This is a genomic window from Vibrio sp. Vb1729 (assembly GCF_033338655.1).
Lineage (GTDB): Bacteria > Pseudomonadota > Gammaproteobacteria > Enterobacterales > Vibrionaceae > Vibrio > Vibrio alginolyticus.
The window spans coordinates 1-230,686 of record NZ_JAWOTB010000022.1; the positions used below are offsets into that span (position 1 = coordinate 1).

The following is a 230,686-nucleotide window of genomic DNA, read 5'->3' on the forward strand; positions in this document are numbered from 1 at the left end:
AGCGAAGTGAAACAACAGGCCACGCTGATGCGTTTTGGGCCATTTCACACGCCATTATCAATGAGCCGCTAGACCACGACACACCAACGAAATCAACCTGGGCGACTGCAGCATGAACAATCAAAAAGACAAACTAGTACAACAGGAGCAACATGTGGAATCGGTTTATCACCTTGACTCCACACCTGAGGCAATTGACTCAACGAGTTGGATGACTTCATATTCTGAGCTTTTCTATAACGACACTGATGGTTACTGGGAACCTCCAATCTCACGCCAGGGCTTAGCAGAAACTTCACGTGCAAACGCCTATCACGGGTCTTTACTTAAAGCTCGAGCAAATTATGTTGCTGCCCGTTTTATTTCAGGTGGCGGTTCAAGACGTCGGCAGATTCAATCTTTTTGTAATAACTACTTCACGTTTGGTGATGCCGCATTTTTAAAAATCCGCGACCACTTCAAGCGTGTTGTGCGCTTGTTTCCTCTACCGACCATGTATCTACGTAGACGTAAAAATGGGGACTTCGTTTTGCTAGAGCGAGACAACAAGCAACGAGTATACAAAGAGAATGACATCATTTTTTTGCCTCAAGAAGATCTGCAGCAACAAGTTTATGGATTACCTGACTATCTAGGTAGTTTACAAAGTAGCTTACTAAACCGTGATGCAACGCTATTTCGTCGTCGCTATTACAAGAACGGTGCACACATGGGATTCATTTTTTACGCCACGGATCCAAACCTTAGTGATGACGACGAACAAATGCTGAAGGAAAAAATCGCGAGCTCCAAAGGGGTGGGTAACTTTAGAAGTATGTTTGTTAATATTCCAGGCGGTGCAGAAAAAGGGATTCAGCTAATCCCGGTGGGCGATATAGCGACAAAAGATGAATTTGAGCGAATCAAAAACATCACTGCGCAAGACATTCTCGTAGGGCATCGCTTCCCTATAGGAAAAGCAGGAATCATTCCCCAAGGAACGACTAATCTGGGTGACCCCGTCAAAATTGGCAGTGAGTATGCCAAAGACGAAATCATCCCCGTATGCGAACTAATTATGGATGAAGTTAACAACGATCCCGAGATAAAAAATATCAAAAATCTACATTTAAAATTTGATACTACGTTTGGAGAAAGCCCATAAACCTGTACAAAAACACAGCCCTTTGACGTATCATTATTTGGTCAGTCAATAAGTTAGGTGCTTGTATGAGAGTATTGTGTCCAGAGTGTGGTTGTAAAAGCCGAATTCAAAAATCCAATCGACTATCCAATAGTCATGCCGATTTATATTGCAGTTGTAGTGACCCAGAATGCGGGCATAGTTTTGTGATGAACTTGTCTTATAGTCATACTCTTAGCCCTAGCGCTAAAACCACTTCGCAGTTAACTTTTAATATTGTTAAGACTTTAGCACCAGAACATAGAGAAGAGTTAAAACAGCAGCTTTCGATTCTATAACTTAAAAGTAGGACTCTCTGCCTCATCAGCCATCCCAATTATCGACTGGATGGCTTTTATTTTTTCGTCATCCAATAAGTGAGAAAACCGCGGTAATATTCCCTCTAATAAAACTCGCCCAGCTTCCTCTCTTCCCTCCCCCACAGCACTGACGGCTACCCCATCAATGATTATATCCAGAGCGGATTGAAACAACTGTTTTTCTTTAGACATATCAATACCTTTACCAGTGACACCAGAATAATACTGTATATGTGTACAGGTTTCTAGTTATATTCTTAGACCTGTTTCACTCATATGTCATTTTCCTTTTTTAAGAACGTCGGTTTCACATTGTTCGATCAAACAGCCCGTTCCTTGCCACTATATACGTCTCAAAATGAATAGAGCTAATCTCGGCTACGATTTGAAAAAGGCGCAATAATGCTTAATAAAAATGAGTGAGAAAGGAGAACGAAGGAAGGTATTTTCATAGTTGAGATTTGGCTAAACACTGTCAATAGCCTGTAAACCCATAAACTTTAGAGCATGACCCCAACTAAAGTATAGTTAAAAAGCTAATTTTCACTAGTGCAAATATCTAATTAAAACGGACACCTGCCCCGTACTTGGCTAGAGCTTTGGCGATACGTTACTGTCAACGAACTGCGATCCAATTGATAAGAAATTTGGTTACGCTTGCCTTTTACCACCACGACCCGTTTCAAAAGAGTCTGAGAGTTTGACACCTCTTGGCCTTACATCGAATTTGATTCTAAATATGCGGTGAATTTTATATCTACAACTTTGAGAATGATCCGGTATCCAATAGAGTCGTAAAAATTTGGGTAAGTGTGATTTGAAAGGTGGTTGCCAGAAAACCGCGGAAGTGCAAAAAAGTTTGAACTAAGCTGGTTGGCCATTTTTACCATGTGCAGGTGTGCCGAAGCAATACATAAAAAACCGGCAGACGCTGGCACCTATGCACCTCGAGAAATCAGAACGGTGTGCTAATCCCAACCTAGATTTTGCCAATGCATTAATAGGTTATGGCAGGTGCAAGGGCTCGTCAATAAGCTTCAATAAGCACATATAAGTGTTTACAAAGTGTTCTAGTATGGTAATTTTGTGTGGTGTTGGGGGCATAAAAAGGATACTATTCGTGCCCATTACTCATAGTGCTGCTACGATTATCACTGTGAGAGCGAACACGCTGAGTCCCAATAAACGTACTTTGGTAACGTGAACCAAGGGCGGTAGCGTACCTTTCAGAACTATCAAAATCATTATACATATCCAATGTCAGACTTACCGCTTATTGATCATATAGGCTTTCACACATGCTCTCTTGAAGGAGGGTACGAAAGCATTAAGAAGGATGCTCCTTTTCTCAGTGGGAACGGAGAGGATCAGTGGTTAACTCAAGGTTACTATTTTTGGACTGATTCTCCTTACTATGCTTCATCTTGGACTCCAAAAGGAGTCAAAAGAGGTAGTGACAAAAAGGCAATAGGTAAGTTCAGTATCAAATTAGCTGCAGGTTACAACTCACAAGATTTACTGGATCTTGTAGGTAACGTTAAAGACCAAGAAGATTTCCTGAAATTAGCCAATAGATTTATCACAAGGCTTGGACATGAAAAGTTGAGTCAAGTCACTGTTCGGGAAGTTATAGGTGAGCTCAGGCGGATAAATAAACTTGGTAGAACTGAAGGTATGTTTCCGTATAAAGGTGTCAAAGCTGTCGATAATCGGAAACATAAATACGAAATGCGCTTCGTTCTTCCAAAGTACCACGGACTAAAATTGCCACTAATTACCCCCCAACAAATGTGTATTTTTGAAGAAGCAAGAGACTGTATTGAAATTGTTGGATTTGAGCACCCTAAAGAGTTCAAAGATAACTTTGATAAGACTTTTAAGGAATAATTGCTATGCTAAACATTGATGAAAAATTAGCGTTATTGGATTCTTATCTGGACACGCTAACAGAAGATGAAATATTTCAAAATCTGAAATCACACGGTGAAGGTGGTCCATCAATTGTTGAATTCTTACATGGAGATGATCGTAGTCACTATGAACTAAATGAGTATCATGTGTTGTTCAATAATGCTCTAGAGTCAAGTGTAATAGCATTAAAATCATCAACGCTATCGCCTGAGTTAGATCTAGTGGACCATATGATTGTCCGATGCGATCCATTAGACAAGGCTAGGGTTGAGTTTTCTAATGCTCTTCAAGTGGATAGCTTAGCCCATGGGCTTGATTACTTGCACCAACCTTCTATAGGTCAGGGAGAACGATTGGAGAACCGAGATTTTGTGTGGGAAAAGCCGGAAAATATACTTCCTAGTCGTATGAAGCAGGTGATTTAAGTAAATATGAACCTAAAATTAGAATCAACTCAGATAACAAATCTTACCCTTGAAGACTTTGAAGGTGATAAAGAATCAGAGGATGTTGGGGCTATACTTGAATTTCAATTAGCTAGTGCTTTCTCGAATGAAGACCCGCATACTTTTTTAATCCTATTTAAGCTTAGCATGGTGCTTCAGGAGGGGAAAATCTTAACATTGGATTTCAGAGCAGAGTTCTCTACTGAGGACAGTATAGATGACGACTTTAAGTTTTCTGAAGTTCCTAAAGTAAGAGCCCCAATTATTGCCTTTCCATATGTTCGGTCATTTGTTAGTACTTTCTTGTTAAACGCAGGTTATGAACCTGCGGTTCTGCCGATTATTGACTTTGAAGAATTATATCATTCTGACGTTGAATAAATACTTTCCAAAATAGGTCTAAGTCAGGCTGCATATGTTCTTCACCCTTATCCTCTGGCTGGGTGACGAACTGTGCAGAACTAGTCTATCTCCTCTGGGCGGTTCTGGTTTTTTGAACCATCTAGTAACTTCGAATTGCTGCCGTTGATAAAGGCATTTACTGCCGAGTCGTCATAATCCGGTGGCTTTTTCAGTCATTTCCGGCTGGGTCTATTAACCTTGATACTGAGTTGTAACCTACTCGCGTTATATATTGAACGAACGTGCGTACACTTATTGACAGAACTCCGAGATTATTTGATACACATACACAGTGTCATCCACGAATATTTCCATAAGTTCGAACTATCTTATCCATTAACTCATTCAGCTTACGCTTTCGAGCCGCTTTGTTTGTTTCACTGTTGTATGGTTGATTCGGGCATTCTGACTCTTCAATCCGTATTTTTGTTACCGGCTCTTCTTCTGTTAGCTATGCTTCAAAACCAACAACATGATTCTTGTTTTAGTAGCATTCATCTAGAATTCGGTTTTTAGATTTCTGCACAATCCCTCCTAATTCAACATGGTAAAAGCCGCCCTTCGAGATAATCTGCAGTGACACTATTCCAATAGCAATGCTCACTTTCATCGACTTCCATGTATGGTCTAGGTTCATGTAATAGTGATTGCCAATAGGACTGATTCTCTTTAAATCGTTGATATTCAGATTGATAGAAGTGGCTCGCGTCTTGTTTTATATCGCTCAGGTCCAGACCTCTACAATTCAATGACCACCCTCTTGCACCAGCAGCCCAAACCATAAACTTGTCTACTTTATCCTTAGCCAGTTCTCCTTCAAACGTAATGCAGAAGCGATTGCTCGTATTCACGTGCACTCCCCTGCTATGCAGGCTCTGACTTAGCTTTTCGGCCTGCTTCTCCAAACGGATGATTCTCTGGTAAAGCTTGTTTTGATATTCCTCTGGTTTCTGCTGCTTTTTGGCAATCGCTTTAGCTTTGATTGTTTGCTCTTTGGCATTTCGTAGCTTTCTGATTTGTCGTTTAATTGGCTTTTTCCATTGCTCAAGTTTGTAGCCCAACTCCTTAATTATTGCGGTCATATTGCCTGCTTCAAACGAAGCAAGAGCTTCCCAAGCAGGAGCTCTTGAGCACTTCGCAATATTGTATCTATTTCCCTTGATTAGCCCTTGATCAGCATTTTCACCTTTCGCGGCATAGCCAACAGCCTTGATAATGTAGGAGCCGGCGGCTTTTGGCTTTTTGATTCGCTCTAATTTCGCAAATCCATGCCCCCATATTTTTTCAAGTCGCTTAGCCCAAGGACTAAAGAGATGCTCTGGTACCGTCCAACGTAGCAAAATATGAACGTGCGGATTAGGCTCTCCATCTTCATTGGCTGGACACTCGGCTACCCATATGTAATGGAAATCAGCAGGCAAGTTAGTCGGGCCAACATCGCTGGGCTGAACATGTTTAGCAACTTTCTCCTGAGATAAGTCGCAGTACTTTCGTCCACTATCTTTGTCAACTTGGATGGTATGATCCGCAACCCAGCCGCGTTGATACATTTTCTTTGCGCCATCAAGAAAACGAGAGACTTCTTTACCTATCGTTGTCTCTAAGGTTTTTTCCATCGAGAACTCTTGCTTGGGCTTTTGTTTGAGATCGCAATACGGCCCGGCTATGACACTGCCCTGGTTCATAGCTTTAACACGCTTACTGTCTAAGGTTGGAAACAGCCAGTATTCTCCACCAATATCCGTGATTGGTTGGTCAATTTTCTTTTCACCACGCTTAGGATGTACTGTCACCATGTTGCGCTTATAGATTATTGGATGATGCGACCCCATGCTGACACACTCACTTCCATCCAACATTCCACCGAATATGGCCATTCGTTGTGCCTTGGTGAAAGTCAGCGTGAGAAAAGTAGAGAAACCACCATGACAAGCTGCAGTGTAAGCCCCTGCCTCAAATATTTTAGAAACAGAACGGGACGTCAGCTTTTCCGAGAACCTCTCACCACTGTTTTCCGAAGGCGCAGCACTAGATGGCGTTTCGGTTACCGCCTGAAACTTATAAGTTTCATTCCAAGATCGGTGCATTAGCTGCATTGAAATAGGAATCTTTTTAGGTTCGCCTTGTCCTCGTTTTCCATTCTGATTGAGGATGGCAGGTTTGGAGCGCTCGTTCGTTTCATACAAAGCATCATGGCTAAAGTTGGTGTCGGTATTGCTGATGATACTTTTAGGGCGTAGAGACTTGCTCAGACTCATCAACTGCTTAATTTGCTTGTCTTTTCTGTGGCGAAATTTCTCTGTCGGACTTTTGCGCCCTTTGACTAGCCTATACTCTTCGGCGATTCTCGCCGCCGCTTCGCGGTCGTGTTCCGAGAGATAATTTACAGATTTATAGAAGTCAGTTCGCTCTTGAAGATCTCGTTCGCGCTTAGATTTTCGGTTGGGAACGCGATCATATATCGCTATTTTTTTGACTATTCCACTATCTAGAAGTGCTTGTTCTTGGTCTGAGTAAATTTTGGAACCTAAAAAACCAGCATTATAGCTGGCGTCATTATTTTTGATTCGGTCCAAGGGCATCACTGCCCCGCCGATATATAGAAGATCAGATTGATTCATAATCTATCCGTAGTTTGTCTTTACCTACCGAGAAAACGGTAAACTTTTGGTGCGTCATACCGCCACCAAGTCTTGAGTTGTCACTATCATGAAACCACCTTTCATATTGCCTTTGCTCAATACACCTTTGCTTAGATGAGTACAACTGAGGGAAACACACGCTTGTTCGATGGCTTGGTCTAATGAGTCGAAATCACCAACTATTACATTGGCAACTTCTTACGTATCTTCATGGCGGATAACACCGCCAGATGGGCAAAGCATTATTGCGGCATATTGCATAAGACAGGCTCCAGCTCTTTCTCATCGCGACGAACGGCAACGCGTTCAATCAGGTAATCTTCAATGTTCAGTAGTTCTTCAAGCGCACACTCTTTATCAATCAACACAACGTTGTGGGCGTGGTTAGTCGTGTTCTCATCAAACACAATCACGTTGAGAAGGCTCATTTTTGATGAGTACTCGATACGAATACTGATAACGTCTGAGCTATCCAACGCCAAAACGAACAGACTATTAATGGTTGTTTGGATAGCGAGTTTGTTTGCAACTTCATTTAGATTCATCTTTTATGCTCCTACGCTAAGACGAAAAAAGCCCCCTATTACAGGAGCAAAGGCTTGGATAATTAATGCGTACTACTGAATTGGTAATGCTTGAGGCGTCGAACGTCACCAAGATTGCGATCGAACAACGTCGCGATTTCTTTAATCTGTTGCATGCCGCTTCGGATTTTTTGGAGTTCCAAATCGTTGAAGCTTTCAAACTCTCGCACGTGCTCCGAGGCTTTCAGATCACCGGCGACTAAAACCATACCGCGAAAACGTGGTGGCATAGCGTCCCACAATTTTTTCAACTTGCCGCGAGTAACGGAACCATTGAACAATGCTTTACAAGCGGCAATGCTCTCACTGGCTTTGGGTGTTTGCTTTTGTTGTTCTTGTTGAATAGCTAACTGACTCATTATTACTCCTTAAACTAATCCTGGAAGTGGGGCACCGTTGGCAAGGAAATCAGTCCCCATTTGCATTAACGGCTGTAAACCTGTGGTGCGGTTTTCAAGGTCATTTATAAGCAAAACCAAGTTACCTAGCGCCGCTTGAGCTTTGGCGAGGGTTTTGCGCTTGCGAGATCGCGGTAAACGCTCTGCGGTGCACATTGCCAACGCATCGCTAGAAAGCTCACCGGAATGAGTGCTGAGCTGTAAGACGCGCTCGAGCAGATTCAGGTCTGTTTCTGCTTTTGGTAGCGGAATCGTGACAACGCCATCGTTTGAAAACAGCGTATTTACGATTGAGTAATCACCAGAAACACGGCTAATAGAAGCAAGTACAACTGGTTTAAGCACGTGCGGTTGGTTTGGGTTCAGCATGTTGCGAAGCATTGTGCCGTTTAGTTCTAACTTTCGGGCAATTGCTTCAACATCGTGATTGACAACAAAATCACAGCAAGCAGCATCAAAAGCTTGTTGTTTGCGTTCACGCAATACGCACATTGAGTTATTTACATACATGATAAATACTCAAATGAACAAACAAGGAGAGCAAACAAATAACCAACCGATAAGATTGAACCAAAGTGGACATTTGTTTGGGTATTTGTCTTCCCAAGACTTACTCATAGCATCTTGCGAGGTAATCTTGACTTTAAGTAGGACAGAAAAGCTCATACTTGTTGCTCCGCTGCGCGCTGGTAGACCTTTACAAGGTTAATCAAAACACTGCCACGCTCTCCCTTCTTCTCTAGAATTGGGATTTCGCCGGCAGCAATAGCTCGGTCTAATGATGAACCAGACCAACCAGTACGACGAAGAAACTCTTTTTTAGTACAAAAAGGTGCATCAACCGCTATTTGAATACTTGCCATAAGTGGTATCCTACTTGTTTGAGATTTGTTGATGCTTATTGGTAGCACATGACAGCATCAAATCGTTTATGACACATTCTTGATCGCAAATACGAGTTGGTCAACTTTTAAATTCGACTTAGTTTGTTAAAAGCGATATTTAATTACCACAAATGTGATCAGGAACGCACTAACTGTGCGCTAAAAGAATGAGTGAATATCGAAATGAGCAAAATTCCTGCAAAAGTCCCCGCTTTTGACTATTTAAAAGGCAGAGATTTCACGGAAAAACTTAAGGAAGTGACAGGTTGTTCTACATTTGACTTAGTAGCAGATCACTACGGCGTTCCTAAATCGACATTTTTTACTTGGCACACTCATAATCGAACTGGCTTCGAATTAATTGTTCGAGAACACTTAGCATCAGGCGCTTCTGTGCGTTACTTAGCGCTAGGTCAAGGCGAGCCATTCCCCAAAAGCGAGACACCATCAGCAACTAACAGCATTGAAAAGTTTTCAATCGTTAACGGCAAACTCGAACAAATGGGAACTGTTGAACTCGGTTTTTCGACGCTAAATGAGTTTGGTCTTGTAAAAGAAAATCTAATTATTATCGAGCAGAATGGACGTCACTTATATGTAAACAAAGCAGAGTCTCAGCCTGCATCCGGTGACTACTTGTTGGATATTGACGGAGTTTTATCAATTAACTATCTACAACGCTTACCAGGTAAAAAGTTAGTAATCGCGTTTGACACATCAACTATCGAAGTATCTGAAGAAGATATAAAAGTAATTGGGCGCGTGTCTGTGGAAATGAAGAAGAAGTAATAAATTTAGCTTTATTACATAAGACTAATATTACAATGCCCTACAATTTAGGGCATCTATACCAATAATTGCAACAAATTGCATACCCATTAGTAGCTATGCCATAGGTTGTCATGTTTTTATAGAATTAAGGGTTATCAATGAGTTTGACCGAAATGGAGCTATCCGATAGTGGTGGACCCGGAGCTCTAAAAGGCTTTACATATCAAAACGTTGCTGCTGCATATTATGTTTTAACTATGCTTGAGGACAAGACTCTACAGTCTGTGCGTTGCGAAGTTGTTGATGATATCGATTTAATATTCAAAAACAAAACGGTGTACATTCAAGTCAAGACAACTACCAGTGATTCAAATTGGTCGCTCAAGGATTTGGCTGAAGCAACGACTAAGAAAGTTGCTCCAGTAAAACCTCAACGTGTTGTGCAAACTGTCAGCCTAGAAGATTCTATCTTGCATAAATCAATTTTATGCGACAAAGGTAAAAAACCCAGCCAGTTTAAAATAATTACAGATAGAGAAGTGACTGGTGCCCTAAAATACCTCAGAACTCCATTAGCTACAAGGAATGAGAAAGAAGCCCTAAAGGGTAATCTAACTAAGCACTTAAATTCTCTTATTGAACGACACAGACCACGGAAAAAACCTCCTTTTATTTCTCCAAATGGAAACGGAGTGGAATATTGGGTTCAAAACGCTGAGTGGGAAGTTGTAAGCTCCCAAGAGCTTCTAGAGCACCGCTGCACTAAACTTATTTTGCAGTGCGCCCATAGAAAAGGAATTTACTTAAGCGCTAACGGCGATCCCGAAAGAATTCTGTGCTCCCTATTACATGCTCTTTTTAACAAAGCTAAAGCATCAAGAATTTTAAACTCCGTAACCACTAAAACCTATCACAGGAAGGATTTCTTACCATGGTTTGATGCTGAAATAGAGCATTACACAAACCTCAGCAAACAACACGTAAAAGTTTATCCGACTAATAACTCATGTTTACAGGCTATCCTTTCCGAGTTTTTTAGCAACAAAGACATCTACGGAGCAAAAGGGGTTGAAGGAGAGAAAGCATTAGTTGGTGTTGCAGGTGAGTACCACAGAAAACGGTATAACTACGAAGCTATCGCTAACAACCTTTATGACTGGTTTCACGAGGTACTATTGCTTCCGAGCGAAATTGCAGATCATAGCCCAGAAAAAGTCACCGCAAACTTTAGGACGCTTGCTTTACGCTACAAAAAAGAAGCCTTATTCATAAATAATTTGATTGCTAAAGCGTTACTACACTCAGTAATCAGAACTAAGTACAAATCTCAGCCTATAGCTGCCAGCCTGCATGTCGACGATGGTAATAATACCCGCTTCGATAATATTCATATCATATTAAACGTTCACGAGCCTGATACATTGCTCATGGGTTTCAGCCGTTTAGTAAGCGTTCAAGATGGTAAATTTATTGAAAGTATAGTCAATGAATTTGATGACTTGTTAACATCGAGCGCTTTTTCAAGCCAAAAAGAAAAAATTCTCATTGCAAAGAAAGATAACTATTTATTAGAGCATGATATCAATGAAGTTCTTGCGGCTAATCAATCCTTAGATAATAACCTCGATCGATTTAGATTCGTGTTTTTCATTGGCTACGAATCCGAGCACCTCGAGTGCAACTCTAAAAATATGCCAGAAGACTTTAAAAACAATCTCATCTTAGAGGCGACTGAGCAATTTAAAACTTTAGTAGACAAACTAATCGAATCAGATGATTTTTACGCAGACTTGCACATAGAAGCATATCTTTACCCTATACCATCATTAAAATCACTGATATCTACGGTAGAAACACAGGTTAAATCACAATGGACTACACTTTAGACCCACAATTATGCTTAGAAGACGTTCAAAGTAATAAACTAAGTGCGTTTTCCTACCTAAAAAAGGCTAATGATTGCTTATCTTCCCCTGATTTGAATTCAATAGGACAAGAGTTAATTATTCGGGCACTGGACTCACTACCTTTGTTTGATCAACAAGCTATACTACTTCAAGAGCTAATAAGAACTGCAGGGTTATACCCCTACCTAAAGAAGTATGGTTCAAATCTATCATTAGAAGAAGAACTAGCGTTAGATGTTTATAAAAGTAATTTCGACGATGACTTCATATTCCATTCAATGCAAGCTAGAGTTTTCAATTTACTTTTATCCGGCAAAAATGTAGTCCTAAGCGCCCCAACTAGTATGGGTAAAAGTGCAATTGTCGATGCTTTAATTGCGAGCAAGAAATTCAATAGTATTGTTATTGTTGTGCCGACAATAGCTCTAATAGATGAAACAAGAAGGCGTATTCAACAACGATTTGGAAATGAGTACCAAATTATTCATCATGGCTCTCAAGTTAAGCGAAAAGAAAAAGTAATTTATATCTTCACGCAGGAACGTGTGAATGAGCGTGAGGATTTAAAAAATATTGACTTTTTTATAATTGATGAGTTTTACAAGCTCGCTGATGTTAAGGATGAATTATCAAGACCTAGAGCCTTTGCGTTGAACATCGCTTTAAGCAAACTACTGACGGTGTCAAAACAGTTTTACATGATAGGCCCATACATAGATGCCATTGAAGGCTTGAGTTCATTGAAGCGTGCGTTCACATTTATTCCCTCCGACTTTAAAACTGTTGCACTCAATATCCATAAATATGATATCGGAGCAAACGATCTGCAGAATAAAAACGAACAGCTTGGAAAAATAATTGACACCTACGTTGGGCAAACGATGATTTACTGTAAATCCTCGAGTTCAATTACGAAAACAATTCGTTATTTAGTCTCACTTGAAAGCATACAAAACAACAATTTTCTCGCGACTGCCGACTCTTCGGTAAAGAAATACTATAAGTGGTTGAAGAAAAACTATGGCGCAGACTGGGGCTGTACCAAAGCTTTATCTTCTGGTATCGGTATTCATCATGGGGCCTTACCTCGTGCTATCCAACAAAAAAACGTTGAGCTTTTTAATAACGGAGAAATCAAATACTTAGTTTGCACGTCTACAATGATTGAAGGCGTTAACACATCGGCTCAGAATATTATTATTTACGATAACCGGAACGGAACCCCTAAAATTGATAACTTCACACACAAAAATATTTCAGGCCGTGCCGGAAGAATGGGTAGATATTTAGTAGGTAATGTTTTTTGCTTAGAGACTTTACTAGATCCAGAACCACATGTAGTAACTTTGCCCTTAGGTAAGCAGGATGATGAATCTCCGATCAACTTACTAGCAGGGATACAGCCAGATCATCTTTCAGAGCGAAGCCAGTGGAATTTAACTCAATTTGCTAGTCAATCCAGTGTCCCTATGGACATAGTTAAAAAGCACTCAAACTATAGCGTAGAAACATTAGAACAAGCATATGACTTAGTATCTAGACTCTCCATTTTAGAACTCAAAGCTATAGCTAACGTAACCAAACCTAAACGATTTCAATTGAAGCTGTTAACAGATTTCATCAAGACCGTAGAAAGCCGGGTACTTATGAGGCAACAACTTCATTATGAAGACAATGACGAACTATATAAAAGACTGGGTCGCTACATATACTCTGCCAATCATACTAAGTACATTCATAATCAAATTGATAGGTTATATTTATCGGTGGAAAGTAGTGAAATACGCTCAGATGAGACGGACAAAGAGCTAACTATAGTACGCAACATATTCAAACATGCTGTAGCTAGAGCGCTTTCACTACTAGAAGATCTTCTTAACGACCGTCTAAAGCTCTTAGAAGCTGACTTCAAATCTAACTTAGGCTGGCTTGTACATGTGTTCGAAAATAGTCACCTTCCTTCTTCATTCTCTGCGTTAGAGGAAATGGGGATACCTATCGAAACTTTGGAAAAACTAGTTTCTGAACGCTTAAAAAGTACAGATATTGATACGTTGGTTCGTTACTTGCGCATGTATAGAAGGCATTTTAAACAGCTTAATTCTGTTGATCACATGTTTATTGAACAAGCAATTATCTAACATGACTGTACGAAACTTAAAGGACGGAAACAAAAAGCCCTGGCTCTGCGAGTGTTACCCGCAAGGAAGGAGTGGTAAACGCATTCGTAAGCGGTTCGCAACTAAAGGCGAGGCACTTGCTTTTGAAAAATTCACTATGAAAGAAGTCGAAGACAAGCCTTGGCTTGGTGACAAAAAGGACCTGCGTACACTTCAAGACTTAGTCGAACTTTGGTACAAACTTCACGGCCAACATCTAAAATCCGCTCAAAAAGTTTACCCTCGACTATGCACAATAGTTGAAGAATTGGGTAACCCTTTTGCAGTTAAGTTCACTGCAAAAGACTTTGTTCACTGGCGGTCTAGCAGAAAAGTGAAGCATAGACATATTGCGGCTGATACCGGAAAATTGATATCTGCGCCCACCAACAATCTCGATTTGAGATATCTGCGAGCTGTTTTTAATGAACTCATTTCTCTTGGAGAGTGGAATCAACCAAACCCACTTACAAGCGTTAAGTCGATCCCTGTTACTGAATCCGAAATGGGCTTCTTCTCTAATGAGGACATTACCATGCTCTTCGATAGGATCAGTAAAAGCAATCGAGCAAAAGAGTACGAGCTCGTTTGCAAAATTTGCTTATCAACAGGAGCACGAATTTCAGAAGCTATTAACCTTCGTCTTCCACAAGTTACGAAGTACAAAATCACATTTATTGACACCAAAAGCAAAAAGAACCGTACTGTGCCGATTACAGAGAGGCTTTATAACGAGCTGATGGAGTTTGAACGAACGGGAGAAAAGGATAGGTTGTTTAAAAGCTGCCTTCATGGCATTGCCTATATCGTAAATCGGACATTTCCAGACTTACCGGATGGTCAGAACACCCACGTGTTTCGTCATACCTTCGCAAGTCGATTTATGGAGGCCGGAGGAAATATTCTCGTCTTGCAGAAAATCCTTGGTCACAGTGATATCAAAATGACCATGCGCTATGCCCATTTTTCACCCGATCACCTGATACAAGCGGCTGAGTTAAACCCTATTTCTAAACTGGGATTATAACTTCACTTCTAGTTAACTTCTTAGAAGATTCATTATATTTGTAGTGGTCAACTAAAGTTGTTTCAGATAACAATCTTAATTTGCTCCCGAGCAACACTTAGTTACTCGGGAGCAAATTAAGTTGGTTATCTTATCGGAGACAAGTTTTGGACTGTGGTGCAATTGGTGTTGTTATCGATTTATTAAACTCATCCAGGGAACAAACTCCATATTGTAAACGGGCTAACTTTTCTGCCATTGGTTTAGTTAACAATAAAGAAGAAAACTTGAACTTGGCTCCGACTACTTTTGTTGCAGACTTAAACTCATTAGCTGGAGCACTTTTTCCACTATTTTCGCTGTATTCCATTTGCATCCATGTATAACCTAGCGAGTACCATACGTCTCTACCTACACTTTCAGTAGTTATTTCATTTTGTGCAAATGTTGTAGCTGTATTTTTAGTATTTGATTGACTTGTACAAGCTACTGCAAGGTCGGTTAATGCAGAAGTTATTTTGTCTGGATCACCAGTAAAAATACTTGAGACCGCTGCCGTTGCTTTAGTAATAAGGTCCTTATAATTCTTTTCTTCATAATGCAATTCTTTTGAATCAACGGTTACAATTTCGAAAAGCGATATGCTAGAAACAATCTGTGTATAATTTGCAAATCCTTTAGCACTGTCTTCACTATCACCAGAAATTGGGTCCCATCCAGACTCAACACGTGCGGCGTTAAGTAATGTTGATACTGCTTGAGATGGGTAGGCTTGAAAAACAGCGGCCATTTCTTCGATTTCTTGCTGCGTAGGTTCAGAAATAGATTGGTATTTCTGGACTCCCTCTTGACCTTCTTTTATCGCTTCTTCCGAATCAAACGAAGTATATGTACTTGGATTTGAACCAGGTACATATTGGTCATGGGGTTGATTTAGAAAGTCAACCAACGAAGAGCTAGAGGACAGTAAATGATCTTTCAACATTAATGATTTAGCTGCATTTTTTGTTGAAATAAATTCTTCACCAACAATCGACGTCAAATCATCAAAAAAGCCTGCTTCTTTGAGTGTCAATCCTTTAGTTTGTATGTTCATAATTCAGTCCATATGTTAATTACCATCAGACAATAATATGCACAAGCGCACATATCATGAGTAGTATTATATAGACGTCGATTTAAACTAAAGCAATATACAGGATGTAGAAAATATGCAACACCATGAATTTGTTTGTGTTGTTTTCTAAGCTAAACTTAGTGAATATAATTAAATTAGAATATTCTGAATTAAAAGGAATTTCTTTAATGAACAGTCCTATTCATCGGGTCCCAACCTATCATAAGTGGCGACAAAATGGCGGCAAATTTTCTCAATACTGGTGATTATTGAATAGTATTGATAAAGCGGGTGGTTTTTAAAGCATTGAAATAGCTAAGAAACTATTGATTTTACTGGGTTGCGGTAATAGCTATGCATTACACTAAGTAAGATTTAATACCGCGTCTTAACGCCCGTTAAGGCGCGGTTATTTCGATAGGAACCCCATTCTGTGCAGCGATTGCTGCTTTAGCCTTCACGTTTTTCATACCGAATTCATCCAACCACCACTTTAACTCTTTCGGCACTTTCAGTTCATCTTTCTCGCCATTACTACGAGTTAAAGGCTCATGTGCTTCTAAGAACACACTTCTGTCAGGCTCAAGTGTCATTTTGATAGGCTGGTTAATGATGTTAACGTCTTCGCCGTTACGAACCTTGTCAAATAACCACTCAATGTCACTTGGGTCCATACGAATACAACCCGCGCTGACTCGCATACCAATCCCAAAGTCCTTGTTGGTACCATGAATTAGGTATTCGCCATTCCCGTAAGCTAAACGCAATGCAAACATACCAAGTGGATTATCAGGCCCCGCAGGAACAACGGCTGGTAGGTCAATGCCCTTTGCTTTGTACTCGGCACGAATAGAGGCTGGAGGAGTCCATGTAGGGTTCGGTCGTTTTTGGCTGATACGCGTTGTCATTACTGGGGTATCGCGCCCTATTCGGCCAATTCCGACAGGAAATACATGGACAATATTCTCTCCTTTCGGAAAGTAATATAAGCGCAGCTCGGCTAGATTAATAACGATACCTTTATAAGGTACGTCTGGGAGGATTAGCTGTGTCGGAATAGTAAGAACATGCCCCTCTTCTGGTAAGAAGGGATCCACTCCTTTGTTTGCGGCCATTAAACCTAGCATACCCACATCGTAGAGCTTAGCGATATTTGCCATGGTTTCGCCTTCTTGAACGACGTGGTTTTCAAGGCGACCAATTAAACGGCTTCCATCCTCTGGTAATTCGTACATCTTAGCGAATGATAGACCACTCACTAAAGATAACGACACAGATAGCAGGGTACGTTTTGCGAAACTCATTGATCGCTTTTTGCTAAGCATTTCACTCTATTCCTTGGCACTTTTAAAGAGCTGTAAGGTTATCTCTCTTTCTGTCTTGTGATCAACCATCGGCTTGTGATATTCCAGTAAAGAAAAGCCCTCCCAAGTCCAAGGTTTATGGATGTATTTGTTCGGTACACTTTTGATTTCTGGTACCCAGTGGCGCACAAATTCACCATTAGCATCGAACTTTTCGCCTTGGCTTATCGGGTTGAAAATACGAAAGTATGGCTGCCCGTCACAACCCGTAGAAGCAGACCATTGCCAGCCACCATTGTTCGCTGCAAAATCGCCGTCCACCAGCTTACTCATGAAGTACGCTTCTCCCCATCGCCAATCAATATGTAAGTCCTTGGTAAGAAAGCTCGCGACAATCATACGTAATCGGTTGTGCATCCAGCCTGTTTGATTGAGCTGACGCATTGCTGCATCAACGATTGGGTATCCTGTTGTTCCTGTCTTCCATCGCTCAAAGGCTTTCTCATCATAGGACCACTGGATTTTATCCTCCCAATCGATAAATCCTTTGCCTTTGACGAGTTTTGGTTCGAAAACCAATAGGTGCTGATAAAACTCACGCCAAATGATCTCACTTAACCAAGTTGCTTTCCCTTCTGTAAGGTCATTTTGTTGATTTTCAGCATACAAACGAGCAATACACTGCCTTGGTGATAGCGCGCCAATCGCAAGGTATGGAGACAGTTGGCTAGTGCCATCAATAGCTGGAAAGTCTCGCTCGCTTTGATACGCGTCACTGCGCTCCCGTGCAAATTCCCTAAGCTGCTTCAAAATATCATTAGTCGAAGCCAGCCAGTCTTCACTGGATTCTCGAGGATAGCTAAATGTGAAGCTTGAATTAAATCGAGCCGACTCTAATTGTTCGAGTACCTTTTTATTGAGTGGCGCTTGCTCGTGAGGTTTTACTACCGTCGGCATATGGAACTGCGTTAACCAAGCACGCTTGAATGGCGTAAACACCTTAAAATATTCGCCTTGCTTATTAAGAACCGTCGTTGGCGCGTGCACACATTTGTCATGAAACAGTTCAAATTCGATATCGTGAGAAGCTAACGCTTCACTTACTTGTGTATCGAGCTCTCGTTCGTTCACCTCATAGTGAATGTTTGCCATGACAGACGTGGCTTCAAGTGTTTCCGCCCACCCACTAATCACATCTGTACAATCGGAAAACGACGGCACCTCTTTGTACAAAAAGGGAATATTAAGGCTTTCAAGCTCCTCGTTAAGACAAGCTAAGCGACGAGCAATGAGGTCTGCCTGCATCGGCGCCATGTGATGCTCCCGCCACTGCTCTGGCGTCGCGATAAAGCAAGCGACGACAGGCTGACCTGAATCCAATGCCGCTTTGAGTGCCGTGTGGTCTAACGTACGCAAGTCACGTCGAAACCATACTAAAATCATGGTAGCTCCTATCTTTTGTCTACTAAGTTAGGTGTAATTTCTCTATCACTTCAGAGCACCCCATCCGATCACCTAACTGTGCGTGAAGCATTTTGATGGACGCTACTTGTTTAGCAGCTAGCGCTTTGTTGGAGAAAAGGTAGATAAACGAACCATTTTCAACAACCTCGTGATCTAGTAGACCAGAAACATCATCAACCTTATCGATCAAAGTCGTGTGATACCCTTGTTCGCAAAGCTTCGCTGCTTGAATCCAACTCTCAGACTCTCTGTTTTGTTCAAAGCTAATGAGCAGACACTTTCCTTTGGAAGCGGCTTTGTTTTCAGAATCGATAACAAGGGCAAGTCGAGTGATCAAACAAGTCTGAAATAACCCTACTTGTAAAGATCGCAGCGATCCTTTCACCATGTCTAGCGCATCAAATACTGGGCTAATAAACTGATCAATAACGAGTTTTAGTGGATACTCTTTAAGAACAGAGGCAAGTAAACTCTCTGCTTTTCCTCGATTCAGGGTAGACAGCGCAAGCAGCATGTTTTCAACTTCTTCGAGTGTGCGAACCTCGTTTTTGACTTCGACATCGGCGCTTTTTCCTAGCAGCCCCTTCACTTTACCAATCGAAATCCCCTTCGCGAGCCAGCTCTGGACTTCGCGAATCGTATCGAGATCTTGCTGGCGATAAAGTCTGTGTCCTTTTTCAGTTCGCTGAGGCTGGATCAAGTTGTATCTTCGTTGCCAAGCTCTCAGCGTAACTGGTTTTACACCCGTGATTTCTGCGACATCTCGGATCGCGTATAGTTTTTCTTCTGAACTACAAACCATAGCGTAATCTCATCTCCTGCGGATACGGTTCTAAAAACTTCTGTTTTGCTAAATACTCGTCTGGGTAAGTATTTAAGTAATGCTTAATCAATGTAAGTGGTGCTAGCAGAGGTAGCATTCCGATACGGTAGTCGTGAATCACTGTCGCTAACTCTTCTTTTTCTTCTTTAGTTAGTGAGCGTTTGAAGTACCCTTGTAAATGCATCAACACATTTGTGTTGTTTTTGCGGCTAGCCCGATTCGTTAACGCCTTCATAAGTCCTAAACGATACTCTTGGTAAAAGTCTTCAATTTCATAATTAGCGACATCGGCAACTAAGCGGCCAAGGGATCGGTATGACTGTGGGTGGTGTGCCATTAACGTCAGTTTGTAGCGCGAATGAAAGTCGATGATTTTGCCACGAGTAGGCTCACCATCCATCGAGTCGTAAAAGTCATTTAGACAAAATACTCGAGTAATAAAATTTTCTTTCAATACAGGGTCGTTAAGTCTGCCATCCTCTTCAACAGGCAACCAAGGCATTTTTTGCATCAATGTTTGTGTATACAAGCCAACACCTTCTTTCGCAGCACTGTTCTTGCTGTAAACCTTGACTCGCTCCATGCCACAAGTTGGTGACTTGGCACAAACGATGTAACCACAAAGCTGCTCGCTTTGAAGTTCATCTACTTTATTGGCCGAGTAAGTGAGCATATTGTCGGTATGATCATTTTCTGGATTTTTGGTTTCAACCAATGCAACACGCTCTTCATTAGAAACAAGACGAATGGTTGGACGGGGTACTGGCATACCTACGCCGACTTCAGGGCATACCGAAATAAAGTCAAAATACGGGCTAAGCTCTTTAGTCACAAAGTTGCTCACCTTATGACCAGAGTCAAAACGCACTCGTTCACCCAAAACACACGAACTGATACCTACTTTGATCGAAGATTCCATGATGACGCATCCCTATACAAAAAGTTTTGTTGTATAACTTATAGCAAGCCTTTCCAGATTGTACAAGAAAATAAGTTGTACAATTTAATCGTTTTACTTCACTCGAAAGTATTTCGATCAACCAGCTGTCAGAAAAAAGTTTGGCCCAAAAACAAAGAATTTGTGCGCGCAATCGACAAACTGCTCAAAAGCAAATCGATTGCTCTTTTGATTTCAACAGATTTGGTTATCAATAGTAGTTGCAGTTTCTAAATGCGTGGTTTTTGTGACTAAGCTCTCAAGGGGCCACTGTACGTCCCGATATTATTGCCTCAACGAAAACGAACAAGTTCAACAGAATTGGTAATAGCGTTCTATAATAGAGGCGTTTTATCAAAACAAAACTTTGGAGAGCACTTATGGCAACCCCACACATTAACGCACAACCAGGTGATTTCGCTGAAACAGTTCTAATGCCAGGCGACCCGTTGCGCGCTAAATACATCGCTGAAACGTTCCTAGAAGATGTGAAACAAGTTTGTGACGTTCGCAACATGTTCGGCTTTACTGGCACTTACAAAGGCAAAAAAGTTTCTGTAATGGGCCACGGCATGGGTATCCCGTCTTGCTGTATCTACGTACACGAGCTAATCGCTGAATACGGCGTGAAAAACGTTATCCGTGTGGGTAGCTGTGGTGCAGTACGTGACGACGTGAAACTAATGGACGTTGTTATCGGTATGGGTGCTTCTACAGACTCTAAAGTTAACCGTATCCGTTTCAACAACCACGATTTCGCAGCAATCGCTGATTACGGTCTTCTAGAAGAAGCAGTTAACCAAGCGCGCGCTCAGGAAGTGCCTGTAAAAGTAGGTAACGTATTCTCTGCTGACCTGTTCTACACACCAGAAGCAGACATCTTCGAGAAGATGGAAAAACTAGGCATCCTAGGTGTAGACATGGAAGCGGCTGGTATCTACGGCGTAGCAGCTGACCTAGGCGCGAAAGCACTGACTATCCTGACAGTTTCTGACCACATCATCCGTGGTGAAAAACTAAGCTCAGAAGAGCGTCAGAAGTCGTTCAACGACATGATGAAAGTTGCACTAGAAACTGCAATCAACATCTAAGAACAAATAGTAAGTAATAATTTGCAGCCAGAGTTATGCTGGCTGCCCGAATTATCCCGAGGGGGCGATTGTGTCTAACGGCGAACTGCCAAAAGACGCAGATGGGTTACAACTCAACTTTTGTAAAACATTGGCGTGTGACAACTTTGGATTGAGTGATGCAAAGCGTTACGTTCTGCAACATGCGAACCCTAAGCGTCCGGCGATGGTATGCCGTGAATGTGGAGCTTTCCCCCCCTTACTTAATAATCGCGATGTCGTGAACGAACTTCATCGCCTGCGGCACGTCCACAGTGACGGGTTGCCTGCTTGCCGTAATGATGATTGCGACAACTTTGGACTTTCTGTCCACACTCACAAACACCTCTATCACGCTTTCGGTTACAGTGGCGATCGCCAACGTTACCGCTGTAAAGTGTGTCAATGTACCTTTGTCGACAAGTGGTCTGGTGCCAACAAGAAGCTTCAATTTCAAGAGAACTTGATGGGTTTATTGTTTACGGGATATTCCGTACGAGAAATCTGCCGCAAGCTTAGTATTAACCCAAAAACCTTTTACGATCATGTTGACCATATAGCTAGCCGCTGCCGCCGCAAGCTGGCAACCATTGATGCGCGCTGGGTAAACCACGCAACGCATTATGAATTGGCCTCAAACTATATTGCATTGCAACCGAACAGCAATAATGGTGTGTATTGGATTGTTTCTGGCGAAGCGCATTCTGGCTATATTCTTTGCCAGCACGTCAATTATTCCGCTGATGAAGAGCCAATCGCAACTCTCGATCATAATCCTTACGATGAGGTGTCTCGTTTTGTTTCCCAGGAGTACGTAGCGGAAGCAAGTGAGCCGCTTGCGGAACCTTCTCATCACCTCAGAGAGCGAATTGACCAAAAATACCAAACAATTTTGGCTCGCGGTAACGTAGAAGACCCTCTTGGTAATCTATCTGTATTTCATTACCCTTCAAAAGGGGCATTAGTCCGTCCACCATACACCTCATATGCACACTATTTGCACGTACTTGATATGTGCTGCCCAAACAAACGTGTATCTCTATACATGCCTCAAGATCCCCTACTACGTTCGGCTGCACTGAGCGTTTGTTTACCTCGCATTAAAGAGAAAAGTGTCGACTTGATGTACGTAGAAGAGGACGCTAGTTGGGACATGAGTACTCCCTTTGGCAAAGTCGATATCGCCTATATGAGTTGGTGGCGCGATCGCTGGGCAATCTCTAGTCAAAACGAAAACCACAAAGGCATTTGCTACCTCGCTGGCGATCAAAATGAGCCTGAAAAATGGTTTAACGTTGCGACAACTCGTCATGTGAAGTTTTATCAAAACCGCTTTCAGATTCTTTTCGAAAGCTTCATTAACGAGCCACGTCGCAAATTACGACCTGCTGGTATTTTACCTCTTTTAGATATATTCAGAGCTTGGCATAATTTGTGCTATCAGGATAAACAAGGTCTTACCGCTGCACAAAGGTTAGAAGTCTCTGATGCACCTTTGACAATCAAACAGCTCCTATCGTAGCTATTCTATTGGTAATTTAGATGTAGTAATTAGGGGTTGTAACGGTATACATTACGGCCCCTGATCGTTTACCAAAACGTTATCCGCATCGCTTTGGTAAAGAAACATGCATCTAACCACTTAATATTAGGTGTGATTTCCAGTTCGATAGTCATGGATGTGAACGTTGGATAAAAACCAAATTCAGCTAGAAGATGATCTCACTAAGCTTAAAGGCCAAATAAAATCGGCCCCTAAACATACCTTTAATGTTGCGCAGCAATATCTTATCCGCGCGGAACAAATTTTATTTGTGGACGGAGAGATCAAAGCCTTACTCATCATGGCGCAATGCTGTTGGTGCCTAATGGATTACCGACAAGGCTTAAAACTCGTCAAAGACGCTTACAGCAAACAAACACAGCTTGAAACCGACGATCATCTCCCGGAAATTCTCCATCTTTTTGCACTCCAATATTGGGGCCAAGCAAAGTATTATTCCGCGCAACAATATTGGATTAATGCGCTCGAACAATCTGCTCTTGTTGATGATGTTGAAATTCAAATCGAATCTCTAATTGGGCTTGGTAATGTATGGCGCATCACTAATGAACACCAACTTGCCGCTTCAACTCATGAGTTAGCCGTTAAAGTGGCAAACAATGTTCGTATTGCTTGGTTAGAAGGCAAAGCGCGCATCCTATTAGCTTGGGACTATTACTTACTAAATAAGTTTGTCGAGATGCTTACGGTACTGGATGGAGCAACCGAAGTATTAAAAGATCATGATGATAGTACGTGGCAAGCCGAGATCTGGGACTTTAAAGGGTTAGCACTGCTTGGACTAGAACGCCTTGATGCGGCCGAAGAAGCCACCCAAAAAGCCCACCAGCTTGCCATTGAGCATGACCTCGTTTGGATGAAAGCACACTCTTTTATTAGCCGAGCAAGACTTGAGCTTTTGCGCCAAAATACAGACAGCGCTGCCAAGTTGCTACTTGCAGCAGAAGAGTCTGCACTCAGTTTCGACCACGGTGAGCTACTCAGCCAAATTTGCTTCCAACAATCACGAGTCGCTGAAGAACAAGGTGACTTTGAGTCTGCGTTTAACGCGTTCAAGAAATACCGTAAGCACGCACTCAAAATGCTCAAAGAACAAACTCATCGAATCAGCATGGATAAAGCAAGAGGCTCTAAGCGCCAACTAGAGCAGCGAGCACGTAAGCTGATCAATCATATTCGCTCTCAACACGAATACGACCCTGAAAAACAGTTCTCTAATGTCGTTTCTGAGACCTACTGGTGGGAACAGTTAGTTTTGTTTAAAACGGAGCTCAAACGCTCTAACCACGCCATCATTATGATTCAGCATTCAAACCCCGAAGTTCTCGATGTTTGTACCGAGCTCGTTCATGCATTGACAACCTCCAGCGACCTCATCTCGAGAATTTCCAGTAACAGGCTAGCAATGTTAATTGCAGAAAAAGGTCAAGCAGCAGAAGAGGTCTACCGCACTGTCCAAGCGATGTTAGACATCTATCCATGGAAGCGACGCGGAATCAAAGGCCCGAAACCGATACTGTATTTGCAAGATATCCTGACCTTCCCATTCACGTTAGAACAGCTCGAAGAAAGTTATATTGAGGTAATGAAGAATGGAACAACTGCTTAGCAAGGTGACTGACGCAGGTATCGATCCTTCTTCCGTTTCAGGTGAAGAAGCGATTACGCTATGGGAACACATAGGGTTACATATTGCGTCAACAAACCGAGAGAAAGCGCATTGCTATATCATTAGCGCCGAGTATCGAAGAGAGATCAAACAGCTCAACGACAGCATTAGTGAATTGAAACAAGCGCTTGAGTTGCTTGTTTTACCAGAAGATGTAGAAGATATTCTTTCTGTGAAAGCAAGCTTGAGTGAGCGTTTAGTTGAAGTAGGTGACTACAATGCGGCATTAACCGAGTATGTTGCTTCAACCAATATCGCCGTCGAGTACGGCTATATTGATGAGTACGTATTGGCCATTATTGGAATGGGTAATTTGTGCGATGCCTATGGGGATCACCAACGTGCATTACGTTATTATCAAAAAATAGATGCTATCGATCACGCTATTGGCAGTCGATCCCTACGCCTTCGTTACAAGCTGTACATGCTTGCCTGTTATATCAGCTTGAACCGTACCGCAGACGCCAAAGAGCTATTGAGTGAATGTGAAGAACTGAGCATTCTCGTCAGTGATAAAAACCTCGCCGCACAAATTCACCTCTACCGAGCCAAATTACATCGTCTGCAAGAAGACTACCCCAGTGCGTTGCTGGCTATTTCGAATGTTCAGTATACAACGGGTAGTGCCACGACATACTGGTTATCTACGATGGTCAAAATTGAGACTGCGTATTGTCTAAACGGTGTAGGGCACACCTCTTTAGCTAATTTAACGTTGGACTCCATCAGTAAAAGGATTCAAAAGCAGCTATCTCCTATCGTTACTCAGCATTTTTATAACGCGATGAGTCAAGTTTACGCCTCTCAAGGGTTGTATCAAGAAGCATTAAATTGTGAAAAAAAAGCGCATAGAATCGAATCTGATCTTGTAAAACATATTCCGATCGGTGAGTTAGGGTCTGCTCAACTACGCCGACTTTCACGCTTTGAGTTACAACTCAAACTCATTTTGTCAGAGCTAGAAAACAAAGAACTAAAAGAAACCACCAAGCAGCATAAAAATACTGTTGCTCAGCTACAGCAGGACGTCTTTACCGATCCACTTACGTCTTTACACAACAGACGCTGGTTAGAAGTTAAACTAAAAGATCTACTTCTGCACGATACTGCATTTGCATTGATTGTCATCGATATCGATCACTTCAAATCCATCAATGACGAACTAAGCCACTTGGTGGGCGACAAAGCGATCAAAAGTGTGTCACAGGAACTGGCGTCCTACTTCAGATTTAAAGGCGCATCGTGCGTACGATTTGGTGGTGAAGAGTTCCTCGTGATCCTTGAGAATACCCAACTGGAACGCGCAGAAATGCATGCCGAGAATTATCGTGAACGGATTTATCAATATGGTTGGGACGATATTCTTGGTGAGCGGGGGCTGACCGTATCCATAGGGATTACCTTGCATCGAGAAGGCGAGAATACTCAGCGAACTTTTTATCGTGCAGACAAAGCTCTTTATCGCGCCAAAGCCAATGGCAGAAACCAAGTCTGTACCGAACTTTAAACCATGCCCCGGTTGACACCTGGGGCTTTAGTATACTTTTTACTTATCCTTCCTATATCACTTCACTGCTTGTTTAAATAAGTACTCAGCAACACCTTAACTGCCAATAAACATCAGTGGATACTTACATCGCATAAACATAATTCCTACATAAAAACCGCTTGATTCATCTGTAGTTAAGACAAATACTTAAATTGTTAATTTACGTAGATTTTCCATTTCGCAATACGCACAGGTAGGTAAGATGTTTCTAGACTATTTTGCACTTGGGTTACTCATCTTCGTTGCTTTAGTGATCTTTTACGGAATCATTGTCATCCATGATATTCCATATGAAATCGCCAAAGAGAGAGAGCACCCGCACCAAGACGCAATTCACTACGCTGGCTGGGTCAGCCTTTTCACTTTGCATGCGCTGTGGCCATTTTTATGGATCTGGGCAACATTATGGCGCAAGGAACGCGGCTGGGGTTTTAAACAACTAGAACAAGAAACACACGACATTCATCACCGCCTTGAAGAACTCATCGATGAAGTCAACGAACTCAAAAACGAAGTATCGATGTTGAAACAACAAAAGATTCAGCAAAAGCCTTTGCCTGAACAAAGTAAAGAGGACGAATAATGGACTTATTGCTGATTCTGACTTACGCAGCTCTTTGTATTGCCATTTTTAAAATTTTCAATATTCCTCTAAACAAATGGACCGTTCCAACCGCCGTACTTGGCGGCGTAGTGTTAGTGGGCACACTCGTGCTGCTTATGAACTACAACCACCCATTTACTCAATTGGGTAACCAAGTGTTCCCGACTACGCCTATCGTCTCTGGCGTGCGTGGCCGCGTGGTGGAAGTGCCAGTCCAGGCCAACCAACCGCTCAAAACGGGCGATATTCTTTTCAAAATCGATCCTGTGCCTTTTGAAGCAGAAGTTGCTCGCCTGGAAGCGAAAGTCAAAGAAGCAAGCCAAGGTGCGTTGGGCTTAGAGTCTGATCGAAGAGAGGCAGAAGCTGCTGTATTGAAAGCGCAAGCGGACAGAGATAAAGCACAAAGGGAATTCAGCCGATATCAAAGGGGCTTTGATCGTGGCGCGTTTACTGAACAAGATTTGGATACTCGACGCCAAGCGTATAAAGCGGCAGAAGCCATGTTAGACGTTGCGATTTTGCAACAAGAACAAGCGCAAATCGCTCTGGACTCTGAAATCGGAGGCGAAAATACCCAAGTCGCGCAACTTCTTGCCGAGCTGCGTAAAGCAGAGTTTAACCTAGAGCAAACCGTCGTTCGTGCGCCAACCGATGGTTACGTTACGCAATTGGCTTTGCGTCCTGGTGTTATGGCTGTGCCGTTGCCACTTGCCCCGGCAATGACCTTCGTACATACCGAAGACATTACGTACACCGCGGCATTCAGACAGAACTCATTACAACGCTTGAAGCCAGGCTTTGAAGCAGAATTTATGTTCCGCGCAATTCCGGGCAAAGTGTTCCGTGGCGAAGTCATTGACGTGATTCCAGCCATTGGTGAAAGCCAAATTCAAGCGCGAGGCGCTCTGCTTGGGACTGATGCCTTGCGCACGAGCGGACGTGTTTTTGCGAAGCTGAAAATTGCCGACGACTTGAGTGGATACCACCTACCAATGGGTACTGCGGTTGAAGTTGCAGTTTATTCAGACAGCTTTACTCACGTATCAGTGATGCGCAAAGTTCTTATTCGTATGAAGAGCTGGCAGAACTATTTATACCTCGACCATTAATGAACATATAGCGCATTCATTTATCGGTAAAAATAACATCAAACAGTGTAATCAGGGGCTGACGATCAGCCCCTGATTCATTCTAGCCATCCAGATAGATAGCATTCCCACTTTTATTAATATTCTGTATAATGCGCGCCTTATTTTTAATGCTTGCTAAAACCAAAGCCAGTCAAAGGGATGCGTGAATCAAATCACACATTTCCTGAAGAAAAATAGAGCAAACAATAAGCAGCTTGGTTGTTTTGAATATATGTTACACAATCAAATAACTAACGCTTTCCGACAAAACAATTAAACGTTCTTTAAAATCGACTATTGAACTGAGGTTATCTATGAATCTTTCCGCTAAAACTGTTGTGGTTATTGCAATCGGTGCTGCTCTTTACGGTATCGGCGGCTTACCTATGTTTGGCATCCCTGTGTTTGCAAACACAACGCTAAAACCAGCAATGGCAGTATTAGCATTGTTCTCAGTACTATTTGGACCACTTGTTGGCTTCTTGGTTGGTTTTATTGGTCACTGGGTTACTGACCTATTTGCAGGTTGGGGCGTATGGCTCACTTGGGTACTTGGTTCAGGTATTGTTGGTTTGATTATCGGTCTATTCCCTTCTCTAACGCGCTACCGTTTGGAGAAAGGTGATTTCAATATGAAAGACTTCGCGTTATTCGTAGTACTTGCGCTATTAGGCAACGTATTTGGTTACGGTTGCTCTGCATTCCTCGACACGATTTTATACGCAGAACCGTTCACTAAAGTGTTTACCCAGCTTTCTATTATCGCGATCGGTAACACCATTCTTATTGCTATTGTTGGCTTCTTCATTCTTAAATCTGTCGCTAAACGTAACAAGCAAAGCCGTAACTTAACAGAGGCTTAATGTCGAATGACAATCGAATTTTCTAACTTCTCTTTTAGATATGAGTCGCTGGACAAACCGACGCTAAAAAATATCAATCTAAGGATAGAGAAAGGAGAGAAAATCGTCATTATCGGTCCAAGTGGTAGTGGTAAATCTACCCTTGGGCAATGTCTTAACGGACTGATCCCACACGCAATCAAAGGGGAAACCAGTGGAACATTGACCATCAATGGTCAAGACACCGCCCCTTTCGACATGCACCAATACACTGAGCAAGTTGGCACCGTACTGCAAGATACGGACAGCCAATTTGTCGGTTTGAGCATTGGCGAAGACATTGCATTTGCGCTGGAGAACCAGCTAACTTCAAATATCGACATGTACCCATTGGTCAAAGCCACGGCCAAAATGGTCGACTTGGAACAGATGCTAGAACGCTCACCCCACGATTTATCTGGCGGGCAGAAACAGCGTGTTTCTTTGGCGGGCATTCTCGTCGATGATGTCGATATCCTTTTGTTTGATGAACCACTAGCTGCGCTTGACCCTAAAACGGGAAAAAAAACCATCGAGATCATCGATGATCTACACCGCGAAACGGGCAAAACCATCGTAATCATTGAGCATCGTCTTGAAGACGTTCTGCATCGCTCAGTTGACCGTATTATCTTGATGGAAAGCGGCGAAATCATTGCCGATACAACGCCAGATGAAATTTTAGCGTCGCCTCTGCTAGAAGATTACGGCATCCGCGAACCGCTTTATATTTCGGCTCTGAAAGAAGCAGGCTGCGCGATTGAGGGCGATGCAAAACCTTCTAGCTTAACTACCTTACCGTTGGAGCAATATAAACCAGCAGTACAAGCATGGTTTGATGGTTCAACAGCACAACCACCTAAAACGCCAGCCGAGACTTTGCTTGAAGTCCGTGGCCTCACCTATTCTTACGACGGTGAGAAAAATGCGCTAGAAGACGTGAGTTTTAACATCAAGCGTGGCGAGTTTGTCTCTGTACTTGGCAAAAATGGCTCGGGTAAATCGACCATCACCAAACTGATTATGGGCGTTATTGAAGCGGATAGCGGCTCAATGGGCATGAATGGTCAAGATCTAAACGAACTGACCATCTTCGAGCGCAGCCAGAAAGTGGGCGTGGTGATGCAAAACCCGAACCACATGATTTCCCATCACATGATTTTCGACGAAGTGGCCTTCGGCCTCCGTAATCGTGGCGTTGAAGAGAAACAAATCGAAGCTAAAGTACTTGAAGTCCTAGAGCTGTGCGGTTTGAGCAAATACCGTCACTGGCCAATCGAAGCATTGAGTTATGGCCAGAAAAAGCGCGTAACCATTGCGTCAATTTTGGTCTTGGAACCAGAGCTTCTGATCCTTGATGAACCGACGGCAGGTCAGGACTATCGAAACTACACGTCTATGCTGAGTTTCATCGAAAAGCTCAATCGCGAGTTGGGCGTAACCGTAATGATCATCTCTCATGACATGCATTTAGTGCTGGAATACACTACGCGCTCTATCGTGATTGCAGACAGTAAATTAGTCGCGGATGCACCAATGACGCAGGTATTCAGCAGTCCAGAGCTACTAAACCAAGCAAACCTCACTACCACAAGTTTGTTTGAGTTGGCTACGAAAGTTGGTATCGAGGACACCAATGGCTTTATGCAGCACTTTATCAATGTAGAAAAAGCGCACCGCCAACAAAAAAGCGACGACGTAAACCAACCAGAGAAAGCTGTGGCATGAAAGACAACAAAATGAAGTTTGGTATCAACTACATCGATACCCAATCACCACTTCATAAGTTGAATGGCATTACTAAGTTCTTGCTTTTCATTGCTTGGGTAACGGTGGTATTGACCACATTTGACTTGCGAATCATCGCGCTGTTGATCGTGCTTGGTTTAGGCTTATTGAAAATGACCAAAGTGCCCTTTCATGTCTACAAACCGCTGTTATTCGGTACAGGCACGGTATTACTGATCAATGCCCTGTTTATGTTCGCGTTAGCGCCGCAACAAGGTACTGAGTTCATGGGCTCATCAACGGTTTTACTCTCGTTACCCGGCAATTACTCGCTCACTCAAGAGACGTTGTTTTACCTAGTAACAGTGACGTTGAAATACTTCAGCATGTTTCCAATCGCGTTGGTGTTTGTATTTACCACTCACCCGACGGAGTTTTCAGCCAGCTTGAACCGCTTGGGTGTACCTTACAAAATCGCCTATGCCGTAAGCTTAACGCTGCGCTACTTGCCGGAAGTGAAAAAGGACTTTGTTAACATCATGCACGCGCAACAAGCACGCGGAGTAGAACTGAGCAAGAAGGCTCCGTTGTTCAATCGTATGAAGAACGTCGCGAAGATTCTTGGACCTCTGATTTTCTCTAGTTTAGACAGAGCCGATCAAATCTCAAACGCGATGACGCTACGTGGTTTTGGCCGCCACTCCTCTCGCACTTGGTACAGCTTAAAACCACTGACCAAAGCCGATATGATCTGCATGGCTGGGATTGCGGTGATAGTGATTGCTGCGATCAGCAAGCGTGTGATGGACACACAACTGTTCTGGTATCCGTTTTAAATTCTGAAGCTTCAAACTGAACATAACGTGGTTAGTGTTGTGACCACGTTATCTTCCGTCTTTCCCCTCGATAACTCGCCTGTTGGCTTCTTGCTTGCAAGTATTCAAAAGAAGCGGTAATTTCAGCGGCTCGCTGATGTGCCAGAAAGTTGCTTATTCAAACGACCAACATGAACTAAACTCATCAGTTTTATCAGGGGCTTAATGATCAACTGCGCACTGCCTACAATGAAAAGCCAAGTACCACTTTCAATCAACGAATCATTCAAAAAGAAAAAGCTACCAATTAAAAACCAAATAGCAATGAGTAGGTCGTTTGCAGCACCTAACGCCTCATAGCGGCGCTGAATAACGATGTGACGACTTCCTAGATCTAAATCCAACTCTCTGCCATGTATCTGCACTGTATAGCTCCCCTCTTATTGTTTCGCGTCAGTTATGCCCAAGTTATTTCGAAATACTTAGTTCTAAACCCTAACGGACGTGGCATGCATTGACAACCATTGGAGGGATTATCTATTTGCAATAAAAAGAAAAGGGCGCATAAGCACCCTTTTTAGCGAGTCTAATTACAGGTATTCGCTTTAATGATTAGATAGTGAGTACCAACTTAACTCCACTTCAACAAGCGAGTTTCGTTGCCTTCTTCCGGCTTCGCTGGAATATTGAGTGACAACAGCAAGCTCACTGCTGCCATACCAGCGCCGATGTAAAATACGCTAGCAGGTGAAACCAGCCAAATCACACCAAACGTAACAGGTATTACAACCGCCGCAATATGGTTAATCGTAAACGCAACGCCCGCGGTCGACGCCATATCTGCTGGGTCGGCAATTTTCTGGAAGTAGGTTTTAATCGCAAGCGCTAACGCGAAAAATAGATGATCGACAACATACAATGCTGCCGCCCACTCAGCCGTTTGCACCAAACCGTACCCGACAAACACGAAGATCAAACCGACGTATTCAAACATCAACGCTTTGCGCTCACCTACAACGCCGATAAAACGGCCTATTCGCTTCGCAAACAAGAAGTTAAAGACATAGTTAATCAGGAACAGCAACGTAATATCTGCGGCGGAGTAACCAAACTTTTCTACCATCAAGAAACCAGCGAACACCGTAAAAATTTGACGGCGTGCTCCACTCATAAACGTAAGCGCATAGTATAACCAGTAACGTTTACGCAGGATGAGCTTCTTGTTCTGAGGCACTTTTGTCTTAAATTGTGGGAAGGCAAATGCCATCACCAAAATGAGCACAAAACCTAAACCACCAGCCATTAAATAGACCGTTTTAAAATCAAGTTTGAGCTGTTCGAGCGAAACCCAAATGGCGCCGTAGGTAAACAGAGAAGCCAAAGCTCCAACAGAAATAAACTTACCCAGCATTTCTGGCGCTTCTTCTTTAGATAGCCATTGTAAAGACAAAGACTGCTTGAGTGTTTCAAAGTAATGGAAGCCGGTGGACATTAACAAGGTTGTAAAAAGTAGACCGTACAAAGTGGGAAAATAACCTGTTAATGCCGTACCAAGCGTAAGCATCGCCAAAGATACGAGCATAAAGCGTTGCTCTCGGATAAACAGCAATACAAACACGGCGGTAAAGGCCAAAAAACCCGGAATTTCGCGCACACTTTGCAATAGGCCTATGTCGGCACCATCAAAGTTTGCTTTCTCTATAACAAAGTTGTTCAACAACGCCATCCAGGTAGAAAAAGCAATGGGCACGATAATGGAAATTAACAGGAGGAAATTTTGCGGCGTTCTCCAGCCGTGCGATGAGGTAGTCATGATGTTTCCTTTAAATATGAAGGCATCATCATAGCTTTAAATGTAACAAATTCGCAATATCATTATTATTTTCAACCCAGAGCAAGCTGATATGGCTGAGGAATATTGTTATGAAGATAAACATCGCACTCAATTCCTTGGCTAAGCGCGATGTTCAAGTATCAAGAGAACTAAAGCATGAGTAAATGTGCTCAGTGGCTTAATCAATGACTTTTACTGATAGGCGATTTTTAAATTCAAACACATGTTCTGGACACACATCCAAACAACGGCCACAGCTAATGCAGTTTTGATCCATAACTCGACGATCTCCCTCTTTCAAAGGCTGCCGAAGCACTTCTGGTTCTGGGCAAACGTAAAAGCAATCCATGCATTTGGTGCAATCTTCGCGCCGAACAGCAGTAACGCGCAACAGGCTTTTTCGGCCTATCACGCCATAGGTAGCCCCCAGTGGACATAAGTGCCCACACCACCCATGCTCAACCAAGAGTAAATCCAACACAAACACTAGGGCGATTAGCACCCAACCTGCGCCCATACCAAACACCAACCCGCGATGCAGTGCCGCAACTGGATCTAACCATGTCCAAAGAATCGCGCCAGATAGCGCACTGCCCAACATCAAAACAGGGATCAGCCAATAACGAATCATGGGAGACCAACGATAGCTCGCTTTAATGTTGAACTTTCGACGCAACCACGCCGCCAAGTCTGTCACGATGTTCAACGGGCACACCCAAGCACAAAATGCGCGCGGCGCCAAAATCGCGTAAAACACCACGACAATCACTACGCCTAACAACGCATTAAACTCCGGAACATGCCCTGTCGCCAAAGCTTGAAGCACGATTAACGGGTCACTTAACGGCACGGTATCGAGCAACATACTTGATGACAGATTACCAGTTAGAATTCCCAGCGTCGGCCCAGCCATAAATAGCGCAATGATGGTGAACTGACATAGCCGACGTAAAATCAAAAACCGATGCGCGCGCCACCAACCAAGCTTTTCAAGCGCTTCTTTGCCAGCATTTTGAGCTAAATTCTTTGCCATTACTTACCTCCTTTTAGCGATTCAAGCGCACCTTCCGGCACAGGCGTCTCACTAGGGAGGATATTTTCGAGTGGTTTGTCGAGCTCTTTCCAACCAAAATTGTAGTGGCTGCCCACTTTGCCTTTCGCCAAATCCGTCGGGACGACTTTAATAGCAGCGACATCCAACACGCACGCTTGTTCACACTTACCACATCCGGTACACACTTCGGAATTCACTGTAGGGATAAGTTTGGCGTGATAGCCAGTTCGATCGTTGTGAACCATCTCTAACGTGATGGCTTCATCAATCAGCGGACAAACGCGATAACAAACGTCGCATCGTAACCCTTGCCAGTTAAGGCAAGTTTCATGGTCAATAAGAACCGCTGTACCCATTCGAGCATCATCAATATCGGTTAGTTTCGGATCCAGCGCCCCACTCGGACAAGCGACAACACAAGGAGTGTCTTCGCACATTTCGCAGGGAATATCGCGTGCAGTAAAGTAAGGTGAGCCAGTCGCGACGGGTGAAAGTAATGTCGCAAGTTTCAAGGTATCGTAAGGACATGCCTGAACACACAAGCCACATCGAATACAAGCTGATTCGAAATCGCCTTCCGGCAGTGCACCAGGCGGACGAATAGGCACACCTTTGGTTTCTCGAGCTTGGCTTTGTAGCGATTGTAAGCCCAATACACACGCAGCTGCGCCAACACCAGCCGCAGTTCGAGCTGTATCACGCAAAAATCGGCGCCGACTTTGCGATATTTTAGACTGAGAGGATTTCATGCTATTTCCTCAACAAAACTCCCTTATCAAGTTAAGCATAAATAGCCCTAAACGTGTCGTTTCCCTATACCTCATAGGAGGTAACCCCATCCTCTATTGATTCAAGTCAACTGACGCACAGTGCCGTCGTCACAGTTTGACTAAATGCGTTTATTTACTGCGACATGAAATTCACCACGATACTCTGCAGTACGCGCCATTCTCAGTACAATAATTCAACACCTTTGCAATCTACTCGCTCAATTCGATGATAAATCACTACTAAAAATTCAAAAAATGACATCATAACAAGCTAATTTAAAAGGCATTTATCCATTAAACATAAAAAAAACACTATCCAAATAAGAAAACTGTGGTTAGATTAAAAATTAAAACTAAAAAGCGAAGGAGAGAGGCATGGAAATTATCGTACGTCCAACGACCGTCGAAGACGCAGCGGCACTCGTAGAAATCTATTCACAACCAAAAGCACAACGTGAAACCCTGCAACTCCCAAAGCCTTCGCTCGCGATGTGGGTGGAAAGATTGTCAAACATACCTGATGGTGTTTATAGCTATGTCGCTGAAATTGATGGTAAAGTCGTCGGAAATATTGGCTTTCACCACTCTCTACGTCCAAGAACGATGCACACGGCATCGTTTGGCATCGGAGTACATGATAGTTTCCATGGACTCGGTATTGGTAGCAAATTGATAGAAACAGTCACTGAACTAGCAGATAACTGGTTAAATGTGAGAAGAATTCAGATAGAGGTCAATGCCGATAACGACGCCGCCATTGGGCTTTATAAAAAGCATGGATTTCAAATTGAAGGTGAAGCGATTGACGGTTCCTTCCGTGATGGTGAATTCATCAATACCTATTACATGGCGCGCATCAGACCAGGCCAAAGATAAAACAAAGCCTCCTACTAATTGGAGGCTTTTCTTTTTAAACTTCGACTCACTTTCGTAAGTAAGCCAACGCTCTGCGAGTCAATGCTTCTGTGTAGGGATTGATCTTCCAGTGGTCGGAACTCCAACCTTTCACAAAGCGCTGAAAGTCTGCCCAAGCCACAGCAAACAAAGGACGCCATTCACGCTCGACTTCATTAGGGTCAAGATTCGGTTGATAGCCTATTAGCGCGTGTTGCAACTGAGCAAAATACGTATCCAAAACCCAAACTTCCATCTCTGCACAACGTTCTGGCTTAACGGCACTACTCATAAACAGTGCCACATCTTTCATGGCACACCCACATCCAACGTATTGAAAGTCAACCGCAGCAACGTTTGATTCTTCTTCATCAAAACAGAAGTTCGCCAATTTGGCATCACCGTGTACTAGTGTTTTAAACTTAGCTTGCGAAAGCGTTTGATCAATCAATTGAGCCGCATTTTGTAGCTCAGTGTCTTGCAATGCTTCAAGCTCGTCGGGTCTGGTTGCTAAGTGCCAGTATGTACCGATATGCCACAACTTATCAGAACGAACATCGATGTATCGCGCATGAAAGTTCGCCAACCAAGTGAGGCAGGCTTGTAGATGCTTTAGCTGTGCATCTGTGATGACTTTTGGAAAGCCCACCTCGGCGAGATCTTCCATCACAATGAGCCATTCATTCTCCGATTGGAACGTTTTTAGACCTTGCGGTACTCGGCAGCGAGTATCCACCCCTCCGGAAAAATACTCATACCAATTCACTTCCACCTGATAAGAGTGCAACTTTCTTTGATGAGAACGGTCCGTATTCCAGCCTCTAGGATGCTCTGAAGGCTTAGGGAGTTTTACATGCTTAATGATCACCGAACGAGTAGAATAAGTAACTCGGACTAACTCCCCATAGCCTCCCCATAGCGATTGTATGACTTCTACAGAGCGGTAATTACCGAGATTGAGTTCCTGGCCAATATTTTGGTAGCATTGGTGGTTGTTACTCATCATGCGATCAGATGTGACCACGTTTGGTTCTTCTCCATATAGTGAATAACATATGGGCAAACTGGTTTGATTTGATAACCGAGTGACTCAATTTCTGGCAACACCGCTTCCATCATCACTTTTCCGTACCCCTTACCTCGCAGTGCTTCAGGAACAACCGTTGATGTAATGTGCATGACATTACCCTTAAGCTGATAAATCACCTTGGCTTTATAACCCTGCTCTAAATCAACCCAGAATGTACTATTCGTGGTCTCATGAGTTACTTTATGCATATCTTGCTCTCTAATTTTTGTTACAGATTGATTGAATCAAACTATATCACTGAATAAAATCGATACCATGCGAGAGTGCTGCTTCGCCTCACGCGATTACCTTCTTACATCAGGTACGACAATTATAATGAGAAATATGAGCCCAATTGCCAGAGACGGCAAGCTACCTCTGCAAAGCAAGAAGGCACCAGAACGTCAGGCAAGTACATTAAATAGCACCGATGCAATGGCAATGGTCGAACATGGCAGTGAAGTGAGCTTAAACGTCACCACCCCCGTTGGTACAAAGTTTATTACAACCAGCACATTTGTTGGCTGTCACTCAAATAATACTGCATTGATAGAGGTTCCGAACATCTCCGATGAAGACTTGAAGTTCTATTTTCAAGAAGGCTTTTGGATCAATGTAAAAGCCTACTCTCATCGAGGTGAAGGGGCCGTTATCCCATTTCGGGCCCAATTACAGCATCGACTAGGCGATCCGTACCCAATTTTGGTGCTAGACCTACCCAACACTATGCAGGTCTTTCAGCTTCGCAAAGAAGTGCGTTACGAAGTAAATTTGAGAGCGCGTGTTTGTTTAGAAGCCTATCGAACTGAATGCGAAATAAGAGATTTATCTCGTAGTGGCTGTCGTTTTGTAACATCACCAATGAGCCGACCACTTCAGGTTGGTGACCACGTTTCATTGGATCTAACGATGCCCGGAGAAAGTCGTATGCTAGCGCCGTTGCGAGGTCGTATTTGTAATTTACAAAAATCAACGCACTATGCTCGCTACGGAATGGAGTTTGATGAGGTTGGTAAAAACAACGCTAAAAACCTCCTCAGTCACCTCAAATTTGATGGGACTAAGCTCACACTAAAAAGATAGATTTGATAACCCCTATCGCTTATCAAGAAGCTTTGAAGTGCTAGAAAACAAGAAACCCCTTACTTTTCAGTAAGGGGTTTTTATTTACTAAGAATAAGGCAGTATCTTAGATAAGAGTCATGACTTAGAAGTCGTAACGTAGACCTAGCGCTAGCTCATCTTTTTCAGCCGCGCCTTCGTTATCCATTAGATCGAAGTTGTATGATGCGTAGCCACGGAAGTTAGGCTTGAAGTAGTAAGTTACATCAACAGCTAGGTTTTCTACAGTATCTGCGTCTTCTAGTTCACCTTTGTTGAACGTAGAAGTGAATACAGTTTGACCCATAGTGTAAGCAGCGGCTAGTTCGTAGCCTTTGTAATCAAAAGTCTTACCTGCAACATCCATATCCGCGCCAGTGTAGTTACCAGCGAAGTAGAAGTCACCTACAGAGTATGCAGCTACCAGCATGAACTCATCGCTGTCGTTTTGATCTGCGTAACCAGCACCTAGTTCAAAACCAGTGTTAGCAAACGCGTAAACACCAGATAGAGAGAAGCCATCTTCCTCGTTGTCTGTAAAGCCTTGTGCATCTGTTGTGCGATCAGCAAAACGGTAGCTAGCGCGTACAGCTAGTTGCTCGAATTGGCCTTTGTAAGACAGCATGTTATCTGTACGGTCAGAAACAGGCAGTTTAAGTGCTGCTGTGTTACCGTGGTAAGCCATAATGTCAGTAAAGTCAGTAAGAACCACTAGTGCGCCGTCGTTTTTACCGTAAGTTACTTCACCGTATTTGCCACCCAGACCCGCATAAGCGTAACGAGTTTCAAGACTATCTGTCTCACCAACTTTGTTACCTTTAGAATCAAATACATCATAAGTTTTAGTTACAAACTCACCTTCCCAAAAACCAACGCCGTATAGGTTTTCATTGATTTCCTGTTTGCCTAGGAAGTTAAGACGGATGCGAGTACGGTCTTCTGCCTTACCATCCATCATAGAAAGACGCGCTTCAGCGCGGCCGCCCATCTCAAGAGAAGTGCCATCTTGGTTGTATAGTTCTGAAGCGACAACTTGAGATCCTGATGCCATTAGCGCCACTGCTACAGCTAAAGTTTTTAATTTCATTGTTATTTTCCATATCATTGTTTTATATGTGTTTTCTCACCAGAAAAACAGGACTTTTCTGTACCAACGAGAAAACTGGCGGCATAGTAGCAGCTGTTATTTTTCACGCAACGTGTTGAATAAACAGCGCTTATAGAAGAAAACACCACTTAAAATGACGATATGAATACCTCTCAACCATCAAGTTATCGGTTGAGTTAAAAAAAATGTTCGCGTCAAAAAAAAATTGACGAAAAAAATGTAAAAACAATATCACAAAACGTGATATTGCCCGCAAAAAAAATCTTGTTAACTGACTGTTTTAGATAGACTTATTGATAATAAATCCGATTATTACAAACAAAAAAATCCCTGAGCATTCACTCAGGGATTTAGAGATTTGATAAGTAGATGATGAATTAAAGCTTAAAGAAACTTAATTGCTCTTTCTGCTTCTCTGCAAGTAATGAAAGCTCAGTACTCGCACTTGCACTCTGGCTGATGCCCGCTACATTTTGGTTTACAAGCTCCGACATGTTAACCACGTTGCGATTGATATCTTGAGTAACTTGAGACTGCTCTTCGGCTGCGGTTGCTACTTGCGTGTTTGAATCGTTGATGTTGGCGACCGACTCGGTAATTCCAACCAACGCGTCATTCGCTTGTTGCGTCAGCTCGTTGTTGCGGCTAAGCATATCAAGGCTGACTTGCATACTGTCATTCGCCAGCCCAGACTGCGCTTGAAGCTCTTCAATGATCGTTTGGATCTCTTGTGTCGAGTCTTGAGTACGCGCTGCTAGCATGCGTACTTCATCAGCTACTACCGCAAAACCACGACCAGATTCACCAGCTCGCGCCGCTTCAATCGCAGCATTCAATGCTAGCAAGTTGGTCTGCTCAGATACGCCGCGAATCACTTCAATAACATCGTTGATCTGTACAGATTGCTCTTTTAGACGCAAAACAACTTGCGCTGCATCGTTCAATGCTTGAGACATTTGCGCACTTGCTTCCGCACTTTCTTGGAAGATAGCCAAACCTGATTGAGCAAGTCCATCAGCTTCACGCGCGGTTGCGTCAGCAGAGGTCGCGTTATCACTCACATTATTCGCAGTGCTTGCAAGCTCGTTAACCGCAGATGCAACTTGCTCGATCTCCGCTAACTCTTGTTGAGCGTTCGCTTCCGCTTGCGTCATTACCGCAGCTAATTCGGTCGATGCAGATGCAACTTCCTCACTAATACGGGTTAACTGGTCCACAGTGTTGTATAACTGCTCTGCGGTTTGGTTTACATCTTTGCTCAGCTTAGAGATCTCATTGTCCCCATCGACATCTGCACGTACTGATAAATTACCCATTGCTAACTGACGCATCACTTCTTGCAGCTTTTGGATTGGTGTAACAATCATGCCAGATAGGAACCAAGCGCCTATCAATGAGAAAGCAAATACCGCTAAAACCGTCAACATAGCGTTATTTTGCACATGTTCATTTTGCTGATGACTTCTGATAGTAGATTGTTCAGCTTGCTCGTTTACATGCTTTGATAGTGTGTTAATTTGTTGGACCATTTCTCGGCCAACATTGCGATACTCTTTGACAAATGCACGGTACTCGCTATCCGATTTCAAACCTTGATCGTATTGGTTGAAGAAAGCAACTGAGCGCTCTGAATATCGCACATAGGATTCAATTGCTTGGCGAACTTTAACGGCATCGTCACGGAATAGGTTTCGGGCTTCAATTGCGCTTAAATCGGCATCAACTTGCTTTAAGCCTTCTTTCAATTCGGTTAGAAAATTCTCACGACGAGAAGCATCGTAAATAGCGTAAACCGCGCTTATGCGCAGAGGGTAAATTTGGTCGTCAATACTCGCCAATGTGTCTTTGTGAAAAACCAAAGATTCTTGGTTGGAAGCAATAACATCTTGCTCTGCTTGAAGATTGTTTTTAGTAATCCAAAGAGCAATAAACAAAACAATCGCGGTAAATAATACCGGAACCAAAATTTGCGTTCGTACTGACAAATTTTTCAGTGATAACTGCATGACAGGGCCTCAGTTGTATGCGTGATGTCTATATCCAAACAAACTCGAGCAGTGCTTATAACAACGTTACTTTTCGGCAGTTTGAATATCTATGCTTCCTTGCGACGGGATAAATCCCAGACGAATAAACAAGTGGCGAATATTAGAGGTCGATCACACTTTTGTCTAGTACAAAAACTCTCCATTTTCAATCTGTTATTGACAATATCCCGACAGTAGCGTCGGGATATTGTCGTTATGATAAATTATGATCACTTATGATGAGATACATTCACATTTAGGACGGTTTCAGCCTATTTTCTCAACGAATTGAGCTTAGCTTGAGCAAGGCCAAAAATGGTATCGATTGGATAAGAGCCTTCATCGGTTGGCTCACCAGCAACTTTCCCCGTAAACAATTCGATAGCTTCAGTAACATGGTCAATCGCCCAAATATTAAACTCGCCTTTTTCGACTGCTTTCACGATGTCGGAACGAAGCATTAGATTGTGAACATTAGAGCGCGGAATAATGACCCCCTGCCCGTCATGACGACCTTTAATTACACACACATCATAAAAGCCTTCGATCTTTTCGTTTACGCCACCAATAGGCTGAGCTTGACCAAATTGATTCATCGACCCTGTTATCGCAATGTCTTGTCGGTTTGGTTGCTTTGAAAAAGCAGACACAACCGCACATAACTCAGCCATGCTGGCACTATCACCATCAACACCACCATAAGATTGCTCAAAGGTAATGGTTGTCGTTAATGGCACTCGTGCCGTTTTACCAAATACGGAAGATAAGTAGGCAGACAAAATCATCACACCCTTAGAGTGAATACTGCCCCCCAAATCCACGCTGCGCTCGATATCGATAACCTCCCCATCACCGTAACACGTCGTCGCTGTGATGCGATTCGGTGCACCAAACATGTAGTCACTAGTGCTCAATACCGAAAGTGCGTTCACTTGGCCTACGGCTTCTCCTTCGGTGCGAATCAGCGTTGTGCCGTTAATAAAGGTTTCCATTACGTTATCGCGTAATCGGCTTACTCGCATTTCTTGGTTATTGAGCGCCTCTTCAACATGACCAATACGGATCATGTTGGAGTTGGCTTGACGAGCCACGTAATTCGACTCTCGAAGCAAGTTGGCGATATTAGCCGAATGTAGAGATAGCTTGGATTGTTCGCCAGACAAACGTGAGCTGTATTCGATGATCCGAGCAATGGCTTTGCGATCGCAATGCAGCATATTGTTGTCATGCACCACGCTAGAGATAAAGCGCGCGTAATGCAGCTCAGACTCCGGCGTACGTTTCATTTCGTCTTCGAAATCTGCCGTCACACGGAACAACTCGCTGAACTCTGGATCGTAATGTTGGAGTAATTGGTAAGTTCGGTAATCACCAAATAAGATAATTTTGATATCAAGCGGAATCGGTTCAGGATCGAGTGATACCGCCCCCGTCAATGTGACTTCTTTTTCTAGAGACGTAAAACTCAATTGACGAGCACGCAATGCGCGCTTCAAACCATCCCAAACGTAAGGCTGTTCAAGTACTTTCTGAGCATCCATTAATAGAACGCCGCCATTCGCCTTATGCAAGCTCCCTGCGCGAATCAGCGAGAAGTCGGTAAACACCGTTCCCTTGAAAGTGGCAGTCTCAATCGACCCGAAGAGTGAATGATAGTTGGGATTTTCTTCAACAACGATAGGAAATTCGCTGCTTTTACGGCTTACCAAGACGTTCACTTTATAACGACGTGGCAATTTTTTATCCAAGGATGCCGTCGCAATTTCGCCTTGCTCGCCACTTTGGTCAAGGAAAATATCTGCGTTTTCAACAATATCTTTTTGCAGCTCAGTTAAGTAGGTTTTGATTTCGGAATATTGCGCGTAATCCACTTTGAGTTTTTTGATGAAGTGAGTAATCACATCAAGCGTCACTTCATCATTGAGCTTTTTGATTTTATCGCTGTATGTCTCTTCCCACTCCGTAAGCTCACGAACCATCGAGCGCAATCGCACTTCGAGTTCATCAATAGCATCGCTGAATTGCTCTTGTTCTTTTTTGCTTAGTACATCAAAAGACTCTTCCGTATGAAGCTCATCACCGTTCATGGCGACAAACTGATAATCCCCCTGCGTAGTCAGTGTTAGGCTGATGCCCTTTTCTTTTGCCTCTCGACTAATACGATCCAGCTCGTTTTGTTGCTTAGCTGCCAATTGATTTTTTAATCGCTCAGCGCGGCTAAAGTACATTTCATTGTCGAATGCTAGGGGTAAAGCATTCAATAATTTGCCCATTAAAGCTTCAATATCAACACGTAGCTTATTTCCGATACCACAAGGCAACTTTAATACCTTTGGTGTACGGGTATCCTCAAAGTTCGCAACGTAACACCAATCAAACAGGGCTGCTGCATCGTGCTGGTGACGATTCAGATAGCGCAAGATCATGGTGCGTTTACCTAGCCCATTCTGACCAATGGCGTAGATGTTATACCCTTTCTCTTTGATGGACATCGCAAACTCGACCGCTTTTTGCGCGCGCTCTTGGCCCACGATTTCATCAATTGGAGGTAACTCCTTGGTCGACTTACATGGCATATTCTCTAGATCTGCTACAGAATATAGCTGCTTAGCTTCCAATCTTAGTATTGCCATATCCACTTCCTTTTTTCTTATTTTCGTTATTTGAGTGTAGAGATTATTTGCTTAATTTTAAGTGATTTACCTTCCACCCTAGATTGATTGGACATTTTATGAACACATAAGTGATATTAACACGCACTTGCAATTGATAATCAATTTCATTTAATATCTAAACAAATCAAATGTTGTGGAGATGGATATGAATATTGAGCAATGCTGGATGCGCTACTTAAAAGCAGAGCAACTGATGGAACAAGGCCATTGGCCAGAAGCTCATCGTTTATATGACGACGTGCTCAACAATCTACCCAACCACATTCACTTAGCGCTAGAAAATGCACAAACTAAACCTTGCCAGTTTGTATGTCTCATTACGGGGCTTAGAGATGCCAGCGTGACGCAATCAGAGATTCTCAACAAACTCGGCTTACAACATGATGCGTTCTCAATACTCAATCAAACTTACGCGCTATTTCAATTTTTGCAGCTAGAGAGCCATGAACTGATTGAGCGCGTAGGTCACCTACTTGGTCAACAGAGCGAAGACTTGTTAGCTCACATGGCGGCATTTTGCTCTGCCCAACGTAATGCTCAATGGATGATAGAACTCGAGCACGTAACGCGCGCGCATGAGCAGTTCTTACATTTGCAAGCAATGAGTTCGGCAAAATCTTCGCCTTCTCACCTGTATAATTAATCTAAAGCTCAAGTATTGAGGCCAACTAGGTTTGTGCTGTCCATTGCTTGAGTATCATTTGCTTTATCAACCACAAGGATCTGTGATGTCTTCTAAAACCATTCTTTCGGTGAACAACCTATCAGTCAGCTTTACGACAAACGATGGGATCGTCGATGCAGTAAAGAATGTTAGCTTCGATTTAAAAGCAGGCGAGACGCTGTCCATCGTTGGCGAATCTGGCTCTGGCAAGTCAGTATCAACCAATGCACTGATGAAACTATTGCCAGACAACGCTATTTTGCATGAAAGCTCATCCATCATGTTTGAGGGTAGCTCCATCTTGGATAAAACAGAGCGTGAAATGCAAAGTATTCGCGGTGATCGCATTGGCATGATTTTTCAAGAGCCGATGACCTCACTAAACCCGTACATGCGGGTGGGTATCCAAGTCGCTGAGGCCATCATGTGTCACCGCCCGGTCGACAGACGAACAGCAAAAGCAAAGGTGTTAGAGCTGTTTGAATTGGTTCATATGCCAAACCCTGAAAAAGCGTACAACAAGTACCCACACGAATTTTCTGGTGGTCAATTGCAACGCATCATGATTGCGATGGCACTGATTAACGAGCCCGATATTTTGATCGCCGACGAACCTACAACAGCGTTGGATGTCACGGTTCAAGCAGAAGTGTTGCACCTGATTAAAGAAATTCAGGCTCAGATGGGCATGGCAATCCTATTTATTACTCATGACTTAGGCGTCGTAAAACACTTTGCAGATCGTGTCATTGTGATGTGTAAAGGAGAAGTCGTCGAAGAAGGCGAAACGCAAACACTCTTCGAGGACCCAAAGCACGAATACACACGTATGCTAATCAACTCGATTCCTAAAGGCAGTAAGGAGCCTATTAGCGAAAGTGCTACACAGCTGTTAAAGGCCGACGATATACGAGTCAAATTCTTGGTAAAGTCGCATTTTATTGCGAGCAAGAATGAGTACTTCGAAGCGGTAAAAGGCATTTCTCTTGAGCTTAAACAAGGAGAGACCCTCGGGATCGTTGGGGAGTCCGGTTCAGGTAAGTCTACACTCGGCCGAGCTTTGATAGGTCTACTGCCCTCAACTGGCAAAATAGAATACAAAGGCCAAGATATGGCCTTGCTGACAAACAAAGAACGTTTTGAGCTGAAAAAAGACGTTCAGATGGTATTCCAAGACCCTTATGGTTCGCTTTCTCCTCGTATGACTATCGGCGAGATCATCACAGAAGGATTAACTGTCCACCAACCAATGTTGAGTAAAAAAGAACGTATGCAGAAAGCGCGCGACGTGCTCCGTGAGGTCCGCTTAGATCCCGCGTCCATCAACCGTTATCCGCACGAGTTTTCAGGAGGCCAGCGTCAGCGTATTGCTATCGCGCGAGCACTGATCCTTGAACCTTCGTTTATTCTGCTTGATGAGCCAACCTCTGCATTAGACCGCTCGGTGCAACTGACAGTGATTGACCTTCTGAAAGATTTGCAGAAAAAACACAATATTGGCTACTTGTTTATTAGCCACGATCTATCAGTAGTTAAAGCACTCTCTGATCGTGTTCTAGTCATGCAAAAGGGCGAGGTCATGGAACAAGGTACGGCAGAAAAGATTTTCCAAAACCCTAAAAATGACTACACGAAAAAACTGATAGATGCCTCATTTGATCTTGAAAACAGTGAAAATCAGCACAATGCGGCTTAGGTTCATCACAGTTTCATATTCATAAACTAGGATTAAGAAAAGGTGATAAATTCATCTTGTCTTAAGAATGGCGTAGCTGCCTTTCGGTTTGGCCGCCGAGACTGGTTGGTTCAAGGGTCAGACTTAGTCAACCTGGCTCAAATACTGGCAAACAGTATGAATTGAGTTCCCCCAACCATGAAAAATGCCGCGACACTGTCGCGGCATTTTTTTATTCTCAGAAGTTTCTAACAACTAGGGCATTAAATCGACTCAATACCCATATTATGTAACGTAAATGCATACACGTCTGTGGTGAGGTCAATTTGCTTACTCAGCGGCATTCCTGCACCATGACCGGCATTAACATCAATGCGTATCAATACTGGATTAGCGCCTTGCTGTTTGTCTTGCAGCTTCGCAATAAATTTGTACGAATGTGCTGGCACAACTCGGTCGTCGTGATCAGCAGTTGTCACCAAGGTAGCAGGATATTGCACGCCTTCTTTTACATTGTGAACAGGAGAGTAACCAAGCAAGTATTGGAACATCGCTTCACTTTGCTCCGACGTGCCATAGTCATACTTCCAGCCTTCTCCAGAAGTAAACGTGTGATAACGCAGCATATCAAGCACGCCAACCGCAGGCAGCGCGACTTTGAATAGTTCAGGGCGTTGCGTCATACACGCTCCAACTAACAAACCACCATTAGAACCACCGCGAATCGCTAGGCGATCCGAGCTAGTGTAGTCGTTTTCAATCAGGTATTCCGCCGCCGCAATAAAGTCATCAAACACGTTTTGCTTTTGCTGCTGAGTGCCTGCGTTGTGCCAGGCTTTACCGTATTCACCGCCGCCTCGCATGTTGGCGACAGCGTATATACCACCCAACTCTAGCCAGTTGGCTACATTGCCAGAAAACATTGGAGTAAGGCTGATGTTAAAACCGCCGTAACCATACAACATGGTTGGTGATCTACCATCAAGTGCAACGCCCTTCTTGTATGAAATGATCATCGGAACTTGCGTGCCGTCTTTTGAGGTGTAAAACACCTGTTTTGATTCATACTCATTACGATCGAACGGTGCCTTTGATTCCTGAAACAGTGTGGATTCACCAGATTCGACATCAAATGAGAAAATCGTCGGAGGCGTCACGTAGTTAGTGAATGTGTAATAAAGTGTGGTTTCTTCTTTTTTACCCGCCAGACCATAAGCCGTGCCTTCTCCCGGCAATTGTACATCTCGAATCCACTCACCTTGGTAGTTAAACTGCTGCACTTTAGAAAGCACATCTACCATATAAGTCGCAAACAGATAACCGCCACCTTTGCTGATTTCTAACGGCTGTTCTTGTTCAGCAATCACGTCAGCCCATTGTTCTGTCTGAGTGTTGTAGCTGACAACTTTGCCATTCGGCGCGTCTAGGTTGGTGTAAAGCAGCAAGGTTGCGTCTTGGCTATCAATTAAGTAGGTGTCTCCTTGCGTTGTCTCGCGCAGCGTCACAATTGCTTGGGAGTCAGACTGTAAATCGATATAAAACAGACGATTACCCGATGTAGATTCTGCGCCAGAAATAATGAGGAAGCGATCATCTGTCGTCGTCGTACCAGACACATAACGATGAACTTGCGTATCCAACTCACCGAAAATCACTTTATCTTCAGATTGAGGTGTACCAAGTTCATGATAATAAAGCTTGTGATGCTCAGTTCGAGCAGACAACTCGCTGCCTTGCGGCTTATCGTAGCTTGAGTAATAGAAGCCTTTGCTGCCCAGCCAAGAAATCGACGTAAACTTCGCATCAACAATCTCAGGCTCTAACTGTTCTTTGGTTTCCGTATCAATGACAAAGATCTTACGCCAATCACTGCCCCCTTCCGAGATGGAATACGCGACCAAACGGTAGTCTTTAGAGAAGCTGACTTCGCCAAGAGAGGTCGTGCCCTCTTCGGAGAAAGTATTTGGATCAAGGAAAACCTCGGCTTCTCCCTCGCCTTTACGTCGATACAATACGCTTTGGTTTTGCAAACCGTCGTTTTTGTAGAAGTAGGTGTAGTCACCACGTACAAATGGCTGGGAATATTTTTCGTAGTTTTGACTCTTCGCCACTAAGTCACGGATTTGTTGGCGGTACGGTATCTGACCAAGGAAATCGAAGGTGACCGAATTTTGACCCGAAACCCATTGAGCGGTTTCTTCACTGCGATCATCTTCTAACCAGCGATAAGGGTCGGTAATGTCGTGACCAAAATAAGTGTCCACGACAGAATCTTTACGTGTTTTTGGGTAATGCATAACGTCCGTGTTACTCCGTTGTTTTTATTAAGTTGTTTATCTTCAATCGTTTTATAGCGGTGATTACCTTAGAGCACCCAATTTTGATTTCAATGACATTGTTTTAAATCTATGAAGGAACTAGAAATAATGAGATATCGTTAAGTAACGATCACGAATGTGCTCAATAAGCAGTTTCACTTTATTCGGTGGTTGACGAGTAAACGGGTACACCGCATAGATACCCAACTTTTTACCCACTAGTTCAGGAAAAATATCCACCAGTTGGCCATTGCGAATATCATGATACACCAAGCATCGCGGGACGTAAGCTATACCATGGCCGCCCAGAGCGGCTTTACGTAATGCGGTCGCGTTATCAGTAGAAAAGCAGCCCGATACTTTGACGATGTAATTGCCATCTTCTCCTTTAAACTCCCAATCCGTTGCACCTGTGGTTTGGTAAGCGTATTGCAGACAATTGTGCGTGGTGAGATCAATCGGCTCGATCGGTTTCCCATTTTTCGCAATATAAGAAGGTGACGCGCATACCACCCATTGGGAATCGAGAATATGTCGTGCGATCAAACTAGAGTCGGCTAGGTAGCCAGTTCGAATGACTAAATCGTAACCATCAGCCACTAAATCGACAAAGCGATTATCCAATGACATATCCACGGTCAGACCCGGATGAAGGTTACAAAACTCGGCAACAGCATCAGCAAGTATCAAATCTCCAGAGATACACGGCACGGACATTTTTATATGACCGCTCACATTCTCTCCAAAGCCTGCAACAGCATCCATAGCCTCCTGAGTGGCCTGCTTCACATTTTTAGCACTGTGGAGTAACACCTTACCTGCCTCAGTCAAGGTTAATTTGCGCGTTGTTCGATATAATAGCTGAGCCCCTATTTCTTCTTCCAATCTCGCCATTCTTTTGCTAACTACCGAATTTGTAAGGTTATTTGCCTCTGCAACCTTGCTAAAGCTGCCAAGTTCGATTACTTGAGAAAATAGAATTAAGTCGTCTGCTCTCATACCATTATGTCACTTTTGGAATTAATTATTTTCATTATTTCCCTATATCAACAAAAAATAAAGGAGTAAATTCACGCCAAATTAACAAAACCATTACAACAAAAAGTCACCTCTACAGCGGATTGACACCGTTCGAGAAGTCAGCGTACGAAGGATGTACAAATGAGTGAAACCCTACTTGCCCTAGTGGCATTTTCGCCAATTGTTGTTGCCGCCATCTTATTGGTTGGTCTCAACTGGCCTGCTAAAAAAGCCATGCCTGTTGCGTTCGGTCTAACCGTCGCTATCGCACTAATGTTTTGGGATATGTCAGCCAATCGCGTACTGGCCTCCGTATTCCAAGGACTGGGCATTACTGTCTCTGTTCTATGGATCGTGTTTGGTGCCATCTTCTTGCTCAACACTTTAAAACACACTGGAGCGATCACCACAATCCGTAATGGATTTACCGATATTTCGGCTGACCGCCGTGTACAAGCCATCATCATTGCTTGGTGTTTTGGCTCGTTCATTGAAGGCGCCTCTGGGTTCGGTACCCCGGCAGCAATCGCTGCACCACTACTGGTTGCAATCGGCTTTCCTGCGCTAGCCGCTGTCCTAATGGGCATGATGATTCAGTCTACGCCTGTTTCATTCGGCGCGGTAGGCACGCCTATCATCGTAGGTGTAAACAAAGGTTTAGACACCCATAACATCAGTGAGTCGTTGGCCGCACAAGGTGCAACGTGGGAAATGTACCTGCAAGATATCACAGCGCACGTTGCTGTCATTCACGCAGTCGTAGGTACGATGATCCCAGTATTAATGGCGATGATGTTAACACGTTTTTTCGGCAAGAACAGAAGCTGGAGTGAAGGCCTGGATATTCTACCATTTGCGCTATTCGCTGGTGTCTCTTTCACCGTTCCATACGCGTTAACCGGCGTATTCTTGGGCGCAGAGTTCCCTTCACTTATCGGTGGTTTGGTTGGTCTGTCTATCGTTGTTACCGCAGCGAAAAAAGGCTTCTTAGTACCAAAGACTAAGTGGGATTTCGAAAGCGAAGACAAATGGCCTGCAGAGTGGTTAGGCTCGCTAAAAGTCGATCTAAACGACAATCCGGGCAAGCCAATGAGCATCGTAAAAGCTTGGGTTCCATATGTAATGCTGGCAGTTATTCTCGTCGCAAGCCGCGTTAGCCCTGAGCTGAAAGGCTTTGTACAAAGCGTAAGTTTGTCGTTCAGCAACATTCTTGGTGAGACTGGCGTTAGCGCTGCTATTCAGCCGTTATACCTTCCTGGTGGCATTCTGGTGTTTGTCGCACTACTTGCTGCAATGTTACAAAGCGGCAGTGTAAAGCCATTGCGTGAAGCGTTTGGCGAGTCAAGCAAAACACTGATTGGGGCGGGTTTTGTCTTGGTATTTACCATTCCGATGGTTCGTATCTTTATCAACTCAGGCATCAACGGTGCTGACCTAGCAAGTATGCCCGTCACAACCGCAAACTTCGCCTCTGACCTTGTTGGTTCTGCGTTCCCAGCGCTGAGTGCCACCGTTGGTGCACTGGGTGCGTTCATCGCTGGCTCAAACACGGTATCAAATATGATGTTCAGCCAGTTCCAATTCGAAGTGGCACAAACGTTGTCTATTTCGAGTGTGATTGTTGTATCACTCCAGGCCGTCGGTGCTGCTGCAGGTAACATGATTGCGATTCACAACGTTGTTGCCGCATCAGCCACGGTAGGTTTGCTTGGTCGAGAAGGCGCAACATTGCGTAAAACGATTATCCCTACGTTCTACTACATTGTAATGACAGGCATTATTGGATTGGTGCTGATTTATGGCTTCCAAATGACAGATGTCTTAATGAAGTAACGCGAAATGCAGGGTTTACAGCCCTGCCTAATTTGACACAGCTGTCTGCACTACTACCCCGACATGTTGATTTAGCTTGCTACATCAATTCCCCCGACAGCTGTGTCACCCTTTCCAGTTTGCATAACTGATTGAGTGATTTAATAAAATTTTTCAACCAATTATGTAAATGGGTTACCAACATCACCGATTCAAACGTAAGTGAACCATAGGTAACTATACTCATTTTGATGTCTTCACTGCTTTGCGATGAAGGCTCAACGAAAGAGCAAATTGCTCCACAACTTTGCTTAGAATAACCGCTAGGACACCATTATGATTATCTCAGCTTCTACTGACTACCGCGCTGCCGCGAAAGCCAAGCTTCCCCCGTTTCTATTCCATTATATTGATGGCGGCTCTTACGACGAACGCACGCTGAAGCGTAATACTGACGATTTAGGTGATGTCGCTCTTCGCCAACGCGTCCTACGCGATATGACAGATTTGAGCCTCGAAACCGAGATCTTCGGTGAGAAACTGGCAATGCCAATCGCGCTAGCTCCTGTTGGTCTAACTGGTATGTACGCGCGCCGAGGCGAAGTGCAAGCAGCAAAAGCAGCCGAGAAAAAAGGCATCCCGTTTACTATGTCGACTGTTTCGGTTTGTCCGATTGAAGAAGTCGCACCTGCAATTGAACGTCCAATGTGGTTCCAGCTTTACGTACTTAAAGACCGTGGCTTTATGAAGAACGTACTTGAGCGTGCAAAAGCAGCAGGCGTAACAACGCTGGTGTTTACCGTTGATATGCCAGTTCCTGGCGCACGTTACCGTGACATGCATTCAGGTATGAGTGGCCCTAACGCGGCCATGCGTCGTGTATTCCAGGCGATGCGCCACCCAAGCTGGGCGCTGGATGTGGGTCTACTTGGTAAACCGCACGACTTAGGTAACATCTCAACTTATCGTGGCGAACCAACAAAGCTAGAAGATTACATCGGCTGGTTAGGCGCAAACTTCGACCCTTCTATCTCCTGGAAAGATCTTGAGTGGATTCGTGATTTTTGGGATGGTCCAATGGTTATCAAAGGCATTCTAGATGAAGAAGACGCGAAAGATGCGGTACGTTTCGGCGCGGACGGCATTGTGGTATCTAACCATGGTGGCCGTCAGTTAGATGGCGTACTTTCAAGCGCTAAAGCACTACCAAGCATTGCGGATGCGGTAAAAGGTGATCTTAAGATCTTCGTAGACTCTGGTATTCGTACTGGTCTTGATGTCGTTCGTATGCTCGCACTTGGTGCAGACTGTACGCTTCTTGGCCGTTCATTTGTGTACGCATTGGCAGCACAAGGCGGAGCAGGCGTTGAAAATCTACTGGATCTGTACGATAAAGAAATGCGTGTAGCAATGACGCTGACTGGCGCTAAGTCTATCGCGGATCTTTCACGCGATTCGCTAGTGAAAATCCCATAATCTTTGCAATCGAGCAAAACAGAAACGAAAAAACGAGCCAACAGTGGCTCGTTTTTTATTGCTCTTCAACCCGATAATTTGACGAGCAAGCTAGCTAACTTGGTGAACGTACTCGATCACGACTTGGTTTCCGTCGATAAACACGTTACTGATATCGCCATCCACCGTCACACGATTTTGTAAATAAACGGTACCAGATGCAGATAGGTCACGCTCCGTCAAAGACGGAATCACCTGACCAGGACGTACATGTAGCTGCTCGCATAGCTGTTTTACAAAACCTAGCGTCAGTGGAGAATTACCACGTAACAAGCCAGAAAACTCGTGTAGACTCAAACCAAGGCGCTTCGCCATTTCCATTTGAGTGATGTGCATTTTGGCTTTTTGTGACATCCAGATGTCGTAGAGCGCGTTTCGATCCAGCTCTGTAAATTCCATATCTGCCTCCGCTAATTCAAGAGCCAATACACTCTCACACTTACTTAAGATAAATGTTAGCGATAAGTCAGAGAAGTTATAATTGATCGTCCAAATATCAACCCTCAATCATTGGTAGCGTACCTCTGAACATGCATGAGGCGGTCGCTCAACAGAACATTGAGGTGACTCTCTTGTCATCGGAAGGAAAAGTCCATCTCGGACGGTTTAGACATAAGTAAATGATTTAAAGGAAATCACTGGGGTGAAGGAGTAATATCTGCTACCTTTCCTTCCATGGTTCACTAGAAATAAGTTACATATGCCACAGTGGTTTACCGAATTACAAAGCTACATTGAAACGTCTCATCAAAATTGGAGTGGGAGCGTCCTTTTCATTACGCTCGCTAGCTTTATAGCTTGGATAGCTTGGCGGCTGATTCGCTCTCGCCTCGCTGCGCTCGTAGAGAAAACGCCCTTCCACTGGGATGATATGTTGCTTGATGCGCTAAAAGCGCCAGTCAGTACACTCATTTGGTGTTGGCCAGCAACCGTCTCTATCGGCATCATATTGGAGAGCGAGCTCAACGATAAAATAAACTGGTTAAGTACGCTGAAACTGATTTTAATCATCAGCATCTTCGTATGGACCGTTATGCGGCTCATTACCAATGTTGAAGAGCATGTTCTCGAACAAAAGAACCGAGATGAAACAACAGTACAAGCGATAGCTAAGGTCGCGCGCCTGTTCTTTATTACCGTCGGAATTCTAACCGTAATGCAGGCATTTGGTCTGTCACTATCGGGCCTCCTTACCTTCGGTGGTGTTGGTGGTTTGATCGTCGGTTTAGCGGCGAAGGATTTGCTGTCTAACTTTTTTGGAGGTCTTATGATCTACTTCGATCGTCCATTTAAAGTTGGCGATTGGATCCGTTCTCCAGACCGACAAATAGAGGGGACAGTAGAACGCATTGGCTGGCGCATGACCATTATCCGAACTTTCGATAAGCGTCCACTGTATGTACCAAACTCAGTGTTTAGCAGCATTGTCGTAGAAAACCCATCTCGCATGCTGAACCGACGTATCTACGAAAAAATTGGACTTCGTTACGACGATGCAGAAAAAATGCCGCAAATTATCACCGCGGTAAAAGAAATGCTGAAAAATCACAAAGACATTGATGCACGCCAAACACTTATCGTTAATTTCGATACATTCGGTCCATCATCATTGCACTTCTTTATCTATACCTTTACTAAAACCGTGAATTGGGTGAGATACCATGAGGTTAAGCAGGACATACTGCTTAAGGTAATCAACATCATTAAAGAACACGATGCAGATATCGCGTTCCCTACTCAGACGCTTAAGCTTGATCCTATACAAATGGTAAAAGCGGAAGAGCAAGAAGATCACGGCTTCTAGTTTTCACCAATACCCAAATAATCAAGCCCGCTATGTTTAAGCGGGCTTTTTATTTTTCTTCGCATGAAGTGGTTATTGTTGCGTTAACACCATACGTGCATTCAGCGGTTGGATTGGGCGATTGTTTTTCCCCATTACTTCCGAAAAAGATTTTATCTGCTCAGGAGAAATAGTTTGTGCTTCTTTCATCACCAACCAACGCACACCTTCAGAGCATGGTGGTGTCGTTAGTGAGCCGTTAAAGCGGTAGTAGTCTTTATCACTTGGGATAAGGGCATCCGCATCAAATGGAACCTTGATGGTAACATCTTGATCTTTAGTTGGAATGTTAGCTAGCATCTTAGCTAAATCTGGGTTCGTGTCACCCAGTTTAAAGAACACCGCGACAACAGCTAGATGACCTACTTTGTCGGCATGCACAAAGTGTACTTCTAGTGGGTATTCTTTACCATCCACATGGTTTTCAGATGGCGTATGGAAGTGGAACTGTTTCAACGTAAACTCTTTACCATCAATGGTGAGTGTGTTTTTACCTTCTAAACCAGTCTGTAAAGTGTGACCATTGTTCAGCAGTGAAATTGCCTTTCCTTCGTAGTCGAAATTCAATTTTTCTAGCTTCGCTTCGGTCGCCGATTCAATGTTGATTGGGCTCTGGTTTTGACCTTTCGCGCACTCAGATGCAAACTCACCCCAATGAGCTGGCCCATGGTTTCCCTCGTAGCCCCAGCTTGCTGCATAAGCTGTTCCTGTAAATACCAGTGCCAAACCTAATGTTGTTAGTGACTTCTTCATCATTTTCCTTATTTCTGAAAGTTAAATTCCGTGAGAATAAAGCCATACTAATCTCACAAAATTAAGCAGTGACAGAGTGAAAACTATGATTACAAAAGATTTTTGGAATAGAAGCCTCTAATGATGTAATTGACATGATGCTCAAAATTGAACGTCAACGATTATTGAGTCGGTGTAAGTACCTGCAGGAGGGGTCGTTTGGCTGGTTAGTATCTGCGCGCGATAATTATAATTCTGTGGAGTGATACCATCAGGAATGGAGCCGCCAGTATCGACGTCACTGTGTTCACGACGTTCAGAACTGGTTCCTCCCCAGCGCTCCATCGTTGATGACTTATAGATTTCATACTCCAAATAGTGACCACTAGAAATCATTCGCCGCTGACCGCCGGACGCATTTAGGCCGTCATTCAAGCCAATGGAGAAGGAACTATTCTTGGTACAAGTTAACGATATAACCTGACTGACTGGTTCAAAACCGGCCACTAATGGGGACGAACCAAAATCAATATCTGGCGCTGTGATCATACAATCAGGGGTCACTTCCAACTCAACCGTAATCACGCTTTGAGCGCTGCCATTGGCGCGGCCAATGCATACCCCTAGAACCCCGATACCCTTACAGTAATCCCAAATCCAGGATACGGTGATTTGGTCTTTATAAGTCCCAGCGGAAAGATTACTACCCACTCCCGTCCGAGCATAGAGCGGAAACTCGGCTTGAGTGCCAAACAACCCGAGTAAATCGATTAACCCGATTTCAAAAAAATTGTAAGTTTGGCCGAATACATACTCTTGTGAAAGACCTGGATCGCCAAAAATCTGATAGCTGAGCTCCGAACTCGGATCATCCTCATTTAATAGCAAACCATTATTTATGCTGTTAAACGTTGCTGATACGTAGTCGCCACTTAACAAAGACACAAGTGTAGAAAAGTCACACGTAATCCCCGCATGAGGCTGAGCTGAGCTTTGCTGCTGAGAGCTTGAAACAGTAAACGAAGAAACATTGCCAAACAAGATTAAAGGTGTTGCCGCCGTGAGCTGACAAGCCATTGTCGAGCACGAGAAAAAGAGAAGTAGGCTAGCAAGCCAGCGGCGCAAAATCATAGTGCGGCCTCTTCTTCGGCTTTGATACAAACCTGCTCAGGCAATGTTTGTATTTTTTGACTCTCACGCTGATACAACCCCTCAATAAACACTTTACATGGCGGCTGTCCTTGAGGATAAAACTGAATGTAGCGGCCTGGGTCAACGCCTTCAAAGTAGGTAAAACCATCCCAACCAATTTGGCTTGTTAAGCCCGTTTCTGAGCGGCCATATGTACCAATCGGAAGGAACAAATGATTTTCGTCTACCACCGTCATGCTCAGTGCAACTTGTAGCTCTATTGGGAACTCTAACAGGTAGCCGTAGCCCGAATGTATCGAAGCAAACTGCTCTGTTGCAGAAAACGCAGCATTGGCAGGTAAATTAAGTGGATCGATTTCATATTTGGCGGTGTAATACGCCGTAGCCCAAGGAACAAGTAAGTAACCTTCATCGTCTGTCACTCCGACAATTTGATTTTCATATTTAACCGGAATACCTTCAAAACCACTGGTGCTCACCACTGCGAAGCTGTCATACACTTCATTCGCCGGGAATATTTCTCCATCCAACGTAGAGACCGAACCTGCCATTTCCGCAAAATAATCATAGTCGCCACTGGTGCCATTTAACCCCGCTCTGAACTGCGCCCATGACGCACGGTAGGTCAAATCGGCCTGTTTACGGTTTTCTGGGTGTTCGTTAATATCATGCGCTAAATTGACGCCCCACCCACCTCGTATTGGCGCAAGGCGGCTGTAACCCACTCGCCCTCTAACATCGCCATCATCCTCTCTTTTCAGCGTTAACCCCGAACTTCCCCCCAAAGAACTGAAAGGTAGAGAGAATTGCGCCAGCGTAACACTCTGACCACCAATACTATGGTTGTAAGAAAGGGACATATTGATATTAAAAGGCAGAGCGTAGCTATAAGTAAGATTTAGGGTACGTGAATCTGAGTCGGATTGTTGAATATCAAAGTACCCACCAGAAAGTGAGCCCCAATCTCCCAAACGCACTCCCATATTGATTTGTGATAGATGGCGCGACGCGAGTGAAGCGTCCTTGCCTTCATCGAGCATTTCGTAATTTGGTAAATGAGATAAGGTATAAAAGTCGGCTTGTTCTACTTGAGTTCGAGCAGCGAAGCTAAACAACCGAGACTGATAACTATAACCTAGCGCATATGAGGTAGATTGATCCTGAAAATTACTCACACGAAACGAGGCATCCACCGTACCCAAGTTGAAAGCATTGGTGACAAAGCCCAACCCCGCAACGATCAGGTCATCTTTTGCTTCAGCTTGAGCTTCTAATGTTAACCAATCAGTCATGCCATGACGCAGAGCGGTAACCACGCCACCGTCTCCATAGTCGTTAGATGCATTACCGAAGTTTTCTCTGATCGCACCAATACTCGCACTGTAAGATGTAAATCCGGTCTTGAGTAGATCGGAAGAGAGAAAAAATGGGCTGGTCATGACCGTTTGCTTACCTTGAGCATCCGTTGCAATTACCGTTGCTTCCCCAGCACCAGAGAGCATTGGAATATCGTTAATAATGAAAGGACCGGGCCCAACATTCATTGAGTCAGTTTTAAAGCCATTGATAAACAAATCTAACGTAGTGGGCGCAGTGACCTCACCGTAAAATGCAGGTAACGGCGTCGTCACGACATCCGGACGCATAGAGAAATCATGTGACAACTGAATACCCGCCAGTCTTACTGGTTGGCTCCAAGATAAAGGGCGAACAATATAGTCCCCTACCTCTATACGAATTCGCTTCTCTTGATTGACGTACTCGTAACTCGTATCAAAACGAGTGTACTGGCTGCTTTGCTGGGACTGAACATCGCGATGAAAGTTAGATTTAAATATCCCGGTAGTAGAAAAAACGCCAAACTCAGAAAAGGCTCTGACTTCATGATTTATAGAAACCTCCTTTTGTCGGCTTTCGTTCTCGTACACACCAAATACGTTGTAGTTAAGCAGGCCACCACGCCCAAACTGAGCCGGGGAAAATCGCCCCATATCCTGCGCTGATAAGCTCTGCATCGGTAACCAATTAGGCGGTACGTCAATTGCAAGTTGCAATGACGATTGCAAGTAACGCACGTTAACACCTGGGATAGACGTAACCTCAAGTCTCTCTTCGGTTCCAGGCAACGACGTGGCGGTAACCCCAACTGAAATGAGGTCCTCCCGGAGCAAAAAGAACTGATCGCCAACTCGCTCAACTTTCGCAACAAGCCCTGTTGCTCTTTGATTGATCACCAACTCCAGATTGAGGCTAATATTCTCAAACTTTTCTAATGAGAAATTTTCAGGACTCGGTAGCTCAGAGAAGTGGTTTGCTGAATTTGCACAAAGACCAATACTGCTCCACGTTACGCTAAGTAATACCAACCAAAAGAAAGCATTCATTGTATTAAATCTATTCATTATTGCTTCAATGGTATTTGGTAACGTTTACCTCCAATATTCGCGCTCAAACTCAAGGGTCTGACATTACTATGGGGAATAGACCAAACCTTATACTGTTCAGGAAGAATATAGCCAGCTAGTCCATCGGAAATAACGACAGGATCTTTATTTGGTAGATTCAACTGTAAATTCACTAAGCGAACATGGTGTTTTCCTGAATTTTTAATGTGAACAAAACGCTGATTATTTTTCTTAATAAACTGTGCCTGTAAATCACCCCATAATTCACTGTCACGGTTTGGTTTTTGAGTATCAGTCAGCCCTTTCCCGTAAATAAACAAAGGTATCGAGTAACGCATTCGGACTTTTACAGCGAGTTCATTTTCCGTCAATTCTGTTTGAGGGTTTTGAGTTGGCGGTAATTCATCTATGATCACTCGGTATGCATACTCCTTACCCGCAGAGGCCTCATCTTGGTTGATGATGCGGATTAACTGCTTTTCACCTGGTTCAATTTTGACAAACGGAGGAGTTGCAATTAACTGGCTTTGACTTGAATAGCTATCTTCTCCTTCGTTTTGTTCCCACTTAAAAATTCTCACTTGCAAATAAGAATCAGCACTGCCTTTATTCACCATCCAAAGTGACGTTGCATTACTCTCCTCTGATATTTTGGGGTAAATCGGCCAAATTAATAATGAGTTAGCATTGGCATTTGAGAAAAAAACAAAAAGGAAGGTTATTAATAATAGTTTTTTGAGTATGAATTCCATTTCACCCCTCCAAAGTTCACTTACCACTCTAATGTCAGCGTAAGCGTATCCATATAAATTCCAGCCATTTCATTCCCATTTATTGTCGCCTTTGCCCAGATAGGAAACTGAATATTATCTGGGTCTTGGTCGGTATCGACGGAGTATTGCGTGTCAATATCAAGCACCTGCGTATAATTTAGATCTTGAAACAAAAAGTAATCTACCGTTGTCGCTTCTTCACTGTGCTTTAGCTTACGTACACCGTCCAATGCATTCATCCCGCCATTTACGGAAACATTCATCGTAATACCCGGAGTACAACTTAATGTGAGTGATGAACTGTAAGTGATGCTGCCTTGTACTTCCGTCGCGTAAACTGAAGAATGCTCACCAAAATCTAACGTGCCTATTTGCCCGGCTTGGGTTGCGCTTTCTTCTTGTACTGCGCCGTTAATCAAACAACCTGTATCTACGGTGGCAGACACCTGAAAAGTTTGTGTCGCATCAGCCAGCACAGTTAAAGAACACAAACTCATCGCGACAAGTGAAAAGCCCCTAACAACCAGCGTCACGTTTTACCAGCTTAGCGTCACACTGATGGTATCGGAGTATGTGCCGGCAATGCTGCTCGTACCGTAAGCTTTCGCAAAAAGCTCAATAGTTTGCGATGTTGCACTAGTAAATTCAGACAGAGCTACCGTCCCGCCTTGTATAATTTGTGTGCTTCGGTCTGAATCGGTAAACAACGTATAATCAATAAATTGCGCGCCATTTGACATCGCGTAGGTACCAACGGTCGCACTTGCATCATACAATCCGGTGCCCAATGTAAACGTCGGTGTCACACCGTTACTACAAAGCACTTCAATACCCGTCGCACTACCACCATTTACCACACCATCTTGTTCACTGAAGATTGCAGGCACGTCTCCAAAGGCAAGTGAGCCAAAGCCAACGCCAGAAGCTGCATCTACCGCATTATTTCCATTAATCACACAACCTTGTACAAGGTTAATTGAAACATCAATCGTACCGCTCACTGACGCTCCATTCGCTTGCCAACTAAATGAGGTTAAGAGCAGAGGCATCATCAGATAAAATCTTTTCATATAAAGCTCCATTTTTACATTCCACTGTATATCGGTAACCTTTTTATTAGTTATAGCTCAATTATGACAAACCAAATGCATATAAAATGTAAAACAATAAAAAGAAGCAGGATAAGGATAAAGACGAACAGAAAATAAAAACATTAAACTTAAAAATGACGATTTTTAAGCATGTAATGCTAAAAAATAACCACTAAAAACAAATGGTTATTATCTTATTCCAAATACAGAATCGACAATGAGTTAGAAGGTAGGGTGAAGTTGAGTGGAAAAAATCTAAAAAAAGTAGCAGAACGATACGAGAAGTTTAGAAAAGATTGGCGACCATTTCTTCCCGAAACAAAAATCTTCATGAAACAAAAATGCGCCCCAAAAAGGAGCGCATTTCTTACTTGAATAAGTTATTCCCAATCAAGAATAACTTTGCCTGACATACCGCTGCGCATTACATCGAAGCCTTCTTGGAAGTCATCAATCTTGTAGTGGTGCGTGATGATTGGCGATAGATCCAGACCAGATTGGATCAGTGAAGCCATCTTGTACCAAGTTTCGAACATTTCGCGACCGTAGATACCTTTGATCACCAAGCCTTTGAAGATAACTTGGTTCCAGTCGATACCCATGTCTGACGGTGGAATACCTAGTAGTGCAATGCGACCACCGTGGTTCATTGTGGTTAGCATTGAGTTGAATGCTGCTGGGTTACCAGACATTTCTAGACCAACGTCGAAGCCTTCTGTCATGCCTAGCTCAGCCATTACGTCTTCTAGCTTCTCTTCAGCCACGTTTACTGCGCGTGTTACACCCATCTTACGAGCAAGTTCTAGACGGTATTCGTTCACGTCTGTGATCACTACGTGGCGAGCACCAACGTGTTTAGCAACCGCTGCTGCCATGATACCGATTGGGCCAGCACCTGTGATAAGCACGTCTTCACCTACTAGGTCGAAAGAAAGTGCTGTGTGTACTGCGTTACCAAACGGGTCAAAGATAGACGCTAGATCGTCAGAGATGCCTTCAGGGATCTTGAACGCGTTGAACGCTGGGATAACTAGGTATTCTGCGAATGCACCTTCGCGGTTAACGCCCACACCAATCGTGTTACGGCATAGGTGAGTACGGCCGCCACGACAGTTACGACAATGACCACACGTGATGTGACCTTCGCCAGATACGCGGTCACCGATTTCAAAGCCACGAACTTCCTGACCAATCGCAACCACTTCACCCACGTATTCGTGACCAACAACCATAGGCACTGGAATTGTCTTTTGTGACCATTCGTCCCAGTTGTAGATGTGTACGTCTGTACCACAGATAGCGGTTTTCTTAATTTTGATCAGAATGTCGTTATGGCCAACTTCAGGTTTATCAACCTCAGTCATCCAGATGCCTTCTTCAGGCTTTAGCTTTGATAATGCTTTAATTTTCATAATGTAACCTTAATTAAAGGCCCTATTGTCTAAGGCCTAGAATCTTAAATAAGACCCATGTCCTTACCAACTTGGATGAACGCGTCGATTGCACGGTCTAGTTGCTCGCGAGAGTGCGCCGCAGACATTTGAGTACGGATACGTGCTTGACCTTTTGGTACTACAGGGAATGAGAAGCCGATTACGTAGATGCCTTTCTCCAGCGCACGCTCTGCAAATTCTGCTGCTACTTTTGCGTCGCCAAGCATGATTGGGATGATTGCGTGGTCAGCACCACCCATTGTGAAACCAGCGTCCTCCATACGAGTACGGAAGTGTGCTGCGTTTTCCCATAGACGATCACGTAGGTCACCGCTCTCTTCTAGTAGATCTAGAACGCGGATAGAAGCGCTTACGATTGCTGGTGCAACAGAGTTAGAGAATAGGTATGGACGAGAACGCTGACGTAGCCAGTCAATCACTTCCGCTTTACCAGACGTGTAACCGCCTGAAGCGCCACCCATTGCTTTGCCTAGCGTACCAGTGATGATGTCGATACGGTCAACCACGTTGTGGTGCTCGTGCGTACCTGCACCAGTTTTACCCATGAAGCCAACAGCGTGAGAGTCATCAACCATAGTCAACGCGCCGTACTTCTCTGCTAGGTCACAGATAGCCGGAAGGTTTGCTACTACGCCGTCCATTGAGAACACACCGTCCGTTACGATAAGAATGTGGCGAGCACCTGCTTCTTTCGCAGCGATCAGTTGTTGCTCTAACTCTTCCATGTTGTTGTTTGAGTAGCGGAAACGCATCGCTTTACATAGACGAACACCATCGATGATTGACGCGTGGTTTAAAGCGTCAGAGATGATTGCGTCTTCTTTGCCTAGAATAGTTTCAAATAGGCCCGCGTTTGCGTCGAAACATGATGTGTAAAGAATCGTATCTTCTTTACCTAGGAACTTAGAAAGCTTCTGCTCAAGCTCTTTGTGGATGTCTTGCGTACCACAGATAAAACGTACTGAAGCCATACCAAAGCCGTGCTCGTCCATGCCTGCTTTACCCGCTTCGATAAGTGCCGGGTGGTTAGCAAGACCAAGGTAGTTGTTCGCACAGAAGTTTAGTACTTCTTCACCAGTAGAGATTTTAACAGCCGCTTGCTGTTGAGACGTAATGACACGCTCTGATTTGTAAAGGCCTTCCGCCTTTACTTCTTCGATTTGCTGCTGAATCTGTTGGTAGAATGCAGAAGACATTTGAAATTCCTTCCTAGTTATTTTGGCGAGTATTTACTCGTTTAGAATTAGGCTTAGCCTTTATGTGACGGGCGTCACGGGCTATCACTCATCAATTAATTGTAGTGTAATTCAAGGAAGGAGGAAGGATTATACCTTAAGGTGGAAAAGCATTAATGAATCCTAGGCACAAATTCAATTAATGCTTTTCTATGAGGTTGTTATAAAAGGAATTATAGCCAGGTAGGCTTAGCCAAAAGTGCTTCAAAGTCCTTAGCAGGTAATGGTCGGCTATAGTGGAAACCTTGTCCGAACTCACAGTTTAGGTTTTTCAGGTAATCCACATGACGCTGTTCTTCGATGCCTTCTGCGACGATCTTAAGATCCAGCGCTTTCGCCATTGCTATGATTACGTTCACAAGCTCGCGGTCTGAGTCGTTCTCGAACATATTTTGCATAAAGCTACGATCAATCTTTAAGCGGTCGAACGGAAACTTCTGCAAGTAACTCAGCGCAGAATAACCAGTACCAAAATCATCAATAGTAAGTTTGGTGCCTAACGCTCGTAAGTTATTAAGCATGTCTAATAGCTCAGAATCGTGATTGAAGAGGAGACTTTCTGTCACTTCAATATCGAACTTATCTGACGGAAGACCAGACTCCTCAAGGCTGTGTTTAATAAACGTAAGTAAGCGCTCGCAGTACCTAAATTGAACACTAGAAAAGTTGACAGAAACAAACAACGGAGTCAGACTTTGCCATTGTGCCGCTTGTCGACACGCTTGTTGAATAGCAAACTCACCAATTTGATGAATTAAACCATTTTTCTCTGCAATAGAGATAAACTCTTCAGGGTTTACGAATCCGTACTTGTCATCATTCCAACGCATTAGCGCTTCTGCCCCTACGAGTTTACCACTACTCAGCTCAATAATTGGCTGATAATACAGCTCTAACAACTGATTGGAGATCGCACTTCTCAGACGATTTTCCAGATCTAAGTAGCGTTGCAAGTCTTGGTTCATATTATGGTTATAAAAACAAAAGCCATCACGCCCATCTTGTTTCGCCCGATACATTGCCATATCTGCACATGCAAGAAGCTGCTCAGCGTTGTCTCCGTCATCCGGGAACACAGACATTCCGACGCTGCTACTCAAGAAGAATTCATGGTTGTTCCAAACAAACGGATCGTTAAACGCCGAAAGCACACTTGAAGCAACTCGCTTTGCAGTATCATTATCAGGCAAATCAGGGATGACGAGTAAAAACTCATCCCCACCAATTCTCGCCAATAAGTCTGTTTTTCTCGCGACTTGATACAGTCGCTGAGCACTGAGTTTAAGGATTTCATCCCCAACAAAGTGTCCCATTGAATCGTTAATCTGCTTGAAGTGGTCTAAGTCGATGAACATCACCAAAACTTTAGACCCACTACGCGATGCCCTAATTAACTCCAAAGCCAATCGCTCGGAACCATAACTACGATTAGGCAAATTAGTTAATATGTCATATTTAGCTTGGAAGGCGAGTTCTTTTTCAGACGCTTTTCGACGTTCAATTTCGTTCGTTAATTTTTTATTCTGTTGAGAAAGAATATCTTTACGCTTTTTTTCTTCCTCAAGCTTAATTTTCAATTCAATCCTATTATTGTTCGTGATGAATGCATAACATAAAGCAATGACGATCATAACGGCCAGAATACTCAAACCAATAATAAAGAGCCGTGATGTAAATATATCTCGTTCACTCAAAGGCTCGAACCACGCCATCAATTTGAAGTGATGTTTATCCACAGGCACTTCAAAGTAAATTTTTCCGTCTACAGCCTCAGAAACGAAATAATTCTCATCCTTATTGTGAGAAGGTGTTTTATTTATGGTATCCCATACAACCATTTCCACGTCTTTTATTTTTAGCACCATTCGGCTATAACTATCTTCGTGTTCTTGGTTAGTAAGTTGGTCAATAACAATATTCTTATTAAGATCGGCAATTAAAAAGGCAACAGGCTTTCCGGAGAACTTAACTTGCTTAATGACTTGAATGCGAACGTCATCATTGTATCGCGTCGCGCAAACCTCTTCGGGATGCCCGTGTTGAGTCATTAAGGTTTGTATGTCCATTTTGTGCTCGGCAAGGTTTTCAGATCCAGTGGTGACAATGGTGACTCCATCACTGCCGACCAGCGTGAGCTTTTTATAGATTTGGCTGCTATTAATTAGCTTACTGTCTATCTTCTCATCGAAGCGACGCTTTAAATTAATTAAACTGGCACCTAACCCATACTCCATTGACATTCCAGAAGCTAAATTACCAAAGAATGTTTGTATTGTTTTATCTGTAGCTAGATTATCAACATCTTCACTCGCTATGGTAAATAAATTATCGAGTGTGCTTGCATAACTTTTAACTTTTAAATCTAGTTCTCTGTATTGAGATTCTTTTAATTTATTTTGACCTACGCTAGTCACAGTAATAAGCATAGCTAGGTAAATTGAAACTAATATTGCGCTTATTGTAATAAATCTTTTACTGGAAAATTTTTTAACGGCCTTATTCATCGGACTTTCTTTTTATCTTCTATAAAGTAATCGTTATAAAAGTAGTAAATAGATGGATAGTATTTTTTTACTAATTTTTCGTATGAACCGTCTTTTTTTATCGAGTTTAAATAACGATCAAATGCTTTGCGTAATTCAGGGGAATTTTTACGGAATGCAACAGCCATTTTTTGATTTTCAGATATAGGGCCAATGACTTTTATTTCGCCCGGCCATTTTTCGAGGGCAATTAGCGTATCCGCAACATCTAATAATGTGCTTTCCGCATCATTTTTCATTATCGCTGGAACCATCTCATTAAGGAGACGCGCCCCATCAGGTAATATAACTTTTGCACCTGTGTCATATAAGTCATAAAGGTTAGGATCCAAGCAAGAATGTTCTAAAGCTAACACTTCGCGACCATCGATCAGCTGCTTGACGTTTTTAACATCTTCATTGACCGACCCACTTGGTTTAATCGGGCTCAGACTAGAGTCGGATCTGGAAACCAACCATACACCTGAAGGAAAATAATCTTGTGAAAAATCGACAACCTCAGAGCGCCAATCAAGAATAGTAACGCCATTTGCGATCAAGTCGCCTTCAATTGGAACACTTTCTCCGACAACAGCCTGCTTGTTGTGATATTGCACATTTTGCCCTGTCAACTTACCAACCACGTCGCTCCACTGTGCTGGAACATACTGGTACTGAACACCTAACGACTTGGCAAAACCTTTTATTATCTCTACATCCAAGCCAGTCAAAGTTTCCACTTCACCTTGTTCAATATAGGAGACAAAGTTAGCGTACGGGACACCAATGTGACGCAGTACACCGCGTTCACGGATTTGTTGTAAATCGTCTGACCAAGCGGCAGATGACGCAACAGAGGTAACCATGAGCGCCACCGTCGCTAAAGTTCTTTTGAATGTTATGACTGACATAATAATATCCTTACCTTTCACAAAGCGCCCAATAATGGGCGCTTGAGTGATAAACAACGATGTTAGAACGACGAGTAATACAAATTCGTCATCGCCACTACGAGCCCTTCCACATCTTGTTCGTCATGGAACAAATGCGTAGAGATACGCAGCGCGTAAGTATCAAAGTCATCATCCTTATGCAGCTTAAAGCTAGTCGTACGGATGATGTAACCATACTCTTCACGTAAACGATCTCGGAATTCCGTCAGTATCTCTTCATTAGTTACATCGGAGAACGGATTAACCGTCGTTAAGCCACTGGTTAAGCCTTCCACGTTTGGTGAATACATTTTGGCTTGTGGTAAGTACTCTTGAAGCAAGGTTTTACATAAACTACCAAGGCTTACAACTCGCTCTTCGATACGGTCTCGACCAATCTCATCCCACATTTTGCAACTATCAACTAGTGCTTGTTTCGCAGGATAGTTATCGTTACCAATGTATTGCATTTGCAGCTGTTTACCCAGGTAATCAGCATGAGAAAGTGAGGAGTTGATCAACCATAACGGGTTCTCTCGGTCACTCCAATACTCATTCAAACGGTTACCATTATCACGAACATACAGAATACCTGTCGCGCCCGGACCACACTGCCACTTATGACCAGATCCTGCATAGAAATCACAATCCATATCGTGGAAATCAAGGTCAAACATACCGACCGTATGCGCGCCATCAACAAGAGTAGGCACACCATACTCTTTTGCTAAAGCACAAATGGCTTTTGCTGGTAGCGCGGTTCCTGTTTTGTATGTGATATGAGAGAAAACAATTAGGCGAACGTTTTGATTCGCATCAAGCGCGTCTCGGAACGCTTGAATGTAATCTTGCTCAGAAACGTTTTCAGTACCAGTAAATACTGGTAGTTGAATTTCTACCACATCCACACCAAAACGATGTTTCGCTACGTTCATAGGTGATGTTGCAGCAATATGTTCATGGTGTGTCGTTAGAATCACATCACCTGGTTCAAAGTGTAAGCCATTAATGATCGAGCATAAGCCATCAGTAGTGTTGCGGCTGAGAATGATCTCTTCTGGGTTAGCACCAAAACCTGGTGCGACGTCTTTAACCATCTCAGAAACATACGGCCAAGAGCCAAATTTGCCTTTCATATCCCAAGGATATTTAGCCACCAGCTTGTTGTTATGCTCGTAATCTTCAAGAACATGTTTTGGCATTGAACCTGTTGTACCAATGTTCATGTAAGTGGTTCGTTTGTCCAAAACGAACTGCCTTCGCACTTTACGCCAGAAGCGCTTATCGTGTTTTCTACCTAGCCCGCGGCTGCTCCAATCAATTTTCTGTTCTCGTGCTTGAGCTACGCCTGAGAAAGCGGAAGCACTCACACCAGCAACAACAGCTCCTGTTGCGCCTTTCAGAAAATTACGGCGGCTGCTATTAGTCTGAATAGATTCCTTGTCTTTCATCTTTTTCAATCCTTGTCGGAAATTAGCCATATTATTAATTTTAAGTGCGTAACTATCTGTTACTAAAACATTATTACCCATTACAATCAGAGTTTAATTTTTTCCTCTGCCATTAAGTGACTTTAGTTCCAATTTTTTATCTTATTTGATGATATAAGCAACAGTTTGACCACAAATCTATAAACAACAATGTTCACATTAATATATTCGTTAATTTGACTATTCTTTATTGCGGACAATTCCACCAAATTCTTTATAAAACAATTATGAGCTTTGTTATAAAGTCATTAAAAATTTAACTTTGCGTTAATTTAAAAATATTCAGGCTATTTTAAGATTGGCGTCTATTCTTTTTATATCTTAACGATCTCAATATGTTAAGACTAAATAAAAGAAAGCTGATTTCGGATCGAGATATCAGTTTGAGACCATAAAGTGATACACATCACTCTATGACATAAACTCACCGCTCAACATACATAAGTAAAACAGGTTTTCACTAATATGTGCTTGAGCGTACACCCTAAAAGAAGGAGGTCCCATGTTAAAAGGATTGCTATGCATTTCAGTTGCATCCGCTCTTGTCGCCGCCCCTAACGCGCTAGCAAAAACGGTAGAAATGACTGCTCTCAACACCAATGAGAGTGCGGGTACCATTGAGATTTCACAAAGTGATTATGGCGTTGTTTTTACGCCTCAATTATCAGGTTTGTCAGCAGGTGTGCACGGTTTCCATGTTCACACTAATCCATCTTGCGATAGCATAGAAAAGGATGACAAAACCGTATTAGGCGGCGCAGCAGGTGGCCATTATGATCCTAACAACACAGGGAAGCATGGCTATCCTTGGACCGATGACAATCATTTAGGCGACTTGCCTCCACTCTATGTGGACATGGACGGCAATGCCAATCAGCCCGTTGTCGCACCTCGCCTAAAATTATCGGATTTAAAAGGTCGAGCGTTAATGATCCATGCAGGTGGTGACAATCACTCCGATCACCCAAATAAGCTAGGTGGTGGTGGCGCTCGCGTCGTATGTGGTGTTATTGAATAAACATTAACTTATGTCTCACACTTCTCTTTAGATTGCGAGAAGTGTGAACTTCTGTTGATACTGAGAGGAGGTTGCATTGGTCTCAAGATAACTGTGATGCAACATGAGTATCGACTGTACAATCTTGGTCCCAATACCTAGCGAGCCTCCCTGTGCTTCTTCTTCAATATGGTTAATAAAGGCAAAATGAATTCTTGATTTATCGTCACTCAAATGAGCATGACAATGTACTTCAGAACGCATTGGACTGTGGCGCAGCGCATTTTCAAGCAAGTTAAGCACCAACCGCTCTAAAAGGCCTTTATCACCCACGGTTTGAATTTCGTTATCGACGTCTATTTTCAGCAGCACTTCTTTTCGAGCAAACTGGCTTTGCATCGTCTCGGCGCACTCTGCCATCAAGGATCCAAGATCCACTGGTCGATACTCGTAATTCGGCATGGGCGCTTCTTTTCGAGCTACGTCCAACAAAGAGTGCAATTGCGTAGACAGCTTCTCACAGTTTCTGAAAGCGACGTCAATCAAAGGGTCGGATTCCGGATGCTGCAAACGCCACGTTTCCAAATAGCCAAGAACGCTCGATAACGGTGTTTTTAAATCATGACTAAGCTGCAATAAGCTTTGACGACGATGAGACGATTGATACTCCAACTGCAAAAACTGTTGCTGGATATGCTTCGCCATCATCTGATAGGAATTTGCTATCGGTACTAATTCCGGAACTTGGCGCGTAAAATCGGGTTGCAGGCGGAAATCATGTTCTGCTTGTTGTTGAAGCTGATTGGTCACGCGCTCAATCGGGTTCAATAAACTGCGTTTCACTAACACATAAGCACCTAATGCAAAGCCTAAAATAGACACTAAAACTAACCCAGCGAGCGCGATATAAGGTGTGTCTACTTGGGCGTTGGCAATCGCATCATGTCTGGTACTGCCAATGACTACATAGAGATAACCCACGGTTGAGCCGAGTTCCTCAATCGCTGCTACGGAAAACACTTTGTGCTCGCCACGATTACGAGGATCTTCGCCTAAGATGGGGAATGGCTCGTCATTCAAGAATCGTTTAATTGGGTTAAGATCTACCTTACCCATAATCTCTGCACCTTCTGGTGCTGCATGGGTAGTGATGTTGCCTTGGCTATCAAGAAAGTAGATTTCGAAATCCGGACCAATCAACATAAGGGTATGAAAGATGGATTTAAGCGCTTTCGGGTTGTAATCCGTACCTATCATCAACGGATTATCATCACGCATGTGGCTTGCCAGCTCTTTGTGCAGACTCTGTTTAGTGCGTAATTCAATGGTCTCTTTTTGCCAATTGTACGTTAATGCAATAACGGCTGCTGCTAAACAAAACCATAGGCTCGTGAACACCACTAAGCGAGATTTGAAGCTCATCCTAGCGCCTCCTTAATCAGTCATTACTCGGGTAGTAAAGCTACTGTCGCGGTTGAAACTTGTACCCCACGCCCCATACCGTCTGGATAAAATGATGATCAGAGTCAGACAAAGACAACTTGCTACGTAGGCGATTGATGGTGCTACACACCGTATGATGATAACCGGAATGGCTGGTATTCCACACATGGTCGAGTAATTCATCTTTACTGTAGACTCTACCTGGGCGTGTCGCGAGGAATTGCAGCAAGGTAAACTCTGTCGCGGTAAGAATGACATCCTTGTCATTTAGGGATACCTGATGCAATTCTGGAATAATTCTTAATGGACCAAAATCCATGCTATCTTCAAGTTCACTTCTTTCAACTTGTACTTCAACGGTTTGACTTACCCGTCGCAATACATTGCGTACTCGAGCTTGAAATTCTAATACGCTAAACGGCTTGGTAATGTAGTCATCCACACCCGCCTCCAAACCATCCACTTTATCCATCTCACCATCTCTGGCAGTCAGCATGAGCACAGGGCTCCAATCTTGTTGCTGACGTAAATAATGGCAGATATCTAAGCCGTCACCATCTGGCAAACCTCGGTCAAGAATGAGTAAATCAAAAGGTTGTTGTTGGTATTGCGCTTTGGCTTCGGCGACATTCGTTACCCGCAACACTTGGTGTCCTTGAAACTTGAGATGCATTTGAACCAGTTCTGCCAAATCATCATCGTCTTCTACCAGCAAAATGTTCGCGACTAAATTGATTGCCTGCTGTTCCATGGTCCTTTCCCTGCGTCTGAGAATCCTCACTTTGCACATGACCGGAACAAATCGGAATTTCTTTCAAAAAAGGTTCCGATGACGCCATGAGGGTTAAAGCGCTCGGCTACAAGCGCTTTGGAAAGGAGACGCCATCGGAGCCTGTATTACTCGACTCGGGTGATAGTGAGTTTCGCTCCAGGATTCAGGAAGCGATGGTTCGCAGAAAGCGCAGAATTGGCTAAACCATCATCTTTACTTACCACTCCAGCGTGAAACGCCACTACGTCATTTGTGTCGTTACGAGTAGCATTAAAGCCTTCACCACCGCCTGCAGGTCCCGGAATGGTGGCTGCAAGTTCATCGTTCAATTCCGTGCCGGAATCCCAAACGTTCATGCTCATTTCGTAGCTTTCACCCACTGCGAGCGATTTGAGCGATAGCCCCGTTTCGCCAACAAAGGCATCATTGGTATTCACAAACATAGACGCAACAGACAAGTAACCGTAACGACTAGGGTCAACCGTGATGGTGACTTCGTCCGATGCACCCGGCAACACCAATCCATTACCCGAAATACCTTGGTAAACACTGTCATTGCTGTTCATCAACTCAATCAGCTCAGCGTTACTCCCGCCTTCGGCAAGATGCTCAAGTTCAACAGATGCGGCTTGTCCAATTTCAAACAGTTGGTAGTCACCATTGTGAGTGAGTACCGCGAGCGGAGACATAGGTTGATTCGCAGTCAAGTTCGCCACGTTGACGGTGTAGCGGTACGATTTCACTACATCGTTATCATCATCGCTTGGACAACCGGCGAGCAAGCCGACTGAAGCTGCAACTAGTAAGATTCTGTATTTCATACATCCCCCTTACTTCACAACGATTGTGATGGTTGCAACTGGGTTTAACCAACGATGGCTGCTGCTGTCTAGGTCACTGATGCCGCCGGCTGGATCGCTATCACCAAGGTTACCCGGATGCACGTGAACTTTGTCGTTAGTTACCGTTGCTTCAACGCCTGTGCCGCCAGTACCAAAGGTAATGAAAGGTGGGTTTGGCATGCTAGACGCAAGTTCATCGTTCGCTTCTGTACCGGCATCGTAACTTCTTAGCGTTGCTCGGTATGTACCCGCTTCCGTTGGAATCTTCCAACTATCCAGACCGACGAAACCATCATTGGTTGGCAACAACATCGCGCTCAGAGAAAGATAACCGTGGTCGCCACTATCCAAGGTGAAGGTGGTTGCAACACCTGGATTCAAAATGCCACCAGCAGGGTTCTCAACCACCGCACCACCAGCGTTACCAATCACACTAGCAAGCCCAGAGATATCACCACCTTCTGCCATTGCTTCTAGTTCTGGCGTTGCTGCTTGACCCGTTCTGAACATTTGAAGATCAGAGCCATGTGCAGCAACAATAAGTGGCGTAAAGTAGATGCCTTTGGTTGCGTTTGTCACGGTGATTTCCAATTCCGCCGCATTCACTGATGCAGAGCCTAGTGCCATAGCGACTGAAGTCATGACGAGTCCGAGTTGGGTACGTTTTTTCATTGTGATTCCATCCTTTAATGAGGGTTGAACTACCCAAGCCCATGTGTACGGCTTTACTTCTTTGTTCGTGACTTGAGTAGGTTAAGCATTACGTTTCGAACGTTTTGCGTTCTTGCCTCTAAGAATGACGAGCAAATCTATCAGCAACTTCATCGAATTCTCATAAAATTCTCACAAGTTCTGTTCGAATTCTGTCAGCAGCACTTTTTTACTCTTAATCAGGTATTTACACTTCGCGCTTTCCCCTCCTAAAATGCAGTATTCCCTGTTTAAATCACGATTCTCACCATGATTCATAACGTTCTGTCTGCCTACTATGGCGAAATTTACGGCATCGCTTTTTTCAACCACTACTTGAGCCATTACGCCCAAAGTGAACAACAAACACTGTGGAAAACCTTGATTGAAGTGGAAGAGCTAACCGCAGAAAAGCTCAAACCTGTACTGCTAACAAATGGCATGGATATCGAAAGTCGACACCAAGAGATGCTGGATAAAGGCTTGGCAGATGCAACTAAGTGGATTGGTTTACCATGGCAAGAGTTGGTGGCGACTCTTCTGAAGTGGGTAGAACCTTATGAGGTCAAATATCGAGAGTGGCATGAAGAAGTGAACGCTTCACAACAGTATTCAATCGCTGAGCGAGAAGCTATCGAGTTAATTGCAGACCATGAAACGGCCATTTATCACTGTTGGCAGCAATACCATACTGGTGAATCTGGCTTGCCTGCACTCAATGCATTTTTGGCAAAATATCGTTAAAGCGAGACGGTGACACTTGAACCTCGTGAAACCGTACCAGACAATATCGTTATTCCGCTGCGCAGAACTGAACAATTATGGTTAATCCAAAACTCATTGCCCTACTTCCTGATCTTGCTTCGTTTATCTTGGTGGTAAACGAAGGCAGTTTTACCGCTGCAGCCAAACAACTCGGCGTGACGCCATCGGCTTTAAGTAAGTTGATCACACGGTTGGAACAAGCCCTCTCGGTGAAACTGTTTGAGCGCACGACTCGTAAGTTGATCATCACTCAAGCAGGACAAAAGGTTTATGACCAAAGCATTGCAATGGTGAATGCCGCGCAGCAAGCCGTTGAGCTATCTGCGGAAGATCATTCTGAGCCAACAGGCGCACTCACAGTAGCAGCCCCTGAAGCATTTCTTAATTCGGTTCTTCAACCGTTTGTGTTGCCATTCCTAGAACGTTATCCAAATATTCAGCTTAAGCTGCGTGCAGCAGATGGTGAGATTGATCTTTTCCGCCAAGGTATTGATGTCGCCTTTAAGCTCACCGACAAACCCGATGAGAACCTGGTCCTCAAAGAGATCAGCAAGACCAATCTTGTTTTGTGCGCCTCTCCAGATTACCTTACCAAACACGGTATGCCAGAGCATCCGACTGAGCTTGAGCAGCACGATTGTATTTATCTTGCGGAGAACGACAAAGACAACATCTGGTCTTTCTTTAAAGAAGAAGCTTTCCACTCGATTGCCGTGAGTGGACGTTACGCCGTTAACCATTCTCAAATGCGCTTGAATGGCGTTAAGTCAGGCTTAGGAATTGGGATCTTCCATGACTTCGTAATCAAAGACGCGTTAGAGCAAGGGGAAGTGGTGGAAGTATTGCCGGATTGGATGATCAAGAGTAACTACCACGGCGCTATCGCGATGCAGTATGCGCAAACCAAATACATGCCTGCTCGTCTGCGCGTGTTTATCGACTTCGTTAAGGAGCATTTAGTCTCCGAGGACACTAACCATGCTTGAGGATACGAGCCATGTTTGAAGAGGCTAACCATGTTTAATGCTATTCATCACGTCGCGATCATTTGCAGCGACTACCCAAGGTCAAAACGCTTTTACACTGAAGTGTTGGGGTTAAAAGTCATTGCCGAGAACTATCGCGAAGCTAGAGACTCCTACAAGCTTGACCTCGCTTTACCTGACGGCAGCCAAGTTGAACTGTTTAGCTTTCCGGGCGCACCGGAGAGACCGAGCTTTCCTGAAGCACAAGGGCTACGGCATCTCGCTTTTTTGGTTGATGATGTTGAACAGGTGAAAGCCTACCTAGAATCGAATGACGTTGAAGTTGAGCCAATTCGTATTGATGAATTCACAGGCAAAGCCTTTACCTTCTTCCAAGACCCAGATGGCTTGCCATTGGAGATTTACCAGAAATAAAAAGAGCCAGCACGTCGCTGGCTCTTTTACTATTCCATTCTTTGTCTGTTACTAATTCAACGCTGTTTTCAGCTTCTCAACGCGGTTAAACAACAGCCAATCCAGTGCAAGAACCGTAACAATCGCGAAACCGCCCATCGGGAACGCGAGACACAATATCACTAACGTTACTAAGCCAAGCTTCCAAATACTGTCTTGCTGAAACTTAGGTGGCGCACCCAATGCAGCACTGCGACTTGGTCTACGAATCCACCACATCACCACACCTGTGATTGAGATTAAGATGAACGCCAAACAGAACACTACGTTGAGTACTTTGTTCAATATACTCACATCACCTTGATGCAATGACACACCTGCCGCCATGAACTTGGCAAATAGGCTGTAATCTTGCCACGTTACATCCACCAACAAGCGACCGGAATACTGGTCAAAGTGGCTGGTGCGATCTTGTCTTGGGTCGGAAATATCGCCACCCATAGAGTTAGCTGCAACGGTGTAAACGCCCGTCTCAGAGCGCGGCAAAAACAGCTTATAACCAGTGAAGCCCATCATTTCAGCTTTGAGGATGATATCATCAATGGAGAGCGCATCATGACTGCCTGCGTATGCCGTCTCTTCCTTCATATTGGCATGATCATGAGCGGGCTTATCTTTCGACTCTGGCACAGCAGCAAGCTCTAAGTTCCATGGCATCTCTTCTGATGCACCATGGTTAAGATCTTTATGTGTCAGTGTGGATTCCGGTTTCTCACCCCATGTGTAATAGGTTGGGAAGGTATTCCAAGCTTGTACCATTTTCGCACCCCAGATCCCTGCCCACGACAATCCTGAAATCAAAAAGAACAACAGCACAATCGACAGCACACCACCTAAATTCGCATGCAGGTCACGAATCAAAATTCGAGGGCCATTGTTAAAGCGGATTTTCAAAAAGCCGGCGCGGCTGGCGTTGTCTCTAGGTAACCAAAGGTACAAACCAGACACCAACAGCAAAATCCCCAAACTTGCGGCGATTTCAATTAAACGGTCGCCTAGGTTGCCAATGAGCAGCGTACCGTGAATACTATTCATCAGTTCATAGATGCTATCACCACGGTCAATGGTGCCTTGTACGTCTCCTGTGTAAGGATTTACTGCAACAATCAGCGAGCTGCCTTCTTGGTTTTGAATCGAGAAGCGGTTGGCAATATCGGCCGTTTTAGCAGGTACAAATTGAGTGACATTAAAATCGGGATACGCCTGCTTTACGGTTTCCAATTGTGCAGAGACAGCAACCATTTGCTCTTGTGGTGAAACCTGTAATGTCGCTTCGTATCGAGCCAGTTCGATTTCGTCATCAAACAACATCACCAATCCCGTGAGGGAAAGCATCAGCATAAATGGAATGACGAACAAACCTGCGTAGAAGTGCCATCGCCACGTCATAAAGTAGATGGATTTTGCGCGTGAGGCTTCCTTGAGTTGAGGCTTTGCCGAGTTTCTCAACATGTGTATTTTCCTTTTTTCATTGTTGAACACCCAAATTCAGCCAAACGCATCCTGCACATACACATTCGTATGCGGCGTTATTTGACTTAGATTTGGGAGTACCACTGCTCGAAGTGGCAGTGTTGTTGGCTATATACCCAAGTGACTTCAAGATGCTGGATTCAGAGCGTTGTCATTGATTCGAGTGCAAAGAAAACAACGCTGTGTAATAGATAACTCTTTCCAAGTTGTTTGAAGCAGCAATCGGAGCAATGACACGCTCCCGAAGGGCGAGTTGTCTTGGCTTGTATACTTTGTTGTCGATATCTTGATTTAGACCCACTAGACCTTTAAATCGCCGCCGCGTCTACAAACCAAGTCATTCTCGCTGAACCAAGCATCTCGAGGTTACTTGGGTATCGTGTAATTGTTTTCGTTATGAGAAAAGGGAAACTGGCGGCGCTCTAGGAACTGGTGTTTCAAATCGCACACTTAGAGCCAAATAAGCGTAGCTGTCAGAAGTCACCAAGCTCTGTCTTGAAAGTATCGGTGTCGTTGGAAGTGTATCGTGATGAAAAGTCGAGAAGTGGCTAAACGGACAAGACTTGCCTTTGTGGCTGACCGAATTGTCGCCCTCTTCTATTTGGACCAACTCAAATCCGTTAAGCGTACATAGCGTCGCCCACACACCCATGCTGTTACCATGAGCATTGATAACAGGCATCAGCGTCACTAGCACCCAACTGAGAGCACTAGCAAATAACATCGAGCGGTAAAAAGGAATTAATCTACGCATAACGGTGACTTAACAAATTTCACACAGCGTAACCAATTCTGAGTGGTAGCTCAAAAACAGGATCAATAAGTGGTTGCTACCTCACAAGTTTTCTTGAATGCATCGATTGACAGGCGCAAAAAAGCCCGCCGAAATGGCAGGCTGATAATGTGTTCATTCATTACTTAGAGATAACGCGTAATCCACTGCCACGAGCAAATGCTCCGCTCAGTAGATAATTAGCCAAACAACTTGCTCCAAATGCTTGGATTGCGCTTGTCGTGGTACTCTTCACGAAGACTATCGATTTCACGCAGTTGAGCTTTTGCTTCTTGTAGCTTGCCCGCATCAAGATCCGCTTCAATCTTATCTAGCGTTACCGTCAGCTTGTTAAAGCCTTCTAAGTAAGTATCAAACTTCTCTGGTGGGTAATTACCACGCTTAGATTGTTCAACAATCGCTTGCAAGCTATCAATCGCAGATTTCATGGTTTCGACATCAGATGCTTCTGCCGCCTGTTTGAATTCCATCTTCATCTGTTTCATGTTTTGTTTTAAATCAACCGCTTCTGCCATTGCGTATGTTGAGCCAAACGCAATCGCACACCCTAGGACTAAAGGACGTAACATTTTTCACTTCTCCATTTATAGTGCCGAATTCTGTGTCGGCTTTATTCACCCAAATAACCTACGCCATAAAAGGCGAAAAACTAGCTTAGTTGAGTATTTCCGGGTCGCAGTGTAAAGCAATCTGGCGTCGGGTGCATACCTTAAATGTAATCAAGTTTATGCGTTGAGAATGCTGTCATATTCTGCAATTGGTTTACGGCCTCTCAAAGCTAAGAAAGACAAAAACTGCTGAGCGGTGTGAGTAATCACTTTCTTGCTATCAATACCCACTTTGTCCATTAACTCTCCAACCAAATCCAGATTACCAACATCGTGACAGAAGTGCGCGTCACTGCCCGTGGTGAAGAAAACACCGAGATCTTTCCCGATTTGTGCAATCTCGTGGCAACGGTCTACGCTGCCTACTCGGCTGTTGCCTTTCAGCGTGGTGTTATTAATTTCAATCGCGACATTGTGCTCTTTCGCGCACGCTAAAACGGTCTGAAAATCAAAGTCGAAATTTGGATTACCAAGATGACCGAGCGCATCAATACGACCACTCTGAATGACATTAACAAGTGCTTCCGTGTGAGTTTGCTTGTTTGCTGGACGAAAAACGGGTTCATGAAAACTCGCGATCACCCAATCTAAGTTGCGGTCCACACTCAGTGGAATATCAATGTCGCCTTCGGTATTCATAATGTTAGATTCAACGCCGCGAATAATCGCAACGCCTTCAAGAAAACGAGGCAGAATTTTCTGGTTCGAGAAGAACCAGTAATGAGGCGCACCCGGCATTGATTCTGCGTGATCGGTCGTGCAGAACATATCCAGCCCGTTCTCTTTTGCCAACTTTGCATTTTCAATCAAGGTACTGTACGCGTGACCACTGGCGTACGTATGTGTATGGGTATCAACTTTAAATTCCATCATCCACTCTCTTAGGTGCGCTATCTTGCGTGCTATTGTATACCTTCAGGTAACGCATCGTCAGCCTAAGATAAGCAAGAACCCTAAGCTTGCTCTTCACTAATGGCTTTTATCAAGGGTAAAGCTTTTTCCCATCCGTGATTAAACATGGAAACAAAGTCATTGTGAGTATGAATGGTAACATTGAGTAGTAAACGATCGTTGTTGGTATCGATCTGGTAGATCTCTCGCGATCCGATCCACCTAGATGCTAGGTCAGCATCGAGTTGTTGACGATTATCCGGATTAAAAATGGCAACATGATGAAATTCAAGTTTTTGAAGCGGTAGCACCGTATCTATGATCGCCCTTGTCCCGCCCATATCTGGATCAAAAAAAGTGATGCCACCTCCTTCTTCCCAAGCTCCTTCAAATTGAGACTGCGGTGAAAAGGCTTGCGCCCAACGTTTATGCAACTCAACATCGGTTAGCACTTCCCACACTCGTTGCGGTGTCGCCGAAATTTCGACGTAATAATTTAGCGTAAGCATGATTTCTCTCCTTGAACCTTTCTTGACGCTAGCCCATACTCAGGAAAAATCAAACCACACGACCAATTTATCTACCTGCCCCCTTCATTTTCCGACAGACTAAGAAGTTCTCGCTTGTAAACCGCCACTGCGATGCGCCGTAAAGCGAACCCAACATGTGTTCAGTATGATTGCGAGCACTATTAAACTCATCCCAACAATTTGACTTTGACTCATTCGGTCTTCAAAAAACAGGCTCTGCCAAACCGCAGTGAACAATAAGTTAGTAAAAATGAGTGGTGCAAGTTGAGAGCCACTGCTTGCCAGTTTATATGCTTTGGAGCGAAAAACTTGGGTGTTAATGATCATCAGAGACATCATACCGATCCACAGCATATTTGAAGAAATCTCAGGCGCCATAACACTCATATTAAGTAACACGTCGAAGTCGTTAAACAAAGTTAGCGGCAACAGAAATACGGCAGCAAAACCAAACGCCCAAAAGTTGATTTCTAGCGGCGACATATTTGTTTTACTCACTTTATATAACGTAAGCTGAGAACCAGAATTGAAGAGTCCACCAGCCAAGCCGAGCAATAAATCCGCTCGCCATGTGATCTCACTTCCACCGCCCGCCAACATAACCACACCAGTGAACGCCATTGCTAAAGCCGCCAATGTTGAAACACGAATGCGCCCCCTCATGAACAGCTTTTCAACCAAGGGAATAAATAATGGGCCAGTAGCAAACAACACAACCCCTTCAACGAGCGTTAACGTTTGTAATGACGCGATAAAGCAAAGTTGTGACAAACCGATACAAAGAGCACGCAATAAAATAGGCTTTAGCGTGCCCGCTTTAGGAAAGGTAAGGTTTTTCACACGAAGTAAGATAAGTAAGATAAGCGCAGGCACCAAAAAACGTAAGAAGCTAAATAGTGTGACGGAAAGTTCGCCTGACAACTGCTTTGCTAACAGTCCAGTAACAGATAAGCTTAACGTAGACATCAACATGAAAAGGATAGATTTATTTACAGCATTCATTCAATACTCCTTAATATATGGAGCATTTTAAAAGACATCACTTATCGTAAATAGCGAATAATATTAACCATTGATGTAAGAAAAACTTACAGTTTAACTTATCTATCACCAGCTACGGTTTTTAAATTATGCGGAAACTAGTCCCCTTAAAGTCCATCTACGCATTTGTTGCAGTAGCTGAGTCTGGCAGCATGACAGAAGCAGCACAGATATTAAGTGTGAGCCACTCAGCCGTAAGTCAGGCAATTAAATCGCTGGAGAGTCAAGTCAACAAGCCTCTGTTTGATCGCATAGGCAGACAAGTTCAACTCAATGCGGACGGTAAAAAGTATTACAGAAAGGTGGCACCCGCTTTAGAGCAAATTGTCGATGCAACGGAAGCACTCATCCAAGATCAGAATTTGCAACGTGTTACGCTCAATATGGTGAATTCATTGGCTCTTCACTGGTGGATTCCTCGAATGTCAGATTTACAAGGGTTTGCTCCTCAATTAGACGTTCGTTTATCAAACCTGTCTGGCAGATTCAATTTAGAACAAGAAGGTATCGACGCGGCTTTGGTGCATGGAAATCCCGAAGAATGGCAGGATTACTACTGCGAAAAGCTCAGTGAAGATGAACTGGTTTTGGTGTGCAGTCCTGAATTGATAGCGAAGACAAAGGACTCAAACATCACTCAACTCTTAAAGCAGTATCCCATCATTGAAGTTACTAACGAACGAAGAAAAAATGACTGGAACGTGTGGCTGGACGCGACGGGTATCCAGCGACCTAAAAATAAAAAACCAATCACTTTTAACATGTCGATACAAGCCGTCCAGGCCACAACTCGTCGTTTGGGGTTATTGGTCACTCATCGCTTGTTTGTGAAGGATGACATCAAATATGGTCAGCTAATCGAGCTGGGTGAACCCGTCATTAATCCTCATCAACAGCTTTACTTTGTATGCCCGCCACACAAGCTAAAGCTTGAATCGTTTCATCTGTTGCGATCTTGGCTACAACAATCATTCAACTATTAGAAACTTTTGTTAAGCACATTCACTGAAAAACTAGTATAAAGTTAGAAGAGCACTTTTCATCCAAGGATGGTTTATGAAGCAGTATCAAATATGGCTAAGCGCACTCTGTTTTGCAGTATCTTTGAGTACGACCGCTGAAGTAGAAAATGATAACCGCCTTTCAGAACAAGGGATCTCCACGGCAATTATTGGGGGTCAGCAGGCTACCCAAAACCAACTTCCTTTTTTTGCACGTCTTATTCTACATAAAACTGGCGCGAATCAGTTTGCCAATATTTGTGGGGGAACCATTGTAAACGACCGCTTCATTTTAACTGCGGCCCACTGCGTAGAACCAAGCGTTTTTACTGACGGCTGGACAATCAACGACCTACGAGTGTTAGTCAAAAACCCTACGATGAATGACGTGTTTGTTGAAGAATTCAAAGATGTTCGCTCTATCACGATTCATCCTGATTATGTGCCTAGCGATTTATGGATTAATGACATCGCTGTCCTTGAATTGACTAGACCTATCACCGATAACGTCCAATCCATCACTTTACCGCAAGACTTTGGAGACTACAGCAGCAAGTCAGTTTATCAGATATTCGGTTTAGGTCAGACCTCAACCAATGATGAAAGCCCCCCTAACTATTTACGCTGGGCAGAAGTAAAACCCCTTACCGACACCCAATGCGTTTCGTTGGTAACAGGGTTTAACGCTCAGGAAAGTTTATGTGCGAATGGATTTCCTGAACGAAGCTACACTGGCATCTGTCGTGGTGACTCAGGCGGTCCTCTCACCTATCAAGACAATAATGGCATGTATCAGCAAATTGGCATTGTGAGCTACGGTTCTTCAGTTTGCGAATCCGCTGCGATTCCAAGTGTGTTTACCGAGATTTTGAACTATGCAACATGGATTGAGACCCAAACCAGCTCAGGTGTAAAAACCAGTTATAACGCCCTCTTAGCAAGTTCGGAAGATTATCATAGCGAAGGGGACTCTGGCTTTGAGCCTGTCGATACCAACACATCTGGCTTTGGTAACAACGGCAGCAGTGGCGGCGGTGCTCTCGGATCAGGGTTGATCATGCTTGGAGGCTGGTTTGGTTGGCTAAGACACCGCAGAAATTATTCGCGCTCCTAGTAGCGTCAACAAGACATCATAATATCTTGCGCTTAACGCGAGAGTTAATGATGTCTTCAATCATCTTTTGCTCTTTTTTCGCTTTTTCATAGTTCTGCTTAGTACGCCAACGTTCAAGCACTTTTTCTAACCCTTGAACGCGTGCGTGCTTGTGTTCTAGCGTTTTCTGTACAGATGCACATTCCGCTTGCATAACGGCTTGCTCTTGCTCGTGGTGACGAAGCATTCTTTGTAGCATTTGGTCAACACGATTAAAGTTCATCAAAGCCGCGCTCGTCAGCGTCGGGCCGGTTCGGGTTGATTGTCCAGCGTGGCCTTTCAACGCCGACAACTGTTCCAATTGCATTGAAAGATGGGAGTGACGCTGACGCATGGCATCAAGTTGTTGACCCACACGGTCACGCTGTTTTTCTTCCATTTGCTGTAACTTGCCTACGGCTTTTAACTTGGATTTCATTTCAGCCTTGTCACTCCCATTTGATTAAGCACTTTGAAAAAGCTGCGCGAGCTCGGTCAAACTGGTTGGGTAATCTACAGACTCGTTGGCAGCTTGTTGTAGATATGCACGCAAATTTGGATACATAGCAACAGATTGATCTAACTCAGGATCTTGTCCTGGTTGATAACCCCCTAATGGCAGTAACTCTTTAACCTGAAGGTAGTTGGAGTACATTTGACGGAAGTTATTCGCAATCGTGCTGTGTGCGTCCTGCGTACAAGTATTCATACAACGGCTAATAGACGCGTTGATATCTATCGCGGGATAATGCCCTTGCTCAGCCAGTTGACGCGATAAAACGACATGCCCATCTAAGATGGCGCGCGCGGAATCCACGACAGGATCTTGTTGGTCGTCCCCTTCTGCCAATACGGTATAAATTGCCGTTAAGCTACCATGTTGATTTTCACTGTTACCCGCTCGCTCTAGGAGTTGAGGTAATACGCTGAAGACTGAGGGCGGATAACCACGAGAAGCTGGAGGCTCACCGAGCGAAAGAGCGATTTCGCGCTGTGCCATGGCGTATCGGGTTAGAGAGTCCATCAGAAGTAGAACGTCTTTGCCTTGGTCTCGGAAATACTCTGAAACGCGATGACAAAGTAGTGTCGCTCTTAACCTCATTAGCGGGGATTCATCAGCAGGAGCCGCGATAATGATCGCTTTCTTGCGCGCTTCTGGGGTTAAGTTTCTCTCGATGAACTCACGTACTTCTCTGCCTCGCTCACCAATAAGCCCGACCACAATTACATCGGCCTCCGTGTTTTTGGTGATCATCCCCATTAACACACTTTTACCGACGCCACTGCCAGCCATCAAACCAATACGTTGGCCTTTGCCTACCGTCAATAGTCCATTAATCGCTCGCACGCCTACGTTGAGTGGTGTATCAACTGGGCGTCGCTTCAGTGGGTTAATCGGTTTTGGTTCAAGTGAAACTCGATCTCCCCCCTTAAGCGGAGCCCCATCATCTAACGGCTCACCTAAACCATTCAGTACGCGTCCTAACCACTGAGAGCTTAGCTGCACGGTACTGTCACCATCAAGAGGGATGACTTTTGCACCTGCAAACAGACCGCCTAAACGGCGGATAGGCATGAGGTAAGCAATAGTGTGTTCAAAGCCCACAACTTGCGCTTCGATCATATCGCCTTCCGCGGTTTCTACGAGACAACGCTGCTCAAGCTTAAACCGACACCCTACGGCTTGTAACATTAAGCCGTTTACTTTTATCAATCGCCCTGTTACGCGAGCAACAGGGATTGAATCGAGCGAAGCCAAGGCTTCGCTCAAACGCTCACTTAATAGTTCATGGCTTAGGGTATTACTCATGCTCAGACTCTACCTGTGGAATACTGACTTCATCCAAAAGGTGTTGCTTTACATTGTCCATACAGGCTTCCAAACGAGAGTCGCAGCTCGCATCCGCTTCTGCGTCATCAGTCACTAACTGACAGCCACCAATAGGAAGCTCCGTATTAGGGACCAGTTTCCAAGATTGCGGCAAATCAGCATTGATGTGAGTAATGCGCTCTAAATCTTGCGGATTTAAATGCACAGTTACTGTTTCCGCTTTACCAGGCATGGCAGACAATGTCTCGTCCACCAAAGCTAGGATCTGCTGAGGCATTAAAGTGAGCTCAGCACGAATCACTTGCTGAGCAACCTTTTGTACCAGTTCACAAATCATATGGCGTTGTTGCTGTTCTTTTTCATCTTGCCAACGAGAAAGGGCGTGAAAAAGTTCATTGACAGGCTTCGCCGCCTCCAAAAAGCCTTGCTTTCCAGACTGCTCACCGGAAACAAAGCCTTTTTGGAAACCTTCTTTTTGACCTTCCAACAGACCTTGTTGCTTGCCCTGTTCGATACCTTGGCGTAAACCTTCCTCATGTCCTTGTTGCAAACCTTGTTGAAAACCTTCTTCAAGTTGCTGTTGGATATCTATTTGAGGTTCTTGCCAGCCTTGGTTATCTAGCCCGAATTCGTCTTCGATAGTCTTAGGTTGCGCTAAAGGCGGAAAACGGTGTAAACGATACCCGCTCGGAGGCAATCGCATAGTACTTGATTTTGTCTCTAGCATGACCTTACTCCACCGTTGGCTCTTCATAGAGAAGCAGCTGAACTTCACCAGATTCATCCAGCTCACGTACCATTTGCATGATGTCTTGACGTGCTTTTTGAACTCGACTTAACGCAACAGCGCCGCGTGCGTCCATGTCATCTTCTAGCGCTTTCACCATACGTTGCGGCATTGAACGCTTAATAGCTTGTTGTAAGGTAATATCGGAACCTTTTAGCGCAACTGCCCACAACTCTAGCGGGATTTGCTGCACCAACATGTCCATAGTTTCTTCGCGTTGTCGGCCAAGAACCATAAAGTCGAACATGTTTTCTTCGATTGCATTAACAACATCTTCATCATGCAACTTCAGCATTTCCATCAATGAACCACGGTCACCTTCAAAGCGGTTAATGATATCTGCTGCTTGCTTAACACCTGATAACGGCGTGCTTTGACTTGCGGATACTTTTTCGATGCAACGCTCAACGAGTTCATGCAAATCAACGGCAACTTGATGATCGATATCTTGCAATTGAGCAATACGGAACAATATTTCGTCATGGTAATCTTGTGGCAAGTGCTTCAATACCGCTGAAGAGCTGTCCGCTGGCAAATACGCTAGAAAAATTGCTTGCATTTGTGGGTGCTCATTCACAATGAAACGAGCGAGAGTTTCTGCTTCCACCCACTGTAAGCGCTGCATATTGTTGCGAATTTCATCGCCATATAAGGTATTTAATAACCCTTTTGCCAAATCGTTACCCAACGCTTTGCGCAATGTATTAGATAGGTATTCCTTAGAGGCTCCTCGAATACCGCTGTGCTCACGGAAATCTTCAAAGAAAGTTTGAATAACACCACGAGCAGAATCGCTCTTAATGCCATTTAACTTCGCCATTGCACGAGTCACACGCTGGGTTTCATCACGGCTAAAGTGTTGCAAAACCTTCGCTGCGGCATCCTCGCCCATGCCTAATAGCACGAGCGCGGTTTGTTCAACATAACTAAGCGTCTGCTTTGATAGAACTGTGTTCATTGATGTTTACCCATTGTTTCAGTATTTCGGCTACGCGCTCTGGCTCTTCATTAGCAATAAGCTGTAGGTGTTTCAATTGAATTTCTAATGGCGAACCTGCTGGTGGTAGCATGTCGCTGTTTACATCTAAACCTGAAGAGGCTGAGATGCCTTTTTCAGATAGGCGGCGATCAAGTACTTCTTCATGCTCGCGTTCTTCACGCGTTTGCAAGTTTTCGTAGTCAGGTTCTTCCTGAGGCTCAGCAAAATTTAGCTCAGGCACAGGTTTATCAACGCCAGTCAGGTGCATGATTAATGGACGCAGTACGAAGAAGATCATCGCCAAGCCTAACAAGCCACCAATAACGTAGCGTATTGGCTGCTGTACTGTAGGGTCTTGCCACCACGGCAGTGCAGGAGGAGCATCAATTTCGATTGGGGTGAAGTTGAAACTCATTAAACTTAAGCTGTCACCTCGTGTGGCAGAGATACCAACAGCATCCATGATCATGTTTGAGATTTGCTCTTTATCGGCTTCACTCCACGCAACACCATCTGGCGAAGCTTTGGAGTTCAACAGAACCGAGACACTAAGCTTTTCTATTTGGCCTTGTTGGTATTGAGTACGACGAACACTACTACCTACAGCATATTGACGATTCACTTCAGATCGCGCATTCGTGTTTTGGCTGTCGTTCGTTTCCACTTCACCAGATCCTGTCACTGGCGGTTGGTTACTTAGAGAACCTGGAACACCCAACGCAATTTGATCAACCGAGTTGTTATGAATGGTGTGCTCATTACGCACAACCGGCGCGTTATCCAAAATTTCTTGTGTTTCTTCAACTTGGCTAAAGTCCAGATCGGCAGCGACTTGTACGCGGAAGTTACTCGGCCCCACAATCGGCGTAAGCATGTCTGCTGCGCGTTGGATGATCTGTTTTTCAACACTCTTCTGGTATTCAAGATATTTCGCGTTTACTTTACCGGCTTCCGCAGAAGCGACATCCGCACTAAGAAGACGGCCGTACTGGTCAATGACAGAAACAAATTCTGGCTTCATTGCCGTGACACTGCCAACCACTAGGTTAATGATCGCTTCAACTTGTTCAGGCTTTAAGTCTTCACCAGGTTTGAGCTCAAGCATGACAGATGCTGATGGATTCTCACTGTTTTGGCGGACGAATAGAGTTTGACGAGGTATTGCTAAATGAACACGCGCGTTCGCTACTGAGTTCAAAGACATGATAGTACGTACTAACTCACCTTCTAAACCATGACGATAACGCGCCGTTTCCATAAATTGGCTCGTACCAAGAGAGCTATCTTCCTTGAGCGAATCCAAACCTGTCGGCAGCTTAGCTTTAACACCTTTTGATGCAAGCAACATGCGTACCTTCGCAACCTCACCTTCTGGTACAAGAACTTGTCCATTTTGCTCTTGCATGCGGTAGCTTACGCCTTCGCTTTCTAATACCGACACAATTTCGCCGATATCAAAACGCTCTTGCTGGCTATAGAGCGGACGAAAGCTCTGCGAGGAACTCCATAGTGCAACCACAATAATCGCTGCAACAATCGCAGCTAACACCGCAGATAGCACTAAGTTTCTCTGACTGCTAGACCAGATTTGCTTCAGCTTCGTTGTCACATCGTCCATGCCGTTGGCAGTAGAAAATGTCTGTGCTGTGCCGGTAGCCATAGCTGTGTTTCCGGCGACTTGGGGGGTTAGTTCTGACATGAATTACACCGGCATCTTCATAATATCTTCAAATGAGGTCACGACTTTGTTGCGCACTTGCATCAAAGCATTAAAGGACAAGCTGGCTTTTTGGCTCGCGACCATTGCACCAACTAGGTCATCACTTTTTCCTGTTTCTACGGCCGTCATTTTTTGACTAGCCACTGATTGATGTTGATTCACTGTATCCAACACATTTGTCATCGCTTGTGAGAACGATAAAGGTGCGTTTAGTGATTGTTGATCTAAAGGATTTGCACTCACGATAAACTCTGGCGGCTGCACTTGTGCCTGCATCGCCTGCATTTTTGACAACATAAGTTGCTCTGCCGAGACCGCATGAGTAGGTTGACTTGCCATCTATTTTTTCTCCTATTAGGCAGCCGAGCCTAGTGCCGACTGTAAATCAATACCATGTTCTCGCATTGCTGCGAGCTTGTAGCGTAGCGCTCGAGTAGAGACTCCAAGCGCGTTTGCGGTTTTCGTTCGGTTTCCACCAAACTGACGTAACTTTTCCAAAATAAACTGATATTCAGCTTGCTTCTTCGCTTCTACATGACCAAAACTTGAAGTTGGCTCTGCTGTAGGAACTGACGCGACAAGCTCAATAGGCAGCATCAGGTCATGGGCTGTAATGTAATCACCATGACGCATGACCAAAGCGCGTTGAATGACATTTTCCAACTCACGAATATTGCCCGGCCAGTGATACTGACTCAGCGCACTAATCGCATCTTGGGATAGGTGACAGCGGCTACTATCTTGATACTTTTCAATAAAGAATTGGCTAATCGGTAGAATGTCCTCTTTTCTTTCACGCAAAGGCGGCCAGTGCAGAGGCAGCACATCTAATCGATAATAAAGATCTTCACGGAACGTGCCTTTTTGAACTTCCTCACGTAAGTCTTTGTTGGTTGCCGCAATAACACGAATATCGAGCTGAACGGCTTTATGGCTACCAACACGTTCTACTTCACGCTCTTGAAGGACGCGTAACAATTTCGCTTGAACCGCAGGTGACATTTCACCAATCTCGTCAAGCAGAATCGTCCCGCCATTTGCTTCTTCAAACTTACCGCTTTGAGAATTTGTCGCTCCGGTGAACGCGCCTTTTACATGACCGAATAGCACAGCCTCTAACATTGACTCTGGAATGGCGGCACAGTTAACCGCCACAAATGGACCATTGATACGCGGAGAGTGCTCATGCACATATCGCGCCAGCACTTCTTTACCCGTTCCCGATTCACCTGTAATAAGCACACTCGCGTTAGTACATGCTGCACGATGCGCCAATTGTAGAACTTGTTTGCTTCTCCAAGACTCTGCAACAATGTTGGCCATTGGCTTACCTAACGCTTCAACACGTTTAAGCAGATTAACCAACTGATTAGATTCAAATGGGCGTAATAGATAATCAGTAGCGCCCGCTTTCATCGTCTCAGCAGCCAAGATGCCTTGTTCTTGGTCGACAATCGCAATAACAACACCCGAATTTCGCTGCTTTTGGTGACACGCGACAAACTCACGAACACACATATCCGGCAGCGTAGAGCTCACTAAAGTGATTTCTGCTCGCTCTTCAAGCAAAGCGCCTCGACCAGTACGAGTGTGTTTCGCGGTGTAACCTGCATTTTGCAACACATCCAATACTGGTTGAGCAAGAGCTTCATTTGGCTCAACCAACAAAATTTTCGTTTTCGTCATCATTGAACCTTAACTTTCGTTTGTTGATTTTGTGATTGTAGATCTGGGTGGTGTTTCGTAGCCGTATACTCGTTGTCCCTCACTAAACGCAGGGTGACACGTCGGTTTTTTGCTTGGCCATTAACCGAGTTATTGCTGGCAATTGGGTAACGTGAACCATGAGCTCGTGTTTCGATCATCGACTCGTCGACCCCAAGCTCAATCAAAGCATTGGTGACTTGCTCTGCTCGAGTACGTGACACAGAAAGGTTCGTTAAACTTGAACCAACGTTATCGGTGTGACCGTCGATGAGGATTTTGGTCACTCGATCATCCACAGATACATAGCTATACAGCGCTTCTAGTGTTGCTTTCTGTCCACGACTTAACGTCTTCTGACCAAACTCAAATGAGAGCGCCATATCCCTTGCCTCTGAAAAAGACAATTTAGGCAATCGCGCGCGACACGCATTAAATGATTTCAATGCGTTTTGAATTTGAAGAGTAGGAATCACAATCTCTGAAACAGAGGAAGCATTACTTCCTTTAAGTGACAGCGTCACCCAACTACCCGAAGCAATTGAATCCATGAATTCTTCAGCGCCTTTATTAAAGATGAAACGCTGAGACGGCTTAGTAAATTCAAGGGAACCAAATTCTTTTCTATAAAGCTCATCACCCCAAGGAGCATTTTGAGTTGTTAAAGCAATCGTTTTCCATTTATTGTTTTCATATTCTATGTCGGAAATAAAATAGAATTTATTATTAGGTTCCGCTAGGAAATAAAACTTCCCATAGTCTTTATTTGATTGCAACAAGTTGCATTTGAATTTATTTCCCTCATATGTCCATTTAGAGAGGTCCATAGGGATTGTTAAGACTTCTTCTGAATATGACACTTTTGAAAAAATAAAACTGATAACAATAATTGTGTTACAAATTATCAAACGGACATGATTCATGTATATCTTACATTCCCATGACTTAAACCGTTTAATTAAATATGCCACCAAGCCGAGAGAACTGGCATAGCTAATCATTTTAATTACCTATTCTGAATATTAAAATTGGTTACAAAACGCTCAAGAGAGCACGCTTAGCCTCCAACGGAAGCTTTAAGCATAAAAAACAGTATTTTATAATTTATTTATTTGAAGTTGTTGTTACGCCATAAAGGCAATTTAAAAAATCTATAACAACTAAAACGCTCAACATTGTTATTTTATTTATTAAGCGATTTATAAAGAAAACTAACTCTTTTTAAATTTCATTAAAAGATTATGACTATATGAACAAAGCAACATGTGAACTAAAGTCACAATCTTAGAGTTTGGAGCTAAAAGATCATTAAAATTTCTGTGTAGACTACACGCCATTAAGTTAAAACACTTTCGATTGTTAACGCACGGTAAAATATAAATGGAAAATAGAGTTAGCGAGCCTATTTCTGATAGTCAACTACTTGATGTAGAATTATTAGGCAAACCTATTCATATCATTCGTGAGAAGCTCGATAATTTAATTTCAGAATCTTGCTCAAACCTTACGACTGAATTACAAAATTGGCTCAGCACAGGAAAAGTGGAAGCTAGCTTAACCTCAGTAGACTTGCACCGCTTTACATCGGTTGAGATGGACAAAGAGCAAACGTCGACCTATCAACATCAGGAAGGCGGCATGGTATTCATCCATGGTAACCCTCACACGCTAATAAAGTTGGCTGATAGATTTTATGGTGCAAGTGCAGAGCGTTCAGCCGCTACTCTGACGGCCAGTGACTTACGTTTACAAGAGCGCATCAGTCGAATCATCATCGGTTGGCTTGCTCCTGGTGAAATGTGGGACACGGGTGAGTATGAGACCCCTAGAGGAATTGGCATTAACGTTCAATTAAACATTGCGTTCGACGATCATCAAGGCTCAATTCATCTCAAGCTAGATGGTCATCTTATTCAAACGCTAATCGAGCAGCTTGAACTGCAGCCTGATACCGATTTGTTTCAACCTTTCTGTCGTTCTTTAGAGACGACCCCCGTTCGACTGAACGTTGTTCTAAGTAAAAAGAAGATGCCTTTAAGTGATGTGGTTGGCTTACAACCCAACGATATTTTACCTATTGAGCTTCTTAACACGGTTCCAGTAAGCATTGGCAACCAATCTCTATTTACAGGTCGTATTGCCGAGCAAGACGGCCAACTTGTTTTGATCTTTAACCCTGATAAGGAACCGCAGCGATGAGCGAAGCGCTAGAAACTAATGCATTCGACGCAGAAGAACTGAACTTTGATGATTTTCAATTAGAAGACTTTGAAGCCGAAGATACGCTCCAACAAGAACCAGCCACTGCGGAACGTGACCTTAGCTTTTTCAAAAGCATTCCTGTCACAGTCACGCTGGAAGTTGCGAGTAAGGAGATCCCACTTGGGGACTTAATGAAAGCGGGTGAAGGCACGGTTATCGAGTTGGAAAAGCTCAACGGCGAGCCTTTAGACGTGAAAGTAAACGGTTCTCTTATGGGCCACGCTGAAGTTGTCGTTGTCAATGATAAGTATGGACTTCGTCTGATCGATGTACATGACTCTGCATTGAGTGGCGTTGGTCAATAATCTTAGGTAGGCATCACAATGAAAAATCTGAGCGCTTGGCACCGTTGGTTACCTCTTTTGGTATTGGTGTCACTTTTGTTTGCTTTCCCAACAATGGCGGCTGACAACGGCTTAACTATCTTGTCCGTTTCTGATGGCGACACACAACAAGAATACAGCGTTAAACTGCAAATTCTGTTGTTGATGACGGCGCTCAGTTTTCTTCCAGCATTTATTTTGATGGCGACGAGCTTTACTCGAATTGTCGTTGTCCTTGCGATTTTGCGCCAAGCTCTTGGTCTTCAACAAAGCCCACCTAATAGAGTGTTGGTCGGGATCGCTCTCGCATTGACGTTGCTGATTATGCGCCCTGTCTGGAGCGATATTTATGAAAATGCATTTCAGCCATACGACAACGGCGAAATCACGCTAATACAGGCTTTTTCTGTTGCAGAGAAACCAGTGAGAGAGTTCATGCTGGCACAGACGCACCAAAGCTCTCTTGAACAAATGTTACGTATTGCCAATGAGCCTCTCGACCAAAACGTTGAGGATATTTCATTTGCCGTTGTCTTGCCTGCATTTGTCATTAGTGAACTAAAAACCGCCTTCCAAATTGGTTTTATGCTTTTCATCCCGTTTTTGGTCATCGACTTGGTTGTCGCCAGTGTCCTGATGGCAATGGGTATGATGATGCTATCACCTTTAATTGTCTCACTTCCCTTTAAGTTGGTGGTATTTGTACTCGTGGATGGTTGGGCAATGACAGTTGGCACCTTATCTGCCAGCTTCGGTTAACTAGGAGCAGTTATGACCCCAGAACTAACCGTAACGTTATTTTCCGATGCAGTATGGCTGATCATTTTGATGGTTGCCGTATTGGTTGTTCCAGGCTTAATTGTCGGTTTGTGTATCGCCGTATTTCAGGCTGCCACACAAATCAACGAGCAAACACTCAGCTTTTTGCCACGTTTGCTCGTTACCTTATTAATGGTGATTTTTGCAGGTCACTGGATGCTCCGTAAGATCATGGAACTGTTTGATTTCTTGTTCCACAACATACCAGGGATGATTGGCTAATGGCCATCACATTTGCAGAGCTCTCGGCGATACTCGGTCAACTCTGGTGGCCGTTTTTTCGTGTGGGAGCCGTATTTATTTCAATGCCTTTCTTTGGTGATGCGATTATTCCTGTTTGGGTTCGTACTTTACTGGCCCTCTCGATCGTTGTCATTACTGGACCGTTAATGCCACCCATGCCACAAGTCGAGTTATTCTCTATGACTTCCCTGTTCCTTGCTTTTGAGCAAGCTATTTGGGGAGTAATGTTTGGGTTAATTTTGCACATGCTCTTTAACGTTTTCACCATGCTTGGCCAGGTGATTTCTCTGCAAATGGGCTTAGGTATGGCGATGATGAATGATCCTATTAACGGGCTTTCTGTCGCCATTTTGGGACGCATATTTCTGATTTTCTCAACCTTGTTGTTCCTCGCGCTAGAAGGACACTTACTCGTCATAGATATCGTGATTCAAAGCTTTGTTGTTTGGCCAGTCGGATCTGGTATCACATCGCTTTCTCTGCAAGGTGTTGTCAATATTTTCGGTTGGATGTTTGCCTCTTCACTCGCTTTGGCTTTGCCCGCTATTGTTTCCATGCTTCTAGCCAACATCAGTTTTGGTGTAATGAACCGAGCCGCACCATCACTTAATGTCTATGCGTTAGGTTTTCCTATGACGATGCTGCTGGGTCTATTCAGCGTATTAATCTCAGTTTCTGGTGTTCCTGGTCGCTACACGGCGCTCGTTCACGACACCATTAGACACTTGAGTAACTTTATGTTGGGGGGAGCATGAGCGATCAATCTTCTCAAGACAAAACTGAAAAAGCCTCACCGCAGAAGGTAAAGAAAGCCCGCCAGGAAGGACAAATTCCTCGCGCGAAAGAGTTTACTACTGCGGTGATATTTCTAGCGGTGGCGCTCTACTTTTACTCTCAGCTTAATAGTATTTGGGAAAGCATGTCGGGTATCTTTCGCTACAACATGATGCTGACGCGAGCCGACCTAGAAAATCCTAAACAACTTGTCGAGCAATTGGGACAAAGTTTAGCGGTCATCATCGACATGCTATTACCATTGTTTACCGTCATTATTATCGTGACCTGTGGTAGTAGCCTTGTGCTAGGCGGCTGGATGTTCCGTCCCGCGAACGTAATGCCAAAGCTCAGCAAAATTAATCCTTTGAGCGGGATAAAGCGCATTTTTTCGACCCGCTCAGTGGTTGAGCTCTTAAAGTCAACGTTCAAAGTAGCCGTGATATTCGGCATCTTATATGGCTATTTAGACAACCACTTACAGCCATTACTTGGCATGCAAAATCTCCCGCTCAGCCAAGGTTTTTCTCTAGTAATGTCAATTCTGTTTGAAGGCTTACTCTTAATGGGCTTCGCCTTGTTGTTATTTGGGGTTATCGACATTCCTTATCAGCGTTGGGAACACCTAAAAGAACTCCGCATGACGAAACAAGAATTGAAAGAGGAATTTAAAAATAATGAAGGTCGTCCGGAAGTAAAGCAACGTATTCGTCAAATACAGCAACAGTTTGCGCGCCGTAAGATCGATAAAATGGTGCCGACGGCTGACGTGATCATCACTAACCCAACGCACTATGCAGTCGCACTGAAATACGAGCCTTCACTTTCTGACGCGCCCTTTGTCGTCGCAAAAGGTGTAGACGAAACCGCTATGCACATTCAACGTATCGCCCGAGAAAACAAAGTGGAAATCATTAACTCCCCGCCACTTACCCGTTCGATTTATCACACGACGGCGATTGAACAAGCAATCCCAAGCCAACTGTACATCGCAGTGGCACATATTCTTACTTACGTTTTGCAATTGAAAGCCTTTCGTAAAGGTGAGGGAAAAGAGCCAATTCCTTTACCTCATTTTTCGATTCCAAAACATTTGCAGCACTGATTAACCCGCGTTTATCCAAGGACACGAAAGTATGCTTAACCGGTTAAAACAACTTCAAACATCAACCAAAGGCTACGTTGGCATTCCAATCGTCTTGCTAATGATATTAGCAATGGTGATTCTTCCTTTGCCTCCTCTGCTACTGGATGCGCTGTTTACCTTTAATATCGTCTTAGCAATCCTAGTATTGCTGGTCAGCACAACCGCAAAGCGACCATTAGATTTCTCTGTTTTTCCAACTATTTTGCTGGTCGCAACATTATTACGTCTCACATTGAACGTGGCTTCTACGCGAATTGTACTCCTAGAAGGACATAATGGTGGTGACGCAGCGGGTAAGGTCATTCAAGCATTCGGTGAAGTCGTCATTGGCGGTAACTATGTCGTTGGTATGGTGGTGTTCGTCATCTTGATGATCATCAACTTCGTCGTAATCACCAAAGGTGGTGAACGTATTTCTGAGGTTTCAGCCCGCTTTACGTTGGATGCTTTACCAGGCAAACAAATGGCAATTGATGCCGACTTAAACGCTGGCCTTATCGATCAGGAAACGGCTCGCTTACGCCGTAAAGAAGTCGCCAACGAAGCCGATTTTCATGGTTCGATGGATGGTGCATCAAAGTTTGTGCGTGGCGATGCCATCGCAGGTTTGTTGATTCTGTTTATCAATATCATTGGTGGTATTAGTATTGGTGTCTTCGAGCATGGACTCGCTGCGTCTGACGCCTTTAAAACTTATGCCCTACTCACAATCGGTGATGGTCTAGTTGCTCAAATTCCTTCACTACTATTGGCAACGGCTGCCGCGATTATCGTTACGCGAATTAATGATAGCGATAATGGCATGTCGGAAACCATGCAAAAGCAATTACTGGCAACTCCTGCAACGCTATTTACTGTCGCAGGTATTATGGCGGTAATCGGTATGGTACCGGGTATGCCACACCTAGCCTTTTTTGCGTTTGCTGGCGCATTAGCGTTCGCAGGGTGGCGTCAAACCAAGAAGCCAGTGCAAGACTCCCAGATTGAAGAGGTCGAAGCACTTTCACAAGCAATGCAAGACGATGATACACCGCTGACATGGGATGATATTCCTCACGTCCAAACATTATCACTTGCGCTTGGTTACCGACTCGTCCATCTAGTCAACAAAGAACAAGGGGCTCCTTTATCACAACGTATCCGCGGTGTGCGTCGAAACCTTTCTGAACAAGTTGGCTTTTTATTACCTGAAGTTCGTATTCGTGACAACCTGAGCCTCAAGCCAAACCAATACACAATTTCTCTAAATGGCGAAGTCATTGAGCAAGGTTTTATTGAACCAGAGCGTTTAATGGCGATAGCGGTTGGCGAAACTTACGGTGAGGTAGATGGCATTTTGGGTAGCGATCCTGCTTATCAGTTGCCAGCTGTGTGGATTGAGCATCAAGATAAAGCAAAAGCACTTAATATGGGTTACCAAGTTGTCGACGATGGCACTGTTATAGCCACTCATATTAGTAAAATCATGAAGACAAACCTTGCAGAATTGTTTACGCACGACGATGTGGAAGCAATAACCCAGCGTTTGACACAACAAGCCCCGAAACTAGCAGAAGCATTAGCAGCAGCACTTAATCCAGCACAGCAGCTGAAAGTATATCGTCAGCTTTTATTGGACCAAGTGCCACTAAAAGATATTCGCACGATTGCCAACACAATGTTGGAATCCGCGGAAAATACAAAGGACCCGATCCTACTTGCATCTGATGTGCGCTGTGCACTAAAGCGTACGCTTGTTAACTTAATTGCAGGACAAAAGAACGAGTTAAATGTCTACGCACTGTCTGATGAGCTAGAACAAATGCTACTAACTTCACTGCAACAAGCACAATCTTCTGGTACGGTAACACTAGATAGCTTCCCAATTGAGCCAAACATTCTTGGTCAGTTCCAACAAAACTTGCCATTGATCAGACAACAGCTTAAGCAACAGGGGCTACCTCCGATCCTTCTCGTTATGCCACAGCTGCGCCCTCTTCTAGCGCGTTACGCTCGTACATTTACACAAGGGCTGGCAGTATTGTCTTACAACGAAATCCCAGAAAACAAACAAATCAATGTGGTAGGAAACCTTGGTTAATCTTATTTCAACACATGCGATGTACGAACATTTGGTTGGCCTCGCAGTACAACATATCGTCACGGATGACGATCAATTAGTCTTTGATGCTTTAAAACACAATGATGTCCAACACGCATGCCAAGCAATTAGGGAAGCTCAATCAGGGGAAGTAGAATTCCAACACCTGACGTTGAGATTTGGTATGCGTGGAGAACAAAGTGTCTATCAATTCAAACTCTCTGAACAAATGCAGTACTGCCTGGATTTGTTCAGTCTTTACCTTGCACTAAGACAAACACAATTTCAGTTAGAAGCCTTTCACCACGACTTGATTAGTAATGTTGTCGTGCCGATTCGCGTGGATGCATTACTGTGGGAGCCTGGGGTTTATTTTCTCGAACAGACGATTCAATTCCACTCTTCTGCTTTTCAACATGTGATTCCTTCTCTTCAAGCTGATGAAACGTTATGTGATCGTGATAAAGTCGCCACACTCACCAAAAAGTTAAAAGAGAATGCATATTCACTTTGGTTTGAAGTCGCGACATCGCAAGTGAACTTCGAGCGCGTCGCAGACTTTAGTCCCGATATGATCAAATTGTCAGTCACACTAGAGGATAAAGAAGAAAGACACGCTTTCCTACCTATTGCTAAGTTCTTAAGAAAGCATAAATATACTTGGGTTGCCGGACGTGTAGCGAGTCAAACGGAACTTAACCGCTATCGTTTATTGGGTGCCAGTTATTATTTTGGTTATTTCAGCGATATCCCAACCTCTCTCTCCTTTCAGTCTTTTGATGAGGAATAGTTGAAACTCAACCATTTATATTTAAAACAGCACGATTTATTCGTGCTGTTTTTTTATTTATAACGGATAACCACAAGATCATTGGGCAATAGTTTCTTTAACTTAACTAAAAAATTTAGGCTTATATGATGATTTTCCCGGTTTTCATGGAATACAAATCACTAAAAATCATCAATTTTTATCTTTTTTAGAAATTTTTTAATTTTCAAATTAATCATTAAAGCCGACCGACCGCCTCTAGTTAGTGACAAGGGAATATCCCGAGGCCTGAAAGATATAGTGACTAACTAAGGAGACTAAGATGGCTTTATCAATGCACACTAACTACGCTTCGCTTGTAACTCAAAACACAATGAACACAACAAGCGGACTTCTAAACACAGCAATGGAACGTCTAAGCACAGGCTACCGTGTGAACTCAGCTGCTGATGACGCTGCTGGTCTTCAAATTGCTAACCGTCTAGAAGCGCAAACACGCGGCATGTCAGTAGCAATGCGTAACGCACAAGACGGCATCTCTATGATGCAAACTGCTGAAGGTGCGATGGATGAAATGACAAACATCGTTTACCGTATGAACGACCTTGCTACACAATCGTTGAACGGTTCAAACAGTGCAACAGACCGTGCGTCTCTTAACAAAGAGTTCACACAGCTTACTGCAGAACTAAACAACATCGTAGACAACACTAAGTTCGGTGGTCAAAACCTTCTTAAAGGCGGCGGCTTCGGTGCAGGTGACGTAACATTCCAAATCGGTGCATCTTCTGCTGAAACATTGACTGTAAGCGCAAGCGCAGGTATCGGTGAAATCACTACTATCCTTGCTGATGCAGCAATTACAGATGGTATCGATGACGCGACTAAAGCAAAAGCAGCACTAGACAAAATCAGCGGCGCTGACGGTCTAGTAGAAAAAATTGGTAGCTCTCGTGCAGACTTCGGTGCGAACATCAACCGTCTTGAGCACACAATGGCTAACCTTGGTAACATGGTAGAAAACGTTACAGCATCTAAAGGTCGTATCATGGATACAGACTTTGCAGTAGAGTCTTCAAACATGACGAAGAACCAAATGTTGATGCAAGCAGGTACAACTGTTCTGTCTCAAACTAACCAGCTTCCAAGCATGGCAATGTCACTACTACGCTAATTACTTAGTTAATAGTGCGCTTAATTTAAATCGTCTTAATTATAAAGCCTTCCTATGGAAGGCTTTATTTTTATCTACGAATATAAATAGAGCTCGTATTATCTTTGTGAGATTCAGGCACTCTGAATCCGAATTTCAACATAATATTAAATAAAACCTTATTAAACAGTTCTAATTCTATCGTCTCTAATTTGCTTCCTATTTTACTATCTCTAAGTTCAGGAAAATTGAACTTAGCTTCCTTTAAGATACTAGCTATCTCATCAGAATTGATGCTCTGTTTACTTAATAGTTTTTTGTTAATGAACTCTTCATATGCACGAGCACATTTCATCAATCGCAACGCAAATTCATTCATAACTGACATTCTTTGAAACGTAAAAAATTTAATTTTTAGTGAGAACACTTGCACATCGCACTATCAAAAATAATATCAGAACGCAATTAATGCACTCTGTAAGAATTATCTGAATCAAGCTGAAGTAAAGGCTGAATATAACGTCTAATTAAAACATCTCTCCTAATTAGAACCGTCAATACAATTAAATATTTTCTTTGTTTAGGTCGCCTTTTCTTATAAGGAAATTACTTTTTCCATGGAGGAAGGCGGAACAAACAAGGTGGAAACACCACTTCCTCCCAAGAAAACAAAATAGATTTAAACCTTTGTTTTAATTGAATTTAATATACGGCACGCATCTTGCCACTGATAATTAAACTAAGGCGTAGCATTCAAAGTATTCAAGCCAATAAGAGATGAGAGGAGCACACCTCATGAGTTCTTTAGACCCAGTAAAAATGGCAACCCAATTCGCACAATTGGACACAAACCCATTCAAAAACCGTTACCAAGCGCAAGCTAATGTGTACCAGTCACAACTGTCAGCTTTTAATAAAGTTGAAAGCGCACTACGTGATTTTCGTACTGCAATGAAAGAGATGAATAACAGCACAAACAGCATCATCAAAAACAGTGCGACACTCTCTCAAGAAGGTAACTTTACTGCAAACGCGGATGCTAAAGCGCTAACGGGTAACTATCAGATTTTTGTAGAAAAAGTGGCAACGGCGCATCAAGTATCTACAGGTATGCCTGCAGACCTTGAGGCAACGACAGAAGTACCAACAACTGGATCTTTAGAATTCACCATCAACGGTGAAACAATGACTCTAGACTTGTCCTCCGTTGATATTAATGGTGACGGCACAGCAACGATCAGCGATTTAGCCAGTGCGATTAACAATCACACGGATAACCCTGGCGTTAACGCCACTCTAGTTCGCTCGAATGGTCAAACACACTTTATGCTATCGAGCACTGAGACTGGTGTCGAAAATAAGATCAACGTATCTGCAACGGGTACTGGCCAAGCTTGGTTTGAAGACGCCTTCACCAACCTCAAGCAAATTAACGCTCCACAAGATGCGGTTATGTGGCTAGGTGCAAAAGACTCAGGCCTGAAACTAACCAACGCAAGTAATACTTTTGAAGGTGTCATCGACGGTGTTGACATTACCGTATCTAAACCGCAAGCCGCGGGAGATTCGCCAATCGGTTTAAAAATTGGAGCTGATAGCGAAGGCACTAAAGAACAACTAGATAAGTTTGTGGAAACCTACAATGCCCTTGTTTCGACTATCGATCAGTACACCCAAATTGGCGGTGAAGATCAGAAACGCGGCGTGCTCGCTAGCGACTCGACATTGCGTTCTATTGAGAGTCAGTTAACGGGGTTAATCCGAGGTGAACACAATGGTATGCGCCTAAGCGAAATCGGCGTGAGCCTAGACCGCAACGGTAAAATGAAAGTTGATCAAGAAAAGTTCAAAGAAGCTCAACAAACAAACAGCGCAGGCTTAGAGGCGTTGTTTAATGGGGATGACGCTTTGCTAGATTCTCTTGACGCGATGGTAGAGCCTTTCTTGAAATTCTCATCAGGTACCTTCAGCACGCGTAAAGACGCAATACAGTCAAGCTTAGACCGAATCAAAGATAAACAAACCAATTTAGAGCGTAAGTACGAAATGTCGTACAACCGCTATCTCAAACAATTCACTCAAATGAATTCAATTATGACCCAAATGAACCAAACCATGTCCATGTTTAATGCTCAAAAATAAGACATTTGGTTCCAAATTTAGGAGAAATATTCATGCTTATGGATTCTGGTTACGATTCGTACCAACAAGTCGATCTCGACGCTCAAGCGGCAGCAGCAAATCCACACCAATTGGTCATCATGTTAATCGATGGCCTACTCGATGAAGTTGAACGTATTCGCGGCCACCTAGCCGCAAATCGTTTGGCCGAGAAAGGGAATGGAATCAACAAATGCATGAACATCTTGATTGGACTAACAAGTGCTTTAGATGATGAAAACGGCGGTGAAATTGCGGAAAACCTACGCCAGCTGTATGACTTCTGCCAAGTCGAACTTTATTACGCTAGCGTGCAAAACGATGCAAATCGCTTGGTTAACGTTGAGCGTGTAATGGGTAACATTCGTGAAGGTTGGATGAATTTTGGACAACAAGCATAAAGTATCGCCAGAGCGATTCCGTCATTTATCTCAGCTCATCCAGTTCGCCGCAAAAACGGCCGATTGGCATGCGCTCAAGCGGTACGACTTGCAGTTGCGAGAGCTTTTGATCAGTCACAAGCCTTTTTTGAAAGATCCTAAGCTTGCACCTGAAATCCAGCGAGCGAAAACAGTGCACGCTAATGCCTTCGCAGTATTAGAGAAGTCGACCAACGAGTTGAAAAAAGAGATGAACATGGTCAATGACCATCAAGAACGCGCTATGGCCTATCAATTAGCAATGACCATGGAGCTAACTCAATGATCATACCTTCTTCAACTCAGCACTCGGGTAATTCGCCAGCTAACAATGAGGGTCACATCAAGCAAGCGAACTCGGTACACGGCTTTTCTCATGGTTTTAAATCAGGGAACAAGCAGAATGGTGAGCAAGACTTTAACTCTGCGTCAGCGGTACCGAGTTTTCACCTTACGGCCTCTACTTTGAACAGCGCAAACAAAGTACAAAGTCATGGTTTTGATACTGATGACCGCTCAGCTTCAGATCCGGATGCCAACTTGACCAGTACACCAGGGTTAACAGAATCGACTGATCTTGCAGCGCAAGCTCAAGCTTTAACCCAGGGTATGATTACCATGGCAGAGAAGCAGGCTGAGAAACTAGGAAAAGCGTCATCTTTAATGACTGCGAGCGAAGTTAAGTCTGTTACTCAAGATTCGTATAACGCTACGTTAAACACATCATCAAAACAAGATGTGAAGCAAAGTCTGCCGACTTCATCGAGTTCGCGTTTGCCTATCTCCGGTGCTGAGTTTCAAACTCTTTTGAATCAACCTGTTCAAGGGCAACCAACCGCATCTCTACTTCAAGCACAAGCTCCTACAACACAACCTGCACATTCACCGGTTGCGACGAGTCATGTTCAAGCTCAAGGCTCTGAGTGGGCAGCGGTGCGTGTTGATACCACTGCCGGAAAGTGGGGGGAGCAAATGATGCAAGTTTTACATGATCGCGTGACGCTCCAAGCTCAACAAAATGTACAAGAAGCAAAAATCCGCCTAGACCCACCAGACTTGGGGAAACTGGATTTACTTGTACGTGTTGAAGGTGACCGATTGAGTGTCCACATCAACGCCAATGCCGCAGCAACACGAGAAGCTTTAATGCAAGTTTCGGAACGATTGCGTACTGAGTTACAAGAGCAAAACTTCGTTCATGTCGATGTCAATGTTGGCTCTGATCAAAACCAAGGTCGAAATGACCCACATGCAAACGAAGAAGACGCCAATATTTTCGCCGCACGAGAATCTGGTGCATTCCAAACCACGACAACAACTAACTATTCAGAACACTGGCTAAGCACTCAAGCTTAGTGAATCTTCGAGGAAAAAGGTTATGACCAAACAACAAATGATCGCCCTGTTTATCGCCATGATCATCACCAGTGCCCTCGTTTCGGCCGTCACAATTATGGGCGGAATCTGGTACTTAAACAAACACGCTCAAGAGTCACCTGACTCTGGTTCACTGATCGAAGACTCTCCACTGTCTTTTTTGGTCACAGAACAACCGACAAGTAAAGGTCCTAGCTTCCATCCTTTGGACAAAGTCGTTTTGACCGTTAAAGGCAAGAAACAGACTCACTTTGTGATGCTAGAACTGGCAATTGAGACACGCCGTCCAGAGCGTATCAAAGAGATCGATGAATACATGCCTATGGTACAAAACTCTCTATTAAAACTGTTTAGCGACAAAACGTTTGATCAGTTACAGCAAGCGGGTGCCATCGATATTCTGCAAGACGAAGTGAAGCAAACGCTTCTACTCGCTTTTGCTAAAACAGACATCGTCCGAGAAATCGACGATGTTTTGTTGACTAAATATGTTGTGCAATAACGGAGCACAACCATGTTAGACATGAATGTACAAGACACTTACACCACAGAAGAGGAAGTGACAACACCGTCACGACCAATTGATGAAAACGCATTGCTACAACGTCATCAGGTCATGGTAAAACGCGTAGTTAACCAGCTGCGCGTTCATGCCACTTCTCACTGTAGTATTGAAGATATGCAGCAGATAGGCCTTATCGCTCTAGTCGAGGCTGGACGCCGATATGGCGATGTTGACGATCCTCACTTTCCTGCTTTCGCCGTTTGTCGAGTTCGGGGAGCTATTTTAGACGAATTACGCCGACTAGATTGGCGTTCACGTAAGACTCGTCAACAAGCCCACGAGCTCAACGACGTGACTCGAGATCTCACTCGAACGTTAGGTCGAATGCCAACGGATGCCGAAATCATCCAGGCTTTAGGGACGAATGAGCAAGATTATTACAACCGCCAAAATGCCGCTCTCGCAGGCGAGATGCAAAGCCTTGACCAACTGATGGAGAGCAGCGGTGATAGCTACATTGGCGGGCAATACGATGGCATGGAACATGAACATATTCGTCGTAGTTTAGACAGTGCTTTGGGTAAGTTACCTAAGCGCGATCAACTGCTCCTGACTCTGTTCTATCAACATGAACTCAACTTACACGAAATAGCTCTGGTATTGGATCTGACACCACCTCGTATATGTCAGCTTCACAAACAAGCGCTGAAACAACTCAACCAATTAATGTCCTCTTAGGAGTCACAAGATGCAAAAGTTTTTTGGAGTGCTCACTATCCTGGTGTGCGTCTTCGGTGGATATATGTGGGCCGGTGGTAGCTTAGGTGCTATCTGGCAGCCAGCCGAATTCCTTATCATTATTGGCGCCGCTGCTGGTTCTCTGATCATCGGTAATCCGCCTCATGTACTGAAAGAAATGCGTCGCCAAGTGCCAGCGACCATTAAAGGTCCAACAGAAGAGCATGAGTACTACATGGAATTAATGGCACTACTCAACAACTTGCTAGAGACAGCGAGAAACCGCGGATACAAGTTTCTGGATTCTCATATTGAGGCTCCGGAGCAAAGTTCTATGTTCCTCGCTTACCCGACGATCGCAGAAGATCATCGCCTAATTTCTTTCATTACTGACAATTTACGTTTAATGGCAATGGGACAGATGTCGCCTCATGAATTAGAGGGACTGCTAGAGCAAGAAATCGAAGCAATACAGAACGAAATGCTTTTACCTTCACGCTCACTACAGCGTACAGCAGAAGCACTACCTGGCTTCGGTATTCTTGCAGCAGTTGGTGGCATCATTATCACCATGCAAGCTATTGATGGCTCAATCGCTATGATTGGTTATCACGTTGCGGCAGCTCTCGTTGGTACATTCATTGGTATTTTCGGTTGTTACTGTGGCTTAGATCCACTAAGTAACGCCATGGCTCAGCGAGTAAAACGTAATATGACTGCTTTTGAGTGCGTTCGTGCAACCTTGGTTGCCTACGTAGCGAAAAAGCCGACATTGCTCGCCATTGACGCTGGTCGTAAACATATTCAGCTAGACATCAAACCAACATTCAACCAAATGGAGAAGTGGTTAGCTGAACAGGAGGGATAATGCAAAAACAAGAGCATGTAGTGTTCAAACGTGCCAAAGTATACAGCCATGATGAGTCGTCTCATGGCGGCGCGTGGAAAGTCGCGTTTGCTGACTTCATGATCGCCCTAATGGCGCTGTTTCTTGTACTTTGGGTTATGCAGGTGGTAGACAAAGAAGAGCGTAAAGCGATTGTTGCCCACTTGCATAGTTCAAGCGTATTCGACAAGAGTTACGGCAACCCATTTGATACGTCACAAAGTATTTCTCCTATCGACTTGGCACAGGACTCTTCTGTGCCAAGTAAACACAACTCCAACCATGTGGTAAGCTCTTACTTCAAAGGTGATGGGGATGGACCAGAAATTGATTCTTTGATTCCTGGTAACTTCGATACTCAAGAGCAACTTGCCGCACTAGCGAAAGTAATTGAGCAAATGACTGCCCAAATTAATGCGCAGGGAAATGTAAACGTCACGGTGACACCACAAGGTTTGCGTATCGTCCTTCAAGATGATTACAAACAGCATATGTTCAGCCGTGGTGGTGCAGAACTTACTCCTTTTTTTGAAGATTTACTGCTCGCACTAGCACCTGTATTTCATCGTGTTAACAACCCTCTGATCATCAGCGGACACACAGATGCAATTCCATTTAAAAAGCGTTTTGGTCGTCAATCTAACTGGGCGTTATCAGCCTCTCGAGCAGACGTAGCAAGAAATACGTTAGTTGAAGGCGGTATGCCGGATGATAGAGTAATGCAGGTAACGGGTATGTCAGATAGAGCGCTGCTTAATCCTGATGAGCCAGATTCTAGCGAAAACCGTCGTATTGAGCTGTTTGTTTTAACGACTCCTGCCGCTAAAGTGCTTGAGACCCTTTTTGGCAACCACCAAGAAAGCGAACTGCAAAAAGCGAAAGATAAGGCTGAATTCAACCAACCAGTCATTCGTCAAGAAGTCATCAATTACTCCGGCGATACCGCCACCAGCGAAGTAAAAATTCAAGAATTATAATCTTAAAAGGTCACCACTCTGATGGTGACCTCTCTAACCAAAGCCTCTGTTACTGTGACTTTTTAGTTGAGTTCTATATGCACATAACATCATCCGAAAAAAGAAAAAGCGACTTACTGAAGAAAGCCTTTTTATGGCTCATTGTCTTCGATTACCTTTTATTGGCGTTTTTCTTAACTCAGCTATCAAGTATGACACTAAACAGCGGAACCATGATCAGCTTGTTACTTGTTGTTTATAACGTCTTACTTGTTTCGCTATGTTTTCAACGAACCAACAAGCAGGACTCTTACATTATCTACCCTGTTTTGTCCGCAACGTTATTAGCATTTGTCTGCTTTCTTTACTTCTTTTTTTTAATTTAGCTCCCCGACTCGACCATTGATTTTATTTTTACTGCTTTTTCGAAGTGGTCGAGCTGATGAGTCTGAATCCACCACGTAGCCGCTTCCATCAACAGCTCTGGGTCGTCATTTTTATTAGCGAAAAACGCATAAAATGAGAGACCAACCAATTCACCTTTACTCGCGATCTTTTTGTCACAGACCTCTATAATTTTGTCTCTCAGCGAAGCTCTCATTTCTAATCCCTTAACCTAGTACATACTCACTAACCATACGGTTGAAAGAAATCAAATCAAACGAGCCTTTAATTTCAAAACGCACTCTTCCCACCTCACTCATGAAGAACTCGATTTCACAATCCAAATCAAAAGTACCAGAGGTCTCGATAGAAAATGCATTGATCTTACTGTAAGGCAAAGAAGTGTAATCCACTTTTGAGCCGGTAATCCCTTGCACATTTGCCGCTATCACTCGCTTGTTCGTAAACACCACTTGGTCACGAACTGTTTTAAAAGCAGCGAAAATAGTCTCACCATCAATCAAGAACTTAAGGAAGTCTTCTCTGGCATTAGAAACGTCAATCGGCTTAAGCTTAAATACAGAGGAATTGTCGAAATCAATCATAATTAATCCTTTGAGTGGGCGTTAGAACGAATTATCAACGTATCAGATAGCACCACTTTTTCCTACTCGCAACGCACGTTTCTGCTTGATTCGCCCAACAACGAAACATCCTTCACTTCCACCCTTGCATCCATTGCTCAGAGTCTTTTAGGTCTTGCCAGTTCATCTCTTGGTCGCGTTTACTCATGACTGCCTCGATGACACATCTCACAACGTTACCATCTTCATCTAGTTCCATTTCCGTCACGACAAAATGCTTCTCTTTGTTTTTAGGTGAAATTGCCGTCCATTTACTGTGCAATAGTTTCTTAGGGTGGATTCTGTTCATCGCATTGTACCAATTTAACTACCATGTTGATGTATACGACTGAATACCAAGAGAGAATCAGATTTTGTTTTTGCAAACCTACAAAAGATAAAACCGCAAAAGAGATCACTCCCTTTCGCGGCTCTAACTACAATCCGACTAGGTCTTCTGACCATTCAATCGAGGGTTTAAGTACTGACTTTGTAGCAACTGTAACCCTTTACCGACCAGAACAATCACTATCGCGCCAATCAGGACAGGCGTGAAGAGAAAACTCCATCCCTGCCCAGACGCCATGATCAAAATTGGATTTGCACCCGCAGGTGGATGAGTGGTCTTCGTAATCAGCATCGCAGACACTCCTAGCCCCGTCGCAATCGCTAGCGTGACCGGCGTGACGTCAACATACTGGCTAAACGCAATACCGATAGATGCCGTAATGAAGTGACCAATGATCACGTTTTTTGGTTGAGCGAGAGGGCTGCTAGGCACCCCAAACACCAACACCGCCGTAGCACCAAATGGCGCCATGAGAAGTACTACCTCAGTAAGAGATACCTCGGCGTAAGACAACACACCAATAGCCAACGTAGCGCCAAGCCCCGCGACCAAAGATAAAATTAAATTATTCATAAACACCTCAAAAGTAGACCGAATTGTCTACAAAATAAAATAGACAAATCTGTCTACCCTTGTCAATATGTGTTTATGGAACTTTTTGAGGACGTAGTTATGAACAAAAAGAAACAGTTATTGATCGACACAGCTTTGTCACTGTTTTACAAACAAGGCATCAACTCTATTGGCATCAATGAAGTCCTCAATGTTTCCGGCGTGGCTAAACGCACGCTATATAACCATTTTGAGAGCAAAGAAGCGCTTATCATCGCCGCATTAGAACAACGCCACCAAATATTTATGGAATGGTTGGAGGAAAAGCTTTCTTCAGCACAAACGTGCGCGGAGGTGATCGATCAGTTATTTACTGCACTCAACGGCTGGTTTCATGGCTCTGAAGAAAAGTTGGGCGAGTTTCGCGGTTGCTTTTTCATCAATACGTCCGCGGAGTTCAGTGACGACAGTGGCGAGATCGCAACGTATTGCCGCTACCATAAGCAGCAAGTCAGAGAGCTAATTCAACGCTATCTCAAATCAGACAACGCTGCATTACTTGATGCCATTTGCATCATGAAAGAGGGCGCGATCACTACCGCTTACATGACGAAAGAGTACGACAACGTCACGAAGAAATGCGTGACCATTTTGCACACGCTTTAATGCGTTCAGGTATAGTCATTTGCGAATTAAGTATTCAAACCAAAGGCACCAATCGGTGCCTTTCGTTTTAGTTAGTGAGTGTACTTACAGTTCGTGCTCAGTACGTGCGATGATGTCGTCTTGCGCATCTGGTGATAGCGCGGTGAAGAAGGCTGAGTAGCCTGCAACTCGTACAACAAGATCACGATATTGCTCCGGGTTCTTCTTCGCAGCCAGCAAGGTCTCACGAGAAACGATGTTGTACTGCACGTGCCAACCTTTGTGGTGGTTGAAGAAGGTGCGAATCAACATAGAAAGCTTTAGTTTATCCCCTTCAGACTCAACCGCTGCCGGGCTTAACTTCTGGTTAAGCAGCACGCCACCAAGGATTTTGTTCGCTTGGATCTTACCGACCGAGTTGTACACTGCCGTTGGACCTAAACGGTCTGAGCCAGACGACGGGCTCGCACCTTCTGCCAATGGCGTTTTCGCTTTACGACCATCTGGCGTTGCCATGGTTGAAGCACCGAATGGGACGTTTGCCGAGATACTTGATGTACCTGCGTAGTAACCGCCGCCAATTGGACCACGCCCATGACGCGTATTAACGAACTGCTCTAGCTCATCAATGTACACTTGGTACGCGTCTGCCAGTAGTTGATCTACCGCGTCATCATCGTTACCGTATTTTGGTGCAAAGTTGATAAGACGTTGGCGAAGCTGCTCGTTCTCCATGCCGTCGAAATCTTCAGCCAATGCTTTTGCTAGCTGTTGTTGTGAGATAAGGGGCTGGGTGATTTGCGCATCATCGAAAACAAGGTGCTTGATGGCTGCTAGGCTATTACCTAAGTTTGCGATACCGACTTGTAAGCCAGATACCCAATCGTATTTCGCACCACCCTCTTTCACGGTTTTACCGCGAGCCAAACAGTCATCCACCAGCGTTGAACAGAAGATGTCTTGTGCCTGCTGTTCAAGCACACTGTCGACTACCGTATCAATCTCAATCGATTTACGGGTGTAGTAGCGGATTTGCTCTGCCCAAGAAGCCGTCACTTGCTCAAAGTTCTCAAAGTTACCTTTTGCTAATGACTTATCGTGCGGCAAGAAGGCTTTACCCGTTGTTGCATCCACACCTTCGTTCAATGAAGCGAGCAGGATACGAGCGAAGTTAATGAAGCTCATGCCCGTACAACGGTAACCCCATTTGCCGGGAACCGCCGTCTCGATACAGCCGATAGATGCGTAGTTGTAAGCGTCTTCTTTCTCTACACCAAGCTTGATGAATTCAGGAATAACAATCTCATCGTTGTTGAACGCTGGCATACCGAAGCCGCATTTAATCACTTCAATACAGCCCATTAAGAACTCTTGGTTTAAACCTTCATGGTAACGCACACTCAAGTTAGGTTGCGTCGAACGTAACTGACCACAAGATTCCAGAATCGCCCAAGAAAGTGGATTCACTGCATCTTCAGGCTCACCCTTTTCATTCAACTTCTGACCGCCGATACACACGTTTTGATACAGCGGAGAACCTGCCGATGCTTTTGAGTGTGCACCAGAGCGAATCTTGTTTACTTCAAGCAACTTCAACCAGCAGCTTTGTAAAAGCTCTAGTGCAAAGTCTTTTTCAATCGCGCCGTTTTCGATATCGCGAACATAAAATTCGTTTAGGAATTGGTCCATACGACCGAAAGAAACCGAGTGACCATTCGATTCGATTTGTAGCATCAACTGAACAAAGTAGCTCAATTGCAGTGCTTGCCAGAAGTTTTCTGGTGCGTGGCTTGCTACATGACGACAGTTTGCAGCAATGCTTTCTAATTCAGCTTTGCGTAGGGGGCGCGTCTCTTCTAGCGCCATTTTTGCCGCCAATTCAGCATAGCTCAGCATGTGATCTTGAATCGCAAGCAGCACGATTTCGACTGATTTGTAGAACTGCTCTTTCTTCAAGCCTTCAAAGGTCGAAACATCATTGTTAGCACGGTGCTGACGAACATCATCTAGCAAACCGTTCATGCCTAGCTTCAAGATTTTCTCGTTATCCACCGCAAGGTGCGCGTCACCCGAAGTCATGTTGCCTTCGGCTTTAATGATGGTGCTGGCTAAGATTTCTTGCTGCTCATCAGTAAACAAACCATAACAACGGTCTTGAACAGTTTTACCGCGCCAATACGGTGTGATGCTGTGGATGCTTTGCTTATCTTCTTCAGTAACAGCAAAGCCTGCACCAGGACGGTCGGCTAGCTCATCAATTTCCGCTTCAATCCAACGCACTGTGTATTCTGGGAAAATAGGCGCAGCGCGTACTTTGCTCGCTTGGTTACCGACGATCAACTCATCGTGTTTAATCCAAATCGTACGAGTGCGTAAGTGCTCTTGCAGTGCTAGCGCACGTTGGACAATCACAGGTTTGTCTTCGTTTGCTTGATAAGCACGAGTGTATGCCTCTGCACGCTCGGTACAGACAGGTGGCGTTACGATATTTACCAGTGCCGATTTGTGCGCTTTGATACGCTCAGGAAGGTAATTCAGGTCCATAGTTAACCTCTTACAATCACGTTAAGTTGGGTGTTTTCGCTTGCGTATTGCATGGCGCTTTCTAGCAGTTCTGGTTTGTTTAATGGCTTGTCAGAACACTCGTAAGGCATATCGAGCAAACGGTATTTATTGATGCCGAGCGTGTGGTACGGCAGCAAGTGAAGTTCTTGGCAGCTTTCTAGTGAAGCCGCAAAATCGATGATGTCTTTCAACTCTTCGATGGTGTCATTGAACCCCGGCACAACGGGAACGCGAATCACAATGCGTTTCGCGATAGGTGCCAGTTTTCGGAAATTGTCTTTGATGCGTTTTAGTGAACCTTTCGCCCAGCTAAGAAACTTTTCTTCATCAGTGTGTTTTAAATCCGCCAACCAGCAATCAATATGCGGCGCGGCTTTTTCGACGTTCTTCCACGGCACATGCATGCACGATTCAATAGCGGTAGAGACTTGGTTGTCATGCAGACGCTGTGCGAGCTCTGCTACCAAATCGGCTTGCATGAGTGGCTCACCACCGGAGAAGGTCACACCACCTTGGCTTTGGTCGTAGAAAGGTTTGTCTTTCATCAAGGTGTCGAACAACATGTCTGATTTCGCCTCTTCACCGCAGACAGTCAGTGCTTGCGTAGGACAGACGTCTCGCAGCGCGATCAGTTGGTCTTCTTTGATGGCTTTGCGATTGATGATGATCTGGTTGTCGATGCGTTGAATACCATCGCTCACCGTTTCACTATCCGCTCTGGATTGAGTTGTGGCTTGATAAGCAGAAACGCATAGCTGGCAACCTTCCATACAGCTTCGCTGATCAAACAGCAGTGAATGCTTTTCGCTGCGGCTTTCTGGGTTTTGACACCAAGGGCAAGACAAGCTGCATCCTTTAAGAAAAAGAATGGAACGAATGCCATCGCCATCATGGGTAGAGAATCGTTGAATATTGAAATACATCTCTGCTTGCCTCTTGGTCTGTGCTACCGCTTTTACTTAATTCGTTTCTTTTTGTGCTGGTTAAGTCTTATGAACGGCTTTTCTTTGTTCGAACTGAAAGCTTCATTTGAGCATTTACAAGTTTCACTTAACTTTCATTTAATGAAATTATTATAGTTTCAAATGAAATTTCAATTGATCAAAATCAAGATCTCGTTCGATTGTCAGATCTATAGTGATCCCATCATCAAAACGAAGATTTTGTTTAAGGTAGAAACCATGATTGAACTTTATTTAGATACTGCTGATGTGGCAGAAGTAAAACGCTTTAACCAGTGCCTACCGCTAAAAGGCGTGACGACAAACCCAAGCATTTTGGCGAAGTCAAAGCAGGGACTGAATGAAACCCTAGCAGGCATGCAAGAAGCACTTGGCGGTACACCTCGCTTTCATGCTCAAGTCGTGAGTTCAACCGTCGAAGGCATGCTGGCAGAAGCGCGCCAACTTTATGAATTGCCTTACGATATGGTGGTAAAAGTGCCAGCAACAGAAACGGGCTTAGCAGCAATTAAGCTAATGAAAGAAGAGGGAATTCAGGTTCTTGCTACCGCTATCTATTCAGCTCAACAAGGCTTCCTTGCAGCACTGTGCGGTGCAGACTACCTAGCACCTTACGTAAACCGCATTGATGCGATGAACGGCAACGGTGTTGAAGTGGTCGCGGATCTTCAATTGTTGCTCGATCAAAACCAACTACCAGCGAAGATTTTGGCAGCCAGTTTCAAAAACACTCAACAAGCGATGGAGGTGATGAAACTGGGCATCGAAGCCATTACATTGCCAACCGATGTGGCGGCACAAATGTTCACTCACCCAGCAGTAAAACCAGCGGTTGAGCAGTTCGATAAAGACTGGAAAGAGACGTTCGGCGAGAAACTTTCATTTGAAAGTTAACTAAAAGTAAGAACTCAATATCTTAGTCAATAATAAGGGAATCTTAACTCACCCTGTGCGCCGGTGAGTTAAGATTCCCTTTTTGTATTTCATATAAAGAGGCGAGGTTTACAGCAGTTCTCTATTGGTCAGTGACCAAAGGTACACGCGCTTGAGTAAACTGATTTTGAGCCTCTTACGAATACCTCGTTTGGAATGTCGAAGTCGGTCTGGCAGCACAATGGCTTTCATTTCGGTTTTCATTTCTTTTCCATCCACCAACACAGTAGACCTCCGATGCAGTAAGCCAGCAGATCTTTCCAATCAAATGTGGCGCCCAAAATTACAGCCAGAGGCGATGAAGATTCGATACCAAGCCAAACCGTAACCTGTAACAATTGCCCTAACTCAACAGCAAACGCAATCAACACCACCAGTGAAACCAGCCAGTTAACGGGCATGGAGAACAAGCTTGCAAGAAAGTAGTAGAGCCAAACCACAACGAGAACATCACCAAATGTCGGACGAATAAAGCTGTCTCGAACATAGAGCGCAATAACGACCAATGCGATAAAACACACCAAGCTTTTGAGTCCATTTTTTGCAGATAATCGCAGGTGGATAGCGGACGTCTCTTCCACCATATCGCTTGGCTGACCAGTGAGAGTTGCTCGCTTAAACGTCTTCATGATTCGCCTTTGCACTTTCTTCTGCTTTCTTATTTCGGGCGTACCAGTCGACGTTGCGTGTAATGACCATAGTGAAGCTCAAAATCGCAAAACACAGTAATGTCCCCATCACCAATGCGTAGCTTTCTGCTTGTAGCAAGCCAAACAGTAATCCGTAGAGAGTAAGTAAACACGCTCCGAATATCGCGCCGTGTTTGGTGTTGCTCAACATACCGCTCACGTACACACTTAAAAGCCCCGTCGATGCGACTGCTGACACTACATACGCCCAGTTAAAGCCGAGGTGTTCACTCATCGAAATCAGCAACAGATAGAAAAGCGCTAAAGCCAGACCAATAAAACCGTATTGTACTGGGTGAACCGGACGCGCCAGGAACAGCTCCAGCAAGAAGAAACTCGCGAATACTAATGTGATAACCAACAGTGAATAGTTCACAGCTCGGTGGGATTTCAAATAATGGTCCACGGGATCAATCAAATCTACGCCCATTTGTCGCTGTTCAAGCTCGTGACAAGCGTGATTCGATGACAAACAGCTTTGGAACAGCTGCGCGATATTGGTTGAGAAGTTGTTGCTCGCCCATTGCGCGTTAAATCCATCTTCAGATACCTCTGACGACACCGGTAAGTAATCACCAATAAAGCTTGGATGCGCCCATGCTGAAGAGAGCTCCACTGTTGTTTGACTGCCAATTGGTGTGACTTGAAGCTGTCCCATCCCTTGTAGCAAGAAGTTAAGATCGAATGCCAAAGGTTGTTTTGCGTTTAGGTCTGCGGGTGTTAGAACACTGTGGAAGCCTTGTGGTAACTGATCTAACCCTGTTCCCGGTGCGACTTCGATGTCAGCACTCGCCATAATCATGTCATCCAAACGAATCAATCCACGGCTGTCTTCAATGCCAACCACTAGGCTCATGTTTTCAATATCAAGCCCCTGCAACGCCGCGAGATCGTCTGCATCAAAAGTGCCTTTCAGTGCCACTTGTGCTTTGTATAAACGCGCACGGTAAATACCTCGGTACTTTTCAAAACTGTCCAGATTTGCGCTCATATCAAAAGTGCTAGGTAGGAGGAATTTACGACGCTCTTTAATCTGTACTTTGTCATCTCGGTAACTGGTTTCGGTGTAGTTAACCATGATGAATGGGCCAATGATGCGCTGTTCGCCGCTGCTGCTGCGTGCGATGTCGTTTCTGACTTCATCTTGGCGATATGAGCGTTCTGAGATCAGCCCTGTGACCATTGAAAGCGGGATTTGCAGTAAGACAAACAAAAACAGCACGAAGGCGAACTTCGTGCCGAGTTGGTTATTGAGGATCTTTTTCATGTTTCATTCTCCATTTGCTGATGGAAGTAATCTAAATCAGCAATTTGGAGAACGAATGGAGCTAATGTGGAGTTTCTATGGAGTTGGTAAAATCAGGGTCACTTTCACGCCAGAATCGACGTTTTCGACTTGCAACTGACCTTTGTGCAGCTTGATCACTTGCTCAACAAAATTCAGCCCGAGCCCAGTGCTCTTAACGCCATTTTCCCGTGCGAGGGAATAGAAGCGCTCCGTCAAACGACACATCGCGTAGTCAGGAATGTGAGGACCTGAATTGAAAATCGACAGGCACACTTTCTCTTTCGTGACCTCAGTTTTCCATTCAATGCGTCCCTCTGAATCAACAAAATCCAGCGCATTGTCCATCAAGTTAAAAACGGCTTGTTTCAGTAAGAAGGCATCACCAAGCACGGAGAGATGGTCATCAATTTGGATGTTGGCAGTGACCGACTTAGCACTCAAACGCGCATCCGCCGACTCAACCACTTCATTGACCATTTGTTCTAGCGAGATAGCTTCGACTTGCTCTAGCTCAGGGCGCTTTTCAAGACGAGCAAGTTCTAGCAACTTATCAATCAATGACTGCATACGATCGCTTTCTCGCTCGATGTTACCAGCAAAGCGCGCGACCTTTTCTTCAGGCAACGGCATTTGCAATATTTCACTCGCGCCTTTAATCGCTGATAACGGGCTTTTCAGCTCATGAGTCAGCGTCTGTACATACTCTTCCACATACTGCTTACCATCGAGCTGATTGCGCATTTTCTCTAATGCATCACTTAGCGTGCCGTACTCATAAAAGATACGAAATGTCGGCTTAGAGACCTTTTCACCTTCACCCATTTTAGTCGCGTAGTCTTCTAGCTTGTTCAGTGCCGAGTGAATTCGCCAAGCAAACAATGCCCCTGCCAATAGCACTAAACCACTCATCCACACCATCCAAAACAGCACATTGCGTTTAGAAAGATCGATGAAGGGTTGTACTGAGCGATTGGATTTTGCCACCGTCACGCTGCCAATGATTTCACCTTTGTGGTAAATGGGCGCAGCAACATGCATAACGGTTGAGAGTGGATCTTTCGGGTCTTCGATGGTACTGCGCGCGCCGTATTGACCACGCAACGTGAGATACACATCGTTCCATTGCGAGTAGTCTTTGCCTACGTCTTGCTGCCAAGAATCCGCAATCACAATGCCTTGTTTATCGGTAATGTAAATTCGATGGTTAATCGCTTTTTTACCGATTTCCCAAATGCGCGCTTGAGGCTCTCGCTGTCCATAAGCCGTTAATAGTTTGGAGAAGCGACTCTCAGACAACTTGTCATTCGCGACGTCTTCTTCCGCCAATACCGCGAGTAAGTTCGCCATATCCACTAGCGTCTCTTCGGTAGTTTGGCGCACGGTTGGCTTAAGTTCTTGGACAACCGTTTTGCTCACCATGTAAGCCGTCATCCCGACTAAGATGAAGTAGAGAAAAAACAGTCTGAGTCCAAGCGGGATCTTCGGCCAGCGATTCATCATTCACCTTTAATGCAGTAAAAGTAACCAAAGCCACGTTTGGTACAGATGCGTTCAGACATCTCAAACGGCTTCAACTTATTGCGAATGGCTTTGATATGGGTATCGATATTACGCTCATATGCAGCCTCTGGCGCCATGTCTGCCGCGATCATAAGTTGCTCTCGACTCAATACATTGGAAGAGACAGAAATCAGTTTATCGAGGATCTTGAACTCCACCGCGGTCAGCCCAAGCATTTGCCCGCCAACACCGTAGTCGAAGTTCTGCGCAACTAAATCATGGTTCAAATGAGGTTGTTCTGGAACAGCTACAGGCTCTGGTTTGTCCTCCATCATTGGCGCTTTAGCTTTGATTCGAAGTTTAATGCGAGCCAACATTTCGCGCGGGCTAAATGGCTTAGTCACGTAATCATCCGCGCCAATTTCCAAACCGACTACGCGGTCAATTTCATCGCTTCTTGCGGTGAGAAAGATTATGGGAATATCAGAAAACTCACGGATGGTTTTGCACAATTCAAAACCATTACCATCCGGTAAGCCTACGTCTAAGACAAGTAACGCTGCGGAGTTGTGCTGCAAAAAAGCTAAGCCCTCTCCTGCTGTTGCAAACCACTCTGCGTGGTAGCCATCCATCTCTAATACATGAATCAGGTTCTCTGCGATAGCAGATTCATCCTCGATAATAAGGACGGTGGGTTGTTCGCTCAATGTCTTAGCCTCATTGACGGTGTTTATCTTTATGTTGGTATTATCACTTAATTTGGGGCCAAGGCTAGTGGATTGATGCAGCAAAGGCGCAGTTCGTGGATAATACTAATCAAACACACTTCTATTCAGCATAATAAATTTATCACTTAGATTAATGAGTCACCACAATTGTGAATACAATGATTTCAACCATTGATATGAACAGTGTTCATTTTAAACTCAAGTTATCAATTCGATTTTATTTAAAGGACAGTCACTGATGAAAAGAGCGCTAATCCCCCTGGCTTTACTGACTTTGCTCTCAGGTTGCGCCAGCATGTCTCCGGATGAGTGCAAAACAGCAAACTGGTACAACGTAGGTTATCAAGATGGCCGAGACGGCAACGATCCAAACATTATCAATAGCTATACCGAAGACTGTGGTGAAGCGGGTGTGACACCCGACCGAGCGAAATGGAAAGAAGGCTTTGATAAAGGCACTATCCAATATTGCTCACCAGACAATGGGTACACTGTCGGTATCGAAGGCAAAGAATACTACGGTGTATGCAGCAGCAAAGAGTTTATTGAGAACTACCAGTTGGGTCATCAAGAATATCAACGCCAGCAACGCATCCAACAAATCGATACTGAAATCTCGGTCATCGATAATCAGCTTGATGGCAATCCAGACAAAGATAATGCCAAGAGACTGAAAGAGAAGAGAAAGCGATTGGCTGACGAGCGTTCAAGCCTCCTATCGCCAACCATCAACTTGAATCTGAATTTCTAAATCGATTGGATTTAGCTTCTAAAAATTCATGGCCCTAGCTCAGTTCTAGGGTCATGAATTGACTGTTCGGATCGAGTTCGTAATCCCCGAACGGCTCGCAGTACACAAAGCCATGCTTTTCATACAACAGGCGCGCTGGTTTAAAAAACTCCATCGAGCCCGTTTCTAAACTCAAGCGCTGCAAACCTTTTTGCTTCGTTTGCTCAATCACATGAATCAATAATTGAGATGCCACACCTTGGTTTCTTGCCGTAGGCGTGGTGCGCATGGATTTCAGCTCCGCGTGTTGGTCATCCAACTCTTTAATCGCCGCACACCCAAGCAGTTGCTCACCTTTCCATCCGGTCCAAAATGTCACTTCTGGCGCTTTGAGCTTATCTAAATCTAACGCATGCACGCTTTCTGGTGGTGACGTGGCGTACATGTCCTGTAAATGTCCTTCCAACAGCGCTATCACTTGCGACCGTTCTAAATTGTCGATTTCAATCCTCATCTTTCCATCCTTGGCTTTTAACTATCTAAGTCACCTTAAGTATATGTTTTAAAATTAAATGTCCATCCCAAAACTCAAAGATACCTAGGTTTGTACAAAACTAAGGCGATTGAATAATAGAAAAGCCCCAGCACAGATATCAAAACATCATGTGTTGGAGCTTCATTTGCATTTCTATGTAAGCCTATTCGTAAAGTTCTGGCGTACTTTGTAACTGTTCACTAAATTTGAAAATATCGTCAATCGAGTCGATTGGATGGCGGGTTTCTGTTTTAGCTTCATCAAAGAGGCCAATGTACTTTTGTTTGGTATTGAACCAAAGGCGACATAATGGCTTCCGATTGTTGTCATCAAGCAGGATACCAAAATAACTTTGCGTGTCACGGGCGCACACTCGCTGTACATCAACTTGTTGTCGCAATATCGCCTTAACTACATTAAAACCCTCGATCTCTTCATCTGTCGTTTGAACTTTGGGCTTATCTTGAGCAGGTTCGACGGATTCTTCAAAGGTGTTAACGCTATCGTCTACCTTGATCGGTGCTTTATCATCTCCACCAATTGCAGATTTCAATCGAGCATTAATGCTGTCGTTCAAGAATTGTTTTAGAGCCTTCGTTGTAATATCCATGAACTGTGCTTTGACTTTTGCGGTTTGGACGCCATCGTACACTTTTGAAGTAAAGAATTTTACAAACTCCTCTTCAGGGTTCTGAAACTGTTCATGAAGTGCTTTTTTAATTTGATTGAGGTACTTGAGCTCACCGGCAGCATCAACTACAGACTCAACATCAAAAGAAGACTTGGTAAGCTTTTTCACTTCGGGAATTACGTGCTCATCAAGATTGGCAAGATCCAAAGTCAAAAACGGCTTTTCATCCATTTTATTTGGAGCGTCTAAGTCCGTAAAAAACTGATATTCAGATCCATTAGTTAAAATCGCAATACGAGCATTGGTTACTGAAAAATACCGAAACAATTGATTAGCATGTTTAGTGGCCAATGGCTCACCAAATTTTTTACACTCGATAAGAATTTGTACAACCCCATCTTTAATGAGTGCGTAATCTACTTTTTCTCCCTTCTTCGTAGCAATGTCAGCAGTAAACTCAGGGATAACCTCATTTGGATTAAAGACATCATAACCTAATACAGAGTGCAAAAATGGCATTACTAATGCGTTTTTTGTTGCTTCTTCTGTAGCTAAACTCGCTGATACTTGGGGAATTTTTTTGGAAAGAGCTTGAACTCGTTCTATAAAATCCATAAGACACTCCATCATATTGTTCATTTAAACACTTAAAGTATATATGACACTGGTATCTTAAAATGTTGTGTAGTTAAAAGTTTGAATGCCATATGCAAACACTCACCCAACAGCGAACTTAAAGCGGCTGTCTCATAATGTGCTGCGGTCCAACGGGGCCGCCGTGGTAAAGCTCATTGGTATCTTCAAACCCTGATTTTAAATAGCACTGATAAGCGGGTATGTTGCGGCAATTCACAGTGAGATAAAGCGCATCAAACTCGGGATAATGGCGTTTGGCGAAATCGGCAAACTGTTGAATGGCTTGCTTGGCGATGCCTTTGCCTTGATGACGGTGATCCACCAGCAAAGCACGTACGCCTAAACTGTTTTTCGGGCAAAAATCGTATTTCTCGCTGTAAGCAGCATCAAATAGAAAAAAGCCAACCACGTCATCGTCTGCCAAAATCAGATGCGGAAGCTCTGTGGGTTCAAGACGTGTAAGCATTTCACCCACATCCGCGACCGTAAACTGCGATTGCTCTTCTAGAACGCTAAGTTCGCAAGTTTGTTCATGTCGCTCAGGCGAATACTTTTCAATAGTAATCATAATCTTCCTTGTTGTTTTTATGCTCAATTCATACAGGGTATGTCGTAAATAGAAATACCTAGTGTCGTATTTCCCACTCGCAGGCAAACGTTTAGCACTCTATTATCCTCGCCATTCGATAGAGAGGTTTCCATGTCCCGTTTTTTACTTTGCAGTTTTGCACTCGTCTTACTCTACCCTACTGCCATTGATTTGTATCTTGTTGGTTTGCCTCAAATTGCGTCAGATCTCAACGCCAGTGAATCTCAGTTGCATATTGCGTTTTCGATCTATTTAGCTGGCATGGCTACGACGATGTTATTCGCGGGGAAAATTGCAGACTCTGTGGGACGAAAGCCTGTTGCCGTCGGCGGCGCGATGATCTTCGTGCTCGCGTCTTTTCTCGGCGGAATGGCTGAGCAACCAAACGCTTTCTTGATTGCTCGCTTTTGCCAAGGCATCGGTGCTGGATCTTGCTATGTCGTCGCGTTCGCGATTTTACGCGACACGTTAGACGATGAACGCCGCGCGAAAGTATTGTCGATGCTCAATGGCATCACCTGTATCATTCCAGTGATCGCACCCGTGATTGGTCACTTGATTATGCTGAAATTTCCTTGGCCGAGTTTGTTTACCACGATGGCAGGAATGGGCATTCTCGTCAGTGTATTGGCCATTTTTGTTCTCAAGGAATCACTACCCAGCCAACAAGGTGAAGAACAGACAACGCCAGAGAGCCATCAAGAGACTTTCTTCGAGCGATTTTTTATCAGTAGGCTGATCATTACTGCACTGGGAGTGACCACCATCCTGACCTTTGTTAACGCTTCACCAATTGTTGTGATGAGTATGCTTGGTTTTGATCGCGGTGGCTATTCTTCCATCATGGCGGGGACTGCGACGATCAGTATGTTGATTTCGTTCTCGGCGCCATTGGCATTGGGGATTTTCAAGCAGCGAACCTTAATGATGAGCTCTCAAGTATTGCTCGTTTGTTCAGCCATCGTGCTCAGTGCAGCCCATTTCCATGATGGACAACCTTTTTACTATGTGTTCGGACTTGGGCTGATTTGCGCAGGCTTCGCTTGTGGCTTTGGCGTGGCCATGAGCCAAGCGCTCAGCCCATTCTCTCAACAAGCTGGCGTGGCGAGCTCGTTACTGGGCATTGCTCAAGTTTGTAGTTCCGCGTTCTATATTTGGTTTATGGGTTTCATCGGCGTTACTGCACTGAATATGTTGGTGTTTATCTTAGTGCTAGGTAGCGTAATCAGCCTTGCTCTAATACTATTGATTCCAAAGCCTGTTCACGATACCCATTATGAAGAAATCCCTAGCGCGACTTGATTTAAACTTACTGTTCACTCTGCAATTATTGTTGCAAGAGCAAAGCGTCTCGAAAGCCTCGAAAAAGCTGAACGTTACGCCCTCTACCGTAAGTAAGTCGCTCAACAAACTTCGTCATTGGTTCGATGATCCTTTGTTTGTCAAAACACCTAAAGGTCTTGCGCCAACGCCTTTGGCACAAAGCATGGAGCAAGATCTTGCAGAATGGCTGCAAATTGGCAGCCAGATTGCAGAAAAACGCAACGATATTACGCCTAAAGGAGTGCGTTTTGATATCACGATTGAGTCGCCATTAGTGCTCACAGTGCTGGACAGACTCATCGTCGCTATCCACCAGCGATACCCTGAAGCGAAAGTAAAAACCAGTAACTGGGATTACGATTCACTCGACGCCATCATTCGAGGCGAGGCGGATATCGGTTTTACCGGCCGAGAAAGTCACCCGAGATCGAAAGAGTCGTTGGATCTTCTGCCGTATTTCTTGGATTTTGAGATTCTATTTTTTGACCTGCCGATGGTGTATTTACATAAAGATCATCCGGCATTACAGCAAGAGTGGAATCTCGAGACCTTTCTGAGCTACCAACACATCAATATTGTTTGGGAAAAAAGTGAAACTTGGGCGTTGGATGAAGTATTAGCGGAACTAGGGCTACAGCGCTCTATCGGGCTGACGATGTCCAACTTTGAGCAATCCCTTTTTATGGCAGCGCAGCCGACGCATGACATGATCACCACCGCGCCGCACTATTGCAAAAGTTACACAGAAAAGCTGCATCTCGATTTAGTGTGCTTGCCAATTCCATTAGACCAAGCTCAACAAGACAAGTTACTGATTCCATTTACCATGATTTGGCATAAACGCAATGCGTACAATCCCAAATTGCTATGGTTGAAAAACACCATTAAGTCATTGTACAAACAACCTTCCCAACCACAGTAAGACTCAGGCTAAGGTCAGGTTTTCTCTGGTTATTTTTAATGACTTTCTTGCTCTGATAGCTATAACTAATCACTTTATCAACTAATAAAAATGTTCTTTTGGATCTACACTAGCTGTTCATTTACACGCTAAGGATCAAGGATGTCGACCTTTTTACTCACTGCCATTGCAATGCTGGCGTTCGCTGCCAATTCATTATTGTGTCGAATTGCCTTGGCAGAAGGGTTAATTGATGCAGGAAGCTTCACGCTCGTTCGATTGATATCTGGCGCGATTACCTTAATCGCAATGCTTGTCGTGAGAGGCCAGTGGAAAACCGATCGGCCAACTTCTCGCTTTCGCTTTTTTGCTGGCGTGGCGTTATTTGGTTACGCTGCCCTTTTCTCTTTCGCGTACTTACAACTGGCGACAGGAACCGGTGCTTTGCTTTTGTTTGGTGCCGTGCAACTGACGTTACTGGCAATCTATTGGTGGCAAGGTGAGCGCTTTCAGTTTCTCGAAATCATCGGTATCGGCCTTTCGATTGTTGGCTTTGTTTGGTTGATGTTGCCATCTGCCACTCGCCCCGATATTAGCTCTGCACTTCTTATGTTGATTTCTGGCGTTTGTTGGGCTGCGTTTACTGCGCTCGGTAAACAAGCGCCTTCTCCAAGTAGTGGCATCACGTGGGGATTCATCGCTGCATCAATAATTGGCGTGCTCCTTTCGCCATTAATCTTGTCCTCAATCCACCTTTCTTGGAGCGGAGTGTTGCTCGCTATCGCATCTGGTGCCATTGCCTCTGGCCTTGGTTATACACTTTGGTACCAAGTCGTACGTAAGCTCTCTTTACTTCAAGCCGCCGTCAGCCAACTTTCCGTGCCAGCCATTGCTTTACTACTCGGCAGCATCGTACTCCACGAGCCTCTTTCACTGCATACTCTTTTAACCAGCGGCATCATTCTTGGTGGGATCGCTTTGGTTTTTTTATCTCGATCCAAAAAAACAAACGAACAATCGGCAAGCCGATAAAAAGTAATAACTTTCCCTCTCAAGTACCCATTCATCATCTATGCTTTTTAAAGCAGCAAAGCTCATTGCAGATCGTACAAGTGGTCTGCTTTGGTACCAGGCGAAGAATATAAGGTGAGAATTGGCTCACACAATGCAGCGATTTTGTTTCAAAAGTGAGAATCATCACAGATCGCGAATTTGCTCGTTTTAGGCGTTTCACCAATAACGCCAAGGGCTAGCACGAGATCAAGCCAAATACGCACTTTTTGTTTTGACAAAGGGTTTACAAAGCACACTTTTTCACCCGCTATATTCCGCCCCCCGAATTTATTCAGAACAAGATTCTGATTATTCATATAAGAAATTCATCAACTTATAACGATAAGCCTGAGCAAACTTTGACACTATGAACGACAAAATAAAATTCGCTATTAAAGTATCGCTTAGCCTGACTCTGGCTTATCTGATCCCGTTTGCCATGGGTTGGCCGCAAGCATCGACGGCCGCAACCACAGTGATGCTGATTGCATCCACAGGCAGTCGTCGTGAATCCCTCGCCAAAGGTACCTTACGCGTGTTCGGTACGTTGGTTGGCGCCGTCGTTGGCTTGTTACTGGTGGGATTATTTGCTCAAGACCGCTTGCTGTACATGTTGAGCGTGTCGGTTGTGGTCTCATTCATTTTTTACTTCCGTAATGCCTATCAAAAAGATCCAACGCTACTCATGCTGACCGGCGTGATGACGTTGATGATGTCCAATGGCGGTGACGCAGAAGGTGCGTTTCTTTATGGCGTTGACCGCGCCTATATGACGGTGTTTGGGGTGGTGGTTTACACACTCGTGGGGACTTTCTTATTCCCGACCAAAACAGAACAAAACCTAAGACAGCTCATCGAACAACTCAACCAAGCACAACGCGCGTTGTTCACCGCTATCTTGCAAAATTTCGAGCAAAAATCGGCAGGGCAAATCTCTCCTCAAGAAGGTGGAGAAGAAAATCCAGAAGCGGAAGAGCCACAACCTCCTAGCGTGGACACTCTCATCGAACAGATGTTTGCCGCTCAAAATGCGCTCGAACAGCGTTTTGCCACGGTCAGTGTGGAATGCAGTGACGTGTCGGCCTACATGAAAGAGTGGCGCTTGGCGGTTCATTTGAACAAGCAAGTAACGCAACAATTGACCGTCGCGGCGCACAGCCACTTTAGCCACCAGCAAGACCGTGAAAGCATCAGCAACTTTGATCAAGCCGTGGCGGAAATTGACGCGCTATTTGATACCTGCCAACAAGTCTGGGACGAAAAAGAGCCCGCTTATCGTGCTCAGGAGTTCAAAGTCGAATACAACCAAGCGTTGCTTGAAGATGCAGCTCACCTAGAGAAAGGCTCTGCGCTTACGCTTGGTCACCTATTGGAACTGATGCATCAAAACTTGTCGCGTTTAGCGGAGAGCATTAGCTGCATTGACTCTGTGACGAACAATGTCTCCTTTGACGTGCCACTGCCGAAACCGAAAGGCAAGTTTCTATGGTGGGACGCAGAAAACTTTAAAACTGCGGTCAAAACCTTTGTTACCTATTGGGTTGCAGGACTGATTTGGATTTATTTCAATCCACCAGGCGGCTACTCGTTCGTGGTCTTCTCGACCATGTTTATGTCTTTGCTGTCGTTCGTGCCTGTGCACCCAATTTTGTTGCTTGTGCTGTTCACTTTCGGCTTCTTGTTCGCGGTACCTTCTTACGTCTTCATCCTTCCGCAATTGGATCTCGGATTAGAACTTGGCCTGTTTATCTTTATCTACACCTTTATCGGTTTTTATCTGTTTAACGGGCCAGTGACGATTTTCTATATGATTGGCTTGTTTGTTCTCGGTTTAGACAACAACATGTTTTATCACTTCGGGATCCTCATGACGATCATGCTGTTGTTCTACATGGTGGTGTTCATGATTATTTTCGCGCACTACTTCCCGTTTAGCTCACGACCAGAACACCTCTTTTTGACCATAAAAGAACGCTACTTCCGACATACCCGAGAGCTGTTCACTACCTATCAACAGCAGTCTAGCTCGGTTATTACGCCGCTCAAACGGGCCTTACACTTGGTGACGCTCAATGTCTCATCGAAAAAGCTCAAAGTCTGGGGTTCGAAAATCAACCACAAACACTTTGATAAAACCACGCCAGAAGCGATTGGCGCGTTTAGCAAAGCGTGTGATGTACTCAGTAATCACATCAACATCTTAATGGCCGCCGAGAAAAAGTTGATGACCAATCCACTAATTACTCAGCTTCGCCAACAGCACCGCGATTCCATCATTCCTTTGATGGCGGGCGCTTTAGCCAGCCATCAAGCAACACAAGAACTCGACTCCGTATTCGACCAATACAGTCAAGATTACCAAACATTCGAAGATAAACTGGAAGATTTTTTTAGTGAGTTGGATTTATCTGACTACGCTTATTCAGAGATAGCCGGTTTTTATATCTTGCTGAATTTAAAACGGAACGTGTTCGAAGCAATCAAGCATTGCAAGCAAACCTACGAGGATATCGATTGGGTGAACTTACAACAGAAGCGTTTTTAAAGGTGGGGATATGATGCTTCCAAAACTAACCAAACCAAGCCTCGCCATACTTTCTTTGCTCGGACTCAGTGCGTGTACCACGGTAGGACCAGATTATGTTCATCCAAAGCAGGCGCCACTGCCAAGTGACTGGTCGGTGCAAAAAGCAGCCAAAGATACGCAGCAATCAGAGCAACAGCTACAACAATGGTGGCAGCAATTTAATGACTCGACTCTTAATCAGCTGGTTGAGTTGGCGAGCAAACAAAACCTCGATTTAGAAGCCGCAGGGCTACGAATTGTCCAAGCACGTTCATTGCTTGGTATTTCGACTGGCTTGCAATACCCACAAGTTCAAACCGTGTCAGGAAACCTAGCGCGTGCCTACGTAAATGATCAGGGCGTGAATAACGCCACTTTGTCGTTTGATGCTGCTTGGGAAATGGATGTTTGGGGCAAGTATGCTCGCGGTATTGAGTCGGCAGAAGCGGGTTACTACGCATCCATCGCATCGTATCACGACATCATGGTCACCATAACCGCCGAAGTGGCACGCAATTACATCAACTATCGCACATTCCAAGAACGTATTTTGCTGTCTCGCCGCAATATCGAGATTCAAGAGCGTGTCGTCCGCATTACACAGGTGCAGTTCGACTCTGGCAACGTTACAGAATTGGACGTTCAACAAGCTAAAAACCAACTCTACACCACCAAAGCAGCGCTACCGAGCCTCGAAGTGGCAATGAAGCAATCACGTACTGTGTTGGCTTTGCTACTGGGTCTGTTACCAGAAGAAGTAGATGGACTGCTACAGTCGGATGGGATGCACAAGCAAATCGCTGAGTACGAAGCCCAGTTCAAATCAACGGGCAGAAAATCGGCGCTATCGGGCACCGACGAGCGCTCCATTGTGCCACGTCCACCGCTTTTGGATGCGCAAGTGGATGCTAACTTAGTGATGCGACGTCCGGATTTGCAAGTCTCTGAGATGCAAGCTCGCGCGCAAAGTGCGCAGATTGGCGTGGCAGAAACCGCTCTGTACCCAAGCTTTTCGTTGTTCGGTTCCATCGGTATCGACAGTACGGTTCCCGATGGCAGCAGTTTCAGTTTTAGCGATTCGCTCACCATGGTGGTTGGCCCAACGTTCAGTTGGAACATTTTCCAATACGGACGCGTGAAAAATAACATTCGTTTCGAAGATGCTCGCTTCCAAGAAACGCTGACGAACTACAACAAAAAGGTACTGCAAGCCGTTAATGAAGTCACCAATGCAATCGAAGCATATGACCTGTATTTGCAGCAAAAAGATTTACGCTTGCAATCGGTCAACTCTTCCATTCGTGCGTTCAACATATCCATGACACAGTACGAAAACGGACAAATTTCATTCGAACGTCTGCTTAACTCGGTAGAAAAAATGACCCGCGCAGAAGACAGCTACGCAACGATCAAAGGTAATGTTGCGAACCAAGTTGTCGCGCTCTACAAAGCCCTCGGTGGAGGCTGGCAAACCCAAACAGGCAAGCCTTTCATCAGTGAATCTATTGCCAAGCAAATGACAGAACGAACTGACTGGGATGGTTATTTAAATGAAGAAAACCGCGTATTGCCGCCTTTGCGACTCGAAACTCCGGCTGAGACCAGTGATGAAAACAAAACGGAGGATCGGTAATGCCTCATGAACTCTCTTGGGGAGACGTTTACTTTTCTCCTACGCTACTCGTGCTCTTTCTCGCCGTCACGGCCACGTGGATAACGGTGATGATATTGAACAAGACACGTTTGTCTCGCTTCATCGCTTTTCCGTCTCTGACGTTTATTGCCATCATGGTCGGTTATGTGGTGGCCATCGACAGCTTTTATATTCAATTTTAGGTGCCAAACAAGATGAAAAAACTATTAGTAATCGCACTCAATCTTGTCATTCTTGGTGGCGCAGCTTGGCTCGGCTATCAAAAGTTTGAGGAATACTTTAATAACCCATGGACACGAGATGGGCAAGTGCGTGCTAACGTCATCAAAGTGGCTCCTCGCGTATCAGGCCCAATTGTAAATGTCGCGGTGCAAGACAACCAAGAAGTAAAAACGGGGGATTTACTGTTTGAAATCGACCCTGCGACTTACCAGGTTGCGTTATCTCAAGCCGAAGTAGCACTGGAGCGCTCCATTGTTAGCTCTCGCGGTAAAAAAATCGAATATGACCGCTTAAAAGACATTCGTGCCAAAGACCGTGGCGCGGTTTCTCACAAGGATCTGATTCGTCGTGAAATCGCTTACGAAGAGTCGCTACTGCAAATCAAATCTGCAGAAGAGCAACTAAAATCAGCACGCCTTAATCTCAGCTTTACCAAAGTTTATGCGACCGTCGATGGTTTTGTATCTAACCTCGATATTAGAAACGGTACGCAAGCGGTCGCAAACCAACCACTGCTCGCACTGATCGACAAAAACAGCTTTTGGGTATTTGGTTTCTTCCGTGAAAACCAACTTGCGCAAATCGAACCTGGCAGCAAAGCGCGTGTCACTTTGATGTCTCACCCAGACACGCCAATTGACGCGACGGTTGACTCGATTGGTTGGGGTATTGCGCCCAAAGACGGCACGGTCGGCTACAACCTTCTTCCAAACGTAAACCCTGTTTTTCAGTGGATTCGCTTAGCACAACGTATTCCGGTGCGAATCTCCCTACAAGAACTTCCTGAAGATGTTGATCTTCGATTCGGGCTTTCTGCGTCCATCATGGTGATGAAAGAGTCATCCGCAGAAAGTGAACAATAACTAAGTGAGAAGAGCCATGGTCATTGGTAAAAACCTCAAAAATATTAATGAAGAAAACAACTTCTTCTATCTAACCTTAGCACTAGTGATTTTGTTGCTAGGGAGTGCGATGGCACAAGTCGTAGGTGAAGGGACGATTGAACACATACTTCAGGCTTTCACGGTTCTGACGTTTATCGTCTGTTTTGCGAGCCTTCGCTTTGACAAAACCTGGTCTCGTTTCCTCTACAGCCTGTTTGGTATTTGGGTTCTTGTGATTGTGATCAAGACCGTTTTCGACATCAGAGAGATGAATGTGGTGATGCTTGCCCTCACCTTTGCGTTCTTTTTCGGCACTTTTAAATCCATCGCAAGACAGATTCTTTTCACCGGCCATGTCAACAGCAACAAAGTCATTGGCTCGGTCGCGCTTTTCTTGCTGCTTGGTCTGATGTGGGCGATTGCCTACCTCATTCTGCTTGAGTTTTCGCCTGAAGCCTTTACCGGTATGGAAGCGATTTCTTGGGGGCAGAACTTCTCCAATGCAGCGTATTTCAGTTTCGTTACCTTAACCACGCTCGGTTATGGCGACATTAGTCCTCTAACACCACTGGCTCAAGTCGTGGTGTATTTAGAGGCCATCACAGGTGTTTTTTATATGGCGATTGTTGTTTCAAGTCTCGTCAGTTCTAACATTGATCATCAGGTAAACAAAAATGGATAAACAATCGGTAAAAATCGACAGTAAGATTTTCATCAGTAATATGGTGGAATCGGCAATACGCATTGGCTTGATCTTTGTCTTGCTGATGTTTACGTACGACATCATCAAACCCTTCATCCTTCCGGTTATTTGGGGCGCTATTATAGCCGTCGCTTTAATGCCGCTTACCCAAAAATTGCAGCGTGTATATGGTGGTCGTAGAGGCTTGGCAGCCACAACCATTGCTTTACTTGGTATTGCCCTCCTTGTCACGCCACTTGTTATGGTATCAGGCTCCATTGTGGATGGTGCAACGCACGCGCTTGAAGTACTACAAAATGGACAAGTGAAAATACCAGGGCCAAAACCTTCCGTAGCGGATTGGCCTATCGTGGGTGATAAGCTCTACGAAGTGTGGACCCTATTCGCTACTAATCTTGAACAAGCTATTCAAACCTTTATGCCACAAATAAAGGCAGGACTCACATCTTTACTGGGTACACTGGGGGGCGTATTGGGAAGTTTACTGCTTTCAATCTTGTCACTTGCGATTGCAGCAGGTTTCATGACGTACTCTGAATCTGCAGCATCAGGCTTAAGAACCATCGCGATTCGAACCGCTGGTGAAAACGCAAAAAGCTGGACCACGCTTATCGCTGCGACAATTAAAAGCGTACTGCTTGGCGTAGTCGGTGTAGCGGCGATTCAAGCACTGTTGATCGGTGCTGGTTTCTTCGTATTTGGCGTTCCGGCAGCAGGTTTACTCACACTGCTTCTAATGATTTTATGTATCGCTCAGCTCCCGGCGTTGCTCGCAGTGCTACCTGTGATTGGCTTCATGTACATGACCCAAGACACCTCAACAGCAACCATGTTTACTGTTTGGGTCGTAGTTGCGGCTCTTTCTGAAAACCTGTTCAAACCAATGTTAATGGGACGTGGCGTCGACGTGCCAATGCCTGTGATTCTGCTCGGTGCCATCGGTGGTATGCTTTTCTACGGCATCGTTGGTCTGTTCTTAGGTGCCGTTATCCTAGCAATTTGGTATGAGTTATTTGTTTGGTGGTTGAGCATTGAGAAAGCACAACAGCAAGAAGAAATGGCAGAACAACAAGACGCTTCTGATGACCAATCAGAACCTGGACACGGTGCTGGTATTTAATAAATCAATAAGTTAGAAAGAAATTTAATCTATAACTTATGATATCAAACCGCTGCATTTCAGCGGTTTGATTCTATTTGGATCACAGTTTCGTCGTAATAAATGCGATAAAAATGACGTTCTTGTTAAATTTTCATACTTATTACACTTGGGAGTTGCAATCGGGCAATGAACGATGCACTCTCGATGACCACTAATTTGCTTAGGATAAAAACAATGAAATTGATCAAGCCTTTAACTTGTGCGCTTGCTCTCGCAATGAGTGGCATGGCATTCGCAGATGTAACCGTGAGTGTTCCTGACAACGTTTCAGTATTAGCGGCTAACGGTGAAAAAGCAGATCTTTCGGGTGGTTTTTTCGCCTCTGAAAGAACACTGACGTTACCTGATGGCCTTAACCAAGTCGTATTTCGTTTCGCCCCTTACTTCAACCAAGGTAATGACCGTTTAAGTGTTGAAAGCGATGTTATCGTTACACGATTTGACGCGACCAATGCCGAACTCACTCTACAAATGCCAGAATACCGCAACCTACGTGATGCGGAAGAGAAGATCAAAGACTTAGATTGGAAACTGGTTGATGATTCTGGCAACGCAATCGCGGTTGACCAGGACAAGTTGCTCAAACCGGGTATGCAAATCGGTCGTGATTACGTGCGTGAAATCGAAGATTATAACCAAGCTGGCGGTGCAGCAGCCGTGGCTTTTGCTGGCGCAGCAACCATGCAGCCAGTCACGCTTCCTGCAAAGGTTCCTGCGGATATGAAGCAAGTGAGAGCAACTGCGGTTAAAGCGGATTCGACAGCTGAAGAGATGCTGCACTTCTGGTACCAAAAAGCAGACGCAGAAACCAAAGCTCGCTTTAAGAAATATGTTAATCAACAGTAAATCTGGTTAACTTTATCGATATTAAAAAAGCCACTTCACGTGGCTTTTTTGATCAAAAATTAGGAAGCTTGGACAACTTTAGTATTGGCGATCAAGTCATGCAACAATCGTCGCTCCGGATGAAAGAACAACAATGCCAAATTTACCAACGGGATCCCCGGAATGAGCATCTCCAGCAAGTAGCTAATAACAAGCCTTAACCCTGCTGTAACTTTCGTTGCCTTACTATCATTTTTCATTACAACTTTAATACCAATCATGCGCATACCAATGGTTTGCCCATGACTCAATGCATTCCAGTTGATCATTAAAACCATTGGTAAAGAAAGCAAGTAAAACGCCTGAGTTTCACGAACAAGCGTGAGGTTATCTGCTAAAGAGAGCTGAAAGTCGTTAAGAAAAGAGTTAATACTCAATGCGATGATTAACACGACCACCATCGCAAAGAGCAGGTCGATAAAACCAGCAATGATTCTCTGTTGCTTGCTCGCGATAAAAGCATACATGGACTTCAGTCACCTCAATGTAATTGGTTAAGCGAGAATGACTGAGTGTACAGACGCGCAATGGTGAGCGCAGTTTAGGTATTGCCAACATAATATTCAACTAAGAACATACTAAATCGCGGTCGTATCTCAAAAGTAATCATTACATCTTGAGCATAACCGTATCAATTTAACAAAACGCTACCAGTAACGTTCGTAAATGATATTTCCCCCGGTTTGATGGCGATACTTTTCCAAGCCTAGCTCTTGTAAGACGGGCACGGTATCTTTGATCATTTGTGGATTCCCACACATCATGACAAAGCTACGCTGAGCTGAGAATGGCGCATCAGCGGCGTTGGACAGTAAACCCGATTCGATGAGTTCAGGAATTCGGCCTTGTAATTTACCATCAACCACTTCCCTGCTGACTATCGGTATATACTTTAATCTGCCTTCATATCGTTGCTGAAGCTGTTCAATTAGGTATTTATAAACCAGATCTTTTTCGAAACGAACGGCATGAACCAGCACAATGCGCTCATTGTGAGGCGGTAAGTTTATATCATCCAGCAGCGATAAAAACGGTCCAATCCCCGTACCTGTAGATAGCAGCCACAGGTCATGAGCCTGTTTAGGAATAGAATCATGGATTAAATCGCCATGTGCGGTGGCACCGACATAAATGCTATCACCAGATTTAAGCTTTTGGAGCCGTGGAGAAAGTTGTCCTTGAGGGTCGGCTACTATTAGAAATTCCAACCAATCGAATTGCTCGCTTGGCGCATTAACCACAGAGTAAGCACGGCTGATCGGCTTACCTTCATCATCAAGCAAAGCAAGCTTGGTGAATTGGCCAGCTTTAAATGAAAGAGGCGCGCCAGATATTCTCAAACTGAACAGCTCACCTGTCCAATCAATGCGTTTCTCAACTCTTGCGAGGTTGAAACCTTTGAGTTCAATCATGAGACACCTCCTATCTGGTTACTCTTAGTTAAACTTACGCCTTCAACTCGATTATGTAAAGTTTCTAGTTTACATAATCAAACCACTATTTCATTTCACATTTTAAAAACAATTTTATTACATATTAAATGATTACATCTAGAATAAATGCTCAAAGTGATAAGTCGCGTCGCAATTTGTGGCAAAGCAGATGAAAAAGGAGCAATAAAAATGGACACACTGTTAAAGGACTTTCCCGTTATCACAGAGATAAAAGTCGCATGGGGTGAAATGGATGCTCTGCAACACGTTAATAACGTGGTCTATTTTCGCTACTTCGAGACCGCACGTTTAGATTACTTCAACAAAATTAACCTGCTGGTCGACCTGCAGACCTCGCAAATTGGACCAGTACTGAGCGAGACTCAATGCCGCTACAAATTGCCTGTTACTTACCCAGACACGCTATTAGTCGGTTCTCGCGTAATCGACATGCAAGAAGATCGCATCACGATGGAGTACCAAGTGCTGAGTAAGAAGTGGGGTAAAATTGCGACCATCGCGACCGCCACTGGTGTGATGTTTGATTTTAAGAACAACGTTAAAGCTGCGATTCCAGATCACGTTCGCCAGTCGATTTTAGACTTGGAAGGAACCGTGGGTAGTACGCATCATTTGGAGTAGCAATAAACGAGAGATTAAAGGCGAGGTTCCCGACAGCGCTTCTTCATCGCTATCGGGAATGATGCTGAGGTACCATTCCAACTTACGCAATAAGAAAACTAGCGTCATTCTAATGAGCCTAAGTGAATCATTCGAAACCTCGCTAAACGTAACAGCAGCGCGACTCTTCCAGCCTACGCGATAAGAAAAGCTGCGTCATTCTAGCGAGCCATAGCGAGACTAAAAATCTACTTACCGCTTGCTGCAGACCATAGTGCCATGAATAAACTCAATACAATCTGAGGGTAGATTCTGAATCACGCTCGTTCCTCGCTGTTCAGAATGACGGTTCGAGATTGGCTCTAACCCCTACAAAACCATCTAAAAAAGCGATTCCAGATAAACCTATGTGACCATCCGGAATCTCGCTTTAGACGCATCAGCAGAGCGATTCTTCCAGCCTACGCGATAAGAAAAGCTGCGTCATTCTAGCGAGACTAAGAATCTACTTGCCGCTTGCTGCAGACCATAGAACCATGAATAAACTCAATACAATCTGAAGGTAGATTCTGATTCACGCTCGTTCCTCGCAGTTCAGAATGACGGTTCGAGTTTGGCTCTGACCTCTACAAAACCATCTAAAAAAGCGATTCCAGATAAGCCTAAGTGACCATCCGGAAAATCGCTTTAGGCGTATCAGTGGAGCGACTCTTCCAGCCTACGCGACAAGAAAAGCTACGTCATTCTAGCGAGCCAAAGCGAGACTAAGAATCTACTTACCGCTGCTGCAGACCATAGAGCGGTTAGCAGAATGTCTCGATGTACAGCGCTTCCACCTTATCTCTGGCCCATTGCGTTTTACGCAGGAACTTCAGCGACGATTTGATTGAAGGATCTTTCTTGAAACAGTTCACACGAACGCGCTCATACATGCCATTCCAACCAAAGTGTTCAACTAGTCGGGTGACGATTTTCTCTAAACTCAACCCGTGAAGTGGGTTATTCGGCTGCTGTTGGCTCATGCTATTGATCCGGTAAAGTGAAGTTTCGCGCTAATCTAACTCAAACTCGCCGTGCAACCTAATGTTTTAACCTTGAATTGGCCTACGACTCTCCCCTATAGTAGCCCAAACTTCTTAAAAGCCCTTTTCATTATGAAAGCCCTCAACGACCTCAATATTTTTGTCGAAACCGCGCGCCAAGGCAGCTTTTCAAAAGCCGCTAACAGCATGGACATGACACCTGCCGCCATTAGCGCATCGATTAAGCGTCTTGAAGGGCAAATCGGTTTCCCACTGTTTGTGCGTTCCACCCGAAGCCTGCGTTTAACCTCAGAGGGCGAACTGTTTTTAGACAAAACCACGCAAGCGTTGGCAACATTGCAAGAGGGGTTGGATCAGATCTCAAGTGCGCGCGGGGAGTTGTCTGGTCAGCTGCACATTACTGCACCCTCCGATTTTGGTCGCAATATGTTGCTCGATTGGGTGGATGAGTTCATCGATCTCTACCCAAATGTTTCCATTAAACTAGAGCTGTCCGATAGCTTGACGGATATGTATACCAAGCCTGTCGATATTGCGATTCGCTACGGCGAACCGGCCGACTCCAATCTGGTCGTATTGGCATTGTGTGGGTCAAACGAACGGATATTATGTGCATCGCCAGAGTACGTAGCTACACATCCAGAACTCACCTCTCCTGCCGATTTAACGCAACACAATTGCTTGTGCTACATGGTCGCGGATTCGGTCTACAACAAATGGACGCTCACTCGTGGCAGCGAGAAAGAACAAATCGTGGTCAGCGGTAACTTGTTGAGCAACGATAGTGACTTGCCACACCGGTTAGCGATCAAAGGCAAAGGCATTGCGAATAAATCATTGATGGACATTAGCCGAGACTTAATCGAGGGAAGATTGGTACGAGTGTTACCAGAGTGGGATTGCGGCCCAGTGCCGCTCTACATGGTATGTGCCGATCGTCGATTATTGACGCCAACGATTCGGACTTTCCGCGACTTTATCCAACAAAAATGCTGCCAGCAACGCGCCAACGTGCTGGCAACCTTCTGTCATTAGGCGATAAATCGAAGAGGACGAATCTGGGTATATTCAACCCAATCATTCTCTTCCAATGTTTCAAGAAACGTCGCCATATGCGGGCTTTGCAAATGCTTATCCAAGGCCTCTTGCGATGCCCAGATTTCTTGGAACATAAATAGGCCATCAACTTTTTCGTCGAGATACAACTCGTATTGGCAACAGCCTTCTTCTTTGCGAGTTGGCTCTAGTAAACCAGAAAGCAAATTCGCCACCTGATCCTTACGGTCTGGATAGGCTTTCACTTCTGCGACTAAGTGGATCATCGTTTTATCACTCTTTTGCGATTTATATATTGATTACGGGGTTCTACGTCACCTGTAAGTAAGCTCGAATTAGATCTCGGTGAATACGGTTTCTGCGTCCCAGCGAGACTTTGGCGTTTTCGCGTTGAAGTCATCTTCCGCGTGGTAGCCAAGCGGCACGATCACAACGCTAGTGTAACCTTTTTCACGCAAGCCAAATTCTTCATCCAGCACTTTTGGCTCAAACCCTTCAATTGGCACTGCATCAATTTCTAACGTCGAAGCCCCCAACAGCAACGTACCCACGTTGAGGTAAACTTGTTTCTCCATCCAATGGTTCGCATCTTTCAGATCAAAACGGTGCATGTTCACAAAGTAGCTACGACCACCGCGTACAGCCGCTTTCGCTTCTTCAGTTGGGAATCGGCCATCTTTTTCTTCTTGCACCATTAGCGCTTCAATGTAGTCGTTATCAATGCCTGTTTTCGCACAAAACACCAATACGTGAGAAGCGTTGAGAATCTTCGCCGCGTTAAATGCGTAGTTCTCTTGCGCCGCTTTAGCGATGCGCTGTTTGCCTTCTTCTGTGCTTGCCAGAATGAAATGCCAAGGTTGAGAGTTCACACTCGATGGACTAAAACGAATCAGCTCTTTAACTGCATCGATTTTTTCTTGAGATAGCTTGCGCGTTGGGTCAAACACTTTCGTTGAGTAACGAGATTTTGCAGCTTGTACGATATCCATGAGGCTCTCCAATTAATGAGTTTAAGCTGAGTAACAGCATAACCTCATGAGATAAAGGGAAAAACCGATTTCGATTAAAAACATTTTCAAAATAAATTTGAAAATAAAACGATAAGAAAGGCTTTGAGCGTTCTCACTGAACTTCTTCATCTTTTCGGCAATAATGCATGTTTGCTCGCAACCAAACTCAACTCATGCTGCCTCAAGATAACGTTATTACATCCTTTCTGTGCAAAAAGCTCGGTCACAATCACCTTCGAATTGCCGGCGAATATTGGCACATTGAGAAGTTGGTGGCCTTGCAATGCATGATGTTGAAAGAAGCGCCTAACCTCCAAGAAGGGCTGCTTTGGTGGAGTAAAAGTGTCTCATTATTCGACCGCCGTTTGTACGTCACATTTCAACATGGTGATGCCCAAATCCATCTGCAAGTAGAATGCAGAACAGCCGATATGCCAAATTGGGCGGAGTCGGTGTTTGGCTTGCTCAAAATGCAGTTGGAGATGCTTGAGCTAAGCGAATCAATACAGGTACAAGTTCACGCCAACAATCCACTCACGGCCGATATTTTTCTAAAGGAAACGCGAGATTCTAAAACGAGTTCAAGCGTGTTTGAACTGGTGAAACATGTTTATTTGCTACTTTCTCACCAGCCAATTGAACAACCCGAATTGCTGAGTGTTTTGAACGCCTTGTTCATCAAAAACAGCAATTACGCGCTCAAGTTAGAGCAAGCGGCAAGGCAACTGGGCGTCTCCAAACGCACCTTGCAACGTCGACTGCAAGAGAAGCAAATGAGCTACTCTCAATGCGTTGATTTCGCTAAAAGAAAGCAAGCACTCACTTTGCTTGCCGACACCCAACTCACAACGCAGCAAATCGCCTATCAACTTGGTTATGAAGAACCTTCGAACTTTCACCGCACTTTTCGTCGTTGGTATCCGTTTTCACCCATGCAATATCGCCAGCAGTGCTTAGATAACCGCACTCATCTCAACAACCAACCCATCCGCTTGTACTACGCCAAAGCGAATACTTTAGCCGATAACGACATTGACCAACCCGTCGGTAAAATCTGGATGGAAGTGGATAATATTGCGTTTGAAAAAGTGGTCTCCGTTGAATGTCGAGACCGTGATGGCACGTGGCGTCGCTACCCAGCCTTCTTCGAGCGTTTTTTGAATAATGGCACCGAACTATGGGCGACAACAGAGCTTCCTGTCGCACATCCACTGACCTTTAGACTGTGTTATGAAGTCGATGGTGAGCGCTACATTGATAACAACCACCAGCGTGATTACGTGGTCTCCAAGGGGCTTTTAATTGGCGCAACGGAATACATTGTCCCGACAAAACAACTTATCCAACTCGGTACACAGTACACCTTGTTTGTGGAACTCGCATGTAGATTAAAAGACGTGGCGAAGATCGATTGCTACGTGGGTGATGCGCCAGCTCCGCACACAATGAGCCAAACTCAGAATGCAGAAGATTACACATGCTGGGCGCTACAACTTCCCCTCACCCAAACGGCTAAACAGTGTCGATTTCGACTCTATGATCATTCTGGTAATGAGTTAGCCAAAGACCATTACCCGATTCAATACCCAATTATGCAACCACTCAGTTAAATATGTAGCACAGTTCAAATTCAGCACTTCGTGACATCATTCCACGTCTTTTTTGGCGTGAGATGACACTCTCAATTTCAAACCTTTGCTTTATCGTTTCTGCATTGCTGCATAACGGAGGCAAAAACTGTGTTTGAAACTCTACCTAACCCAATGAATAAAATAAAAATACTTCCTTTAGCGATCGCTCTTGCTCTTTCTGGCTGTGGAAGCGACGAAACCACACCAGTCGATACAGGCAGCCACGTGGCATCTCCTGATTGGCAAGATCAAATCATTTACTTCCTGATGATCGACCGTTTTAACGACGGCGACAGCGCTCTTAATGATCAAGGGCAAAACGAATTCGATCCGACTTCGGATAAAAAATTTAGCGGCGGCGACCTCGTTGGTGTGAGTGATAAGTTAAGCTACATCGAAGATCTCGGTGCCACATCGATCTGGATTACTCCGCCAGTGGCAAACCAATGGTGGGATGCAGAACAAAACTACGGCGGCTACCACGGGTACTGGGCGCGCGATTTCCAAAAAGTGGATGAGCACTTTGGTGACATGGAAAGCTACCAAGCGTTAGCACGCGAAGTGCATGCGCGTAACATGTTCTTAATTCAGGACATCGTGACCAACCATGTAGGCAACTTCTTCACCTACGATGATCCTTACAGTTATGATCCAAGCCTACCTTGCCAAGGCTTCCGTTTGATTAAAAATACACTACCCGCCGGGCAAGAACTGCCGTACCCACTCAACATGAACGAGTGTAAAACAGACGGCACAGGCAGCTACCACTGGACACCAACCATCACCGACCACAACGATCCGGTACAAGAAAAAACCTGGCAGCTCTCTGATTTGGATGACCTTAATACGTCCGATCCTGAAGTACGCGCTTATCTAAAAGAGAGCTACCGAAAATGGATTCGCGAAGTCGGCGTCGACGGATTCCGTATCGATACGGTGAAGTTTGTTGAGCACGATTTCTGGAACGACTTCCTGCACGCCGACGATGGTGTGATGACTCAAGCGGTTGATACCGGTCGCGATAACTTCCTGACCTTTGGTGAAGTATTCGAAACATCTACGCCTTACCACACCGAAGGCGAAGAGAAGATGCTGACTTACATCGGTGAAAGTGGCTCGCCGAAACAGCTAACCTCGGAACTGAACTTCCCATTGCAAGCGACCATGACGCGCGTATTTGCATCAGGGCAACCGACCGACTATTTACGTTTCCGTCTTGAGAAAATGATGGACATGTTCCCAAATCCATACATCATGCCGAACTTCATTGATAACCACGATATGCCACGTTTTCTATCGCAAGGCAGTGTCAACGATATGAAGCAAGCTCTGATCACAATGATGGCGGTACCGGGCATCCCTGTGATTTACCAAGGTACAGAGCAAGCGATGTCAGCGGCGCGTGATGCGATGTTCGCCGGAGGGTACCGTGAAGATGGCAACTACGTAGACTCATTCGACCAAAACAGCGAGATGTACTTGTTCATCCAAGAGCTTGCTAAGTTACGTACCGAAAACAAAGTCATGACACGCGGCGAAATGAAAGTCATTGGCAGCGATAAAGCTGGTGCAGGTGTGTTCGCCTTTACCCGCACTTTGGATAACGACGAAGTCTTAGTGGTAATGAACACATCTAACTCCCCAATGTTGATGAACCAACTCGATGTAGAGCAAGCGGGCGGCACCGTCTTCCAACAACAAATCATGTCGAATTGGGCGGACGCTCCAGAGCAGTTAATCGCCGATGAAAACGGTCACGTAACCCTTGAGTTGCCAGCCAAATCAGCAGTGATTTACTCAAAAACAAGCAGCAATCAATCTGTAGATACCCCAGACCTCAACATCCAACTAGCGCAGGATTGGGAAGGACAAACCATCACTGGTGATATTGTTATCGCGGGTAGTGCGAACGCCAACGAGAAGTTGAACCTCGTCGTCGATGGTAACTTGGAAACAGCGCAAACCATTACTGTAGGTGCTGATGGTCAGTTTAGTGTCACGCTGTCGACTCGTCATTTTGCGATTGGCGAGCAACAGCACCGCTTCGCGATTTATTCCACCGAGAAAAAAGCAGGCATCGAGGACGTGAATTTTGTCTCCAACCTAAGCTGGTCAAACACGCCGGACGACACCATTGATGACGCAGGCGATGCGCAAGATGGCATGGGCGGTCCTAACGGTAACTACTCGCTACCAACGGATCCAACGTTCGATAAAGATAACAGCCAACTCGCAATCAACAAAGCTGAGGTATTTACCGTCGGCAGTAACGTGCGCTTGACCTTCACTATGGACAAGATCACCGATACTTGGTTGCCACCAAACGGCTTTGACCACGTTGGTTTCACCATCTTCATTGATTTACCGGAAGAAGCGGCAACCAACCTAACGGAACTGCCTAAGATCAACGCTTCTATGCCAAGCGGAACATGGAGTCGCAATGCCGTGGTCTTCGGCTGGCAAAGTTCGATTTACAACACTCAAGGCGCAAACGCGACAACATGGGGTGAAGCGGTGACACCAGCACCAATGGTCACGGTAGACAAAGCCAACAACACCATTTCGATGGACTTTGCTAGCGATGCACTAGGCCGCCCAGATTCGCTCGATGGTATCCGCTTCTATGTCACGACTTGGGACTTAGACGGTCTTTCAGCAACTTACCGTCCGCTAGAGCAAGACAAAGGCCCTTGGAACTTCTCCGGTGGCGCATCGGATGAAAGTAAGATTTGGGACGATTTACCAATCATCACCTTGTCGGAATAAACCGTTAAATAAGACACCGCCCAGCGTTATAGCAGGGCGGTCATCAACAAAAGAATGCAGAAAGACACTTCTGCTCGTTTTTATTCTAGTTAAAGAACGATTTCACCCACAGCACCAGACTGTCCCAAAGCTGACCGAACCACGAGCCCTCTTCTACCGCTTGGCTGCTGACCAAGGGATAACTCGCCACGGTACTGTCATCGCTTTTCCAAACGACCTTACCAATCTCATCCCCTTGCGCTATCGGTGCAATCAATGGTTCATTTAACACCACACTCTTATCAAGCCCAGCCGTCATTGAACGAGGCAGAGTGAGATAGGCATCTTTAGCGAAGATCGCCTCAACTTGATTGGCATTACCCTTCCAAACGCGAACTTTAGACTCAACTTGGCCCTGCTTAGCAACTTGCTTGGTGTCATAAAAACGAAAACCATAGCTGAGTAGATTCTTCGATTGGCTGATCCGAGCCTGTTTACTTGGCGTGCCCATCACCACCGAGATAAGGCGCATTCTTCCTTCTTTGGCCGAGCTCACCAAGCTGTATCCGGCATTGCTGGTGTAGCCGGTTTTGCCCCCGTCGACATCAATGGAATTGTCCCACAACAACTTATTGCGGTTGTACTGCGTAATGTCGTTCCACTTGAAGACTTTCTCGCTGTATAGCGCATACACATCGGGAACATCGCTGATGATCGACTGCATGAGTTTTGCCATATCGGTTGGTGAGGTTTGGATGCCATCACTATCAAGACCATGGGAGTTCACAAAATAGGTGTCTTGCAGTCCTAATTTCTCCGCCCAACCGTTCATCAAGGCGACAAAGCCGCGTTCACTGCCTGCAACGTGCTCAGCCAGTGCAACGCATGCGTCATTTCCTGATTGGATGATCACGCCGCGCATTAAGTTCGCAACGCTAATTTCATCTTTCGGTTTGATGAACATTTTAGAAGAACCGGGAAACTTGGCCGACCACGCGTTTTCACTCACGGTGACCACATCATCCCATTTCAAACGCCCCGCTTTGATTTCTTGTCCAACTACATAAGCGGTCATCAACTTGGTTAAACTCGCCGGAGCAAGGCCTGCTCGCCCGTTATGCTCGGCAATAATGGCACCGGATTGAAAGTCCATTAATACGTAGCCTTTTGCCTGTAACTGAGGTGGGTTGGGCGTAACAACGGCAAAAGTAGGTACGCTTATTAAACAAGTCACAATTGTCCATCGAGCCAGTGACACTTTCATCCGACTTCCTCCATGCTCTTACTTTGTCGCAACTCTATTGAGCATAGCTCACTCAACCAGTTGCACCAGTCGCTAATCGTTTCATTTTCTTGAACTTACATTGATTTGACCAAGGTATAGAACTGAAGAGGCAATTGGGAAATAGCATTGGTTCTTCGCGCCATTCGCAGTAAAGTAGCGCTACCCCTCAATAAGGAAATAAAGATAACAATGAACGCTCAATCATTTATCGACGCAGGATTGCATTACACTCCCCACAGTTTTACCGTTCCTCTGGATTACCAAGACGCAAGCAAAGGCACCATTGAAGTCTTCGCCCGTGCGGTTTGCCTAGTTGGCGATGAAGAATCGACCAAACCTTGGTTGGTTTACTTTCAGGGCGGGCCTGGCTTTCCTTCTCCACGTCAAAACGGCAATAACGGCTGGGTAAAACGCGCCCTGCAAGAGTACCGAGTTTTACTTCTCGACCAGCGCGGTACGGGCAACAGCAGCGTAATTAATCACCAGACGCTTGCTCACCTCACGCCAGAGCAACAAGCAGACTACTTGAGCCACTTCCGAGCGGATAACATCGTGCGCGACGCGGAATACATTCGTGAGCAATTTGGCGTCGAAAAATGGGCGATCTTAGGTCAAAGCTTTGGTGGTTTTTGCTCCCTCACCTATTTGTCTTTGTTCCCAGACAGCTTGCTACAAAGCTACATCACAGGTGGCGTGCCATCAGTCTCGCGTCATGCCGACGATGTGTATGAAGCCACTTTCAAACGCACCATGGAGAAAAACCAAGCGTTCTTCCAACAATTTCCCAATGCACAGCAACTTTGCCAAAACATTGCGAATCACTTGCTAGAAAATGAAGAGTACCTACCAAATGGTCAACGCTTCACGGTGGAACAATTTCAACAAATCGGCATCAACTTTGGTGTGAGTGATACTTTCTTACCAACTTACTATTGGCTAGAAAGCGCGTTGATTGAAGTGAACGGCAAACCACAACTTCGTTATGAGTTCTTAAACGATATGTTGGCGCAGCAAAACTTCCAAACCAACCCGATCTACGCCATTTTACATGAATCGATTTACTGCCAAAGCTTCGCGTCGAATTGGAGTGCGCACCGCGTTCGCCAAACCCGATCAGAGTTTAATTATGAATCTGGCAAGCCATTTTACTTCACGGGGGAAATGGTCTTCCCATGGATGTTCGACCAATACGTTAACCTCAAGCCACTAAAAGACACCGCAGAAATATTGGCAGCGAAAGAAGATTGGACTGCGCTGTACGATCAAACACAACTGGCTCAGAACAAAGTGCCTGTCAGTTGCGCCGTTTACGCCGATGATATGTTTGTTGAAATGGATATCAGCCGAGAGACGCTCGCGTTAATACCAAACTCAAAAGCGTGGATCACCAATGAGTATGAGCACAACGGTTTACGTGCCGACGGTGAACGTATTCTCGACAGGCTCATAGCCATGGGCAAACAGACCGCAGCTACGTTGAAATAAGCACGGCAGACGTTAGAAAAACGCCTTTTCAGTATGTGGTGAAAAGGCGTTTGTTTTATAGCGGTTTATGAACAATGGCGATCAGTCATTCACTCTTTGTCCCTAAACCTTTATCCCTCACCACCTCATGTATAAAACTGCGACATGTCCTTTCCTTGTCAATGACTCCGGTGATTACTTGGTGCTTCTTGCGCCTAACTTTTTTGAAGGGCCCAAAACAGCATAAATTTAAACCAAAAGTATCGGCTCCAACCTACCTAACCCACTATAATTAATGCTTATAATTTGAACACATAGCGGCTTCACCTGCGGACATGCTCCCCCTATCAAAGACCGCCAGGCCCCGCCTACTCATAATATCCGTATAATTTGTCCGTATTTCCGACTAGTTTAGTCAGGTATACTTCGTGCCGCTAAAATTTTAAGGTCGTTGACCACCTGTATTTTTAAAGGAAACCTCATGAGTCAGTATGTAGTTTGTGCGCTGTACAAGTTTGTTGAGCTGAATAACTATCAAGAGCTACGCGAGCCATTACTTGCGTTGATGGAAAAACACCATATTCGCGGAACATTACTACTGGCAAGTGAAGGTATCAACGGTACTGTTGCATCTGATCGTGCAGGTATTGATACGCTACTGGAGTGGCTAAACAACGAACCTCGTTTGACTGGCACCGTATACAAAGAGTCGTATTCTGAGACCCAGCCATTCAATCGCACCAAAGTGAAACTGAAAAAAGAGATCGTAACATTAGGTGTTGAAGGTATAGACCCTCGCCACGTAGTGGGTACTTACGTGAAACCTCAAGAGTGGAACGATCTTATTGCTGATCCTGAAGTGTTTGTTGTCGATACACGTAATGATTACGAAATCGAGATCGGGACATTCAAAGGCGCTGTAAACCCAAATACTGAAACCTTTCGTGAATTCCCAGACTATGTAAAAGAAAACATGGACCCGGCAAAACACAAGAAAGTTGCGATGTTCTGTACCGGTGGTATCCGCTGCGAAAAATCAACGGCTTACATGAAAGAACAGGGCTTTGATGAGGTCTACCACCTAGAAGGCGGCATTCTTAAATATCTTGAAGAAGTTCCTCAAGAAGAGAGCATGTGGGAAGGCGATTGTTACGTATTTGACGGGCGTGTTGCAGTGAACCACCAGCTAGAAAAAGCAGATTACGATTTATGTAACGCTTGTCGTCTACCGATCACTGAAGAAGACAAACAGTCAGAATTGTTCGAGCAAGGCGTGAGCTGTCCAAAATGTCACGGCACACACTCAGAAGAACAAATTGCTCGATTCCGCGAGCGTGAAAAACAAATTGTTCTTGCAGAGCAGCGAGGCGAGCAGCATGTTGGTGGTGAAAGTGCCAAGCAAAGAGAAGCCCGACGTGCCGCTAAGTACGCGCAAAAAGAAGCGCAGCGTAAACAAGACTAAGCCTAACTCTCCTTATATTTAGCGAGCTGCCGTAAGGTGGCTCGCTTTTACTGCGCACCAATACTCTTTCAATACAATTTTGTATCCCTCACCAATACCTCTAGTTGATTGTCTCTTTTGCCTTCGGGTAGCCCCACCATTTCATCATAAGCACTTTGATGCACTAGAACCTGCTTATTTGCTTTGATATTCCTGCACTTCTTTTGCATCTCGATCAGGGAATGAGCCCTCAAAAAGATACCGTTGTCATCAGTGATAAATTGCGCTTCTCCATCAATCACAACAGATGCCTGATACAATGCGAGATCAAGCGAATGAATGACCAACTTGTCCACATAGAAGTATTTTTGTAACTTACTCAATGCTATTGCCATGTGTCACCTCCCTAAAAGTTATCTCTACGTTTTGTGGAATAAAACCGATCATTGGATGAGATTTCTTCGGTTTACTTGCGTACAACATCGGAAACAAAGAGGATTCCGATGCAAACAATCAATGTCGTGTGGTTAAAGCGAGATTTAAGGCTGACTGACCATCAACCACTAACTCAAGCATTATCAACAAAGCACCCAACTGTGCTTTTGTATATTGTTGAACCATTGCTATTGAACAACCCACACTATTCTGAGCGCCACTGGCGATTTGTTTGGCAATCACTGCAAGACATGGATGAAACGCTCAAAGCGTATGGGCATCGAATCACGGTGCTGTTTGACGATGCCTTAGCATGTTTCCAATCAATTCAAGCGCAATATCAAATCAACGCTGTTTTTTCTCACCAAGAAATAGGACTCAACTGCACCTTTGAACGAGACCGACAAGTTGCCGCTTGGCTGTATGAGCAGAACATCGACTGGTTTGAATTCGAACACGGTGCTGTAATCAGAGGTGCAATAGACCGGCAAGGTTGGGACAAACATTGGGACTCTGTCATGAGAGCCTCAATAAGCCCTATTGAGCTCCAAACCGACTCATTGCATTCATTGGATGCAGAAGCTCTCGGCTGTTCGTTTTCGCCACCATCATCCTGGCTATCAAAATGCAAAGGAATGCAAACGGGAGGAAGCCGGCTCGCTTGGAAAACACTAGAGGACTTTTTCCATCGTCGAGGTCGTGATTACTATCGAAGCATTTCTAGTCCCACAGCCTCACGCACAGCCTGTACTCGACTTTCTCCATATCTCGCTTGGGGTAACATATCCTTGCGTGAAGTGTATCAATACCTTTTGAAACACTGGCAAGTCGCTGGGTTTCGTCGCAGCTTAATTGCATTGTCTTCACGGCTTCATTGGCACTGTCACTTCATCCAAAAATTCGAATCGGAATACGACATGGAGTTTTACTGCGTTAATCGGGCTTACGAACCATTGATTAAACAAAGTAGTACTTTCGATGAAGAAAAGTTAGCAGCATGGAAATCCGGGCATACTGGCGTACCTTTGATTGATGCCTGCATGCGCTGTTTGCACCACACTGGTTACATTAACTTTCGCATGCGTGCCATGCTGGTTAGCTTTCTTACTCACCACATGAACATGGATTGGCGAGTAGGTGTAACGCATTTAGCGCAACTGTTTCTCGACTTTGAGCCTGGAATTCATTACCCACAATTCCAAATGCAAGCAGGAGTAACCGGGACTAACACAATCCGTATTTATAATCCGATCAAGCAAGCCCAAGAACATGATCCTAACGGTACGTTCATCTACAAGTGGGTACCTGAGTTACAAATGGTTCCTCCCCCTCTTTTATTCGAGCCCTGGACAATGACCCAGATGGAAGCTGTCATGTATCAATTGCAGCCAGATAGCCGTTACCTTGCACCTATTATCGCACCAGACAATGCAGCTAAGGCAGCAAGAGAGCGCTTATGGACGTGGCGGAAACGAGCTGATGTGAAACAAGAAGGCAGACGAATTCTTGCGCGACATGTTAGACCCTCAAAAGAAAGTAGGACGCGATGATCATCTTTCAATCACGATGCGTACAAATGCAAACACACTCCAGGGAACCCGTTGTACCCTCAACTAGTAAGGAACACATTATGTTCAAACGTATCTTAGTTATCGCGGCGACACTGATGGTGACGTTATCTTTTATGCTTCCCGTCAAGGCTCATGAGCATGGCATGATGAAAGCCGATATTGTCGACGTTGCCGCTGAAAACGGCTCTTTCAATACGCTTGTTGCTGCGGTAAAAGCAGCGGGCTTGGTTGACACTCTCAAAGGGGAAGGCCCATTTACTGTTTTTGCACCAACGGATGACGCTTTTGCAAAACTGCCAGACGGCACAGTCGACATGCTCTTAATGCCGGAAAACAAAGACAAGTTAGTATCTGTTTTGACTTATCACGTCGTCCCAGGGAAAGTGATGGCTGCCGATGTTGTTAAGCTAGACAAAGCGACTACGGTTCAGGGGCAAGATGTGATGATTAAAACCATGGGCGATAAAGTCATGGTTAACGATGCAAATGTCATTGCAACCGATGTGAAAGCTAAAAACGGTGTCATTCACGTGATTGATACTGTCATCATGCCGAAATAACACCATTCAAAGGGCGGTACACTCCGCCCTTTAGACAGAACTTCTTCCACCCTTAGCACGATTCCTCTCCACTTATCCCCAACAAACCCCCACTCATTCACGATGACTATAAAAAAGATAAAAACAAAATTAAAATCAATACCTTGCAAGACAACACTGCACAATATTGACGAGGTTAAGATATCGTTATCTTTCAATTTGAGAACAGGATTCCATGTCAGTGACGTTTACTTTTCCACATGTAAATTCTTAAGCTAAATTTTGGCTGCTCAATCACATTTCGGCAAACCATTCGAAAGGGTGGGACGCAAAGCTTCCGGTCTGTCAGCATTTAAAAATCTAAAAGAATGCTCATGATAGCGGGGTTACCATGACTCAGTGTTACAGAAGTCCAATTTCTGTAGCGTTGCTTTATGCTCAGCATGCGCCGGGGTGTGACATTAGTTTGTCAGTCATAACAGAGGACATGTGATGAAATCATTTCCAACCAAATCCGTACTCGCGTTAGCACTTGCAAGCATTAGCTCAGGTGCTGCGGCTCACGGTTATGTATCAGAAACCAATGGTGGTGTCGCTGCAAGTCGCTCGGCACTATGTAAGTATCCATCGCCAGATACTAACGAAAAAAATAATAACTGCGGTGCGATTCAATATGAACCGCAAAGCGTTGAAGGCCCTGATGGCTTTCCCGAAACAGGGCCTCGCGATGGTAAAATAGCGAGTGCCGAAACCGCTTTAGCAGCTGCCCTTGATGAGCAAACTGCCGACCGTTGGGTAAAACGCCCTATTCAAGCAGGTACACAAACTTTTGAATGGACATTTACCGCTAACCACGTGACGCGCGACTGGAAATATTACATCACCAAGCCTGATTGGAACCCAAACGCTTCACTATCACGAGACTCTTTTGATCTAACTCCTTTCTGTGTCGTCGACGGCAATATGGTTCAACCCCCGAAACAGGTAAGCCATCAATGTAATGTGCCTACTCGCGAGGGATACCATGTCATCCTGGCAGTATGGGATGTTGGCGACACTGCAGCCTCATTTTATAACGTGATCGATGTGAAATTTGATGGTGGCAGTCCCGTTATTCCAGATTGGAAGCAAGGCGGTCAAATTATTCCTACAATGGATTTAAATATTGGGGATTCGGTTTATACACGCGTATTTGATCAAGCAGGTGAAAACGTGGCGTATAGAACTGAACTAGAAATTACCGATGCAGCAATGGGCCAAGCGAAAAACTGGTCTTACGCACTCGCGACTAAGCTAAACCAAGAACAAGCAAAACTGCAAGCCGGGCAGTATGCAGAGGATAAATTCACTCCTGTTTATGGTACTAATCCGGTGTATCTGCAAGCAAATAGCGGCCTTGAGCGAGTAGAGATCGGCTATAACATTGAAACTCCTGTTCCAGAATACTCACTCACAGTAGATGGCTTAGCAGACGAGTATATCATTGAGTCAACACCGACAACGTTGGATCTGACACTAACTGCTGAAGGCGATTTAAATGCAGAACTCACCGTTTACAATCACCATCGCGAACCACTTGCAAGTTGGGCAAACGAAATGAAAGACGGCTCGGTAGAGGCGATATCGCTCGCTTTAAGTAAATCGGAGCCGGGTCACCATATGCTCGTAACACGTATTAAGGATAAAGATGGCAACTTGGTGGATCAGCAAACACTCGACTTTCACTTAAAAGAAGAGTCAGTTACTCCACCACCATCTGATGAGTACGATTTTGTCTTCCCTGAAGGACTATCTAGCTACACGGCGGGCACAAAAGTGCTTGCCAGCGACGGGGGCATTTATCAATGTAAACCTTTCCCATACTCTGGTTACTGTATGCAGTGGAAAGAAAGCGCAAACCATTACGAGCCTGGAATAGGTTCACACTGGGAGATGGCTTGGGATAAAGTCAACTAAATCACCCTTTGAACGTTATGCAAAAGAGTCTCACTATGAGGCTCTTTTATAATCAAACGCAAAAATGACAATTTTCCCGGTCTAAACCATGAACACCAGATAAACTAGTGAGATGCGCTCGCCCCTCAATCAGTCCCATTTCATACCCTTCTAGTAAAACGGATTGTCGCATTGATAAGCGCTGAACATGAAAATTATCTGGTGGGGCAATTACCCTAACATGTGTTCCTGGTGGAGGGTTACGAATAAACTCTAATGATTGATTATAGTTATCTGCACGTCTTAACATCGCATCCGCCATTTTGGGGTGCTCCGCAAACAGTTTCTTCATCAGCCATGTGGTCTTAACTGGCTTTTTGGCATAATTCAGCGGGTGAGAGAGTACTACGGTTATGTCGCGAGCCCCTCGACGATAAGCTTCACGCACTGGGATAGAATCAGCGACCCCACCATCGGTATAACAACCACCAGAAAAACAAGGGGTATGCTTGTAGGCAATCGGTAATGCTGTTGTCGCTTCAATCGCATGGTGAAAATTATCACGTGTCACGCGATAGTAATCTGCCTGCCCTGTATCTACATTTGTTGTCGCTGCGAGAAAAGGAACGCCATTAAACAGTTTATTTTCATCGACGGGATACAAGCGATTAGATTCTTCAAACAACCACTTCACATCGATGAGGTCCCCACCTTTAACGAAGCGAGTCGGGTCAAAAAAGCGTTTGCTTGTGGCCAGCTTAGTAATGACGTTAATACTGCGATGCGGGTAGTCGGTCAAATACCCAATCAAATTTGATGCACCAGCAGATACACCGATTGCAAAATCAAACGGTTTATAACTCTGCTCTAAAAACGCATCTAACACTCCGCTTGCGAAGACGCCTCGCATCGCGCCACCTTCTACTACAATTGCTTTTGTTGCCATATTTCCCCCATTCTCCTTGCCAAAAGAGTAATGAAATTCGTGCAATCACAACAATTGAATATTCTTATTATTGAAATAGGTGAAGTCTATTTATTTCTCTCTTAGAAAATGAAAACTAAAGTTCAAAAAATCCGTACCCGTTAGAAATGTAATTGCGGGCTTAACCAAGGTGGCAAGGTCTAAGAGAAATCTAGGAGAAAACCGTTTTATAGGCTTCGCCCGCGCCATCAATAAACATTTGAGTACCAATAACCGCTAGAATTAAGCCCATCATTTTAGTCACAACATTTAGAGCACTTGGTCCAACCGCTTTGACCAATTTGTCTCCAAACAAAAACAGTACATAGGTGATCACACAAAGGACAGCGAAAGAAACGATAGTAATAATGGTTTGATCGAAACCACCCGCTGTCGCAAAGTTCATCGCGGTAGCAATCGTTCCGGGCCCAGCTAATATTGGCATCGCCAATGGAGACACTGCAATACTCAATGCCGCCCGTTGCTGAGCTGGTGAATACGCCTTCTCTTTGGTTTTCTGATGCGTCGAATCACCTTGAAGCATGTTAAAACCTATCAAAAACACCAAAATACCGCCTGTTATTCGCAATGCATAAAGCGTGATACCAAACAAATCAAAAATTAACTTACCGGCAATAGAAAATATCGCGATGATAATAAATGCAATAAAGACTGAGCGGAGCGCAATGGAACGGATGGTTTCTTTATCTTCATCAGCAGTTAAACTCAAAAAGATGGGGATATTGGCGATAGGGTTCATGATGGCAAAGAAGCCCATAAACACCGTAACTGTATGAACAATGAGTTCTTTCATATTTTCCACTGCATTTAAATTATTGATTCTAAAAACAGTATATACGCTCTCAAACAGAAAGAGTGGTGTATTCTCGATTCGCCTTCACACTTATGCGCCAAGCATTGTTTTTCTTTTGAGATAGTTTACCGACTCATCAAATGTCGCTAAGGTGAGTCTTCAGCCTTTACACGTAACAGGGGATGTTAAGTCACCATGAACAGCACGATTCAAACAATTCTCAATCACCGCTCAATTCGAAAATTCACCTCACAACCGATTGAGAGCGAACAATTAGATGCCATTCTTCAAGCCGGCCTTGCGGCGTCCTCATCAAGCATGTTGCAAGTCGTTTCAATTATCCGCGTGACCGACAAAGAAAAACGTACACTATTAGCTCAATATGCCGGAAATCAAGGGTACGTTGAAAGCGCGGCTGAGTTTTTGGTGTTTTGTATTGATTACCAGCGCCATGCCAGTATCAACCCAGATATTCAAGCTGATTTTACCGAGTTAACACTAATAGGCGCTGTAGACTCGGGGATCATGGCACAAAATTGCTTGCTTGCGGCGGAGTCGATGGGACTAGGAGGCGTGTATATTGGTGGTTTACGAAACAATGCCCCAAAAGTAGACGAATTATTAGGTTTACCTAAAAATACCGCCATTTTATTTGGTATGTGTCTTGGTCATCCAGATCAAGCCCCTGAAGTAAAACCTCGCCTACCTAAGCATGTCGTGGTGCATGAAAATCAGTATCAAGACCTAAGCTTGGATGATATTCAGACGTATGACCAAACTATGCAAAACTACTATGCAAACCGTTCGAGCAATCAAAAACAGAGTACTTGGTCACAAGAAGTCACCAGTAAACTGGCTGGCGAATCACGTCCGCACATCCTTCCGTATTTGAATGGGAAGGGGTTAGCGAAGAAGTGACCATGTCGAAAGACAACAAAACAAAAAAGAGACATGAGTCACATTTTTAATAATCCTATTTAATACAACGAGATAATTAGTCGGTAGACTTTCTTGGTTGTATTTTAGAAAGAAAACACTACATATAGAGCTAATAAACAAAATTTGAGCTAATTGAACAAGTTTTTTATCCGCAATATGAAATCTTGTAAGTGAAAACATAAAAATACGATATTTATTTGGACACTTGCTGCATTACTGTCTATTGCTCTAACCATTGAAATTCATTAGAGTTCATGCCTCCAGATGCAATCAATCCCTTATTGAGCACTTTATAAATAGAAGAAGGTGGTGCTTATAAGGTTATGTTGTGAAGTCTTTTCTGGAAAAGAATGTTGCTACCAGCAACTCGCTCTTTACGTCAGATGAATGAAAAAACATGAATTTCAAACATAAAAAGCTAGCTAGTTTAGTGCTTTCCTCAGTACTTCTTTCTGGATGTACTGTACCCGGTAGTCACCTTTCCACAGATGGAAAAAACTTCGTCGAAGACAGCAATGTTAGTCGCACTTCTGATTTCAATGTTTTTCCACTTACACTTGATAAAGTATCTCAACTTAAAATTTTGGGGATAGAAGCCAAATCCAACCCTGAACTAGATCGCCAACTTAGCTCTTATGAGTATGAGGTTGGCCCTGGAGATATACTAAACATTACTATTTGGGATCACCCAGAACTAACTATTCCTGCTGGTTCTTATCGCAGCTCTGCTGAAGCGGGGAACTGGGTACATGCTGATGGCACTATCTTCTATCCATATATAGGTATTGTTGAAGTTGCGGGTAAAAACGTTCGTCAAATTCGTGCTGATATTTCTCGCCGATTAGCAAAGTACATAGAAAGTCCTCAAGTGGATGTCAGCGTAGCAGCTTTTCGTTCGAAAAAATCCTACATTACTGGTGAAGTAAGTAATCCTGGACAACAACCAATCACCAACATCCCACTCACCTTGTTAGATGCAATTAACCGTGCAGGTGGATTAGCCGAAAACGCCGACTGGAAAAATGTAACACTGACAAGAAACGGCATAGTTGAAAACATATCTCTTTATGCGCTGATGCAAGAAGGCGACCTCACTGAAAATAGGCTACTTCAACCAGGTGATATCATCCATGTGCCAAGAAATGATTCACAAAAGGTTTTCGTTATGGGTGAAGTTAACGATCCTAAACTACTGAAAATAGATCGCGCTGGCATGAGCCTTACGGAAGCTCTGAGCAACGTTGGCGGTATTAATCAGATATCAGCGGATGCGACAGGTGTATTCGTAATTAGGAGGTCACAAGACGCAGGTTCACTGGGCGACATATATCAACTTGATGTCTCCGATGCGGCAGCGCTCGTTATTGGTACTGAATTTGCTCTGAAACCGTATGACATCGTTTATGTCACTGCGGCGCCTATCAGTCGTTGGAATCGCGTTATTGCACAACTAGTACCTACCATCTCAGGCTTCAATGAACTTACAGAAGGCGTCCTTCGAGTCAGGACTTGGCCATAGAAAAAGCATTCTGAAGGGCTTGTTTGAACATAAACAAGTCATTCAAACGTTGTCTATAAGGAGCAAAACATGTTTTCGAACATTCTTGTCGTGTGTGTAGGTAATATTTGTCGCTCTCCCACAGGAGAGCGGTTACTACAGCAACTACTCCCAGATAAACAGATTTCTTCGGCGGGTATTGCCGTAGAAAAAAGTCGCCTAACCGGAAAGCCAGCAGATGAAACCGCCAGACTTGTCGCGTCAGAACGTGGTATCTACCTGCTAGACCACAAAGCGCAGCAGCTAACCGCTAAGTTGTGCGCAAAACAAGACCTAATATTGGTGATGGAACAAGGTCATATCGATGCTTTGACGGAGCTGGTACCAGAGGCTAGAGGTAAAACAATGTTATTTGGTCACTGGATAGGTTCCGTGGATATTCCAGATCCATACAGACAGAGTAGAGAAGCCTTTGAGCATGCATTATCTCTGATTGAAAATGCTGCTCATGCATGGGCAAAAAAAATATAAATTCAGATCACTTGGCGAAATAAAAAATAATGGCTAACCAAACAATACAACCATCTGCTCTTGCTGATGATGAGATCGACCTAGGCAAGCTCTTCGGCATATTGATAGACGCGAAATGGTTTATCATCAGTATTACACTCTTTTTTGCAACATTAGGTATCGCGGTCGCGTTGCTATCAACTCCGATTTACAAAGCCGACGCGTTAATACAAATCGAAAAGAAAAGTTCAGGTGGTATTTCGGCGATGGTCGGTGACATGGGAGAACTCTTTTCTGCCGAATCATCTGCAACTACAGAGATTGAAATAATTAAATCGAGAATGATTCTTGGCGATACCGTTGATAAGTTTAACTTAACAACCATTGCCACTCCTGATTACTTACCTTTTGTTGGTAAAGGTCTAGCACGAATCAACGGTACTCAAAACTACATTTCTTTGACCACGTTTGAAGTACCTCGAACGGCTAAAGGATTATCTCATCAACTGATTGCTACAGACATCGAGAAAGGTCAATTCAGCTTGATGCTTGAAGACCAAATGGTACTTTCTGGTTCAGTTGGTCAACTAATTGAGATGAATGGCTATCGTGTAAAAGTGAACCAGCTCAATGCTCAAAATGAAGATACTTTTACAATAAGTAAAATAAGCAAGTTAGATGCTATCCACAAGTTAGCCTCACAACTTTCTATTTCAGAGAGAGGTAGCCAAACAGGTATTGTATCTCTAAGTATTGAAGGTGAATACCCAGACCACAATCAGCTTGTTTTAAATGATGTTGTTCAAAACTATTTTTTGCAGAATGTTAGAAGAAACTCAGCTGAAGCTGAGCAGAGCCTCAACTTCCTTAAAGGTCATTTACCCGAGATTAAGGACAAGCTAACTATTTCAGAAGATACATTGAACAGTTTTAGACAAGAAAACGAATCTATCGATTTAAATCTCGAAGCACAATCTACTCTAAAAGTGATGGTGGCACTTGAAGCCCAACTTAATGAGCTAACATTTAAAGAAAGTGAAATCAGTCAAAAATTCACCCAAGACCACCCAGCTTATAAATCGCTGTTAGACAAACGTCAGACATTACTACAAGAGAAAGAGCGTCTTAACAAACAAGTTCAAAAACTGCCAAAAACACAGCGCGAAATCTTGCGTATGACTCGTGATGTCGAAGTAAACCAGCAAATCTACATCCAACTTTTGAATAAAGTTCAAGAGCTAAATATCATAAAAGCTGGCACCGTAGGTAATGTGCGTATTATTGACAACGCACAATCTTACGCAATTCCTATTAAACCGAAAAAACCTTTGATTGTAGTTTTGGCTACTCTTCTAGGAGGCATGGTAGCTGTCGCATTTGTTCTGGTAAAAACCGCGTTTCATCGTGGAGTGACTTCTCCTGATGAAATTGAGCAAACTGGAATATCTGTATATGCAAGTGTTCCAAAATCAGCACAACAATTGGAAGTTGCGAACAAGCTAAAACGTAAAAACAACAAAGACTTACTTCTTTTAGCAAATGCCAATCCAGCAGATCTATCAATTGAAGCACTACGTGGACTTCGAACCAGCTTACACTTCGCAATGTTGGAAGCCAAAAACAATGTCTTAATGATTTCAGGCCCAGCGCCTTCCATAGGTAAGACGTTCGTATCAACTAACTTTGCTGCAGTTGCGGCTAAAACGGGTCAAAAAGTCCTTTTGGTGGATGCTGACATGCGAAAAGGTTATTTACAGCAATGTTTTGGCCTCACAGCAGAGCAAGGGTTATCTGACTTACTAAGTGGAAAAATTGATCGAGCAACCGCAATCAAGCCAAGTCAAGTTGAAAACTTGGATGTGGTTACTCGTGGTCAAGTACCACCAAATCCGTCAGAACTTCTTATGCACCCTCGCTTCAAGAGCTTTGTTGACGAGATGTCTGCACAATACGATCTAGTCATCATCGATACACCGCCTGTACTCGCAGTTACCGACCCAAGCATTGTTGGCGCGCTTGCAGGAACAACTCTGATGGTCGCTCGTTTTGATCAAACGACTTTGAAGGAGATTGAAGTCGCGCAAGGTCGCTTCGAGCAATCAGGCGTTGAAGTTAAAGGTGTGATTCTCAATGCAGTTGAGAAAAAGGCATCTAACTCATACGGCTATGGATACGGCTACTATAACTACGCGTACAAAAGCGAATCATAAGTTGAATTTAGATCGCTAATTAAACCAAATATGACAAAGCCCTGCTAGAAACAGCAGGGCTTTTTCTATTGCACTCTTAATTGCTTGTACGTAATCAAACTAAGCAAGACAAAGAATATTGGGTCACTCCAACCAAAACCGACAAATACTCCGATAATGCCGGCATAGGTAGTAATCACTGCCCCTAAGCCATTAGTAATCAATAATGCTTTAAACAGCTGTTTCGCAGTATGCCCTGATTCCACATTACGTAACATCAAACTCACCGCTGCGATTCCACCTAAAAAGATCGAAGTATGCTGCGATAAAAACAGCGCGTACTGGTCGTTAATTTGTACTCCATACATCGGCCACATTATGGTTGGTACAAAAAACAACGCAAAAGCGAATACCGTATATACGACACCATGAACGGTTAGAAAAGTGCGGTTGGTCATCATCTCCTTATCCTCTAATAGGCCCTTGATTGAGCGTCGTTAACGGCACATTGATATCGAAAATTTGACCTCGTACTTCGACTACGCCCATTTTTCGTAAGCGTGCGGCATGCATTTCGAGATAAGCTTGCGCCGTGGCTTCATCTTCAAAAAGATAGATACCACCACCGAGTTTGTCTTTTTCGCTTTCCGTCCAGATTTTCCAAATCATGCCCGGCTCTTGGTTAATCGACTTAGCTAAGTCGACCAGAGCATTCGACATCTCGTCACCAAACGGACCATGAAATTCAAAATCAACTTGCAATAATTTCGCCATCTTGAGTCTCCTCTTCTTATTGACTCGTTTTCGATGACAAGATTATTACCTTTATAAAACTGACAGAAAAGTTCATAATTTCGCCATTAACTGTCTAAAAAATTGACTCATGAGACTAAAAACGACCTTAGAACAATGGCAAACGCTACAAGCGATTAATCAAGAAGGCAGCATTCAATCCGCAGCTTTACTGCTCAACAAGAGCCATACCACATTGATCTACTCGGTGAGGAAGTTAGAAGACCAACTTGGTATTCAACTTATCGAAGTACGAGGGCGCAAAGCGGGTTTGACAGAGCACGGCAAAACCATACTGCGTCGTGCACAATCCATGCTTGAACAAGCGCGGGAACTAGAAGTCATCAGCGAGCAGTTAAAAAGTGGGGTGGAATCTCAAATCACGGTCGCAGTAGATCATCTTTGTGACCCTTGTTGGCTTTATGCACCACTCAGTCAATTTTTGGAGGACAACAACACGACCTCCGTTCAAGTGGTTGAAACGTCACTGAGCAAAACAACCGAAATGGTCGTAAATGAGCTCGCTGACATCGCAATCATCAACTTACCGATAACCAACTACTCTGCCGAAGCATTTGGCGTAACAACCATGCTGCCTGTAATCGCAGCACACCATCCACTCGCTAAAAAGCCGCATGTTTCCATCGACGATTTTGCAACCACCAGCCAAATTGTCATCCGTGACTTAGGCAATTCAGACAAAACGAAAAGAGATGTGGGTTGGTTACGCGCACGTCAGCGTATTACCGTCGATAACTTCGACCACGCTTTTCACGCCGTAGAGCAAGGCGCTGGATTTTGTCGGCTACCAGCGCACTTAGTCGCAGCCCGCAAGAGCGATAAAATTAAAGTATTGGAGATCGAACACTCCCATCAATATCAAGTTGCGCTGCACCTCACTTTACCCAAAGGAGCCAAAAGTGGTCCTGCGACTCAAGCGCTTTATCGTACTTTACTCAAAAGTGTAGAAACTCGAATCTAGCAACAGTGGTATTGAGTTGAATCGCTAGTGTTATCGCCTATTGATTCTCCCTAAATATAGAGAAACGGCCATTTTGTGACGCTACACTCTCACAAAAGGTTGCACGAAGGATAGCGACCACCTACTATCACTCTGCTCATGCCTAAAGCACCCAACACTCGCGGAAAGAACTCGGTTCACGGCAATATCCTCACCTGCTTGGTTTAGCAGGCACAATCTGTTTTTACCTTCTTTTTAGCTTCTATATAGGCGAGTGTGGAAGAGATAAGAAAGGTGAAATATGAACTCTACAAATAGCTTCTCGATCAATATCAATCAGCAAAAATCCATTGCTAAAAAAAGGCTCAAAGCTATCCGCCTATACGATGACGCCACGTTGGAGTTAGTTAAGCGATTTCACTCCAAACCAGAATCTTTGGCTCCCAATACAATTCAATTGGCTGACGTTCAACATGCACTCGCAAGAGAACTGGACTTATCCAGTTGGAGTAAACTAAAAGCTCATGTCGAAGAGCTAGAAGCGCACAAACTAGCCATCAAAGAACAAAAACCGCCCCTAGATGCAAAAGTAAAAACGCTACACGTTCGTTGTGGCCACGACATTCAACAACAACTTAAAGCCAGCGGATTTGAAGGGACATTTTTAGCCCTGATCGATCCGCTTTGTATTGGCCCCATACCAGCAACACCACAGAACTTCCTTGCCATTCGTGCCCAATATGTCGTAGAGACTCTGCTGCCTGTGATGAAGCGTGAAGACTCGGTTCAAGATATAGTCACATTGGAACAATCAAACCTCGATCTGTTGCAAAGTGATGTATTTGAACGAATCGTCTTTTGGGTCGAACATGACAGTTATGATCAATTGATGCTAATTCGTGCTCTAACACAGTTAGAGAATGTAGAGAATAAAGTGATAGAGATCATTGAGTTGAACCAGTTCCCGGGCACTGAACGATTCATCGGCTTTGGGCAGTTGCCTGAAGAAGCTATTCGTTCTTGTTGGCGATACCGTAAACCTGTGACAGCAAAATTATTCAGTCAGGCTAAACGGTGTTGGCACGCTATTACATCACCGACACCTATTTCCATAGTTAATTTGATTCAGCAGCATAACCTGGATTGCTTGCCCAATATATTCAACGTGCTTAAACGCCATTTGCAAGAGTTACCTAATTCACAAACTGGATTGAGCTTGACACAACACCTCGCACTAAAGGTCTTGAGCTCGCAAAATCGTTCAATTCCCATCAAAGATTGGTTTGAGCAATATCAACAACTAGAACCTCTTCCTTACCTAGGAGACGTGATGTTTTACGCGTTACTCCTCCCTCTAGCACAGTGTCAAACACCTTTGATCACGATTGAGCCACGTGAAAGGCACTGGTGGGAACAAAGCGTCCGTATCACTGAGGCTGGCAAGCAGTGTTTGGAAGGCTTAATACGAGCGAAACAATGCTATTGGGTTGGAGGGATTAAAAATACCAGTCAAAGTTATTGGAGCTGGGATCACCTCCAACTAACTACATTTGCCAACCATCATTGAGTTGACAAATATGAAAGCATAAAGGGTTCGTTGGCTCTGATGAACACTCAATACTAAATTATCCCTAAAGAAGCGACCGCTAGCCTGAATTTAACTTAAATAGTTATGCAGAAATGCATCCACTCCAAGAGAGTATGCACTCTATCTCTTATTAAAATTTATTGTAAATCCTCTTTGTTATCGGTTGTATATTCGATAAAAGTGTTAAAATACAAACTTTTCATCCGGCCAATTCGTTAATATTTGGTTAAAATCCCATTTTTATTAGTGATAAAGTTCACATCTATTAACCATTTAGAGGATTATTCTTTCGTATTTTCTCACTCCGCTGCTAATCTGCTCGCCGCTTTGAAGTGAACTCAAGGTGCATAACTATAAGGAGTGTTCTCATGAATACCAAGAAACCGATGTCGCTTACCAGCCGCGTAATTTTAGGTATGGTTGCGGGTATCTTGACAGGATTTGCAATTCGCACACTTTTTGCCGACAACGGATTTGTCGACGCATACATTGTTAATGGATTATTCGAAGTTGGTGGACAGATCTTCGTTGCCAGCTTAAAAATGCTTGTTGTACCGCTAGTATTTGTTTCGTTAGTTTGTGGTACTAGCTCTCTCAAAGACCTCTCTACACTGGGTCGCATGGGCGGTAAAACCCTCGCTTTCTACGTTACGACAACAGCTATCGCGATTACGCTTGCTCTAACTATGGGTACTCTATTCCAGCCAGGGGCAGGGGCAGATCTAACGGCAGCAAGTTCATTCAAATCAGCCGAAGCGCCATCTTTAGGTCAGGTGATCATCGATATGTTCCCGACCAACCCAATCAGCGCAATGGCAGAAGGTAAAACTCTGCAAGTTATCGTGTTCGCCGTGCTATTCGGTATCGCGATCAGTGCAGCGGGTAAACCAGGCGAACGCATCGCAGCATTCTTCTCTGATCTGAATGAAGTGATCATGAAACTGGTCGCGATTTTGATGAACTTGGCGCCTTATGGGGTGTTCTTCTTAATGGCGAAGCTATTTACTGGTCTTGGTCTGGGCGCGATCGTCAATCTGGCAGAGTACTTCTTAGTACTGGCTGGTACGCTTGTCCTACACGGTCTAGTTACTTACAGCTTAATGTTAAAAGGTTTCACAGGTCTAAACCCAATTACGTTCCTACGTAAGATGGAAGACGCGATCATGTTTGCTTTTTCTACAGCATCATCGAACGCGACGATTCCAGTGACAATGGAAACAGCAAAGCACCGCATGGGTGTTGAGAACCGTGTATCATCGTTCACAGTACCACTTGGTGCAACCGTGAACATGGACGGTACGGCGATCATGCAGGGCGTAGCAACTGCGTTTATTGCTCAAGCTTTCAATATTGATTTAACTATGGGCGATTACCTAATGGTTATCATGACGGCAACTCTGGCGTCTATCGGTACCGCAGGTGTTCCTGGTGTGGGTCTTGTCATGCTTGCTATGGTATTGAACCAAGTTGGTCTGCCGCTTGAAGGCATCGCGCTCATCATGGGTGTTGACCGTCTTCTTGATATGATTCGTACCGCGGTAAATATCACTGGTGATAGTGCTGTGACCGTCATCGTTGCGAAATCAGAAGGTGCATTGGATGAAGCTCGCTTCAACGACCCAATGGCAGGCGTAGCCGAAGAAGAAGTGCACCTGAAACGCGCGGAAGCTTAAACCCTTCCAAGTTAAATTATCCTGTCTAAGCAAAAACCACCTTACTCTAAGGTGGTTTTTTATTTCCAATTAACCCGAAGTCAAAAAGGTTTAGATAAATTTCTCGTCCCCCGAGGTTGTTTCAATTACTAATCGATAAGTAGTTAGATTCTATATTAGTTCATCTAGAGGGTTAAGATAACTCGCCTATGTTTATCACTTTGAAAATGATATAAGGAACATTTTCATCATATAGAGATACAAATTCCATTATCAAATTAAAGTTCAAAACCAAATCGCGATAGATAGTAGTCTGATAATTAAGTTGGTACTAAGATACATACATCATAATTTCATGTTTAAAAATAGTCTTTTTTATTCATTTTCTCATTTCCAATACTTGCATTAGGTTTCAACGAAAGTATGTTCGATTTTTTTAAGAAATTTAAATATACATTAAGCCCAGAGGTAAAAGGTACTTTAGTTCTTGATCAAAGACCTCTAGAAAATGTAACGGTTTACTTAGAAGCTAATTTTTTAAAAAATAATTACAAAAGGAGTTCAAGTACTAATGAGTTAGGTGAATTTCACTTTAAACCAGTCATACATGCTCAAAGGTTCAAAGAATCAGCTTTGAATCAAGCATATTCATATATCGGAATATATACCTATATAAATGAAGAAAAGAAATATATTTGGGAGTCTCAGTTAAACTACGTTTCACCACCTATATTTATAAAGGACAACTTAAGTAATCTTTACTGTGAGCTTGAAGATACCGAGTTTCGATACTTTTTCAAGAATATCAATCTAGAAAATGCTGGAGATCTAATGGTTATTAGCAACTGCAATTTAAATGGATTTTTATATAAAAGACATTTTTCATAGAGTTTATGATTGTGATGATTATTAAACTCAAAGTTCTTTAAAAGAAAAAGCTATACCTGCACGCCTCAATCAAGTTTAAACATATCAATCAAAGTGCTAATTCGCAGAATATTTCTCTAAAGTAATTCACTACTTAACTTTCGTATACTCCTGATTCTACATAACCAGTTAGTTTGCACTGACTGTACACATAAGTATCATCTTCACCATTTCCAAAATAAGAAAAAGCGAAGTAGTAAACTTCATTGGTTACTTCACAATTCAAATTTCCCATATTTTCTCTAGCAAACTCATAAGTCTCATAACCATCAATTGAAGACTCCCATATCGTCACCTCTTCTCCATTTGCTAGATGAGTCTTCAGGAAAACGAGCACGTATTTCTGATCTAAGTTCAATAAGTCTTGAGACTCATGCTCTTCAAATGCAGGGAAGGCAAACGATCCGTTAGCATCAGTAATAGTTTGAAACTCATGAATGGTTCCACGCACACCGACTCGGAGGACCACTAATTGAGATGACAACGGTTTTCCGTTCAAAGTTAGCATACCAATAATATCTGGCGTATACCTGTACATGAAAGGTTTCTCTTAGATAAAAACTTGAATCTGAAAGTACCCTTTCAAATCGAGCAAATCTACTACGGAAAAACGTATTGTGACGAGCTCGTGTGCTTTGAGTAAATGTTAAAAATAACAATTTCTTGTTTGCGCTAAACCAAACATAGACATGTTTGATGGGCCATACCTACTCCACCATCGAATTCAGTTTTTCTCTGGCTTGTGCTTCGTGTTCTTTAGTGATGGCATTACCGACTGAGTTCGCGGCTAAGGTAAGTGCCGCCATATCATCGGTAAAACCGACGCCAGCTAGTAAGTCTGGCACCATATCTGTTGGTAGGACGAAGTAAGCCAGCGCGCCACCTAGTATAGCCTTGTGGCGAACGGCGGTGTTGGAATCTGTCATCGCGAGCCATGATTTTATGCCCATTACGGCAATTTCTTCACCCGCTTTCTTAACCGAACCTTTCATTTTTCGCCAGAATGTTTTCTCATCTGGCGCTTGCATCGTTTGATCTTTGGCGTCTTTCGGCGCCGATTTTACAGACATTGTTGTGGTCATCGTTGCCTCCGAAATTTATGACTATGTCCAACATATTAATAAATCGAACCTGAACGCAAGATTAATAACAAGAAATGATAGTAAAGTGAAACACAGATAGAAAAATCCCCAAACCGAAGTCCGGGGATTATTGCCTTGGAAACAAACAGCTTTGGGAACCAAGCTTTAGAAGCAAAATGCCTTATTGAGCAATCTTCTCCAGTACACGCATCAGCATTTTGATACGTTGTTCGATAGACTCAAGCAACAAGTACTCTTGATCACTGTGGAAGCCTGCACCGATAGGCCCTAGACCATCCAAAGTTGGAACGCCAAGAATTGCCGTATTGTTTGCATCAGAGCCACCACCGACTTCTTTCCAGTTGATGTCGATCGCCAGTTCACTTGCGGCTTCTTCAACTAATGTCATTAAGCTTTCTGTTTGTGGGCTTGGCACCATAGAAGGCTTATAGGCTTCACGAACCAACTCAATGCTCACGCCATCAACGAATGGTGTTTCCAGCATGCCATTTAGCTTGCTATCGACATCATCGTATTCTTCGTTGCTCCAGAAACGCACATCCACGATCGCTTCAGCATGTTCCGGAACTATGTTCGCACCGTTACCGCCAGAAACAATACCGACGTTCAACGTGGTACCAGAGTCAAAGTTGGTCATTGCATTGACAGCCAGAATCCAATTTGCCATCTCAGTGATTGCGCTGCGACCGTTTTCTGGCTCGTTACCTGCGTGAGCAGCAACGCCATTAAAGGTCATTTTGTAGCGAGCCATGCCTTTACGCGCTTTCACTAAACCACCGTCTGCACGTGCTGCTTCTGCAACCAGTACATTCTTAGCGTTTTTCGCAACTGATTGAATCCAATCCACAGAATCCAGAGAGCCTGTCTCTTCATCTGGGTTCATGCAGATAGCGATAGATAACTTATCCAACACAGCTTGGTCTAGATTACGCATCGCGTACACGATGTTCAGCAAACCAGATTTCATGTCAGACACACCTGGACCGTACGCTTTCTCTGCATCTTGAAACATTGGACGAAGCTCAGCGGTACCCACAGGGAACACCGTATCCATGTGACCAATTAGCATCACATCGATTTGCTCAGCTTCCGGCTTATTTCGAACTTCAAGACCAACACCGGCTCTGCCACAGTCGATGCGTTTTACGCTCCAACCTGACATCGCTTGGTACTTCTCTTCAAATTGAGAAGCGATGAACTCGATACCATCAGTAGTGTAAGTGCCACAATCCACATTGATTAGCGGACGTAGCTCTTCTAGATATTCATTTAGAGAGAATTGCATGACTCACTCCTAGACAAACAGATTCATCACTAGCATTGCGCCAAATGCGTTCAATACTGAGATTGCAATCATAACTGGGATGTAACGACCTTCAGTACCAATTGGACCCATGATACGACCCATGTACTGAACTTGAGAGCCCATTAGGTAGATAGCAGGCGCAAGAATCGCAATGTGCGTGCCGTTCAGGATACCTTGGTCAAACAGTGTAATCACTACGCCAACCGCGCCGCCCATCGACATCCAAGCCCCGATCAATACCGCTGCTGCTTCACCCGGAAGACCAAACACTGCCATGATTGGAGAAAACACAGTGCCCATCAGATCCAGCGCACCAGTGATTTGCAGCGCTTTGATGATAACGAACGCCATTAATACGTTAGGAACCGTAGAGGTAGTCGCAATTACCCAACCTTTCTTAGCACCTTCGACGAAGATATCCGTCACCATTGGTTTTTTCGCTTTAACGTCACCCATTATGCCGTCTCCTCTTTTAGGTTCTCTGATTTGTTTTGGTCTTGCTTGTCTTCTTTACCTTCCGTCATGTTTAGGTAGATACGGAACAGGTTCGCACCAATGATCTTAAACGCGAACATCACCACAACCGCCAAACCAATAGAAGAAGTTACTGCTAGAGAGCCGTCAGCCATCGTCAACGTGAACAATACCGCACCCGATGAGAAGAAGTTCACGATGGTTGCACCCGCAGTGAACTGGAACATGGTAAATACGTCCGTTTCACGCTTAGTTAGGTGACCTTCATCTTTTAGTTGACGCGTCATAGCCGCACCTGCATCGGTACTTTGTAGAGAAGCAATTAAAGCCAGACCAGAGTTACCGGGGATGCCCATTAGAGGACGTAGTAGAGGAGTAAGAAGCTTACGAGCGGCTTCAAGTGCACCGTAGTGCTCAAGTACGTTGATCATACCTAATGCGAACATAACGGTTGGAATCAAAGTAAGTGCGAAAATGAAACCGTCACGAGCACCGCTACCGCCAGTACCGCGGAAAGAGGTAGTCGCAGCTTGTACCGCGCCATCCGCACCTTCCGTTACGCCGTAAGCCACTTTACCGAAAGAGCCATTAAGCGTTGTAAAGTCGAATACACCGTACCATTCGTTGGATTGCATCAGACCAGAAAAGAACACAACCGCAAACGCCAGAGCAACGTAGCACCCCAGTGTAACTTTACGCTCAGTTTGAACAGGAATTTTCATAACATTACCTACACATGTGGAACTTAACACATATGTTCACCTGAATAATGTGCTAGAGAGATGATCAAAATCAATCCGCCTGCCGAACATTATCGCGACTCAGTTATGAAGTTTTGTTTTATGATTCCAATCACAATTGAAAGATAATAAAAATTTGTGCTAACAATTAGGTATATTAATCTATGTCGATAGCTCACGACTTCTTCATCAACTCAACAAATGATTCTGACGAATATTGCTTTCTACAACATTCATGACGTACTTCATACTTTGGCATTGAGGCAATATCGATTAACTCGAAAGTAACATTCAGCCACGAAATTTAGGTTAGGATGGCCCGGTCATATGTAAACGGTATAAACCAGAATTAACAGGACTATACGACCCATTGTTACGCTCACAATATAAAATAGCCAAATGGACACTCGCCCTCGTGCTTTGGGTGGTGATGATATGCTTAAGCCAAAATTCTGGTTTCTCGAAAAGCTGCCCGAAGGCTCACCAAATACAGAGTCAGCAAGATGAAAGCGTGAATTTATCACCATCTTGCGACCTTTCAGAAAAGCTGGTTCAAGCTTACCAACATCAGTTTGATCATATTCTTATTCCATTTTTTCTGTTTGCTTTGATTGTGGCGCTGCCGATGACAACCACAGCAATTCGCTATCTGGAATACACAGAACCGATACCGGAAAAGTATCGGGTTCACCTAAAACTTTGCGTGTTTAGAGAATAAAGCCAGCAAGGCGAGAGACCTTTCTGCCTGACTTTTGTACATATTTTATTCACTTCACATAACAAACAACGAAATTTAAAAGTTTTAGGAAATATTATGACATTCACTCGTACACTTTTGGCGTTAACGATGGCTATCGTACCTGCCGTATCTTTCGCATCAGAAAAGACCGCAGAACAAAAGCTAGAGGAAGTTACTCAGATACTAAAAGAAAACCCTCAAATTCTTGATTCATTGCACCAAAACCTTCAAGAGTACATTGCGTATCAACAGTCATTTGGCGACACCTTGAAGGAGGTTCGTCAATATCTAAGTGATGGCAAACATTCCTCTTTTGGTGCTGAAAACCCTGAGTTAACCATTATTAACGTAACAGACTACAGCTGCCCTTTTTGTAAACGTTTAGAAGGAGAGCTGGTCAAAGTTGGTAAGGAATATCCGCAGGTAAAAGTGCTTAACCTCAATGTCTCTTTTAAAGAACAATACGAGAAAAACGGCTACAACTCGGCAAGTTACGCATTAAATGTTTGGCAAAACCAGCGAGATAAGTACGAACAAGTGCATGAGTTATTGGTGAAAAAACCGGGCGCACATGACGCACGTTCCTTAAATCAAATCGCGAAAAAAACGGGGACAGAAGCACAGCTTGTCGACGACAAAGAGACCAAGGCGTTGCTTGATAAAAACTATCAGTATTTCACGCAACTTGGTTTACGCGGCACGCCCGCGTTGATCATTAATGATCAAGTCATTCCTGGCTATGTGCCGTTTGACGAGCTAGAAAAAGTCATCGACCAAGAACTGGCGAACTAATACAACAAAGCCCTTCCCTGATAACTCAAGGAAGGGCTTTTTCTATCTAGGCTTAAAACGAAGTTCTAACTACTTGTCGCGACCCACAAAAGCCACAACGACTTTGTCATTGCCAAGCGAGCGAGAGAACACGTACGCGCCTTCTTGTTCAATTACTTGATGCTGACCCGCACCAATCGCTGAGTGCGCTTTACGGAACTGACCAAGAGTTTGCCAGTGTTTGAGCAGCGCTTGCTTCTCATCAGATAGCTTCCATACCATGTCAGAACGAGTGCCTTGGTGGAAATCGTCCGCGTAAGGACCAATGTTACGACCAACTTCATCACCATAGTAAACCTGAACAGCACCAGGGCTTAGAAGCAGTGCATTCGCGGCGTTACGCTGCATACCGTAATCTTTGAAGCGAGAGAAGAACAGCTCGGTATCGTGAGAAGACATGTAGCTCACAGGGTTAAAGTCTTTCTCATTGGCGATAGTGTCCGCATAGCTTTGGTAAGTGTCTGCCATTTGGCTGAAACACGCCGCGCCTTTATCTAATTTCTTCTGCATGTCGAAGTTAATCAACGCATCAAAGCCATCGTCAAAGTAAGGGCTGCGATAAGCGCTATGTCCCCATACTTCACCCATCATCCAGAATGGCTGACCTGACTTGCCGTTCTCTTTACGCCACTGCTCAAGGCTGCTTGATGCCTCTTCTTTCAAGCGTTTCCACACATCGCCTTCAACGTGCTTCACCGTATCAACACGGTAACCATCAATACCAAAGCGTTTCACCCAATCAGTTTGCCACTCAATCAAGTAATCCGAGACGGTGTAATTGTCACGCGCCTCTACGCGAGTACCAGGGTTATCCAATAGCCACTGCGCAGGCTTCACGGCTTTGTCTGATTCAGTGATAAAGTCAGGCAAACCCGCCAATGACATGGTGATATCACTGCTGCCCGGAGCTGGGTATCCTGGTAGACCTGTTCTTACCCAGTCACCGCCCCACCATTTCGCCCAGTTTGGACTCTGGTAATCAATATTCTGGTGGTAGCTATGCCAGTTTTCGCCCGCTTTTGGTTTCCAATCCCCCCACTTCTTAGGTAGGTCAGCGTTTGGTTTTAACACCTCAATGCCGTCAAATTGCAAATCGGCTAGCGTTGAGTAACCGGTGTGGTTGATTACTGCGTCCATCAAGACTTTAAGGCCACGTTTGTGTGCCTCTTCCACCAGCTTTTTCAGATCATCTTCGTTACCGAAGTTCTCATCAATCTTGGTGAAATCACGCGTCCAGTAACCGTGGTAAGCGTAGAATGGGAATGAGCCGCTATCACCGCCGCCAACAAAACCATGCACTTGCTCAACGATTGGCGACAACCAAATCGCATCTGTACCTAGGCTCTTTATGTAATCTAGCTTTTCGATCACACCTTTTAGGTCACCACCGTGAAAGGTACCAATCTCTTCTTTACCGTCTTTCTTGCGACCATAGCTGTTGTCATTGCTCGTATCAGCATTATTGAAACGGTCGACCATCACGAAGTAAATGTTGGCATTGCGGTAATCAAACGGCACTGCTTCTTTGGTTTTCTTCACTGGCTCTAGTAGCACCAAACCGCCTGAATCTTTGCTTGGTGTCAGCGATACTTGCTGATCTTTTACTTCGACCATCTGACCAGAATAGGCATCACGCAACTTGGTGCCATCGGGGAAACTGTCACCCAGCGCGATGGTGACTTCGCCGCCTTGGTAAACCTCACATTGCACTTGTGGGATTGGGCGTTTAAATTCTGTCTTGGCAGCTTTCTTAGGCTCTCGCTTGAAGCGTAGAGTTTTGGCTTCCACATCAAAAGCAAAAGAGTAATCGCCAGTAAAACGGATTTTTAAAGGCAGTTCTGTTGGCTTTCCACAGTTCAGCGCGATAGGTTTGTTGAACTTGACCTTCTGACCATCAGGCGCGACACAGTCGCCTTCAATACCCGTGATTTTGAGCGTGTATCCGTCTTTGGTTAAGGGCACAACCAAAGGCTGCTCTGCACTTAACGGAAAGTCACGGCTGTTGGTCGTGGTAGCAATGGTGATGTTTGGCTCGGCGATGGCACTTGCCGATGCAAGCAATAAGGTAGTCGTAATCAGATTCAGTTTCATCGTTCAGTCCATTGGTTGCGCATAGGCGCAGTATTCGTGTTGTAGTTTTATTCACACTAATAGTAAATGGATGAAAAACTGAGCACATCATTCTGAAAAGCTACGCCCTAAAGCTTGTGACGCTTCACATTTTGCTTTTATGGGGGCGTAGTTCTACTTATGAGCAGGGTAAAAAGGAGTTTAAAGCTGAACGCTACCAAGGTTACGCATTTGTCTCATCGCCCAATTGACGCGGCTGATGGTGTAAGAAGTCTGAGGGTAAACTTTGATGCGATACGGATTTGGCAGCACCACCGCAAGCCTTGCTGCTTGGCGTGTTGAAAGTTGTTTAGCAGGAATACCAAAGTAGTTTTGCGCAGCGGCTTCCGCGCCATAAATACCTGGACCAAACTCCACCACATTCAAATACACTTCAAGAATGCGTTTTTTACTCCACATTGCTTCCATCAGCAGAGCAAAATAAAGCTCATACGCTTTGCGCACATAAGAGTGTGAAGGAAACAGAAACACGTTCTTTGCAGTTTGCTGAGTAATCGTGCTCGCACCGCGAGAGGGACCGTTCTCGCCAGACTCTGAGATCACTTTAAACAAGGAATCAAAATCCACTCCGTAATGGGTCGGGAACTTTTGATCTTCTGTCGCAATCACGGCCAGTTGAATGTGTTTAGAAATATCACTCAAAGGCACCCATTCATTTTGACTCTCTTCAGGAAATCCTTCAGGAGGAGAAATTATGCGGCTGATCTTCCATCCCCAAATTGGTGGATCGATGTATTTCACTATGCCAACGAGCATCACTGGTAAAAGCAAAAGCACCAATAAGATATTGAACAGAAGGGATTTAATCTTTCTCAAAGTCCGACCTAGCCTAATTTCATAAAACAATATGATGCAAGTATAGAGTATGCAGTCTGTTTATCGTTAGTGAAAACTTGGTTAAAAAAAAGCCCGATTTACAATGTAAAACGGGCTTAGAATTTGATTAGACTAAATTATTTGTGCAGCTTGTAGAACACGGTTGAAAGTGGAGGTAAACGAAGCTCAAGTGATTGAGGCAGTGATTCACTTTCAACTTTTTCCGTTTTCACAATGGTCAGCACTTTAAAATCGCTGCCGCCGTATTTGCTGTCGTCTGTATTCAGTAGCAGTTCGTATTGACCTGCATTTGGAACACCTAAACGGAAACGCTCGTGTGGTACGGGCGTAAAGTTGGTGATGATCAGAATACGCTCACCTTCTTTACTAATACGCTCGTGCGCTAGGATGCTCGCATCCGCTTCGTCTTGTAGACGCCACTCAAAACCAGCAGGAACACAATCTTGATCGTGCATCGCCGCTTCATTTCGGTATAAGTGGTTCAAATCTCGCATCAGCTTTTGGACACCTTGATGACGCTGATATTCCAGTAAGAACCATTGCAACTGATCATCGTGGTTCCACTCCGCCGTTTGGCCAATTTCCGCGCCCATAAAGTTCAGCTTTTTGCCCGGTTGACCATACATATAACCGTAGTATGCTCGTAGGTTTGCGGTTTGCTGCCATTCATCACCCGGCATCTTGTTATGGATAGAGCCTTTGCCGTACACCACCTCATCGTGAGAGAGAGACAAGACGTAGTTCTCGCTGTGCGCATAAACCAGCGGGAATGTGATGGTATTGTGATGGTATTTGCGGTGAACAGGATCTTCTTTGATGTATGAAAGACTGTCGTGCATCCACCCCATATTCCACTTGAAGCCAAAACCTAAACCACCCATAAAGGTTGGCGCAGACACGCCCGGAAACGCCGTTGACTCTTCCGCAATCGTCATCGCATTCGGGAAGTGCTTGTACACTTCTTCGTTCATCCATTTTAAGGTTGCGATTGCGTCGTAGTTTTCGTTGCCACCGTCGACGTTTGGTACCCACTGATCGTGACTACGTGAATAATCGAGATAGAGCATCGACGCGACAGCGTCCACGCGAATGCCATCGATATGGAATTGTTCAAACCAGTACAGCGCATTCGATACAAGGAAGCGACGCACATGTTCACGGCCTAAATCATAGATGTATGAGTTCCAGTCTTGGTGCCAACCGCGACGCGGATCTGGATCATGGAACAGAGGCGTACCATCAAAGTTCGCTAAACCATGATCATCCGATGGGAAGTGCGCCGGTACCCAATCCAGCACAACACCGATACCAGCTTGGTGACACGCATCCACGAAGAATTTGAAATCATCAGGGGAGCCAAAGCGGCTAGTTGGTGCAAACAAGCCAACAGGTTGATAGCCCCATGAACCATAGAATGGATGCTCAGACACAGGCATAAGTTCAACGTGGGTGTAGCCCATATCCACAAGGTATGGCACCAACTGCTCCGCGAGTTCGCGGTAGTTCAGGAAATCACCTTTCTCGTCGCGCTTCCATGATCCAGCATGTAGCTCGTAAAACGATAACGCTTCATCACGCTTTTGCGTCACTGCACGGTTTTGCCATTTCGCATCTTGCCATTGGTAACGCTTGTGATCGTAAGTAATGGACGCGAACGATGGGTATTGCTCAGAGTAGAAACCCCAAGGGTCTTGTTTATGAGGAAGCCCTTCCCCATTTGGCCCTTTGAGCTCAAATTTGTATTGTACCCCCTCTTCCAGACCAGGAATGAATAGGCCCCAGATACCGTAGTCTAGGCGTTGCATTGGATGACGACGGCCATCCCATTGGTTGAAGCAACCCACAATGCTAACAGCCGATGCATGTGGTGCATAAACAAGGAAACGCACACCAGAGATGTTTTCACCGCCACGTTCTAGCGTGACAAAGTGTGCGCCCATGTAGTGATACATGTCTTTTGGCGTATGCAGATGCTCGTACTCTTGGTAGATATTGTGGTACTGGTACGGGTCATCAATAATTTGTTCAACACCATTCCAATCGACCGCTAAACGGTAGTGGGTCAGGTGTAAATCGCGTTGCTCTTTTAAGATGAAACCGCTGTCGCCATCACGCTCAAGCGCCACACGAGGTTCACCATTAACAAGCAGTTCAACCTTGTTTGCGCCCGGCATCCAAACTCTCAGCGAAGCTTCGTCGTCAATGAAAGGACCCAGCGCCGCAAATGGATCTGAGTAAGCCGCCTCAGCAAGCAGTTCGTATGCGCGTTCGTGTTGTTTCTTTATTTTCTTGGTTTTGGTGGTTTTCAAATCTTTCTCCCTAGAGCCAACATCCTTTTCAAGACCAGAGATCTGAATCAAACATCGGTTTCTCCACAGCCAACGTTGTGAACTCACAAAAAGACTCCGCTTCTCACATTCGTTGCGTAAACGGCGTCAAAATACAAAAATGCCCGCTATTGTCGCGGGCATAATAACGGTACTTCATCCTAACGGATTGTGTTTTAGGAATGAGTGACCTAGACGGAACTTTCGTACCTCTGAGCTAACAAAATTGGTAATCAGCTCGTCCATCTACGCCACTCTAGGCATCTTACTTACTCGCCTGTGCACGAACTTCAGTAAGGCGTTTAGAAATACGATTCACATCTTCACGGCTGAAGATTTCATCTAGGTTCATCGACAATTTACGACGCCAGTTTGGATACTCATCCACCGTACCAGGAATATTGACCGGTTGATCCATTTCTAGCCAGTCTTCAAGCTGCACACTAAGCAGTGCAGAGTCACCCGCGGCTACGTGCAGTTGCAGCGCTTCGCTTAGGTATGAATCCATTGGCACGTACTGAGCATCATGACCAATGCCTTCTGGCAGATAGCCATGCCAGCGAACACTGTCTAGAATGCCTTGTTTGCACTTCAAGCGGTCAGCGAATAGGCCTTCCAACTGCTGCTCATCAGGGTACAGACCAATCTCACGCCCCATCTTCAAGTCATCACAGTGCCAGAAACCGCGTAGTGTTGGCATATCGTGCGTACACAGCGCAGCCATAGACTGCTCAGCGTAGTGCTTCGGAGAAATAAAACCGCCGTCGTCTTTTGATGTTTCGAAGAAGAAGACTTTGTACGAATGCACACCCGCATCACGAAGGATATCAACGATTTCATCAGGTACAGTACCCAAGTCTTCACCGATTACAGAACACTGATGACGGTGAGATTCCAACGCTAGGATTGCTAGCATGTCTTCAACTGGGTAGTACAGGTATGCGCCTTCTGTCGCTTTCTCGCCTTTTGGAATCCACCAAAGGCGAAGCAGGCCAAGTACGTGGTCGATACGCAATGCTCCACAATGCTTCATGTTAGCACGTAGCAATTTGATGTAAGCGTCGTAGCCAGTCGCTTCTAAAACCTGAGGGTTAAGCGGAGGCAGACCCCAGTTTTGGCCTAGTGGACCAAGTACATCTGGTGGCGCACCGATGCTTGCATCCAATACTAGCGCGCCTTCGTCAGCCCATGTTTCGCTGCCTGAATCTGCAACACCAACCGCAAGGTCGCGGTACAAACCCACAGCCATGCCTTTTTCTTCGGCTAGCGCTTGCGCTTCTTTGATTTGATCGTCTGCGATCCATTGCAGGTACATGTACAAGTGAACACGATCTTGGTTGTCCTTAATGTACTTCTGAGTACCGGCTGCGTCGAATGTGCGGTATTTCTCAGGGAATACTGGCCAGCCCCACATGTTTGCATCTTCTGCATGTAAATCAGCATGAAGTGCATCGAATGCAGCTTGGTGTAGCAAGCTGTCGCCGCCTTTTTCAACAAAGTCCAAGAAGGCACGAGCGCGATCAGTGTTCTTGTCTAAATGGCGAGCTTTAAACTCACTGAATAGCAACGGAAGAACGCTCATTTTTAGTTGCGAAACTTCGGTGTAATTCACCCAATGAGAGTCTCGCGCTTTTTGTAAACGTTGTTGGAACTCTGCGCTACCAACACGCTGTTGTGCTTCTGCACTTAGCGCGAATTCAGGTACAGAGCTTACGTCGATGTACATGATGTTCAACCAACGACGAGAAGACGGGCTGTATGGGCTTGCCCCTTCTGGATTCGCAGGGAACAGCGAGTGAATCGGGTTCAAGCCAATGAAGTCACCGCCACGAGAGGCAATATCACTCACCAGTTGTTTTAGGTCGCCAAAATCACCGATGCCCCAGTTATGCTGAGTACGCAGTGTGTAAAGCTGGATACTAGGACCCCATAGCTTTTTGTGTTGGTTTAGATCGTCTTGTTTGAAACACGCTTTCGGCGTAATGATCAATGACATCTCGTAAGGTGTTTTACGACGCTTACGACTGATGATCAGTTTGTGATAACCCCAAGCCAAGTTCTTTGGCAATGCAAACACTAGAGGGCCACCCTCAGCACGCTCATCACGAACAATTTGGGACTGAAGATAGCCTTCAAGTACCTCTCCTTGTTCTGTTTCTAAACGCCAGCTGAATTCACTCTCACGAGCACTCGTACCTAGGTTTAGTTCCACTTCGACTGGTTCGCCGTCGCGTAAAACAAGAACAGGGGCTAGTACGTCTTTTTTATGTTTCTTTTCAGCAGAAGCCAGTAGTTTTTCATCACTGCTAGTATCGTAGCCAAGCGAAGCGAGCAAGCGGCGTAGCGTCTCCTCAGACACTTTAGCCTCATCTCCCCAAGCACTGACATAGCTATCAGCCAATCTCGCCATTTCCGCGACTTTCTTTAATGCTGTTTGTTCTTTCATCGCTTTCTCCGAAGGTAATACCAACACCTTCCATGTAGGGTTTTATTGTTATCAATAACTTCTTTTGGAAAATGACCAAAGGTAGCGCTTGGCTACCTTGGTCTTAACTAGGTTCTATTAGCGTTTCACCGCTTCAAGTTTCCAGATATTGTTCACGTAGTCTCGGATTGAGCGGTCTGACGTGAACTTGCCAACAAGGGCGGTATTAAGAATGGCCTTCTTCGCCCAGCCAGCTTGATCTTTATATTGTTCGCTCATGTCTTCGTGCGCTTTCACATACGATGCGAAGTCCGCAAGACATAGGTATGGGTCACCGCCATCCAGCAGGCTATCGTACGTTGCACGTAGTAGGCCCGGTTGACCTGGAGTGAATTCTTCACCCAGTAGTAGGTCCATGGACGCTTTGAGTAGGTGATCCGCGTTGTAGTAGTCAAATGGGTTATAACCTTGAGCTTTTAGCGCTTTCACACCTTCAACGTCTAGACCGAAGATGTAGATGTTCTCATCGCCCACTTCTTCACGAATTTCAACGTTCGCACCATCCATCGTACCGATAGTTAGGGCACCGTTTAGCGCCATCTTCATGTTACCTGTACCTGATGCTTCTTTACCCGCTAGCGAGATTTGTTGAGAAACGTCAGCCGCAGGGATAATGATTTCAGCCATGCTCACGCGGTAGTCAGGGATGAATACCACTTTCAGCTTGTTACCGATGCGAGGATCGTTGTTCACCTTGTCTGCAATCTTGTTGATTGCGAAGATGATTTCTTTCGCTAGGTGGTAACCCGGTGCTGCTTTTGCTGCGAAGAACACAACGCGTGGCGTACACTCAAAACCTGGTTCATTAAGAATACGGTGGTACAGAGACAGTACGTGTAGCAAGTCTAGATGCTGACGTTTGTACTCGTGCAGACGCTTGATTTGAACATCGAAGATTGCATTAGTATCGAGCTCGATACCCATGTTCTCTTTCACCCAAGTTGCTAGGCGTTCTTTGTTCTCTTTCTTCACTGCCATGAATTCTTTTTGGAATGTCGCGTCAGTAGCGTACTTCGCAATACCTTCAAGTTGCTCTAGTTTCGCTGGCCATTCTGGGCCGACTTTCTCAGTGATAAGCTGAGACAGACCTGGGTTACAGAACTTCAACCAGCGACGTGGCGTAATACCGTTCGTTACGTTGTGTAGACGTGTCGGGTACATTTCGTGGAACTCTGGGAATAGGTCTTTCTTAACCAATTCAGAGTGAAGTGCTGCTACACCGTTTACTGCGTAAGAGCCGATTACACATAGGTTTGCCATGCGAACCATGCGGTGGAAACCTTCTTCGATGATAGAAAGCTTCTGTTGCTTCGCGACATCACCCGGCCACATTGCACGTACGTCTTGTAGGAAGCGGTGGTTGATCTCGTAAATGATCTCCATGTGACGTGGTAGCAGGTGCTGGATTAGCGACTCTGGCCATGTCTCTAGTGCTTCTGGAAGTAGCGTGTGGTTGGTGTACGCAAATGTCTTAGAGCTGATTTCCCAAGCCGCTTCCCAAGCTAAACCTTTTTCATCCATCAGGATGCGCATTAGTTCAGGAATCGCAATCGTTGGGTGTGTATCGTTAAGCTGGATAGTTTCTTGCTTAGGTAGATCCGCTAGCGAGTAGCCCGCAGCTTCGTGGCGACGTAGGATGTCACGTACAGACGCTGCTGAGTGGAAGTACTGCTGCATTAGACGCAGTGTTTTACCTTTCTCGTGGTTGTCATTCGGGTAAAGCACTTTAGTGATGTTACCTGCGTCGATCAGTGCGTGCTGAGCTTCGAAGTAATCACCATTGTTAAAGCTTGCTAGTGAAAATGGTGCAATCGCCTGACATTCCCAAAGACGTAGCGGGTAAACCGTGTCTGATTCGTAACCCACAATTGGAAGATCCCAAGGCATTGCTCTTACTGTCATGCCTGGTACCCATTTGCGAACCTCTTTACCGTTCTCGTTAATCACTTCAACGTGACCGTAGAAACCGATCTCTTGCGCAAGTTCTGGACGCGCAATTTCCCAAGGGTAGCCTTCTACACCGCGCCATGCGTCAGGTGCTTCTTGCTGGCGACCATCTTTGAATGACTGTTTAAATAGACCGTATTCGTAATGTAAACCATAGCCGACAGTTGGGAATTCTTGTGCCGCACATGAATCCATGAAACACGCAGCCAGACGACCAAGGCCACCGTTACCCAATGATGGGTCGCGCTCTTCTTCTAGCAGATCAGTTAGGTTGTAACCCAGTTCATCCATTGCTTCTGTTACTTGTTCATACAGACCCATGCTGATTAGGTTGTTACCCGTCAAACGACCGATAAGGAATTCTAGCGAAAGGTAGTTAACGCTCTTCGCACTTTTAATGCGTGGATCTTCTTCTGTCGCAAGCAAATCTAGAGTAGTAAATTCAGCCAGAGCATGCCCCATTGCTAGGTACCATGCGCGGCTGTCTGCGTTTTCAATCGTATGAGCGTAAGTTACAGATAAGTGTTTCTTTACGCTTTCTTGGAACGACTTCTTGTCAAATTGTTTTTGTTGAGTAGGTTTCATTACGAAATTCTCACGTCTTTTGGTAATTCATCTGCCATACATCGTGCATTTACCTCTGTGAATAAACATCCTCCTAATTCTCATCCTTTGAAGGAGGAGGGCTGAGGGCGTAGAGGGGGTACCATTGCTAGGTTAGTGATCCAAATCTCAACAAAGTGAACTTTGCACCAGTTCTTAGTGATTTTGATCACAATGGAATGTGAGAAAGGTTAAAACCCGTTCATGACGCTTTTTATAGTCCACTCATCTGATGATGTGAAAATTGTAATATCGGTCACATTAACTCGGTCAGCGTAGAAGAACTTTTCGTAATCTATGTGCAACGCGATCTTAACGCTAACGAAACAAACGACATTTAAGTGACGACAATCACAAATAAAGGGCGTAGTTGATGGTAAATCCATCAACCCTTGAGAATTAGGAAGTGGATCAAAGTAACGAACATTTCTGATGTCGTAACATCCCTCTCAGCTCACAGGATTGTACGCTTTTTATACAAGCTAGAATTAGGCGATGTGAGTTATTTCTAGTTTTCGCTAGCTTTTATATCTAAGTGACCGTATGGAATGGTTTTTCAGACGGACGCAAGCCCCAATAGTAGCGACATTATCCGGTATTCAAACAGTGTTTTTGATGCTGATGACATCATTCAGTAAGACGGCTTTCAAGGGGGCTTTACTAGAATGATCACGTTGCTGTCATTTGGGTATACATAAATAAGGACATAACTACTAATGTGGATTCCATCTAAGCTTACTCGACCAGGACGCCTGCACAATGCCATCGTGCGCCCACGAGTGTTGGACTTACTACAGCAAGCGCCTTACTACAAATTGGTTTTATTCCGATCCCCAGCAGGTTACGGAAAAACAACAATGGCAGCGCAGTGGCTATCCGATAAGCCAAACGTCGGTTGGTACAGCATTGATGACAGCGATAACGACGGCTTTCGCTTTGTAAACTATCTGCTTCAAGCATTAAACAAAGCCACCAACTTCAGTTGCGCTAACGCACAAAAACTGGCGGAAAAACGTCAGATCTCGTCTTTACGCTCCCTATTTAGCGAAGTATTCGCTGAAATGGCTGACTTTCATCAAGAATGCTACGTGGTGCTTGATGACTACCATTTAATCACGAATGATGAAATCCATGAATCAATGCGTTTCTTCTTAAAGCACATGCCAGACAACCTCACCGTTGTGGTAACCAGTCGTGCAGCGCCGCCTCTGGGCACTGCAAACTTACGTGTTCGTGATTTAATGATCGAAATCGGCAACGAGATGTTGGCGTTTGATACCGAAGAAACCACTCGCTTCTTTAACCAGCGTATCGCCGATGGTATTGATGAAGACATGGCGAACAGCCTAAGAACCTATGTTGAAGGTTGGCCATCGGCGATGCAGTTGATCGCATTACAAGCCCAACATCAAAACCGCACATTGGCACAAACTGTAGAGTCGGTATCGCAGTTCAATCACGCGCACTTGTGGGATTACTTGGTCGAAGAAGTGTTTGACCTACTCGATCACGAAACTCGTCACTTTTTAATGCAAGTATCCGTGCTTGACCACTTCAATGATGAGCTAGTGTTTGCCCTTACCCAACGCGAAGATGCACTGGGAATGATTGAATCGCTTAACCGTTACGGCTTATTCATTTACCCACTCGAAGGGGAACAGAACTGGTTCCGATTCCATAACTTATTTGGCGAGTTTTTGTCTCATGAGCGCCAAGCTCGTATTCCTCAGCAAGAAAAAGATCTCCACCGCAATGCTGCTATCGCTTGGTTACAACAAAAAGCACCACACCAAGCGATTCATCATGCACAAAAATCGAATGATAAGGACTTAGTGGTAGAGATCCTAAACGAATTCGGCTGGAAGATGTTTAACCAAGGCGAACTCAGCACACTGGAAAGCTCAATTAACAAGTTGGACGATGATCTGTTGTTCAGCCACCCAAAACTTACGATGCTCCGAGCATGGTTGGCTCAAAGTCAGCATCGTTATAACCAAGTGGGCCACCTGCTTGAAGAAGCGGAAGAGGAACACAAAAAGCGTAACATTGCGTTAGATATTCATTATCAAGGTCAAGCAAACGCGTTGCTTGCTCAAGTGGCTATCAACAGTAACCAACCAGAAAAAGCTCTCGAATTAGCGGAGTTAGCGCTTAGCCAACTTGATAACACAATTTACCGTAGCCGAATTGTGGCGACTTCGGTTGTTGGTGAAGTTAACCACGTGCTAGGTAAACTAGACCGTGCTTTGCCGATGATGCAACAAACTGAAAAGCTAGCTCGTCAGTATCAGGTATATCACCAAGCGTTATGGGCAATATTGCAGCAAAGCGAGATTTTAATTGCACAAGGTTACGTGCAAGCTGCCTTTGAACTACAAGATTCCGCATTCCGTCTGATTGAAGATCAGCAGCTTCAGCATGTTCCTCTTCATGAATTTTTGCTGCGTATTCGCGCGCAAGTACTTTGGTGCTGGAACCGACTTGATGAAGCGGAAGAATGCGCGTACAAAGGTCTGCAAATTCTCGAAAACCATTCACCAAGCAAGCACTTACATAGCTATTCGATGTTGGCGCGTATTGCGATTGGACGCGGTGAATTAGACAAAGCCGGTAAATTCATTGAGCACATCCAACACTTGATGAAACAGTCGACTTACCATGTAGATTGGACTGCAAACGCTTCACTATCGTTGATTCTATTTTGGCAAGCGCGCGGGAATACCGATGCAATGCAAGAATGGCTCAACACTGCGGTTCGTCCTGAATCGGCATGCAACCACTTTTCTCAATTGCAATGGCGTAACATTGCCCGCGCCCACATTAACTTAGGCCAATATACCGACGCTCGTGCTGCGTTAGATTTCCTCCAAGGTGAAGCTCGTCGCACTAACCTAATCACAGATACTAATCGCAACTTAGTGGTTGAAGCGGTCCTTTCTGCTCGCCAAAAAGATGAGGAGCAAGCCAAGGCTTTGTTAAAAGAAGCATTAGTAATGACGAACCAAACTGGCATGGTCGGAAACTTCCTGATTGATGGTGCAACCATTGGCGGTCTGCTGGAGAAGTTGAGCCTCCGCCATGAACTGGGCGATCTTGAGCGTCACCGTGCTCAACAGTTAATGAAGGACATTTCATCGAATCAACGTAGCCGGTCGATTCACTTTGATGAAGACTTTATTGAAAAGTTGGTGAATCACCCTAATGTGCCAGAGCTAGTACGTACCAGCCCATTAACACAACGCGAATGGCAGGTTCTGGGGCTGATTTATTCAGGCTTTAGTAACGAGCAAATCGCACAAGAGCTGGATGTGGCAGGTACGACAATTAAAACCCACATTCGCAACCTGTACCAAAAGCTTAATATTGCTAATCGTAAAGAAGCCATTGTGACAGCTGAAAATTTGCTGCAGTTGATGGGATACTGAACTGCTCGATAAACGGGTTAAAACGTAAAGTAAAACATAAGGGTTGGCGTAACACGTCAGCCCTTTTTTATGACTGACAGTAAGAGAAGTGCAATTTGCAAAGCACGTAAGTAACGTTGTTCATATAAAAAAATAGCCAACCGCAATAATCGCGATTGGCTTATATTTAGTGTGAACAAATTGTATTCACTAACAACGTCAGTTGGCTAGGTGACCCTCGGCTTAAGAAGGGTCGAGCAGTATTATGCATTAATCATGCCAAAATGCAAAGACTTATTTTTGGGCACAAGATCTCATATAAGCTGGATTTATTCACGCGCAAATTATCAAAATGCAATTTTATAATGCAAATTGCAATTGCATAATGCAACCAAGATTGATAATTGATAGTAGAGTTAATCATCTCAAAAATGTAAACCAAGCATTAAAAGCTCGTTACGGCGGCATTGTCTCTTGGCGGGTAATAAAGATAGGCAATAGATTGGATATAAAACCAAGTAGTTACAGCACTATTTCATACTTTTTTCATCGCAATGTTTGTATACTCTCTGCCATCGAAACGACTTAGCATTAGAGCAATGAACTACTTAATTACTTTCTTCAAGGGAATCGCCATGGGTGCAGCAGATGTTGTACCTGGTGTATCTGGCGGCACCATCGCGTTTATCACTGGTATTTACGATACGCTGCTTGAAAGCATTCGACGCATTAACCCCTCACTTTTCTCTATCTGGCGAAAAGAAGGGTTTAAAGCCGCGTTTAATCACATCAACGGATTCTTCCTTATCGCTCTGTTTGCCGGCATTTTCACCAGTATTGCAACGCTAGCAAAGTTGATTACTTGGCTTCTTGACACACACCCGATCCCACTTTGGTCATTTTTCTTTGGTCTAATTTTGGTCTCTGTGTATCACATTATTCGTCAGGTTGAGCAACGCGATCTTGTCCGCTTTGTCATTCTGCTCGTTGGTGTCGGGTTTGCTTATAGTATTACTGTGCTCAAACCTTTACACATGGAACCAACGGCCATTAACACCTTATTCGCTGGAGCTATCGCGATTTGTGCGATGATCTTGCCGGGTATCTCTGGCAGTTTTATTTTGCTGCTGATTGGCATGTATGCTCCTGTATTAGCCGCAGTGAAAGGTTTTCAAGTCGATACATTAGCGCTATTTTTGTCTGGCTGCGTGATCGGTTTACTGTCCTTCTCTCACTTATTGTCGTGGTTACTACGCAAGTTCCGTGATTTCACCCTGATGTTTTTGACTGGATTAATGATTGGTACGTTGCCAAAGATTTGGCCATGGAAAGAAACCATCACTTGGCGCACCAATTCGAAGGGCGAACAAGTGCCATTGCTACAGCACAACCTATCACCATTTGAATTTGAACACGTGACATCACAACCTTCTCAGTTAGTACTTGCTGTCGTAATGATGCTTGCAGCCATTGCTCTGGTTTTGGGTCTAGAGAAATTCGCAGATTCAGATAAATAACTTTGGTATCAAACACATACTGAACCAAATAAAAACGGAGCCAATTGGCTCCGTTTTTATCTATTGGCTGAGGGCAAAACATCTCAATTGAAAACTCTGCTGTATTTGATGCAATAAAGTCCGTCGCGTTACTAAGAAGCTGGTCACCGAGGTATAACGCACAATTTACCGAGGTCACGAGTTGGCGAGCGGCGCATCTGTGCTACGATGCTCGTAATGTTAAGTGATAAATGCTGAACCTTAATGAAACTGTTACAAATCGCCGCTGTTTCAGCCGCATTAGTTGCGGGATTTTATGCCCCGACTCTAATAAAAAGCTTTTCTTCTTCCACTCAAAGCAAGTCAATAGATGAATACTGCTTTCTCTCTACAACCTCTTGCGTCCAAGAAAATGTTACGATGACGCTAAACTCAGAAACTGCTCAACCCTTGGTTCCTACCACTCTAAATGTTGAGTGGCATACAAGCGATGCTAAGCAACTCATCCTAAGTCTTTCAGGAAGAGAAATGGAGATGGGTGAGCCTAAGTTTTTGCTGAAGCAAATCGCTCCTGGCCAATATCAAGGTGACATCATTCTCCCGGTTTGCACGGAGGATGCAATGACTTGGGTTGGTGAACTCAGTGATGGAGAGAGTACCGTTTACCCTGCTATAAAAATGCAAAGATAAGGAATCGTTATGAGCCGCAATTGGTCCCTATTTCTCGTAGCTGCTTTCGCACTCGGGTTTGGCGTAAAGAGCTATTTAGATAATCAAAAAACGAAGCCAGAGCAAGTGGACAGTTCCACCTCTCAACAAACGGTATTGTTTGGGGAAAATAACCAAGCCGTCAATATCTTCGATGTGAATGACCCTCGCATCCGAGTCGTCTATTTTGGCTTTACTCGCTGCCCAGACGTTTGCCCAACTTCTCTTGCAATGCTGGCAGGAGCACTGAATCAAATTGACGACGCGCAAAAAGCGCAACTACGCCCGATGTTCATTTCTTTAGACCCAGAGCGTGATGAGGCCGATGCATCAGCAAAATATGCCCATTACTTCCATCCAATGATTGAAGGCCTATCGGCACCACTTGATGTAACGACACCTTTGGCACACAACTATGGTGTCATTTTCCGCAAGACAGAATTGGAAGGCTCGGAACTAAAATACACGCTGGATCATAGCTCTTACTTTTACTTCTTGAAGCCGGATGGCACGTTAATCACTAAAGTACCACATACGCTCTCACCGGCACCGATTGTTGAAGCCATTTCAAAACTAACGACCGAAGACTCTTCAAATGACGGTTAAGTCAGTGCTGAAGCAATTTTTCAATTTCCTAACTCATACCAACCCCAATGTCGAACAAGACGTCGACACGATCATTGACGCCATTGGGGGCATAGAGAACCTGCTAGAAACTGGTGCATGTGCGACTCGGCTGCGTCTTACCCTCAGAGAGACGTCCGTCATCGATAAGAACGCACTCAAAAATCATGGCGCGCATGGCGTCGTGATATTGGATGATCGTCATGTCCAAATCATATACGGCTTAAAAGCCAACACGTATTCGCAAATTGTGGAAGAGCGCATCACAAAACAAAGTTAATATTTTTGCAGTATAGCTACCCTCTTTAAAAAACGGCGGCTATACTCTTTTGGCTTAATTAACTCACTTATTTATTAACCAACGAAGAGGACACAAGATGATTGTATTGAATAACACTAACTGGGCATCGCAAGGGTAACCCTAACAGCACCAACTCTGTGGCATAACCACAACTTCCCCTTCTCTGCCCGGTCTTCACCGGGGTCAACTCTATCCGAATTAGACCCTAATGCGATTTGTATTAAGGCGCTTTGTTGCGTCTGGGATAATTCAATAATGAATCAAACACATACTTTTTGTGACACATTAGTTTCAACTTCAAACCCTCTAAAACAATTGGGTTGGAAACCATTTTTTCAGCAACAACTGACATTAGACGATTACGACAACACTATCTTTGCTCGTGTAATTGCGCATCACCGAAGTGGTTATTTATTGGCAACAGAAACTGGGCAAGTTCATCTTAATGCCCACCATTCTTTACCCAATATGACCGTCGGAGACTGGGTAATCTTAAATGAAGATCAGCAATTTGTTCGCTTACTGGATCGCTTGAGCCTCTTTAGCCGCAAAGCCGCTGGCAGCAAAGTGGCAGAGCAACTCATCGCAGCCAATGTGGATACAGTGTTTATCGTCTGTTCCCTTAACGACGACTTCAATTTAAGTCGTATTGAACGTTATCTTTCCTTGGCTCATGAAGCCGAAGTCGAACCCGTCATCGTGCTTTCCAAAGCCGATTTGTGTGACAATACTGATGAACTAAAAAGCCAAGTACAGAAGCTCGACCCTCTATTAGCTATAGAGACAGTCAACGGCTTAGAAATAGAGAGTGCTTCTAAACTCATGACCTGGTGCAAAGAAGGACAAACCCTCGCTTTTATCGGTTCTTCAGGCGTTGGCAAATCAACTCTTGTTAATGCATTACTCGGGCAACAAGAACAGGCAACTGGGCATATTCGTGAAGACGATAGCAAAGGGCGACATACAACTACATCGCGCTCTATCCATCTATTACCTGATGGCGGCATCTTGATTGATACTCCGGGAATGCGCGAGCTTCAACTAGCAGATTGTGAATCGGGGGTCAGTGAGGCATTTTCTGACATTGAGGCGCTCGCTCAGCGTTGTCGCTTTGGCAATTGTAAGCACCAAACTGAGCCAGGCTGCGCAGTTCAAACTGCGATTGCAAATGGCAAACTGGAGGTTAGTCGTTTCAATAACTATCAAAAACTATTGCGAGAACAAGCCTTTAACGGCGCGACTTTGGCAGAGCAACGAGCACAAAGTCGACGATTCGGTAAACTTGCTCGCAATGCCATGAGTGATAAGCGCAGGCGCCAACAAAGTTATTAATTTGTTGCGTTTGAGTTGTCAATAAAATCAAAGGAGACGAAAGTCTCCTTTTTAACAACTTTATTAAAAACCATTACTCATAACTAATGATAATTTTCAACATAAAAATCTTATTTAAATAACATTGAGCAAACATTTAATCCAAAAACAAACTAAAACTAGACACAAAATATTACCAAGCTAAGATATGTGATATTCAGCAAGAAAATGGCTGAATTTATAAAAACAGGATAATTGATAATCATGTGTCTTAGTGACCAGAAGCAATGCTCACCCCTTGTAATATAAGGGCATTATCGCCGTGTAATGATGGACTATTGCCCTGCCACTCTGGCATAAAATTGCAGGAATGATGTATGCAACACAACAGCCTCGTTGCCCGATATGCTCGTGGTAACCTCGTCGTCCAGATCCTTGTCGGTATCGTCTTTGGTATTTTGCTCGCGACAATTTCTCCAAGCCATGCCGAAAGCGCGGGATTAATTGGTAGCCTTTTTGTCGGCGCGCTTAAAGCGATCGCGCCAATTCTTGTGTTTATTTTGGTTGCCGCTTCAATTGCAAACCAAAAGAAAAACCAACACACTTACATGCGCCCAATCGTTGTACTGTACCTGATGGGTACATTCTTCGCGGCGCTATCAGCAGTGGTTCTAAGCTTCCTTTTCCCGACCAATTTAACGCTTGTCACCGGCGCTGAAGGTGCAACGCCTCCTCAAGGTATTGCTGAAATTCTACGCACACTGTTGTTTAAACTGGTCGACAACCCAGTAAATGCACTAGTAGAAGCAAACTACATCGGCATTCTTGCTTGGGGTGTGGGTCTGGGTCTTGCACTACACCACGCATCGGCAACAACGAAGGCCGTATTTGAAGATCTAAGCCACAGTGTGTCTCACATTGTGCGCTTTATCATTCGTCTTGCACCATTTGGTATCTTTGGCTTGGTTGCTTCAACGTTTGCGACAACGGGCTTTAGCGCACTAGCAAGCTACGCACACCTTCTGGCGGTTCTTCTTGGCGCAATGATGATCATCGCACTCGTTGTAAACCCAGCGATCGTGTTCGTTAAAACCAAACAAAACCCTTACCCACTTGTATTCCGTTGTCTACGTGAAAGTGGTGTAACTGCGTTCTTCACTCGTTCAAGTGCGGCGAATATTCCAGTAAACATGGCACTATGTGAGAAGCTAAAACTGGACGAGGATACATACTCAGTATCTATCCCTCTAGGTGCGACCATCAACATGGCTGGTGCTGCAATCACTATCACGACGCTAACGCTTGCAGCTGTGCACACTATGGGTATCGAAGTTGATCTACTGACTGCGCTACTTCTAAGTATTGTAGCTGCGGTTTCTGCATGCGGCGCATCAGGTGTTGCAGGTGGCTCTCTACTACTTATCCCACTTGCGTGTGGCCTGTTTGGTATCTCAAACGACGTAGCAATGCAGGTTGTAGCGGTTGGCTTCATTATCGGTGTGATTCAAGACTCTGCTGAAACTGCGCTAAACAGCTCAACAGACGTTGTCTTTACGGCAGCAGTTTGTAAATCAGAGCAGCAAAAAGCTCAGTAAGACTGACAGAACAAATAGAAAGGGGAGCCGATGATGGCTCCCCTTTTTTGTTTAATTGCGCTCAATTATGCGGTGACCAGAGCCACTTCTTCAATCGGGAAGTGTTTGCTTGGTTCAACAAACTCTTGCTGCGCCGCGATAGTTTGCAGCTCCCATTCGCCTGCATGATACGTTGCACTTAACACCCCGTAGCACGCGTCATGACAATGTTGGAAAGCTTGTTTAGGAGACCAGCCTTTTAAGAGTCCCGCGGTAAAAATAGCTGAAATAAGATCGCCCACGCCAACAGGTTGTTTAGCAAACTCAAATTGAGGACGCTTCGCAAGGTAAATACCTTCTTGCGTAGCCAATAGCATGTTAAAGCTGCCATTTTCTAGGCAGTAAAGGTGCTTAACTAGCACCACTTTTGGACCTTTCTCTAGCGCACGTTGGCATGCGGTGATCGCATCGTCTAGTGAGTGGATTTCCATCTCAGCAAATTGACTTAGCTCGAATTGGTTCGGAACGATCACGTCCGCCATTGGCATCAAACGCGTTAGAAGATTTTCAGCAATGCCCGGAGCCACAATGCAGCCTTTGTCTGGCGCGCCCATCACAGGGTCGCAAACGTAAAGTGCGTTCGGGTTCGCTTGCTTCACTTTCGTCACGGTATCTTCAACAGCAAGGCACTGCTCTGCGCTACCTTGGTAGCCCGTCAATACCGCTTGGCACTTTTCCAGCGTGCCGATGTTACCAAGTCCACGAACTAACTCGCTGATGTCTTCAGCCGCAAACGCTCGCCCAGTCCAGCCTTCTTGATACTGCGTGTGGTTAGAAAATTGAACGGTATGAATCGGCCATACTTCGAAACCCATGCGTTGCATTGGGAAAACAGCACTGCTGTTACCAGCATGACCAAAAGAAACATGAGATTGTATAGAGAGGATACCTTGCATAGTACCTTACCTCTTATTGTAGTTATCGATAGTTCAAAGACAGCGGCAAGCGCCAGTTTTGCGAAACCAGTAGTGTATCCGACAAACCAAGATTCTCTAACTCAATTCTCCTCAATATCTTCAGAGTAAGTTGGAGCGCTGGTTTTCAACACCATCTTCTTAATTTCCATTTTGTCTTTATTCAGTGCGATTTCTAGGGTATCTCCTTCCCTTATCCCGAGCTGAGCCAGGATTACGCTTGGAATGACTACGGCGGTGTCGTCACCGATTTTAACAGGTTGACTTATCATCTTTCGTCCTCCAAATGTCGAAAATGAGTTTTCACGTCATTGGATGTCTAGCCTCAAAGACATTAAGCTGACTTGGATTTGGCGTAACATTTTAAAGACAAAAGAAAAGCCTCAATCTTGAGGCTTCTGGATAAGATAGGTTATGGCTGAAGGAAGTTTTGAGTGAAATCGAGCGCATCTTTAGAGAGTTTTTTTTCGTTAGGCGATGTGCTTGCCTGGTCTTCTGCTGTTACCGTTGTCATCTTAGGCTGAAAATCTAGTGTTGATGTCTCCTCCCAAGCTTCGGAGACGTCTTTATTCTCATCATTCAACACCGCATTGAGCTCCTCTTCCGCAGGAAAATACGCTTCGCGTTTGTACACTTTGTTAAGGGCTCGAATAATAGAGTGCTTTCTCACCATTCCTGAGGCCAGCTTTCTTTGCAACGGCTTCGCTATGGACTGCAATCCAACGACAACATCAACACCAATATTGGTTGCCACTTCATCACGCAACGTACGTGCAGGTTGGTAGCCCATATTAGCAGCAAGAAACAGCCAAACGTAAGCAATTGCATTACCCGTTTTACCTTTATCCTTCCACGCTTCGCCAGCATGATACATCGCTTTAGCACTGCCACCTTCCGCGGCCCGTTCCAGCCAGTAGCAACCTTTAACCATGCTTTTTTCTGTACCAATGCCATTTAGGTAACATAAGCCGACTTGGATTTTGCCATCCGCACTGTCTTTTTCCGCCGCTTTCATAAACCAGTAAAGCGCATCTGCACTGCGTCCTGCACTATTATCTGGTGAAAGCTGCCATTCCCCCATATAAATCATGGCATCAATGCAGCCTTCTTCGGCGGCAGTTTCAATCAGTTGGTTACCTTTTGGGATATTTTTTTCAGTTCCTCGACCAAAGACCAAGGCCTTGCCCGTCGAAAATTTCGCTTCGGTATCCCCTTCCATTCCCGCAATTGCGGTACGCCAGAAGTTTGCCTGCTCTTTTAAAATCACATCTTCGCGCATGCGTTCACTTAAGCGAACAATGCCGTACATCCCCGTCACATTGTCCAATTTAGCTGCTTTATCATACCAATACAGCGCTTGACGAATGTTGTCCTTTTCGGCTTCTTTCGCTAGAAATAAAATGGTGGGGATATGCCCGGTTTCTGCTTTGAACTCTCGCTCTTTACGCTCTTGCTCTCGCGCTTTATGCATCGCCTTTCGATAAGCGGCTTCGCGAGCTTTCCTCTCTGCCTCGAGTCTCTGTTTCCGCATCGACAACGAGATCATCCACACAAATATCAGGACGAGTGAAAGGCCAGTTGCCGCAATGGCAATGCCCATACTACTCATAAATAGCCTCTTTTGGTTTCAGGGCCCAATTTAACTCCCTTTCAGGGAAATCTTATGATTACGCGCCGACATAACGCCGACTACCTTCATTATATAACGACCACTTAGCGAAAATCTGAAGCTGCGAAGACTTAATGGCGGTATTTTATTCAACATCACTGCAACTTATTTTTAAAAGAAAAATATAGCCCTCATTTTTATAGAACTTAATCACGGTTTTGGGGCTGAGACATTCTCATCCCCTATCATCCCCCCTTACTCATCCCATAAAAATTTACATTTTAATGATGTGCAGAATCTCTCACTATGCGCCTGTTTTATTATTTAATTTGTGAACAAAATCGACTGTGACAGAAAATTTGCACCTGTAAAAAACTTAACAGCCTGCTCTCACATTTTGCTGATGATTCAGTGTATTAGCATCTAATTGAACATTTCCTTTTTTGGCATCTGCCTTTCTAGCGTGTGCAAAACCTTCTTGATGATTGAGTCAGCGAAGGCAGCGCGCAGCTCAATATCAATTCAATAACAATGGATTTGTAAACGTGGACAATAAGACATTTAAATTATCAACAATTGCCAAAACCGTACTGCCTTTGATTTCCGTCGCGGTAATCAGCGGTTGTGGTAGTGATAGCACGAACGAAGATACGACGAACCCTGGCTCAGGCTTGTACCCTGCGGGAGAGAACGAAGTCGTCATTTATTACAAACGTGATGTAGCATCAGCTTCAACAGCAAGCGACTACGAAGGTTGGGGCTTGCACCTATGGAACGGTGAGGGCTGTACCAGCACAGATTTAGACGCAATGGGCATTCCGGGAACAGGAACGGATTGGTCTGCGCCACACCCATTCGATGGCATCAACGACACCTACGGTGCTTACTACGTACTGAAAATAAACCCAGACGCCTCTGACCCACACGAATGCATGAACTTCATTCTGCACAAAGGTGATGAGAAAGCGTTCGGCAGCGCAAACTCAAAAGTAGAGTTGACGAAAATCGGCGAATCGAAAGGTTTGTTTGGCTTCCACGGCAGCAGTGAACTTTACTACGAGCCAATAGAAGAGCGCCCTGTTGATATTGATGGTCAAAAAGCCCATTGGTTAGACGCCAACACCATTGCATGGGAAGCGGCGACCAGTGCGGATTCCATGAAGCTGTTCTACAGCCTTAGCAATGACATCAAAATGGATGAAGATAAGCAAATCTCTGGTGGTACAGCGGTTGAGCTGACAAAAGCTGGTGAGTTGTCTGATGGTCTGAAATCACGCTTCCGTCACCTTGCTAGCCTTCAAGCTGCGGGTATCGATGTCGATGACGCGACCTTGCGTACGATCCTGAAGTCACAAATCGTTATGGTGGCTTACAACGCAAATGGTGACGTCATTTCTGCAACTGAAGTGCAAAAACCGGGCGTTTTGGATGCGGTGTTTGCCGATTCCAAGGCAGGTAACGCGATCGGTCAAGAACTCGGTGCGATTGTGGAAGGCGGTGCCGCAACCTTCAAACTATGGGCACCAACTGCCCAAGATGTTGATCTGATAATCTACGATGAAAACTTAGCAGAAGAAGCGACCGTTGCCATGACGGAAGACCCAGCAACAGGTATCTGGGTTTCTGAGGCACAAAGCAACGTTGTCAACAAATACTATCGCTACCAAGTTAAGGTATACCACCCAACAACTGGCGTCGTTGAAACGCGTTTGGTAACAGACCCATATTCAATGAGCTTGTCTAAGAACTCACGATACTCGCAAGTGGTTGATTTAGATGATCCAAGCTTAATGCCTCAAGATTGGAAAAACTACGCACGCCCAACAGTTAAAAAAGACGAAGACCACGTCCTTTACGAGTCACACATTCGTGATTTCAGCTTTAACGACAGCAAAGGCACACCAAGTCTTGATGGCAAATATCTGGCGCTTACAGAACCTGAGCGTGAGTCTGTATCTCACTTACAAGCTTTAAAAGATGCTGGCCTAACAACGCTACATATCTTGCCAGCATTTGATATTGCAACCGTGGATGAAGACGCTGACAAGCGAGTCGATATCACCGACACCGTGGGTAAACTTTGTGGCATCAAGCCAGAAGCCTCCATTTGTGAGACCGAAGATGACGGCAAAGTAATTGAAGAGGTATTAAATAGCTACGACCCAAAAACGGGCAAAGCACAAGCGTTGATGAACGATCTTCGCATGCTAGACAGCTTCAACTGGGGTTACGACCCTTACCACTACACCGTGCCAGAAGGCAGTTATGCGACCGATCCTAACGGGTCTAAGCGTATTCTTGAGTTCCGCGAAATGGTTCAAGCGACGCATAAAATGGATCTGAAACTGGTCATGGACGTCGTGTACAACCACACAAATGCATCTGGTGTGAACGAAAAATCCGTACTGGATAAGATTGTCCCTGGGTACTACCACCGCCTAAACGTCAACACTGGCGGCGTCGAAAACTCAACCTGTTGTGATAACACCGCAACCGAGAACTTGATGATGGGTAAACTAATGGTTGACTCATTGATGGTATGGGCGGATGACTATAAAGTCGATGGTTTCCGTTTTGACCTTATGGGCCACCAGCCGAAAGATGTGATGGTTTACGCACTTGAAAAAGTCCGTGAAATTGATCCGAATACTCTGTTCTACGGCGAAGGTTGGGACTTTGGTGAAGTCGCGCAAAACGCTCGCTTCGATCAGGCGACACAAGTCAACATGGCAGGGACAGAAATCGGTACTTTCTCTGATCGTCTGCGTGACGCAGTTCGTGGCGGAAGCCCATTTGATGGCGGTGTAGATTCTGAAGGTAAGCACCCACTTCGCTTCAACCAGGGCTTTGGTAATGCTGCTTATCCTAACGAAGAAACCAAAACTGACGCAGAATCGGTGAATGGTCGTTTACACAACCAAGATCTGGTTCGTCTAGGTATGGCTGGTAACTTGGCTGATTACATCCTTCTTGATTACAAAGGCGAAACCAAACTGGGCAAGAACGTTGATTACAATGGTGCGCCTGCAGGCTACACGAAAGTGCCATCAGAGAACATCTCTTACGTGTCTAAGCACGACAACCAAACATTGTGGGATAACAACGCCTACAAGATTGCGACAGGCACTTCATCTGCCGAGCGTGCACGTATGCAGTCTGTGTCCCTATCAACGGTGATGCTTGGTCAAGGCATTCCATTTATCCACATGGGTTCTGAGCTATTGCGCTCTAAATCTATGCAGCGCGACTCGTACGATTCTGGTGACTGGTTCAACCGTGTATTCTTCGACGGAAGCGACAATAACTGGAACGTTGGTCTACCACGTGAAGACAAAGACGGTGCAAACTGGGAGTTGATCAAAACCATCGTTGGTGACAGCACGGCGAAACCAGACTCAACCGACATCGAGCTGACTAAGCAACAATTCCTAGAGCTACTAAAAATCCGTAGCACAAGCGAACTGTTCCGCCTAGATACCGCGCAAGAAGTGATGAACCGTGTTGACTTCCGCAACGTAGGGAAAGACCAAGTGGAAGGCTTGATTGTGATGTCTATCGACGATGGTACATCAGCAGGTGCCGATTTAGATTCGAACTACGATGCTGTCGTGGCCGTTGTGAACTCAACATCAACTGAGAAATCTTTCAAAGTTGCTGGCGCAACTGGTTTCGAGTTACATGAAGTTCAACAAAACTCTGCGGATGACATCGTGAAAGGTGCAAGCTTCACCAATGAAACCTTCACAGTACCAGCACTGACAACAGCGGTATTCGTGCAGCCACAAAACGGCGCGCAAGGTGCTGGCCTACCAGTAAACACGGATAACAAAGACGTATCGAGTATTCCTCCTTACGGCGAAACCGTTGTTTACGTGAAAGGCACGATGAACGAGTGGTCTGATAGCAGTGATTGGGCGATGACCTTTATTGGCAACGGTATGTACTCTGTAACTGGCGTTCTTGAAGCTGGTGAACACGAGTTCAAATTCGCGGACTCTGGTTGGGCAAATCCAAACATCGGTTGTGATGCTGCGAATATAGCTTCTGGTTCACTAGAATTAGGTTCAGAAGGTAACTGTAAGCTGTCTGTTGCTGAAACAGGTAAGTACAACTTCACTCTGAACGCGCTGCATGTTCAAGATGAAAGCGTAGAAAAACCGGTCGTGTCAGTGACCAAGTCAGCAGATGCACCAACATTCGGTGAAACAGCACTTTACTTACGTGGCACTATCACTACATGGGATGCTCCAGCACAAGACTCAACAGCGAAGTTCAGCTATGTTGCAAATGACGTTTATTCGCTAGACATTCCCCTAGCGGCGGGCAACTACGAGATGAAAGTTGCTAGCGCAGACTGGGCAGCAGACACCAACTTCGGTGGCGAAGGCAGTGTTGAGCTTGGTAAAGCGCTAACGATGGAAGTCGGTGGCGGTAGTGCAAACCTGAAAATTGCGATTGCAGAAGCAGGAAATTACAACTTCCACTTCAACGCGGCTGACAAGTCGGCGCCAATCGTGACGGTAACGAAAAACTAGTTTCATTTAAAAACATCCGTAATGAAAAAGGGGAAGCATCACGCTTCCCCTTTGTTTTGTTGGCGTCACTAAATGGTGGATACCAAAATCAAAAAGGCGTTAGTTTCCCCAAATCTGTTCAACAAACTCAGGATGATCAATGAATGGATTACGATTGCCCTGAAAATCAAACACTTGTTGATTCCGATTTCGTTCTTTTTCACTAACGGGATCATTTTTGTGCCAACGTTTCAGCATGTTTAACATCCAAGGTTCAAAAACCGTTGAACTTGAACCATCAAGGACAGCATCCGCATTGCTTGAATTGCCTTCCCAGTTACCTACAACATTTTCATAGCGGGTTGCCATGTAGAAATAAGCACGGGCGAAGTCGCCCTTAAACTCATCAATCGGCTCAAACACCGTACCGGAGTAGCCCAGACTAGTGCTTGCTTGGCCAAGTTTAGAGCCATTACTAGACACGTAGGTCGCGGTGCCCACTTCACCAAATGGCCAATTACTGCGCTTCGCGTTTACATAACCATCGGTTGCAAACAAGTGATGACCGTCTGAGTTCATCGGCTCAACCTTACCGCCAAACCAGCTTTTCGGGAAAGAGTGCTCACGGTTGTAGCAATCCCCTTCCGTTTTGTATTGGCCACATTGGTCTGTGACTTTGGTAAAGCTTACTGTATCGCTACCAGATGGCTTTTCAGAATACATATCGAGAATAGAGCCATCATTTTCGTAATAACGATCAATATCGGCATCTTTTACCAAGGTCCACACCGCAGAATAACCTCGGCTAGTGTGGTTGTTGATGATGTTAAACAGCGCCGTTTTTAGAGCGTAGCCCGTCTTACCAGATGCCGCTTGATAGTAACCATCAACCACTGGTGGGGTCGTGGTTGAGTCACCTAACGTAAAATCGGTGGTTTCACTTTTCGAGAATTCAGCGCCAGAAGCAAGAGTCTTATCTCCCTCAGTCAGCGTGTAAGACCCCGCGCCACTGCCACAACAAATGCCGTCACCATACTCATCTTGAATCGTGAATTGGTAGTTACCGTCAGCTAAGCACATGCTCTTTTCAATGGTAGTTGCTGACTCGTACCCCTGACCAGAAAACAGCTCTTCGTCTTGGTTGTTTTTTAACGTCCAGCTAGTTTCTGAACCATAGTTATCGGTTGTGAGAGTCAAGACCACTTGGTGATCACTACAACTTTCTACAGGAGGTTGTGTACTCGTCTCAGTCGGTTGAAAATTATCGACGTAGACAACTTCTGAGCCATCAAAACTGGCTTCATCGTAAAAACGCAAACCGACGTTGATGGTCTTGTTCGAGCTCGCTGTGTAGTTGTGCGCGAGCTCTTGCCACTGGTTTATCTGTTGTGGGTTCGAGTAATTGTGATAACCATCAACCACCAGACGTGCTTTTACATTTCCTTCGGTATGATAAACCGAGACAGAAAACGGATAGGTTTTCCCTTGCTCCACATTAATGGTTTGCAAAAAGTCGGTGTTGCTTTGGGTACCTGTATTCACGACGACCTGGGCAGCCAGACCACCCGATTTGATTTGCTCGCTGCTTGGCGACACTGCAATGCCAGCGTCAATCTCTGACCACTGCGTAGGTACATTGCCATTCCACTGTTCAAAGTCACCGTTGATAATTTGGCTATATGCAAACGGCGAGCTAACAGCAGCAAGGAGACAGAGGGAGTTCGTTATGGATTTCATTATACTTTTCCATTAGTTATATAAATCCCAAACACGATAAACATATTAGTGGGGCATAAGTAATCCTTCAGTCACATTTTTACGTTGCACAAGTGTTAATTTACTTTTTAATGTGCAGCTTATCTCACAAATATCCATCTGCTGAAAACAAACGCCAATACAAAAAGCGAAGCAACTTGTTGGCTACATCGTCGTAAAACCATTAAGGGAAAAGTAAAACAGACAGAAAAAAGCCAAGTGTGCGCCTATGGGGTCAGCAACAACACTTGGCTTGTTTATAAGAAAGCTTGTGGTCAGCTCAACTGGTGAGCATCAATTCTGGATAATTCCGTAAGGTTTTACCGCAAAGAATCGTCCTTGTAGTGGCGACATCAGAATCTGATATTGACCATTGCTCGGAGTAATTTTTTCTTTCGTAAGCAAATCCACCAACTCACCAGTACCAACACTCTCCTGAGTAAGAGTGACGCTTCTAGCGCTCTCTAAGGTATTTAGCGCAAACAAGACTTTGTCCGAACCAGATTGTTTCAAGTCCACATAACTGCCGTTACTCGCAACTAAATTCGTGCGTGACCCCTGATAAAGTGCAGGATGCGCATCGCGCATTGTCATCAGCGATGTCACATAAGATTTGAGATCGGCTTGGTTTGCATCAAGCGTCGCCGTCACGCCTTCAATTTTCGCACTGCTGCGCGCAACGTGATCATCGCACAAACCTTGAATGGCGCAGGTGCTGTTGTCTTCTTTTACGGCAAAACCATCCACTTGATCCCCGATTTCATCACCGTAGTACAACGTGATTGGCCCGGTGTACGCCGCTTGGAAAGCAAACGCGGCTTTATGGCGTAACCAATATTCTGCATCATTCACATCCGCTAAATTTCCGCGCTGTAACAAGTCACCAAAGCGCACTAAATCATGGTTGCCGATCATCAAATTCGGCTGCGCATGTGTTGGATATTGGTTGTGTGTGCTGTAGCCGTTGTCTAACCAATCCGCACCGCGACCACCCACGCCGCTCTCATTCACGGCCAAAGTTTCAACGAGGCGATATCGCATAGGGAAGTCAAACGCAGAGCACAATGCTGGATCGCTGTTCGATCCATACGCCTCATTCGCGATTTCAGACTCCCCTTTCCAAATCTCTGCCACCATGTAACCCAACGGATTCACTTGTTCGCCTTTGCTATTGGTGTACGTCACACTTTGTGAGGCTTCATCGACGGCTTTACGAATTTGTGTCCAAGCGTCTGTCGGAACTTGATAGGCTTGATCTAAACGCCAGCCGTCAATCTTCAGTTCTTTGATCCAATACGTTGCCACTTCTTTGTAGAAATCGAGACTGGCCGGGTAATCAACGGGATTGCTCGATCCCGATGGCAACAAACCGGAAGGAGATGGTTTGATCAAACCATCTTTGTGATGACCAAATACACCATCAAAAAACACGTATAAGCCGCGTTTGTGTGCTTCCTCGACCAAGGTTCTCGCCGTTTCTAAATCACCAAAACGTGGATCAATGGTGAAGTAATCCGTTGCAAAGTAGCCCGTGGCATCCAGACGATCGGCCCAGTGTTCTTGGCCCGCTATCGCTTCCGATTCAAAAACTGGCGTCAACCAAATCGCGTTCATCCCTAAATCTTGGATGTAATCGAGTGAATCAATCACTCCTTGCAAATCGCCGTTATGATGGCTGGTGCCATAACCTGTACCGTGACCAATGCTCGCATCACCATCCACAAAACTCTCTACCATGATTTGATAAGTACGAAGTTGGTTACTTTGCGCCATGACATTGGCTTGGCAAGCATAACTGGTATCCGGTAGCGGAGTGCTGCTATTAGTGTCGCCACCACCAGAAGAATTACACGCAGATAAAGCACCAATCACACTTAACGCAAGCAACGATCGAGACAGGCGATGGTTACGTAGGATATTACGCATTTTATTCTCCCTAACTTACTCAAATAAACTACGGAAATTTGAGTAATAAAATTAACCCCGACATGTGTTTCATGCAGGGGTTAATAAATAAAAATAGATTTTAAATAACTGAATGGAATATTATTGGCACTTATTTACCATGACATGAACAGGTTTGCCTTTTCCTTCAAACTGAAGACTCCATACATATTTACCATCTTCTTTAATATCAACCGAAGTATCCGTACCGTAACCACCAAATGTTAATGGTGTTAATTCACCAACGTTCATTCTATTACCTTTTGCGGTAAATTGTGGGAACCACAACTCGGTCGCATACTGCATTTTGTAGGAGCCTACTTTTTCTTGAACCACGGCTTGGTAGAAATTATTCCCTTTGTAGGTGTATTGACGCTGAGGCACGTGTTTCCAATCGGAATCCGCAAACGTACCCACCACAAATAGTGGTTTAGAAATAGGTCCTTTCGCTGTGCTATCTGGGTTGTCACACGCTTTCATGAAAGCAACCACTTCGTCTTGAGACATATTAACAACAGGCTCTGCGGCCGCTTCTGGTTCTGCAGTCGATTGACAACCCACTAAGGCAACAAGTAGAGCAGCAGCAAGAGAGGTCTTCATCATGTTCATTTCACGTAATTCCTTTTTAGTATATCCAAAGCAAAATAAACTCAACGGTTAAAAGAAATATTAATCGTTATTAAAATGGAAATATCAAACGCCAAATAAATATCGTCAGATTGTGAATTTAAATCACTTCGAGAAGTTTGTTTATTTCCTAAGTACAAAAAATAAATTAGGAACTGCCATTAATTATTGATCCAACCTATATAAAAAACAAAGTAATAAAAATAATTATGTGAATAAGGTAACTCTATGTAGGGGTATTTTTATTAGTTTATTTTCTATGAAAAAGGTCAGCGAAATGCTGACCTTTTTTTATCTGATTATTTTCTATTTACGGCTTTCACAAAAACTTGTTGTGCACCTTCAATACCTAGCTCTTTTGCTTCATCAAGCAAAGTGAGCGCTTTCGGAATATCATTCGCTGCGACTGCCGCTTCAATTGAGCTGTAGTAGTAGCTAGTAAGGTCCGTACCTTGGGGAATGTTGTCGTTTTTCGCAACAATCTTAGTATTCACAATATCATTCGCGGATACCGAAAAGCGGAACTGACCTAGTGGGCTATGTTTCGCTAGAGGGTCTGCAATATCTGGCGGCTGAGTGTGACGCGCCATGGCGAAGGCTTTTGCTGGGTGTAAAACTTGTGTACTTCCTTTTAGATCGGCGGAAGTAGTGTAAACCAACACATGCAGATCGTTACCTGTCATGTCTGGAATCACATTGAGATCAAGTACGAATTTATCATTGTCCAACAGTTTTGCTGGTTCGTACTTAAACTTTGAAAAATCTGCTTGGTAAATGGTTTCTCCTGCCGAGTTCATCACTGCGACATTAGGAGCATAAAATTGAAGTTCTTTACTTACGAATGTCTCTAATTTGATATCGAGACTGCCACGGTTACCTGGAAGAGCAAACGCTGCAATAGCGCCAGCACTGTTACCATCCAACAACATTTGGCTTTTATCAGTCAAAGCGAATTCAGTAACCACAGGCACGTTAAGCGGTACCCATTGAATATCACCCGATTGCGTGATCACTTGTTGCTGACCTTTTGGACTCATCTCTACTTGTTCTACAGACGCACAACCAGTAGCCAACATGCCCAGCAGTACGGGAGCAAGCCATTTTTTCATTACTGTCTACCTCGACTCTTTATTGTTTTTTAAATAAATACAGCCAGATAAGTTCTGGCTGTATCATTCTAGGACAATTTAGGACTTAGTGGTTAGATGATTACCACCAAGCTTCAGCTTGTACACCGAACTGGAACGTATCGTCTGAACGACCGTTGTCAAATGTGTTTGAGTTGTCTTCTTTGTCAGCCGTTAGGTAAGAAGCGTAAACACGGATTTCAGGACGAGCCCAGAAGCTAGAGCCAGCAGACCATGCTTGAGCAACAGTTAGCTTACCGTATTTGTTTTCTTCGCCGTCGTTATCGTCGATAGCGTAACCAGCTTCGAAAATAGTTTTGTGGTTGTCATCCCATTTGTACATTGGACGAACAACAACAGACATTGTTTCCCACTTGTCTTGGCCAGCCCACATGTCTTCACCAACACCGTACACTAGCTGGTGACCCATTTCCCAGCTGTCGCCCATGCCGATTACACCCCAGTTGATTAGGCGGTAACCAGATGCACCGTTGTCAGCTTCTGCGCCGTACCAGCTACCGTCGCCGTAGAATGCCATTGTTTTTGAGTAACCTTCAGTACCGTACTGAAGCACTGTTTTGTTGAAACCAGCGTCTAGACCTTGAGTCAATTCTGCTGTGAACATTACGCCGTTTTTCGCATCTTTAGTGCCGTTTGGCGCAGCGTCAGTTTCGTTAAGAATTGCGTAGTTCAAGCCCATTTCTAGAGAGCCGTTGTCCCATAGAGGAAGACCTGCGTAACGTACGTCTAGAGTGTTTACGTTTGTTGCGCCGCCATCGTTGCCTGGGTCTGCGATATCGCCGCGGTCGTTACGAACCCAAGCGAAAGAAACTTTACCAGGACCAGCTTCGATACCTTCAACACCAGCGCCCGCGCCAGAGATGTTCCAGTAGTAGAAGTCAGAGATATGAATGTCGTGACGTTGGTAGTAGCGTTTACCTGCCCAAAGCGTTGCTTCAGGAGCAAAGTTTAGTAGGCCTTTAGCTTGAACGTTGAACTGACGTAGTGCGAATTGTGCATCGTCTACACATTTCACTTCGCCGTTATCCAAACCACAGTTAGCAGAAGTGCTTTCCCAGTCGTTTGAACCGTTAGAAGTCATTGCAACCATAGAGTCTACGTAGAACGTTTTGCCGTTGTTGTTGTAAACTTCTTTACCTAGTTGAATCTCGCCGTAGATATCGCTTTCATTACCTAGACGACCGATCTTGTTCTTTTCGAATGTTAATTGTTGACCACCGTCAGCGTTCACGCCAACGCCAGCACGCATGTAACCGTGGAAATCCACTGCGAATGCAGAACCAGCAGCTAAAGTTGCAGCTACAGCAGCAGCAATTGCACTTACTTTTTTCATTCTTAACTCCATTAAGGGTATTTATAATTCTGTCTTCCCTGCTCACTCTTTTAGGTGAATATAGGCAGTAAAAACACACCTAAAGAAAGAGAGGTAAGATGGGAACGAATCCCCGTTTGTTTCAACAGTTGTGAGATTACCCGAGGCGTACAAGGATGACTTCCTCCGCCCTAAACTAATTTAAGGGGGATGAGAAGGGAGTAGAAAATTTACCGAATGGTGTTTTTTCGAGTCAGATCACCAATCTAGGGAGGAATTAGTAAGTTTGTTCGGTTTTGAGCCGCTACAAAGTGATAGCCATTTCATATTTTTGACTCTAAGCCGTCACATAAAGTAATTAAATTACACGAATATTTTTATATTTAGGGTGGTTGACCTTAGTAAGACAAAGTTTTTAACTTATAGTTTCCTAAAGGTAGCAATAAATATTAAATAAAGTATCTCCGATGACACGACTTCTCTCTCGCCCCTACCCCCTGGGCGCAACATTGAATAAAGAAGGCTGTAACTTCTCTATTCATGCTCCGGGCGTAAAAGACATTCAACTGGCATTGTTTGCAAACGATGGCAGCTACGAGCTTCACGGTTTACCGAATGAATACGCTGGCATACGTCATACTTTTATTCCAGATATTAAGCCGGGGCAAAAATACGGTTACCTTGTCTCCCACAAGGACGAGCCACTGTTAATTTCTGATCCGTACGCAAAATCAATAGATAAAGCCCTCCACTATCACCCTCCCTACTCTCCAGCCAAAAGTTTCGATATGCCGAAGTGCGTCGTTATCGAAGATGATTTTGACTGGCAAAACACGGATCACCCGCGTATACCCAGAGAAGAGATGGTATTGTTTGAGACGCACGTCAAAGGGCTTACCCAACGCCACCCAGAGGTTGAGGACAAGCTGAAGGGGCGCTATTTAGGTCTTGCATCACCTGAAATGCTGGCCTTTTACAAACAGCAAAACATCAACACGCTGCAATTGCTACCTGTCGCAGCATGCATGCATGAGCCTCATCTACTAGAGATGGAAAAGGTCAATTATTGGGGATACAACCCTTATCTCTTTATGGTGCCCGATCCGCGCTACGCAGAACAAGACGCCGTTACGGAATTAAAAACAACAATTCGCGAATTGCATAAAAACGGCATTGAGGTGATTCTCGACGTGGTTTACAACCACACTGCTGAAGGTGGTGAAGGGCCTACAATCTTCAACCTGAAGGCCCTCGATTCCCGTTTTTACATCAAACATGGCAACCACTTCGCCAATTACACCGGCTGCGGAAATACAGTGGATCTCACCTACCAACCAGCCTTAAACCTTGTGATGGATACATTGCGCTACTGGGTTAGCGAATTTAAAGTCGATGGCTTCCGTTTTGACTTGGCTGCAACGTTAGGTCGACAGGGCGATGATTACAACCCAGAAGCAGCTTTCTTTAAAGCCGTTGCGCAAGACCCAATTTTGCGTGAAACCAAATTGATTGCCGAGCCTTGGGATATTGGTCCAAATGGCTACCAAGTGGGTAACTTTCCATTTGGTTGGAACGAATGTAATGACAAACTGCGTGATATTTCCCGCAGTTTTTGGCGCGGTGATCAAGGCTATTTAAAAGAGTTTGCCACTCGATTAATGGGCTCTCGTGACATTTATAGTGCAGCGAACTGGCCATACAAACTCACCGTAAATTACATCACGTATCACGATGGCTTCACACTGCAAGATTTAGTGTCTTACAAGCACAAACATAACGAAGCCAATGGCGAAGAAAATCGCGACGGTCACGGTGACAATCGTTCAGAAAACTACGGTGTTGAAGGCGAGACGGAAAATCTGATGATTATCGCCACGCGTGAAAAGCAAAAACGCAACCTTATTGCTAGCTTGCTGTTTGCCTTCGGTATCCCACACATTCTCACTGCTGATGTTCTGTCTCACACCCAAGGCGGTAACAATAATGCCTATTGCCAAGATAACGAAACCAGTTGGCTGAACTGGGAAGAGACAGAACGTAAGCAACATTTCAAAGCATGGATGTCACAAATGGTCGCCAACCGAAATCAATACATGGTGCCATTTATCCGAGCTTTCAGTGGCGAGAATCGCAATAACAACCGTATTTTCTGGCACCGTACAGACGGTCGCTTAATGGAGCACGATGATTGGAACCGTTTAAGCTCTGTCGCACTTCACCTTGGTATCGGTAAAGAAGGGCAAGAGCTGGTCTACCTCATCAACCAAACTAACGCCACAGCTCGCTTTAAGCTCCCCAATGAGCGAAAGCAAGAATGGGTGACGATCTGTGATACAAACGTACGTAATCTCAACCCAGGACATGCTGAAGGCGAAGTCTTGCTGTCACCCACCTCGATGGTGATTTTGCACTATCAACCAAACCAAAGCACACCAAAAGGTGAGCAAACGCATAGCTAAGTTATAAACGCTCCAAAAAAGGAAAGCCGATGCATCTCAGTGCTTCGGCTTTTTTGTTGGTTAGATGTGCCTAACTCATTATTCGCAAGGCGGCGCTAGGTGAATCAAAGCTAACCCACCCAGTGACGTCTCGCGGTATTTCTTGTTCATGTCCTTGCCCGTTTGGTACATGGTTTCAATCACCTTATCCAACGAGATCAAACATTTACTATTACGCTTTAGTGCCATGCGAGATGCATTGATCGCTTTCATTGCACCCATTGCATTACGCTCAATACACGGTACTTGCACTAAGCCACCAATTGGGTCACAAGTCATGCCTAGTGAGTGCTCCATGGCGATCTCGGCCGCAATACAAATTTGTTCATTGCTGCCACCACGTAGCGCGGTCAAGCCAGCTGCCGCCATAGAAGAAGAAACACCGACTTCGCCCTGACAACCCACTTCGGCACCCGAGATAGACGCATTAGTTTTGTACAAAATGCCAATCGCACCGGATACAGCAAGGAAGTCTTTAAGCTGTTTGGTATCGAGCTCTTTGATGAAGCGATGGTAGTACATCAATACCGCCGGAATTACACCCGCCGCACCATTAGTTGGCGACGTTACGACTTGTCCACCAGCCGCGTTTTCTTCACTCACAGCAAAAGCAAACAGGTTAATCCAATCCATGATTTCCATTGGATCGTTTTCGATTGCTGCATTTGCTTCAAGCTTCTTCAGCAAGTTAGGCGCACGGCGGGTCACATTCAAGCCGCCATCCAAGATGCCCTCTGTTTCGAAACCACGCTCCATGCAACGCGTCATCACACGCCAGATCTGTTCTGCGCGTTGATTGATGGCTTCCATTTCCTGAAACGCTTGTTCGTTTTTCAGAATCATACCGCCGAGGCTCATGCCGTTCTTCTCTGCCTGTGCCAACATTTCGTCCGCACTGGAGAATGGAAACTCAACTTCTACGGGAGCAGTCGCACTGCCATTTTGCAGTTCATCCGCCGTTGCGATGAAACCACCACCGATTGAGTAGTAAGTTTCAAACCCAACCTGATTGCCGTGCGCATCTAACGCAGTAATCGTCATGCCATTCTCATGCAGAGGAAGGTTCTCTTCATGGAACAACATGTCCGTTTTGTAGTTGAATTCGATTTCATGACGGCCATCGACAGACATCATGCCCTCTTCAATCGCCTTGCGCATCGCTTTATTCGCAGAAGCGATTTTGATGGTATCTGGTTTGTTACCCAACAGACCCAAAATCGTTGCGCGGTCAGTATGGTGACCAATCCCCGTTAACGAGAGTGAGCCGTATAAATCGACTTGAATACGAACCACTTTTGCCAAGTTCGATTCAATCAAACGAGTGAAGTGGTAACCCGCGATCATTGGACCATTGGTGTGAGAGCTAGAAGGGCCCACACCAATCTTGTAAATATCAAAGATGGACAGCATAAACTTACCTATTACGACAATGCAGCATAAAGCCAATCAGGGAGAACCATACAAGCGGCGATGGTCGCCACAGCGAACACCAATAGCCCGTAATGGCTTGCGGTTGGCTTTGCAAAAAGATGTTTTTGATTATTGATAAAAATTTGTTGCTCGGCAGTCACAGCGCCCCAACGACGGCTTACTAACACACCAAACAAAAGGAAGACAAACGTACCAATTGGCGCGAACCACGGCCAAGCCACGTCGAGATACATTGCAGTAAACACCGCAATCACACTCATGATACTGCCAACGATCACGCCTTTCTCATTGGCTTTTGCCCAGAATAAGCCAAGCACGAATGACCCAAGACGGATACCAACAAAGATGGAAGTCAGGCTAGCGATGGTTTTGAGTACCGATTCATTCGATACCGCCAGAAGAGCTGGCACTACCACCATAGCCGCAGCGAGCAAACTCATCTTTCTTGCGACTTTTTCGTAGTGCTCATCATCGGCACTTTTGCGAACGAAACGCTTGTAGATATCGAACGTTGCGACAGTCGCAATTGAGTTGTAGGTCGAATCCAAGGTCGACATTGCGGCCGCCGCCAACGCGGAAATGATCAAACCAACGACGATTGGGTTAGTGTGGTTGAAGACGAAATCCAAAATCACTTCATTGCTGTTTTCAAACGATTGATCTTGATAGAAAACACTCAAAAGAACACCGAGTACCGCGAAGAACAAGTACACGAAAAACGCACCGTAACCACACAACAGCATCGACTTCTGCGCCGTCTTTTCACATCTCGTCGCTAACGTGCGTTGGATGATCAATTGGTTGGTGCCGTACACACTCAAATGCAAAAAGCTCACGGCAACCACGCCAGCCCAGAGTGTGGTATCCACGCCCAAATCAAAGTCTAAGTTGATGATATTCAGGTGATCACGAGAAAGGTAATCTGCCGCATTAATCTCTGTCATTAGAATGGCAAAGATAGCGATGCTGCCTGCCACCAATACTGCAGATTGCAACATATCGGTCCAGATAACCGTGGAAATCCCGCCCGCATAGGTATAGCAAGCGGTGAAAATACTGATGTAGATGATGGCTTCAGAAATACTGATAGGCAGAACTTGCACTAAGATCAGCGCCACGGCATACAAAATCACACCCGCAGAGATACATTGAACCACAATGAACACAATCGAGTTGATGGTTCTTGCATACACCCCAAACCGGTGCTCAAGGTATTCATAAATCGAAGTCAGACCCAGCTTATAGAAGACAGGCACAAAGAAAATGACGGTGAAAAAGATAACGATGGGATAGTTAAGGTGAATACTCATCGCTTCCATACCAGAGCTATAAACCCAACCTGGCATCCCTACAAACGTCATCGCACTAATGTAAGTCGCAAGTATCGAAACACCTGCCGTAAACCAGCCAAATTGCTTTCCACCCGTAGAAAAGTCGCCACCATTGCTGTAGCGCTTATTCACTAAATAGCTGATTAATATGGTGATTAACACGTATAACGCAATCACCACAAAACTTGAGTACGTAACCATTTCAGGGTTTCCATAATTCTGGGTGCTAATTATTTGTGCTTGGATATTACTTTAAAAAAGCATATCTAAACGATAATCCCGCCATAACTGTGACTATAATCACCAATATAGACGGTTATATATTCAAAAATGCCAAAAAGACCGATTTAATGAGACTCCCATCACTAAAAACCACTAATTGGGTACGCATTCATTTTAAAATTGATATTGATCACGGATCTAATGACCTTAAAAAAACTATGATTCACCACGACACGAAATCGAAGATGATCACAATAAGATCGTGTTCTTTAAGTTTGAATAGCAACAAATCCTAAGTGAAATAGAGGTTTATCGGTCATGAATGCCAAAAGACACATGAGCGAAGTTCCTATGATTCAAAGGGTAGCTGCCTATCTAGCGATACTGGTTGGTTACTTTTTCTATTGTTATAACTTTGTAATTATTGACTACGTACGCCCATACATCGTTGAAGCGTATGATGGTATTAGCCTGTCAGACACTGCCCAGTTCTATACATGGCAGTCGGTTGGTGCACTTATCGGTGCATTGAGCTGTGCTTGGTTCGCAACAAAATTTGGTAAGAAATCCACTCTTATTACCATCACAGCCCTGAACGGTGGCGCAACGATCATCAATATGATGTTCACCGACTACACAACATGGGCAGCAATGCGTTTCATCATTGGTTTATCACTGGGTGGTTACTTCACCGTGGCAGTAAGCTTGATGATCGGCCTATTTACGCCAACGGTACGTGGTAAGTTGACGGCATTCGCGTCTTCTATGTTCTCTGTAGCACTGATGGTAATGGGTGCGTATGCAGCATTTATTGCAAGTATTGATGCACCATGGGAAAGCCTAATGCTTGTAGGTGGTATCCCACCATTGGCAGCGGCTGTTGTCATGATCTTTGTACTACCTAGCGACAGCAAAGTGATCGCTTACGGTGAAGAAGAGCAAGCAAAAGCGGAAGAATCAGATGCACCAGCGAAAAAAGGCTCTTGGGGCGAAATGCTAAGCAAGCCTTACCGTAAGATCACACTAACGTGTCTATTACTGGCTGGCCTTAACTTCTACGGTTTCCAATTCTTTGGTGGCTTCGTAACCACATACCTACGTGATGTACGTATGTTCGACGGTGCAACCATCGGTCTCATCTTCTCTATCTCAGCATTTGGTTCACTGTTTGGTGCGTGGTTCTGGGGTTGGGTAGCTGACAAATTCGGTCGTAAGGTGAACGCATTTGGCTTCATCCTAGCGGGCATCATGGTTTCAATCTTCTTTGTTGCACCTGGCGACATGGTGATTGGCGGCCTAAACATGCTGGCTCTACTTGGTCTGATTTACAACTTCGGTCTGTCTTCTTCAGCGGTATGGGGTGGTTACTTCTCAGAATTGTTCCCAGCACACCTTCGTAGCTACGGCGCGGCGCTATTCCACGGCGGTCGTATCCTTGGTATGTGGGCACCAATGGTACTTATCTTCATCCAAGAACGTACCGACCTACAAACCGCAATGTGGGGTTCACCAATCGTATGGATCCTTGCTGGTCTTCTATGGCTATCACTGCCAGAGACACTAAAAGGCGGCGTGTTCGATAAGAGCAAAAAAGCCGAAGCAGCAAAAGCGTAACTGAATTTCAAAAACTCCGGCTGGCTCCCCGGCCGGATGAAAAAACTTAATTTCGAGTCCTGTTCCCAAAGCCGACTCGACAGCAAAATAAGAGAGTTTATTATGTCTAAATATCAAGAAGCGAAACGCGTTGTACGTGAATACTTCAGCGCAATGGAAAACGCAACTCACGAGAACGTGGCAGAAGTACTAAAAGCACACACTTCAGAAGATTACCTATGGCGTGGTGTTTACCCATTCCGTGAGCAACAAGGCGCTCAAGCAGCGGCTGACGTTTTCTGGGCTCCTTTGATGAAATCAATGACTCGCATGCAGCGTCGTCAAGACATCTTCATCGGTGGTGAGAACGAAGTAACATCAGGTGAAATCTGGGTAATGAGCATGGGTCACTTCATGGGTCTATTCGACGCTGAATACCTAGGCATGCGCCCAACTGGCAAGATCATGAACATCCGTTACGCAGAATTTAACTGTGTTGAAAACGGCAAGATCACTAAGACTGGCCTATTCCTAGACCTTCTAGGAGCGATGGACCAAGCGGGTTGTTACCCACTACCACCATCAACAGGTAAGCACTTCGTATACCCTGGTCCTCGTAACCACGACGGCCTACTGTTCGAAGACGCAGCACCAGAAGAAGGCGTAGCAACACTAGCACTAGTGAACAAGATGGTTGATGACCTATCTGCACTAAACGACAGCGGCGCTATGGGTTGCCCACCAGAAGTTCTTGAAAAGAGCTGGTCTAAAGACATGATCTGGTACGGTCCATGTGGTATCGGTGCGTCTTACACAATCCCTCGTTACCAACAGCAGCACCAATTGCCGTTCCGTAACAACCTGAAAGACAAGAAGTTTAATGGCCACGTATGTCGTTTCGCAGAAGGTAACTTCTCTTGTTTCTTCGGCTGGCCAAACCTATCTAACACACCAATCGGTGGTTTCCTAGGTATGACAGGTGGTGAAGTACGTGCAGACATGCAAGTGGTTGATGTTTACTACCGTGACGGCGACAAGCTATCTGAGAACTGGGTACTGATCGACCTTCCTTACTGGCTAAAACAGCAAGGTCTAGACGTGTTCGAACGTACTCAACAGATCCTAAACCCTTCTCTATAAGAAGTCCTAGGGGCGGATTGTCAACCCGCCTTTATGTTGCCTGAATACCCTCTCGGTTCAGGCGACATGCTCCCAACTCGTGCCTCAAGGATGGGGCACAACCTCAAGATAGAACCCTTATTCAAAACGGGCATGAACGCACGGTGGCTTTCTGCGCCCTGAATAATGAGATTGATGATGAAAAAGTCGACCCTTTCTGCAGTGATTTTAGCAGCGCTTACTTCTAGCTCAGCCTTTGCTGCACACACTTTTGTTAATGACGCTGGCGACAGCCTAACCATCGATGGCCGTTTCGATCTTCGCTACCAAGACCGTGGCGGTGATGACAACGGCGAATGGAACAGCGGCAGCTCACGTTTCGGTTTGAAAGGCCAAATGGGTCTGGATAACGGCTGGACTGGTTTCGGTCACGCGGAATGGGGCTACAACTCTGGCGCGAACGGCGAAAACATTTACGACCGCTTGCTATACGCAGGTGTTGATCACGAAAAATATGGCAAGATTGCTGCAGGTACTAAGCAGTGGTCTACCTTCTACGACGTAGCATGGTACACCGATTTAGGTCGTGTATTCGGTACTCGTGGCTCAGGTGTTTACAACCTAGCTGACTGGGGTATCGCATCCGGTGCTGGTCGTGCGGAAAACTCAATCACGTACCGTAATTCAATCAATGAAAAAGTGAGCTACGGCTTTACTTACCAAACCACGCGTGAAGATGTTGCTCTAGCAAGCAATGCGACAGCCTCACTGAAAAACGGCATGGGTGCGTCGATCACTTACAAACCGGTTGATGGCGTAACACTGGGTGCGGCTTACCATCAAAATGAAGTTGCGGATCTAGACGCAAGCGTCGTTGGCGCAGAAAACGGCGACAACATGCGCATCATGCTATTGGGCGCAAACTACAGCAACGGTGGCTTCTACGCGGGTGCGACTTTCCACGTTGGCGAAAACTGGGAAGCAGTGAGCCAAGGCGGTACGGACGTAATGTTCGATACCCTAGGTGGCGAAGTCTACACTTACTACCACTTCGACAACGGCCTACGCCCAACGTTGAACTACAACTACATGGAAGATCGTGGTGACGAGACACAAGGTTACGAGCGTAACTTGCTGATTCCTGGTCTTGAATACCACTTCCAGAAGAACAAATTCCTAGTTTGGACTGAATACCAGTTCGACCTAGGTAAAGATCAGTACGATGGCAGCAAATTCGAAAACCGTGATGATCAATTCGCGGCAGGTATTCGCTACTACTTCTGATAATACTCATCGCTCACCACCTATACCCAAGTAACCTTAAGGTGGTGAGTGATGAAGTTCTTATCAACACTAAGCAAAGTTATCTTGAAGCCAAGTAGTCATCACTTCACTAACAATTAAAGGCTGCTCAAGCGTAGATAGATGCCCACACTCCGGGATAACATGAAGCGTGACGTTTGGGATGCATCTCTCCATGAGCAGATGATTGTCTAGCGGACAAAGCTTATCTTCTTTACCTGTTATCACCAACGTAGGAGCTTGAATGTCCGCCAATAAAGGTCGAGCATCCGGGCGAGTTGCTAACGCTTTAGCATGCGCTTCAAATGCCTCCAAACCTACATTGACCGCCATGCCTTCTATACGCTCAGTTAACGCTTTGTCTTGCAAACGGCTTGGATGAATCAGCACAGGCATCAGAGTATCAGGTGTAATGCGTTCAAACTCACCACTTAACGCACGGCTAACCAGTGCATCACGCTTTTGTGTCACCTCTGGCTTTTCATCTGCTGCATTGGTATCCATGAGGATCAAGCCTTTGACTCTGTTTGGCGCTTGACGGTACACCTCAAAGGCAAGAATCCCACCCATTGATAAGCCACCCAAGACAAACTCCTGCGGTGCGTCTTGCAACACTCTCTGCGCCAGCTGTTCCATTGACGGCAATGAAGCCAGCGTCGGGCATGAAGGCTCAACCCAACTTGGCAACGCTCGGTTGACTTCCTCAAACAATGTGCCATCACAAAGTAGTCCGGGTAGCCAAACTAACGAGGTGGGTTGTGTCATTTTATTCTCCTGCAAGCGGCTTTGGTTGATCAGACCCAAGAATGCAATACGTCAAACTATTACCACGCAAGTTCGTCAGTGAGTATGACGCACCTTCTGGAACATTCAGCACATCACCGCGCGTTAAAACAACGTTAGCTTGTTCGCCTTGATGTGTGAGCACCACCTCTGTATCCCCATCAAAGTTGATAAGCACTTGTTTTTCTTCTCGGCAGTGTTGAGGAATCGAGCCACCTTCAGAAAGCTCATAAGCCATGATGCTCACTTCATCTTCACTCTTTACTTGGAAGTCATAGCTCGCCAAAGGGTGACCCGTTAAGGCGTATTGTTTCACGTTGCTTCCGCTGAAATCGCCTTTGATTTCACGATAATCTTTTTGCAGAGCGACAAATGGCATCATCTCTTCTGCGGTGTAGGTATCGAAGGTCGCGAGATCTTCTTCGGTAAGCAGCGGCATCAATTCTGATTCTTGTGGCACCGGGTCGCCATTAATGGTGTCCACGAGTGTGCCATCGGCTTTGAGGTATAAACCATAACCTTGACTGTCTTTAATAACGTTTGGATGCCAAATAACGCCACCACCTGAATCGTCGCCGCCAAGTACCGAGAACATAAAGCCGTAATCGCGGCCAACCACTTCAAATCCACGGAAGAGATTGGTTGGAATCGAGATGACGTCACCGTGAGACAACACCGCCTCATGCTCTCCATCGTTCCCCCAATAAAAACGGAACTGACCTTTGAACACCAAGAAAAGCTCAGCGGTGCGATGAGAATGTAACGAATTTTTGATGCCCGGCGGTTGGCCTGCAGCACCAATATTAAAGCCCGCCGTATCGCGAATATGAACATGCTGACGACTGCTCTCTGCCACCCCTGCACCGATAATACAAAAGTTATCTTTGAGATCACTGCCTGGCGTGCGCGCATCAATAAACGCACTCGTACCCGGAATCAGTTCCATGTAGCGGACCAGGTTATTATTCATTTTAGATTGTAGAGTCATTGTAAATCCTTGTTGTCCTTGTTTGGACCTAGCCTTTGAATTGTTAGTTACAAGCCTAAAGTTAGTTACAGACCGAAAGTGTGTTACAGACCTAAAGGTCGCCCACCATCAACCGCGATGGTATTGCCTGTCGAGAAGGTCAGAAGATCTGCCGCGGCGTACACGGCTTGAGCGACTTCTTCATCATTGGCTAAACGCTTAAGCGGTGTGGATTGTTCTTGTTGATTACGCCATGCGTCATCCAAGCCTTTGACAAACTCAGTGTCGACAAGCCCTGGAGCAACAGCCAAAACGCGAACCTCGGGAGACAGAGCGCGAGCTAAAGAACGGGTCATGTTCTCCGCGGCAGATTTACTTGCACAGTAAGCAATGTTGCTCCCCATCGCAGTCTGTGCCGCGATAGAAGTAATGTTCACCACACAACCATTGGCTTGCTTAAGCCAAGGCTCAAACGCTCGAACCATGGCAAAAGGCGCACGAACATTCACTTGGAATATTTGGTCAAACAGCTGGTCATCTAAGCTTTGCAAATCAGAGTGCGCGACGAATTTCGTCATCCCCGCACAGTTGACCAACAAATCCAGCTTGTCGCTTATTTCACTGACTTGATGTTTAAGCTGTTCAATCGCACTAGAATCTGCCACGTTCAATTTGAATGCTAGATGCTCGTTACGTGGCAGCGAGGAAAGCACATCCTCGGCCGCTTTATGATTACTGTTGTAAGTCAGAATTACGCGATATCCCGATTCAGCTAGCTTGCGACAAATGGCGGCACCCAGTCCGCCACTGCCGCCTGTGACTAAGGCAAGTTTCGACATATTACGCCTCTTCTACTTTGCCTTTGTAACGGCGCACACGAATATCCGCTTGCTCTTTGTGGCCAGCAAAACCTTCGAGTGCACACAAGCGAGAGCAATACTCACCGACTTTGAGGGACGCAGCTTCCGTTACACGCTGGTAAGTACAGGTTTTGATAAATTTACCTACCCAAAGACCACCGGTGTATCGCGCCGCTTTCTTCGTTGGCAGTGTATGGTTGGTACCAATACATTTATCGCCGTAAGAAACGTTGGTTTCACGACCTAGGAACAAGGCACCGTAGTTGGTCATGTTATCTAGGAAGTATTTAGGATCTTCCGTCATCACTTGAACGTGTTCAGAAGCGATATCGTCTGCCACTTCCACCATTTCTTCGTAGCTATCACACACAATCACTTGTCCGTAATCTGCCCACGCTTTACCCGCGACTTCAGCCGTTGGGAGAATGGTTAACTGACGTTCGATCTCTTTAATGGTTTCTTGCGCAAATGTTTCGCTATTGGTCAACAATACAGCGGGAGAGTTGTAACCATGCTCAGCCTGACCAAGCAAGTCTGCCGCTGCCAATTCCGGGTCACAGCCTTTCTCATCAGCAATGACCAAGGTTTCCGTTGGCCCTGCAAACAAATCGATACCAACGCGACCAAACAACTGACGTTTTGCCTCTGCCACAAATGCGTTACCCGGCCCTACAATCATATCGACTGGCGCAATAGTCTCTGTACCAAGAGCCATTGCACCTACCGCCTGAACACCACCGAAGCAGTAGATTTCATCCGCACCCGCCATTGCCATCGCAGCGACAATCGCGACGTTCGGCTGGCCGTTAAACGGAGGCGCACAAGCAATAACACGTTTTACGCCCGCGACTTTCGCCGTCAGTACACTCATGTGAGCGGATGCAACCAATGGGTATTTTCCACCAGGGATGTAACAACCCACGCTGTTTACTGGAATATTTTTATGCCCCAGTACCACACCAGGCATGGTTTCTACTTCGACGTCTTTCATTGAGTCACGTTGAATTTGAGCAAAGTTTCGAACTTGTTGCTGAGCGAACTCGATATCATGACGAGTCGATTCATCAAGCGCATCCACACAGGCTTGGATTTGCTCTTCTGACAGGCGGAATTGCTCCGGCGACCAGTTATCAAACTTTTCAGACAACTCACGTACAGCGCTATCACCTTTCGATTCAATATCAGCAAGAATGTTTTCAACAATCTGACGCACTTTTGCGTCGTTTGATGCTGATGCTTCTTCAGTGATTCCGTTTTTTAAAATGCGTGCCATTGGGTTTCTCCTTGAACATTGAGGCTGACGAACGGTTATTTTTATGCTTTTGGATACGAATGCAAAATCAGATTAAACACTTAATTAACATTTGACAAGTTAAGTCAACAAACCACAAAAACATTCCTTAAGCCTTTGTATTTATTAGTTTAAACAAATAAAAGCAAGTAATAAGGACCTTAATTAAGTTTAATTTTTAATCAAAAATGAGTTTTAGATCACATCATTTTTACTCATCATTTACATTTCTACATGTTAGTTTTTGCATACCTTTGCAAAGGAGAGAATCATGAGCAATTTTAAACAACGTCTGAATCAAGAAACGATATTAGGTACATTTGTTAAAACCCCTCACCCTCACATTATCGAAGTATTGGCACTGGCAGAGTTGCCTTTTGTGGTACTGGATGCAGAGCACGCACCTTTCGATCGTTCCTCGCTTGATCTGTGCATCATGGCGGCCAGAGCGAATGACCTCGCGTGCGTGGTACGAGTACAAGACAGCGCCCCTTCAACCATTTTGAACGCGCTTGACTGTGGCGCGGCGGGTGTACAAATTCCCCATGTTTGTACTGCTGAGCAAGCGACGCAACTGGCGAAAATCTGCCATTACGGAGAAGGTGGCCGAGGGTATGCTGGTTCCAGTCGAGCAGCGCAATACGCCACTAAGCCCATGGTTGAACACTTAAAAGACAGCCGTGCGAATACGATTGTCATTGCACAAATTGAAGACCCTCAAGGGGTTGAAAATGTTGAAGCGATTGCCAATGTTGAAGGAATTGATGCGCTCTTCATTGGCCAAGTTGATCTCACTGTCGCTTATGGTGCTGATAGCGTTCATGATGAGAAAGTCGCACAAGCAAGTATGCGAGTAATCGAAGCGGCCAGAGCCGCCAATAAACCTGTTGGCATGTTTGTCGCGACGGCTCAACAAGCTCGGGAATGGCGTGAACTCGGCGTTAGCTTCTTTTGTGTTGGGTCTGAACACAAAATGATCATTGATGGCTTCAAACAAGAGAGAAATGTGATGAATTCTTGAGTTTTCTCTGATATTTACGCCTTATCAATGTAATGCTCTAGACACAGAAATCCCCTAGCCCATACACTCAGCACGTATGAGAAGGTTCAATGGCCTTAAATAAGGAGTATCACCATTAAAGCGAAAGTAACTTCGATCGACGTCGCGAAGATGCTCGGCGTCTCTCAATCGACGGTATCTAGAGCATTCAGCCCGACTGCGAGTATTAGCGAGAAGAAACGCAAAATGGTGATGGATGCCGCAGCTAAGCTCGGATACACACCGAATGCCATCGCCCGAGGTCTGATTTCGAATCGTTCAGGCTTAGTGGCGATTGCGTTAGATAGCGAATCAAACCCAATGTACGACATGCAATCTCGTGCTTTGGCTGTCGAAATTCAAAAGCGAGGCGGACAAGTTGTGCTTTGCCCTATCGACAAGGACGACCTCGATCTCGCCATTTCACGCGCCATTGAATACCAAGTGGACGGACTCGTTATCGCCACCAGTCGTTTGACCTCACGCGCGTTTGCCCAATGCGAGAAGTTTGGCGTTCACTTAAGCCTGATCAACCGTTATGCCGAAGGCATTAATGCCAACAGCTCTGGTATTGATAACCGATTGGCGGGCCAACAAGCAGCCGAGTATTTAACACAGAAAGGCGCAAAACAATGCGCTTACATCAGTGGTGATGCTGGCTCCATGACCAGTGAAGAGCGCTGGCTTGGCTTCTCTTCAAAACTGCAAGAGCTCGGCGCTCCATCCCCGACCTTTATTCAAGCCAAATACAGTTTTGAAGCTGGCCTAGATGCGGCGAAAGAAATCTTGTCACATACCAGTAAACCCGACGCGATTTTCTGTGCAAACGACATCCTCGCCATGGGTGTGATGGATGGTTTACGCCAAGCCGGAGCAAAGATCCCTCAAGACTTCTCAGTGATGGGCGTGGATAACATTCCGATGTCTGCATGGCCGAGTTATGATTTGACCACCATTGCTCAACCAGTCGACAAAATTGTTAAACGAGCGGTTGAAGACTTGATGAATCGAATCAACGGCAACCTGGATGCAACTGGCGAATACCTTTTCGAGCAAGGCACCTTGATCGAACGTAGTAGCACCATTTAATAAATCCATTTTTATTCATTCTTCATAAACAAAATGTCTTGCTTTCGAGTAAGGCATTTTCTGTGATCGCGATTAAATTTTCACCAACCGTTATTTAATTCCTCATCAATTCATCAATCTTGTTATTGACTTGTTACTTTAATGTTTTATTTTGGATTCGTATGCAAAATGGATATGAATTGCTCAACTAATTTATAAAAACATAAAAAGTTGTGTGACTTGCCAACGAATGCCCATGGCAGGTCATACCAGAAACAAGGAAGAACGATGAAGAAAGCAATCCTTACTTCACTTACCGCACTGGGGCTTGCATTTAGCAGTATGAATACGTTTGCAACCAGTGTTATTCGTCTTGCTCATGACAGTCAAGAAACCTCTCCCGTACACAAAGCAATGCTCTATTTCGAACAAGAAGTGGAAGCTCGCTCAAACGGTGAGATAGAAGTTGAAATCTATCCGGCGAGACAACTAGGCGATGTGCGTGAGACGACTGAACTCGTACAGCAAGGCAACTTACAAATGACGTTTGGTGCGTCAGTTTTACTCTCTCCCTACGTCCCAGAGTTTAACGTGCTCGACGTGTTCTACCTTTTTGATAGCGAAGAGCAAGCACACAAAGCGCTCGACAGTGAGAAGATCGGACAACCATTGTTGAATGCTATGGAATCAAAAGGCTTTCATGGACTTGGCTTTATGGAGGTCGGCTTTCGTAGCGTGACCAACAACAAACAGCCAATTGATAGTATTGAGGACCTGAAAGGGCTAAAGATTCGCTCGGCATCTAACCCCACTCAAATAAGCGCGTGGAAATCTATTGGTACTGCGCCAACACCTCTGTCTTGGGGAGAAATTTTCACCTCGTTACAACAAGGCCTGATTAACGCTCAAGAAAGTGCTATCTACTCTATTTATGCCGAACGTTTTTACGAGGCACAAAAGTACCTCTCTTTAACTAACCATATATACACCAACTACGTGTTGTTCATGAACAAATCGTTTTGGGATTCACTGCCGGCCGCACAACAAGCGCTGATCAGTGAAGTAAGCAAAGAAACCATCGCAAAACAGCGTGAGCTCGCCGCTAAGCAAAACCAAGAAGTAATCAAAGAGCTCGAAGCAAAAGGCATGACGGTTAACATCGTCCCAGACGAGGTACGCAGCATCATGAAAGAAAAAATGAATGCAGCCGTGTACCAAGATCTGCGTAGCAAGACAGGTGAAGACTTGTTTGACAACGTGATTGCCGAGATAGAACGCCTATAACTCCCACTCTTTTGCACGATCTGGCAACAGGTCGTGCTTTCTCGTTTTGGAGGTGAACATGAAGTGGTTTCGCTTACTAGACAAATACCTAGAACCTACCCTTATCGTTATCGCGATCTCGACGATGACAACTTTACTGTGCTTGCAAATCGCACTACGCCTATTTGACGCAACGATCGCGTGGACTGAAGAGCTGGCACGTTATTTATTCGTATGGGCGATGTACCTGAGCATCAGCTATTGTATCCGAGATGATCGACACATCCGCATTCGTGTGTTCATCGATAAACTTCCGGGCAATTGGACGCAATTCAGTTTGATTGTTTCTGATCTTATCTACCTTGCCTTTAGTGCCACTGTCGCCTGGTTTGGATTTAAGGTGATCAATCGCAGCCTGCAACTCGGTCAGATTGCACCCGCAATGGAAATTCCTATTGCGTGTTTGTATGCCTCTGTTTTAGTTTGCGCACTATTAAGCTGCGCGCGCCTAGTGACAAGCATTTATCAACGTGTGAACGCGTGCTCCACCAGCAATGAACGAGTTCGCTTTTCTCGCCAACGCTATCGCCATATCAAAGCAAAGTACCGTACTTCTAACCGACTATTGGAGTTTAACGCATGACGTCTGCACTTTTGTTTGGCAGCTTTGGTCTGCTTCTGCTCATTGGCGTTCCGGTCGGTATTGCTCTGGCGGCAGCCAGTATGGTCGCGATACTCAGTCTGCCGTTTCTTAACATTGAGTTTTTAGTCCAAGGAATGGTAACAGGGCTCGACTCTTTCCCTCTCCTCGCCGTCGTTCTATTTACCTTGGCAGGTAACCTTATGAGCCAAGGAGGGATCTCAAAACGATTATTACACGTGGCGGAGGTCTTCTTTGGCCACTTTACTGGTGGGCTTGGCATCGTCGCCATTGTGGCGTGCATGTTCTTCGCTTCCATCTCTGGTACAGGGTCTGCCACCGTTGCCGCTATCGGCCTGACGATGATTCCCTCTATGGTGAAGAAAGGCTACGACCGCAGCTTTGCCGGTGCCTTGATCGCCTCTTCCGGCGGGATTGGCGTCATTATTCCACCCTCTGTGGTGATGATCGTCTACGCGATCACAGCTGAAGTCTCGGTCACCAAGATGTTCATGGCGGGCATCATTCCTGGCTTGGTCGTCGGTATGGTATTGATCGGCTACTGTCTAATTGTCTCAAAAATGCGGGGCTACACAGGTAACGAGCGCAAAGCGACCTGGGCAGAGCGTCTTGATGCGCTAAAAGAAGCCAGTTGGGCAATGCTACTACCCGTGATCATTCTCGGCGGTATCTATTCCGGTATCTTCACACCTACCGAATCAGCCGCCATTGGTGTGCTCTATGGCTTATTCTTTGGCATGTTTGTTTATAAAGAACTCAAACCAGCGCAAGTGGTGAAAATCATTCTAGAGTCGTCACTGTTAGTTGGCGCTGTGCTCGTCATTGTGGGTGCGTCCGTGACGTTTGGCCGCATATTGACCCTAGAACGTCTACCGACCGAGATCGCTCAGTTCATTCTATCGATTACCGAAAACAAACTTCTGATACTGCTTTGCATCAATGTCCTGTTGTTGCTCGTCGGTACCTTTATGGAAACGCTGGCAGCGATTGTTATTCTCACACCAATTCTGTTACCCATTACGTCAGCACTCGGCATGGACCCCGTTCATTTTGGTATCGTGATGATCGTGAACTTGGCCATTGGCTTTGTTACGCCTCCTCTGGGTGCCAACCTGTTTATGGCAAGTCAGGTAGGCAAAGTACCGATAGAGTCGCTCTCTAAAGCCATCATGGGTTGGATTGGTGCAATGATAGTGGCCTTGATGTTGATTACCTTCATCCCTGCCATCTCGCTATCGTTACCTGCGCTTTTATCCTGATCGTTGCACTCATAGAGCGCTTATGACTGTTATAGCCACTAGATAAACACCTTTCTAGTGGCTTATTCGTTATCTACTTCCGATTTAATAAAAAAGACTTAAAGCATTCGTATGCAAAAGGAAAATTTGAAAGATATAAGGATAATTGACACCAAAATAGCTGAATATTAGCGATAAAGTCTATTTGGGTGCCTTGATCTGCATGATTATCAGTTTTGGCTTAATCATTTGTTTCCATTCAAACAGATCAAAATAAATTAAGCGATTAAAAAACAATAAGATATTAGGAAATTCATACAAAAAACTTTGACCTCCTTTCTTATTAACACGTCTCGATAAGAGATAGCTTCCATCTCGCCTGTACTTTTTTAGTTTGTTTTCTGCTCAACTGTTAAAAACCTGATCATTAGCACGCTATTTAAACAATCAAAAAACAATCCGTTGACAAAATGGCAACATGATATATTTTGAATACGTAATCAAAACATAATTCAAACATAATTATTCAATTACGGAGGTGATTTATGGCCATGGTTGGCTTCGATGAAAAGTGGCGTGATTTTCCCGACTACATTCTTGGTATCACAAAAGAGATTTGGGAAGACCGAGGTTTAAACACCTTAGAACACTACTACTCTCCCGACATTGTTGTGCGTACTCCACTCTCTATCGTTCAAGGAAACGAAGGGGTGATCAGTGCAACAATGGCGACACTGGCCGAGTTTCCCGATCGCACGCTATATGGCGAAGACGTCATTTGGTCAGGCACCCCGGAACAAGGCATGCTTTCTTCTCATCGAATCATCTCTACTGCAACACACAGTGGCAACGGCTTCTACGGGCAAGCCTCGAACCGCAAACTTCGTTTCCGTATTATCGCAGATTGCCACGCTATCAATAACCAAATCAATGACGAATGGTTGGTTCGCGATCAAGCCGATATCGCGAAACAACTGGGTATGACGTCAGAAGAGTTTGCACGCCAACAAATCGAATTTGAAGGTGGCGTGGAATCAAGCCCATTTCCGTTCACACCTGAAGTCGACATTCCTGGACCTTATTTGGGCGTAGGCAACGACAACGAATATGGTCAGCGTTATGAAGCAATTCTCAGAAGCCTTATGAATGCCGAGTTCTCTATAGTACCGAAAGAGTACGACCGTGCTTGCATCGGCGAATACACTAGCGGTCAAAATGCCTTATCACACTCGGAAGTCGATCATTTTTGGATGGCACTTCGTGCGTCTTTCCCAAATGCTCAATTTACCGTTCACCATCGTATTGGCCGGGATGACGACATGATGTCACCACGCGCTGCAATTCGATGGTCTTTGCACGGTAAGCATGAGGGATATGGGATGTTTGGTAAGCCTTCAGGAAAAGAGGTTTACATCATGGGGATCAGCCACGCTGAGTTTGGCCCTTGGGGTCTTCGTCGCGAATTCACTTTGTTTGACGAGACCGCAATCTGGAAGCAAATCCTGCTACAGCAAGGCTAACGGCTGACTAAACACTATTTATTAAAATCACAGACAGTAAGGAAGCAACATGTCACTCAACATCATCGAACAGTTCTACCAGAACTACTTCAAAGCCGCAGACATCGAGCAAAAACAGGCCGCTCTGCAAACTTTGAACCCTGACGTAAAATGGTGCGTGGCGCACCCTGTGAACGATCTTAATGGCCCAGATGCAACCCACGAATCTTTCCTCTCACCACTTGTTAATGCTTTGCCTGACGCCGAGCGCCGACCAATAATTGTTATGCACGGCGAATACGAAGGTCGCACTTGGTACAACTCTACCGGCTATTTTATCGGTACATTTGAACAACCACTGTTTGGCATCCCAGCAACAGGGAAAACACTCTACTTGCGTTACACCGAAATGGTGTGTGTGGAGAACGACCAAATCACCGAATCATACATGATTCCAGACTTCATCGACGCGATGAATCAAGCAGGCTGCAACCCTCTTCGTAAAAGCTTAGGTCACGATGGCTTGGTCCCTTCTCCTGCGACTTCTAATGGTATCCAACATTCTGTTGTGTCTTTGGAAGAAAGTGAAAAGAGCGCCCAGCTGGTTGAAGATATGCTGTCTTGCTTGGGTCGTTTTGATGGCAAAGATCTTTTCTCGATGGATCTTGAAAACTACTGGCACAATGACTTCATGTGGTACGGCCCTGCTGGTATTGGTACTACGCGCGGTATCAAAGGTTTCCGTAACCACCATCAAGCGCCATTTGTGTTTGCCTTCCCTGACCGAAGTGTCGATATTGAGGTCAATTTTTTGGCCAAAAATGACTACGTATCCACAGGTGGTTGGCCACATATGCATGGTACTCACACTGGTCACAGTGGCTGGCTCGGTCTTGCCCCAACCGGAAAACACATCGAACTTCGCGTTATGGACATTTGGCGACGCGAAGGCGATTTACTGAAAGAAAACTGGGTGGCGATCGACATCGTTCATATCCTGCTGCAACTTGGCTATGACGTGTTTGCACAAATGAAAGAACAGTTAGAAGGACCTAATTATGCATGAGTTTGGCGCACTTAACTGGAGCATCCTTGGTGGATACATAGCCCTAACGCTAGTATTGGGTGCGGTGATTGGTAAGCGAGTAACTTCAGCTAGCCAATTCGCTTTGGGTGATAAGAGCATCCCTTGGTGGGCGATCGGTATTTCTGTCGTTTGTACTTACGTGAGTGCCATGTCGTTCCTTGGCGGGCCAGCTTGGTCTTACAAAGAAGGCCTGTCGGTTATCGCGATTCACCTCAATTATCCGCTGGTGATCTTCTTCATCGTGGCTGTGTTTATGCCGTTTTTCTACAACAACGGTTTAACCTCTATCTACGAGTATCAAGAACGACGCTTCGGTAAGGCTTCACGACTGACTTTGTCGTTTATCTTCCTTATCAAACAAGCATTGAGCTCGGCAGCCGTACTCTATGCGACAGCAATGATTTTAGAGTTCATTACTGGTATCGACGTGATGTACTGCATCATGATCGTCACTGCAATTGCCCTTATCTACACCGTAATGGGCGGTATCGCGGCTGTCATTTGGACCGATGTGATTCAAGCAGTAATCTTATTTATTGGCGCATTCATCATCATTGAAGCCGTTTGGAATGGCATGCCTGCTCCAATGACGGAGGTCATGGCAGAACTCAAAGCGAAAGGAATGACCGATGCCCTACAGACAAGTTTTGACCTAAGCCAAGTAACGACGGTATGGGCTGGTGTTATCGCAATGACGATGTTCCACACCACCGTGTATGGCGGTAACCAGATGATGGTACAACGATGTATGGCCGCGAAAAACATGGGCGATGCGAAAAAGGCAATGCTGATGATGGGCTACGTGGCCTTCTTTATTTACTTTGTCTTTATCTTGCTTGGCGTCCTGTTCAACGCTTATTACGACGGTAAAGAGTTCGAAAACGGCAACACCATCATTCTTCATTATGCGAGTGAATATGGAATGCCAGGCTTGATGGGCATCATTGCCGCTGCGATTCTGGCGGCAAGTATGTCGAGTCTCGATTCCGCATTTAACTCAATGGCGACCGTTTCTGTGGCTGACTTTTACAAACGCTTCTACAAGCAAAACGAGTCGGAAGAGCATTACTTAAAGGTATCGCGTTTCTTCACGGTGGCGTGGGCGATTTTGGTCATCATTCCAGCGATCATGTTTGCCACCAGCACAGGCTCGGTACTGGAAGTGCTGAGTAAGGCAGGCTCTTACTTTGTCGGTGCGAGCTTCTGTATGTTCGTCCTTGGTTTCTACTCAAAACACATTACGGAAAAAGGCTTGTTAATTGGCGTTGCTGCTAGCTTCTTGGTGATCTGGTATGTAGCCGTTGCGACCGATATTGCGTGGCCTTGGTATTGCGTGATTGGCGTCCTTGTGAATGCCGTTGTCGCTTACATTGCTAGCCTTCTCCTGACGGGTAAACAAGATGAAATGCATCTTTACACAGTGAAAGGCCAGCAAGCGGAATATGCTCGTCTAAATAAACCAATCAAGGAAGATGGTTGGTATGTCGTTCCCGGCAAAATCGATGCTCCATGTTATGGCTTACTAGTGATGTTTGTATTCTCGATCGTGATGCTTTGGGGGATCAACGCGTTTACCGACAACGCTCCTATGCTGATTAACTTTATGCGTGGCTGCTCTATTCTTGTCGCTACCGCTTGCATCGGATACATGGGGTATTCACTCCTCTCCCCGAAACGTAAAGTTGCAGTCAAACAAGCAAATTAATGTTCTTTACGTAGATACTGTACGTCCAACAAACGGACAGTATCTACGCTCTAGATCTAGTGCTAGCTCAAAGCAAATCGAATGGGTTAACCCACATTTTGCTTTTTAACACTCCAAAGCCATTATTCTACTTAGGATACCCCGTCAGAACATTTATGAATACGTACCTATTTATGCTAGTCTTATGACCTCAATTACTGGCAACTAAGTTTTATTCATGAAATCAATTAAACACGTAGTCACATCAAAAGATGTGGCAAAGATGGCAGGCGTCTCTCAATCTACTGTATCGCGCGTGTTTGTTCCGGGTAGCTCAGTATCCGAAAAGACCAAGCAAAAAGTCTTTGAAGCGGCTAAAGCCCTTAACTACCGCCCTAACGCCTTTGCACGTAGCCTGACCACAAACGAATCGAAATTGATAGGTTTGGTGTTTCCTGATGCGGATTACCCTATCCATATGAAAACACTGCAGTTAATTTCCAGTGAGTTACAGAAAAAAGGTTATTCTGCCGTATTGATTCCATGGCAAGTGGATGAAGAAGAGGGCCACTCAATCCCAAATATCTTCCAGTATCGCGTCGATGGTGTCATTGCTGCTTCCGCAACCTTCAATAAGTCCCTTTATGAAGAATGTGAAGAGTTTAATATCCCAATTGTTCAATACGCACGAGTTGTTGAAGGTACTAGGAGTAGCTACGTTATCAGTGACAACTACGAAGCAGGCCAACAAGCCGCGCAACTTCTGCACAAAAGTGGCGTGAAGAACGCGGTTTATTTGACGGGAGAAGTGCCAACCTTTACGAATGACGAACGCCAAAGCGGCTTCTGCTCTGAATTTGAAGACCTAACCGGCAAGACGCCACGCATCATTGAAGCCAGCTATGACTACGCGAGCTCACTTGATAAAGTCCGTGCCATACTGGCAGACAAAAATCGGCCTGAAGCAGTGTTCTGTGCAACCGATAACCTTGCGATGGCGGTCATGGATATCGCCCGTATAGAATGCGGGTTGAGGATTCCTCAGGACTTACAAGTCATTGGTTTTGATAATATTCCTCAGACAGAATGGTTAAGCTATCAATTAACCACGTTCCGCCAGGATTTCCGTCGCCTCGCTCGCGAGTGCGTGAAGATCATTGTTGATCAAATTAATACGAAAAACGGCAGCCTAGTAAAAATGATGGTGCCAGTGAAGTTAATCGAGCGCCAGACAACAAAAGCTTAAATAGCTATAGCCAGCCATTCGGTTGGCTTTTTTATTTGCCTCTGACTCCCAAACGGCTCATTTAGTGTTGTAAGCATTAATGAACCCATGTATATTTATGAGCTATTACACTATATGAACCAAACAAAAAAAGGCTCATAATCCTTATGACCACGTATCTTTACACTCGTTATTCGCCAAAAAATCGAGCTTACCAAGAGCACCTTAATACTCTAAAAGCTTTTGCTCCCGAAGCTCAGCATTTTGAGGATAAGGTTCGTGGTTGCATGCCTCCAACCGAGAGAGAGGCATTCTTACAACTGCTCGATTCCGTCAGAACTGGGGATACGATTGTGCTCTGGTGGCTGACCGCATTTGGTCGCGACTTTAGTCAAGCATTGAACACAATAAAAATGCTACTCGATAAAGGGGTAACATTGAAAACCGTATGTGAATCACTAACTTTTGAGCCAGGTTCTGTTCAAACTCAAACACTACTCACAGTGTTATCTGGATATGGGAAAGTGCAGACTGAACATCGCCTGTTTGCCGCAGAGCAAGGGCGACAGGCCATTAAAGAGCAGCCAGAATTATGGAAACAGAAGTTTCGCGGCCGCCCCGCAAACAAAACCAAACACCAACAGATCGCAACGTTGCTGCTAGAAGGCTACACATTGCAAAACGTAGCAGAGCAATGCGAAGTCAGTCTATCGACTGTGAAGCGGGTCAAAGCAAAGCTAAATGAAGTGGATGACGAAGGCGGCTTAAGATCACGACGCCAAAAAGGTTGTTTGAATGGAGACCAGTCATGAGTCGCCCAATCAACTCTCATACTATACTACTCGCCTGTCTTATTATTAGCGTTGGCCAGTTGAGCATGGGGCTAGTCATGCCCTCTTTGCCATGGATAGCAAAAGACTTTTCCATCTCCCTCGACCAAGCTCAACTACTTGTGAGTATTTATTTGCTCGGCTTTGGCCCCTCTCAATTTATCTACGGGCCAGTGTCAGATGCTTTAGGACGAAAAAGAGTATTACTTACCGGTTTACTCATCGCGATGTCTGGTCTGCTGATGATTATTTTCTTCAGTGACACATTTACAGGGATGGTGATGGGGCGCTTTTTACAAGGGTTAGGTACAGGATGCTGCGCGGTACTCGCGAGGGCGTCGACTCGAGATAGATTTAGCGGGGATGAACTCCCAGTGGCAATGTCTTACATCGCCATGGCGGCTTCAATCACGCCACTTATTGCACCTGTGATTGGCGGCTTTATCAACTTCCACTTCGGTTGGAGTATGGTGTTTATTTCTCTATTGGGCTATGTCTCGCTGGCCTGGGTAATCATCGCCTTTAAGTTCACAGAAACCATCACAAAACGTTCTGTCATTCCGTCACCCCGAAAAATGTTACTCCAATACAAGAGCTTACTTACGTCTCGTTACTTTATGAGTTTCGCCAGTATCAGTTGGTTAAACTTCAGCTTAATGATTACGACAGTCTCTGTGATGCCATTTATCATGCAAGATCAAATTGGCATGACCTCCGCTCAATACGCGATATGGGCGCTCATTCCCGCTTTGGGTATGTTATGTGGTACCACGATTTGTAACCGAGTAAGGCCAATTATTGGCAATAAAAAAATGCTGCTTTGCACCCCATTTCTTCACCTCGCTGCCGCAATATGGTTATTTTTCTGCCCTGTTGAGCCTCTATTTCTGATGCTAGGACAGCTATTAATGATCTTGGGTAATGGTATTGCCCTACCTTGTGCACAAGCGATGGTAATGCAACCTTATAAAAAGCAAGCAGGTGCCGCAGCGGCAATGTCTGGTGGTGGACAAATGGTCGTCTCCTCATTGGTCAGCTTAACTCTGGTGCAGCTTGGATTGAGTCAAGCATGGCATCTAGCGATCGTTATCGTAATATTTGCATCGCTTACCTTCACCAACATTCAACGTGGCTTTAGTGCAGAGCAACCTTCAGAACAATAACAACAAACATACTATTGTCCTTATAGCTACAACAAATCGTATAAATTTAAATTTAGGAAAAGTTGGCGGATACTAACATGATGTTGCATTTAAGAATGGGCGCCGTAACACTCGCCACATTGATATCCGCTGGTACTGATGCGAGCGCCAACGAGAACTGGCAGTTCGAGAGTGACAAGAATGGAATCACAATTTACTCCCGAGAACATAGTGACGGTTTAGTTGAGATCCGTGCCCGGATGTTCACACCCACCAGCTATGGTGCATTTTTAACGCTACTGGAAGACAGTGACAACATCCCGAACTGGATTGACAATGCCAGTCATAGCCGGGTTTTAAATCAGATATCGGCCACCGAGAACATCGTTTACACCCAGTTTAAAGCACCATGGCCTGCCAAAAATCGGGATATGGTCACCTACTCAAAGTACTGGGTCGATGAGCTGGGATTCACCGTAGAAATCAAAAGCGCACCTGACTCATATCTTGCTGAACAAAATGGTTATGTTCGAATTCGCTCGGTTGATGCGACTTGGGAGTTACAAAAACTCACAAACGATACAACACTCGTGGAATACAAGGCGTTTGCTGATCCCGGAGGTCTATTGCCAAACTGGCTGATCAACAAACTTTCAAAAGAAAGTGCATGGGCGACATTTGGTAACTTAAGAAAAGAGTTACCTGAATATCAGCAATACTCTCATCCTCAAATAGATGAGTAAGCGTCGCTCTTCCCACTCGCTTTTTAATGCGGTACATAATAACAAAAGGCGGCATATGCCGCCTTTTTCTACTCAATGTGTTACTGTTGTGCAACCGTTACAGGTTTAGTTGCACCACGGTAATCAAACTCAAAACCAATACCTTGGTCTGTCACGTCCATCGTCATACCACCAACAAGCTCGCCTTGTAAGCTTTTGACAACATCATCCGGAACCGGCTCCCCAGTGATTGACGACGCACTCTCTAACACTTCCAAAATACGCTCTGAATCAAAATCAAAGCTGAACAAGCCATTTGGAGAAAGTGATTGCGCCATCACTTCTTTGCTTGCTTCCGCAGCACTATCACCACTGTAAAGGGTGAAATGGTTTTCGTTTAGACGAGCAAACACGTCCACCTTCATGCCAGTATGCATTTCTAATAGGTCACTGACATTAACAGGTTGGTTATCCGGTTGAATTTGCAATTGAGCAAGTTCAGGAACGAACATTTGCGCAGTTTGAATAAGCATCATTGGATCATTGGCAGAAAGAGACAACATACCATCTAGCTGGCTAAATACTTCACCATGCTGAGCATTAGTATCTACTTTGATATCAAACATTTGCAGGCTTAAGCCTTTGAGGCCGTTAACCATGCCTGACCCCATGCTTACAGCGGCTGCTGGATTCTGGCCGCCCATCTCTTGCTGCATTTGTGTCAATAAAGAGCATTGATATTGAGGCTGGGTCAAGTCAGCCCAAATCTGACCAATCGATGGCGCTAGCGTATTAATGTCTAAACCAAGCGCCATACTAAAGAAACTCTTATCACTTTTAGACTCTGCCAATACACCACGAATCGACTTGAGCGCATCTAGAATCACTTTATTGTTGGACTCAACAACAAAAGAACCTTTAATGAACGCCTGATCGCCTTTCATCTTGTATTCTGCAAACGCGACGGACTGAGGCCAGTTTTCTGCAACTTGAGTAAGCTCAGTATGGCAGGCTGGTGAACGCATTTCCTCAATAGTTGGTTCAGGATCTATTGCATCCAACGTGCTGATTTGACGAGCAAACATATTGCCATCTTTCGTCGTCAAACCTTTAATCACTTCGCGATGATCAAAGTAACCAAAAGAGTTGTTGTTTTCACCGTATTTGGCTTGCAACGCCTCAAGGCGTCCACTGTCAGCAATATTTTGACTTGGTGCTTCAAGCCCTAATGCCATTTTAATCGGGTTTTGAACGCCCAGTTGCGGAACATCAACCGTTAACGTAAGCACGTTATCAACCACGGCTACAACCAAGCCAATACCGTCCTGCGGGTCAATTGAATCAGTCATCTCGTAACGACGATACTCGACTTCACCAAGCTTAACCAACTCATGCTTAGCGCCGCTCATCTGCTCTTCATGATCCAGTGTTTTCCATAACGCGGCAGGGTCTTCAATATCCACTTTGTACACCGGTACCATACCAATTGTGTACAACACAGGATTAATGTTTTCCCCGGTGCCCAAATAAGCTTTTAATGTTTCTGGCGACGCAGCACTCTCTAGGTATCCATCGAATAAGTTAACTGCAAACTGCTGTTGTGGAGACAGTGGTTCATCGGCAAAAAGTTCTGCAATCGAGCCTTGATTCGCCGTACCGAATGCGTTCATGTATTTATAATGGTTAAAAGGTTCTGTCTGATACGTCACCATAAGTGAATCTGCAGGAACTTGCGTTAACAGTGAGCCTGCATCACTCGCGGTAGTATTGTTT

208 protein-coding genes, 1 pseudogene and 1 riboswitch (1 of these 210 cut by a window edge) are annotated in these 230,686 nt (G+C 44.7%); of the genes and pseudogenes, 105 read left to right on the top strand and 104 right to left on the bottom strand.

The window, feature by feature from the left end:
- The first annotated feature begins 112 nt into the window (after window positions 1-112).
- A complete protein-coding gene (locus R7E29_RS11260) occupies window positions 113-1,144 on the top strand; it encodes a phage portal protein (RefSeq protein ID WP_318082643.1) in 1,032 nt (343 codons plus the stop codon).
- Between the two features lie 65 nt (window positions 1,145-1,209).
- A complete protein-coding gene (locus R7E29_RS11265) occupies window positions 1,210-1,461 on the top strand; it encodes an ogr/Delta-like zinc finger family protein (protein ID WP_258637815.1) in 252 nt (83 codons plus the stop codon).
- On the opposite strand, the gene R7E29_RS11270 is transcribed toward R7E29_RS11265, so the two are convergent.
- Window positions 1,456-1,674, bottom strand: a complete 219-nt coding sequence (locus R7E29_RS11270; protein ID WP_258637816.1) for a hypothetical protein — start codon at window positions 1,672-1,674, stop codon at window positions 1,456-1,458. The genes R7E29_RS11265 and R7E29_RS11270 overlap by 6 nt on opposite strands.
- Window positions 1,675-2,739: 1,065 nt before the next feature.
- Between R7E29_RS11270 and R7E29_RS11275 the strand changes: the two genes are divergently transcribed.
- The 3 genes from R7E29_RS11275 to R7E29_RS11285 are packed head-to-tail and all read left to right on the top strand — an operon-like array spanning window position 2,740 to window position 4,220.
- Window positions 2,740-3,369 carry a hypothetical protein gene (locus tag R7E29_RS11275; RefSeq protein WP_318082644.1) on the top strand — a complete coding sequence of 210 codons (630 nt, stop codon included), beginning with the start codon at window positions 2,740-2,742 and terminating at the stop codon, window positions 3,367-3,369.
- Window positions 3,370-3,374: 5 nt separating this feature from the next.
- Complete coding sequence (locus tag R7E29_RS11280; RefSeq protein ID WP_258637819.1) at window positions 3,375-3,818, top strand: hypothetical protein; 444 nt, start codon at window positions 3,375-3,377, stop codon at window positions 3,816-3,818.
- Window positions 3,819-3,824: 6 nt separating this feature from the next.
- Entirely contained in the window at window positions 3,825-4,220 is a 396-nt protein-coding gene (locus tag R7E29_RS11285; protein ID WP_258637821.1) for a protein-export chaperone SecB, read from the top strand.
- 560 nt (window positions 4,221-4,780) lie between these two features.
- Here the strand turns inward: R7E29_RS11285 and R7E29_RS11290 are convergent.
- The 6 genes and pseudogenes from R7E29_RS11290 to R7E29_RS11315 all read right to left on the bottom strand — a co-directional run bounded on the left by R7E29_RS11290 (window position 4,781) and on the right by R7E29_RS11315 (window position 8,728).
- Window positions 4,781-6,862, bottom strand: coding sequence for a hypothetical protein (locus R7E29_RS11290; RefSeq protein ID WP_318082645.1), 2,082 nt, complete (start codon window positions 6,860-6,862; stop codon window positions 4,781-4,783).
- Window positions 6,863-6,916: 54 nt separating this feature from the next.
- Window positions 6,917-7,144: pseudogene (locus tag R7E29_RS11295) on the bottom strand (hypothetical protein).
- Entirely contained in the window at window positions 7,126-7,428 is a 303-nt protein-coding gene (locus tag R7E29_RS11300; RefSeq protein WP_318082646.1) for a hypothetical protein, read from the bottom strand. Before R7E29_RS11300 ends, R7E29_RS11295 begins: the two are co-directional and overlap by 19 nt.
- A 62-nt stretch (window positions 7,429-7,490) precedes the next feature.
- A complete protein-coding gene (locus tag R7E29_RS11305; RefSeq protein ID WP_258430742.1) occupies window positions 7,491-7,826 on the bottom strand; it encodes a hypothetical protein in 336 nt (111 codons plus the stop codon).
- A 9-nt stretch (window positions 7,827-7,835) separates the two neighbouring features.
- Window positions 7,836-8,375: a phage regulatory CII family protein gene (locus R7E29_RS11310; RefSeq protein WP_258430744.1), complete on the bottom strand. Its 540-nt coding sequence runs from the start codon at window positions 8,373-8,375 to the stop codon at window positions 7,836-7,838.
- 152 nt (window positions 8,376-8,527) lie between these two features.
- Window positions 8,528-8,728: a hypothetical protein gene (locus tag R7E29_RS11315; protein ID WP_053321709.1), complete on the bottom strand. Its 201-nt coding sequence runs from the start codon at window positions 8,726-8,728 to the stop codon at window positions 8,528-8,530.
- A 204-nt stretch (window positions 8,729-8,932) separates the two neighbouring features.
- Between R7E29_RS11315 and R7E29_RS11320 the strand changes: the two genes are divergently transcribed.
- From R7E29_RS11320 to R7E29_RS11335, 4 genes are all read left to right on the top strand, one after another.
- Window positions 8,933-9,538 (top strand): phage repressor protein CI, encoded by a 606-nt coding sequence (locus R7E29_RS11320; protein WP_258430747.1) that lies wholly within the window; start codon window positions 8,933-8,935, stop codon window positions 9,536-9,538.
- A 140-nt stretch (window positions 9,539-9,678) separates the two neighbouring features.
- A complete protein-coding gene (locus tag R7E29_RS11325; RefSeq protein WP_258430749.1) occupies window positions 9,679-11,406 on the top strand; it encodes a dsDNA nuclease domain-containing protein in 1,728 nt (575 codons plus the stop codon).
- A complete protein-coding gene (locus R7E29_RS11330) occupies window positions 11,391-13,568 on the top strand; it encodes a DEAD/DEAH box helicase (protein ID WP_318082647.1) in 2,178 nt (725 codons plus the stop codon). The genes R7E29_RS11325 and R7E29_RS11330 overlap by 16 nt, the downstream gene beginning before the upstream one ends.
- A gap of 1 nt (window position 13,569) precedes the next feature.
- Window positions 13,570-14,613 carry a tyrosine-type recombinase/integrase gene (locus R7E29_RS11335; protein ID WP_318082648.1) on the top strand — a complete coding sequence of 348 codons (1,044 nt, stop codon included), beginning with the start codon at window positions 13,570-13,572 and terminating at the stop codon, window positions 14,611-14,613.
- A 130-nt stretch (window positions 14,614-14,743) separates the two neighbouring features.
- Here the strand turns inward: R7E29_RS11335 and R7E29_RS11340 are convergent, their stop codons facing one another.
- The 5 genes from R7E29_RS11340 to R7E29_RS11360 form a co-directional block, all read right to left on the bottom strand.
- On the bottom strand, window positions 14,744-15,688 hold the full coding sequence (locus tag R7E29_RS11340) for a hypothetical protein (protein WP_318082649.1): 945 nt from the start codon (window positions 15,686-15,688) through the stop codon (window positions 14,744-14,746).
- A gap of 419 nt (window positions 15,689-16,107) precedes the next feature.
- On the bottom strand, window positions 16,108-17,034 hold the full coding sequence (locus R7E29_RS11345) for a L,D-transpeptidase family protein (RefSeq protein WP_005375144.1): 927 nt from the start codon (window positions 17,032-17,034) through the stop codon (window positions 16,108-16,110).
- A 6-nt stretch (window positions 17,035-17,040) separates the two neighbouring features.
- Window positions 17,041-18,456, bottom strand: coding sequence for a deoxyribodipyrimidine photo-lyase (gene phrB / locus R7E29_RS11350; protein WP_005383934.1), 1,416 nt, complete (start codon window positions 18,454-18,456; stop codon window positions 17,041-17,043).
- A gap of 22 nt (window positions 18,457-18,478) precedes the next feature.
- The gene (locus R7E29_RS11355) at window positions 18,479-19,279 is read right to left on the bottom strand and encodes a MerR family transcriptional regulator (RefSeq protein WP_033906723.1); all 801 of its coding nucleotides are present in this window, start codon (window positions 19,277-19,279) and stop codon (window positions 18,479-18,481) included.
- Window positions 19,269-20,219: a YbgA family protein gene (locus R7E29_RS11360; protein ID WP_054576610.1), complete on the bottom strand. Its 951-nt coding sequence runs from the start codon at window positions 20,217-20,219 to the stop codon at window positions 19,269-19,271. Before R7E29_RS11360 ends, R7E29_RS11355 begins: the two co-directional genes overlap by 11 nt.
- 398 nt (window positions 20,220-20,617) lie before the next feature.
- Here R7E29_RS11360 and deoD point away from each other — a divergent pair, with 398 nt between their 5' ends.
- The 9 genes from deoD to R7E29_RS11405 all read left to right on the top strand — a co-directional run bounded on the left by deoD (window position 20,618) and on the right by R7E29_RS11405 (window position 31,307).
- On the top strand, window positions 20,618-21,328 hold the full coding sequence (deoD, locus tag R7E29_RS11365) for a purine-nucleoside phosphorylase (RefSeq protein WP_005375140.1): 711 nt from the start codon (window positions 20,618-20,620) through the stop codon (window positions 21,326-21,328).
- Between the two features lie 70 nt (window positions 21,329-21,398).
- Window positions 21,399-22,868 (top strand): lactate dehydrogenase, encoded by a 1,470-nt coding sequence (locus R7E29_RS11370; protein ID WP_017635476.1) that lies wholly within the window; start codon window positions 21,399-21,401, stop codon window positions 22,866-22,868.
- Between the two features lie 166 nt (window positions 22,869-23,034).
- Window positions 23,035-24,519 carry a hypothetical protein gene (locus R7E29_RS11375; protein WP_053303858.1) on the top strand — a complete coding sequence of 495 codons (1,485 nt, stop codon included), beginning with the start codon at window positions 23,035-23,037 and terminating at the stop codon, window positions 24,517-24,519.
- Window positions 24,503-26,086, top strand: coding sequence for a GGDEF domain-containing protein (locus R7E29_RS11380; protein ID WP_213906635.1), 1,584 nt, complete (start codon window positions 24,503-24,505; stop codon window positions 26,084-26,086). Before R7E29_RS11375 ends, R7E29_RS11380 begins: the two co-directional genes overlap by 17 nt.
- A 244-nt stretch (window positions 26,087-26,330) precedes the next feature.
- Window positions 26,331-26,711: a DUF3302 domain-containing protein gene (locus R7E29_RS11385; RefSeq protein WP_005375135.1), complete on the top strand. Its 381-nt coding sequence runs from the start codon at window positions 26,331-26,333 to the stop codon at window positions 26,709-26,711.
- Window positions 26,711-27,841 carry an HlyD family secretion protein gene (locus R7E29_RS11390; protein WP_054576609.1) on the top strand — a complete coding sequence of 377 codons (1,131 nt, stop codon included), beginning with the start codon at window positions 26,711-26,713 and terminating at the stop codon, window positions 27,839-27,841. The genes R7E29_RS11385 and R7E29_RS11390 overlap by 1 nt, the downstream gene beginning before the upstream one ends.
- Before the next feature lie 335 nt (window positions 27,842-28,176).
- Entirely contained in the window at window positions 28,177-28,725 is a 549-nt protein-coding gene (locus R7E29_RS11395; RefSeq protein ID WP_005375133.1) for an ECF-type riboflavin transporter substrate-binding protein, read from the top strand.
- A 6-nt stretch (window positions 28,726-28,731) separates the two neighbouring features.
- Window positions 28,732-30,471 carry an ABC transporter ATP-binding protein gene (locus tag R7E29_RS11400; RefSeq protein WP_318082650.1) on the top strand — a complete coding sequence of 580 codons (1,740 nt, stop codon included), beginning with the start codon at window positions 28,732-28,734 and terminating at the stop codon, window positions 30,469-30,471.
- Complete coding sequence (locus tag R7E29_RS11405; protein WP_005383942.1) at window positions 30,468-31,307, top strand: energy-coupling factor transporter transmembrane component T family protein; 840 nt, start codon at window positions 30,468-30,470, stop codon at window positions 31,305-31,307. The genes R7E29_RS11400 and R7E29_RS11405 overlap by 4 nt, the downstream gene beginning before the upstream one ends.
- Before the next feature lie 122 nt (window positions 31,308-31,429).
- Here the strand turns inward: R7E29_RS11405 and R7E29_RS11410 are convergent, their stop codons facing one another.
- From R7E29_RS11410 to napG, 4 genes are all read right to left on the bottom strand, one after another.
- A complete protein-coding gene (locus R7E29_RS11410; protein ID WP_025768568.1) occupies window positions 31,430-31,711 on the bottom strand; it encodes a YrhK family protein in 282 nt (93 codons plus the stop codon).
- 206 nt (window positions 31,712-31,917) lie between these two features.
- Window positions 31,918-33,099 carry an MFS transporter gene (locus R7E29_RS11415; RefSeq protein ID WP_005375129.1) on the bottom strand — a complete coding sequence of 394 codons (1,182 nt, stop codon included), beginning with the start codon at window positions 33,097-33,099 and terminating at the stop codon, window positions 31,918-31,920.
- Between the two features lie 199 nt (window positions 33,100-33,298).
- Window positions 33,299-34,153 (bottom strand): quinol dehydrogenase ferredoxin subunit NapH, encoded by an 855-nt coding sequence (gene napH, locus R7E29_RS11420; RefSeq protein WP_047104522.1) that lies wholly within the window; start codon window positions 34,151-34,153, stop codon window positions 33,299-33,301.
- The gene (gene napG, locus R7E29_RS11425; RefSeq protein ID WP_042521643.1) at window positions 34,153-34,923 is read right to left on the bottom strand and encodes a ferredoxin-type protein NapG; all 771 of its coding nucleotides are present in this window, start codon (window positions 34,921-34,923) and stop codon (window positions 34,153-34,155) included. Before napG ends, napH begins: the two co-directional genes overlap by 1 nt.
- A gap of 396 nt (window positions 34,924-35,319) precedes the next feature.
- On the opposite strand from napG, the gene R7E29_RS11430 reads away from it, so the two are divergent.
- A complete protein-coding gene (locus tag R7E29_RS11430; protein WP_017820512.1) occupies window positions 35,320-35,820 on the top strand; it encodes a GNAT family N-acetyltransferase in 501 nt (166 codons plus the stop codon).
- Between the two features lie 46 nt (window positions 35,821-35,866).
- On the opposite strand, the gene R7E29_RS11435 is transcribed toward R7E29_RS11430, so the two are convergent.
- Window positions 35,867-36,844 (bottom strand): phosphotransferase, encoded by a 978-nt coding sequence (locus R7E29_RS11435; protein ID WP_155489429.1) that lies wholly within the window; start codon window positions 36,842-36,844, stop codon window positions 35,867-35,869.
- Window positions 36,841-37,116, bottom strand: a complete 276-nt coding sequence (locus R7E29_RS11440; protein WP_017820514.1) for a GNAT family N-acetyltransferase — start codon at window positions 37,114-37,116, stop codon at window positions 36,841-36,843. The genes R7E29_RS11435 and R7E29_RS11440 overlap by 4 nt, the downstream gene beginning before the upstream one ends.
- A gap of 127 nt (window positions 37,117-37,243) precedes the next feature.
- On the opposite strand from R7E29_RS11440, the gene R7E29_RS11445 reads away from it, so the two are divergent.
- Window positions 37,244-37,990, top strand: coding sequence for a flagellar brake protein (locus tag R7E29_RS11445; RefSeq protein WP_042521645.1), 747 nt, complete (start codon window positions 37,244-37,246; stop codon window positions 37,988-37,990).
- Between the two features lie 124 nt (window positions 37,991-38,114).
- Here R7E29_RS11445 and R7E29_RS11450 read toward each other — a convergent pair whose 3' ends face one another.
- The 3 genes from R7E29_RS11450 to R7E29_RS11460 form a co-directional block, all read right to left on the bottom strand.
- The gene (locus tag R7E29_RS11450) at window positions 38,115-39,095 is read right to left on the bottom strand and encodes a porin (protein ID WP_025768571.1); all 981 of its coding nucleotides are present in this window, start codon (window positions 39,093-39,095) and stop codon (window positions 38,115-38,117) included.
- A 398-nt stretch (window positions 39,096-39,493) separates the two neighbouring features.
- Window positions 39,494-41,122 (bottom strand): methyl-accepting chemotaxis protein, encoded by a 1,629-nt coding sequence (locus tag R7E29_RS11455; protein WP_054576608.1) that lies wholly within the window; start codon window positions 41,120-41,122, stop codon window positions 39,494-39,496.
- Window positions 41,123-41,415: 293 nt separating this feature from the next.
- Complete coding sequence (locus tag R7E29_RS11460) at window positions 41,416-43,776, bottom strand: Lon protease family protein (protein WP_054576607.1); 2,361 nt, start codon at window positions 43,774-43,776, stop codon at window positions 41,416-41,418.
- 187 nt (window positions 43,777-43,963) lie between these two features.
- Between R7E29_RS11460 and R7E29_RS11465 the strand changes: the two genes are divergently transcribed.
- Both R7E29_RS11465 and R7E29_RS11470 read left to right on the top strand, forming a co-directional pair.
- Window positions 43,964-44,461, top strand: coding sequence for a hypothetical protein (locus tag R7E29_RS11465; RefSeq protein WP_005375116.1), 498 nt, complete (start codon window positions 43,964-43,966; stop codon window positions 44,459-44,461).
- 85 nt (window positions 44,462-44,546) lie between these two features.
- Window positions 44,547-46,178 carry an ABC transporter ATP-binding protein gene (locus tag R7E29_RS11470; RefSeq protein WP_017635486.1) on the top strand — a complete coding sequence of 544 codons (1,632 nt, stop codon included), beginning with the start codon at window positions 44,547-44,549 and terminating at the stop codon, window positions 46,176-46,178.
- Window positions 46,179-46,420: 242 nt separating this feature from the next.
- Here the strand turns inward: R7E29_RS11470 and R7E29_RS11475 are convergent, their stop codons facing one another.
- The gene (locus R7E29_RS11475) at window positions 46,421-48,454 is read right to left on the bottom strand and encodes a prolyl oligopeptidase family serine peptidase (RefSeq protein WP_054576606.1); all 2,034 of its coding nucleotides are present in this window, start codon (window positions 48,452-48,454) and stop codon (window positions 46,421-46,423) included.
- A 120-nt stretch (window positions 48,455-48,574) separates the two neighbouring features.
- Window positions 48,575-49,474, bottom strand: coding sequence for a LysR family transcriptional regulator (locus tag R7E29_RS11480; protein ID WP_005375112.1), 900 nt, complete (start codon window positions 49,472-49,474; stop codon window positions 48,575-48,577).
- Window positions 49,475-49,636: 162 nt separating this feature from the next.
- Here R7E29_RS11480 and R7E29_RS11485 point away from each other — a divergent pair, with 162 nt between their 5' ends.
- Together R7E29_RS11485 and lldD are read left to right on the top strand one after the other, a co-directional pair.
- Entirely contained in the window at window positions 49,637-51,328 is a 1,692-nt protein-coding gene (locus R7E29_RS11485; RefSeq protein ID WP_005375111.1) for an L-lactate permease, read from the top strand.
- Between the two features lie 315 nt (window positions 51,329-51,643).
- The gene (gene lldD / locus R7E29_RS11490) at window positions 51,644-52,783 is read left to right on the top strand and encodes an FMN-dependent L-lactate dehydrogenase LldD (RefSeq protein ID WP_005383962.1); all 1,140 of its coding nucleotides are present in this window, start codon (window positions 51,644-51,646) and stop codon (window positions 52,781-52,783) included.
- 90 nt (window positions 52,784-52,873) lie between these two features.
- Here the strand turns inward: lldD and R7E29_RS11495 are convergent, their stop codons facing one another.
- Window positions 52,874-53,221 (bottom strand): helix-turn-helix domain-containing protein, encoded by a 348-nt coding sequence (locus R7E29_RS11495; protein WP_005375109.1) that lies wholly within the window; start codon window positions 53,219-53,221, stop codon window positions 52,874-52,876.
- Between the two features lie 301 nt (window positions 53,222-53,522).
- Between R7E29_RS11495 and R7E29_RS11500 the strand changes: the two genes are divergently transcribed.
- Window positions 53,523-54,626, top strand: a complete 1,104-nt coding sequence (locus R7E29_RS11500; RefSeq protein WP_005375107.1) for a mechanosensitive ion channel family protein — start codon at window positions 53,523-53,525, stop codon at window positions 54,624-54,626.
- Between the two features lie 72 nt (window positions 54,627-54,698).
- On the opposite strand, the gene R7E29_RS11505 is transcribed toward R7E29_RS11500, so the two are convergent.
- The 11 genes from R7E29_RS11505 to R7E29_RS11555 all read right to left on the bottom strand — a co-directional run bounded on the left by R7E29_RS11505 (window position 54,699) and on the right by R7E29_RS11555 (window position 68,412).
- On the bottom strand, window positions 54,699-55,418 hold the full coding sequence (locus R7E29_RS11505) for a carbonic anhydrase (protein ID WP_017635489.1): 720 nt from the start codon (window positions 55,416-55,418) through the stop codon (window positions 54,699-54,701).
- A 141-nt stretch (window positions 55,419-55,559) separates the two neighbouring features.
- Window positions 55,560-56,528 carry a spore coat U domain-containing protein gene (locus R7E29_RS11510; RefSeq protein ID WP_017635490.1) on the bottom strand — a complete coding sequence of 323 codons (969 nt, stop codon included), beginning with the start codon at window positions 56,526-56,528 and terminating at the stop codon, window positions 55,560-55,562.
- A complete protein-coding gene (locus tag R7E29_RS11515; RefSeq protein ID WP_230850620.1) occupies window positions 56,525-58,951 on the bottom strand; it encodes a fimbria/pilus outer membrane usher protein in 2,427 nt (808 codons plus the stop codon). Before R7E29_RS11515 ends, R7E29_RS11510 begins: the two co-directional genes overlap by 4 nt.
- Window positions 58,951-59,706, bottom strand: a complete 756-nt coding sequence (locus R7E29_RS11520) for a molecular chaperone (protein WP_053303865.1) — start codon at window positions 59,704-59,706, stop codon at window positions 58,951-58,953. Before R7E29_RS11520 ends, R7E29_RS11515 begins: the two co-directional genes overlap by 1 nt.
- A gap of 20 nt (window positions 59,707-59,726) precedes the next feature.
- Window positions 59,727-60,224 carry a spore coat U domain-containing protein gene (locus tag R7E29_RS11525; RefSeq protein WP_017635493.1) on the bottom strand — a complete coding sequence of 166 codons (498 nt, stop codon included), beginning with the start codon at window positions 60,222-60,224 and terminating at the stop codon, window positions 59,727-59,729.
- 39 nt (window positions 60,225-60,263) lie between these two features.
- On the bottom strand, window positions 60,264-60,809 hold the full coding sequence (locus R7E29_RS11530; protein WP_021035866.1) for a spore coat U domain-containing protein: 546 nt from the start codon (window positions 60,807-60,809) through the stop codon (window positions 60,264-60,266).
- 389 nt (window positions 60,810-61,198) lie between these two features.
- The gene (gene tdh / locus R7E29_RS11535) at window positions 61,199-62,230 is read right to left on the bottom strand and encodes an L-threonine 3-dehydrogenase (protein ID WP_005383983.1); all 1,032 of its coding nucleotides are present in this window, start codon (window positions 62,228-62,230) and stop codon (window positions 61,199-61,201) included.
- A 44-nt stretch (window positions 62,231-62,274) separates the two neighbouring features.
- Window positions 62,275-63,468: a glycine C-acetyltransferase gene (locus R7E29_RS11540; RefSeq protein WP_005375095.1), complete on the bottom strand. Its 1,194-nt coding sequence runs from the start codon at window positions 63,466-63,468 to the stop codon at window positions 62,275-62,277.
- Between the two features lie 212 nt (window positions 63,469-63,680).
- Window positions 63,681-66,011: a putative bifunctional diguanylate cyclase/phosphodiesterase gene (locus R7E29_RS11545; protein WP_053303866.1), complete on the bottom strand. Its 2,331-nt coding sequence runs from the start codon at window positions 66,009-66,011 to the stop codon at window positions 63,681-63,683.
- The gene (locus R7E29_RS11550; protein ID WP_042521667.1) at window positions 66,008-66,940 is read right to left on the bottom strand and encodes a transporter substrate-binding domain-containing protein; all 933 of its coding nucleotides are present in this window, start codon (window positions 66,938-66,940) and stop codon (window positions 66,008-66,010) included. Before R7E29_RS11550 ends, R7E29_RS11545 begins: the two co-directional genes overlap by 4 nt.
- A gap of 62 nt (window positions 66,941-67,002) precedes the next feature.
- Complete coding sequence (locus R7E29_RS11555; RefSeq protein ID WP_005375092.1) at window positions 67,003-68,412, bottom strand: aminotransferase class V-fold PLP-dependent enzyme; 1,410 nt, start codon at window positions 68,410-68,412, stop codon at window positions 67,003-67,005.
- Window positions 68,413-68,953: 541 nt separating this feature from the next.
- Between R7E29_RS11555 and R7E29_RS11560 the strand changes: the two genes are divergently transcribed.
- Window positions 68,954-69,469: a superoxide dismutase family protein gene (locus R7E29_RS11560; protein WP_017635497.1), complete on the top strand. Its 516-nt coding sequence runs from the start codon at window positions 68,954-68,956 to the stop codon at window positions 69,467-69,469.
- A 27-nt stretch (window positions 69,470-69,496) separates the two neighbouring features.
- Here the strand turns inward: R7E29_RS11560 and R7E29_RS11565 are convergent, their stop codons facing one another.
- From R7E29_RS11565 to R7E29_RS11580, 4 genes are all read right to left on the bottom strand, one after another.
- Window positions 69,497-70,870, bottom strand: coding sequence for a sensor histidine kinase (locus tag R7E29_RS11565; RefSeq protein WP_054576605.1), 1,374 nt, complete (start codon window positions 70,868-70,870; stop codon window positions 69,497-69,499).
- 40 nt (window positions 70,871-70,910) lie between these two features.
- Window positions 70,911-71,642, bottom strand: a complete 732-nt coding sequence (locus tag R7E29_RS11570; RefSeq protein ID WP_029790775.1) for a response regulator transcription factor — start codon at window positions 71,640-71,642, stop codon at window positions 70,911-70,913.
- Window positions 71,643-71,788: 146 nt separating this feature from the next.
- On the bottom strand, window positions 71,789-72,484 hold the full coding sequence (locus R7E29_RS11575; protein WP_054576604.1) for a spondin domain-containing protein: 696 nt from the start codon (window positions 72,482-72,484) through the stop codon (window positions 71,789-71,791).
- A gap of 9 nt (window positions 72,485-72,493) precedes the next feature.
- A complete protein-coding gene (locus tag R7E29_RS11580) occupies window positions 72,494-73,177 on the bottom strand; it encodes a spondin domain-containing protein (RefSeq protein WP_033906705.1) in 684 nt (227 codons plus the stop codon).
- 288 nt (window positions 73,178-73,465) lie between these two features.
- Here R7E29_RS11580 and R7E29_RS11585 point away from each other — a divergent pair, with 288 nt between their 5' ends.
- The 3 genes from R7E29_RS11585 (at window position 73,466) to R7E29_RS11595 (ending at window position 75,360) form a co-directional block, all read left to right on the top strand.
- Complete coding sequence (locus tag R7E29_RS11585) at window positions 73,466-73,939, top strand: hypothetical protein (protein WP_054576603.1); 474 nt, start codon at window positions 73,466-73,468, stop codon at window positions 73,937-73,939.
- A gap of 77 nt (window positions 73,940-74,016) precedes the next feature.
- Entirely contained in the window at window positions 74,017-74,946 is a 930-nt protein-coding gene (locus R7E29_RS11590) for a LysR family transcriptional regulator (RefSeq protein WP_017635503.1), read from the top strand.
- A gap of 30 nt (window positions 74,947-74,976) precedes the next feature.
- Window positions 74,977-75,360: a VOC family protein gene (locus tag R7E29_RS11595; RefSeq protein ID WP_009704980.1), complete on the top strand. Its 384-nt coding sequence runs from the start codon at window positions 74,977-74,979 to the stop codon at window positions 75,358-75,360.
- 51 nt (window positions 75,361-75,411) lie between these two features.
- On the opposite strand, the gene R7E29_RS11600 is transcribed toward R7E29_RS11595, so the two are convergent.
- From R7E29_RS11600 to R7E29_RS11625, 6 genes are all read right to left on the bottom strand, one after another.
- A complete protein-coding gene (locus R7E29_RS11600) occupies window positions 75,412-76,851 on the bottom strand; it encodes a PepSY-associated TM helix domain-containing protein (RefSeq protein ID WP_017635504.1) in 1,440 nt (479 codons plus the stop codon).
- A 415-nt stretch (window positions 76,852-77,266) separates the two neighbouring features.
- On the bottom strand, window positions 77,267-77,626 hold the full coding sequence (locus R7E29_RS11605) for a hypothetical protein (protein ID WP_081008342.1): 360 nt from the start codon (window positions 77,624-77,626) through the stop codon (window positions 77,267-77,269).
- 218 nt (window positions 77,627-77,844) lie between these two features.
- A complete protein-coding gene (locus R7E29_RS11610) occupies window positions 77,845-78,234 on the bottom strand; it encodes a cytochrome b562 (protein WP_021035869.1) in 390 nt (129 codons plus the stop codon).
- Between the two features lie 156 nt (window positions 78,235-78,390).
- Window positions 78,391-79,143, bottom strand: coding sequence for a phosphatase (locus tag R7E29_RS11615; RefSeq protein WP_005375066.1), 753 nt, complete (start codon window positions 79,141-79,143; stop codon window positions 78,391-78,393).
- An 83-nt stretch (window positions 79,144-79,226) separates the two neighbouring features.
- The gene (locus R7E29_RS11620) at window positions 79,227-79,673 is read right to left on the bottom strand and encodes an SRPBCC family protein (protein ID WP_054576602.1); all 447 of its coding nucleotides are present in this window, start codon (window positions 79,671-79,673) and stop codon (window positions 79,227-79,229) included.
- Between the two features lie 99 nt (window positions 79,674-79,772).
- On the bottom strand, window positions 79,773-80,696 hold the full coding sequence (locus R7E29_RS11625; RefSeq protein ID WP_017634718.1) for a DMT family transporter: 924 nt from the start codon (window positions 80,694-80,696) through the stop codon (window positions 79,773-79,775).
- Between the two features lie 128 nt (window positions 80,697-80,824).
- Between R7E29_RS11625 and R7E29_RS11630 the strand changes: the two genes are divergently transcribed.
- Together R7E29_RS11630 and R7E29_RS11635 are read left to right on the top strand one after the other, a co-directional pair.
- Entirely contained in the window at window positions 80,825-81,718 is an 894-nt protein-coding gene (locus R7E29_RS11630; RefSeq protein ID WP_033906699.1) for a LysR substrate-binding domain-containing protein, read from the top strand.
- 73 nt (window positions 81,719-81,791) lie between these two features.
- A complete protein-coding gene (locus R7E29_RS11635; protein ID WP_017634716.1) occupies window positions 81,792-82,850 on the top strand; it encodes a S1 family peptidase in 1,059 nt (352 codons plus the stop codon).
- 16 nt (window positions 82,851-82,866) lie between these two features.
- On the opposite strand, the gene fliJ is transcribed toward R7E29_RS11635, so the two are convergent.
- Genes fliJ through R7E29_RS11675 form a run of 8 tightly spaced genes read right to left on the bottom strand, consistent with a single transcriptional unit; the run spans window position 82,867 to window position 90,890 of the window.
- Window positions 82,867-83,307: a flagellar export protein FliJ gene (fliJ, locus tag R7E29_RS11640; protein WP_005384016.1), complete on the bottom strand. Its 441-nt coding sequence runs from the start codon at window positions 83,305-83,307 to the stop codon at window positions 82,867-82,869.
- 24 nt (window positions 83,308-83,331) lie between these two features.
- On the bottom strand, window positions 83,332-84,678 hold the full coding sequence (gene fliI, locus R7E29_RS11645; RefSeq protein ID WP_005375057.1) for a flagellar protein export ATPase FliI: 1,347 nt from the start codon (window positions 84,676-84,678) through the stop codon (window positions 83,332-83,334).
- A complete protein-coding gene (gene fliH / locus R7E29_RS11650; protein WP_005375050.1) occupies window positions 84,671-85,426 on the bottom strand; it encodes a flagellar assembly protein FliH in 756 nt (251 codons plus the stop codon). Before fliH ends, fliI begins: the two co-directional genes overlap by 8 nt.
- 4 nt (window positions 85,427-85,430) lie before the next feature.
- Window positions 85,431-86,444 (bottom strand): flagellar motor switch protein FliG, encoded by a 1,014-nt coding sequence (locus R7E29_RS11655; protein WP_005375048.1) that lies wholly within the window; start codon window positions 86,442-86,444, stop codon window positions 85,431-85,433.
- Complete coding sequence (gene fliF, locus R7E29_RS11660; protein ID WP_005384024.1) at window positions 86,413-88,164, bottom strand: flagellar basal-body MS-ring/collar protein FliF; 1,752 nt, start codon at window positions 88,162-88,164, stop codon at window positions 86,413-86,415. The genes R7E29_RS11655 and fliF overlap by 32 nt, the downstream gene beginning before the upstream one ends.
- A gap of 3 nt (window positions 88,165-88,167) precedes the next feature.
- Entirely contained in the window at window positions 88,168-88,524 is a 357-nt protein-coding gene (fliE, locus tag R7E29_RS11665; RefSeq protein ID WP_005375045.1) for a flagellar hook-basal body complex protein FliE, read from the bottom strand.
- 15 nt (window positions 88,525-88,539) lie between these two features.
- A complete protein-coding gene (locus R7E29_RS11670) occupies window positions 88,540-89,871 on the bottom strand; it encodes a sigma-54 interaction domain-containing protein (protein ID WP_031778880.1) in 1,332 nt (443 codons plus the stop codon).
- Window positions 89,871-90,890 carry an OmpA family protein gene (locus R7E29_RS11675; protein ID WP_021707593.1) on the bottom strand — a complete coding sequence of 340 codons (1,020 nt, stop codon included), beginning with the start codon at window positions 90,888-90,890 and terminating at the stop codon, window positions 89,871-89,873. The genes R7E29_RS11670 and R7E29_RS11675 overlap by 1 nt, the downstream gene beginning before the upstream one ends.
- A gap of 379 nt (window positions 90,891-91,269) precedes the next feature.
- Between R7E29_RS11675 and R7E29_RS11680 the strand changes: the two genes are divergently transcribed.
- The 9 genes from R7E29_RS11680 (at window position 91,270) to lafA (ending at window position 99,480) form a co-directional block, all read left to right on the top strand.
- The gene (locus tag R7E29_RS11680) at window positions 91,270-92,088 is read left to right on the top strand and encodes a FliM/FliN family flagellar motor switch protein (protein WP_005375039.1); all 819 of its coding nucleotides are present in this window, start codon (window positions 91,270-91,272) and stop codon (window positions 92,086-92,088) included.
- Complete coding sequence (fliN, locus tag R7E29_RS11685; RefSeq protein WP_005375038.1) at window positions 92,085-92,456, top strand: flagellar motor switch protein FliN; 372 nt, start codon at window positions 92,085-92,087, stop codon at window positions 92,454-92,456. The genes R7E29_RS11680 and fliN overlap by 4 nt, the downstream gene beginning before the upstream one ends.
- A gap of 18 nt (window positions 92,457-92,474) precedes the next feature.
- Entirely contained in the window at window positions 92,475-93,233 is a 759-nt protein-coding gene (gene fliP / locus R7E29_RS11690; RefSeq protein ID WP_005375037.1) for a flagellar type III secretion system pore protein FliP, read from the top strand.
- A gap of 12 nt (window positions 93,234-93,245) precedes the next feature.
- Window positions 93,246-93,515 (top strand): flagellar biosynthesis protein FliQ, encoded by a 270-nt coding sequence (gene fliQ, locus R7E29_RS11695; protein ID WP_005375036.1) that lies wholly within the window; start codon window positions 93,246-93,248, stop codon window positions 93,513-93,515.
- Window positions 93,515-94,291, top strand: a complete 777-nt coding sequence (fliR, locus tag R7E29_RS11700; RefSeq protein ID WP_005375027.1) for a flagellar biosynthetic protein FliR — start codon at window positions 93,515-93,517, stop codon at window positions 94,289-94,291. Before fliQ ends, fliR begins: the two co-directional genes overlap by 1 nt.
- Window positions 94,288-95,415 (top strand): flagellar biosynthesis protein FlhB, encoded by a 1,128-nt coding sequence (gene flhB, locus R7E29_RS11705; protein ID WP_005375025.1) that lies wholly within the window; start codon window positions 94,288-94,290, stop codon window positions 95,413-95,415. The genes fliR and flhB overlap by 4 nt, the downstream gene beginning before the upstream one ends.
- Window positions 95,416-95,446: 31 nt before the next feature.
- Window positions 95,447-97,537, top strand: a complete 2,091-nt coding sequence (flhA, locus tag R7E29_RS11710) for a flagellar biosynthesis protein FlhA (protein ID WP_005375024.1) — start codon at window positions 95,447-95,449, stop codon at window positions 97,535-97,537.
- 19 nt (window positions 97,538-97,556) lie between these two features.
- On the top strand, window positions 97,557-98,327 hold the full coding sequence (locus R7E29_RS11715; RefSeq protein ID WP_005375023.1) for an EAL domain-containing protein: 771 nt from the start codon (window positions 97,557-97,559) through the stop codon (window positions 98,325-98,327).
- Between the two features lie 301 nt (window positions 98,328-98,628).
- Window positions 98,629-99,480, top strand: a complete 852-nt coding sequence (gene lafA / locus R7E29_RS11720) for a lateral flagellin LafA (protein WP_005375019.1) — start codon at window positions 98,629-98,631, stop codon at window positions 99,478-99,480.
- A 70-nt stretch (window positions 99,481-99,550) separates the two neighbouring features.
- On the opposite strand, the gene R7E29_RS11725 is transcribed toward lafA, so the two are convergent.
- The gene (locus R7E29_RS11725; RefSeq protein ID WP_005375016.1) at window positions 99,551-99,838 is read right to left on the bottom strand and encodes a hypothetical protein; all 288 of its coding nucleotides are present in this window, start codon (window positions 99,836-99,838) and stop codon (window positions 99,551-99,553) included.
- A 416-nt stretch (window positions 99,839-100,254) separates the two neighbouring features.
- Between R7E29_RS11725 and fliD the strand changes: the two genes are divergently transcribed.
- The 9 genes from fliD to R7E29_RS11770 all read left to right on the top strand — a co-directional run bounded on the left by fliD (window position 100,255) and on the right by R7E29_RS11770 (window position 106,886).
- Window positions 100,255-101,601: a flagellar filament capping protein FliD gene (gene fliD, locus R7E29_RS11730; protein ID WP_054576601.1), complete on the top strand. Its 1,347-nt coding sequence runs from the start codon at window positions 100,255-100,257 to the stop codon at window positions 101,599-101,601.
- A 32-nt stretch (window positions 101,602-101,633) separates the two neighbouring features.
- Window positions 101,634-102,020, top strand: coding sequence for a flagellar export chaperone FliS (gene fliS / locus R7E29_RS11735; RefSeq protein ID WP_005375014.1), 387 nt, complete (start codon window positions 101,634-101,636; stop codon window positions 102,018-102,020).
- A complete protein-coding gene (locus R7E29_RS11740; protein WP_005375013.1) occupies window positions 102,004-102,324 on the top strand; it encodes a hypothetical protein in 321 nt (106 codons plus the stop codon). The genes fliS and R7E29_RS11740 overlap by 17 nt, the downstream gene beginning before the upstream one ends.
- Entirely contained in the window at window positions 102,321-103,394 is a 1,074-nt protein-coding gene (locus R7E29_RS11745; protein WP_213906634.1) for a flagellar hook-length control protein FliK, read from the top strand. The genes R7E29_RS11740 and R7E29_RS11745 overlap by 4 nt, the downstream gene beginning before the upstream one ends.
- A gap of 22 nt (window positions 103,395-103,416) precedes the next feature.
- Window positions 103,417-103,917: a flagellar basal body-associated protein FliL gene (fliL, locus tag R7E29_RS11750; RefSeq protein WP_005375011.1), complete on the top strand. Its 501-nt coding sequence runs from the start codon at window positions 103,417-103,419 to the stop codon at window positions 103,915-103,917.
- Between the two features lie 12 nt (window positions 103,918-103,929).
- A complete protein-coding gene (locus R7E29_RS11755; RefSeq protein ID WP_005375008.1) occupies window positions 103,930-104,658 on the top strand; it encodes a FliA/WhiG family RNA polymerase sigma factor in 729 nt (242 codons plus the stop codon).
- Between the two features lie 10 nt (window positions 104,659-104,668).
- The gene (gene motA / locus R7E29_RS11760; protein WP_005375006.1) at window positions 104,669-105,526 is read left to right on the top strand and encodes a flagellar motor stator protein MotA; all 858 of its coding nucleotides are present in this window, start codon (window positions 104,669-104,671) and stop codon (window positions 105,524-105,526) included.
- A complete protein-coding gene (locus tag R7E29_RS11765) occupies window positions 105,526-106,521 on the top strand; it encodes a flagellar motor protein MotB (RefSeq protein ID WP_005375003.1) in 996 nt (331 codons plus the stop codon). Before motA ends, R7E29_RS11765 begins: the two co-directional genes overlap by 1 nt.
- 77 nt (window positions 106,522-106,598) lie before the next feature.
- On the top strand, window positions 106,599-106,886 hold the full coding sequence (locus R7E29_RS11770; protein WP_005375002.1) for a hypothetical protein: 288 nt from the start codon (window positions 106,599-106,601) through the stop codon (window positions 106,884-106,886).
- Here the strand turns inward: R7E29_RS11770 and R7E29_RS11775 are convergent.
- From R7E29_RS11775 to R7E29_RS11790, 4 genes are all read right to left on the bottom strand, one after another.
- Window positions 106,883-107,101 (bottom strand): DUF6500 family protein, encoded by a 219-nt coding sequence (locus R7E29_RS11775; RefSeq protein WP_017634431.1) that lies wholly within the window; start codon window positions 107,099-107,101, stop codon window positions 106,883-106,885. The two genes, R7E29_RS11770 and R7E29_RS11775, sit on opposite strands and share 4 nt — an antisense overlap.
- Before the next feature lie 10 nt (window positions 107,102-107,111).
- Window positions 107,112-107,489: a PH domain-containing protein gene (locus tag R7E29_RS11780; RefSeq protein ID WP_005386881.1), complete on the bottom strand. Its 378-nt coding sequence runs from the start codon at window positions 107,487-107,489 to the stop codon at window positions 107,112-107,114.
- Window positions 107,490-107,601: 112 nt separating this feature from the next.
- The gene (locus tag R7E29_RS11785; protein ID WP_054576599.1) at window positions 107,602-107,817 is read right to left on the bottom strand and encodes a TIGR02450 family Trp-rich protein; all 216 of its coding nucleotides are present in this window, start codon (window positions 107,815-107,817) and stop codon (window positions 107,602-107,604) included.
- A 138-nt stretch (window positions 107,818-107,955) separates the two neighbouring features.
- The gene (locus R7E29_RS11790; RefSeq protein WP_017634430.1) at window positions 107,956-108,429 is read right to left on the bottom strand and encodes an HPP family protein; all 474 of its coding nucleotides are present in this window, start codon (window positions 108,427-108,429) and stop codon (window positions 107,956-107,958) included.
- A 99-nt stretch (window positions 108,430-108,528) separates the two neighbouring features.
- Here R7E29_RS11790 and R7E29_RS11795 point away from each other — a divergent pair, with 99 nt between their 5' ends.
- Entirely contained in the window at window positions 108,529-109,074 is a 546-nt protein-coding gene (locus R7E29_RS11795; RefSeq protein WP_054576598.1) for a TetR/AcrR family transcriptional regulator, read from the top strand.
- Window positions 109,075-109,158: 84 nt separating this feature from the next.
- Here the strand turns inward: R7E29_RS11795 and R7E29_RS11800 are convergent, their stop codons facing one another.
- Window positions 109,159-111,597, bottom strand: coding sequence for a formate C-acetyltransferase/glycerol dehydratase family glycyl radical enzyme (locus R7E29_RS11800; RefSeq protein WP_054576597.1), 2,439 nt, complete (start codon window positions 111,595-111,597; stop codon window positions 109,159-109,161).
- A 2-nt stretch (window positions 111,598-111,599) separates the two neighbouring features.
- Window positions 111,600-112,541 carry a glycyl-radical enzyme activating protein gene (locus R7E29_RS11805; protein ID WP_025768602.1) on the bottom strand — a complete coding sequence of 314 codons (942 nt, stop codon included), beginning with the start codon at window positions 112,539-112,541 and terminating at the stop codon, window positions 111,600-111,602.
- Window positions 112,542-112,799: 258 nt separating this feature from the next.
- Between R7E29_RS11805 and R7E29_RS11810 the strand changes: the two genes are divergently transcribed.
- Window positions 112,800-113,474, top strand: a complete 675-nt coding sequence (locus tag R7E29_RS11810) for a fructose-6-phosphate aldolase (protein ID WP_213906633.1) — start codon at window positions 112,800-112,802, stop codon at window positions 113,472-113,474.
- Window positions 113,475-113,582: 108 nt separating this feature from the next.
- Here R7E29_RS11810 and R7E29_RS11815 read toward each other — a convergent pair whose 3' ends face one another.
- The 5 genes from R7E29_RS11815 to R7E29_RS11835 all read right to left on the bottom strand — a co-directional run bounded on the left by R7E29_RS11815 (window position 113,583) and on the right by R7E29_RS11835 (window position 117,697).
- The gene (locus R7E29_RS11815; protein ID WP_255201262.1) at window positions 113,583-113,717 is read right to left on the bottom strand and encodes a hypothetical protein; all 135 of its coding nucleotides are present in this window, start codon (window positions 113,715-113,717) and stop codon (window positions 113,583-113,585) included.
- Window positions 113,714-114,142, bottom strand: a complete 429-nt coding sequence (locus R7E29_RS11820) for a DUF2809 domain-containing protein (RefSeq protein ID WP_017634425.1) — start codon at window positions 114,140-114,142, stop codon at window positions 113,714-113,716. Before R7E29_RS11820 ends, R7E29_RS11815 begins: the two co-directional genes overlap by 4 nt.
- Window positions 114,129-115,469 carry a cell envelope integrity protein CreD gene (gene creD / locus R7E29_RS11825; protein WP_176311342.1) on the bottom strand — a complete coding sequence of 447 codons (1,341 nt, stop codon included), beginning with the start codon at window positions 115,467-115,469 and terminating at the stop codon, window positions 114,129-114,131. The genes R7E29_RS11820 and creD overlap by 14 nt, the downstream gene beginning before the upstream one ends.
- Window positions 115,470-115,544: 75 nt before the next feature.
- The gene (gene creC / locus R7E29_RS11830; RefSeq protein ID WP_213906640.1) at window positions 115,545-116,987 is read right to left on the bottom strand and encodes a two-component system sensor histidine kinase CreC; all 1,443 of its coding nucleotides are present in this window, start codon (window positions 116,985-116,987) and stop codon (window positions 115,545-115,547) included.
- Window positions 116,987-117,697 carry a response regulator gene (locus R7E29_RS11835; RefSeq protein ID WP_182016018.1) on the bottom strand — a complete coding sequence of 237 codons (711 nt, stop codon included), beginning with the start codon at window positions 117,695-117,697 and terminating at the stop codon, window positions 116,987-116,989. Before R7E29_RS11835 ends, creC begins: the two co-directional genes overlap by 1 nt.
- 259 nt (window positions 117,698-117,956) lie before the next feature.
- Here R7E29_RS11835 and R7E29_RS11840 point away from each other — a divergent pair, with 259 nt between their 5' ends.
- On the top strand, window positions 117,957-118,469 hold the full coding sequence (locus R7E29_RS11840) for a DUF2799 domain-containing protein (protein WP_005374970.1): 513 nt from the start codon (window positions 117,957-117,959) through the stop codon (window positions 118,467-118,469).
- A 34-nt stretch (window positions 118,470-118,503) separates the two neighbouring features.
- On the opposite strand, the gene R7E29_RS11845 is transcribed toward R7E29_RS11840, so the two are convergent.
- From R7E29_RS11845 to R7E29_RS11855, 3 genes are all read right to left on the bottom strand, one after another.
- Window positions 118,504-118,962 carry a GNAT family N-acetyltransferase gene (locus R7E29_RS11845; RefSeq protein ID WP_213906632.1) on the bottom strand — a complete coding sequence of 153 codons (459 nt, stop codon included), beginning with the start codon at window positions 118,960-118,962 and terminating at the stop codon, window positions 118,504-118,506.
- Window positions 118,963-119,146: 184 nt separating this feature from the next.
- Window positions 119,147-120,229, bottom strand: a complete 1,083-nt coding sequence (locus R7E29_RS11850) for a type I restriction endonuclease (RefSeq protein ID WP_053303885.1) — start codon at window positions 120,227-120,229, stop codon at window positions 119,147-119,149.
- Window positions 120,230-120,347: 118 nt separating this feature from the next.
- The gene (locus R7E29_RS11855; RefSeq protein WP_005499894.1) at window positions 120,348-120,818 is read right to left on the bottom strand and encodes a GNAT family N-acetyltransferase; all 471 of its coding nucleotides are present in this window, start codon (window positions 120,816-120,818) and stop codon (window positions 120,348-120,350) included.
- Between the two features lie 132 nt (window positions 120,819-120,950).
- Here R7E29_RS11855 and R7E29_RS11860 point away from each other — a divergent pair, with 132 nt between their 5' ends.
- The 10 genes from R7E29_RS11860 to R7E29_RS11905 all read left to right on the top strand — a co-directional run bounded on the left by R7E29_RS11860 (window position 120,951) and on the right by R7E29_RS11905 (window position 132,153).
- Window positions 120,951-122,141 (top strand): MFS transporter, encoded by a 1,191-nt coding sequence (locus tag R7E29_RS11860; RefSeq protein WP_054576593.1) that lies wholly within the window; start codon window positions 120,951-120,953, stop codon window positions 122,139-122,141.
- A complete protein-coding gene (gene yidZ, locus R7E29_RS11865) occupies window positions 122,116-123,084 on the top strand; it encodes an HTH-type transcriptional regulator YidZ (protein ID WP_054576592.1) in 969 nt (322 codons plus the stop codon). Before R7E29_RS11860 ends, yidZ begins: the two co-directional genes overlap by 26 nt.
- A gap of 141 nt (window positions 123,085-123,225) precedes the next feature.
- The gene (locus tag R7E29_RS11870) at window positions 123,226-124,095 is read left to right on the top strand and encodes a DMT family transporter (protein WP_054576591.1); all 870 of its coding nucleotides are present in this window, start codon (window positions 123,226-123,228) and stop codon (window positions 124,093-124,095) included.
- A gap of 388 nt (window positions 124,096-124,483) precedes the next feature.
- Entirely contained in the window at window positions 124,484-126,661 is a 2,178-nt protein-coding gene (locus R7E29_RS11875) for an FUSC family protein (RefSeq protein WP_005374950.1), read from the top strand.
- Between the two features lie 10 nt (window positions 126,662-126,671).
- A complete protein-coding gene (locus tag R7E29_RS11880) occupies window positions 126,672-128,315 on the top strand; it encodes a TolC family protein (protein ID WP_054576590.1) in 1,644 nt (547 codons plus the stop codon).
- Window positions 128,315-128,518, top strand: a complete 204-nt coding sequence (locus R7E29_RS11885; RefSeq protein WP_005374946.1) for a DUF1656 domain-containing protein — start codon at window positions 128,315-128,317, stop codon at window positions 128,516-128,518. Before R7E29_RS11880 ends, R7E29_RS11885 begins: the two co-directional genes overlap by 1 nt.
- A 12-nt stretch (window positions 128,519-128,530) precedes the next feature.
- A complete protein-coding gene (locus tag R7E29_RS11890) occupies window positions 128,531-129,421 on the top strand; it encodes an HlyD family secretion protein (RefSeq protein WP_054576589.1) in 891 nt (296 codons plus the stop codon).
- Window positions 129,422-129,437: 16 nt separating this feature from the next.
- Complete coding sequence (locus R7E29_RS11895; protein WP_005374942.1) at window positions 129,438-130,124, top strand: potassium channel family protein; 687 nt, start codon at window positions 129,438-129,440, stop codon at window positions 130,122-130,124.
- Window positions 130,117-131,265, top strand: coding sequence for an AI-2E family transporter (locus tag R7E29_RS11900; RefSeq protein WP_054576588.1), 1,149 nt, complete (start codon window positions 130,117-130,119; stop codon window positions 131,263-131,265). The genes R7E29_RS11895 and R7E29_RS11900 overlap by 8 nt, the downstream gene beginning before the upstream one ends.
- A gap of 216 nt (window positions 131,266-131,481) precedes the next feature.
- Window positions 131,482-132,153: a DUF2057 domain-containing protein gene (locus R7E29_RS11905; protein WP_017634411.1), complete on the top strand. Its 672-nt coding sequence runs from the start codon at window positions 131,482-131,484 to the stop codon at window positions 132,151-132,153.
- Window positions 132,154-132,212: 59 nt separating this feature from the next.
- Here the strand turns inward: R7E29_RS11905 and R7E29_RS11910 are convergent, their stop codons facing one another.
- Both R7E29_RS11910 and R7E29_RS11915 read right to left on the bottom strand, forming a co-directional pair.
- Window positions 132,213-132,659 (bottom strand): RDD family protein, encoded by a 447-nt coding sequence (locus R7E29_RS11910; protein WP_054576587.1) that lies wholly within the window; start codon window positions 132,657-132,659, stop codon window positions 132,213-132,215.
- Window positions 132,660-132,839: 180 nt separating this feature from the next.
- Window positions 132,840-133,604, bottom strand: a complete 765-nt coding sequence (locus tag R7E29_RS11915; protein WP_005374935.1) for a ferredoxin--NADP reductase — start codon at window positions 133,602-133,604, stop codon at window positions 132,840-132,842.
- A 210-nt stretch (window positions 133,605-133,814) separates the two neighbouring features.
- On the opposite strand from R7E29_RS11915, the gene R7E29_RS11920 reads away from it, so the two are divergent.
- Window positions 133,815-134,267 (top strand): acyl-CoA thioesterase, encoded by a 453-nt coding sequence (locus R7E29_RS11920; protein WP_005374933.1) that lies wholly within the window; start codon window positions 133,815-133,817, stop codon window positions 134,265-134,267.
- A 782-nt stretch (window positions 134,268-135,049) separates the two neighbouring features.
- Here the strand turns inward: R7E29_RS11920 and R7E29_RS11925 are convergent.
- On the bottom strand, window positions 135,050-135,268 hold the full coding sequence (locus R7E29_RS11925) for a VF530 family DNA-binding protein (RefSeq protein ID WP_005374929.1): 219 nt from the start codon (window positions 135,266-135,268) through the stop codon (window positions 135,050-135,052).
- A gap of 132 nt (window positions 135,269-135,400) precedes the next feature.
- Here R7E29_RS11925 and R7E29_RS11930 point away from each other — a divergent pair, with 132 nt between their 5' ends.
- Window positions 135,401-136,324 (top strand): LysR family transcriptional regulator, encoded by a 924-nt coding sequence (locus R7E29_RS11930; protein WP_025768616.1) that lies wholly within the window; start codon window positions 135,401-135,403, stop codon window positions 136,322-136,324.
- Here R7E29_RS11930 and R7E29_RS11935 read toward each other — a convergent pair.
- Both R7E29_RS11935 and R7E29_RS11940 read right to left on the bottom strand, forming a co-directional pair.
- Entirely contained in the window at window positions 136,321-136,611 is a 291-nt protein-coding gene (locus tag R7E29_RS11935) for a putative quinol monooxygenase (RefSeq protein WP_054576585.1), read from the bottom strand. The two genes, R7E29_RS11930 and R7E29_RS11935, sit on opposite strands and share 4 nt — an antisense overlap.
- A gap of 69 nt (window positions 136,612-136,680) precedes the next feature.
- Window positions 136,681-137,334, bottom strand: coding sequence for an oxygen-insensitive NAD(P)H-dependent nitroreductase NfsB (locus tag R7E29_RS11940; protein ID WP_054576584.1), 654 nt, complete (start codon window positions 137,332-137,334; stop codon window positions 136,681-136,683).
- 167 nt (window positions 137,335-137,501) lie between these two features.
- On the opposite strand from R7E29_RS11940, the gene R7E29_RS11945 reads away from it, so the two are divergent.
- Both R7E29_RS11945 and R7E29_RS11950 read left to right on the top strand, forming a co-directional pair.
- Window positions 137,502-138,965: a helix-turn-helix transcriptional regulator gene (locus R7E29_RS11945; protein WP_193837785.1), complete on the top strand. Its 1,464-nt coding sequence runs from the start codon at window positions 137,502-137,504 to the stop codon at window positions 138,963-138,965.
- 129 nt (window positions 138,966-139,094) lie between these two features.
- The gene (locus tag R7E29_RS11950) at window positions 139,095-141,752 is read left to right on the top strand and encodes an alpha-amylase family glycosyl hydrolase (protein ID WP_054576583.1); all 2,658 of its coding nucleotides are present in this window, start codon (window positions 139,095-139,097) and stop codon (window positions 141,750-141,752) included.
- A gap of 85 nt (window positions 141,753-141,837) precedes the next feature.
- On the opposite strand, the gene R7E29_RS11955 is transcribed toward R7E29_RS11950, so the two are convergent.
- Complete coding sequence (locus R7E29_RS11955; protein WP_021484077.1) at window positions 141,838-142,995, bottom strand: D-alanyl-D-alanine carboxypeptidase family protein; 1,158 nt, start codon at window positions 142,993-142,995, stop codon at window positions 141,838-141,840.
- A gap of 210 nt (window positions 142,996-143,205) precedes the next feature.
- Here R7E29_RS11955 and R7E29_RS11960 point away from each other — a divergent pair, with 210 nt between their 5' ends.
- Both R7E29_RS11960 and R7E29_RS11965 read left to right on the top strand, forming a co-directional pair.
- Entirely contained in the window at window positions 143,206-144,501 is a 1,296-nt protein-coding gene (locus tag R7E29_RS11960) for an alpha/beta fold hydrolase (protein ID WP_054576582.1), read from the top strand.
- Window positions 144,502-144,961: 460 nt separating this feature from the next.
- On the top strand, window positions 144,962-145,942 hold the full coding sequence (locus R7E29_RS11965) for a rhodanese-related sulfurtransferase (RefSeq protein ID WP_017634441.1): 981 nt from the start codon (window positions 144,962-144,964) through the stop codon (window positions 145,940-145,942).
- 68 nt (window positions 145,943-146,010) lie between these two features.
- On the opposite strand, the gene R7E29_RS11970 is transcribed toward R7E29_RS11965, so the two are convergent.
- A complete protein-coding gene (locus tag R7E29_RS11970; RefSeq protein WP_017634442.1) occupies window positions 146,011-146,316 on the bottom strand; it encodes a DUF6482 family protein in 306 nt (101 codons plus the stop codon).
- Window positions 146,317-146,424: 108 nt separating this feature from the next.
- Here R7E29_RS11970 and R7E29_RS11975 point away from each other — a divergent pair, with 108 nt between their 5' ends.
- The 3 genes from R7E29_RS11975 to gbpA all read left to right on the top strand — a co-directional run bounded on the left by R7E29_RS11975 (window position 146,425) and on the right by gbpA (window position 150,422).
- Window positions 146,425-147,906, top strand: coding sequence for a cryptochrome/deoxyribodipyrimidine photo-lyase family protein (locus R7E29_RS11975; RefSeq protein ID WP_054576581.1), 1,482 nt, complete (start codon window positions 146,425-146,427; stop codon window positions 147,904-147,906).
- 80 nt (window positions 147,907-147,986) lie between these two features.
- Window positions 147,987-148,487, top strand: a complete 501-nt coding sequence (locus R7E29_RS11980) for a fasciclin domain-containing protein (RefSeq protein WP_186585072.1) — start codon at window positions 147,987-147,989, stop codon at window positions 148,485-148,487.
- A gap of 272 nt (window positions 148,488-148,759) precedes the next feature.
- Window positions 148,760-148,860: riboswitch (cyclic di-GMP riboswitch) on the top strand.
- Between the two features lie 98 nt (window positions 148,861-148,958).
- Window positions 148,959-150,422: an N-acetylglucosamine-binding protein GbpA gene (gbpA, locus tag R7E29_RS11985; protein WP_017634444.1), complete on the top strand. Its 1,464-nt coding sequence runs from the start codon at window positions 148,959-148,961 to the stop codon at window positions 150,420-150,422.
- Window positions 150,423-150,474: 52 nt separating this feature from the next.
- On the opposite strand, the gene R7E29_RS11990 is transcribed toward gbpA, so the two are convergent.
- Both R7E29_RS11990 and R7E29_RS11995 read right to left on the bottom strand, forming a co-directional pair.
- Window positions 150,475-151,347, bottom strand: coding sequence for a patatin family protein (locus R7E29_RS11990; protein WP_017634445.1), 873 nt, complete (start codon window positions 151,345-151,347; stop codon window positions 150,475-150,477).
- A 190-nt stretch (window positions 151,348-151,537) separates the two neighbouring features.
- A complete protein-coding gene (locus R7E29_RS11995) occupies window positions 151,538-152,179 on the bottom strand; it encodes a MarC family protein (protein WP_005374889.1) in 642 nt (213 codons plus the stop codon).
- 195 nt (window positions 152,180-152,374) lie between these two features.
- Here R7E29_RS11995 and nfsA point away from each other — a divergent pair, with 195 nt between their 5' ends.
- The 4 genes from nfsA to R7E29_RS12015 all read left to right on the top strand — a co-directional run bounded on the left by nfsA (window position 152,375) and on the right by R7E29_RS12015 (window position 157,336).
- Complete coding sequence (nfsA, locus tag R7E29_RS12000; protein WP_017634446.1) at window positions 152,375-153,097, top strand: oxygen-insensitive NADPH nitroreductase; 723 nt, start codon at window positions 152,375-152,377, stop codon at window positions 153,095-153,097.
- 418 nt (window positions 153,098-153,515) lie between these two features.
- Window positions 153,516-154,637, top strand: a complete 1,122-nt coding sequence (locus R7E29_RS12005; protein ID WP_017634447.1) for a polysaccharide export protein — start codon at window positions 153,516-153,518, stop codon at window positions 154,635-154,637.
- A gap of 69 nt (window positions 154,638-154,706) precedes the next feature.
- Window positions 154,707-155,147, top strand: coding sequence for a low molecular weight protein-tyrosine-phosphatase (locus tag R7E29_RS12010; RefSeq protein ID WP_053303899.1), 441 nt, complete (start codon window positions 154,707-154,709; stop codon window positions 155,145-155,147).
- Window positions 155,148-155,176: 29 nt separating this feature from the next.
- A complete protein-coding gene (locus R7E29_RS12015; protein WP_054576580.1) occupies window positions 155,177-157,336 on the top strand; it encodes a polysaccharide biosynthesis tyrosine autokinase in 2,160 nt (719 codons plus the stop codon).
- A gap of 65 nt (window positions 157,337-157,401) precedes the next feature.
- On the opposite strand, the gene R7E29_RS12020 is transcribed toward R7E29_RS12015, so the two are convergent.
- A complete protein-coding gene (locus R7E29_RS12020) occupies window positions 157,402-157,773 on the bottom strand; it encodes a hypothetical protein (RefSeq protein WP_017634450.1) in 372 nt (123 codons plus the stop codon).
- A gap of 7 nt (window positions 157,774-157,780) precedes the next feature.
- Entirely contained in the window at window positions 157,781-158,089 is a 309-nt protein-coding gene (locus tag R7E29_RS12025) for a monooxygenase (RefSeq protein ID WP_005374871.1), read from the bottom strand.
- 109 nt (window positions 158,090-158,198) lie between these two features.
- On the opposite strand from R7E29_RS12025, the gene R7E29_RS12030 reads away from it, so the two are divergent.
- The 4 genes from R7E29_RS12030 (at window position 158,199) to R7E29_RS12045 (ending at window position 163,196) form a co-directional block, all read left to right on the top strand.
- The gene (locus tag R7E29_RS12030; protein WP_213906631.1) at window positions 158,199-159,089 is read left to right on the top strand and encodes a LysR family transcriptional regulator; all 891 of its coding nucleotides are present in this window, start codon (window positions 158,199-158,201) and stop codon (window positions 159,087-159,089) included.
- Between the two features lie 280 nt (window positions 159,090-159,369).
- Window positions 159,370-160,635: a DUF1835 domain-containing protein gene (locus R7E29_RS12035; protein ID WP_054576579.1), complete on the top strand. Its 1,266-nt coding sequence runs from the start codon at window positions 159,370-159,372 to the stop codon at window positions 160,633-160,635.
- A gap of 389 nt (window positions 160,636-161,024) precedes the next feature.
- A complete protein-coding gene (locus R7E29_RS12040; protein ID WP_054576578.1) occupies window positions 161,025-162,329 on the top strand; it encodes a dicarboxylate/amino acid:cation symporter in 1,305 nt (434 codons plus the stop codon).
- Between the two features lie 402 nt (window positions 162,330-162,731).
- Window positions 162,732-163,196, top strand: a complete 465-nt coding sequence (locus tag R7E29_RS12045; RefSeq protein ID WP_230856641.1) for a DUF6795 domain-containing protein — start codon at window positions 162,732-162,734, stop codon at window positions 163,194-163,196.
- 133 nt (window positions 163,197-163,329) lie between these two features.
- Here R7E29_RS12045 and R7E29_RS12050 read toward each other — a convergent pair whose 3' ends face one another.
- From R7E29_RS12050 to R7E29_RS12070, 5 genes are all read right to left on the bottom strand, one after another.
- Window positions 163,330-163,773, bottom strand: coding sequence for a DUF6795 domain-containing protein (locus R7E29_RS12050; protein ID WP_054576577.1), 444 nt, complete (start codon window positions 163,771-163,773; stop codon window positions 163,330-163,332).
- Between the two features lie 169 nt (window positions 163,774-163,942).
- Window positions 163,943-164,317 (bottom strand): YkvA family protein, encoded by a 375-nt coding sequence (locus R7E29_RS12055; RefSeq protein WP_054576576.1) that lies wholly within the window; start codon window positions 164,315-164,317, stop codon window positions 163,943-163,945.
- Between the two features lie 181 nt (window positions 164,318-164,498).
- Window positions 164,499-165,623, bottom strand: coding sequence for a M20 family metallopeptidase (locus tag R7E29_RS12060; protein WP_054576575.1), 1,125 nt, complete (start codon window positions 165,621-165,623; stop codon window positions 164,499-164,501).
- A 9-nt stretch (window positions 165,624-165,632) separates the two neighbouring features.
- Window positions 165,633-166,100, bottom strand: a complete 468-nt coding sequence (locus R7E29_RS12065; RefSeq protein WP_005374849.1) for a YjiG family protein — start codon at window positions 166,098-166,100, stop codon at window positions 165,633-165,635.
- The gene (locus tag R7E29_RS12070) at window positions 166,100-166,840 is read right to left on the bottom strand and encodes a nucleoside recognition domain-containing protein (RefSeq protein WP_054576574.1); all 741 of its coding nucleotides are present in this window, start codon (window positions 166,838-166,840) and stop codon (window positions 166,100-166,102) included. The genes R7E29_RS12065 and R7E29_RS12070 overlap by 1 nt, the downstream gene beginning before the upstream one ends.
- A gap of 448 nt (window positions 166,841-167,288) precedes the next feature.
- Here R7E29_RS12070 and R7E29_RS12075 point away from each other — a divergent pair, with 448 nt between their 5' ends.
- Together R7E29_RS12075 and R7E29_RS12080 are read left to right on the top strand one after the other, a co-directional pair.
- Window positions 167,289-167,576 carry a hypothetical protein gene (locus R7E29_RS12075; RefSeq protein ID WP_049872671.1) on the top strand — a complete coding sequence of 96 codons (288 nt, stop codon included), beginning with the start codon at window positions 167,289-167,291 and terminating at the stop codon, window positions 167,574-167,576.
- 96 nt (window positions 167,577-167,672) lie between these two features.
- Window positions 167,673-168,389, top strand: coding sequence for a DsbA family protein (locus tag R7E29_RS12080; protein ID WP_005374842.1), 717 nt, complete (start codon window positions 167,673-167,675; stop codon window positions 168,387-168,389).
- Between the two features lie 69 nt (window positions 168,390-168,458).
- Here the strand turns inward: R7E29_RS12080 and R7E29_RS12085 are convergent, their stop codons facing one another.
- The 5 genes from R7E29_RS12085 to R7E29_RS12105 all read right to left on the bottom strand — a co-directional run bounded on the left by R7E29_RS12085 (window position 168,459) and on the right by R7E29_RS12105 (window position 178,739).
- Window positions 168,459-170,519 (bottom strand): alpha-amylase, encoded by a 2,061-nt coding sequence (locus R7E29_RS12085; protein WP_054576573.1) that lies wholly within the window; start codon window positions 170,517-170,519, stop codon window positions 168,459-168,461.
- Window positions 170,520-170,699: 180 nt separating this feature from the next.
- Entirely contained in the window at window positions 170,700-171,374 is a 675-nt protein-coding gene (mtgA, locus tag R7E29_RS12090; RefSeq protein ID WP_053303908.1) for a monofunctional biosynthetic peptidoglycan transglycosylase, read from the bottom strand.
- Window positions 171,375-171,511: 137 nt separating this feature from the next.
- A complete protein-coding gene (gene glgB / locus R7E29_RS12095; RefSeq protein WP_025768638.1) occupies window positions 171,512-173,704 on the bottom strand; it encodes a 1,4-alpha-glucan branching protein GlgB in 2,193 nt (730 codons plus the stop codon).
- Window positions 173,705-173,987: 283 nt separating this feature from the next.
- Window positions 173,988-176,168, bottom strand: a complete 2,181-nt coding sequence (malQ, locus tag R7E29_RS12100; RefSeq protein ID WP_005374838.1) for a 4-alpha-glucanotransferase — start codon at window positions 176,166-176,168, stop codon at window positions 173,988-173,990.
- A gap of 117 nt (window positions 176,169-176,285) precedes the next feature.
- Complete coding sequence (locus tag R7E29_RS12105; RefSeq protein WP_054576572.1) at window positions 176,286-178,739, bottom strand: glycogen/starch/alpha-glucan phosphorylase; 2,454 nt, start codon at window positions 178,737-178,739, stop codon at window positions 176,286-176,288.
- A 734-nt stretch (window positions 178,740-179,473) separates the two neighbouring features.
- Here R7E29_RS12105 and malT point away from each other — a divergent pair.
- From malT to sstT, 7 genes are all read left to right on the top strand, one after another.
- On the top strand, window positions 179,474-182,182 hold the full coding sequence (gene malT, locus R7E29_RS12110; RefSeq protein WP_005374834.1) for an HTH-type transcriptional regulator MalT: 2,709 nt from the start codon (window positions 179,474-179,476) through the stop codon (window positions 182,180-182,182).
- A 578-nt stretch (window positions 182,183-182,760) separates the two neighbouring features.
- The gene (locus R7E29_RS12115) at window positions 182,761-183,678 is read left to right on the top strand and encodes a DUF368 domain-containing protein (protein WP_017820124.1); all 918 of its coding nucleotides are present in this window, start codon (window positions 182,761-182,763) and stop codon (window positions 183,676-183,678) included.
- A gap of 243 nt (window positions 183,679-183,921) precedes the next feature.
- Entirely contained in the window at window positions 183,922-184,347 is a 426-nt protein-coding gene (locus R7E29_RS12120; protein WP_031778871.1) for a hypothetical protein, read from the top strand.
- A gap of 9 nt (window positions 184,348-184,356) precedes the next feature.
- The gene (locus tag R7E29_RS12125) at window positions 184,357-184,971 is read left to right on the top strand and encodes an SCO family protein (protein WP_005374827.1); all 615 of its coding nucleotides are present in this window, start codon (window positions 184,357-184,359) and stop codon (window positions 184,969-184,971) included.
- Window positions 184,961-185,269, top strand: a complete 309-nt coding sequence (locus R7E29_RS12130) for a glucose PTS transporter subunit EIIB (protein ID WP_005374825.1) — start codon at window positions 184,961-184,963, stop codon at window positions 185,267-185,269. The genes R7E29_RS12125 and R7E29_RS12130 overlap by 11 nt, the downstream gene beginning before the upstream one ends.
- A gap of 276 nt (window positions 185,270-185,545) precedes the next feature.
- Window positions 185,546-186,622 (top strand): ribosome small subunit-dependent GTPase A, encoded by a 1,077-nt coding sequence (gene rsgA / locus R7E29_RS12135; protein ID WP_318082655.1) that lies wholly within the window; start codon window positions 185,546-185,548, stop codon window positions 186,620-186,622.
- 356 nt (window positions 186,623-186,978) lie between these two features.
- On the top strand, window positions 186,979-188,196 hold the full coding sequence (sstT, locus tag R7E29_RS12140; protein ID WP_005374821.1) for a serine/threonine transporter SstT: 1,218 nt from the start codon (window positions 186,979-186,981) through the stop codon (window positions 188,194-188,196).
- A gap of 65 nt (window positions 188,197-188,261) precedes the next feature.
- Here sstT and pdxY read toward each other — a convergent pair whose 3' ends face one another.
- The 3 genes from pdxY to R7E29_RS12155 all read right to left on the bottom strand — a co-directional run bounded on the left by pdxY (window position 188,262) and on the right by R7E29_RS12155 (window position 190,758).
- A complete protein-coding gene (gene pdxY, locus R7E29_RS12145; RefSeq protein WP_053303912.1) occupies window positions 188,262-189,131 on the bottom strand; it encodes a pyridoxal kinase PdxY in 870 nt (289 codons plus the stop codon).
- A gap of 101 nt (window positions 189,132-189,232) precedes the next feature.
- On the bottom strand, window positions 189,233-189,421 hold the full coding sequence (locus tag R7E29_RS12150; RefSeq protein ID WP_017634469.1) for an AbrB/MazE/SpoVT family DNA-binding domain-containing protein: 189 nt from the start codon (window positions 189,419-189,421) through the stop codon (window positions 189,233-189,235).
- A gap of 140 nt (window positions 189,422-189,561) precedes the next feature.
- Window positions 189,562-190,758, bottom strand: a complete 1,197-nt coding sequence (locus R7E29_RS12155) for a tetratricopeptide repeat protein (protein WP_054576570.1) — start codon at window positions 190,756-190,758, stop codon at window positions 189,562-189,564.
- A 545-nt stretch (window positions 190,759-191,303) separates the two neighbouring features.
- On the opposite strand from R7E29_RS12155, the gene pulA reads away from it, so the two are divergent.
- Window positions 191,304-195,293: a pullulanase-type alpha-1,6-glucosidase gene (pulA, locus tag R7E29_RS12160; protein WP_170889943.1), complete on the top strand. Its 3,990-nt coding sequence runs from the start codon at window positions 191,304-191,306 to the stop codon at window positions 195,291-195,293.
- 99 nt (window positions 195,294-195,392) lie between these two features.
- Here the strand turns inward: pulA and R7E29_RS12165 are convergent, their stop codons facing one another.
- From R7E29_RS12165 to R7E29_RS12185, 5 genes are all read right to left on the bottom strand, one after another.
- On the bottom strand, window positions 195,393-197,009 hold the full coding sequence (locus tag R7E29_RS12165) for an endonuclease (protein WP_005374792.1): 1,617 nt from the start codon (window positions 197,007-197,009) through the stop codon (window positions 195,393-195,395).
- A 312-nt stretch (window positions 197,010-197,321) separates the two neighbouring features.
- A complete protein-coding gene (locus R7E29_RS12170) occupies window positions 197,322-198,953 on the bottom strand; it encodes an alpha-amylase family glycosyl hydrolase (protein ID WP_005374790.1) in 1,632 nt (543 codons plus the stop codon).
- Between the two features lie 120 nt (window positions 198,954-199,073).
- Window positions 199,074-199,580, bottom strand: coding sequence for a hypothetical protein (locus R7E29_RS12175; protein ID WP_005374788.1), 507 nt, complete (start codon window positions 199,578-199,580; stop codon window positions 199,074-199,076).
- A gap of 317 nt (window positions 199,581-199,897) precedes the next feature.
- Complete coding sequence (locus R7E29_RS12180; protein ID WP_005374786.1) at window positions 199,898-200,707, bottom strand: MalM family protein; 810 nt, start codon at window positions 200,705-200,707, stop codon at window positions 199,898-199,900.
- Between the two features lie 100 nt (window positions 200,708-200,807).
- Window positions 200,808-202,079 carry a maltoporin gene (locus tag R7E29_RS12185; RefSeq protein ID WP_005374784.1) on the bottom strand — a complete coding sequence of 424 codons (1,272 nt, stop codon included), beginning with the start codon at window positions 202,077-202,079 and terminating at the stop codon, window positions 200,808-200,810.
- A gap of 446 nt (window positions 202,080-202,525) precedes the next feature.
- Here R7E29_RS12185 and glgX point away from each other — a divergent pair, with 446 nt between their 5' ends.
- Window positions 202,526-204,517, top strand: coding sequence for a glycogen debranching protein GlgX (glgX, locus tag R7E29_RS12190; protein WP_171342429.1), 1,992 nt, complete (start codon window positions 202,526-202,528; stop codon window positions 204,515-204,517).
- 78 nt (window positions 204,518-204,595) lie between these two features.
- Here the strand turns inward: glgX and R7E29_RS12195 are convergent, their stop codons facing one another.
- Both R7E29_RS12195 and R7E29_RS12200 read right to left on the bottom strand, forming a co-directional pair.
- Window positions 204,596-205,966 (bottom strand): L-serine ammonia-lyase, encoded by a 1,371-nt coding sequence (locus R7E29_RS12195; protein ID WP_005374779.1) that lies wholly within the window; start codon window positions 205,964-205,966, stop codon window positions 204,596-204,598.
- 11 nt (window positions 205,967-205,977) lie between these two features.
- Complete coding sequence (locus R7E29_RS12200) at window positions 205,978-207,519, bottom strand: sodium:solute symporter (RefSeq protein ID WP_158173274.1); 1,542 nt, start codon at window positions 207,517-207,519, stop codon at window positions 205,978-205,980.
- A gap of 339 nt (window positions 207,520-207,858) precedes the next feature.
- Here R7E29_RS12200 and R7E29_RS12205 point away from each other — a divergent pair, with 339 nt between their 5' ends.
- The 3 genes from R7E29_RS12205 to R7E29_RS12215 all read left to right on the top strand — a co-directional run bounded on the left by R7E29_RS12205 (window position 207,859) and on the right by R7E29_RS12215 (window position 211,536).
- Window positions 207,859-209,154, top strand: coding sequence for an MFS transporter (locus R7E29_RS12205; RefSeq protein ID WP_005374774.1), 1,296 nt, complete (start codon window positions 207,859-207,861; stop codon window positions 209,152-209,154).
- Window positions 209,155-209,256: 102 nt separating this feature from the next.
- Window positions 209,257-210,273, top strand: coding sequence for a nuclear transport factor 2 family protein (locus R7E29_RS12210; protein WP_005374772.1), 1,017 nt, complete (start codon window positions 209,257-209,259; stop codon window positions 210,271-210,273).
- A gap of 177 nt (window positions 210,274-210,450) precedes the next feature.
- Window positions 210,451-211,536, top strand: a complete 1,086-nt coding sequence (locus R7E29_RS12215) for a porin (protein WP_054576566.1) — start codon at window positions 210,451-210,453, stop codon at window positions 211,534-211,536.
- Window positions 211,537-211,605: 69 nt separating this feature from the next.
- Here the strand turns inward: R7E29_RS12215 and R7E29_RS12220 are convergent, their stop codons facing one another.
- From R7E29_RS12220 to hisD, 4 genes are all read right to left on the bottom strand, one after another.
- Window positions 211,606-212,319 (bottom strand): alpha/beta fold hydrolase, encoded by a 714-nt coding sequence (locus R7E29_RS12220; RefSeq protein WP_054576565.1) that lies wholly within the window; start codon window positions 212,317-212,319, stop codon window positions 211,606-211,608.
- A gap of 1 nt (window position 212,320) precedes the next feature.
- Entirely contained in the window at window positions 212,321-213,325 is a 1,005-nt protein-coding gene (locus R7E29_RS12225; RefSeq protein ID WP_054576564.1) for a cupin, read from the bottom strand.
- 83 nt (window positions 213,326-213,408) lie between these two features.
- Window positions 213,409-214,143, bottom strand: coding sequence for an SDR family NAD(P)-dependent oxidoreductase (locus R7E29_RS12230; RefSeq protein WP_053303921.1), 735 nt, complete (start codon window positions 214,141-214,143; stop codon window positions 213,409-213,411).
- A gap of 1 nt (window position 214,144) precedes the next feature.
- Window positions 214,145-215,437, bottom strand: coding sequence for a histidinol dehydrogenase (hisD, locus tag R7E29_RS12235; RefSeq protein ID WP_005374756.1), 1,293 nt, complete (start codon window positions 215,435-215,437; stop codon window positions 214,145-214,147).
- Between the two features lie 289 nt (window positions 215,438-215,726).
- Here hisD and R7E29_RS12240 point away from each other — a divergent pair, with 289 nt between their 5' ends.
- The 12 genes from R7E29_RS12240 (at window position 215,727) to R7E29_RS12295 (ending at window position 228,934) form a co-directional block, all read left to right on the top strand.
- The gene (locus tag R7E29_RS12240) at window positions 215,727-216,476 is read left to right on the top strand and encodes an HpcH/HpaI aldolase family protein (protein ID WP_053307977.1); all 750 of its coding nucleotides are present in this window, start codon (window positions 215,727-215,729) and stop codon (window positions 216,474-216,476) included.
- Between the two features lie 150 nt (window positions 216,477-216,626).
- Window positions 216,627-217,583: a LacI family DNA-binding transcriptional regulator gene (locus R7E29_RS12245; protein WP_021035882.1), complete on the top strand. Its 957-nt coding sequence runs from the start codon at window positions 216,627-216,629 to the stop codon at window positions 217,581-217,583.
- 267 nt (window positions 217,584-217,850) lie between these two features.
- The gene (locus R7E29_RS12250; protein ID WP_025768662.1) at window positions 217,851-218,846 is read left to right on the top strand and encodes a TRAP transporter substrate-binding protein; all 996 of its coding nucleotides are present in this window, start codon (window positions 217,851-217,853) and stop codon (window positions 218,844-218,846) included.
- Window positions 218,847-218,904: 58 nt separating this feature from the next.
- Entirely contained in the window at window positions 218,905-219,468 is a 564-nt protein-coding gene (locus R7E29_RS12255) for a TRAP transporter small permease (RefSeq protein WP_154204064.1), read from the top strand.
- Complete coding sequence (locus R7E29_RS12260; protein WP_005383432.1) at window positions 219,465-220,745, top strand: TRAP transporter large permease; 1,281 nt, start codon at window positions 219,465-219,467, stop codon at window positions 220,743-220,745. Before R7E29_RS12255 ends, R7E29_RS12260 begins: the two co-directional genes overlap by 4 nt.
- A 524-nt stretch (window positions 220,746-221,269) precedes the next feature.
- On the top strand, window positions 221,270-222,244 hold the full coding sequence (locus R7E29_RS12265) for an ester cyclase (RefSeq protein ID WP_054576563.1): 975 nt from the start codon (window positions 221,270-221,272) through the stop codon (window positions 222,242-222,244).
- A gap of 49 nt (window positions 222,245-222,293) precedes the next feature.
- A complete protein-coding gene (locus R7E29_RS12270; protein ID WP_054576562.1) occupies window positions 222,294-223,289 on the top strand; it encodes an ester cyclase in 996 nt (331 codons plus the stop codon).
- Window positions 223,282-225,015 carry a sodium:solute symporter family transporter gene (locus R7E29_RS12275; RefSeq protein WP_005374733.1) on the top strand — a complete coding sequence of 578 codons (1,734 nt, stop codon included), beginning with the start codon at window positions 223,282-223,284 and terminating at the stop codon, window positions 225,013-225,015. The genes R7E29_RS12270 and R7E29_RS12275 overlap by 8 nt, the downstream gene beginning before the upstream one ends.
- A 217-nt stretch (window positions 225,016-225,232) precedes the next feature.
- Window positions 225,233-226,240 carry a LacI family DNA-binding transcriptional regulator gene (locus tag R7E29_RS12280; RefSeq protein ID WP_017820101.1) on the top strand — a complete coding sequence of 336 codons (1,008 nt, stop codon included), beginning with the start codon at window positions 225,233-225,235 and terminating at the stop codon, window positions 226,238-226,240.
- A 146-nt stretch (window positions 226,241-226,386) separates the two neighbouring features.
- Window positions 226,387-227,031: a recombinase family protein gene (locus R7E29_RS12285; protein WP_054576561.1), complete on the top strand. Its 645-nt coding sequence runs from the start codon at window positions 226,387-226,389 to the stop codon at window positions 227,029-227,031.
- A complete protein-coding gene (locus R7E29_RS12290; protein WP_054576560.1) occupies window positions 227,028-228,212 on the top strand; it encodes a multidrug effflux MFS transporter in 1,185 nt (394 codons plus the stop codon). The genes R7E29_RS12285 and R7E29_RS12290 overlap by 4 nt, the downstream gene beginning before the upstream one ends.
- Before the next feature lie 77 nt (window positions 228,213-228,289).
- Complete coding sequence (locus R7E29_RS12295; protein ID WP_104976385.1) at window positions 228,290-228,934, top strand: START domain-containing protein; 645 nt, start codon at window positions 228,290-228,292, stop codon at window positions 228,932-228,934.
- Between the two features lie 80 nt (window positions 228,935-229,014).
- Here the strand turns inward: R7E29_RS12295 and R7E29_RS12300 are convergent, their stop codons facing one another.
- A protein-coding gene (locus R7E29_RS12300) for a hypothetical protein (protein ID WP_017634495.1) crosses the window boundary here: on the bottom strand, window positions 229,015-230,686 show its 3' portion. The gene runs 83 nt beyond the window's last position; only the last 1,672 of its 1,755 coding nucleotides appear in the window; its start codon lies off the right edge, out of view; the stop codon is at window positions 229,015-229,017.

What these genes read in the sequence shown, in the direction of transcription:
- R7E29_RS11755 (WP_005375008.1), top strand. Translation starts at nt 103,930, where the DNA reads ATGTTAGACATGAATGTACAAGACACTTACACCACAGAAGAGGAAGTG.
- R7E29_RS12210 (WP_005374772.1), top strand. Translation starts at nt 209,257, where the DNA reads ATGTCTAAATATCAAGAAGCGAAACGCGTTGTACGTGAATACTTCAGC.
- R7E29_RS11555 (WP_005375092.1), bottom strand. Translation starts at nt 68,412, where the DNA reads ATGAAAGACAAGGAATCTATTCAGACTAATAGCAGCCGCCGTAATTTT.
- R7E29_RS11440 (WP_017820514.1), bottom strand. Translation starts at nt 37,116, where the DNA reads ATGCATAAAGTAACTCATGAGACCACGAATAGTACATTCTGGGTTGAT.
- R7E29_RS11515 (WP_230850620.1), bottom strand. Translation starts at nt 58,951, where the DNA reads ATGAATAGATTTAATACAATGAATGCTTTCTTTTGGTTGGTATTACTT.
- R7E29_RS12285 (WP_054576561.1), top strand. Translation starts at nt 226,387, where the DNA reads ATGACCACGTATCTTTACACTCGTTATTCGCCAAAAAATCGAGCTTAC.
- R7E29_RS11745 (WP_213906634.1), top strand. Translation starts at nt 102,321, where the DNA reads ATGATCATACCTTCTTCAACTCAGCACTCGGGTAATTCGCCAGCTAAC.
- rsgA (WP_318082655.1), top strand. Translation starts at nt 185,546, where the DNA reads ATGAATCAAACACATACTTTTTGTGACACATTAGTTTCAACTTCAAAC.
- R7E29_RS12290 (WP_054576560.1), top strand. Translation starts at nt 227,028, where the DNA reads ATGAGTCGCCCAATCAACTCTCATACTATACTACTCGCCTGTCTTATT.
- R7E29_RS11575 (WP_054576604.1), bottom strand. Translation starts at nt 72,484, where the DNA reads ATGAAATACAGAATCTTACTAGTTGCAGCTTCAGTCGGCTTGCTCGCC.
- R7E29_RS12270 (WP_054576562.1), top strand. Translation starts at nt 222,294, where the DNA reads ATGTCACTCAACATCATCGAACAGTTCTACCAGAACTACTTCAAAGCC.
- creC (WP_213906640.1), bottom strand. Translation starts at nt 116,987, where the DNA reads ATGAATCGCTGGCCGAAGATCCCGCTTGGACTCAGACTGTTTTTTCTC.
- R7E29_RS11860 (WP_054576593.1), top strand. Translation starts at nt 120,951, where the DNA reads ATGTCCCGTTTTTTACTTTGCAGTTTTGCACTCGTCTTACTCTACCCT.
- R7E29_RS11900 (WP_054576588.1), top strand. Translation starts at nt 130,117, where the DNA reads ATGGATAAACAATCGGTAAAAATCGACAGTAAGATTTTCATCAGTAAT.
- R7E29_RS11275 (WP_318082644.1), top strand. Translation starts at nt 2,740, where the DNA reads ATGTCAGACTTACCGCTTATTGATCATATAGGCTTTCACACATGCTCT.
- R7E29_RS11995 (WP_005374889.1), bottom strand. Translation starts at nt 152,179, where the DNA reads ATGAAAGAACTCATTGTTCATACAGTTACGGTGTTTATGGGCTTCTTT.
- R7E29_RS11580 (WP_033906705.1), bottom strand. Translation starts at nt 73,177, where the DNA reads ATGAAAAAACGTACCCAACTCGGACTCGTCATGACTTCAGTCGCTATG.
- R7E29_RS11595 (WP_009704980.1), top strand. Translation starts at nt 74,977, where the DNA reads ATGTTTAATGCTATTCATCACGTCGCGATCATTTGCAGCGACTACCCA.
- R7E29_RS12280 (WP_017820101.1), top strand. Translation starts at nt 225,233, where the DNA reads ATGAAATCAATTAAACACGTAGTCACATCAAAAGATGTGGCAAAGATG.
- R7E29_RS11355 (WP_033906723.1), bottom strand. Translation starts at nt 19,279, where the DNA reads ATGGTTTGTAGTTCAGAAGAAAAACTATACGCGATCCGAGATGTCGCA.
- fliF (WP_005384024.1), bottom strand. Translation starts at nt 88,164, where the DNA reads ATGTCAGAACTAACCCCCCAAGTCGCCGGAAACACAGCTATGGCTACC.
- R7E29_RS12025 (WP_005374871.1), bottom strand. Translation starts at nt 158,089, where the DNA reads ATGGCGAAATTATTGCAAGTTGATTTTGAATTTCATGGTCCGTTTGGT.
- R7E29_RS11915 (WP_005374935.1), bottom strand. Translation starts at nt 133,604, where the DNA reads ATGATTGAACTCAAAGGTTTCAACCTCGCAAGAGTTGAGAAACGCATT.
- R7E29_RS11585 (WP_054576603.1), top strand. Translation starts at nt 73,466, where the DNA reads ATGATTCATAACGTTCTGTCTGCCTACTATGGCGAAATTTACGGCATC.
- R7E29_RS11970 (WP_017634442.1), bottom strand. Translation starts at nt 146,316, where the DNA reads ATGGCAATAGCATTGAGTAAGTTACAAAAATACTTCTATGTGGACAAG.
- fliQ (WP_005375036.1), top strand. Translation starts at nt 93,246, where the DNA reads ATGACCCCAGAACTAACCGTAACGTTATTTTCCGATGCAGTATGGCTG.
- R7E29_RS11905 (WP_017634411.1), top strand. Translation starts at nt 131,482, where the DNA reads ATGAAATTGATCAAGCCTTTAACTTGTGCGCTTGCTCTCGCAATGAGT.
- R7E29_RS11615 (WP_005375066.1), bottom strand. Translation starts at nt 79,143, where the DNA reads ATGGAATTTAAAGTTGATACCCATACACATACGTACGCCAGTGGTCAC.
- R7E29_RS11390 (WP_054576609.1), top strand. Translation starts at nt 26,711, where the DNA reads ATGGACTTATTGCTGATTCTGACTTACGCAGCTCTTTGTATTGCCATT.
- R7E29_RS11765 (WP_005375003.1), top strand. Translation starts at nt 105,526, where the DNA reads ATGCAAAAACAAGAGCATGTAGTGTTCAAACGTGCCAAAGTATACAGC.
- fliS (WP_005375014.1), top strand. Translation starts at nt 101,634, where the DNA reads ATGCTTATGGATTCTGGTTACGATTCGTACCAACAAGTCGATCTCGAC.
- R7E29_RS11570 (WP_029790775.1), bottom strand. Translation starts at nt 71,642, where the DNA reads ATGGAACAGCAGGCAATCAATTTAGTCGCGAACATTTTGCTGGTAGAA.
- malT (WP_005374834.1), top strand. Translation starts at nt 179,474, where the DNA reads ATGTGGATTCCATCTAAGCTTACTCGACCAGGACGCCTGCACAATGCC.
- R7E29_RS11960 (WP_054576582.1), top strand. Translation starts at nt 143,206, where the DNA reads ATGAACGCTCAATCATTTATCGACGCAGGATTGCATTACACTCCCCAC.
- R7E29_RS11560 (WP_017635497.1), top strand. Translation starts at nt 68,954, where the DNA reads ATGTTAAAAGGATTGCTATGCATTTCAGTTGCATCCGCTCTTGTCGCC.
- R7E29_RS11605 (WP_081008342.1), bottom strand. Translation starts at nt 77,626, where the DNA reads ATGCGTAGATTAATTCCTTTTTACCGCTCGATGTTATTTGCTAGTGCT.
- R7E29_RS11285 (WP_258637821.1), top strand. Translation starts at nt 3,825, where the DNA reads ATGAACCTAAAATTAGAATCAACTCAGATAACAAATCTTACCCTTGAA.
- R7E29_RS11790 (WP_017634430.1), bottom strand. Translation starts at nt 108,429, where the DNA reads ATGAATAATTTAATTTTATCTTTGGTCGCGGGGCTTGGCGCTACGTTG.
- fliE (WP_005375045.1), bottom strand. Translation starts at nt 88,524, where the DNA reads ATGGCAAGTCAACCTACTCATGCGGTCTCGGCAGAGCAACTTATGTTG.
- R7E29_RS12030 (WP_213906631.1), top strand. Translation starts at nt 158,199, where the DNA reads ATGAGACTAAAAACGACCTTAGAACAATGGCAAACGCTACAAGCGATT.
- napG (WP_042521643.1), bottom strand. Translation starts at nt 34,923, where the DNA reads ATGAAATCCTCTCAGTCTAAAATATCGCAAAGTCGGCGCCGATTTTTG.
- R7E29_RS11935 (WP_054576585.1), bottom strand. Translation starts at nt 136,611, where the DNA reads ATGATCCACTTAGTCGCAGAAGTGAAAGCCTATCCAGACCGTAAGGAT.
- R7E29_RS11565 (WP_054576605.1), bottom strand. Translation starts at nt 70,870, where the DNA reads ATGAGCTTCAAATCTCGCTTAGTGGTGTTCACGAGCCTATGGTTTTGT.
- R7E29_RS11430 (WP_017820512.1), top strand. Translation starts at nt 35,320, where the DNA reads ATGGAAATTATCGTACGTCCAACGACCGTCGAAGACGCAGCGGCACTC.
- R7E29_RS11280 (WP_258637819.1), top strand. Translation starts at nt 3,375, where the DNA reads ATGCTAAACATTGATGAAAAATTAGCGTTATTGGATTCTTATCTGGAC.
- R7E29_RS12050 (WP_054576577.1), bottom strand. Translation starts at nt 163,773, where the DNA reads ATGTACAGGTATACGCCAGATATTATTGGTATGCTAACTTTGAACGGA.
- flhA (WP_005375024.1), top strand. Translation starts at nt 95,447, where the DNA reads ATGCTTAACCGGTTAAAACAACTTCAAACATCAACCAAAGGCTACGTT.
- glgX (WP_171342429.1), top strand. Translation starts at nt 202,526, where the DNA reads ATGACACGACTTCTCTCTCGCCCCTACCCCCTGGGCGCAACATTGAAT.
- R7E29_RS11620 (WP_054576602.1), bottom strand. Translation starts at nt 79,673, where the DNA reads ATGCTTACGCTAAATTATTACGTCGAAATTTCGGCGACACCGCAACGA.
- R7E29_RS11775 (WP_017634431.1), bottom strand. Translation starts at nt 107,101, where the DNA reads ATGAGAGCTTCGCTGAGAGACAAAATTATAGAGGTCTGTGACAAAAAG.
- R7E29_RS11445 (WP_042521645.1), top strand. Translation starts at nt 37,244, where the DNA reads ATGAGAAATATGAGCCCAATTGCCAGAGACGGCAAGCTACCTCTGCAA.
- R7E29_RS12245 (WP_021035882.1), top strand. Translation starts at nt 216,627, where the DNA reads ATGCTCGGCGTCTCTCAATCGACGGTATCTAGAGCATTCAGCCCGACT.
- R7E29_RS11890 (WP_054576589.1), top strand. Translation starts at nt 128,531, where the DNA reads ATGAAAAAACTATTAGTAATCGCACTCAATCTTGTCATTCTTGGTGGC.
- R7E29_RS12055 (WP_054576576.1), bottom strand. Translation starts at nt 164,317, where the DNA reads ATGACCACAACAATGTCTGTAAAATCGGCGCCGAAAGACGCCAAAGAT.
- napH (WP_047104522.1), bottom strand. Translation starts at nt 34,153, where the DNA reads ATGGCAAAGAATTTAGCTCAAAATGCTGGCAAAGAAGCGCTTGAAAAG.
- R7E29_RS11785 (WP_054576599.1), bottom strand. Translation starts at nt 107,817, where the DNA reads ATGAACAGAATCCACCCTAAGAAACTATTGCACAGTAAATGGACGGCA.
- R7E29_RS12220 (WP_054576565.1), bottom strand. Translation starts at nt 212,319, where the DNA reads ATGACACAACCCACCTCGTTAGTTTGGCTACCCGGACTACTTTGTGAT.
- R7E29_RS12105 (WP_054576572.1), bottom strand. Translation starts at nt 178,739, where the DNA reads ATGAAACCTACTCAACAAAAACAATTTGACAAGAAGTCGTTCCAAGAA.
- R7E29_RS12070 (WP_054576574.1), bottom strand. Translation starts at nt 166,840, where the DNA reads ATGAAAATTCCTGTTCAAACTGAGCGTAAAGTTACACTGGGGTGCTAC.
- R7E29_RS12060 (WP_054576575.1), bottom strand. Translation starts at nt 165,623, where the DNA reads ATGCAATTCTCTCTAAATGAATATCTAGAAGAGCTACGTCCGCTAATC.
- R7E29_RS11990 (WP_017634445.1), bottom strand. Translation starts at nt 151,347, where the DNA reads ATGGCAACAAAAGCAATTGTAGTAGAAGGTGGCGCGATGCGAGGCGTC.
- R7E29_RS11500 (WP_005375107.1), top strand. Translation starts at nt 53,523, where the DNA reads ATGCCACAGTGGTTTACCGAATTACAAAGCTACATTGAAACGTCTCAT.
- R7E29_RS11405 (WP_005383942.1), top strand. Translation starts at nt 30,468, where the DNA reads ATGAAAGACAACAAAATGAAGTTTGGTATCAACTACATCGATACCCAA.
- tdh (WP_005383983.1), bottom strand. Translation starts at nt 62,230, where the DNA reads ATGAAAATTAAAGCATTATCAAAGCTAAAGCCTGAAGAAGGCATCTGG.
- hisD (WP_005374756.1), bottom strand. Translation starts at nt 215,437, where the DNA reads ATGGCACGCATTTTAAAAAACGGAATCACTGAAGAAGCATCAGCATCA.
- deoD (WP_005375140.1), top strand. Translation starts at nt 20,618, where the DNA reads ATGGCAACCCCACACATTAACGCACAACCAGGTGATTTCGCTGAAACA.
- R7E29_RS12065 (WP_005374849.1), bottom strand. Translation starts at nt 166,100, where the DNA reads ATGGGTGACGTTAAAGCGAAAAAACCAATGGTGACGGATATCTTCGTC.
- R7E29_RS11885 (WP_005374946.1), top strand. Translation starts at nt 128,315, where the DNA reads ATGCCTCATGAACTCTCTTGGGGAGACGTTTACTTTTCTCCTACGCTA.
- creD (WP_176311342.1), bottom strand. Translation starts at nt 115,469, where the DNA reads ATGAAAAAGATCCTCAATAACCAACTCGGCACGAAGTTCGCCTTCGTG.
- R7E29_RS11630 (WP_033906699.1), top strand. Translation starts at nt 80,825, where the DNA reads ATGCGGAAACTAGTCCCCTTAAAGTCCATCTACGCATTTGTTGCAGTA.
- R7E29_RS12230 (WP_053303921.1), bottom strand. Translation starts at nt 214,143, where the DNA reads ATGTCGAAACTTGCCTTAGTCACAGGCGGCAGTGGCGGACTGGGTGCC.
- R7E29_RS11450 (WP_025768571.1), bottom strand. Translation starts at nt 39,095, where the DNA reads ATGAAATTAAAAACTTTAGCTGTAGCAGTGGCGCTAATGGCATCAGGA.
- fliJ (WP_005384016.1), bottom strand. Translation starts at nt 83,307, where the DNA reads ATGAAATCCAAGTTAAAAGCCGTAGGCAAGTTACAGCAAATGGAAGAA.
- pdxY (WP_053303912.1), bottom strand. Translation starts at nt 189,131, where the DNA reads ATGCAAGGTATCCTCTCTATACAATCTCATGTTTCTTTTGGTCATGCT.
- R7E29_RS12275 (WP_005374733.1), top strand. Translation starts at nt 223,282, where the DNA reads ATGCATGAGTTTGGCGCACTTAACTGGAGCATCCTTGGTGGATACATA.
- phrB (WP_005383934.1), bottom strand. Translation starts at nt 18,456, where the DNA reads ATGATTTTAGTATGGTTTCGACGTGACTTGCGTACGTTAGACCACACG.
- gbpA (WP_017634444.1), top strand. Translation starts at nt 148,959, where the DNA reads ATGAAATCATTTCCAACCAAATCCGTACTCGCGTTAGCACTTGCAAGC.
- R7E29_RS11770 (WP_005375002.1), top strand. Translation starts at nt 106,599, where the DNA reads ATGCACATAACATCATCCGAAAAAAGAAAAAGCGACTTACTGAAGAAA.
- R7E29_RS11400 (WP_318082650.1), top strand. Translation starts at nt 28,732, where the DNA reads ATGACAATCGAATTTTCTAACTTCTCTTTTAGATATGAGTCGCTGGAC.
- R7E29_RS11715 (WP_005375023.1), top strand. Translation starts at nt 97,557, where the DNA reads ATGTACGAACATTTGGTTGGCCTCGCAGTACAACATATCGTCACGGAT.
- R7E29_RS11485 (WP_005375111.1), top strand. Translation starts at nt 49,637, where the DNA reads ATGAGTGAAACCCTACTTGCCCTAGTGGCATTTTCGCCAATTGTTGTT.
- R7E29_RS11670 (WP_031778880.1), bottom strand. Translation starts at nt 89,871, where the DNA reads ATGACGAAAACGAAAATTTTGTTGGTTGAGCCAAATGAAGCTCTTGCT.
- R7E29_RS12295 (WP_104976385.1), top strand. Translation starts at nt 228,290, where the DNA reads ATGATGTTGCATTTAAGAATGGGCGCCGTAACACTCGCCACATTGATA.
- R7E29_RS11530 (WP_021035866.1), bottom strand. Translation starts at nt 60,809, where the DNA reads ATGGAGCTTTATATGAAAAGATTTTATCTGATGATGCCTCTGCTCTTA.
- R7E29_RS11470 (WP_017635486.1), top strand. Translation starts at nt 44,547, where the DNA reads ATGTCTTCTAAAACCATTCTTTCGGTGAACAACCTATCAGTCAGCTTT.
- R7E29_RS11465 (WP_005375116.1), top strand. Translation starts at nt 43,964, where the DNA reads ATGAATATTGAGCAATGCTGGATGCGCTACTTAAAAGCAGAGCAACTG.
- R7E29_RS11920 (WP_005374933.1), top strand. Translation starts at nt 133,815, where the DNA reads ATGGACACACTGTTAAAGGACTTTCCCGTTATCACAGAGATAAAAGTC.
- lldD (WP_005383962.1), top strand. Translation starts at nt 51,644, where the DNA reads ATGATTATCTCAGCTTCTACTGACTACCGCGCTGCCGCGAAAGCCAAG.
- R7E29_RS12130 (WP_005374825.1), top strand. Translation starts at nt 184,961, where the DNA reads ATGACGGTTAAGTCAGTGCTGAAGCAATTTTTCAATTTCCTAACTCAT.
- R7E29_RS11550 (WP_042521667.1), bottom strand. Translation starts at nt 66,940, where the DNA reads ATGTCAGTCATAACATTCAAAAGAACTTTAGCGACGGTGGCGCTCATG.
- sstT (WP_005374821.1), top strand. Translation starts at nt 186,979, where the DNA reads ATGCAACACAACAGCCTCGTTGCCCGATATGCTCGTGGTAACCTCGTC.
- R7E29_RS12040 (WP_054576578.1), top strand. Translation starts at nt 161,025, where the DNA reads ATGAATACCAAGAAACCGATGTCGCTTACCAGCCGCGTAATTTTAGGT.
- R7E29_RS12020 (WP_017634450.1), bottom strand. Translation starts at nt 157,773, where the DNA reads ATGACCAACCGCACTTTTCTAACCGTTCATGGTGTCGTATATACGGTA.
- R7E29_RS11545 (WP_053303866.1), bottom strand. Translation starts at nt 66,011, where the DNA reads ATGAATAAGGCCGTTAAAAAATTTTCCAGTAAAAGATTTATTACAATA.
- R7E29_RS12010 (WP_053303899.1), top strand. Translation starts at nt 154,707, where the DNA reads ATGTTTTCGAACATTCTTGTCGTGTGTGTAGGTAATATTTGTCGCTCT.
- R7E29_RS11845 (WP_213906632.1), bottom strand. Translation starts at nt 118,962, where the DNA reads ATGAGGATTGAAATCGACAATTTAGAACGGTCGCAAGTGATAGCGCTG.
- R7E29_RS12265 (WP_054576563.1), top strand. Translation starts at nt 221,270, where the DNA reads ATGGCCATGGTTGGCTTCGATGAAAAGTGGCGTGATTTTCCCGACTAC.
- R7E29_RS11520 (WP_053303865.1), bottom strand. Translation starts at nt 59,706, where the DNA reads ATGGAATTCATACTCAAAAAACTATTATTAATAACCTTCCTTTTTGTT.
- R7E29_RS11875 (WP_005374950.1), top strand. Translation starts at nt 124,484, where the DNA reads ATGAACGACAAAATAAAATTCGCTATTAAAGTATCGCTTAGCCTGACT.
- R7E29_RS11815 (WP_255201262.1), bottom strand. Translation starts at nt 113,717, where the DNA reads ATGAAAACCGAAATGAAAGCCATTGTGCTGCCAGACCGACTTCGACAT.
- R7E29_RS12165 (WP_005374792.1), bottom strand. Translation starts at nt 197,009, where the DNA reads ATGAAATCCATAACGAACTCCCTCTGTCTCCTTGCTGCTGTTAGCTCG.
- R7E29_RS12195 (WP_005374779.1), bottom strand. Translation starts at nt 205,966, where the DNA reads ATGCTGTCCATCTTTGATATTTACAAGATTGGTGTGGGCCCTTCTAGC.
- R7E29_RS11510 (WP_017635490.1), bottom strand. Translation starts at nt 56,528, where the DNA reads ATGATTTTGCGCCGCTGGCTTGCTAGCCTACTTCTCTTTTTCTCGTGC.
- fliH (WP_005375050.1), bottom strand. Translation starts at nt 85,426, where the DNA reads ATGCTAGAGACAAAATCAAGTACTATGCGATTGCCTCCGAGCGGGTAT.
- R7E29_RS11655 (WP_005375048.1), bottom strand. Translation starts at nt 86,444, where the DNA reads ATGAACACAGTTCTATCAAAGCAGACGCTTAGTTATGTTGAACAAACC.
- R7E29_RS12125 (WP_005374827.1), top strand. Translation starts at nt 184,357, where the DNA reads ATGAGCCGCAATTGGTCCCTATTTCTCGTAGCTGCTTTCGCACTCGGG.
- R7E29_RS11955 (WP_021484077.1), bottom strand. Translation starts at nt 142,995, where the DNA reads ATGAAAGTGTCACTGGCTCGATGGACAATTGTGACTTGTTTAATAAGC.
- R7E29_RS11395 (WP_005375133.1), top strand. Translation starts at nt 28,177, where the DNA reads ATGAATCTTTCCGCTAAAACTGTTGTGGTTATTGCAATCGGTGCTGCT.
- R7E29_RS11305 (WP_258430742.1), bottom strand. Translation starts at nt 7,826, where the DNA reads ATGAGTCAGTTAGCTATTCAACAAGAACAACAAAAGCAAACACCCAAA.
- R7E29_RS11590 (WP_017635503.1), top strand. Translation starts at nt 74,017, where the DNA reads ATGGTTAATCCAAAACTCATTGCCCTACTTCCTGATCTTGCTTCGTTT.
- R7E29_RS12005 (WP_017634447.1), top strand. Translation starts at nt 153,516, where the DNA reads ATGAATTTCAAACATAAAAAGCTAGCTAGTTTAGTGCTTTCCTCAGTA.
- motA (WP_005375006.1), top strand. Translation starts at nt 104,669, where the DNA reads ATGCAAAAGTTTTTTGGAGTGCTCACTATCCTGGTGTGCGTCTTCGGT.
- R7E29_RS12255 (WP_154204064.1), top strand. Translation starts at nt 218,905, where the DNA reads ATGAAGTGGTTTCGCTTACTAGACAAATACCTAGAACCTACCCTTATC.
- R7E29_RS11680 (WP_005375039.1), top strand. Translation starts at nt 91,270, where the DNA reads ATGGAAAATAGAGTTAGCGAGCCTATTTCTGATAGTCAACTACTTGAT.
- R7E29_RS12175 (WP_005374788.1), bottom strand. Translation starts at nt 199,580, where the DNA reads ATGAACATGATGAAGACCTCTCTTGCTGCTGCTCTACTTGTTGCCTTA.
- R7E29_RS11290 (WP_318082645.1), bottom strand. Translation starts at nt 6,862, where the DNA reads ATGAATCAATCTGATCTTCTATATATCGGCGGGGCAGTGATGCCCTTG.
- R7E29_RS11540 (WP_005375095.1), bottom strand. Translation starts at nt 63,468, where the DNA reads ATGTCTTCTGCATTCTACCAACAGATTCAGCAGCAAATCGAAGAAGTA.
- R7E29_RS11930 (WP_025768616.1), top strand. Translation starts at nt 135,401, where the DNA reads ATGAAAGCCCTCAACGACCTCAATATTTTTGTCGAAACCGCGCGCCAA.
- R7E29_RS11780 (WP_005386881.1), bottom strand. Translation starts at nt 107,489, where the DNA reads ATGATTGATTTCGACAATTCCTCTGTATTTAAGCTTAAGCCGATTGAC.
- R7E29_RS11810 (WP_213906633.1), top strand. Translation starts at nt 112,800, where the DNA reads ATGATTGAACTTTATTTAGATACTGCTGATGTGGCAGAAGTAAAACGC.
- R7E29_RS11315 (WP_053321709.1), bottom strand. Translation starts at nt 8,728, where the DNA reads ATGGCAAGTATTCAAATAGCGGTTGATGCACCTTTTTGTACTAAAAAA.
- fliL (WP_005375011.1), top strand. Translation starts at nt 103,417, where the DNA reads ATGACCAAACAACAAATGATCGCCCTGTTTATCGCCATGATCATCACC.
- R7E29_RS12200 (WP_158173274.1), bottom strand. Translation starts at nt 207,519, where the DNA reads ATGGTTACGTACTCAAGTTTTGTGGTGATTGCGTTATACGTGTTAATC.
- R7E29_RS12180 (WP_005374786.1), bottom strand. Translation starts at nt 200,707, where the DNA reads ATGAAAAAATGGCTTGCTCCCGTACTGCTGGGCATGTTGGCTACTGGT.
- fliN (WP_005375038.1), top strand. Translation starts at nt 92,085, where the DNA reads ATGAGCGAAGCGCTAGAAACTAATGCATTCGACGCAGAAGAACTGAAC.
- R7E29_RS11795 (WP_054576598.1), top strand. Translation starts at nt 108,529, where the DNA reads ATGAACAAAAAGAAACAGTTATTGATCGACACAGCTTTGTCACTGTTT.
- R7E29_RS11475 (WP_054576606.1), bottom strand. Translation starts at nt 48,454, where the DNA reads ATGCATTACCCAAAAACACGTAAAGATTCTGTCGTGGACACTTATTTT.
- R7E29_RS12150 (WP_017634469.1), bottom strand. Translation starts at nt 189,421, where the DNA reads ATGATAAGTCAACCTGTTAAAATCGGTGACGACACCGCCGTAGTCATT.
- R7E29_RS12170 (WP_005374790.1), bottom strand. Translation starts at nt 198,953, where the DNA reads ATGCGTAATATCCTACGTAACCATCGCCTGTCTCGATCGTTGCTTGCG.
- fliR (WP_005375027.1), top strand. Translation starts at nt 93,515, where the DNA reads ATGGCCATCACATTTGCAGAGCTCTCGGCGATACTCGGTCAACTCTGG.
- R7E29_RS11320 (WP_258430747.1), top strand. Translation starts at nt 8,933, where the DNA reads ATGAGCAAAATTCCTGCAAAAGTCCCCGCTTTTGACTATTTAAAAGGC.
- R7E29_RS11945 (WP_193837785.1), top strand. Translation starts at nt 137,502, where the DNA reads ATGTTTGCTCGCAACCAAACTCAACTCATGCTGCCTCAAGATAACGTT.
- fliP (WP_005375037.1), top strand. Translation starts at nt 92,475, where the DNA reads ATGAAAAATCTGAGCGCTTGGCACCGTTGGTTACCTCTTTTGGTATTG.
- R7E29_RS11495 (WP_005375109.1), bottom strand. Translation starts at nt 53,221, where the DNA reads ATGGAATTTACAGAGCTGGATCGAAACGCGCTCTACGACATCTGGATG.
- R7E29_RS11455 (WP_054576608.1), bottom strand. Translation starts at nt 41,122, where the DNA reads ATGCAGTTATCACTGAAAAATTTGTCAGTACGAACGCAAATTTTGGTT.
- yidZ (WP_054576592.1), top strand. Translation starts at nt 122,116, where the DNA reads ATGAAGAAATCCCTAGCGCGACTTGATTTAAACTTACTGTTCACTCTG.
- R7E29_RS12115 (WP_017820124.1), top strand. Translation starts at nt 182,761, where the DNA reads ATGAACTACTTAATTACTTTCTTCAAGGGAATCGCCATGGGTGCAGCA.
- R7E29_RS11725 (WP_005375016.1), bottom strand. Translation starts at nt 99,838, where the DNA reads ATGAATGAATTTGCGTTGCGATTGATGAAATGTGCTCGTGCATATGAA.
- R7E29_RS11975 (WP_054576581.1), top strand. Translation starts at nt 146,425, where the DNA reads ATGCAAACAATCAATGTCGTGTGGTTAAAGCGAGATTTAAGGCTGACT.
- R7E29_RS11325 (WP_258430749.1), top strand. Translation starts at nt 9,679, where the DNA reads ATGAGTTTGACCGAAATGGAGCTATCCGATAGTGGTGGACCCGGAGCT.
- R7E29_RS11310 (WP_258430744.1), bottom strand. Translation starts at nt 8,375, where the DNA reads ATGTATGTAAATAACTCAATGTGCGTATTGCGTGAACGCAAACAACAA.
- R7E29_RS11415 (WP_005375129.1), bottom strand. Translation starts at nt 33,099, where the DNA reads ATGACTACCTCATCGCACGGCTGGAGAACGCCGCAAAATTTCCTCCTG.
- R7E29_RS11600 (WP_017635504.1), bottom strand. Translation starts at nt 76,851, where the DNA reads ATGTTGAGAAACTCGGCAAAGCCTCAACTCAAGGAAGCCTCACGCGCA.
- R7E29_RS12205 (WP_005374774.1), top strand. Translation starts at nt 207,859, where the DNA reads ATGAATGCCAAAAGACACATGAGCGAAGTTCCTATGATTCAAAGGGTA.
- R7E29_RS12015 (WP_054576580.1), top strand. Translation starts at nt 155,177, where the DNA reads ATGGCTAACCAAACAATACAACCATCTGCTCTTGCTGATGATGAGATC.
- lafA (WP_005375019.1), top strand. Translation starts at nt 98,629, where the DNA reads ATGGCTTTATCAATGCACACTAACTACGCTTCGCTTGTAACTCAAAAC.
- malQ (WP_005374838.1), bottom strand. Translation starts at nt 176,168, where the DNA reads ATGAAAGAACAAACAGCATTAAAGAAAGTCGCGGAAATGGCGAGATTG.
- R7E29_RS12225 (WP_054576564.1), bottom strand. Translation starts at nt 213,325, where the DNA reads ATGACTCTACAATCTAAAATGAATAATAACCTGGTCCGCTACATGGAA.
- R7E29_RS11840 (WP_005374970.1), top strand. Translation starts at nt 117,957, where the DNA reads ATGAAAAGAGCGCTAATCCCCCTGGCTTTACTGACTTTGCTCTCAGGT.
- R7E29_RS11850 (WP_053303885.1), bottom strand. Translation starts at nt 120,229, where the DNA reads ATGGATTTTATAGAACGAGTTCAAGCTCTTTCCAAAAAAATTCCCCAA.
- R7E29_RS11300 (WP_318082646.1), bottom strand. Translation starts at nt 7,428, where the DNA reads ATGAATCTAAATGAAGTTGCAAACAAACTCGCTATCCAAACAACCATT.
- R7E29_RS11800 (WP_054576597.1), bottom strand. Translation starts at nt 111,597, where the DNA reads ATGGACCTGAATTACCTTCCTGAGCGTATCAAAGCGCACAAATCGGCA.
- R7E29_RS11635 (WP_017634716.1), top strand. Translation starts at nt 81,792, where the DNA reads ATGAAGCAGTATCAAATATGGCTAAGCGCACTCTGTTTTGCAGTATCT.
- R7E29_RS11330 (WP_318082647.1), top strand. Translation starts at nt 11,391, where the DNA reads ATGGACTACACTTTAGACCCACAATTATGCTTAGAAGACGTTCAAAGT.
- fliD (WP_054576601.1), top strand. Translation starts at nt 100,255, where the DNA reads ATGAGTTCTTTAGACCCAGTAAAAATGGCAACCCAATTCGCACAATTG.
- fliI (WP_005375057.1), bottom strand. Translation starts at nt 84,678, where the DNA reads ATGAGTAATACCCTAAGCCATGAACTATTAAGTGAGCGTTTGAGCGAA.
- R7E29_RS11910 (WP_054576587.1), bottom strand. Translation starts at nt 132,659, where the DNA reads ATGTATGCTTTTATCGCGAGCAAGCAACAGAGAATCATTGCTGGTTTT.
- R7E29_RS11880 (WP_054576590.1), top strand. Translation starts at nt 126,672, where the DNA reads ATGATGCTTCCAAAACTAACCAAACCAAGCCTCGCCATACTTTCTTTG.
- R7E29_RS11435 (WP_155489429.1), bottom strand. Translation starts at nt 36,844, where the DNA reads ATGATGAGTAACAACCACCAATGCTACCAAAATATTGGCCAGGAACTC.
- R7E29_RS11525 (WP_017635493.1), bottom strand. Translation starts at nt 60,224, where the DNA reads ATGAGTTTGTGTTCTTTAACTGTGCTGGCTGATGCGACACAAACTTTT.
- R7E29_RS11385 (WP_005375135.1), top strand. Translation starts at nt 26,331, where the DNA reads ATGTTTCTAGACTATTTTGCACTTGGGTTACTCATCTTCGTTGCTTTA.
- R7E29_RS11895 (WP_005374942.1), top strand. Translation starts at nt 129,438, where the DNA reads ATGGTCATTGGTAAAAACCTCAAAAATATTAATGAAGAAAACAACTTC.
- R7E29_RS11820 (WP_017634425.1), bottom strand. Translation starts at nt 114,142, where the DNA reads ATGAAGACGTTTAAGCGAGCAACTCTCACTGGTCAGCCAAGCGATATG.
- R7E29_RS11965 (WP_017634441.1), top strand. Translation starts at nt 144,962, where the DNA reads ATGAGTCAGTATGTAGTTTGTGCGCTGTACAAGTTTGTTGAGCTGAAT.
- R7E29_RS12045 (WP_230856641.1), top strand. Translation starts at nt 162,732, where the DNA reads ATGTTCGATTTTTTTAAGAAATTTAAATATACATTAAGCCCAGAGGTA.
- R7E29_RS11940 (WP_054576584.1), bottom strand. Translation starts at nt 137,334, where the DNA reads ATGGATATCGTACAAGCTGCAAAATCTCGTTACTCAACGAAAGTGTTT.
- R7E29_RS11380 (WP_213906635.1), top strand. Translation starts at nt 24,503, where the DNA reads ATGGAACAACTGCTTAGCAAGGTGACTGACGCAGGTATCGATCCTTCT.
- R7E29_RS11460 (WP_054576607.1), bottom strand. Translation starts at nt 43,776, where the DNA reads ATGGCAATACTAAGATTGGAAGCTAAGCAGCTATATTCTGTAGCAGAT.
- R7E29_RS12185 (WP_005374784.1), bottom strand. Translation starts at nt 202,079, where the DNA reads ATGAAAAAAGTAAGTGCAATTGCTGCTGCTGTAGCTGCAACTTTAGCT.
- R7E29_RS12155 (WP_054576570.1), bottom strand. Translation starts at nt 190,758, where the DNA reads ATGAGTAGTATGGGCATTGCCATTGCGGCAACTGGCCTTTCACTCGTC.
- R7E29_RS11265 (WP_258637815.1), top strand. Translation starts at nt 1,210, where the DNA reads ATGAGAGTATTGTGTCCAGAGTGTGGTTGTAAAAGCCGAATTCAAAAA.
- R7E29_RS12085 (WP_054576573.1), bottom strand. Translation starts at nt 170,519, where the DNA reads ATGAAACTGAATCTGATTACGACTACCTTATTGCTTGCATCGGCAAGT.
- R7E29_RS11855 (WP_005499894.1), bottom strand. Translation starts at nt 120,818, where the DNA reads ATGATTACTATTGAAAAGTATTCGCCTGAGCGACATGAACAAACTTGC.
- R7E29_RS11260 (WP_318082643.1), top strand. Translation starts at nt 113, where the DNA reads ATGAACAATCAAAAAGACAAACTAGTACAACAGGAGCAACATGTGGAA.
- R7E29_RS11870 (WP_054576591.1), top strand. Translation starts at nt 123,226, where the DNA reads ATGTCGACCTTTTTACTCACTGCCATTGCAATGCTGGCGTTCGCTGCC.
- R7E29_RS12250 (WP_025768662.1), top strand. Translation starts at nt 217,851, where the DNA reads ATGAAGAAAGCAATCCTTACTTCACTTACCGCACTGGGGCTTGCATTT.
- R7E29_RS11360 (WP_054576610.1), bottom strand. Translation starts at nt 20,219, where the DNA reads ATGGAATCTTCGATCAAAGTAGGTATCAGTTCGTGTGTTTTGGGTGAA.
- flhB (WP_005375025.1), top strand. Translation starts at nt 94,288, where the DNA reads ATGAGCGATCAATCTTCTCAAGACAAAACTGAAAAAGCCTCACCGCAG.
- R7E29_RS11345 (WP_005375144.1), bottom strand. Translation starts at nt 17,034, where the DNA reads ATGCTTAGCAAAAAGCGATCAATGAGTTTCGCAAAACGTACCCTGCTA.
- R7E29_RS11625 (WP_017634718.1), bottom strand. Translation starts at nt 80,696, where the DNA reads ATGAATGCTGTAAATAAATCTATCCTTTTCATGTTGATGTCTACGTTA.
- R7E29_RS11980 (WP_186585072.1), top strand. Translation starts at nt 147,987, where the DNA reads ATGTTCAAACGTATCTTAGTTATCGCGGCGACACTGATGGTGACGTTA.
- R7E29_RS11335 (WP_318082648.1), top strand. Translation starts at nt 13,570, where the DNA reads ATGACTGTACGAAACTTAAAGGACGGAAACAAAAAGCCCTGGCTCTGC.
- R7E29_RS11340 (WP_318082649.1), bottom strand. Translation starts at nt 15,688, where the DNA reads ATGAACATACAAACTAAAGGATTGACACTCAAAGAAGCAGGCTTTTTT.
- R7E29_RS11505 (WP_017635489.1), bottom strand. Translation starts at nt 55,418, where the DNA reads ATGAAGAAGTCACTAACAACATTAGGTTTGGCACTGGTATTTACAGGA.
- R7E29_RS12240 (WP_053307977.1), top strand. Translation starts at nt 215,727, where the DNA reads ATGAGCAATTTTAAACAACGTCTGAATCAAGAAACGATATTAGGTACA.
- R7E29_RS12215 (WP_054576566.1), top strand. Translation starts at nt 210,451, where the DNA reads ATGAAAAAGTCGACCCTTTCTGCAGTGATTTTAGCAGCGCTTACTTCT.
- R7E29_RS11805 (WP_025768602.1), bottom strand. Translation starts at nt 112,541, where the DNA reads ATGTATTTCAATATTCAACGATTCTCTACCCATGATGGCGATGGCATT.
- R7E29_RS11610 (WP_021035869.1), bottom strand. Translation starts at nt 78,234, where the DNA reads ATGTTACGTCCTTTAGTCCTAGGGTGTGCGATTGCGTTTGGCTCAACA.
- R7E29_RS12260 (WP_005383432.1), top strand. Translation starts at nt 219,465, where the DNA reads ATGACGTCTGCACTTTTGTTTGGCAGCTTTGGTCTGCTTCTGCTCATT.
- R7E29_RS12080 (WP_005374842.1), top strand. Translation starts at nt 167,673, where the DNA reads ATGACATTCACTCGTACACTTTTGGCGTTAACGATGGCTATCGTACCT.
- R7E29_RS11925 (WP_005374929.1), bottom strand. Translation starts at nt 135,268, where the DNA reads ATGAGCCAACAGCAGCCGAATAACCCACTTCACGGGTTGAGTTTAGAG.
- R7E29_RS12035 (WP_054576579.1), top strand. Translation starts at nt 159,370, where the DNA reads ATGAACTCTACAAATAGCTTCTCGATCAATATCAATCAGCAAAAATCC.
- R7E29_RS11270 (WP_258637816.1), bottom strand. Translation starts at nt 1,674, where the DNA reads ATGTCTAAAGAAAAACAGTTGTTTCAATCCGCTCTGGATATAATCATT.
- nfsA (WP_017634446.1), top strand. Translation starts at nt 152,375, where the DNA reads ATGAACAGCACGATTCAAACAATTCTCAATCACCGCTCAATTCGAAAA.
- R7E29_RS11675 (WP_021707593.1), bottom strand. Translation starts at nt 90,890, where the DNA reads ATGATTAGCTATGCCAGTTCTCTCGGCTTGGTGGCATATTTAATTAAA.
- R7E29_RS12075 (WP_049872671.1), top strand. Translation starts at nt 167,289, where the DNA reads ATGATATGCTTAAGCCAAAATTCTGGTTTCTCGAAAAGCTGCCCGAAG.
- R7E29_RS11480 (WP_005375112.1), bottom strand. Translation starts at nt 49,474, where the DNA reads ATGAGAGCAGACGACTTAATTCTATTTTCTCAAGTAATCGAACTTGGC.
- R7E29_RS12120 (WP_031778871.1), top strand. Translation starts at nt 183,922, where the DNA reads ATGAAACTGTTACAAATCGCCGCTGTTTCAGCCGCATTAGTTGCGGGA.